The 227,421-nt window shown below is 63.9% G+C and carries 212 protein-coding genes, 1 tRNA gene and 8 pseudogenes (2 of these 221 cut by a window edge); 124 read left to right on the top strand and 97 right to left on the bottom strand.

All coding sequences use genetic code 11. The features are described 5' to 3' along the window. From NTH_RS05940 to NTH_RS05975, 8 genes are all read right to left on the bottom strand, one after another. Positions 1-840, bottom strand: partial view of a CgeB family protein gene (locus tag NTH_RS05940; protein ID WP_338529164.1) — the 5' portion only. It extends 258 nt beyond the left edge of the window; only the first 840 of its 1,098 coding nucleotides appear in the window; its start codon is at positions 838-840; its stop codon lies beyond the left edge, outside the window. Then, entirely contained in the window at positions 837-1,931 is a 1,095-nt protein-coding gene (locus NTH_RS05945; RefSeq protein WP_338529165.1) for a CgeB family protein, read from the bottom strand. Before NTH_RS05945 ends, NTH_RS05940 begins: the two co-directional genes overlap by 4 nt. Then, positions 1,928-3,058: a CgeB family protein gene (locus NTH_RS05950; protein WP_338529166.1), complete on the bottom strand. Its 1,131-nt coding sequence runs from the start codon at positions 3,056-3,058 to the stop codon at positions 1,928-1,930. The genes NTH_RS05945 and NTH_RS05950 overlap by 4 nt, the downstream gene beginning before the upstream one ends. Then, positions 3,059-4,207 (bottom strand): glycosyltransferase family 4 protein, encoded by a 1,149-nt coding sequence (locus tag NTH_RS05955; protein WP_338529167.1) that lies wholly within the window; start codon positions 4,205-4,207, stop codon positions 3,059-3,061. Next, positions 4,204-6,234 (bottom strand): NAD-dependent epimerase/dehydratase family protein, encoded by a 2,031-nt coding sequence (locus tag NTH_RS05960; RefSeq protein ID WP_338529168.1) that lies wholly within the window; start codon positions 6,232-6,234, stop codon positions 4,204-4,206. Before NTH_RS05960 ends, NTH_RS05955 begins: the two co-directional genes overlap by 4 nt. Beyond that, positions 6,231-7,334: an NAD-dependent epimerase/dehydratase family protein gene (locus tag NTH_RS05965; RefSeq protein ID WP_338529169.1), complete on the bottom strand. Its 1,104-nt coding sequence runs from the start codon at positions 7,332-7,334 to the stop codon at positions 6,231-6,233. The genes NTH_RS05960 and NTH_RS05965 overlap by 4 nt, the downstream gene beginning before the upstream one ends. A gap of 129 nt (positions 7,335-7,463) precedes the next feature. Continuing rightward, positions 7,464-7,922: a TIGR02588 family protein gene (locus NTH_RS05970; RefSeq protein WP_338529170.1), complete on the bottom strand. Its 459-nt coding sequence runs from the start codon at positions 7,920-7,922 to the stop codon at positions 7,464-7,466. 6 nt (positions 7,923-7,928) lie between these two features. Beyond that, positions 7,929-8,801, bottom strand: coding sequence for a TIGR02587 family membrane protein (locus NTH_RS05975; RefSeq protein ID WP_422392426.1), 873 nt, complete (start codon positions 8,799-8,801; stop codon positions 7,929-7,931). A 180-nt stretch (positions 8,802-8,981) separates the two neighbouring features. Between NTH_RS05975 and NTH_RS05980 the strand changes: the two genes are divergently transcribed. Then, complete coding sequence (locus NTH_RS05980; protein WP_338529172.1) at positions 8,982-9,890, top strand: PRC-barrel domain-containing protein; 909 nt, start codon at positions 8,982-8,984, stop codon at positions 9,888-9,890. 102 nt (positions 9,891-9,992) lie between these two features. Here NTH_RS05980 and NTH_RS05985 read toward each other — a convergent pair whose 3' ends face one another. Then, entirely contained in the window at positions 9,993-10,502 is a 510-nt protein-coding gene (locus NTH_RS05985) for a ferritin-like domain-containing protein (RefSeq protein ID WP_338529173.1), read from the bottom strand. Positions 10,503-10,712: 210 nt separating this feature from the next. Between NTH_RS05985 and NTH_RS05990 the strand changes: the two genes are divergently transcribed. Further along, positions 10,713-11,066, top strand: coding sequence for a hypothetical protein (locus tag NTH_RS05990; protein ID WP_338529174.1), 354 nt, complete (start codon positions 10,713-10,715; stop codon positions 11,064-11,066). Between the two features lie 50 nt (positions 11,067-11,116). Here NTH_RS05990 and NTH_RS05995 read toward each other — a convergent pair whose 3' ends face one another. Further along, entirely contained in the window at positions 11,117-12,037 is a 921-nt protein-coding gene (locus NTH_RS05995) for a lysylphosphatidylglycerol synthase domain-containing protein (protein WP_338529175.1), read from the bottom strand. Between the two features lie 62 nt (positions 12,038-12,099). Between NTH_RS05995 and NTH_RS06000 the strand changes: the two genes are divergently transcribed. After that, positions 12,100-12,930, top strand: coding sequence for an endonuclease/exonuclease/phosphatase family protein (locus NTH_RS06000; protein ID WP_422392427.1), 831 nt, complete (start codon positions 12,100-12,102; stop codon positions 12,928-12,930). A 21-nt stretch (positions 12,931-12,951) separates the two neighbouring features. On the opposite strand, the gene NTH_RS06005 is transcribed toward NTH_RS06000, so the two are convergent. Further along, positions 12,952-13,413, bottom strand: a complete 462-nt coding sequence (locus NTH_RS06005) for a YbhB/YbcL family Raf kinase inhibitor-like protein (RefSeq protein WP_338529176.1) — start codon at positions 13,411-13,413, stop codon at positions 12,952-12,954. Between the two features lie 105 nt (positions 13,414-13,518). Here NTH_RS06005 and NTH_RS06010 point away from each other — a divergent pair, with 105 nt between their 5' ends. Continuing rightward, positions 13,519-14,286 carry a hypothetical protein gene (locus NTH_RS06010; protein ID WP_338529177.1) on the top strand — a complete coding sequence of 256 codons (768 nt, stop codon included), beginning with the start codon at positions 13,519-13,521 and terminating at the stop codon, positions 14,284-14,286. A gap of 51 nt (positions 14,287-14,337) precedes the next feature. Here the strand turns inward: NTH_RS06010 and rhaM are convergent, their stop codons facing one another. The 10 genes from rhaM to NTH_RS23110 all read right to left on the bottom strand — a co-directional run bounded on the left by rhaM (position 14,338) and on the right by NTH_RS23110 (position 26,566). Next, positions 14,338-14,655, bottom strand: a complete 318-nt coding sequence (rhaM, locus tag NTH_RS06015) for an L-rhamnose mutarotase (RefSeq protein WP_338529178.1) — start codon at positions 14,653-14,655, stop codon at positions 14,338-14,340. Positions 14,656-14,729: 74 nt separating this feature from the next. Beyond that, on the bottom strand, positions 14,730-16,256 hold the full coding sequence (locus tag NTH_RS06020) for a tripartite tricarboxylate transporter permease (protein ID WP_338529179.1): 1,527 nt from the start codon (positions 16,254-16,256) through the stop codon (positions 14,730-14,732). Beyond that, positions 16,256-16,720, bottom strand: a complete 465-nt coding sequence (locus NTH_RS06025) for a tripartite tricarboxylate transporter TctB family protein (protein WP_338529180.1) — start codon at positions 16,718-16,720, stop codon at positions 16,256-16,258. The genes NTH_RS06020 and NTH_RS06025 overlap by 1 nt, the downstream gene beginning before the upstream one ends. A 56-nt stretch (positions 16,721-16,776) precedes the next feature. Next, positions 16,777-17,754, bottom strand: coding sequence for a Bug family tripartite tricarboxylate transporter substrate binding protein (locus tag NTH_RS06030; RefSeq protein WP_338529181.1), 978 nt, complete (start codon positions 17,752-17,754; stop codon positions 16,777-16,779). Positions 17,755-18,007: 253 nt separating this feature from the next. Continuing rightward, the gene (gene kdgD / locus NTH_RS06035; RefSeq protein ID WP_338529182.1) at positions 18,008-18,910 is read right to left on the bottom strand and encodes a 5-dehydro-4-deoxyglucarate dehydratase; all 903 of its coding nucleotides are present in this window, start codon (positions 18,908-18,910) and stop codon (positions 18,008-18,010) included. 57 nt (positions 18,911-18,967) lie between these two features. Next, entirely contained in the window at positions 18,968-19,720 is a 753-nt protein-coding gene (locus tag NTH_RS06040) for a FadR/GntR family transcriptional regulator (RefSeq protein WP_338529183.1), read from the bottom strand. A 107-nt stretch (positions 19,721-19,827) separates the two neighbouring features. After that, on the bottom strand, positions 19,828-23,151 hold the full coding sequence (locus NTH_RS06045; RefSeq protein WP_338529184.1) for an error-prone DNA polymerase: 3,324 nt from the start codon (positions 23,149-23,151) through the stop codon (positions 19,828-19,830). Then, positions 23,148-24,707, bottom strand: a complete 1,560-nt coding sequence (locus NTH_RS06050; protein WP_338529185.1) for a DNA polymerase Y family protein — start codon at positions 24,705-24,707, stop codon at positions 23,148-23,150. Before NTH_RS06050 ends, NTH_RS06045 begins: the two co-directional genes overlap by 4 nt. Beyond that, on the bottom strand, positions 24,598-25,428 hold the full coding sequence (locus NTH_RS06055; RefSeq protein WP_338529186.1) for an ImuA family protein: 831 nt from the start codon (positions 25,426-25,428) through the stop codon (positions 24,598-24,600). Before NTH_RS06055 ends, NTH_RS06050 begins: the two co-directional genes overlap by 110 nt. Positions 25,429-25,543: 115 nt before the next feature. Continuing rightward, positions 25,544-26,566 (bottom strand): DUF2793 domain-containing protein, encoded by a 1,023-nt coding sequence (locus tag NTH_RS23110; RefSeq protein ID WP_422392354.1) that lies wholly within the window; start codon positions 26,564-26,566, stop codon positions 25,544-25,546. Between the two features lie 259 nt (positions 26,567-26,825). Here NTH_RS23110 and NTH_RS06070 point away from each other — a divergent pair, with 259 nt between their 5' ends. Next, positions 26,826-27,107 (top strand): hypothetical protein, encoded by a 282-nt coding sequence (locus NTH_RS06070; RefSeq protein WP_338529187.1) that lies wholly within the window; start codon positions 26,826-26,828, stop codon positions 27,105-27,107. 34 nt (positions 27,108-27,141) lie between these two features. Here NTH_RS06070 and NTH_RS06075 read toward each other — a convergent pair whose 3' ends face one another. Beyond that, a complete protein-coding gene (locus NTH_RS06075) occupies positions 27,142-28,155 on the bottom strand; it encodes a YeiH family protein (RefSeq protein WP_338529188.1) in 1,014 nt (337 codons plus the stop codon). A gap of 192 nt (positions 28,156-28,347) precedes the next feature. On the opposite strand from NTH_RS06075, the gene NTH_RS06080 reads away from it, so the two are divergent. Further along, positions 28,348-29,634, top strand: coding sequence for an NAD(P)/FAD-dependent oxidoreductase (locus NTH_RS06080; RefSeq protein WP_338529189.1), 1,287 nt, complete (start codon positions 28,348-28,350; stop codon positions 29,632-29,634). Positions 29,635-29,643: 9 nt separating this feature from the next. Here the strand turns inward: NTH_RS06080 and NTH_RS06085 are convergent, their stop codons facing one another. Further along, on the bottom strand, positions 29,644-30,528 hold the full coding sequence (locus tag NTH_RS06085; protein WP_338529190.1) for a BadF/BadG/BcrA/BcrD ATPase family protein: 885 nt from the start codon (positions 30,526-30,528) through the stop codon (positions 29,644-29,646). Positions 30,529-30,894: 366 nt separating this feature from the next. Between NTH_RS06085 and NTH_RS06090 the strand changes: the two genes are divergently transcribed. The 7 genes from NTH_RS06090 (at position 30,895) to NTH_RS06120 (ending at position 37,687) form a co-directional block, all read left to right on the top strand. Beyond that, on the top strand, positions 30,895-32,154 hold the full coding sequence (locus NTH_RS06090) for an ABC transporter substrate-binding protein (protein WP_338529191.1): 1,260 nt from the start codon (positions 30,895-30,897) through the stop codon (positions 32,152-32,154). Between the two features lie 58 nt (positions 32,155-32,212). Then, positions 32,213-33,133, top strand: a complete 921-nt coding sequence (locus NTH_RS06095; RefSeq protein ID WP_338529192.1) for a carbohydrate ABC transporter permease — start codon at positions 32,213-32,215, stop codon at positions 33,131-33,133. Positions 33,134-33,151: 18 nt separating this feature from the next. Next, positions 33,152-33,991: a carbohydrate ABC transporter permease gene (locus NTH_RS06100; protein WP_338529193.1), complete on the top strand. Its 840-nt coding sequence runs from the start codon at positions 33,152-33,154 to the stop codon at positions 33,989-33,991. Continuing rightward, positions 33,988-35,046 carry a Gfo/Idh/MocA family protein gene (locus NTH_RS06105; protein ID WP_338529194.1) on the top strand — a complete coding sequence of 353 codons (1,059 nt, stop codon included), beginning with the start codon at positions 33,988-33,990 and terminating at the stop codon, positions 35,044-35,046. Before NTH_RS06100 ends, NTH_RS06105 begins: the two co-directional genes overlap by 4 nt. Positions 35,047-35,056: 10 nt before the next feature. Then, positions 35,057-36,070 (top strand): ABC transporter ATP-binding protein, encoded by a 1,014-nt coding sequence (locus tag NTH_RS06110; protein ID WP_338529195.1) that lies wholly within the window; start codon positions 35,057-35,059, stop codon positions 36,068-36,070. A 232-nt stretch (positions 36,071-36,302) separates the two neighbouring features. Next, complete coding sequence (locus NTH_RS06115; protein WP_338529196.1) at positions 36,303-36,995, top strand: helix-turn-helix transcriptional regulator; 693 nt, start codon at positions 36,303-36,305, stop codon at positions 36,993-36,995. Then, on the top strand, positions 36,992-37,687 hold the full coding sequence (locus NTH_RS06120) for a helix-turn-helix transcriptional regulator (RefSeq protein ID WP_338529197.1): 696 nt from the start codon (positions 36,992-36,994) through the stop codon (positions 37,685-37,687). The genes NTH_RS06115 and NTH_RS06120 overlap by 4 nt, the downstream gene beginning before the upstream one ends. A 165-nt stretch (positions 37,688-37,852) precedes the next feature. On the opposite strand, the gene NTH_RS06125 is transcribed toward NTH_RS06120, so the two are convergent. The 6 genes from NTH_RS06125 to motA are packed head-to-tail and all read right to left on the bottom strand — an operon-like array spanning position 37,853 to position 42,706. Continuing rightward, positions 37,853-38,293, bottom strand: coding sequence for a hypothetical protein (locus NTH_RS06125; protein ID WP_338529198.1), 441 nt, complete (start codon positions 38,291-38,293; stop codon positions 37,853-37,855). Between the two features lies 1 nt (position 38,294). Then, entirely contained in the window at positions 38,295-39,398 is a 1,104-nt protein-coding gene (gene flhB / locus NTH_RS06130) for a flagellar biosynthesis protein FlhB (protein WP_338529199.1), read from the bottom strand. Between the two features lie 35 nt (positions 39,399-39,433). After that, positions 39,434-40,438, bottom strand: coding sequence for a flagellar motor switch protein FliG (locus tag NTH_RS06135; protein ID WP_338529200.1), 1,005 nt, complete (start codon positions 40,436-40,438; stop codon positions 39,434-39,436). Between the two features lie 38 nt (positions 40,439-40,476). Then, complete coding sequence (fliN, locus tag NTH_RS06140) at positions 40,477-40,836, bottom strand: flagellar motor switch protein FliN (RefSeq protein WP_338529201.1); 360 nt, start codon at positions 40,834-40,836, stop codon at positions 40,477-40,479. 30 nt (positions 40,837-40,866) lie between these two features. Beyond that, on the bottom strand, positions 40,867-41,811 hold the full coding sequence (locus NTH_RS06145; RefSeq protein ID WP_338529202.1) for a FliM/FliN family flagellar motor switch protein: 945 nt from the start codon (positions 41,809-41,811) through the stop codon (positions 40,867-40,869). Between the two features lie 7 nt (positions 41,812-41,818). Next, positions 41,819-42,706: a flagellar motor stator protein MotA gene (gene motA, locus NTH_RS06150; RefSeq protein WP_338529203.1), complete on the bottom strand. Its 888-nt coding sequence runs from the start codon at positions 42,704-42,706 to the stop codon at positions 41,819-41,821. A gap of 153 nt (positions 42,707-42,859) precedes the next feature. Here motA and NTH_RS06155 point away from each other — a divergent pair, with 153 nt between their 5' ends. From NTH_RS06155 to NTH_RS06340, 38 genes are all read left to right on the top strand, one after another. Continuing rightward, positions 42,860-43,636 carry a DUF1217 domain-containing protein gene (locus NTH_RS06155; RefSeq protein ID WP_338529204.1) on the top strand — a complete coding sequence of 259 codons (777 nt, stop codon included), beginning with the start codon at positions 42,860-42,862 and terminating at the stop codon, positions 43,634-43,636. Beyond that, a complete protein-coding gene (flgF, locus tag NTH_RS06160; RefSeq protein WP_338529205.1) occupies positions 43,637-44,356 on the top strand; it encodes a flagellar basal-body rod protein FlgF in 720 nt (239 codons plus the stop codon). Between the two features lie 10 nt (positions 44,357-44,366). Continuing rightward, complete coding sequence (gene fliI, locus NTH_RS06165; RefSeq protein WP_338529206.1) at positions 44,367-45,734, top strand: flagellar protein export ATPase FliI; 1,368 nt, start codon at positions 44,367-44,369, stop codon at positions 45,732-45,734. Beyond that, on the top strand, positions 45,724-46,347 hold the full coding sequence (locus NTH_RS06170) for a hypothetical protein (RefSeq protein ID WP_338529207.1): 624 nt from the start codon (positions 45,724-45,726) through the stop codon (positions 46,345-46,347). The genes fliI and NTH_RS06170 overlap by 11 nt, the downstream gene beginning before the upstream one ends. A gap of 67 nt (positions 46,348-46,414) precedes the next feature. Further along, positions 46,415-46,792, top strand: a complete 378-nt coding sequence (gene flgB / locus NTH_RS06175; protein WP_338529208.1) for a flagellar basal body rod protein FlgB — start codon at positions 46,415-46,417, stop codon at positions 46,790-46,792. A gap of 4 nt (positions 46,793-46,796) precedes the next feature. Continuing rightward, positions 46,797-47,213: a flagellar basal body rod protein FlgC gene (gene flgC, locus NTH_RS06180; RefSeq protein WP_338529209.1), complete on the top strand. Its 417-nt coding sequence runs from the start codon at positions 46,797-46,799 to the stop codon at positions 47,211-47,213. Further along, positions 47,213-47,521, top strand: a complete 309-nt coding sequence (locus tag NTH_RS06185) for a flagellar hook-basal body complex protein FliE (protein WP_338529210.1) — start codon at positions 47,213-47,215, stop codon at positions 47,519-47,521. Before flgC ends, NTH_RS06185 begins: the two co-directional genes overlap by 1 nt. Positions 47,522-47,532: 11 nt before the next feature. Beyond that, positions 47,533-48,321: a flagellar basal-body rod protein FlgG gene (gene flgG / locus NTH_RS06190; protein ID WP_338529211.1), complete on the top strand. Its 789-nt coding sequence runs from the start codon at positions 47,533-47,535 to the stop codon at positions 48,319-48,321. Beyond that, positions 48,322-48,807, top strand: coding sequence for a flagellar basal body P-ring formation chaperone FlgA (flgA, locus tag NTH_RS06195; protein WP_338529212.1), 486 nt, complete (start codon positions 48,322-48,324; stop codon positions 48,805-48,807). Positions 48,808-48,938: 131 nt separating this feature from the next. Beyond that, a complete protein-coding gene (locus NTH_RS06200; RefSeq protein WP_338531818.1) occupies positions 48,939-49,985 on the top strand; it encodes a flagellar basal body P-ring protein FlgI in 1,047 nt (348 codons plus the stop codon). Between the two features lie 11 nt (positions 49,986-49,996). Next, complete coding sequence (locus NTH_RS06205; protein WP_338529213.1) at positions 49,997-50,533, top strand: MotE family protein; 537 nt, start codon at positions 49,997-49,999, stop codon at positions 50,531-50,533. Beyond that, positions 50,530-51,237, top strand: a complete 708-nt coding sequence (gene flgH / locus NTH_RS06210; protein ID WP_338529214.1) for a flagellar basal body L-ring protein FlgH — start codon at positions 50,530-50,532, stop codon at positions 51,235-51,237. The genes NTH_RS06205 and flgH overlap by 4 nt, the downstream gene beginning before the upstream one ends. 12 nt (positions 51,238-51,249) lie before the next feature. Further along, positions 51,250-51,759 carry a flagellar basal body-associated FliL family protein gene (locus NTH_RS06215; RefSeq protein WP_338529215.1) on the top strand — a complete coding sequence of 170 codons (510 nt, stop codon included), beginning with the start codon at positions 51,250-51,252 and terminating at the stop codon, positions 51,757-51,759. Next, positions 51,756-52,493 carry a flagellar type III secretion system pore protein FliP gene (gene fliP / locus NTH_RS06220; protein WP_338529216.1) on the top strand — a complete coding sequence of 246 codons (738 nt, stop codon included), beginning with the start codon at positions 51,756-51,758 and terminating at the stop codon, positions 52,491-52,493. Before NTH_RS06215 ends, fliP begins: the two co-directional genes overlap by 4 nt. 195 nt (positions 52,494-52,688) lie before the next feature. Next, positions 52,689-53,570 (top strand): flagellin, encoded by an 882-nt coding sequence (locus tag NTH_RS06225; RefSeq protein WP_338529217.1) that lies wholly within the window; start codon positions 52,689-52,691, stop codon positions 53,568-53,570. Positions 53,571-53,767: 197 nt separating this feature from the next. Continuing rightward, entirely contained in the window at positions 53,768-54,637 is an 870-nt protein-coding gene (locus NTH_RS06230) for a flagellin (RefSeq protein ID WP_338529218.1), read from the top strand. A gap of 115 nt (positions 54,638-54,752) precedes the next feature. Further along, a complete protein-coding gene (gene fliF / locus NTH_RS06235; protein ID WP_338529219.1) occupies positions 54,753-56,399 on the top strand; it encodes a flagellar basal-body MS-ring/collar protein FliF in 1,647 nt (548 codons plus the stop codon). After that, the gene (locus tag NTH_RS06240) at positions 56,396-57,043 is read left to right on the top strand and encodes a hypothetical protein (RefSeq protein WP_338529220.1); all 648 of its coding nucleotides are present in this window, start codon (positions 56,396-56,398) and stop codon (positions 57,041-57,043) included. The genes fliF and NTH_RS06240 overlap by 4 nt, the downstream gene beginning before the upstream one ends. Continuing rightward, complete coding sequence (locus tag NTH_RS06245) at positions 57,040-58,371, top strand: MotB family protein (RefSeq protein ID WP_422392355.1); 1,332 nt, start codon at positions 57,040-57,042, stop codon at positions 58,369-58,371. Before NTH_RS06240 ends, NTH_RS06245 begins: the two co-directional genes overlap by 4 nt. Then, positions 58,368-59,558, top strand: coding sequence for a chemotaxis protein (locus NTH_RS06250; protein WP_338529222.1), 1,191 nt, complete (start codon positions 58,368-58,370; stop codon positions 59,556-59,558). Before NTH_RS06245 ends, NTH_RS06250 begins: the two co-directional genes overlap by 4 nt. After that, positions 59,555-60,835: a flagellar hook-length control protein FliK gene (locus NTH_RS06255; protein ID WP_338529223.1), complete on the top strand. Its 1,281-nt coding sequence runs from the start codon at positions 59,555-59,557 to the stop codon at positions 60,833-60,835. Before NTH_RS06250 ends, NTH_RS06255 begins: the two co-directional genes overlap by 4 nt. Continuing rightward, complete coding sequence (locus NTH_RS06260) at positions 60,804-61,355, top strand: transglycosylase SLT domain-containing protein (protein ID WP_338529224.1); 552 nt, start codon at positions 60,804-60,806, stop codon at positions 61,353-61,355. Before NTH_RS06255 ends, NTH_RS06260 begins: the two co-directional genes overlap by 32 nt. A gap of 135 nt (positions 61,356-61,490) precedes the next feature. Continuing rightward, positions 61,491-62,162 carry a response regulator transcription factor gene (locus NTH_RS06265; protein ID WP_338529225.1) on the top strand — a complete coding sequence of 224 codons (672 nt, stop codon included), beginning with the start codon at positions 61,491-61,493 and terminating at the stop codon, positions 62,160-62,162. A gap of 112 nt (positions 62,163-62,274) precedes the next feature. Further along, positions 62,275-63,534: a flagellar hook protein FlgE gene (locus tag NTH_RS06270; protein WP_338529226.1), complete on the top strand. Its 1,260-nt coding sequence runs from the start codon at positions 62,275-62,277 to the stop codon at positions 63,532-63,534. 46 nt (positions 63,535-63,580) lie between these two features. After that, positions 63,581-65,041, top strand: a complete 1,461-nt coding sequence (gene flgK / locus NTH_RS06275) for a flagellar hook-associated protein FlgK (protein ID WP_338529227.1) — start codon at positions 63,581-63,583, stop codon at positions 65,039-65,041. A gap of 2 nt (positions 65,042-65,043) precedes the next feature. Continuing rightward, positions 65,044-66,093: a flagellar hook-associated family protein gene (locus NTH_RS06280; RefSeq protein ID WP_338529228.1), complete on the top strand. Its 1,050-nt coding sequence runs from the start codon at positions 65,044-65,046 to the stop codon at positions 66,091-66,093. Between the two features lie 26 nt (positions 66,094-66,119). After that, on the top strand, positions 66,120-66,467 hold the full coding sequence (gene flaF, locus NTH_RS06285; protein WP_265519452.1) for a flagellar biosynthesis regulator FlaF: 348 nt from the start codon (positions 66,120-66,122) through the stop codon (positions 66,465-66,467). Further along, positions 66,464-66,901, top strand: coding sequence for a flagellar biosynthesis repressor FlbT (gene flbT, locus NTH_RS06290; RefSeq protein WP_338529229.1), 438 nt, complete (start codon positions 66,464-66,466; stop codon positions 66,899-66,901). The genes flaF and flbT overlap by 4 nt, the downstream gene beginning before the upstream one ends. Before the next feature lies 1 nt (position 66,902). Further along, on the top strand, positions 66,903-67,298 hold the full coding sequence (gene flgD, locus NTH_RS06295; RefSeq protein WP_422392356.1) for a flagellar hook assembly protein FlgD: 396 nt from the start codon (positions 66,903-66,905) through the stop codon (positions 67,296-67,298). 3 nt (positions 67,299-67,301) lie between these two features. Next, the gene (gene fliQ / locus NTH_RS06300) at positions 67,302-67,568 is read left to right on the top strand and encodes a flagellar biosynthesis protein FliQ (RefSeq protein WP_338529230.1); all 267 of its coding nucleotides are present in this window, start codon (positions 67,302-67,304) and stop codon (positions 67,566-67,568) included. 123 nt (positions 67,569-67,691) lie between these two features. Beyond that, positions 67,692-69,779, top strand: a complete 2,088-nt coding sequence (flhA, locus tag NTH_RS06305; protein WP_338529231.1) for a flagellar biosynthesis protein FlhA — start codon at positions 67,692-67,694, stop codon at positions 69,777-69,779. Between the two features lie 5 nt (positions 69,780-69,784). Further along, positions 69,785-70,531: a flagellar biosynthetic protein FliR gene (fliR, locus tag NTH_RS06310; RefSeq protein WP_338529232.1), complete on the top strand. Its 747-nt coding sequence runs from the start codon at positions 69,785-69,787 to the stop codon at positions 70,529-70,531. Positions 70,532-70,533: 2 nt separating this feature from the next. Beyond that, on the top strand, positions 70,534-70,917 hold the full coding sequence (locus NTH_RS06315; protein WP_338529233.1) for a hypothetical protein: 384 nt from the start codon (positions 70,534-70,536) through the stop codon (positions 70,915-70,917). A gap of 71 nt (positions 70,918-70,988) precedes the next feature. After that, positions 70,989-71,516, top strand: coding sequence for a rod-binding protein (locus NTH_RS06320; RefSeq protein WP_338529234.1), 528 nt, complete (start codon positions 70,989-70,991; stop codon positions 71,514-71,516). A gap of 49 nt (positions 71,517-71,565) precedes the next feature. After that, entirely contained in the window at positions 71,566-71,973 is a 408-nt protein-coding gene (locus NTH_RS06325) for a hypothetical protein (RefSeq protein WP_338529235.1), read from the top strand. Positions 71,974-71,978: 5 nt separating this feature from the next. Further along, positions 71,979-72,464, top strand: coding sequence for a hypothetical protein (locus tag NTH_RS06330; RefSeq protein WP_338529236.1), 486 nt, complete (start codon positions 71,979-71,981; stop codon positions 72,462-72,464). 351 nt (positions 72,465-72,815) lie between these two features. After that, positions 72,816-73,292 (top strand): MarR family winged helix-turn-helix transcriptional regulator, encoded by a 477-nt coding sequence (locus NTH_RS06335; protein ID WP_338529237.1) that lies wholly within the window; start codon positions 72,816-72,818, stop codon positions 73,290-73,292. Positions 73,293-73,392: 100 nt separating this feature from the next. After that, positions 73,393-73,674, top strand: a complete 282-nt coding sequence (locus tag NTH_RS06340) for an SCP2 sterol-binding domain-containing protein (protein ID WP_338529238.1) — start codon at positions 73,393-73,395, stop codon at positions 73,672-73,674. 45 nt (positions 73,675-73,719) lie between these two features. Here the strand turns inward: NTH_RS06340 and NTH_RS06345 are convergent, their stop codons facing one another. Further along, complete coding sequence (locus NTH_RS06345) at positions 73,720-74,286, bottom strand: GNAT family N-acetyltransferase (RefSeq protein WP_338529239.1); 567 nt, start codon at positions 74,284-74,286, stop codon at positions 73,720-73,722. A 66-nt stretch (positions 74,287-74,352) separates the two neighbouring features. Continuing rightward, positions 74,353-75,486, bottom strand: coding sequence for an ornithine/lysine decarboxylase (gene odc2 / locus NTH_RS06350; RefSeq protein ID WP_338529240.1), 1,134 nt, complete (start codon positions 75,484-75,486; stop codon positions 74,353-74,355). Positions 75,487-76,049: 563 nt separating this feature from the next. On the opposite strand from odc2, the gene NTH_RS06355 reads away from it, so the two are divergent. From NTH_RS06355 to NTH_RS06370, 4 genes are all read left to right on the top strand, one after another. Then, positions 76,050-77,246 carry an amidase gene (locus tag NTH_RS06355; protein ID WP_338529241.1) on the top strand — a complete coding sequence of 399 codons (1,197 nt, stop codon included), beginning with the start codon at positions 76,050-76,052 and terminating at the stop codon, positions 77,244-77,246. Continuing rightward, positions 77,246-78,145: a LysR family transcriptional regulator gene (locus NTH_RS06360; RefSeq protein WP_338529242.1), complete on the top strand. Its 900-nt coding sequence runs from the start codon at positions 77,246-77,248 to the stop codon at positions 78,143-78,145. The genes NTH_RS06355 and NTH_RS06360 overlap by 1 nt, the downstream gene beginning before the upstream one ends. 77 nt (positions 78,146-78,222) lie before the next feature. Beyond that, complete coding sequence (locus NTH_RS06365) at positions 78,223-78,888, top strand: DUF1007 family protein (RefSeq protein ID WP_422392357.1); 666 nt, start codon at positions 78,223-78,225, stop codon at positions 78,886-78,888. Further along, entirely contained in the window at positions 78,881-79,927 is a 1,047-nt protein-coding gene (locus NTH_RS06370; RefSeq protein WP_422392358.1) for a nickel/cobalt transporter, read from the top strand. Before NTH_RS06365 ends, NTH_RS06370 begins: the two co-directional genes overlap by 8 nt. Positions 79,928-79,961: 34 nt before the next feature. Here NTH_RS06370 and NTH_RS06375 read toward each other — a convergent pair whose 3' ends face one another. Together NTH_RS06375 and NTH_RS06380 are read right to left on the bottom strand one after the other, a co-directional pair. After that, positions 79,962-80,174, bottom strand: coding sequence for a hypothetical protein (locus NTH_RS06375; RefSeq protein WP_338529243.1), 213 nt, complete (start codon positions 80,172-80,174; stop codon positions 79,962-79,964). Next, positions 80,171-80,857, bottom strand: a complete 687-nt coding sequence (locus NTH_RS06380; protein WP_338531822.1) for a GNAT family protein — start codon at positions 80,855-80,857, stop codon at positions 80,171-80,173. Before NTH_RS06380 ends, NTH_RS06375 begins: the two co-directional genes overlap by 4 nt. Before the next feature lie 85 nt (positions 80,858-80,942). Here NTH_RS06380 and NTH_RS06385 point away from each other — a divergent pair, with 85 nt between their 5' ends. Further along, on the top strand, positions 80,943-82,145 hold the full coding sequence (locus NTH_RS06385; protein WP_338529244.1) for a pyridoxal phosphate-dependent aminotransferase: 1,203 nt from the start codon (positions 80,943-80,945) through the stop codon (positions 82,143-82,145). Here NTH_RS06385 and NTH_RS06390 read toward each other — a convergent pair. From NTH_RS06390 to NTH_RS06440, 11 genes are all read right to left on the bottom strand, one after another. Further along, positions 82,120-83,901: an SLC13 family permease gene (locus NTH_RS06390; protein ID WP_338529245.1), complete on the bottom strand. Its 1,782-nt coding sequence runs from the start codon at positions 83,899-83,901 to the stop codon at positions 82,120-82,122. The genes NTH_RS06385 and NTH_RS06390 overlap by 26 nt on opposite strands. 243 nt (positions 83,902-84,144) lie before the next feature. Next, a complete protein-coding gene (locus NTH_RS06395) occupies positions 84,145-85,764 on the bottom strand; it encodes a TRAP transporter large permease (protein ID WP_338529246.1) in 1,620 nt (539 codons plus the stop codon). Positions 85,765-85,769: 5 nt separating this feature from the next. Continuing rightward, positions 85,770-86,465 carry a TRAP transporter small permease gene (locus NTH_RS06400; protein WP_338529247.1) on the bottom strand — a complete coding sequence of 232 codons (696 nt, stop codon included), beginning with the start codon at positions 86,463-86,465 and terminating at the stop codon, positions 85,770-85,772. Between the two features lie 196 nt (positions 86,466-86,661). Continuing rightward, on the bottom strand, positions 86,662-87,660 hold the full coding sequence (locus NTH_RS06405) for a DctP family TRAP transporter solute-binding subunit (protein ID WP_338529248.1): 999 nt from the start codon (positions 87,658-87,660) through the stop codon (positions 86,662-86,664). A gap of 181 nt (positions 87,661-87,841) precedes the next feature. Beyond that, positions 87,842-89,188: a sigma-54-dependent transcriptional regulator gene (locus NTH_RS06410; RefSeq protein WP_338529249.1), complete on the bottom strand. Its 1,347-nt coding sequence runs from the start codon at positions 89,186-89,188 to the stop codon at positions 87,842-87,844. Continuing rightward, the gene (locus NTH_RS06415; RefSeq protein ID WP_338529250.1) at positions 89,185-90,945 is read right to left on the bottom strand and encodes a sensor histidine kinase; all 1,761 of its coding nucleotides are present in this window, start codon (positions 90,943-90,945) and stop codon (positions 89,185-89,187) included. Before NTH_RS06415 ends, NTH_RS06410 begins: the two co-directional genes overlap by 4 nt. Positions 90,946-91,024: 79 nt before the next feature. Beyond that, the gene (gene modC, locus NTH_RS06420; RefSeq protein WP_338529251.1) at positions 91,025-92,110 is read right to left on the bottom strand and encodes a molybdenum ABC transporter ATP-binding protein; all 1,086 of its coding nucleotides are present in this window, start codon (positions 92,108-92,110) and stop codon (positions 91,025-91,027) included. Next, on the bottom strand, positions 92,107-92,790 hold the full coding sequence (gene modB / locus NTH_RS06425; protein ID WP_338529252.1) for a molybdate ABC transporter permease subunit: 684 nt from the start codon (positions 92,788-92,790) through the stop codon (positions 92,107-92,109). Before modB ends, modC begins: the two co-directional genes overlap by 4 nt. Then, entirely contained in the window at positions 92,783-93,550 is a 768-nt protein-coding gene (gene modA, locus NTH_RS06430; RefSeq protein WP_338529253.1) for a molybdate ABC transporter substrate-binding protein, read from the bottom strand. The genes modB and modA overlap by 8 nt, the downstream gene beginning before the upstream one ends. 205 nt (positions 93,551-93,755) lie before the next feature. After that, positions 93,756-94,454 (bottom strand): tellurite resistance TerB family protein, encoded by a 699-nt coding sequence (locus NTH_RS06435; RefSeq protein WP_338529254.1) that lies wholly within the window; start codon positions 94,452-94,454, stop codon positions 93,756-93,758. Positions 94,455-94,566: 112 nt separating this feature from the next. After that, entirely contained in the window at positions 94,567-95,499 is a 933-nt protein-coding gene (locus tag NTH_RS06440; RefSeq protein WP_338529255.1) for a rhodanese-related sulfurtransferase, read from the bottom strand. Positions 95,500-95,643: 144 nt separating this feature from the next. Between NTH_RS06440 and NTH_RS06445 the strand changes: the two genes are divergently transcribed. Both NTH_RS06445 and NTH_RS06450 read left to right on the top strand, forming a co-directional pair. Then, positions 95,644-96,555 carry an N-acetylmuramidase domain-containing protein gene (locus tag NTH_RS06445; RefSeq protein WP_338529256.1) on the top strand — a complete coding sequence of 304 codons (912 nt, stop codon included), beginning with the start codon at positions 95,644-95,646 and terminating at the stop codon, positions 96,553-96,555. Between the two features lie 88 nt (positions 96,556-96,643). Further along, the gene (locus tag NTH_RS06450) at positions 96,644-97,279 is read left to right on the top strand and encodes a 2-dehydro-3-deoxy-phosphogluconate aldolase (RefSeq protein WP_338529257.1); all 636 of its coding nucleotides are present in this window, start codon (positions 96,644-96,646) and stop codon (positions 97,277-97,279) included. A gap of 88 nt (positions 97,280-97,367) precedes the next feature. Here NTH_RS06450 and NTH_RS06455 read toward each other — a convergent pair whose 3' ends face one another. Beyond that, complete coding sequence (locus NTH_RS06455; protein WP_338529258.1) at positions 97,368-99,152, bottom strand: DUF882 domain-containing protein; 1,785 nt, start codon at positions 99,150-99,152, stop codon at positions 97,368-97,370. A 299-nt stretch (positions 99,153-99,451) separates the two neighbouring features. Next, complete coding sequence (locus NTH_RS06460) at positions 99,452-100,963, bottom strand: sigma-54-dependent transcriptional regulator (RefSeq protein WP_338529259.1); 1,512 nt, start codon at positions 100,961-100,963, stop codon at positions 99,452-99,454. A 158-nt stretch (positions 100,964-101,121) separates the two neighbouring features. Here NTH_RS06460 and NTH_RS06465 point away from each other — a divergent pair, with 158 nt between their 5' ends. From NTH_RS06465 to NTH_RS06505, 9 genes are all read left to right on the top strand, one after another. Further along, positions 101,122-103,023 (top strand): M3 family oligoendopeptidase, encoded by a 1,902-nt coding sequence (locus tag NTH_RS06465; RefSeq protein ID WP_338529260.1) that lies wholly within the window; start codon positions 101,122-101,124, stop codon positions 103,021-103,023. Between the two features lie 63 nt (positions 103,024-103,086). Continuing rightward, positions 103,087-104,244, top strand: a complete 1,158-nt coding sequence (locus NTH_RS06470; protein ID WP_338529261.1) for an aminodeoxychorismate synthase component I — start codon at positions 103,087-103,089, stop codon at positions 104,242-104,244. A gap of 123 nt (positions 104,245-104,367) precedes the next feature. Next, positions 104,368-105,813, top strand: a complete 1,446-nt coding sequence (locus tag NTH_RS06475; protein WP_338529262.1) for a homospermidine synthase — start codon at positions 104,368-104,370, stop codon at positions 105,811-105,813. 78 nt (positions 105,814-105,891) lie between these two features. Beyond that, complete coding sequence (locus tag NTH_RS06480) at positions 105,892-106,272, top strand: hypothetical protein (protein ID WP_338529263.1); 381 nt, start codon at positions 105,892-105,894, stop codon at positions 106,270-106,272. 95 nt (positions 106,273-106,367) lie between these two features. After that, positions 106,368-107,621: a phenylacetate--CoA ligase family protein gene (locus NTH_RS06485; protein ID WP_338529264.1), complete on the top strand. Its 1,254-nt coding sequence runs from the start codon at positions 106,368-106,370 to the stop codon at positions 107,619-107,621. Between the two features lie 177 nt (positions 107,622-107,798). Next, on the top strand, positions 107,799-109,865 hold the full coding sequence (locus NTH_RS06490) for a 5'-nucleotidase C-terminal domain-containing protein (RefSeq protein WP_338529265.1): 2,067 nt from the start codon (positions 107,799-107,801) through the stop codon (positions 109,863-109,865). A gap of 125 nt (positions 109,866-109,990) precedes the next feature. Continuing rightward, entirely contained in the window at positions 109,991-111,055 is a 1,065-nt protein-coding gene (hemH, locus tag NTH_RS06495; RefSeq protein ID WP_422392359.1) for a ferrochelatase, read from the top strand. Positions 111,056-111,265: 210 nt separating this feature from the next. Beyond that, on the top strand, positions 111,266-112,216 hold the full coding sequence (locus NTH_RS06500; RefSeq protein WP_338529266.1) for an SPFH domain-containing protein: 951 nt from the start codon (positions 111,266-111,268) through the stop codon (positions 112,214-112,216). A gap of 26 nt (positions 112,217-112,242) precedes the next feature. Beyond that, entirely contained in the window at positions 112,243-112,704 is a 462-nt protein-coding gene (locus NTH_RS06505) for an NfeD family protein (protein ID WP_338529267.1), read from the top strand. An 8-nt stretch (positions 112,705-112,712) separates the two neighbouring features. On the opposite strand, the gene NTH_RS06510 is transcribed toward NTH_RS06505, so the two are convergent. Then, entirely contained in the window at positions 112,713-113,708 is a 996-nt protein-coding gene (locus tag NTH_RS06510) for a KpsF/GutQ family sugar-phosphate isomerase (protein WP_338529268.1), read from the bottom strand. Positions 113,709-113,865: 157 nt separating this feature from the next. Here NTH_RS06510 and NTH_RS06515 point away from each other — a divergent pair, with 157 nt between their 5' ends. After that, positions 113,866-115,512: an outer membrane beta-barrel protein gene (locus NTH_RS06515; protein WP_338529269.1), complete on the top strand. Its 1,647-nt coding sequence runs from the start codon at positions 113,866-113,868 to the stop codon at positions 115,510-115,512. Between the two features lie 12 nt (positions 115,513-115,524). On the opposite strand, the gene galU is transcribed toward NTH_RS06515, so the two are convergent. Further along, positions 115,525-116,406: a UTP--glucose-1-phosphate uridylyltransferase GalU gene (gene galU / locus NTH_RS06520; RefSeq protein ID WP_338529270.1), complete on the bottom strand. Its 882-nt coding sequence runs from the start codon at positions 116,404-116,406 to the stop codon at positions 115,525-115,527. Between the two features lie 189 nt (positions 116,407-116,595). Between galU and NTH_RS06525 the strand changes: the two genes are divergently transcribed. From NTH_RS06525 to NTH_RS06540, 4 genes and pseudogenes are all read left to right on the top strand, one after another. After that, positions 116,596-117,819, top strand: a complete 1,224-nt coding sequence (locus NTH_RS06525; RefSeq protein ID WP_338529271.1) for a lytic murein transglycosylase — start codon at positions 116,596-116,598, stop codon at positions 117,817-117,819. Positions 117,820-117,901: 82 nt separating this feature from the next. Then, positions 117,902-119,137 (top strand): DUF459 domain-containing protein, encoded by a 1,236-nt coding sequence (locus tag NTH_RS06530; RefSeq protein WP_338529272.1) that lies wholly within the window; start codon positions 117,902-117,904, stop codon positions 119,135-119,137. Positions 119,138-119,312: 175 nt separating this feature from the next. Beyond that, positions 119,313-120,337: pseudogene (locus NTH_RS06535) on the top strand (IS110 family transposase). Positions 120,338-120,623: 286 nt separating this feature from the next. After that, positions 120,624-121,320 (top strand): annotated as a pseudogene (locus tag NTH_RS06540) (IS630 family transposase); the annotation flags it as partial. A gap of 263 nt (positions 121,321-121,583) precedes the next feature. Here NTH_RS06540 and NTH_RS06545 read toward each other — a convergent pair. Continuing rightward, complete coding sequence (locus NTH_RS06545; protein WP_338528339.1) at positions 121,584-122,609, bottom strand: IS110 family transposase; 1,026 nt, start codon at positions 122,607-122,609, stop codon at positions 121,584-121,586. Positions 122,610-122,684: 75 nt separating this feature from the next. On the opposite strand from NTH_RS06545, the pseudogene NTH_RS06550 reads away from it, so the two are divergent. Beyond that, positions 122,685-122,945 (top strand): annotated as a pseudogene (locus NTH_RS06550) (transposase); the annotation flags it as partial. A gap of 22 nt (positions 122,946-122,967) precedes the next feature. Here NTH_RS06550 and NTH_RS06555 read toward each other — a convergent pair. Then, a complete protein-coding gene (locus NTH_RS06555) occupies positions 122,968-124,425 on the bottom strand; it encodes a glutamate synthase subunit beta (RefSeq protein WP_338531824.1) in 1,458 nt (485 codons plus the stop codon). Between the two features lie 267 nt (positions 124,426-124,692). Then, complete coding sequence (gltB, locus tag NTH_RS06560; protein ID WP_338529273.1) at positions 124,693-129,441, bottom strand: glutamate synthase large subunit; 4,749 nt, start codon at positions 129,439-129,441, stop codon at positions 124,693-124,695. Between the two features lie 521 nt (positions 129,442-129,962). Between gltB and NTH_RS06565 the strand changes: the two genes are divergently transcribed. From NTH_RS06565 to NTH_RS06585, 5 genes are all read left to right on the top strand, one after another. Continuing rightward, positions 129,963-131,045 carry a threonine aldolase family protein gene (locus tag NTH_RS06565; RefSeq protein ID WP_338529274.1) on the top strand — a complete coding sequence of 361 codons (1,083 nt, stop codon included), beginning with the start codon at positions 129,963-129,965 and terminating at the stop codon, positions 131,043-131,045. Positions 131,046-131,152: 107 nt separating this feature from the next. Further along, positions 131,153-131,476 (top strand): DUF2282 domain-containing protein, encoded by a 324-nt coding sequence (locus tag NTH_RS06570; protein WP_338529275.1) that lies wholly within the window; start codon positions 131,153-131,155, stop codon positions 131,474-131,476. A gap of 152 nt (positions 131,477-131,628) precedes the next feature. After that, positions 131,629-132,552 carry a DUF692 domain-containing protein gene (locus NTH_RS06575; protein WP_338529276.1) on the top strand — a complete coding sequence of 308 codons (924 nt, stop codon included), beginning with the start codon at positions 131,629-131,631 and terminating at the stop codon, positions 132,550-132,552. Beyond that, positions 132,533-133,360: a DNA-binding domain-containing protein gene (locus NTH_RS06580; RefSeq protein ID WP_338529277.1), complete on the top strand. Its 828-nt coding sequence runs from the start codon at positions 132,533-132,535 to the stop codon at positions 133,358-133,360. Before NTH_RS06575 ends, NTH_RS06580 begins: the two co-directional genes overlap by 20 nt. A gap of 5 nt (positions 133,361-133,365) precedes the next feature. Beyond that, complete coding sequence (locus tag NTH_RS06585; RefSeq protein WP_422392360.1) at positions 133,366-133,965, top strand: DoxX family protein; 600 nt, start codon at positions 133,366-133,368, stop codon at positions 133,963-133,965. A gap of 160 nt (positions 133,966-134,125) precedes the next feature. On the opposite strand, the gene NTH_RS06590 is transcribed toward NTH_RS06585, so the two are convergent. Continuing rightward, positions 134,126-134,596, bottom strand: coding sequence for an Hsp20 family protein (locus NTH_RS06590; protein ID WP_338529278.1), 471 nt, complete (start codon positions 134,594-134,596; stop codon positions 134,126-134,128). Positions 134,597-134,996: 400 nt separating this feature from the next. Here NTH_RS06590 and NTH_RS06595 point away from each other — a divergent pair, with 400 nt between their 5' ends. Further along, positions 134,997-135,488 (top strand): alpha/beta hydrolase, encoded by a 492-nt coding sequence (locus NTH_RS06595; protein ID WP_338529279.1) that lies wholly within the window; start codon positions 134,997-134,999, stop codon positions 135,486-135,488. Between the two features lie 32 nt (positions 135,489-135,520). Continuing rightward, a complete protein-coding gene (locus tag NTH_RS06600; protein ID WP_338529280.1) occupies positions 135,521-135,964 on the top strand; it encodes a serine aminopeptidase domain-containing protein in 444 nt (147 codons plus the stop codon). Between the two features lie 43 nt (positions 135,965-136,007). On the opposite strand, the gene hisN is transcribed toward NTH_RS06600, so the two are convergent. Together hisN and NTH_RS06610 are read right to left on the bottom strand one after the other, a co-directional pair. Further along, on the bottom strand, positions 136,008-136,784 hold the full coding sequence (hisN, locus tag NTH_RS06605; protein ID WP_338529281.1) for a histidinol-phosphatase: 777 nt from the start codon (positions 136,782-136,784) through the stop codon (positions 136,008-136,010). Between the two features lie 199 nt (positions 136,785-136,983). Next, on the bottom strand, positions 136,984-137,871 hold the full coding sequence (locus NTH_RS06610) for an N-formylglutamate amidohydrolase (RefSeq protein ID WP_338529282.1): 888 nt from the start codon (positions 137,869-137,871) through the stop codon (positions 136,984-136,986). A gap of 207 nt (positions 137,872-138,078) precedes the next feature. Between NTH_RS06610 and cpdR the strand changes: the two genes are divergently transcribed. After that, entirely contained in the window at positions 138,079-138,441 is a 363-nt protein-coding gene (gene cpdR, locus NTH_RS06615) for a cell cycle two-component system response regulator CpdR (RefSeq protein WP_338529283.1), read from the top strand. A 21-nt stretch (positions 138,442-138,462) separates the two neighbouring features. Here the strand turns inward: cpdR and NTH_RS06620 are convergent, their stop codons facing one another. Beyond that, a complete protein-coding gene (locus tag NTH_RS06620) occupies positions 138,463-139,590 on the bottom strand; it encodes a helix-turn-helix transcriptional regulator (protein ID WP_338529284.1) in 1,128 nt (375 codons plus the stop codon). Between the two features lie 202 nt (positions 139,591-139,792). Between NTH_RS06620 and NTH_RS06625 the strand changes: the two genes are divergently transcribed. The 5 genes from NTH_RS06625 (at position 139,793) to NTH_RS06645 (ending at position 141,568) form a co-directional block, all read left to right on the top strand. Then, positions 139,793-139,867, top strand: a tRNA-Val gene (locus NTH_RS06625). Positions 139,868-140,010: 143 nt separating this feature from the next. Further along, entirely contained in the window at positions 140,011-140,352 is a 342-nt protein-coding gene (locus tag NTH_RS06630; RefSeq protein ID WP_338529285.1) for a cupin domain-containing protein, read from the top strand. A 19-nt stretch (positions 140,353-140,371) separates the two neighbouring features. Next, a complete protein-coding gene (queF, locus tag NTH_RS06635; RefSeq protein ID WP_338529286.1) occupies positions 140,372-140,842 on the top strand; it encodes a preQ(1) synthase in 471 nt (156 codons plus the stop codon). Positions 140,843-140,923: 81 nt separating this feature from the next. Beyond that, positions 140,924-141,241: a hypothetical protein gene (locus NTH_RS06640; protein WP_338529287.1), complete on the top strand. Its 318-nt coding sequence runs from the start codon at positions 140,924-140,926 to the stop codon at positions 141,239-141,241. Between the two features lie 45 nt (positions 141,242-141,286). Continuing rightward, positions 141,287-141,568 carry a hypothetical protein gene (locus tag NTH_RS06645; RefSeq protein WP_338529288.1) on the top strand — a complete coding sequence of 94 codons (282 nt, stop codon included), beginning with the start codon at positions 141,287-141,289 and terminating at the stop codon, positions 141,566-141,568. 18 nt (positions 141,569-141,586) lie between these two features. On the opposite strand, the gene NTH_RS06650 is transcribed toward NTH_RS06645, so the two are convergent. Next, the gene (locus NTH_RS06650) at positions 141,587-142,240 is read right to left on the bottom strand and encodes a protein-L-isoaspartate(D-aspartate) O-methyltransferase (protein WP_338529289.1); all 654 of its coding nucleotides are present in this window, start codon (positions 142,238-142,240) and stop codon (positions 141,587-141,589) included. 258 nt (positions 142,241-142,498) lie between these two features. On the opposite strand from NTH_RS06650, the gene NTH_RS06655 reads away from it, so the two are divergent. Beyond that, the gene (locus NTH_RS06655; protein WP_338529290.1) at positions 142,499-143,662 is read left to right on the top strand and encodes an efflux RND transporter periplasmic adaptor subunit; all 1,164 of its coding nucleotides are present in this window, start codon (positions 142,499-142,501) and stop codon (positions 143,660-143,662) included. Positions 143,663-143,678: 16 nt separating this feature from the next. Continuing rightward, on the top strand, positions 143,679-146,801 hold the full coding sequence (locus NTH_RS06660) for an efflux RND transporter permease subunit (protein WP_338529291.1): 3,123 nt from the start codon (positions 143,679-143,681) through the stop codon (positions 146,799-146,801). 9 nt (positions 146,802-146,810) lie between these two features. Here NTH_RS06660 and NTH_RS06665 read toward each other — a convergent pair whose 3' ends face one another. Further along, the gene (locus tag NTH_RS06665) at positions 146,811-148,052 is read right to left on the bottom strand and encodes an acyl-CoA dehydrogenase family protein (protein WP_338529292.1); all 1,242 of its coding nucleotides are present in this window, start codon (positions 148,050-148,052) and stop codon (positions 146,811-146,813) included. Between the two features lie 139 nt (positions 148,053-148,191). Between NTH_RS06665 and NTH_RS06670 the strand changes: the two genes are divergently transcribed. The 4 genes from NTH_RS06670 (at position 148,192) to NTH_RS06685 (ending at position 151,729) form a co-directional block, all read left to right on the top strand. Beyond that, positions 148,192-149,007, top strand: a complete 816-nt coding sequence (locus NTH_RS06670) for an SDR family oxidoreductase (RefSeq protein ID WP_338529293.1) — start codon at positions 148,192-148,194, stop codon at positions 149,005-149,007. A 340-nt stretch (positions 149,008-149,347) separates the two neighbouring features. Further along, on the top strand, positions 149,348-149,830 hold the full coding sequence (locus NTH_RS06675) for a MaoC family dehydratase (protein ID WP_338529294.1): 483 nt from the start codon (positions 149,348-149,350) through the stop codon (positions 149,828-149,830). After that, positions 149,827-150,855, top strand: coding sequence for a phosphotransferase family protein (locus NTH_RS06680; protein ID WP_338529295.1), 1,029 nt, complete (start codon positions 149,827-149,829; stop codon positions 150,853-150,855). The genes NTH_RS06675 and NTH_RS06680 overlap by 4 nt, the downstream gene beginning before the upstream one ends. A 97-nt stretch (positions 150,856-150,952) precedes the next feature. Continuing rightward, a complete protein-coding gene (locus NTH_RS06685; protein ID WP_338529296.1) occupies positions 150,953-151,729 on the top strand; it encodes an SDR family NAD(P)-dependent oxidoreductase in 777 nt (258 codons plus the stop codon). 127 nt (positions 151,730-151,856) lie between these two features. On the opposite strand, the gene NTH_RS06690 is transcribed toward NTH_RS06685, so the two are convergent. After that, positions 151,857-152,876, bottom strand: coding sequence for a DUF2156 domain-containing protein (locus NTH_RS06690; protein WP_338529297.1), 1,020 nt, complete (start codon positions 152,874-152,876; stop codon positions 151,857-151,859). 164 nt (positions 152,877-153,040) lie between these two features. Between NTH_RS06690 and NTH_RS06695 the strand changes: the two genes are divergently transcribed. Both NTH_RS06695 and NTH_RS06700 read left to right on the top strand, forming a co-directional pair. Next, positions 153,041-153,721 carry a helix-turn-helix transcriptional regulator gene (locus NTH_RS06695; RefSeq protein WP_338529298.1) on the top strand — a complete coding sequence of 227 codons (681 nt, stop codon included), beginning with the start codon at positions 153,041-153,043 and terminating at the stop codon, positions 153,719-153,721. A 14-nt stretch (positions 153,722-153,735) separates the two neighbouring features. Further along, positions 153,736-155,142: an MFS transporter gene (locus NTH_RS06700; protein WP_338529299.1), complete on the top strand. Its 1,407-nt coding sequence runs from the start codon at positions 153,736-153,738 to the stop codon at positions 155,140-155,142. Between the two features lie 2 nt (positions 155,143-155,144). Here NTH_RS06700 and NTH_RS06705 read toward each other — a convergent pair whose 3' ends face one another. After that, positions 155,145-155,597 (bottom strand): hypothetical protein, encoded by a 453-nt coding sequence (locus NTH_RS06705; RefSeq protein ID WP_338529300.1) that lies wholly within the window; start codon positions 155,595-155,597, stop codon positions 155,145-155,147. A 388-nt stretch (positions 155,598-155,985) separates the two neighbouring features. Between NTH_RS06705 and rpsU the strand changes: the two genes are divergently transcribed. The 3 genes from rpsU to NTH_RS06720 all read left to right on the top strand — a co-directional run bounded on the left by rpsU (position 155,986) and on the right by NTH_RS06720 (position 157,750). Beyond that, complete coding sequence (rpsU, locus tag NTH_RS06710; RefSeq protein ID WP_265518582.1) at positions 155,986-156,213, top strand: 30S ribosomal protein S21; 228 nt, start codon at positions 155,986-155,988, stop codon at positions 156,211-156,213. A gap of 140 nt (positions 156,214-156,353) precedes the next feature. After that, positions 156,354-157,193, top strand: a complete 840-nt coding sequence (locus NTH_RS06715) for a tetratricopeptide repeat protein (protein WP_338529301.1) — start codon at positions 156,354-156,356, stop codon at positions 157,191-157,193. Positions 157,194-157,261: 68 nt separating this feature from the next. Next, positions 157,262-157,750, top strand: a complete 489-nt coding sequence (locus NTH_RS06720; protein ID WP_338529302.1) for a DUF992 domain-containing protein — start codon at positions 157,262-157,264, stop codon at positions 157,748-157,750. A 132-nt stretch (positions 157,751-157,882) separates the two neighbouring features. Here NTH_RS06720 and NTH_RS06725 read toward each other — a convergent pair whose 3' ends face one another. From NTH_RS06725 to NTH_RS06795, 15 genes are all read right to left on the bottom strand, one after another. Continuing rightward, a complete protein-coding gene (locus NTH_RS06725) occupies positions 157,883-159,280 on the bottom strand; it encodes an NAD(P)(+) transhydrogenase (Re/Si-specific) subunit beta (protein WP_338529303.1) in 1,398 nt (465 codons plus the stop codon). Position 159,281: 1 nt separating this feature from the next. Continuing rightward, positions 159,282-159,707 carry an NAD(P) transhydrogenase subunit alpha gene (locus NTH_RS06730; protein ID WP_338529304.1) on the bottom strand — a complete coding sequence of 142 codons (426 nt, stop codon included), beginning with the start codon at positions 159,705-159,707 and terminating at the stop codon, positions 159,282-159,284. Next, on the bottom strand, positions 159,707-161,086 hold the full coding sequence (locus NTH_RS06735) for a Re/Si-specific NAD(P)(+) transhydrogenase subunit alpha (RefSeq protein WP_338529305.1): 1,380 nt from the start codon (positions 161,084-161,086) through the stop codon (positions 159,707-159,709). Before NTH_RS06735 ends, NTH_RS06730 begins: the two co-directional genes overlap by 1 nt. A gap of 69 nt (positions 161,087-161,155) precedes the next feature. Next, positions 161,156-161,383, bottom strand: coding sequence for an aa3-type cytochrome c oxidase subunit IV (locus NTH_RS06740; RefSeq protein WP_338529306.1), 228 nt, complete (start codon positions 161,381-161,383; stop codon positions 161,156-161,158). Positions 161,384-161,534: 151 nt separating this feature from the next. Beyond that, a complete protein-coding gene (locus tag NTH_RS06745) occupies positions 161,535-162,380 on the bottom strand; it encodes an ABC transporter ATP-binding protein (protein WP_338529307.1) in 846 nt (281 codons plus the stop codon). Between the two features lie 91 nt (positions 162,381-162,471). Continuing rightward, on the bottom strand, positions 162,472-163,791 hold the full coding sequence (locus NTH_RS06750; protein ID WP_338529308.1) for an ABC transporter substrate-binding protein: 1,320 nt from the start codon (positions 163,789-163,791) through the stop codon (positions 162,472-162,474). Between the two features lie 64 nt (positions 163,792-163,855). Further along, positions 163,856-164,932, bottom strand: coding sequence for a branched-chain amino acid ABC transporter permease (locus NTH_RS06755; RefSeq protein WP_338529309.1), 1,077 nt, complete (start codon positions 164,930-164,932; stop codon positions 163,856-163,858). Positions 164,933-164,980: 48 nt separating this feature from the next. Then, a complete protein-coding gene (locus NTH_RS06760; RefSeq protein ID WP_338529310.1) occupies positions 164,981-165,940 on the bottom strand; it encodes a branched-chain amino acid ABC transporter permease in 960 nt (319 codons plus the stop codon). 54 nt (positions 165,941-165,994) lie between these two features. Beyond that, positions 165,995-166,141, bottom strand: a complete 147-nt coding sequence (locus NTH_RS06765; protein ID WP_338529311.1) for a DUF3096 domain-containing protein — start codon at positions 166,139-166,141, stop codon at positions 165,995-165,997. 11 nt (positions 166,142-166,152) lie between these two features. Continuing rightward, entirely contained in the window at positions 166,153-166,977 is an 825-nt protein-coding gene (locus tag NTH_RS06770) for an ABC transporter ATP-binding protein (protein ID WP_338529312.1), read from the bottom strand. Next, entirely contained in the window at positions 166,974-168,950 is a 1,977-nt protein-coding gene (locus tag NTH_RS06775) for an AMP-binding protein (RefSeq protein WP_338529313.1), read from the bottom strand. The genes NTH_RS06770 and NTH_RS06775 overlap by 4 nt, the downstream gene beginning before the upstream one ends. A gap of 178 nt (positions 168,951-169,128) precedes the next feature. After that, entirely contained in the window at positions 169,129-169,803 is a 675-nt protein-coding gene (locus tag NTH_RS06780) for a Crp/Fnr family transcriptional regulator (protein WP_338529314.1), read from the bottom strand. 244 nt (positions 169,804-170,047) lie between these two features. Next, the gene (locus NTH_RS06785; protein WP_338529315.1) at positions 170,048-170,833 is read right to left on the bottom strand and encodes an N-acyl amino acid synthase FeeM domain-containing protein; all 786 of its coding nucleotides are present in this window, start codon (positions 170,831-170,833) and stop codon (positions 170,048-170,050) included. A 154-nt stretch (positions 170,834-170,987) separates the two neighbouring features. Beyond that, a complete protein-coding gene (locus tag NTH_RS06790; RefSeq protein WP_338529316.1) occupies positions 170,988-173,294 on the bottom strand; it encodes a putative bifunctional diguanylate cyclase/phosphodiesterase in 2,307 nt (768 codons plus the stop codon). A 104-nt stretch (positions 173,295-173,398) separates the two neighbouring features. Next, positions 173,399-176,875 (bottom strand): indolepyruvate ferredoxin oxidoreductase family protein, encoded by a 3,477-nt coding sequence (locus tag NTH_RS06795; RefSeq protein ID WP_338529317.1) that lies wholly within the window; start codon positions 176,873-176,875, stop codon positions 173,399-173,401. A gap of 425 nt (positions 176,876-177,300) precedes the next feature. On the opposite strand from NTH_RS06795, the gene NTH_RS06800 reads away from it, so the two are divergent. Next, the gene (locus tag NTH_RS06800) at positions 177,301-177,873 is read left to right on the top strand and encodes a TRAP transporter small permease subunit (RefSeq protein WP_338529318.1); all 573 of its coding nucleotides are present in this window, start codon (positions 177,301-177,303) and stop codon (positions 177,871-177,873) included. Beyond that, the gene (locus NTH_RS06805; protein WP_338529319.1) at positions 177,873-179,264 is read left to right on the top strand and encodes a TRAP transporter large permease; all 1,392 of its coding nucleotides are present in this window, start codon (positions 177,873-177,875) and stop codon (positions 179,262-179,264) included. Before NTH_RS06800 ends, NTH_RS06805 begins: the two co-directional genes overlap by 1 nt. Positions 179,265-179,362: 98 nt before the next feature. Here the strand turns inward: NTH_RS06805 and NTH_RS06810 are convergent, their stop codons facing one another. Next, positions 179,363-180,457 carry a TRAP transporter substrate-binding protein gene (locus tag NTH_RS06810; RefSeq protein WP_338529320.1) on the bottom strand — a complete coding sequence of 365 codons (1,095 nt, stop codon included), beginning with the start codon at positions 180,455-180,457 and terminating at the stop codon, positions 179,363-179,365. A 259-nt stretch (positions 180,458-180,716) separates the two neighbouring features. Between NTH_RS06810 and NTH_RS06815 the strand changes: the two genes are divergently transcribed. Beyond that, positions 180,717-181,487, top strand: a complete 771-nt coding sequence (locus tag NTH_RS06815; protein WP_338529321.1) for a gamma-glutamyl-gamma-aminobutyrate hydrolase family protein — start codon at positions 180,717-180,719, stop codon at positions 181,485-181,487. Position 181,488: 1 nt separating this feature from the next. Here NTH_RS06815 and NTH_RS06820 read toward each other — a convergent pair whose 3' ends face one another. Both NTH_RS06820 and NTH_RS06825 read right to left on the bottom strand, forming a co-directional pair. Next, positions 181,489-181,884: a hypothetical protein gene (locus NTH_RS06820; protein WP_338529322.1), complete on the bottom strand. Its 396-nt coding sequence runs from the start codon at positions 181,882-181,884 to the stop codon at positions 181,489-181,491. 172 nt (positions 181,885-182,056) lie between these two features. Continuing rightward, positions 182,057-183,034, bottom strand: coding sequence for a 2-hydroxyacid dehydrogenase (locus tag NTH_RS06825; protein WP_422392361.1), 978 nt, complete (start codon positions 183,032-183,034; stop codon positions 182,057-182,059). Between the two features lie 221 nt (positions 183,035-183,255). On the opposite strand from NTH_RS06825, the gene xylB reads away from it, so the two are divergent. The 3 genes and pseudogenes from xylB to NTH_RS06840 all read left to right on the top strand — a co-directional run. Continuing rightward, a complete protein-coding gene (gene xylB, locus NTH_RS06830; RefSeq protein WP_338529324.1) occupies positions 183,256-184,710 on the top strand; it encodes a xylulokinase in 1,455 nt (484 codons plus the stop codon). After that, positions 184,707-186,017, top strand: a complete 1,311-nt coding sequence (gene xylA / locus NTH_RS06835; protein ID WP_338529325.1) for a xylose isomerase — start codon at positions 184,707-184,709, stop codon at positions 186,015-186,017. The genes xylB and xylA overlap by 4 nt, the downstream gene beginning before the upstream one ends. A 147-nt stretch (positions 186,018-186,164) precedes the next feature. Continuing rightward, positions 186,165-186,861: pseudogene (locus NTH_RS06840) on the top strand (IS630 family transposase); the annotation flags it as partial. 263 nt (positions 186,862-187,124) lie between these two features. On the opposite strand, the gene NTH_RS06845 reads toward NTH_RS06840, so the two are convergent. Then, entirely contained in the window at positions 187,125-188,150 is a 1,026-nt protein-coding gene (locus NTH_RS06845; RefSeq protein WP_338528339.1) for an IS110 family transposase, read from the bottom strand. 75 nt (positions 188,151-188,225) lie between these two features. Between NTH_RS06845 and NTH_RS06850 the strand changes: the two are divergent. Together NTH_RS06850 and NTH_RS06855 are read left to right on the top strand one after the other, a co-directional pair. Then, positions 188,226-188,486 (top strand): annotated as a pseudogene (locus NTH_RS06850) (transposase); the annotation flags it as partial. A 149-nt stretch (positions 188,487-188,635) separates the two neighbouring features. Beyond that, entirely contained in the window at positions 188,636-188,860 is a 225-nt protein-coding gene (locus tag NTH_RS06855; protein WP_265518609.1) for a hypothetical protein, read from the top strand. A 28-nt stretch (positions 188,861-188,888) separates the two neighbouring features. Here NTH_RS06855 and NTH_RS06860 read toward each other — a convergent pair whose 3' ends face one another. Next, complete coding sequence (locus NTH_RS06860) at positions 188,889-189,686, bottom strand: IclR family transcriptional regulator domain-containing protein (RefSeq protein WP_265518610.1); 798 nt, start codon at positions 189,684-189,686, stop codon at positions 188,889-188,891. Between the two features lie 92 nt (positions 189,687-189,778). On the opposite strand from NTH_RS06860, the gene NTH_RS06865 reads away from it, so the two are divergent. The 4 genes and pseudogenes from NTH_RS06865 to NTH_RS06880 all read left to right on the top strand — a co-directional run. Continuing rightward, positions 189,779-190,636: a CoA transferase subunit A gene (locus NTH_RS06865; RefSeq protein ID WP_338529326.1), complete on the top strand. Its 858-nt coding sequence runs from the start codon at positions 189,779-189,781 to the stop codon at positions 190,634-190,636. Further along, positions 190,633-191,445, top strand: coding sequence for a CoA-transferase subunit beta (locus NTH_RS06870; RefSeq protein WP_338529327.1), 813 nt, complete (start codon positions 190,633-190,635; stop codon positions 191,443-191,445). Before NTH_RS06865 ends, NTH_RS06870 begins: the two co-directional genes overlap by 4 nt. Then, positions 191,438-192,643: a 3-oxoadipyl-CoA thiolase gene (gene pcaF, locus NTH_RS06875; protein ID WP_338529328.1), complete on the top strand. Its 1,206-nt coding sequence runs from the start codon at positions 191,438-191,440 to the stop codon at positions 192,641-192,643. Before NTH_RS06870 ends, pcaF begins: the two co-directional genes overlap by 8 nt. 90 nt (positions 192,644-192,733) lie before the next feature. Then, positions 192,734-193,430 (top strand): annotated as a pseudogene (locus NTH_RS06880) (IS630 family transposase); the annotation flags it as partial. Positions 193,431-193,693: 263 nt separating this feature from the next. Here NTH_RS06880 and NTH_RS06885 read toward each other — a convergent pair. Then, positions 193,694-194,719: an IS110 family transposase gene (locus tag NTH_RS06885; RefSeq protein WP_338528339.1), complete on the bottom strand. Its 1,026-nt coding sequence runs from the start codon at positions 194,717-194,719 to the stop codon at positions 193,694-193,696. Positions 194,720-194,794: 75 nt separating this feature from the next. On the opposite strand from NTH_RS06885, the pseudogene NTH_RS06890 reads away from it, so the two are divergent. Both NTH_RS06890 and NTH_RS06895 read left to right on the top strand, forming a co-directional pair. Further along, positions 194,795-195,055, top strand: a pseudogene (locus NTH_RS06890) (transposase); the annotation flags it as partial. A 129-nt stretch (positions 195,056-195,184) separates the two neighbouring features. After that, positions 195,185-195,385, top strand: a pseudogene (locus NTH_RS06895) (type II toxin-antitoxin system RelB/DinJ family antitoxin); the annotation flags it as partial. Between the two features lie 29 nt (positions 195,386-195,414). On the opposite strand, the gene NTH_RS06900 reads toward NTH_RS06895, so the two are convergent. From NTH_RS06900 to puuE, 4 genes are read right to left on the bottom strand one after another with little or no spacing between them, the layout of a single operon-like run. Further along, complete coding sequence (locus tag NTH_RS06900; protein WP_338529330.1) at positions 195,415-196,008, bottom strand: nucleoside deaminase; 594 nt, start codon at positions 196,006-196,008, stop codon at positions 195,415-195,417. Continuing rightward, positions 196,005-196,505 (bottom strand): ureidoglycolate lyase, encoded by a 501-nt coding sequence (locus tag NTH_RS06905; RefSeq protein WP_338529331.1) that lies wholly within the window; start codon positions 196,503-196,505, stop codon positions 196,005-196,007. Before NTH_RS06905 ends, NTH_RS06900 begins: the two co-directional genes overlap by 4 nt. A 13-nt stretch (positions 196,506-196,518) precedes the next feature. Further along, on the bottom strand, positions 196,519-197,355 hold the full coding sequence (locus tag NTH_RS06910) for a bifunctional allantoicase/(S)-ureidoglycine aminohydrolase (RefSeq protein WP_338529332.1): 837 nt from the start codon (positions 197,353-197,355) through the stop codon (positions 196,519-196,521). Positions 197,356-197,365: 10 nt separating this feature from the next. After that, positions 197,366-198,799: an allantoinase PuuE gene (gene puuE / locus NTH_RS06915; protein WP_338529333.1), complete on the bottom strand. Its 1,434-nt coding sequence runs from the start codon at positions 198,797-198,799 to the stop codon at positions 197,366-197,368. Positions 198,800-199,007: 208 nt separating this feature from the next. Between puuE and uraH the strand changes: the two genes are divergently transcribed. From uraH to xdhC, 4 genes are read left to right on the top strand one after another with little or no spacing between them, the layout of a single operon-like run. Next, on the top strand, positions 199,008-199,373 hold the full coding sequence (gene uraH / locus NTH_RS06920) for a hydroxyisourate hydrolase (RefSeq protein WP_338531826.1): 366 nt from the start codon (positions 199,008-199,010) through the stop codon (positions 199,371-199,373). Continuing rightward, on the top strand, positions 199,374-200,846 hold the full coding sequence (gene xdhA, locus NTH_RS06925; protein WP_338529334.1) for a xanthine dehydrogenase small subunit: 1,473 nt from the start codon (positions 199,374-199,376) through the stop codon (positions 200,844-200,846). Further along, complete coding sequence (gene xdhB, locus NTH_RS06930) at positions 200,846-203,182, top strand: xanthine dehydrogenase molybdopterin binding subunit (protein ID WP_338529335.1); 2,337 nt, start codon at positions 200,846-200,848, stop codon at positions 203,180-203,182. The genes xdhA and xdhB overlap by 1 nt, the downstream gene beginning before the upstream one ends. A gap of 37 nt (positions 203,183-203,219) precedes the next feature. Beyond that, a complete protein-coding gene (gene xdhC, locus NTH_RS06935; RefSeq protein ID WP_338529336.1) occupies positions 203,220-204,020 on the top strand; it encodes a xanthine dehydrogenase accessory protein XdhC in 801 nt (266 codons plus the stop codon). A gap of 5 nt (positions 204,021-204,025) precedes the next feature. Here xdhC and NTH_RS06940 read toward each other — a convergent pair whose 3' ends face one another. Next, on the bottom strand, positions 204,026-204,946 hold the full coding sequence (locus tag NTH_RS06940; RefSeq protein ID WP_338529337.1) for a LysR family transcriptional regulator: 921 nt from the start codon (positions 204,944-204,946) through the stop codon (positions 204,026-204,028). A 390-nt stretch (positions 204,947-205,336) separates the two neighbouring features. On the opposite strand from NTH_RS06940, the gene NTH_RS06945 reads away from it, so the two are divergent. The 3 genes from NTH_RS06945 to NTH_RS06955 are packed head-to-tail and all read left to right on the top strand — an operon-like array spanning position 205,337 to position 209,146. After that, complete coding sequence (locus NTH_RS06945; protein WP_338529338.1) at positions 205,337-206,551, top strand: urate hydroxylase PuuD; 1,215 nt, start codon at positions 205,337-205,339, stop codon at positions 206,549-206,551. Positions 206,552-206,559: 8 nt separating this feature from the next. After that, positions 206,560-207,891: a guanine deaminase gene (guaD, locus tag NTH_RS06950; RefSeq protein ID WP_338529339.1), complete on the top strand. Its 1,332-nt coding sequence runs from the start codon at positions 206,560-206,562 to the stop codon at positions 207,889-207,891. Continuing rightward, positions 207,875-209,146, top strand: coding sequence for a glycerate kinase type-2 family protein (locus NTH_RS06955; protein WP_338529340.1), 1,272 nt, complete (start codon positions 207,875-207,877; stop codon positions 209,144-209,146). The genes guaD and NTH_RS06955 overlap by 17 nt, the downstream gene beginning before the upstream one ends. Positions 209,147-209,148: 2 nt before the next feature. Here the strand turns inward: NTH_RS06955 and NTH_RS06960 are convergent, their stop codons facing one another. The 3 genes from NTH_RS06960 to NTH_RS06970 form a co-directional block, all read right to left on the bottom strand. Continuing rightward, entirely contained in the window at positions 209,149-209,769 is a 621-nt protein-coding gene (locus NTH_RS06960) for a UdgX family uracil-DNA binding protein (protein ID WP_338529341.1), read from the bottom strand. 199 nt (positions 209,770-209,968) lie between these two features. Further along, a complete protein-coding gene (locus NTH_RS06965) occupies positions 209,969-210,943 on the bottom strand; it encodes a WD40 repeat domain-containing protein (RefSeq protein WP_338529342.1) in 975 nt (324 codons plus the stop codon). Between the two features lie 2 nt (positions 210,944-210,945). After that, positions 210,946-212,001 carry a CobW family GTP-binding protein gene (locus NTH_RS06970; RefSeq protein WP_338529343.1) on the bottom strand — a complete coding sequence of 352 codons (1,056 nt, stop codon included), beginning with the start codon at positions 211,999-212,001 and terminating at the stop codon, positions 210,946-210,948. Between the two features lie 175 nt (positions 212,002-212,176). Here NTH_RS06970 and NTH_RS06975 point away from each other — a divergent pair, with 175 nt between their 5' ends. Further along, positions 212,177-212,872 (top strand): intradiol ring-cleavage dioxygenase, encoded by a 696-nt coding sequence (locus tag NTH_RS06975; RefSeq protein ID WP_338529344.1) that lies wholly within the window; start codon positions 212,177-212,179, stop codon positions 212,870-212,872. A 4-nt stretch (positions 212,873-212,876) separates the two neighbouring features. Here the strand turns inward: NTH_RS06975 and NTH_RS06980 are convergent, their stop codons facing one another. Then, positions 212,877-213,620 carry a creatininase family protein gene (locus NTH_RS06980; protein ID WP_338529345.1) on the bottom strand — a complete coding sequence of 248 codons (744 nt, stop codon included), beginning with the start codon at positions 213,618-213,620 and terminating at the stop codon, positions 212,877-212,879. Between the two features lie 240 nt (positions 213,621-213,860). On the opposite strand from NTH_RS06980, the gene NTH_RS06985 reads away from it, so the two are divergent. The 3 genes from NTH_RS06985 to NTH_RS06995 all read left to right on the top strand — a co-directional run bounded on the left by NTH_RS06985 (position 213,861) and on the right by NTH_RS06995 (position 216,502). Then, positions 213,861-214,328 (top strand): MarR family winged helix-turn-helix transcriptional regulator, encoded by a 468-nt coding sequence (locus NTH_RS06985; protein WP_338531827.1) that lies wholly within the window; start codon positions 213,861-213,863, stop codon positions 214,326-214,328. Positions 214,329-214,444: 116 nt separating this feature from the next. Beyond that, on the top strand, positions 214,445-215,413 hold the full coding sequence (locus tag NTH_RS06990) for a DMT family transporter (protein WP_338529346.1): 969 nt from the start codon (positions 214,445-214,447) through the stop codon (positions 215,411-215,413). Between the two features lie 69 nt (positions 215,414-215,482). Next, positions 215,483-216,502, top strand: a complete 1,020-nt coding sequence (locus tag NTH_RS06995; protein WP_338531828.1) for a LacI family DNA-binding transcriptional regulator — start codon at positions 215,483-215,485, stop codon at positions 216,500-216,502. A 4-nt stretch (positions 216,503-216,506) separates the two neighbouring features. Here the strand turns inward: NTH_RS06995 and NTH_RS07000 are convergent, their stop codons facing one another. Further along, on the bottom strand, positions 216,507-217,412 hold the full coding sequence (locus NTH_RS07000) for a LysR family transcriptional regulator (protein ID WP_338529347.1): 906 nt from the start codon (positions 217,410-217,412) through the stop codon (positions 216,507-216,509). Between NTH_RS07000 and NTH_RS07005 the strand changes: the two genes are divergently transcribed. Continuing rightward, a complete protein-coding gene (locus tag NTH_RS07005) occupies positions 217,401-217,670 on the top strand; it encodes a hypothetical protein (protein WP_338529348.1) in 270 nt (89 codons plus the stop codon). The genes NTH_RS07000 and NTH_RS07005 overlap by 12 nt on opposite strands. 371 nt (positions 217,671-218,041) lie before the next feature. Here the strand turns inward: NTH_RS07005 and NTH_RS07010 are convergent, their stop codons facing one another. Further along, the gene (locus NTH_RS07010; RefSeq protein ID WP_338529349.1) at positions 218,042-218,470 is read right to left on the bottom strand and encodes a MerR family transcriptional regulator; all 429 of its coding nucleotides are present in this window, start codon (positions 218,468-218,470) and stop codon (positions 218,042-218,044) included. Positions 218,471-218,537: 67 nt separating this feature from the next. Between NTH_RS07010 and NTH_RS07015 the strand changes: the two genes are divergently transcribed. Then, the gene (locus NTH_RS07015) at positions 218,538-220,760 is read left to right on the top strand and encodes a heavy metal translocating P-type ATPase (protein WP_338529350.1); all 2,223 of its coding nucleotides are present in this window, start codon (positions 218,538-218,540) and stop codon (positions 220,758-220,760) included. 7 nt (positions 220,761-220,767) lie between these two features. Here the strand turns inward: NTH_RS07015 and NTH_RS07020 are convergent, their stop codons facing one another. The 6 genes from NTH_RS07020 to NTH_RS07045 form a co-directional block, all read right to left on the bottom strand. Further along, positions 220,768-221,694, bottom strand: a complete 927-nt coding sequence (locus NTH_RS07020) for a metal ABC transporter permease (RefSeq protein ID WP_338529351.1) — start codon at positions 221,692-221,694, stop codon at positions 220,768-220,770. Between the two features lie 12 nt (positions 221,695-221,706). Beyond that, positions 221,707-222,921 carry a metal ABC transporter permease gene (locus NTH_RS07025; RefSeq protein WP_338529352.1) on the bottom strand — a complete coding sequence of 405 codons (1,215 nt, stop codon included), beginning with the start codon at positions 222,919-222,921 and terminating at the stop codon, positions 221,707-221,709. A gap of 7 nt (positions 222,922-222,928) precedes the next feature. Continuing rightward, entirely contained in the window at positions 222,929-223,744 is an 816-nt protein-coding gene (locus NTH_RS07030; protein WP_338529353.1) for a metal ABC transporter ATP-binding protein, read from the bottom strand. 8 nt (positions 223,745-223,752) lie between these two features. Next, positions 223,753-224,739, bottom strand: a complete 987-nt coding sequence (locus tag NTH_RS07035) for a metal ABC transporter solute-binding protein, Zn/Mn family (protein ID WP_338529354.1) — start codon at positions 224,737-224,739, stop codon at positions 223,753-223,755. Positions 224,740-225,443: 704 nt separating this feature from the next. Then, positions 225,444-226,862: a mannose-1-phosphate guanylyltransferase/mannose-6-phosphate isomerase gene (locus tag NTH_RS07040; protein WP_338529355.1), complete on the bottom strand. Its 1,419-nt coding sequence runs from the start codon at positions 226,860-226,862 to the stop codon at positions 225,444-225,446. Between the two features lie 90 nt (positions 226,863-226,952). After that, positions 226,953-227,421, bottom strand: partial view of a DUF599 domain-containing protein gene (locus NTH_RS07045; RefSeq protein WP_338529356.1) — the 3' portion only. 224 nt of this gene lie beyond the right edge of the window; 469 of the gene's 693 nt are visible here — the last part of the coding sequence; the start codon falls outside the window, past its right edge; its stop codon occupies positions 226,953-226,955.

The following is a 227,421-nucleotide window of genomic DNA, read 5'->3' on the forward strand; positions in this document are numbered from 1 at the left end:
GCAAGCGGCTGCTTCGAAGAGACGAACGCTGGGCGACCACCCGGCCGCCACCATGTCGGCCCGTGTCACATTGAGGGTGAAGCGCTGCCGGTTGTAGAAGGAGATGTGGTCGCGCGGCGGCAGATGCGCGATGTGCTCCACATTCTCCGGCCAGCCGACCCCTTCGGGATAGCCCGAGCCGGCAACGACGAACCGCTGGCCGGGAAGCCGTCGGGCCGGCTCGAACAGGAGCCGCTCCAGCACCGGCTGGCGATCCTCGCTGTAGGTCCCGAGATATCCAAGGTCCCACCTCACGTCCTCATGGGTCACGAAATAGCGCGTCTCATCGACGGAACAGTGGAGGGGATGCGCCACGCGTGCGCCGAAACGCTCCATGAGGCCGGTCAGGACCTCGCCCCCGGAGAAGGAGAAATAGCTGTCGAAGAGCGGCACCTGCCGGCGGGCGATGTACTCCTCGTCGCCCCGGTCCAGGCGCGCCATCGTGACCGGCGTGTCGATGTCGTAAAAGCAGAAGCGCTGCGGCCGCATCGCCGCCACCCGGTCGATGACCGCGACGCCATCAGGAACGTACGAGCCGACGATGACGGCGTCGGCGCCGCGGATGGCGGGCCGGTAGAGTTCGAGATCGGCCACGTCGTCGTAGAACTCCAGCGAGCAGAAATCCGGCGCATCCAAATCGCGATTCTCGGCGTACCAGGGAACGTCGCGTTCGAGAAACAAGGTCCGGTGCCCCTGTTCGCGCAGGCCGCGCAGAAGGGCGCGGAAGGTGGTGGCATGACCGTTGCCCCAGGACGACGAGAGGGACAGGCCGATGACGACAAGGCTCATTGGCGTATTCATTCGGCGGCCTCCATGCGGCGGCGCTTCAGATGCCCACGCACCAATTCGTCGAACTGAACGGCGCGGCGGGAATAGGTATGTTCCCGCAGGACCCTGGCGCGCGCGCGCTCCCCGATGACACGCGCCTTTGCCGGATCGAGGTGGCGCAGATGCTCGACAACGTCCTTGCCGTCCCGCGCCACCAGCACCTCCACATCTTCGCGCAGGAAGAGATCGAGTCCCGCCCACTGGTCGGTTATCAGGCAAGCGCCGGCGCCGGCGGCCTCGAAGACCCGGGTGGCTGGCGAGAACCCGTTCGCGGCCATGCTGTCGCGGCTGACATTGAGGACGGCGGTGGCCGAAGCATTGAACGCGTTGTGATCGCGCGTGCCGACATGGCCGGCGCGGCTGACATTTTCAGGCATGGGCTTGTCGTCCCAGCCGGAGCCGCCGAGAAGGAACCTTTTGTCCGGCATTTCGGCCGCGGGTCGGAAGAAGAAGTCGTCGACGCGCGTCTCCCGATCCGGCAAGCGGTTGGCCAGAAGGGAAAGGTCGGCCGCAAAGCGCGGATCGGCAGCCACCGGATGATGGGTCGAAGGGTCGAGCGCATTGTAGATCGGAACGCAGTCCTTCACGCCGAAACCGCGGTAGCTGTAGACGACCGGATCGCCGCCGCCATAGGTCAGCACCAGCGCCGTTTCCGCCAGATGCCGATGCAGCGGAAGATCACGATCGGCCGCCAGCCCGGCAAGAGTGGCGGGCGCGTCGACGTCCCAGAAAATCGTCAGCGCCGCGGGATGGGCCGCCTGCAGGAGGAGGCCGAACAGCGCGTCGTCCTCATAGCCGACGCCGCTCGCCTTGACGACGATATCGGCATCCGCCGCCTTGCTTGTCACGGCGCGCAGATCTTCCATGTTCGGCTGGTACACGACGACGTCGCACCATTCGGGCGGATCGATGTCGCGGTTTTGCTGTCGACCATAGATATCCGGCTCGTAGAAAGTCGTCCGGTAACCCACCTCCGAAAGAGCCCGGATCATGCCGCGATAGTAGGTGGCCGCACCATTCCAGCACGACGACAGGAGGCTCGATCCATAGAAAGCGATCCTCATTCGGCTGCCTCCACGGCGGGAAGCGACGATCTCGCCCGCGCCGTCCCAAGTCTACGCAGGGTCGCGAGCAATTCGTCGACGCGGTGGGCGCAGGTGTGTCGGGCCTTGACGGTTTGGAGGCCGGATCGGGCAAGTTCCGCCGCCAATTGCGGGTCCTTGACGACATCCCGGACATGGGCGGACATCTGGCGGCTGTCAGCCGCCACCAGAAAATCCCGGCCCGGGCGGAACAGAGCCTCGCTGTCGGTCCAAGGCGCGCAGACCAGGGGCATGCCGCAAGCCAGCGCCTCGAACACGCGGATCGTCGGGATGCCCGGCAGTGCCGATGCATACGGCCGCCTTGGCACGTGGACCGCCAGCCGGTGACGGGCGAAAGCACGGGGCGCGTCCGCATTGGCGATCCACCCGCCATAGAAGAGCCCGGCTGCGGAAATCTTTTCGAGCGCCTCCGGCGGATAGCGCACGCCATGCACCGTGCCGTCGAGCCGGTGCTCGCGGACAGGATCTAGAAGATAGGCCTGCAATTCCTCGGCCCGCTCGTCGTCTCCCCAATTGCCGATCCATACCACGTCCCGCTCCCGGTCGTATTCGGGCATCGGCCGGAACAGCCTCGTGTCGGCTGCCTCGTGCCATGTGACGACCTGGCTTCCCCATCCGGCCTTGAGATAGCGCTCCCTCACCGCATCCCCGAAGGCGAGGATGCAATCGTAATCCTCCAGGTTCAGCGCGCCGATCTCAGGCGCCGCGGACACGGCGCGGTGATGGGTATCGTGGAACAGCAGCGTGAAGCCGCCTCCCCGGCGCCTGATGTCGCCGATGCGCGCGACCAGCCGCGGGTCCGTCCATTCATGCACCACGACCACATCGGCATCGGCGAGAACTTCCTCATGCGGAAAATCCGTTCCGTAGGACACGGAGACCAATTCGGGGAAATCGGCCTGGAAGCGGGCCAGCGGCGTCAGTCCCTGATCCTTGATGAGATTGTCGCGGCTCCACCCGTCGGCCGGCTCCAGGGCGACCGCCTCATGACCGCGCGCCAGAAGCTCGCGCATCACGCCACGGAGGAAATGGGCATTGCCATGGTTCCAGTCCGAGATCAGCGAGTGGGTGTAGAAGACGAAACGCATCTAGGCCTCCGCGCTCGAATGTTTGGAGAAGACCGGACTGAGGCTTCGGTAGATTTCCACCATCTTTTCCGCCTGCAGATGGGGCGAATAGCGGCGCGAGCTTGCCAGAGCCCGTTCGCCCAGCTCCGAGCGAAGTCCGGGATCCGATATCAGCCGTGTGAGCGCCTCGTGCAGGGACGACCCGTCCCTGGGATCGAAGAACACCGCCGCATCCTGCCACAACTCGCGATAGACCGGGATGTCGGCGAGAGCGAGCGCGGCGCCGGCGCGCGCGCCCTCGAGCGCCGCAAGCCCGAACGGCTCGTAGAGCGACGGCGAGACGACGATGCCCGCGCACTGCATGAAATCGATGACGCGGCTGTGCGGCAACTCGCCAAGCGTCTCCCCCTCATATCCGGCGGCCTCGCCCGAGGGTCCGGTCGCCGAACCTGCAAGGACCAGCGGCCAGTCCAGGCGGGCGGCTACCTCGTTGAAGATCCGCCCGTTCTTGCCTTCGTCCCACCAGCGTCCGGCGGCGAAGGCGAAGGGCTCCTTGTCCCGCCGGTGCAGCACGGAACTGATCCCGTTGTGCACCACCTCCAGGCCCGGCAGAGGACCGTAGCATTTGGTCAGGAGATGCGCGTGCGCTCCGCTTGGCGCGACGATCGCATCCGCCCTGGAAAAGCCTTCGCGGACGCTCTTTTCCTGCCACGCCCATTCTTCGGGAAGCCCGGTACCGCGGACGGTTCTCCACCAGCTCGCGACGCAGGAATGTGACACAGCCACCGTCGGGACCCGGACGTCGAGCCGCGCCGCCTGCGAGGGCACGTTGAGGTGGACGAGATCGATGTCCTGGTCTTCCACCAGCCCGCCAATGGCGGCCGGGATGCCTTCGAGCGCGGCCGCATCATGCGCCATCCAGTCGAGCGGCTGGTCGAGCCACAGAAGCGTACCGAGCCCTTCGGCCTCGACCACCTGTTCCCTCGAAGGCGGGGGGCCCAGCCCGGCGAAATATATGGCAATGTCGTGGTGCACCAGAGCGCGCGCGAGTTCCATCGCATAACGCCAGATACCGCCGACCGCATCCACGGTCATGAGCAGGCGGGGGCGCCGGACGACGTACGGAGCGGTCGACGTGCCCCGGGCGTCCAGGTTCTGGAGTATCGTCATGCAAACAACCTCGTGCTGTCTGGGGCATCGGTGTCCGTGGGTAGACGGTTGGCCTTCAGCCACTGTGCAAGATCCCGCAGCCCGCTCTTCCAGCCGGTGCTGCCGCGCCAGCCGAGAGTCTTCTCCATGAGCCTGGTGTCGGCCACGAAATAAGGCTGATCGCCGGTGCGCCACTCGGCCTGCCGAATATCGGCCCTGATGCCGGTGATCCGCGACATTTCGCGGAGGACCATCTTCAGACTGACGGCGTTGGCCGGCCCCCCGCCGAGGTTGAAGGCCTTGCCGGCCGCCGTGTCGATGCCGTCGAGCACACGGCAATAAGCCTCGACGGCGTCTGCCACGTGGAGAACGTCGCGCACCTGCTTGCCGTCGCCGAAGATGGTGATGGGCTGGCCGTTCAGGATGTTGAGAAGGAAATGGGCGACCCAGCCCTGGTCCTCGGTTCCGAACTGCCGCGGGCCGTATATGCAGCTCATCCGGAGCACCGCCGTGGGGATGCCGAAGGATTTGCCGTAGTCCAGCACATACTGGTCGGCGACGCCTTTCGAGCAGCCATAGGGCGTGCAGAAGTCGAGGGCGGCGCTCTCGCCAATGCCGAACTCGCGTACCTCCTTGGTCGCCGGCGCGTACCGGTCTTCCGACTCGACCAGCTTCACATGGGCAAGATCGCCATAGACCTTGTTGGTGCTGGCAAAAATAACGGGCGCATGCGTGCCGGAGCTGCGCACCGCCTCCAGCACGTTGAGCGTGCCGCGGGCATTGACCTCGAAATCGTCGATGGGATCGGCCAGGCTCGTCGTCACCGCCGTCTGCGCGGCAAGGTGGAAAACCGCCTTCGCGTTGTCGAAGGCCGGGCGGATCGCCTGCAGGTCGCGCACATCGGCGAGGAAGGGATGAACACGCGGCCCGTGCCGCTCCTTGAGCCAGGTGAGATTCTGGTCCACCCCGGCGCGGCCGAGATTGTCGAGGATGACCACATCCTCACCGTCCGACAGCAGCCGGTCGGCCAGATTGGAGCCGATGAAGCCGCTGCCGCCGGTGATGACCACGGGGCGGGCGTTGCCGATGACGGAGGGGGTGGCGAGCGCGGCCAGCTCGCGCACCCGCGCGACGCCTCCGTCGGTCAGGAAGCGCGCAAGCAGCTTGGGGCTGCCGCTGTGGTCCACCGCGCCCAGATGATAGTGCCTTACATCGAACCAGAGGCCTTCCTGCACGGCGACGTCGTGCGGCACGTCGCGCCAGCTGTACCAGTAGGTCCGGTCGGCCGGCACGTCGAGCGCGGCGACGAAGCGCCGTGCCTGCTCGACCTCGTCGTTGCGCCAGGTGGAATATCCGGTCTCCGTGATCCAAAGCTCGGCCTTGGGATTGTAGCGGTCGACGATGCGGCGCATTTCGCCCAGATGCAGGTCCCAGCCGCCCCAGTTCGCCTTTTCGCTGTCCCAGGTGCCGGGAAAACCATGGAAGCCGACCGCGGAGAAGAGCTCCAGGAGACCGCGCTGGCCCATCAGGTCGAGCCAGTAGGGATCGAATGGCGACGGCCCGCCCATTACCGCATGCCAGCCCCGGTGACGGACCCAATAGGCCGCATCGCCCATCATCTCGCAGAAGAGATGGAAATCGACGTCTTCGCGCCAGTCCCAGTCAAGCAGGTTGTTCGGCTCGTTCCAAAGCTCGACATGGGTAAAGTGCTGGCCGTAGCGGGACAGTATGTGGTCCACGAAATCGGCATAGTCGCGCAGCCGCCTGGGCGCGCCGTTGGTCCGGCCCGTCCGCGACAGGGAAGGCGGCGTGTAGTGGATGCAGGGAAGCACATCCAGGCGCCGGGCAAGCTTCGGCAAAAGCCAGTTGAACCATTCGGGACCGCCGGGAGCAAGATATTCGGCCCACGAGATATGCGTGCGCAGCCATGAAGCACCGGAAGCTTCGATTTCCGGGAGAACTGTCTCGGTACGCTCATACTCGCCGGGCCTGAACCACTCGACGAAACCGTACTGCTGATCCTGATTTTTGCGCCGGCCAGCACTCATGCAACCAGCCCCCGCCTTTCCAGTTGAAGCCGCATTTCCGCCCCGCGGTCGATAGCCTCGTTGCGGCGAACCCAGTCGACGAACTCGTCGAGCGTGTTCTCCAGCCGGAAACGCGGCTCATAGCCGATGAGTTCGCGCGCTTTGGAGATATCGGCGAAGCAGTGTCGGATATCGCCGGACCGGGCCGAATTTAGGATCTGCGGCTCTATCTCGGGCGTGCCCATCGCCTCGGCCAGCAGTTCGGCGACCTGGCGGATCGTATAGGATGAGCCGCTGCCGACATTGAGGACCTGCCCATCGCAATCCGGCTGCTCCAGCGCCAGCCGGAACGCGCGCGCCACATCACGGACATGAACGAAGTCGCGCCGCTGGTCGCCATCCTCGAAGATCGTCGGAGCCTGCCCGTTGGCAAGCCGCGAGGCGAAATTGGCGAGCACGCCAGTATAGGGATTGGACAGGGCCTGTCCGGGCCCGAAAACGTTGAAAAGACGAAGCGCCGCGGCCTGCCGCCGGTAGGCCTGGGCGAAGATCAGCACCGCGCGTTCCTGCGCATATTTGGTCAGCGCGTAGATCGATGCCAGGTCGACCGGCTTCTCTTCGTCGGTGGGCACGGGGACGAGGGGCAGCCCCTCCGATGTCCGGGGGTTCCAGTCGCCGGCCTCGCGCCCCCTGCCGGACCGGGGAGCGGCAGGCGTACCGTCTTCAGTCACGTAGCGGCCCTCGCCGTAGACGCTCATCGAGGAGGCGACCACGATGCGCTCCACCGGCAGGTCGATCATCGTTTCGAGCAGCACCGCAGTGCCAAGGTCGTTGGCTCCCACATATCGGGCGATCTCGTACATCGATTGTCCGACGCCGACTTCGGCCGCCAGATGCACGACCTGATCAACGCCCTCCAGCGCTGCACGCAGGGCATCGGCATCGCGTATGTCGGCGAACAGGAACTCGGCACGGCTGTCGAAGTCCTCCTTGCCCGCGCCATGCACTTGCTCGACAAGGCCGTCGAGCACACGGACGGAATAGCCGTGATCGAGCAGTTCGGTCGTCAGATGGCGGCCGATAAAGCCGCAACCTCCGGTAATCAGGACGTTCTTGGTCACGATCCCTCCTGAGAAGTTGGCGTTCTCGCATAACTATGAGAGGATAAGATTGTTCCAGCCAAAGATGATGATGCCGCTGATGAAGGAGCGCCGCCGCTGCCCGAGGCATCACGCCTGAGGGCTGGTGTGCTACGGATCGGCATAGCCCTTTGCCCGCAGTTCCAGCCGGTGCTCACGAGGATCCCGGCCGAACAGCAGGGCACCCTCCCGCCGCGAGTGCGCAGGGACATAATCGATGGTCGCCCGGCTGGTCTCGATCCGCGCGCCTTCCTGCTCCATCACGCCTTCGACCTCGACGGCCGCAGCTGTCTCGTCGCCGCTGTTGACGACGCGAAAGGTGACGCGAAACGAACCGCCCGTCGCTTCGATTTCGGCCGGCACGACCTGGAGTACCGCCCCGCTGCTGGTGGAGGTCAGGCCGCTGAAAAGGACGAAGCCGACGACGGCCAGTATGAAAACGGCCGAGACGCCGCCGATGATCCACTCCAGAAGGTGCGGCCGACGCGCCTTCCGGCTTTCCTGTTGCTTGCGGTTGTTGCCTTGCTGCCGCGAGGAGGTGTTTTTGCTTTTCTGCTGCTTTTGCACCATGGGGCCTCAGAGGATCAGTCTTGCCGCGGCCGCGCCGATCGCGGCGGGAAAGCCCAGAACGATTGCAGCCATCGCGACCTGCATCAATGCCGCGCCGTCCGTTCGTCCGAACGTCCAGAGCACGTAGAGGCTGATCAGAAGGGCAATCGCGTAACCTGTCACGGTGAAGCGCAGAAAGGCGCTCCATAAGGGCGTGTCCGCGGGGAGCGAGGGCTCGGTGCCCCTGAATTCCAGCGCATACACGAACATGTGCATCAGCACGATCGACAGGACCATGAGCATCAACGCGTGCCATTGCGTCATGTGATAGGAAATCAGCACCATCTCCTCGGTCGGCGCCACGTTCAGGCTGAGAAACAGCGCCCCCACGGCCATGATGAACAGCTCGCTGGCATAGTTTACCTGCTCCGTCTCCTGGGCAGGTTCCATTTCGCTCCCGCCGAGCTGACTTCGGCCGAGCACCGCTCCAATGCTTGCCGGCACCGCCTGAAGCGCCACTTTCCCGACGATCTCATCCACCGGCATCCGATAGGTGATGATCCCAAAGGTGGCGAGCACCACGAGACTGACGAGAATGCCGATACCATAGGCGATGGCCATATCGCGCAGATCGTCATACCAGCTCGACGTGGGCTCGAAGCCGGAGTGGTGGGACAGCAGCACCAGCAGCGGCATGTTCATCACGAGAAGCAGCGCGAGGCGGAAACGGTCCATGTAGAAGCCTAGCCACCACATCTCCATCGTCATCAGCATCGGCAGGCCGAATACCAGGGCGCCGCCGAAGCCACGCCCCAGCCCCAGGAGGATCTTGCGCCGCCCCGCCAGGTCTGCCTGCCTTTCCTGCGATGCCGCATCGCGGCTTGCCGTCTCCTGCGTCATGGCGCGGGAACGCACGGTGAATATCTATGGTTCCTGTTCCGCGATCCGCAGCGTCCTCGCCGGCCACTCGACTGGCTCCCGGATGCCGGCCTGCCCGGCAAATCTGGAACATCGCGCCCCCCAATTGGTTTTGTTTCACAGGGCCTCAAACCGCATGAGGCGATGGACCAGGAGGATTACATGACGAAATGCTTCAGGACGGGCTCAATCGCGCTCACCTCGGTGTTCGCGCTCGCGGTGGCCGGCCATGCCCAGGAGACCACCACGGAAACGCAGACGGCACAGCAGACGGCCGAGTCCTCCCAGTGCATGCAGGAGGTCAGGTCCCTTGCTGAAAGGATAAACGAAGAGGGCTCGTGGCTGGCCGGATATCCTGGCCCCGCAGGCACCGGCGGATTTGGCACCAGGTACCCCTATGGGACGATGGGCGGCACCGCTACTACGACGACCGGCACGGGAGCGGCGACACCACCTCCGGGGACGGCAGCGGGGCCCTGGGCGGGCGCGAACTGGAGGCAGAACCCGAATTTCGAGATGGCGACGCTTTTCAGAGCGGCGAACGTCCTTGCCTCCCACGGCAACGAAGAAGCCTGCCTGGCCGTGGCGGCGGCGGCCGAGCAGCGCTACGACGAGCTGTCCAGTCAGTTCAGGGAACTTGGCGTCCAGCCCGAAGAAGTCACCAACTGGCGCGAGGCCGAACTGGCTTCCGCAGTGCCGGTGACGGAAGTCGGCTATCCGCGCAGGATCGATGACGTGATCGGGACCGACGTGCGCAATGCACGGGACGAGGACCTTGGCGAGGTCGAAGACGTGGTGCTGAATCCGCAATCCGGCGAAATCGACTATGTCGTCGTGTCGACCGGCGGCTTCTTCGGCATCGGCGGCCAGGACGTTGCGGTTCCGTGGGAGCATCTGCGGGTGACGCAGAGAATGGCTACCTTCGTTCTGCCGGTCGATGAGTCGGTGATGGAGCAGGCGCCCCGGATATCCGACGACCAAGCGTCTGCAACGCAGGGCGCGGGCAGCGCCGACCGCCAGAACATCGACACCTTCTGGCAGGACCAGTTGAGCCAGCAGCCCGCCGACTAGAGGCCTCTCGACAGGTCTCGGCGGCGGTACGGGGAACCTGCGCAAGCGAAAAACCCAGCCGTTCGAAGCGCTGGAGCCGATCCGGCTCACAAAGCGGAAAAGCTACCGCTTCGCCTCGTCGAGCGAGGCAGCGGCGCGCGTGAGATAGGCCTGGACCAGTTTCGGCTCATGCTCGGCCAACCAATCGGCCATCGCTTCCTCCTCGCGGCAGATTTCCTCGCACATGAGAGCGGTGGTCGGATCGCCGGCCATTTCCGCGGCCGACTTCAGGATCCGGTAGGAACAGATCTCCATTTGCTCAAACACATAGCTGCCGAGCAGCCCCTTGACCACCTCGTCGCCGGCAACAACGCCGCCCAGACTTTGCAGGAGGGCGGCCGTTTGACCGACAACGTCCTTCACGGCGGAAGGAGATGTGCCGCGCGCCTCAAGACATTTCTCCAGCCTTGCGCGCTGCGATTTCGTCTCGTCGATATGCTGCTCCATACGGGCCCTGAGCTCGGGGTAGTGCTCGAGCCTGTCCACCTGCCTGTTCAGCATCAAAATCGCCTGCTGTTCCATGGCATGCGCATCACGCAGCCACTGGTTCAGCACCTCGTTCATCTTGGTCATCCTGCTCTCCCTTCGCGATCGCCTGTGCTTTCCGCCGCTGTGTTTGAGGACAGGCGCTCTCCTCGGCGAGCAGCGCCGCCGCTGCCGGCCGTTTCCATCCCAACCGGGGTCGACCGATCAATGTTCCGGTCTGGCAGGCACGACCCGCCCCCGGGAACAATCAGATAAACGCCCGGTTGGGTGGCTGCCAGAACAGGGCCGTGAAAGGTAATGACGCCGCGAAAACCGACAGATAATCCCGCCCAGCTCAGGGGCGATATCGAAAAAGGCCGGGCCGGAGGAAAGCGTCCCGGTTTCGATCCGGCAGCCGCACCGCTGGAAACGGATGCGGAAGCCGGAGGACGACCGCTAGGCCATGAGCAGGTTCGCACGTCGCGGCGGACCCAGGATGAAGAAGGGGCACCCGGCGACGCGGCCTCCTACAACGAAGCCATGCGCGAGCCGACAGACCCGGAATTCCCCAAGCATGAAGCCAGTTCCGGCACCCTAATGATCTATGTCGGGCTTATCGCCGTGGCGCTGCTGATCCCGGCGGTCGCCGTGCTGATCCTGTATTTCGCCTGATCCGCACCGCGATCCGTCACCAGTCGAGTCTACGGCGTGCGGCTTCTCGTTTACCGATGCAGCTTCACTCCCTGGTAGGCTCCGGTCACGAGAAACAGCACAATGCCGGCCAATAGCGGGACAAAGAAATAGACGACGCGGAACGCGATCAGGGCGGCCAGCGACGTTGCCCCCGGCAGCAGGTACAGGACCGTCGCCTCAAGAACGCCCAAGCCCCCCGGGACGTGGCTCAGCAGTCCCGCGCTCTGGCCCAGCGCAAAGACCGCAAGGACCTTGGTGTAAGGCGTCTCGGCCAGTCCGTTGACAAGCTGATGCAGGCAGGCGGCCACAAGAGCGAAATTGACCGTGCCAAGGGCGATCTGCCAGAGAGCCAGCACGGGCCGCGGGAAGAACAGGTGCCAGCGCCATATCCGAATTTTCCCGCGCACGAAAACGGAAGCGACGACATAGGCCCAAGGCCAGGCCACGCAGACGCAGGCGAGCAGCACGGCGGTGGAACGCGGCAACCCGATAAGACTCTCGGTATCGGACGGATAGAACAGAATTCCGAGGCCGATGATCTCCGAAAGCCCGATAGCGACCGTAACCCCGGAAAAAACGATCATCCTTGCGACATCGGCAACCGAAAGGCCCCAGCGGGAGTAGTAGTGGTAGCGGATCGCACCGCTGCTGAGACCGGAGACGCCGACATTGTGGCCGATTGAGAGCGCGACGAAAGAAGCAAGCGCCGTCTTGCGGTAGGGCAGAGGCTTGTCGACATACCGCACGCCGAGATAATCGAAACCGGCAAGGCACAAATAGGAGGCCACGGCGAAGCCCATCGCAGCGGCAAGGCTTGCCGTGGGCAAGGACGCGAGCGCCTCGACGACCCTATCAATCCCGTACCGGTCGATCGCCCGGTAGAGAAAATAAAGCGCGATACACGCAATGATCAGAACGAACAGGCTGAGGAGGGATTTGCGATAGGACATCGTATGATCCGCGAGGGGGAATAGTGGCGGAACGTTCGAAGGCTTTCGGTGGTTCCTGGAACATGCCGGCCGATACTCCCCGCAAATCCGACCCCATGACCGCTATCCGGGTGCTGACATACAATGTGCACAGTTGCCGCGGAGCCGACCGGCGCGTGGATCCGGCACGCATCGCCGCGGTCATTGCCGAAGCCGACGCCGACATCATTGCCTTGCAGGAGGTGGACGTCGGGCGACAGCGGTCCGGAGGGGACGATCAGGCGCGGATGATAGCACACGCGCTCGAGGTCCAATCCTATTTCCACCCTGCCCTGCATCTGGGCGAGGAGAAATACGGCGATGCGATTTTGACGAGGCTGCCGCTGGAGGTGCTGAAAGCAGGCCCTCTCCCGTCGGTCGGTGAGCCCCGCGGGGCGCTGCTGGCGAAGGTGAGGATGGGCGGCAAGGACCTGCTCGTCGCAAACACGCATCTGGGTCTCAGACGCCGCGAGCGGATGCGGCAGATCCAAACGCTGCTCGGTCCCGAATGGCTGGAGCAGCCCGAGATCAAAGGGCTGCCGACCATCTTCCTCGGCGATTTCAATGCCGGGCCGCGCTCTGCCCTATATCGCCACGTCACCCGATCCTTCCAGGACGCGGAACCTGCGGGGCAAGACAGACGTCCGGGGACTTTCCCCGCGCGCTGGCCGCTGTTCAGGATCGATCACGTCTTCGTCCGCAACGGACTGGTTCCAGGCGGTACCGAGGTGCTTACCGGCAGCTTGCCGAGAATGGCTTCCGACCATCTGCCCATCCTGGCGACCCTGAAACTGCCCGACGATCGCGAAACAGAGGGGGCCGGCGCCGCCCTTGAGGCAGTTCGGCCTTCGCCCGTTCGCGAACAGGATACCTGACCGGCCCTGCCGACGACAGTGTCAGCGCTCGTAAATACCCACCAGGTCGGCTTCCTCGATTGCGTGCTTTTGCGCCTCGCGCCAGATCTCCTGCGCACCTGCTTCCGCGGGCAGATCGAGGCTCGGGACGTCCAGGGCCGCCAGACGAAAATGGTAGTGATGAGGTCCGTGCCCTTCCGGCGGCTGGGGGCCGTCGTAGCGCCTATTGCCGAAATCGTTCTTCGCATAGCGCAAACGATTGCCCGGAGCCGTGTCCGCGCTCTGGGGCAGTTCTTCCTGGTCGGGCGGAATGTTGTAGACGGCAAGATGGCGGAACGTGCCGCTTGGCGCATCCGGGTCCTCGACCACGAGAGCGAAGCTGCCGGTGCCTTCGGGAGCGCCCGTCCACTTCAAAGGCGGCATGAGATTATCGCCGTCGCGCACATGTTTTTCAGGAATTACGTCACCCTCGGCGAAAGCCGGACTGATCAGGGTTAGCGTCACCGGACTTCTCCTTTCGCATGTCAGGAAAGCTTCGCCGGCGGAACTTTTGCCGCGCGTCATTGTTCCGATTCCGACCTTGCAATGCGTGGCAGGAGGAGGATCGAAATGGCCGATTCCGACAGTGACACGAAGACCGAAATCCTCGAGCAAGGCGACATCTTTTTCTTCTACCGCCCGCGCGTCGAGGAGGAAAATCCGCAAGGTCTGGAAGACGTCCAGCGCTTCGGCATGGTGCTGCGGCCACATGGCGGAGATAAAGTCCGGCTGATGGTCGTGGGGCGAAAGAGGTTGCCGGACCCGGACGAGCACGAGCGCCATTGGGGCTTCGTCGAGACCGTCGCCAAGTCGGCGAAGGATATCGAGAAGGATCTGCGCGAGGGCACCTACGAAACGAAAACACGCGGCCAAAGATCCACTCCGGCGGCACGGCCCGCAGGCGAAGGCGTCTACGTGATATCGCTGGAGGACGGGCAGATGCACCTGTCCTACGAGCTTGAACTGCCGAAGCATGTCCGGGAGGTGCAGAAATCCCTGAGGATCGCGCAGAAAGCGAGCTACGCCCTGTCGGTGAAGAACCCGGAGAAGGGCTCCCCGCCCAATGCAGGGCTCCGCGAGGAGGACGAGGCCGACTACCCGAAGAAGCTGCAGGAGGAATTCCGCGGCCGCCGGTTCGACCGGGAGGACGTGGAACTGCTCGATTACGAGGGTGCGCAGTTTCTGCTGGTGGGCGCACGCACCAACCCCGAACAGGCCTACGGCATCGACCTTGACGCCGAGTCCGCCGACTATGAGCACGCCGATACGGTAAGAAAACTGCACATGGTGAAGTCGCGGCATCCCTTGCGGCCGCTGTTCGAAGGCCGCTGGGACTGACGCCCGGCCACCGGCACACGTTCCCTCTGGAATCCGGGGAGCGCCGCGCTGCTATTCCAGATGAAACATCTTCTTCAACGGCACCTGCACCGGCTCGTTGTCGGGCCGGGTCTCCATGATGTCGGCCATATAGTCCCACCAGCGGCGCACGATCGCATTGGTCGCCAGCGCATCCATCGCGTGATCCTCGGCGCGCGACAAGATTGCGAAGAGGTGGCAGGTCTCCTCGTCGAGCCAGATCGAATAGTCCGACACGCCGGCTTCCCTGAGAAGCGCGGCCAGTTCCGGCCAGATCTCGTCATGGCGGCGCTTGTACTCGGCCGCCTGGCCGGGATTGAGGTTCATCCGAAAGGCGTATTTCTCCGGCATCGGCTTGCTCCCCGTCAAATCGTGGCGACGTCGCCCTGCAAGATTGCTCTGCATGTTCTTGCGCCCGCCGGCCGTCAGACTTTTTTTTCTACCGCAGCGTCCTTCGGCCGCCTGACCGCCATGAAGTACACGAACACAGCCATCAGCGCGAGGAAGAACAGGCTGTCGGGGCTGGTCAGGAAGACGGACGGGTCGCCATCGCTGAGCGCCAGAGAACGGCGCAGATATTGTTCCAGGTCCGGCCCCAGAATGAATCCCAGGAGGAGGGAGACCGTCGGGTAGTTCTGCTGGCGCAGGAAGAAGGCGAGGATGCCGAACAGCAAGGCGAGCCCCATCTGGAAGATGGAGAAGGTCGCCACGAAGCTGCCGACCAGCGCGACCACCGCGATGCAGGCATAAAGCAGCCCCTTGGGGATGGAGACGATCCGGACGAACCACGGGCCCAGCAGAAACAGCGTCAACGGAATGAGCACGAGCGCGCTGATGAAGAGCGATGCGAGCATGGGCGCGATGAGATCCGCCTGGGTCTCGAGCAGGCGCGGCCCCGGCTGCAGGCCGTTGATGACCAGGACGCCGAGCACGATGGCCGTGGTCGGATCGCCGGGAATTCCGAACATAAGCATGGGGACGAACGCGCCGCCGCACATGGAATTGTTGGCAGCTTCCGCCGCAGCGATGCCTTCGCGGCTGCCATGGCCGTATTCGTCGGGGCGTTTGGAACGACGCTTGGCATCCGCATAGGCGACGAATGCCGCCATCGAACCGCCGACGCCGGGAAGTATGCCGATTCCGTATCCCAAAAGAGAGCTTTTCAGGTAGGTGAACAGGCCGATCTGGCGGATCTGCCCGAGGGGCGGCAGAAATTCCCGCCGCCGGATGGTCACCGACGCGGCTTTGGAGAGGGAAAGGTGGATGTCGTCCCGGTTGTGGTAGGCTTGATAAAGGACTTCGCTGATGGCGAAGGTGCCGATGATGATGGGCATCATGTCGATGCCTTCCACCAGCATCTCGGTGCCGAAATTGAAACGCGGGATGGGCTGCATCACGTCGATGCCGATGGTTGCGATCATGACGCCGAGCATGGTCGCGACGACACCCTTGGCGACCGCGCCGCGCTGGACGATGACGATCACCACCAGGGCGAAAAGAACCAGCGCGAACTTGCCGGGCGTCTGGATCAGCAGCGATGCCTTGGCGGCAAGGGGCATCAGCGCCATGAGCAGCAGCGCGCCGAGGCTGCCGCCGATCATCGAGCCGAGGGCGGCGTGGCCGAGCGCATTGGCGCCCTCTCCCTTCCTCATCAGGGCATAGCCCTCGATCGCGGTCATCATGGAGGACGGCGCGCCGGGAATGTTGATCGTCGTCGCGGTGATGCTGCCCGCATACATGCCGGACATGAAGATGGCCGCGCACATGACCAGCGAGGGCACCACATCCATGCTGTAGGTGATCGGCAGAAGCAGCGCGATCGCCAGCACCGAGGTCAGGCCGGGAACCGCGCCGAAAAAGGTGCCTATGACGAAACCGAGCACCATGTAGGCCAGGACGTCGGGGCGCGCGAGCGTCGCAAATCCCTGAAGCAGATCGAGAAGGAAATCCATCAGATGACATCCAGAAGGGTTGGCAGCCGGACCCCGAACACCAGCGCGAACAGGCCGTAGAACACGATGGCTACGGCGATCGCATAAAGCAGCCGCAAAACGGGCCGGCCCTGCTGGTAGCGGAAGATGTGGAACAGGAACAACACGTAGAGGAGCGTTGCCAGGCTGTAGCCGAGCGGCTTGAAGACGGCGATATAGACCGCCGTTGCCACGACGGCGGCCACCGGCTGCAGGAAGGATCCGGCCTCGCTGGTTTCATCGGAGGCAAGATCGCGCCAGATGATGTGAGCGAGCGCGACATACATGAGGAGCGACGCCAGCAGCGGCAGGAAGCGAGGCCCGACGAGGCCCTCGCTGAACTGCGGCGTGATCTGGAACGTCGCCGCGACGTAGATCGTCGTCAAAAGGAAAAGGAAAACCGGCAGCAGGAGCCGGCTCCTCCAACGTTGCTGTTGCACGGCCATCGCTATCCTCCCGTGAAGCGCCGGCGGGCGTTGTCCCGCCAGCGCTCTCATCGCGGCTACCTCTTGATGACACCTTCCTCGACCAGCATGTCCATCTGATTAAACAGGGCTTTGCTGGTCTCTTCGGCCCACTGGGTGACCTCGTCCGTGCCGAGCCAATCGGGCGTCACGCCGACGCTTGCGACCCAGGTCTGGAACTCGTCGCTTTCCAGCGCCTCCTTGTAGGCGTGCTCCAAGGCCTCGACCGCCTCGTCAGGGGTGCCGGCCGGCGCGGCAAACACGATGAAGCTGCCCATGCGCAGATCGAGCCCGGCTTCCTTGGCGGTCGGCACGGTGTTGAAGGTGGGGTTGGTGGTCTCGGAGAACTCGAGGATGCCGCGCACATCTCCACTTTCCAGCAGCGGCGCGAAATCGCCGAGACTGGTGGCCACCACATCGACCTCGTCGTTGAGGATGGCTTCCTTCTGCGGCGCCGCACCGCCCGGATAGGCGATGATCTTGAACTCCGCACCCGTCTCGTCCTGAAGCTGCAGGATCGCCAGATGCAGGCGGGAGCCGATATTCTGGATGCCGATCTTCACGGTACCAGGGGCCTCCTTCGCAGCGGCGATGAGGTCGTCGATGGTCTCATAAGGCGTATCGGAGCCGACGATGATGGCATCGGGTTCGCTCGTGACGCGGGCGATGAGCTTGAGCTTGTCCATCTTGTAGCTGGGCAGCAGGCCCTGCCAGGGCACGGTCACCACGCTGTCATAGGTCAGCGCGCCGATCGTATAGCCATCGGGCCGCGCGTTCATGACCTGGGAAACGCCGGTGGCGCTGATGCCGCCCTCGATGTTTTCCACATACATGGAAGCGCCGATGTTCTTCTCGGCGATCAAGGTCAGCTTACGCACGATGCCGTCGGTGCCGCCGCCGGCCCCCCACGGCACGATGACGCGGATATCCTTCTCCGGATAGTCGGCCATCGCCGCCGAGGGCATGAGCGCGCCCATGGCGCCGGCTGCCAGCAGTGTCAGAAATTTCTTGTACATTCTCTCTCTCCCTGGATTGCAGTTCGCAGTTGTTTTCGGGCGCGCCGCAGCCCCGCGGTCTGGCGCCTGCAGGTCGGAAATCCTGTGCGCTGAGCCAACCGACTCCGGCCTGCGCCGGATTCCTGGTCGACCGCCCTCGGGACCGCCCTCCTCCTCTCCGCCGAAGGAAACCACCTCCGGCGGCGCATGACGGCGCCATGGCAGGCGCCGGAAAGCTCTCGCCGGGCGCCCGCCAATGAGCGCCGCGTGCTCATCACGCCGCCCGCTCGACAAGGGCGCGCAGCATTCCGGTTTCCTCGTCCGTCAGGTTCGTCAGCGGCGGGCGGACCGGGCCGGGGCCGTATCCGGCAATCCCCACGCCGGCCTTGATGGCGGAGACGGCGTAACCCGGCTGCCGGTCGCGAAGCGCGGCGAAGGGGAAGAAGAAATCCGTCAGGATCTGCCGCATCGTCGCCGCATCGCCATCCCGCAGCGCGTTGAAGAAACGGACGGCGAGCGCCGGCACGAAATTGAACACGGCAGAGGAATAGGTGGTGACGCCGGCGCCGTTATAGGCTTCGGCGAAAAGTTCATGCGTCGGCATGCCGCCGATGAAGCACAGCCGGTCGCCGAGCGTGGCGGTGACGTGGCGCACGAGATCGGTCCTGCCGGTGCCGTCCTTGAAGCCGATGAGGTTGGGGCAGGCATCGGCCAGGCGCTGCAACGTCTCGACCTCGAACACGCAGTTGTCGCGGTTATAGACGATGACGCCGAGATCGGTGGCCCCGCAAACCGCCGCCACATGGTCGAACAGGCCTTCCTGCGGCGCATTGATCAGATATTGCGGCAGGAGGAGCAGACCGTCGGCGCCGGCCTTTTCCGCCCCGCGCGCTATCTCCTTCGCCATTTCGGTACCATAGCCGCATCCGCAGATGATGGGCACGTCGCCGGCCGCCTCCTTGGCGGCGGCAACGACCGCAACGACCTCCTGCGGCGATAGCGAAAAGAACTCGCCCGTGCCGCCGGCGGCAAAAAGGGCCGAGGCCTCGAAACCCGACAGCCATGCCACATGCCGGCGGTAACTTTCCAGGTTCAGCGAGTGATCCTCGTTGAAATGAGTGACGGGAAAGGAAAGCAGGCCGGAGGAGATGCGCGACTGGATTTCGGTGGGCGTCATAAAAGCTGATCCTGAACTATTGTGGAGCCAAGTCATATGATGACTTGGCTCCACTCGTCAAGATGACTTCTCCCCCTCCGGCGCATTGATGGGCCGGCTGAGCACGCGATAGCGCTGGAGAGAGCCGCCCAGATGCACGCGCATGGCATCCCGCGCAGCCTCGGGATCACGGGCATAGATGGCCTCGGCGACGGCCAGATGCTCGCCATGAAGCTGCGCGTCGCGATTGGCCCGCAGATCGTTCGCCGGGCCGAAATCCTTCAGCTTGGAGCGCGGGATCGTGCGGCGCCCGAGATGGGCCAGGAACTCCTCGAAACGCGCATTATTGGTCGCCCGCGCGATCGCCATATGAAACTCGAAATCAGCCTGCTCGGTCGGCGCGCCTGCCGACATCAGCCTTCCGAATGCCTCGAGCTGCGCCTGGATCTCCGCTTCCTGGGCGGGAGAGCAGCGCTCCGCCGCAAGGCCGGCCGCCTCGATCTCGACGGAAGCACGAAGTTCAAGCTCTTCAATGATATCGGATATCTTCTTGTTGATCCGGGTCAGCAACTGCAGGCCCGGAACCGTGCTGGGCGGGTCGACCACGAAGACGCCGACACCATGGCGGGATTCCACCAGCCCGTCGGCGCGCAACGCGGCAATCGCCTCGCGTATGACGGTCCGGCTGACGCCGAAGCGGTCGACAAGCTCGGGCTCCGTCGGCAATTTGTCGCCGACCCGGTAGATGGCGCCGGAGATTTCCTCGCGAAGCGCTTCCGCGACCCCGGCTGAAAGGCTTTTCCTTGCCCGTTTCGATACGGCAGCTTCCATTTGCCTTCGATGCTCCTTGCCTGGACCCGAACGGTGTGCCGGCGCCTGCCGGCCATCAGCGCGATTCTTAGACTATGGCGAGAAGAGCGCAAGTGATATGATGACTATCAATGAAAGTCCCGCGATTTCGGCATGACGCGCACATTGCGCGGGTGGCCGTGGCGGTTTGCCGGCTGGGGGGTCGGCGCCTCGCCGGCGTCTACGGCCGACAGCCGGTCGAGCTCGCCCGTCCTGTCATGGACGGCGGTTGCCATCAGGTGCACCACGTTTTGCTTGCTTTTTTGCACCCGTCCTTCCACCAGCGCCAGCCGCGCAGACATGATCGGCCGGCGATAACGCTCGAAACGGCGCGCCCAGATGAGCGCGTTGGCAATGCCCGTCTCGTCCTCCAGCGTCATGAAGATGGCCTTGCCGTTGCCCGGCCGCTGGCGCACCAGGACGATGCCCGCGACACGCGCCCAGGCGCCATCGGGAAGAGCCGACAGGCCCGCGCAACTGACGATGCCCTCGCGCTCGAAAAACGACCGCAGGAACTGCATCGGATGGGCCTTCAGCGAAAGCCGGATCGTCTGGTAATCGGCGACCACATGCTCCGACAGCGCCATGTCGGGCAGTCTCACATCTTCTTCGCTTGCCAATTCCCGCTCGTCGGCGGCGGCGAAAAGCGGCAGCGGCGCGTCGTCGGGCAGGCGCCTGACCTGCCAAAGCGCCTCCCGCCGGTCGAGCCCGACAGACCGCATCGCATCGGCATCCGCCAGAAGCCGCAGCGCCCGGTGCGGCAGGCGGGTGCGGCGCCACAGATCCTCGACGCTTTCATAGCCGCCGCCCCGCAAGGCGGTCAGCTTGCCGGCCCAGTCGTCGTGGAACCCGTCGATCTGCCGGAAGCCGAGGCGCAATGCGCAAGGCCCGCCGCCGCGCGGCTCCAGCGTGTTGTCGAGGGCGCTTTCATTGATGTCGACCGCCCGCACCTCGACATCATGCTCCCGCGCGTCGCGGACGATCTGGGCGGGCGCATAAAATCCCATGGGCTGGGAATTCAGGAGCGCGCAGGCAAAGACCTCCGGATGATGGCACTTGATCCAGGACGAGACATAGACGAGCTTGGCGAAGGATGCGGCGTGACTTTCGGGAAAGCCATATTCGCCGAAACCCTTGATCTGATTGAAGCAGCGTTCGGCGAACTCGCGCTTGTAGCCGCGCTGGACCATCCGCTCCACCATCATTTTCTCGAATTTTCCGATGGTGCCGTTGTTGCGGAAGGTGGCCATCGCCTTGCGAAGCTGATTGGCTTCCGCGTCGGAAAACTCCGCTGCCACCATGGCGATCTTCATTGCCTGTTCCTGGAACAGGGGAACGCCCAGCGTCCGTATCAGGACATTGCGCAACTCGTCCGGGTCGTGCGGTGGCGCGGGCGAAGGATAATCCGGCTCATCCCCATCCCGCCGGCGCAGATAGGGATGAACCATATCGCCCTGGATGGGGCCGGGCCGCACGATCGCCACCTGGATGACCAGATCATAAAAAGTTTTCGGTTTCAGGCGCGGCAGCATGTTGATCTGGGCCCGGCTTTCCACCTGAAAGACGCCGATGGAATCGCCGCGCTGCAGCATCCGATAGACTTCCCGGTCTTCCTGCTCGACCGTGGCGAGATCGAGCGACCGGCCGTAATGGGCCTGGATCAGGTCGAACGCCTTGCGGATGCAGGTCAGCATGCCGAGCGCCAGGACATCCACCTTCATCATGCCGAGCCGGTCGATATCGTCCTTGTCCCACTCGATGAAGGTGCGCTCTTCCATGGCGGCATTGCCGATCGGCACCATCTCGTCGAGCCTGCCGCGCGCCAGCACGAAGCCGCCGACATGCTGGGAAAGATGGCGGGGAAAGCCAAGAAGCCTTGCGGCGAAATCCGCCGCCCGGCGGATGGCCGGGTTGGCGGGGTCGAGCCCTGCCTCGCTGATACGGTTGTCCGGCAGCGTATCGCTCCCCCAGCTTCCCCATACGGTGCCGGCGATCCGCGCCGTCACGTCCTCGCTCAGCCCCAGCGCCTTGCCGACCTCGCGGATGGCGCTCTTGGGCCGGTAATGAATGACGGTGGCGGCGATGCCGGCGCGGTGCCGGCCGTAACGGCGATAGATATACTGGATCACCTCCTCGCGCCGCTCATGCTCGAAATCGACGTCGATATCGGGCGGCTCCTTGCGCTCGTCGGAAATGAAGCGGGCAAAGAGAAGCTCGTGCTCGGCCGGATCGACGGCGGTGATGCCGAGCGCATAGCACACCGCCGAATTGGCCGCAGAGCCGCGCCCCTGGCATAGAATCCCGTTGTTCTCGGCAAACTGGACGATGTCGTAGATCGTGAGGAAATAGCGCGCATATTCAAGCTTGCCGATGAGGGCGAGTTCTTCCTTCAGGAGCCGCCTCACTTTGTCGGGAATGCCTTGCGGATAGCGCATCTCCGCCCGCCGCCAGGTCAGTTCCTCAAGCCAGTCCTCCGGTGTCCGGCCGGGGGGTATCGGCTCGTCCGGATACTCGTATTTGAGTTCGCCCAGCGAAAAATCGACGCGCTGCAACAGATATTGCGTCTCCGCGATCGCTTCGGGACAATCGCGGAAAAGCCGGACCATTTCCTCGGGGGTCTTGAGATGGCGTTCGGCATTGGCAAGAAGGAGCCGGCCGGCGCTTTCGATGGTTGTTCCCTCCCGAATGCAGGTCAGGATGTCCTGGAGATCGCGCTGCTCGGCAGCGTGGTAGAGCGCGTCGTTGACGGCCAGAAGCGGCACGCCGGCCGATCCCGCAACGGCCTTCAGCCGCGCCAGCCGCCGCCGGTCGCCACCTTGGTGAAGCATCGGCGCTGCAAGCCAAACCGCGCCCGGCGCCGCGTCTCCCAGATTTTTCAGGAGCCCGCCCATGCCCTCAATGTCCAGCCCCGGCATGACGGCAAGCAGCAGCGAGCGGCAATGGGAAAGAAGATCGTCGAGGCGCAGGATGCAGTCCGCCTTCTCCGCCCGAAGATTGCCGAGCGTCAAAAGACGGCAGAGCGTTGCCCACCCTTCCCTGTTCTCCGGATAGGCGAGGATATCCGGCGTGCCGTCGCAAAAGACGAGGCGGGCGCCGACGGCAAGCTTGAACCGGCGGGCCCTCTCCCGCACCGCCTCCAGCGTGAACGGAAAGGCCTCGCTGTCCGGATGCTCGATCCAGACATATTCACCGGGACCCGAGCCTTCGCGCATCTTTTCCGCGGGCAGTTCCCCGCCCTTCAGATCCTCGAGCGCGCCATAGGCCCGGACCACGCCGGCCACCGTGTTCCGGTCCGCAATGCCGATGCCGGTATGGCCCAGAAGCAGCGCCGCCAGCACCATCTCCTGCGGATGGGAAGCCCCGCGCAGGAAGGAGAAATTCGTCGCCGCCGCCAGTTCGCCATAGCCCTTCATGCGAACAACCCATGGATATACCAGCGGATTTCTCCGACCTCCCGCCCGTAAAGGCCGCAGCGAAACAGCCAGAAGCGATGGCCCTGCGTATCCTCGACACGGTAGTAGTCGCGAGTCTGGCCCGGCTCCTTCCGCCACCATTCCGGCGCGATGCGCTCGGGCCCTTCCGCGCGGGCGATCTCGTGCAGCACCCGGCGCCAGCGAAACCTGAGCGGCGGACCGTCGGGCACCATGGCCACCGTCTCGACCGGCTGGGCGGGGCAGAGCATCAGGAGCGGGCGCAGCGGCGGCTCGCCGGGTAAAGCCTCGGGCCATCCGCTTTTCCACGGCATAGCGGAAATCGCCGGCACATGGCGCGCAGCGCGTTCGGGAACATGGCTTTCTTCCGGCAGGAAACACTCGACCGCAGCGGGTCCGTAGCGCGCCGTCAGCCTGTCGATGAGATCGGCGACCGCCTCCTCTTCGGCGTGCTCGCGTTCGAAATGGACCTGCGCCGGCGCGGCCTCCTCCATCCCGAATGCCGACAGCCTTATCATGTCGAAGCCGAAACCGGGATCGAGCGGATCGGCCAGCGCTTCGAGGCGCGTCGTGAAGAGACGCTTGAGCGCCGTCCGGTCGCGCAGGGGACGCCCGGAAAGCGCCTGGATGCGCCGGGTCGCCCCATCGGCGCGGAAGAAGACCGCCTCGAACCGGCGCCCGCCCTTTCCATATTTCTCAAGGGTCTCGCACAGATCGCGCGAAAGTGCGTCGAAAGCGGCGGCAATGTCTTCGGCAAGCCCGATGGGATCGGCAAAGCGCTGCTCGGCGCTGAACTCGGGTATCGGGCGGCGGGGCGAAAGGGGCCGGTCAACCTCTCCCAGAATGCCGGAAAGCCGCTCGATCATGTCGACGCCGAAGCGGGCGGCCAGCGGCTTGCGGGGACGTTCAGCCAGATCGGCGATCCTGGCAAGGCCGGCGCGCCGCAGGGCGACCATCCTGTCCTGATCGAGTTGCAGAGCGCCGACGGGAAGAGACGCGCAAGCCCGTTTTTCCTCTCCCCTGGCGACAAGGCCCTGCCCGCCGAAGCGCGCCAGGGTGCGGGCGCAATCCGTGGTGCTGGCGATCACCGTCCGGACCGAAAGGCCGAAGCCTTTCAGGCGGCTGCGCAGATCGGCCATCAGCGCGGCCTCGCCTCCGAAAAGATGGGCCGATCCGGAAATCTCCAGCGTCAGGCCATCCGGCAAATCCTCGGCGACCACGGGCGTATAGCGATCGCACCAGTCGGCGACATGGGCAAGAAGGGCCTGAACCGCCTCCGGCTGGTGTTCGTGGGCGTCGATATCCGGCACCCGCGCGCGCGCATCCGCCAGCGCAAGGCCCGCCTTCAATCCAAGCGATGCCGCGCGGCGGTCCACGGCGGCCACCCGCATCGCGTTGTTGTGGCGCGTCGTCACCACCGTCGGCCGTTCACCCGGCGCGGCGCCATTCTTCCTTGCCAGACGATGTAGCCGGTCGGTCGGGAGATAGGGAAACCACAGGGCGAGATAGCGCCGGTTCCCTGAAAAGCTGTGCGTCACGGTCCCACTCCAGTCGCCAGCGCTGGCCGGCCGATCCGGCGCGGTGGCGTAAAAGCGCGATGTCGAAGGCCGCCAGGCCCGGGGCGTTGGCTTCAAGGGCGCGCGAGGGGGCGGAACGGATTTGCCACCGGGTCGTCGCCGCGCTCCCTTCCGCCTGCGGGCAAATCCGCAGGAGAAACACCGGCACGCCGCTTTTTTCCGCTGCCAGCGACAATCGGCGCGTGGCAGTCAGGTCGAGTATCTTCGGGCTGCCCGGTATTTCGACGACCACCGCGCCAAGCGCCTTGCAGCCGATCGCCTCCATGCCGGCACGCAGGATCTCGGTCGCATCCTTGAGCCGGATATGGATGAGCCGGCCCGGCGGCATGCCCATTTCGCGCAGGCCATGCGGATAAAGCTTGCCGGATTCCATCTCGCCATAGACCTGCCTGATCCACACGACCCCGTGCCGGCGCGCCGCAGCCGGTGCCCTGGCGCCGGCGCCATGGGCTCGCCGGGTGGCGCTTATGCACAGGCCCGCGCAAAACCCCGCCGCCGCAGCCGCATCGGGCTGGCCGGCAGCGATAATCTCGTGCAACGCGCCGCGTTGAAGCCCGCCGCCCAACGCCCTGTCCGGCCCGTTCGCGCCAAGCGCAAACCGGCTCTCCGCGCTTGCGGGCACGGCGGGTTGGACGGCATCGATAACCTTCCGCAGCGCATGGATATGGCGTCTCGCATCCATGGCTATGTTCCTATTTTGTTCCATTAAGACTCAGGAGAAACCGAGAGTCAACGGCTCCTTTCCCCTCCATAAGCCGGACAGCAGGGAGCGGGTCGAAGCCCGCCCCCTGCCGCAATCATGCCCCCGGCTGTGAAGCGGCAACGCCTTCAAGGGCATCGAGCCTTTGCAGCACATGATCGAGCACGGCCTGGTGGATCACCGCGAAACGGTCATAGGCCACGCTTTGCGGTTTCAGCTCCGCGCCCGGCCTAAGCCGCCGCTCCGCCCTCGCCCCACCGTCCTGGTCCGTGGTTTCGATCGTCTCGTAATCGTCCGGCCCATAGCCCCAATGCACCATGCGCGGGTCGATCTCCGCCACCTCCTCCGCGATGAAGCCGTACCAGCTCCAGCCCGGATTGTCGGAAGCGGCCAGCGAGCGGTAACGCACGGGCTTGACCCCCATCAGCGCCATTGCCCGCGATATCTCCAGCGCCTGGACGTCCGTCTTGTAGCGGGCGCTCGACGTCACCCGCAAAAGGTTGTGCCCATCGGCGCTGTCGAGATAGGCGTTGGCCGCGTTCGCGGTCGTTCCTATGCCGGGGAAACGAACCGAACTGTCGGTGTGAACGGCCAGCGCCGTGCCCCAAGCCGCGCCGTCCGGGCTCACCTTCACCGAAAAATCGTCGCTGCCGGCAGTTCCCATCTCGGCCCGGCCGGACCAGCCGGTCTGGAACAGGAGGCTGGCGGTATCGCCGGCCGCGTTCTTGTTGATCTTGAGCTGATGCCCGGCGCCGGCATTGTTGAGCAGCGTCGCCGGCGAGGAGACGGCAAGCCGGTTGGTTGCATCGGCATCGGCCGAAATTCCCAGCGTCTCCACCCGCTCGAAAATATCGATCCACGCCGAACCGTCGAAAACGCGCAGTCGCGCCGCGTCCTGCACCCAAACGCGCCAGCCCGCCGAGGGCGCGAAGAAAGCCCACGCCCCATCCTGATAGGCGGCCAGATCACCTTCCCGTCCGGCCCACGCGCCCGAAGCCGGGCCGGCCACGATATAGGATTCGCCTTCGGCCGGCTCGGCCGGCGGCGCCGCCAACGTATCGCTGGCGGCGTTCGCCTGCACCAGCGCATCGAGCATCCGCACCGCCTCATTGTGGGTCACGTGCTTCTGAGCCTGCGATGGAAGTATGTAGGGGAGTAAAAGAGAGGGAGAGTTTTGCATGGTCAGCTATCCTGCTTGAGTTGCGCAGGAGGAAGAATACCGCCGCCCGGAAGACCGTGGATAAATCAGGGCAAAGACGCGCTACCAAAGCCGCCGCCCGTGCGCTACCGGCAGCGAAAACACGTGCAATGGCGAAAATCTTCTGTATATAGCCGCAGGCTTGCTATGCAGCTTTGGTCGAGCCGAAGGAACGGGTTGTATGAGACTGCTGTTGGCCTGTCTGGCACTTTTCCTGAGCACCGCTGCATCGTCGGCGGAAAAGTTCGAGATATCGATCTTCAAGAAGAATTATCGGCTGTCGGCATTCTATGCTTTCGACGCCGCTCCGGAGACCTGTGGCGAAGCCGCGATCATTTTCCGCGCCTGCGGGCGCACATTCTATGCATGCGGGCGGGAGGCCGCGCAGGCCATGGAGCGCGCGGCCATGGGCTCCTATTCCGTTCGCGCCGTTTCGCGGCCCGGCAGCCCGCAGCTATGCTGATCTCTCGATGTCCATCGCGTGAGGCGCAAGGCATTCAACCGAGATAGGCAAGGCCTGCCAGCACCCAGGCCGCCAGCAGCACCGTTTCCAGCACGATCATCAGGGCCGGCAGAACACCGACCTCGCCGAGCGATTGCAGCGAGGTCTTGACGCCAAGCGCGGCGATGGCGGTGACCAGGCACCAGCGCGATGCGTCGACTAGGACGGCGTTCACGGCTTCGGGCAGCGGCATGAAGCTGTTGAGGAGCACCAGCGCGACGAAGCCGATCACGAAGCCCGGCAGCGGCAGGCGCGGCAATCTGCCGGCGCCAGCCGCAACGCCCCCGCTTTGCCGCCAGACGAAGCCCAGCACCAGCACCACGGGGACAAGCAGCACGACGCGGAACAGCTTGACTACCGTCGAGACATTGCCTGTCTCCTCGGAGACCGAGTAGCCCGCCCCGACCACCTGCGCCACATCGTGGATCGTGCCGCCGAGAAACAGCCCGGCCTCGTTGTCGGACAGGCCCAGGGCCTGCGCCAGGATCGGATAGGCAATCATCGATATGGTGGAAAGAGTGGTAACGGTGATGACGACGAATATCGTGTTGCGCTCATGATCCTTGTCGCGCGGCATGATCGCCGCCACGGCCAGCGCGGCGGAAGCGCCGCAGATGCCGACGGAGGCGCCGCTCAAGACGCCGAGCCGGCGGCCGGCGCGCGTGAAGCGGCCGAGCGCATAGCCGAACAGGATGGTGACGAGAACGCCGAGCGCCACCCACACGACGGCGAACGCGCCAAGTCCGGAAATCTGATCGAGCGTGATGCGCAGCCCCAAAAGCGCGACGCCGACACGCAGCACCGTGCTCGACGCAAATCCGATCCCTGGCGCCGTCTTCACGTCATCGGCTAGAAAATGCACCGCCATGCCGATGAGCAGGGCGAACAGCATTTGCGGCGCGCCATAGTGATCCGCCAGGAACTGCGCGGCGGCGGCAATGACCAGGCAGACCAGCAGTCCCGGAAAGGCTGATTTCACGCCGGCGATGGAATGGGTCGGCTGGGCCAAGGTTGGAAATCCTTTACGTCACGCTGATCATCGACAGGAATGCACGTCCCGACAGCCCCGGCAATTGGCACAGCCACCGCTAAATGGAAAACCACTTGCCGCCGATCTTCATCCCGCGCGCCTCTTGACGCTGCGGCCGGCCCTCTGATGAAGATGCCGGAGCCGCCGCAATCTTTTTCAGCCGGAGCATGTATGACGAAGCTCGACCAAGCCGCTGACAGTCTTTGGGCGGCAACTGCCCCCGCACCAGCGCCAACCGCCTCCCTGACAGGTGACCTGCAAGCCGACGTCGTCGTCGTCGGCGGCGGCTTCACCGGACTTTCGGCGGCACTGCACCTGGCGGAAGCAGGCGCAAGGGTGGCGGTGCTCGAAGCGCACGAGATCGGCCATGGCGGGTCGGGACGGAATGTTGGCCTGGTCAATGCGGGCATGTGGGTCCTTCCCGACGACCTGCCGGCGACGCTCGGCGAACCCTATGGGGAACGCCTGCTGGAACTCCTGGGCGACGCGCCGAAACTGGTTTTCGCCCTGGCGAAGAAGCACGCCATGGACTGCGAGGCGGTCAGCACCGGCACGCTTCATTGCGCCGCTGGCCGGGCGGGCCTGCGCCAGCTCGAAATCCGCGCCGGGCAATGGTGCCGCCGCGGTGCGCCGGTGCGCTTGCTCTCGGCGCGTGAAACCGCCGACAAGACGGGCACGGAGGTCTTTTCGGGTGCCCTGCTCGACGAACGCGCCGGCACGATCCAGCCGCTTGGCTATGCACGCGGACTGGCGGCGGCTGCATTGACGGCAGGTGCCGGGATATTCACCCGTTCACCGGTCGAGCGCGTGGAAGAGGACGGCAACCGTTGGCGGGCCGTCACGGCGGGGGGCAGCATCGCGGCGGACTGGGTCATCGCCGCCACCAACGCCTATACCACCCGTCTTTGGCCGCAACTGCGCGAGGAACTCGTGCACCTGCCCTATTTCAATTTCGCCACCGAGCCGCTTCCCCCGGAGGCGCTGCCGGCCATCCTGCCCGAAAGGCAGGGCGCCTGGGACACCAACAAGGTGCTCACGTCCTTCCGTCTGGATCGCAGCGGCCGCCTGGTGCTTGGCAGCGTCGGCGCGCTTTCGGGCACGGGCAGGTCCGTTCATCAGGCCTGGGCGCGGCGCGCCATGACGCGCATGTTCCCCATGCTGAAAGATGTCGGCTTTCAGCAGGGATGGCACGGTATGATCGGCATGACCGACGATCACCTCCCGAAGTTCCATCGCCTCGACCGCCGCATCGTCGGCTTCAGCGGCTATAATGGCCGGGGCATCGCGCCGGGCACGGCGTTCGGCAAGATCCTGGCCGAACATATCGGCGGCAGGATCGGCGAAAGCGACCTTCCGCTCCCGGTCACCTTGCCCGTGCCGCAGCGCCTGCGGGCGATACGAGAGGCGGGCATAGAGTGGGGCGCGCAGGCGATCCACCTGATGCGGATGCTCGGGTAAGGGCGCAGCTCAAGACCGGGCCGCGCTCCATGCGCCGGTAAACCGCTCCACCGCAATTGCCATCGCGCCGTCCAGCGCGCTGCCTTGCGCGGGATGCAGCATGGCCTTGAGACTTTCGGCCAGAAATGGGGTATAGGGCGCGGCAAGGCCGCCCAGCATGCATATGCGGCGGCAATCGCGCGGCATCACCGCCCTCAGCGACGCCTCGATGGCGGCCACACCTTCACCGACGATTTCAAGCGCTATCGGATCGCCGGCCTCCGCCGCCTGGAATATCTGTGGGGCGAAGGCCGCGAATTCGGAAGGTTTGACGGAATGGGCGAAGGAGACGATCTCCTGCGCCTCGCCATCGAAACGCTTCAGGACCGCATCGGTCAGCGCGGAGCCGGAGCCCACGCCGTCATGGGCAAGGAGCGTGCGCTCCAGAAGGGCGCGGCCGAGCCGTGCCCCGCTCGCCTGATCGCCGATGAGAAAGCCCCATCCGCCGACAAGGCGCACCGCATTGCCGTCGCGTGCGCCGAAGACCGAGCCGGTGCCGACGATCGCCGCAGCACCGTCATGCGGGCCGAGCGCGCCGCGAACCGCGATCTCCGCATCCCAGAGCACCATGCTCTCGGCGAATGGCAGACGGCGGCGAAGCCGTTCGCCATAATCGCCGACATTGACCCCGGCCAGCCCGATCACCGCTTTCGCGTCCGACAGCGCATCGGGCGCGAGGCCCGCCGCCCCGGCGGCCAGTTCGGCTGCTTCGATCACGTTGAAGGCGGCCCTGTCGGGATCCGTCATCGCATTGGCAGGCCCGCTTTGGCCGCTGCCAATCACGGCGCCCGAGGGATCGGCGATGCGCGCGCGGCATCCCGTCCCTCCCCCGTCTACCGCCACCAGGTATCGCAAATCTCCCTCCATGCAACTCGTACAGATACCAATAGCAGGCCACTACGAGATGCCGTCCTGCTGGCTTCAAAACAAAGCACTGTTTATCATGAATAAAAATTTCAGTCTGGATTCTCCAGAAAAAATGGTATTGACTTGGTTCTGTCCAATGACCTGAATAGGCGTCAGCCATTCGCGCCGGGAGCGGGGGAAAATCGTCAGCGGGAAAAGAACATAGCCGACAGTCCGGGCGAAGGGCCAGAGGGCACGTTCCGCCAATTGTATTTTGACGGCCAGGGTATACGCTGAACGACATGTCCGCCCCCTGTCACGGGACGGTTTCAGACGGGAACGGGCGTCCCAGACGCCCAATAGGGAGAATGAAGAATGAAACGGGCGCATCTATCGATTCTACTCATGGCCTCCACCGTGCTCGGCATGTCCGGCGCGGCCCAGGCCCAGGACGTGACGCTGACCATCGAGAGCTGGCGCAACGACGATTTGGCGATCTGGCAGGAGAAACTGATCCCCGCCTTCGAAGCCCAGCATCCGGGCATCAATGTCGAGTTCTCGCCTTCGGCACCGACCGAATACAACGCCGCGCTCAACGCCAAGCTCGAGGCGGGCTCGGCCGGCGACCTCATCACCTGCCGGCCGTTCGACGCGTCGCTGGAACTCTACAAGAAGGGCCAGCTTGCCGACCTCAGCGATCTTGAAGGCATGCGGAACTTCTCCGACGTCGCCAAGTCGGCCTGGCAGACCGACGACGGCTCCGCCACCTTCTGCGTGCCGATGGCCTCGGTCATCCACGGCTTCATCTACAACAAGGACGCCTTCGAGGAACTCGGCATCGAGCCGCCGGCCACCGAGGAAGAGTTCTTCGCCGTGCTCGACAAGATCAAGGAAGACGGCACCTATATCCCGATGGCCATGGGCACCAAGGATCTATGGGAAGCGGCGACCATGGGCTACCAGAATATCGGCCCCAACTACTGGAAAGGCGAGGAAGGCCGTCTGGCGCTCATCAAGGGCGAGCAGAAGCTGACCGACGAGCCATGGGTCGCGCCTTTTGAAACGCTGGCGCGCTGGCGTGACTATCTGGGCGACGGCTTCGAAGCCCAGTCCTATCCCGACAGCCAGAACCTGTTCACGCTCGGCCGCGCGGCGATCTATCCCGCCGGTTCGTGGGAAATCTCCGTCTTCAACGAGCAGGCCGATTTCGAGATGGGCGCTTTCCCGCCGCCGGTTCAGGCCGAAGGCGACACCTGCTACATCTCCGACCACACCGACATCGCCATGGGCATGAACGCCGATACGGAGCATCCCGAGGAAGCCAGGACCTTCCTCAACTGGGTCGCCTCGGACGAATTCGCCACGATCTACGCAAATGCCTTGCCGGGCTTCTTCAGCCTCTCCTCCACGCCGGTCGAGATGGAAGACCCGCTGGCCAGGGAATTCGTTTCCTGGCGCGAGAAGTGCGAGCCGACCATCCGCTCGACATACCAGATCCTGTCGCGCGGAACGCCCAACCTCGAAAACGAGACCTGGGTCGCGGCCGCCAATGTGATCAACGGCACCGAAACGCCCGAGGAAGCGGCCAAGCGCCTGCAGGAAGGCCTGGCAAGCTGGTACGAGCCGCAGCAATAGCGGACGATCGATCGGGGGTCGCCGGGCGCGGCCCCCGATTTGAACAATCGGGGGAACCATGGCAGCCGCTAAGAAGCCGGTCCGCTGGCATATTGCCGTTTTTCTGGCTCCGGCCGTCCTGATCTACACATCGGTGATGATCCTGCCGCTCTTCGGCACGCTGCAGCTTTCGCTGTTCGGCCGCGGCGAAAGCGGGCTGATCTTCGTCGGTTTCGACAATTTCCGCACGCTCCTGTTCGACCCGCGCTGGTCGGCCAGTTTCTGGAACGCATTGTGGAACAATACCTGGTTCTTCATCATCCACATGGCGGTGCAGAACCCGATCGGCATCCTCCTGGCCGCCCTTCTTTCCAACCCCCGTCTGCGGCTGCGCGGCTTCTACCGCACGGCGATCTTCGTGCCGACGATCCTTTCCTTCGTAATTGTCGGCTTCGCCTGGAAGCTGATCCTCTCCCCGTTGTGGGGCGTGGCGCCCAGCCTGCTCGACATGGTCGGCCTCAGGAGCCTGTTCGAGCCGTGGCTCGGCAAGGAGGAATATGCGCTGACGACGCTCGGCCTGATCTCGGTCTGGCAGTTCATCGGCATTCCGATGATGCTGATCTATGCCGCGCTTCTTTCCATTCCCGAGGAGTTGCTTGAGGCGGCCGAATGCGACGGCATTACCGGCATGAGCCAGTTCTGGAAGATCAAGCTGCCGCTCATCCTGCCCTCCATCGGCATCATCTCGGTGCTGACCTTCGTCGGCAATTTCAACGCCTTCGACCTGATCTACGCCACCCAGGGCGCCATGGCCGGGCCCAACTTCTCGACCGACATCCTGGGCACGTTCCTCTACCGGACCTTCTTCGGGTTCCAGCTGCAGATCGGCGACCCGAACATGGGCGCGACGATCGCCTCGATGATGTTCCTCATCATCCTGGTCGGCGTCTGCATCTACCTCTTCATGATCCAGACGCGGCTGCGCCGCTACCAGTTTTGAGCCGGTTTTGAAATCGTCATGAGCAAGGCACGCACATCCCTCCCCCGCTCGGCCGCAGCCCATGGCGTGCTGCTGCTCTACACGGCCATCGCGCTCTTCCCGGTGATCGTGATCATCATCAACGCCTTCAAGTCGCGGCAGGCGATCTTCCGCTCTCCCCTGTCGCTGCCCGACGCCGACAGCTTCACGCTCATCGGCTTCGAGACCGTGCTGAAGCAGGGCGACTTCCTGCTCTATTTCCAGAACAGCTTCATTGTCACCGTGGCTTCGCTCGCCTGTGTCCTTCTTTTCGGCGCGATGGCCGCTTTCGCGCTTGCCGAATACCGTTTCCGCGGCAATCCGCTGATGGGGCTCTATCTCGCGCTCGGCATCATGATCCCGATCCGGCTCGGCACCGTCGCCATATTGCAGCTGATGGTGGCGGGCGGCCTCGTGAACACGCTGACCGCGCTCGTGCTGGTGTACACGGCCCAGGGCCTGCCGCTTGCCATCTTCATCCTGTCGGAGTTCATGAAACAGGTCTCCGACGACCTCAAGAACGCCGGCCGCATAGACGGGCTGTCCGAATACACGATCTTCTTCCGGCTCGTGCTGCCGCTGGTGCGGCCGGCCATGGCGACCGTCGCCGTGTTCACCATGATCCCCATCTGGAATGATCTGTGGTTCCCGCTGATCCTGGCTCCGTCGGAGGAAACCAAGACGATCACGCTCGGCGCACAGGTCTTCATCGGCCAGTTCGTGACCAACTGGAATGCGGTGCTGGCGGCCCTGTCGCTGGCTATTCTGCCGGTGCTCGTTCTCTATCTCATCTTCTCCCGCCAACTCATCCGCGGAATCACAGCAGGAGCCGTCAAATGAGCGACAAGCCGCTGCGCGTCGTGGTGGCCGGCCTCGGCAATATGGGCCGCAGCCACGCGCTGGCCTATCACCGCAATCCCGGTTTCCAGATAGCCGCCCTCGTCAACCGCTCGCCGGTCGAGCTGGGTGGTGAACTGGCCAGCTACGCAATCGGCCATTCCTTCGAGGAAGCGCTGGCCGCGGAAAAGCCGGATGTGGTTTCGGTCAACACATACTCCGACAGCCATGCCGGCTATGCGGTCGCCGCGATGGAAGCGGGCGCCCACGTCTTCGTGGAAAAGCCGCTGGCAACGACCGTGAAGGATGCCCAACGCGTGGTGGCGGCGGCAAAAGCCAATGGCCGCAAGCTCGTCATCGGCTATATCCTGCGCCATCACCCGTCATGGCAGAAGCTCATCGCCGAGGCGCGGGCTCTCGGAGGTCCCTATGTCTTCCGCATGAACCTCAACCAGCAATCGAGCGGTCCGACCTGGAACACCCACCGGCAACTGATGCAGACCACCTCGCCCATCGTCGACTGCGGTGTGCATTATGTCGATGTCATGTGCCAGATCACCGATGCGAAGCCGGTGGAGGTGCGCGGCATGGGGCTTCGGCTTTCCGACGAGATTGCGCCCGACATGTATAATTACGGCCATCTGCAGGTGCTGTTCGAAGACGGCTCCGTCGGCTGGTACGAGGCTGGATGGGGTCCGATGATCTCCGAAACCGCCTTTTTCGTTAAGGACATCATGTCGCCCAAAGGCAGCGTCTCCATCGTCATGGACGAAGGGGCCAAATCCGATGACATCGACACGCACACCAAGACGGCCACGATCCGCCTGCACAAGGCCGCGCGCAAGCCCGACGGCAGCTTTGCCGAACCGGACGAGCTCATGCGCATGGAGGGCGAGCCGGGGCACCAGGAACTGTGCGAACGGGAACAGGCCTTCGTGCTGAAGGCGATCCGGGAAGACGTCGACCTGTCCCGGCACATGGAAGACGCGGTCCAATCGCTGAAGGTCTGCCTGGCGGCGGACGAAAGCGTGCGCACCGGTCGCGCAATCAGGCTTTGAGGATCGTCAATTGGGTTCGCTGAAACTGGAAAATATCCGCAAGTCCTTCGGCCAGGTGGAAGTCCTCAAGGGCATCGACCTGGAAGTGGAGGACGGCGAGTTCGTGATCTTCGTCGGGCCGTCGGGTTGCGGGAAATCAACGCTGCTGCGCGTGATCGCGGGCCTTGAGGATGCGTCCGCCGGTTCCGTCTCGATCGACGGCGATGAGGTCGATACCGTCCCGCCGGCAAAGCGCGGCATAGCCATGGTTTTCCAGAGCTATGCGCTCTATCCGCATCTCACCGTGCGCGACAATATGGGCCTCGGCCTCAAGCAGGCGGGACGACCGAAGGATGCGATCGCCGAGCGCATCGCCACGGCATCCAGGATGCTGGGCCTCGACGACTATCTCGACCGCCGGCCGGCCGAACTGTCGGGCGGGCAGCGCCAGCGCGTCGCCATCGGCCGTGCCGTCGTGCGCAATCCGAGGCTGTTCCTCTTCGACGAACCCTTGTCCAATCTCGATGCCGCGCTGCGCGTGAACACCCGCATCGAGATCGCCAAGCTGCACCGCAAGCTGAACGCCACCATGATCTACGTCACGCACGATCAGGTGGAGGCTATGACGCTGGGCGACCGCATCGTCATCCTGAACGAAGGGCGGGTCGAGCAGATCGGCTCGCCGATGGAGCTCTACAACAACCCGCAGAACATGTTCGTCGCCGGCTTCATAGGCTCGCCCAGAATGAACTTCATCGAGGCTGCGCTGCTCGGCCAGACCGGAGCCAGGACCGTCGGCGTGCGCCCCGAACACATCACCGTGGACCGCAGCCGGGGCGACCTCAAAGGAACGGTTCTGCATGTCGAGCATCTGGGCGCCGACACGATCGTCTACATGGACTGCGAGAAGGCGGGGTTCCTGACCGTCCGGCTCTTCGGCGAGCACAAATTCGTGCCCGACGAAACCCTGTTTGCCAGCCCGGACAGCGCGCGCCTCTACCGATTCGACGACACCGGCGCCGCCATCACGCCGCCCGCAGGTTGAAGAGCAGTCCCGAACAGCGTTGACGCGAATCAAATCGCCGACCTATTCTTTGCACCGATTGGGCGGGCGGAACCGTCGAGCGGATTGCGATTCCCGAACTCGTGGCGGAACGGCGCGTTCGGCATGCAGCCCGAAAGTCCTGTGCGTGTACGTGCGTCATCGCATTCGGCGGGTGCCCGCGAGAGGCACACCGGAACATGCGGACCGACCTGTCGGGATGGCGGAGAAACGGATGGCAACAGAGACAGCGGAGCGAGCCCAGGCAGGAGCCGGCGAACGCTCTGCCGCACGCGCTTCGCTTTCGTTTTTCATCGGCGAGCAGCGCCGGTTGGCGGGTGCCGACGGCCATCTTCTGATCGACGCCTCCGGCCGGCGTGATGAGGCAAGGGTGCTGACCTGCAACTGGGTCTATGACGCCGTTGCCGACGCCGGGACCGGGAACATTGCAAGCATCGTGCGCACGAGCGCGGCGACCATGCCGGGCGCTCCTGCGAGGCCCCATCATCCGCTGGGGCTTGCCGCGCTTGCCGAGCAGCCGCGCCTGGCAAGGCTCGCCCATCACGGCCACCAGGAATTCTACATCCTGACGCTGCCTTCGGCGCAGCACCGGCTCCACCTGATGCTGTCTTCCGGCAAGCCTGGACGCATCGTCGCCGATCGTCTTCCGCATATCCAGATGACGTGCATCTATGCCCTCTCTCGTTTTCTGCCCGAAACCGGCCGGTCCCGGCAAAGCACTCTTTCGGAACGCGAGCTCGAATGCCTGTCCTGGGTGTCGCAGGGCAAAACAGCCGGCGAAATCGCCCTGATCCTCGACTGCACGGCCAACACAATAAACAGCCACGTGGCGCATGCCATTCACAAGCTCAACGCCAAGAACCGCGCCATGGCGATTGCCACCGCGATCCGGTTGAAGCTGATATGAATCTGCAGGACGCCGCCGAAGCCGATCCGCAGGCAGTCGCACGGACGGCGGCAGCGCTGGAAACGGTCCGTTCAGAGCTGGGCGCAAGCGCTCTGTTCCTGTTCCGCACGAGGACAGGCGGCGCACAGCGCAGCCGCAGACCGGAGCTTGCCCTGCCCGGCCATGCGTCGCCTCTGGACACGCTGCCGCAAAGCCTCTTGGGCGCCCTCTTCGGCGCAAATGCGGGCGCGATCTGCCTGTTCTGGTGGGCCGACGATGCAGACAGCGCTCTGCCCGCCGCCCTTGCCGGGATCGAGGGCGCGCGGCGCCTGCCCTGCGAGGCCTGCGGCGAGGGAATAGGTTTCGGCCTTTCGGACGAGGCAGACCGCAGCGGACTGGTCATCGTCGCCGGCAGCAAGCTCCGCGCCGCGGCCACGTCCCTGGTGGAGCTTCATCTTCGCTGCCTGAGCGCTTTTGCCGCGCTGCCTGAGGCTCTGCGCCGCGGCGACGGGCGCTCGACCTCCCTGTCCCGCAGGGAAATCCAGTGCCTGAAGCTGACGGCGAACGGCCTGACCAGCGAGGATATGGCCAGGAAACTTGGCCTTTCCGTACACACCGCCAACCAATACCTCGCCAACGCCACCCAGAAGCTGGATGCGGTCAACAGGGTCCAGGCCGTCGCCAAGGCCTTGCGCGGCGGACTGATCGTTTAGAGCGCCGTGCATCCACGCGGACGCACGAAAGACGCTCTGAGATTTTGAATCTGTGCATCGTGCTTTCCGAAAACGGTTCCGGTTTCCGGGCCGATGCTGTAGAGTGACTTCAGGACAAGCTGAGCCTGGTTCCCGCCCGGGATTGCGTCAGGCCAAAAGCCCGGATCACTCGTTCACGCAGGAAGGCAGGGACTTGCGGATGCGCGAGTTTTCCAGCGTTTCCTGCAGAAAAACCGAGTTGAGGTCGGGATCGTCCGACGGGTTGTCGAAGGCCACGTAGCTGACCTCGACGCCCGCCTGAAAGGCGGTGAGCGACAGCGTGAAATAGATTGTCGCCCCCTGCGGTCGCAACTCCAGGTCGAGCGCAATGCGCGGACTGTCCGTCCACGTCACATGCGCCTCGCAGCCATGCCCGAGCCGCAGCGTGCCCGGCATGAAGAAGAGTTCTGCCGCCGATTCCACGATATCGGCGATGCTCGCCATGCTCTCCAGCCGGATGAAGGCGATATAATCGGCCAGTTCGACCAGCCGCAGCTCATTGGCCACGTCCTGAACGGCATTCGCGACGATGATTTCGCGGGTGGCGGAAAAAGGCTGCCGGTTCATCTCATGTCGCCTCAAGCATGGAGTTGGTGTTCGGTCGCGGCTTCTGCCCAGCCTGATAGACACGCCGCACCAACTCCGCGACCGCCTTGTAGAACTGTGACGGTATGATGCTATCGACCGAAACTTGTTTGTACATGGAACGGGCCAGCGCCGGCTCCTCGAAAACGGGTATGCCGTTGGCTTGTGCGATCTCCCGGATGCGCAGGGCGATAAGGTCCTGCCCCTTGGCCACCACCACCGGCGCTGCATCCTTGTCGCGGTTATAGCGCATGGCGATGGCGAAATGCGTGGGATTGGCGATAACAAGCGTCGCCTGGGGCACCGCCGACATCATGCGGTGGCGCGCCCGGTCGCGGGCGACGGAACGCATCCGCGCCTTCACAAGCGGATCTCCGTCTGTCTGCTTCTGCTCGTCTTTCACTTCCTGGCGGGTCATGCGCAGGTCCTGCCGCCAATTGAAGCGCGACCAAAGGATGTCGGCGACGGCGATCACCACCATGACCAGCGTGATCGCGGTCACTATCTGAATGAAGATGTCGCGGATGGTATCGGTGAACGCAAAGGGGTGGGTGACCATGCCGGCGAGCATCCGCGTCTGGGCCTCCTGCAAGGTGAAGATGACGAAGGCGCCGGCGATCAGCATCTTCCCTAGCGACTTGGCGAACTCTACCATGCCCTTCGCCCCGAACAGGCGCGTCCAGCCCTCCTTGAGCGATATGCGCGACATCTTCGGCTGCACCCGGTCGAGTACGAAGCGCGGCACGTTCTGCAGCACGGATGCGGATATTCCGGCGGCGATCAGAAGCACCATCAGCGTTCCCACGACCTTGGAAATCTCCAGGAACACGATGCGATAAAGCGCGATCGCATCGCTCTGCGTCTCCAGCGACCATCCGTCGGCGCGCTCCAGGAAAATGGCGAGAAAGCCGGCGAGCCGCACGGCGCTGTCCTGCGCGAAGAAAATCGCGAACACCAGGATCGCGAGAAACGAAGCCAGCGCCGGCGCCTCCTTGGAAAAGGGCAACTGGCCCTTGTCCACCGAATCGCGGATCTTCTTCTCGGTCGCCTCTTCGGTTTTGCTTTCCTTGTCCGGCTTCTCGGTCATTCAGATCCCCACAGGTCGGCCGGCGGAACCAGCGCTCAGGCCGCTTCCTGGGAAGGCTGAAGCTCGATTTTACCGGCCTGGGCGAGTTGGACCGCGGTGGATGCGATGCGGCGGCGGGCGCGGGCGACATCGTCCGCCGAGACATTGTCGTCACCGCCTGCAAGCTCGGACTCGATCATGCGCCGTGACCGCGCGCCGAGCGCGGACAGGACCGCCTCGGCAAGTTCCTTCGGCGCGCCGCGCAGGGCCAGCGTCACCTGGTCGGTCGGCAGACCGTCGAACAGCGCCACCCGCGCCCTTTGCGAAAGGTTGACGAGTTCCTCGAAGGTGAACAGCCGGGAGCGGATCGCGTCGACGTCGTCCGAGCCGGTGGCGCGCAACTCCTCCATCACCTCGTCCACCTGCGCCTTGTCGAGCTCGTTGAGCACGCTGGCCACGCGGGCGTGCCCGGCAGAAGCATCCTTGCCGTTGGCTTCCGCCCGCAGGATTTCCGCGACCCGCCTTTCGATCACCTGCTTGGCGGCAATCGGCAATTGTCCCATCGTCGCCATGCGGCGCACCACGGCCCCACGCTGTGCCTTGTCGAGCAGCACCAAGACGCGCGAGGCGGCCTGCGGCGCAAGGCTGGTCATGATGACCGCCACCGTCTGGTCGTGCTCGGCCCGCAGGATATGCGAAAGCCGCTCCGCGTCGATCTTCTCGAGCTCGGTCCACACTTCCTCCAGGCTGGGCGGCGGCGGCTCGCTGCGGCCAAGCAGGATGTTGACCTCTTCGGGCGAAAGCGATTCGGCAAGGATGGTGTCCATGCTGTCGGCCGAATCCAGCAAGCCGGCACCCACCGTGAACTCGTTTTCGAACTCGCGCACGACCTTTTCAAGCTCCGCCTGCGGAATGGTCCGCAGCAGCCGCGCGGCCTCAATCAGCGCTCTGAGTTCTTCCTGCTTGAAGAACTTAAGGAGCCTTCCCGCCGAAGGCTTTCCCATGGCGACCAGGATAGCCGCCGCTTTCTGCGCCTGGGTCAGCTTCAATGGCTGGTTCATGAGCGTTGTTCTCCCGACAAGCCGCTACGCAACGGGACTCAGCCCGCGATCTCGGTCAGCTTCACGCCGAACCTGCCGGGATCGTTTTCCAGAAGCGTAATTTCGCCGCGCGCGATGCGTCGCCCGTTGACGACGACATCGACGGGCTCGCCGATGCGCCGGTCCAGCGATACGGTCGACCCCTTCTGCAACGCCATCAGTTCGGAGACCGGCATCTCGGCGCTGCCGAGCACGATCTGCACGTCGACGGGTATGCCCATGATCATGTCGGCGTTGGGCGAGCCACCATGAGCACCGGCGCCCTGCGCGCCGTCATGGAGGACGCCCCGTAGCTCCTCGATCGCCTTGTTGAGCTGCTCGTCATTGCCCTGTTCGCTCGCCGGATCGGTCTTGGTCATTCTCTTTCACTCCTGTCGGGAGAGCAGGCCTCAGCCGGCCATCAGCCCGTCTATGACTTCCTGTCTCGCATCGAAGGGTTGCCGTACCCGCACGGTGTAGTGCTTGCCCAGCTTGCCGAACTCGCAGACGAACACCGCGCGGCCGCGCACCGAGAGCTTCGTTTCCGTTTGCGCCGTATCGCTGAGCTCCAGGATTTGGCCGACCTGAAGGCCCGCCAGCGTGCGCAGCGACATGCGCGCCAGTGGAATGGTCGCTTCGATTTCGACATTCGAGCGCTTCACTTCCTCACTGAAGCGATGGTGCCACTCGACCGCCCTTGCCTGCTCCATTGCCGGATCGGGCTTTGCAACGGCGCGCGTTTCCAGGATCACCCTCTGCGGCAACCAGGCCGTCAGCTCTCCCATCTCGTCGCCGACGCCCAGGGTGAAGGTGACGCGAACCCCCGGTCCGTCGCGTACGACGAAACGCTTGAAATCGGTCGGGCCGGAAAGCGGCTGCGGAATGGGCAGTCGCAGGCCGAGCGCACGTGCTCCCGCACCGTTGATGGCCTGCGCGAATGCCTCGAACACCATGGTGGCGACATCGAGCTCGATCCGCGAGGGGGCGCGCGCCAGCGGCGGCGGAGGAATGTCGGGATCGCCGCCGAAGAACGCACCGACCAGCAACGATAGCGCCCGCGCGTCGAGACGCATGGTCAGGGCGTCGCGCGATCGGTCTCCCGGCACGACGACGATCGCATCGAAGGCATCGCGGTCCGGCTTCACCTCGGCAAGGCGCACAATGTCGATGTCGCCGACATCGAGCATGACGGGGGAGGCAAACTTCTCGCGGAACATGTCCGCCAGGGCGGGAAGAGCGCGCATGGAGGTCGCCCTGGCTGCCTCCGCGACATGCCGCGGATCGCCGGTCGCCCCCACCAGGCGCTCCACGATCAGCTTGCGCATCAGCTCAGGATTGTCAGCGCCCGGCGTCATCTTCGCTTCAAGCCGCCTTCTTTTCGATGCCGCCGGCAGCGGCACCGGGGGTCATGGTGCTCTGCTCCACCGCATCGATCGACGGCCGGTCATAGGCGGAGATCGTCTTGCGGCCGAATTCGAGCGCGACCTGCGGCAGCGACCCATTCATATAGGCCAGTAGCGTCTGCTTCACGATGACGTAGAGCCGGTTGTTCTTCTCGCGAACGATCTTGATCTTGGTGGCGATCGGTCCGACGACCGCATAGGACATGAAGATGCCGACGAAGGTTCCCACAAGCGCCGCCCCCACCAGCGCGCCCAGGATTTCCGGCGACTGATCGAGCGCGCCCATGGCCTTGATGACGCCGAGGACGGCGGCCACGATGCCAAGCGCGGGCAGGCCGTCGGCCATGCCCTGCAGCGCGTGGTACGGCTTGAGCTTGTCGCGGCGGATGGTCTGGATTTCCTCGTCCATCAGCGCCTCGATCTCGAAGGGACGCGCATTGCCGATGATGATGATGCGGCAGTAATCGCAGATGAAATGGGTCAGGTCCCTGTTGGCGAGCACCGTTGGAAAGGCCTGGAAAATCGCCGATTCATCCGGATTGTCGATATGCGCCTCGACCTCGCTGCGGGACTTGGCCCGCAATTCGCGCATGAGCGCATGCAGCACGCCCAGCGTTTCCAGATATTCCGTCTGCTTGGGCACTTTCTGCCTGAAGGCTTCGAGGCTGGCCGTGCCGGTGTCCTTGACCACGCCCATCGGGTTGGCGACCAGAAAGGTGCCGATCGCCGCGCCGCAGATGATGACGAACTCCCACGGCTGTATCAGCACGTCAACGTGACCGCCCATGGCCATGAAGCCGCCTATGACGCAGCCAAATGTGACGATCAGACCAATCAGAATGCTCACGAAGTGCCCTCGGTTGAGTTCAGCCGTCCCATGCCTAGCCGCCGTGGCTTGCGTGAGGCTTGAACGCCGGAGACGGGGCTGAAACGGAAGGGAAAGCCTCGCGCAAGGCACGGCCGCTAGCTTCCGAACGGTCCATCTTGCGGGAGCCGTGGCGTGATCAACACATTTACCAGCTACCAGCTGATCTCCAGAGACATCACGAGCTCGCTCAATCGCGTCGAGAGCCAGCCGCTTGTGAACCGCGAGACCGACTATTATCGCGAGAACATCGGCAATGTGAAAACGATCGAGGACTTCGTCGGCGACGAACGCCTCTTCCGCTATGCGATGAAGGCGCATGGGCTGGAGGATATGGCCTACGCCAAGGCCTTCATGGTCAAGGCGCTGGAAGGCGGGATCGATGACGAGAAAAGCTTCGCCAACAGCCTGTCCGACAAGCGCTACCGCGACTTCGTGAAGACCTTCAATTTCGCCCGCGACGGCGAGGCGACGACCACCTTCTACAGCCCCACGACCGGCACGATCGACAAATATCTCCGCCAGACGCTGGAAGAAGACGCCGGCAAGCAGAACGAAGGCGTGCGGCTGGCCCTTTATTTCCAGCGCAAGGCCGGCGGCATCAAGAATTTCTACGAGGTGCTCGCCGATCCGGCCCTGGCCCAGGTGGTGCGCACCGCGTTGGGTTTTCCGCAAGCCCTTGCCCAAGCCGATATCGACAAGCAGGTGGACATGTTCAAGGACCGCATCGACATCGCGGACTTCAAGGATCCGGAGAAGGTCGAGGAATTCCTGAAGCGCTTCACCACCATGTGGGAGATCGAAAATCCCAGCTACACGCCGAACAGCTCGATTGCCGCGCTTTTTGCGCAACCGGCGGAGTTCGGCATCTCCACCGATATGCTGCTGACCATCGCCCAGATGAGGAAATAGATGCAGACCGGACTTTATGTCTCGCTTTCCGCGCAGATGGCGCTGGAGCGCCGGATGACGACGCTCGCCGACAATGTGGCCAATAGCGGGACGGCCGGCTTCCGCGCCGGCGGCGTCACTTTCGACGATGTGTTGACGGGCCTGACGAACGAGGCGGTGAGCTTCGTCTCGACAGGTGAGGATTCCTACGACACCGCGGCCGGCGCGCTGCAGGAGACGGGCAATCCCTTCGACTTCGCCGTCCAGGGAGATGCCTGGTTCGCCATAGAGACGCCCGCGGGCCCGGTCGTCACCCGCGACGGGCGCTTTACGCTGCGCGACACGGGCGAACTCGTGACGCTCGAAGGCCACCCTGTGCTCGACGCCGGCGGTGCGCCGCTGCTGCTCGATCCGTTTGCGGGGCCGCCCGAGGCCGGCGCCGATGGCACCTTGCGGCAGAACGGGCAGCTTGCCGGCGCCATCGGGCTGTTCTCCTTCCATCCGGGGCCGAACTCGGTCCGCTACGGCAATTCCGGCTTCATTCCCGGCAACCAGCCGCAGCCGGTCGTGGACCAGCCTGACGTGGGCATCGCCCAGGGCTTCGTCGAGCAGTCCAACGTCAACCCGGTTCACGAGATGATGCGCCTGATCCAGGTCCAGCGGGCGTTCGAGCAGGTGACGACGCTGATGCGCGACAGCGACACCGCGCTCAAGGACGCCATCAAGACCATGGGTTCGTGAGGTGGCAGCCATGTCCGGGGAGCTCCGGGGCACCCAGGCGCTGGAGGCCCTTGAAGGTCTCTACCTGCGCTTCAGCGACCCGCGGCTGGCCATCAAGCATGGCGGGCGCATTTCCGAGGTGACGCCGGTGCACTACCGCGTGCGCGGGCTTTCCGCCGCTGCCTGCCTCGGCGACATCGTCTCCTATCAGCACCAGGGCCGGAGCCACCGCGGCGAAGTCGTCCGCATCAATGGCGAGGACATTCTGGTCGCGCCCTTCGGGCAGAACGAGCAGGCCAATCTTGGCCAGCCGGCCTTCTCCAGCGGACCGCTGACGATCGTCCCGCACGAAAGCTGGCGCGGGCGCGTCATCAACGCCCTGGCCGAACCGATCGACGGCGGGCCGGCGCTGGTGCGCCCGGCCGACAACGCGCTCCCGACATCGCGGACGCCGGCCGCGCTGAAGCGCCAGCGCGTCGTGAAGCCCTTCAGCACGGGGGTGCGCGCCATCGACATCTTCACGCCCCTGTGCCACGGCCAGCGCATCGGCATCTTCGCCGGTTCGGGCGTCGGCAAATCGACGCTGCTCGCCATGCTTGCCCGTGCCGATGCTTTCGACACGGTCGTGGTCGCCATGGTCGGCGAGCGCGGCCGCGAGGTGCGCGAGTTCCTGGAAGACACGCTGGGAGACAGAGGCCTTGAAAAGGCCATCGCAATCGTCGCCACCAGCGATGAAAGCGCCATGATGCGCCGGCGCGCGGCCGATACGGCCATGCGTGTGGCCGAAGCGTTTCGCGATCTGGGGCAGCGTGTGCTGCTCATCGTCGATTCCATCACCCGATATGCCCATGCCGCGCGCGAAGTGGCCATCAGCGCGGGCGAGCCGCCGGTCGCACGCGGCTATCCGGCTTCCGTCTTCACCGACCTGCCGCGCCTTCTGGAGCGCGCGGGGCCCGGCGAAGCGGGCGCCGGCACGATCACTGCCGTCATCTCCGTGCTCGTCGACGGCGACGACCACAACGACCCGGTGGCCGACAACGTGCGCGGCATCCTCGACGGCCACGTCGTTCTCGACCGCGCGATCGCCGAGCAGGGGCGGTATCCGCCCATCAACCCGCTCGCCTCGATCTCGCGGCTCGCCCAGCATGCCTGGGGCGAGGACAAGCGCCGCCTGGTTCAGCACTTGAAGGCGATGATCGCCCGTTTCGAGGAAACGAGGGACATTCGTCTTCTGGGCGGGTTCCAGGCCGGCGTCGATGCCGAGCTGGACGCGGCCGTCCGCCAGGTCCCCGTCATCTACGATGTGCTGCGCCAGTCGCCCCAGGATCCGCCGGTGCTTGATCCTTTCGCCGAACTGGCCACGAGGCTGAAAGCCAGGGAGACGCCGCGTGAAGGATAAGCTCGCCGACCTCGTGCTGCCTGACATGACGCCCGTCGAGGCGCTGGACATGGACGACGAGCCGAAGGCGCCGAACAGCCGCGTCCGCCGCAACTGGCGGCTGCAAGGCCGCTGGCGCACGAATATGAGCCATCGGACGAGCGGCGACTGGCTGCTTGCCATGTGCGGGATCGGCCTTGCCGTCGTCTGCGCGGTGTTTCCCTGGTATATCTTTTTCAACCAGGAGCAGTTCGGCATCAGGCCGTTGAAATTTGCCGGCCGCGAGGCAAGTGCGGGAAGCGCCGCCACGCTTCAGCCCCAGCTCACAGGCGCCAGGATTCCGCTCGGCATGGCGCCTGAGCAGCTTGACTTCATTCCCACCGGCACGATCGGCGCGACCTCCTTCGAGGAAGGCGGTCCCGTTACCCAGCCGTTCCCCGGCGACGTCGTGGCGTTTCAGCTCATCCACGCCGCTGCCGGGCGCGCCATGATCGAGGACCAGGACGGCTTCTGGATCGTCGAGCGGGGTTCGCCCCTCCCCGACGGCAGCCGCGTCGCCTCCATCGAAAAGCGCAATGAAGGCTGGGTGCTGACGACCACCCGAAACGCCGAGATCGCCCTCGGCCAACCTTGAGGGACGACGCAAGGCCCACGCAAGACTGGCCGCCTAGATTCCGTGGCGAACAATCGTGGGAGTCGCCATGCAACCGGTTAACCTGTTCGATCTGGCCACGCAGCAGGCTCGGTGGCTTTCGGTCCGCCAGGCCGCCGTGGCCGGCAATGTCGCCAACGTCAACACGCCCGGCTACCGCGCGGTCGATGTCGAGCCTTTCGAAAGCGTGCTGAACAACACGCGCGTGGCCATGCAGGCCACCGATGCCTCTCACAACCAGCACGGTGCGACGCCGGCGTCCTTCGGTCTCAACGAAGCCGACGATCCCAAGCTTCTTCCCTCGAAGAACAGCGTCGTGATGGAGGACGAACTGGTGAAAGCCGGCGAAATACGCCGCGCATTCGAACTCAACACCGCCATCGTCAAATCCTTCCACCGCATGATGATGATGACCACGAGGAGCTGACCTGATGGATGCTCTCTCCACCGCGCTGAAAGTGGCCGGCAGCGGCCTGACCGCCCAGTCGGAGCGGATGCGGATCGTTTCCGAAAACCTCGCCAACGCCCAGTCGACAAGCGACATACCGGGCGGCGATCCCTATCGCCGCAAGACGATCAGCTTCTCGGCCGAGCTCGACAAGGCCAGCGGCGGCAGCATGGTGGAGGTCTCCGCCATCTCCCGCGATCCCGGCGATTTCACGATCGACTATGATCCCGGCCACGAAGCCGCCGACGAGGCCGGCTACGTCAAGCGGCCCAATGTGAACATGCTGGTCGAAATGTCCGACATGCGCGAGGCGAACCGCGGCTACGAGGCCAATCTCCAGGTTATCAAGCAGGCGCGTGAACTCATTTCCATGACCATAGACCTCCTGCGGAGCAGCTGATGATTTCCGGTATAGGTGAACTTACGAGGCTTTCGGGACCGCAATCGATCCTGCCTGGGCAGGAGACACAGGGCGCGGCGGCTCCGTCCGGCGACGCCTTTGCGGCGATGCTGAGCGAACTGGCGACGAGCACCGTCAGCCGTCTCGAATCGGCCGAACAGCTTTCGGTCAAGGCGCTGCAGGGCGAGGCCGACACGCGTCAGGTCGTCGACGCAGTGATGAGCGCCGAGCAATCCCTGCAGGCGGCCATCGCCATCCGCGACAAGATCGTGACCGCCTATCTCGAAGTCAGCCGCATGGCGATCTGAGGAAGAAGAATATGAAGGCCCTATCCATCGCAGCCACCGGCATGAGCGCGCAGCAGCTCAATCTCGAGGTGATTGCCAACAACATCGCCAATATCAACACCACCGGGTTCAAGCGTGCGCGGGCCGAGTTTTCCGACCTGCTCTATCAGGTCGAGCGGCTGCAGGGCGTGCCGGAACGGGCAAACGCCAATATCGTGCCGGAGGGGGCCAATATCGGTCTCGGCGTCAAGACCTCGGCCGTGCGCAACGTCCACATCCAGGGCTCTCTCACCAACACCGGCAACAAGTTCGACATGGCGCTGGTCGGCAGGGGCTGGTTCGAAATCGAAGGCGCGGACGGGGAAATGCTCTACAGCCGCGCCGGCGCCTTCAACACCAATGCCACCGGCCAGCTCGTCACCGCCGACGGCTTCCCGGTCAATCCCGCCATCGTCGTCCCCGAGGGCACTGTGGAAGTCATCGTCAACAAGACCGGACAGGTCTTCGCCCGCATCGACGGACAGGAAGATCTGCAGGATCTGGGCCAGCTCACGCTTGCCAATTTCGCCAATGAAGCCGGCCTTGCACCCATAGGCAACAATCTGTTCCGCGAAACCGCCGCGTCCGGTCCCGCCAATGTCGGCGTGCCGGGCGATCCCGGCTTCGCAACCGTCGAGCAGGGCTACCTGGAAGATTCAAACGTCGATCCGGTGAAGGAGATCACCGAGCTGATTTCGGCGCAGCGCGCCTATGAAATGAACTCCAAGGTCATCAAGGCGGCGGACGAGATGGCCGCCACCGTCACCCAGGCGATGCGATAGATGCAACACGGTTTTCTCCCGCGGCGGGCCTTGCTGGCAGGACTGGCGACAGTCCTGCCGCTTTTCGCCTGCATGCTGGCCGGCCCGGCCGGCGCGCAGGAGATCGCCGTCATCCCCACCCGCGTCATCTATCCGGGGCAGGTGGTCACCATGGATGCGCTCGACGAGGTGGCCCTGCGCCGGCCGCCGCGCGGCGGGGCCGAGATTGCGCGCAGCATGACCGACCTCGACGGCAAGGTTGCACGGCGCACATTGCTGCCAGGCCGGCTGGTGCCTCTGTCCTCGGTGCGCGAGGCCTACCTCGTAGAAACCGGCACCGCCGTTACGGCTGTCTACCGCCAGGGAGCGCTGACCATATCGCTGATGGCCGTACCGCTTCAGTCTGGCGCGGCGGGCGATATGATTAAGCTGCGCAACGCCGATAGCGGCGCCGTGTTCAGCGGTATCGTGATGGCCGACGGCACGGTGCAGGTCGGCGCGTCATGATCGGCCGCCTCGTCCTCTTAGCGGCAATGGCCATCGCGACGTCCTCCGGCGCGGCCGATTACGACTATGTTCAGGCTTCCGCGCCGTCATACCCGTCCTCCCCCTCGGCGCTCGGCAGCGGTTCCGGCACCATGGCCGCCTCCCGCATCAAGGATATCGCACAACTGCAGGCCGCACGGGACAACCAGCTCGTCGGCTATGGCCTCGTCATCGGCCTCAAGGGCACCGGCGACAGCCTGCGCAACGCCCCTTTCACCGAGCAATCCATCCGCGCCATGCTCGAGAACCTCGGTATCGCCACGGAAGGCGGGCGCGCCCGCGCCAAGAATGTCGCAGCGGTCATCGTGACGGCCAATCTGCCGCCTTTCGTCCAATCTGGTGCGCGCATCGACGTGACTGTTTCCTCGCTCGGGGACGCCACATCGCTGGCCGGCGGCACGCTCGTCATGACTCCCCTGCGGGCGGCCGACGGCGACATCTATGCGGTGGCGCAGGGGTCGGTTATCGTTTCAGGGTTCAGCGCGCAGGGGCAGGCGGAATCCTTGACGCAGGGCGTGCCCACCGCCGGCCGCGTGCCCAATGGCGGTATCATCGAACGGCAGGTCGCGGCGGAGTTCGGCGATACTTCCGTGCTGACGCTGCAACTGCGCAACCCGGATTTCTCCACCGCCGTGCGCATCACCGACGCCATCAACGCCTATACCGCGCAGCGCTTCGGCATGAGCACCGCCGCCGAGCAGGACGCGCGAACCATCAGGATACGCCGGCCGGAAAAGATCTCGGCCGCGCGCTTCTATGCCGAAATCGAAAACCTCATCGTCGAATCCGATGGCCCCGCCCGCGTCGTCGTCGACGAACGCACCGGCACCGTCGTCATCGGCCAGAATGTCCGCATCTCGCGCGTCGCCATCTCCCACGGCGCGCTCACCGTCCGCATCACGGAGATGCCGCAGGTCGTGCAGCCCGAACCCTTCTCGCGCGGCGAGACAGCGGTCGAGCCCTATACCGTTATCGAGGCTGATCAGCCGGATGCGCGGGTCGCCATTCTCGACGGACCGGACCTGCAGACGCTGGTCGCGGGCCTCAACCGCCTCGGCGTAAAGCCCGACGGCATCATCGCCATTCTCCAGGGCATCAAATCGGCCGGCGCCCTGCAGGCCGAGCTTGTGTTGCAGTAGGGATCGTGACCATGAAGCTCTCCGTGCCGCGATGGCCGAAAACCCTCCGCTGGGATCGTTGTGCTCTGACCTTGTGCGTGGCCGTGCTGGCGCTGTCCACGGCGCCGGGCCAGCGCGCCCTGCAGGCGGCCGAGACCATGGCCAACGCCACGCAGGACGAGATCGAGCGGTTCTGCGCCAACATCGCCGACGCCGCCCGCGACCGGCGTTATTCGCTGCAGCGCCTGGAGCTTGAAAAGCTGCGCGGCGAGATAGACGAACGCATCGTGGCGCTGGAGGAAAAGCGCTCAGAATACGAGGGCTGGCTCGCCCGCCGGGACGCTTTCCTGGCCAAGGCGGAAAGCGGCGTCGTAAGCATCTATGCAAGCATGCGGCCCGACGCCGCCGCCGAGCGCCTGGCCGAGGTGCGGGCGGAACTGGCCGCCGCCATTCTCATGAAGCTGGAGCCCCGCGTGGCCGGCGTCATCCTCAACGAAATGAACAGCAAATCGGCCGCTGCCCTGACCACCATCATTGCCAGCGCGGCACGCCCCGAGGATCCCTCATGATATGTTTCGCCCGCCTGCCGCTGCTCGTGGCGGCCCTGGCAGTGGCCGGCTGCGCCGCCGACAGCGAGTTCAACAGGCCGCCGACCCTTTCGCCGGTCGGCGCTGGGGCCGAGCCGACCTCGCTTCCCGCCTATCACTACCCGAACCGCCCCGCCTCCACGGTCAGCCGCTACTCGCTGTGGAGCGACCGCCAGAGCCGCTTCTTCACCGACCCGCGTGCGCTGGAAGTGGGCGACATCCTGACGGTGGAGATTTCGATCAACGACAAGGCGAGTTTCAAGAACGAATCGGAGCGATCGCGCCAGGCCAGCCGTAATCTCGGCCTTGCCGGGACATTCGCCCTCGGCGGCGCGGGATCGTCGGGTTCGGCCGACGCCGAAATCGGCTCCGGCACCTCGACCACCGGCGCCGGCGCGACCGAGCGTTCGGAAGCGATCAAGCTCACGGTCGCGGCGATCGTCACCGAAAGGCTGCCCAACGGCAATCTGCGCATTTCGGGCACGCAGGAAGTGCGCGTGAATGCGGAGCTGCGCGTGCTCACCATCGCCGGCATCGCCCGGCCGAGCGATATCGGGCCGAACAACACGATCTCCTATGAGCGCATAGCAGAAGCCCGCATCTCCTATGGCGGGCGCGGGCGCCTGACGGAAGTCCAGCAACCGCCCTACGGTCAGGAATTCCTCGACAAAGTACTGCCATTCTAGGGGCCAGCGACCGTGACACTCGTCATCCAGGAAGAAGAACAAAAGAAGGGGGCGCCGGTCATCGTGCAGGCTGCCGTCCTGCTCGTCGTAACGGCAATGGCGATCGGCATGGGCTGGTATACCGGCGGCTACCTGGAAGAGCGCCAGATCGTCAAGGCCGAGCCCACCGGCATCAACGACGGGAGCAAGGCTGCGGCTGCGGCTGCGCCGGCGGCTGCCGAGGGCGAAGCCCCTCTTCCGCCTGTAGTCCATAGCCTTGACCCGATCACCACCAATCTGGCCGATCCGACCGAGATCTGGGTTCGCATGGAACTTGCTCTGGTCTTTTCGGGCCAGGTGGATCCGGCTCTGGCCGAAGCCATCCACCAGGACCTTTTCGCCTTCATGCGCACGGTCAAGCTGCGCCAGATCGAGAGCGCGAGCGGCTTTCAGCACCTGAAGGAGGACCTGCTCGAGCGCGCCCGCATTCGCAGCGACGGCCAAGTGGAGAATGTTCTGTTCAGGACGTTCCTGTTCGAATGATCCGCACGCTGCCCTTCGCACTGGCGCTGCTTTTGCTCGCGGTGCCCGCCCAGGCCCAGACGCTCGATCTGGGCGCCCTCGCCGGCGATGTGGACGGGACGACCGTAGCCTATATCATCCAGATATTCGGCCTCCTCACGGTCCTGTCGATCGCCCCCGGCATCCTGATCATGGTGACCAGCTTCACGCGCTTCGTCATCGCCTTCTCCATCCTTAGAGCGGGCATGGGACTGCCGTCGACGCCGGCCAATCTCATCCTCATCAGCCTGGCGCTCTTCATGACCTTCTACGTCATGGCGCCGACACTCGACCGGGCCTGGAACGAGGGCGTGCGGCCGCTGATGGACAACGAGATCAGCGAGACGGTGGCGATGGAACGGATCGCGCAGCCCTTCCGCACCTTCATGGCGAACAATGTGCGCGAGAAGGATTTCGCGCTGTTTGCCGACCTGGCTGCCGAACGCGGCGAAATCGACATTGCCGCGGACAGCGTGGATTTGCGCGTCCTGATACCGGCCTTCATGATCTCGGAAATCCGCCGCGGCTTCGAGATTGGATTTCTGATCGTGCTGCCGTTCCTGGTGATCGACCTGATCGTCGCCACCATAACCATGTCGATGGGCATGATGATGTTGCCGCCCACCGTGGTCTCGCTGCCGTTCAAGATATTGTTCTTCGTGTTGATCGACGGGTGGAATCTGCTCGTAGGCAGCCTCGTGCGGTCATTCCTTTAGAGCGCCTCGTGCGCGGGACTTGCCTGCCGAAATAGTTCGGCCGATTATCCTTTTGGTAGGATTTCCTCCCCATAAATGCATCCGAAAGCAGGACGGAGTGACCGTGTATGTAGGTCACCGGCATGATGCCTCTCCATCCTACCGGATCGCCCGGTATGTCCCGCGTAGTTTTCCGTATTCAGGGGCGTATTTCCCATGGCAAGCATCAATACCAATGCGTCGGCAATGACCGCGCTGCAGACCCTCAACTCCATCTCCAAGAACATGGCGACCACCCAGTCGCGCATCTCGACCGGCCTTCGTGTCGCCGAAGCGTCCGACAACTCGGCCTATTGGTCGATCGCCACTTCGATGAAATCCGACAACAAGGCTCTTTCGGCAGTGCAGGACGCGCTCGGCCTTGGCGCCGGCAAGATCGACACGGCCTATACCGGCATGAACAGCGCTCTTGAGGCGGTCGACGAGATCAAGCAGAAGCTGATCACGGCGCGCGGCGCAAGCGTTGAGGACAAGGCAAAGATCCAGGCGGAAATCGATGCCTACCAGGATCAGCTGACCGCCATCTCCAACTCCGCGTCCTATGCCGGCGACAACTGGCTGTCGCGCAATTCCGACACCGATCCGACCTCGGTCAGTGTCGTGTCGTCCTTTGCCGACGGAGCCGTCGGCACCATCAACATCGACCTGAGCACCGTTACTCTCGTGGACGCTGGCGTGGGCAACGGCCTCCTGGAAACAGTAGGCGCGGCCTCCGGCTCTACGGTCCTCGGGATGACCGTTGTCGGAACGACCGATGCCGACATTGACAACCTCATCACCGACATCGACACCGCGCTTGGAACAATGGCCACTGCGGCCTCGAACCTTGGCGCCGGCAAGATGCGCATCGATCTGCAGAAGGACTTCGTCTCCAAGCTCTCCGACGCCATCGACCGCGGCGTGGGCCAACTCGTGGACGCCGACATGAACGAAGAATCGGCCCGTCTGTCGGCCCTTCAGGTTCAGCAGCAGCTGGGCGTTCAGGCGCTTTCGATCGCCAACCAGAACACCCAGGGCATTCTCTCGCTCTTCCGCTAATCCGCGGTTTTCCGGGCCTAGCCCGGAGCGAAATGACAATCGAGCGGGCCGCTTCCTCCGGGAGGCGGCCCGCTTTTGCTTGTCGACCTGTCGCCGGTTAAACAGTTGTTAACCATAGCTTTGTAGTCATGGTTAACCAAAGGTTTCGCCGCCGGATACCAACCGGCCCGAGGCATGCTGTCGAAGGGGTGAGCAACGTGGCCAGCATCATGACGAACGCCTCTGCAATGGTTGCATTGCAGAGCCTTAAAGCCACCAACAAGGCGATGGACACCGTGCAGGGTCGCATCTCCACGGGCTATCGGGTGGCGGAAGCCAGCGACAACGCCGCCTACTGGTCGATTGCCACCACCATGCGCTCCGACAACAAGGCGCTTTCGGCGGTGCAGGATTCGCTGGGACTTGGCGCAGGCAAGATAGACACGGCCTACACCTCGATGAGCGACATCATCGGCCGGGTCGACGAGATCAAGTCGAAGCTCGTTTCCGCACGCGGCGCCAGCGCGGAGAACCAGACGAAGATCCAGGCCGAAATCTCGGTTCTGCAGGACCACATCAGAAACGCCGCCATGGGCGCCAGCTATGCCGGCACCAACATCCTGGCGACCGACGCCACCGCCGATGTGGAGATCGTCTCTTCCTACAACCGCGCGTCCGACGGCACTGTTTCGGTCGGAACCATCACCGTATCGATCGCGACGATAAAACTGTTCAACGCCGATGGCAGCGTACCAGAGGCCATGGTCGCCGACATCATGGCCATAGACGTCAACGGTGCAACCGATGCTCAGGTCGACACTTTCCTGACTCAGCTCGAAACCGGAATGGGCCTGATGGCCAATGCGGCGGCCGATCTCGGCGCGGCCAAGACCCGGCTGGACCTTCAGAAGGATTTTGTCGCCAACCTCAGGAATTCCATCGAGCGCGGCGTCGGCGCCCTGGTCGATGCCGACATGAGCGAGGAATCGACCAAGCTCCAGGCACTGCAGGTCCAGCAGCAGCTCGGCATTCAGGCGCTTTCCATCGCCAACCAGAACGCCCAGAGCATTCTGGCTCTCTTCAAATAGCCCTGCCGCGGAGCAACCTGGAAACCACGGGCCGCGCCACGCGCGGCCCATTTCATTTTCGCACAAGCTTCAAGACCTAATGTCGCTGCGGATCCTGCCGGGAGCGTAGTGAACTTTGCCTGAACAGCTTCAAACCGTTTTCGATAATTTCCGGGCGCTCGGGCCACGAAGACTGGGCATGATGGCCGGCGTGCTGGCTCTGGTCATGGCAGTGGTCGTGACAGGCGGGCTTTATCTCAACCGTCCCGCCTACGAGACGCTTTATGTCGGCCTCGAGCGCTCCGACGTAAACCAGATCGGCCTCGTCTTGGGGGAAGCCGGCATCGGCTTCGACGTGGTGTCGGACGGAACCGCTGTGCTCGTTCCCGCCGGCAAGACCGCGCAGGCACGCATGCTACTGGCCGAAAAGGGCCTGCCGACCAGCACCAATGCCGGCTATGAGCTGTTCGACAATGTCGGCTCGCTCGGCCTGACGACCTTTATGCAGGAGGTCACGCGGGTCCGCGCCCTGGAAGGCGAGATCGCCCGCACGATCCAGTCCATCGCCGGCATCAAGGCGGCGCGCGTTCACATCGTCATGCAGGAACGGGGCAATTTCAGACGGGAAGAGCAGGAGCCGTCCGCCTCGGTTGTGATCCGGTCATCGGGCATCGAGGCCAGCGCCAAGGCAGCCTCGATCCGGTACCTGGTTTCCGCCGCTGTTCCGGGCCTCAACGCGGAGAAGGTCACGGTTCTGGATTCCTCCGGAACGCTGCTTGCGGCGGGCGACGACCCCGCCAACAACACCGCGCAGCGCTCCATCGGCGTGGAGCGCACGGTGGAGGCGCAGGTCGAGGACAATATCCGCCGGGCGCTCGCTCCTTATCTCGGTCCCGACAATTTCCGCGCCAGCGTGAAGGCCGACGTCAATACGGATGCCAGGCAGGTCGAGGAGGTGATCTACGATCCCGACTCGCGCGTCGAGCGCTCAATCCAGGTCGTCCGCTCTTCCGACAGCGCCAGCCAGGAGACGGCCGCGACCCCCACCACGGTGCTCCAGAACCTGCCGCAGGAGGACAATCCGGCCACAGAACGGCCCACTTCCACCGAGGAGAGCGAGCGCCGCGAGGAGACCACGAACTACGAGATGAACACCAAGCGCATCGCCACGACGAGCAATGGCTATGAGATCTCGAAGCTGTCGATTGCCGTCGTGGTCAACCGGGCACGCCTCCAGGCCGTGCTGGGCCAGGGCGCCACGCCGGACCAGCTGAACGAACGTATCGCCGAGATCCAGTCGGTCGTGGCCTCCGCCACCGGCTTTTCCGAAACCCGCGGCGATGTCCTCAACGTCACGGCGGTGGAGTTCATCGACGGGTTGGACGGCGTCGAGATCGTCAAGCCGGGTCCGCTGGCGCAGCTTGGACAGCACACCGGAACGCTGATCAATGCAGCCGCTTTCGTGCTTGTCGCCTTTCTCGTCACCTGGTTCGGCCTCAAGCCGATGACGGCTGCCTTGCTCGCCCCGGCCGGCGCCGGCGAGGCGGCCATGGAAGAAGCGCGGCGCTCCCTGCCCGGCCCTGCCAACGAGCCGCGTTTGGCAGGGGGAGAGGCTGACCGGATGGCCGAACTCGACGCGGAAGACGAGGAAGCTGACCACCCGCTCCGGCTCAATCCCGCGCCTCAAGACAGGCTGGCGCGGATGGTCGACCTGAGCGAGGAGCGCACGGCGGAGATTCTGCGCAAGTGGGCGCGCGCCGAAACCGAGGCCGCACGGACATGAGCGCCATCGCACTGGCCGACGCTCTGACGGATTTCGGTTCGGGGCAGGTTCTACCACAGCGCCGCAAGGCCGATTTCACTGCCGCAGGAACAGCGGTGCAGCAGCCGGCCGCCAGCGTTCCCGAACCCAAACCGACCGAATCGCGCAAAGAGCTGGAAGCCGGGATCGCCGAGGCCGAAGCCAAAGCGGAAGAGCGTGTCAGGCTGGAATATGAGGCGTTGCTGGCCGGCGAACGCGATAAACACGAGGCCGAGACACAGTTGCTGAAGGCGCAGCTCGGAGAGGAGGCAGCCGTGCTGATCGGCGCCCGTTTCGAGGCGCTGGAGCAGCAGGTGGTGTCGCTGACGAGTTCCGTTGCCGCGCGCATCCTCGGCGTTGCGCTCACCGAAGATCTGCAGCGCCGCTCCATTGACGAGCTGGCGCGGATCGTGAGCCAGGCGCTGGCCGACAGCGAGGCCGTGAATGTGCGCGTGCGCGGGACGCCGCTCATGTGCGAGGCGCTGCGCGGCAAGATCGGCGACAATGCCAACCGGGTGACCTTTGCCGACGGCCCCGACATGGATCTCACCGTCCAGCTCGACGAAACCCTGCTCGAAACACGCTTGGCCGAGTGGTCGAACGCACTCGCCGAGGTGTTCGAATGAGCATGGACGAGACACAGGACCGACGCCCGGAAATCATCATCGTCCGCCGCAACAACGACGACGAGGACGAGGGCCATCACGGCGGCGTCTGGAAGATCGCTTTCGCCGACTTCATGACGGCCATGATGTGCTTCTTTCTGGTGATGTGGCTGATAAACGCAGCAAACGAGCAGACACGCGCCGCGCTTGCCAGCTATTTCAACCCGGTGAAGCTGATCGACCGCAACACCAACCGCAAGGGTCTCGAGGAGATCGGCCAGGGCCCGCAGACGTCGACCTCGGAAAGCAACGCCGAAAAATCCACCGATGCGCCGGCCGGCGAGAACGACAAGACGTCGGGTCCCTCGACATTCAAGAACTCGACCGATCTGTCGGACACGAGAAAATATTCCGACGAGAACTTCTTCTCCAATCCCTATGCGGTGCTGGCCGAAATCGCATCGGAAACCGGCACGATGCAGAACATATCGGCCAAGGGGGAAGGCGGCGCGCAATTGGCCGGTCCCTCCTCGGGCGCATCGGGCGGTGAAGCCTATCGCGATCCGTTCGCTCCCGATTTCTGGTCGCAGCAGGTCGTCACGCCCCGCATCGGCGTCGAAGGCGATCCCGATGAGGCACGGGATCAGCCCTCCGGCGCCGACGAGCGTGCGGCCGAAACCGGCCCCCATCAGCTCGCTTCGCAAGGCGAGGCGGAACCGGCATCCGGCGGACCGGCGCAAACGAGGGCGGAAGAAATTGAAGCCGGTGAGCGCGCCGCGCTGGCTCCGGTCCCTGAGCTAGAGCCTCTGCGCGAAATCCCTGCCCCCGTCGAACCGGCCGCCGACGCTGAACCCGACCCCGCATCCGCGGAGACGCAACAGGCCGAGCGCACCCGCGACACGGCCGAGCGCGTGCGTGCCGAGCTTTCACGGGCGCTGGCCGGCGAAGGGCTGGAGGCCTCGGTGACCGTTTCGGCTGGCCGCGAAGGCGTCATGATCTCCGTAACGGACGACATGCGGCACGGCATGTTCTCCATCGGCTCGGCGGTGCCCGGGCGCGAACTGGTGCAGGCTATGGAGAAGATCGGCGCCATCCTGGCCGATAAGCCCGGTGCCATCCGCGTGCACGGGCATACCGATGCAAGGCCGTTCGCCGGCGGCTCCTACGACAATTGGCGGCTGTCGACCGCGCGCGCCCACGCCGCCCAATACATGCTCGTGCACGGCGGGCTGGAGGAAAGCCGGATCAGCGAGGTCGCCGGGTTCGCCGACCGCCGGCTCAAGATTGCCGAAGACCCGTTCGCCGCCGCCAACCGGCGCATAGACATTCTGCTCGAGGTGCCGCAGTGAAGTGCCGCCTGGGCATTTTCATCGCGCTGGGCCTGGCGCTGGCGTCCGGCGCCCAGGCAAACGCCCTGCAGCCCTATCAGATGGTCCGCTCGCTTCAGGTCGTCCAAGACAAGATTGCCGACGGCGACCACGCCGCGCTGCCGATGCAGCGCAAGCTTCTCGGCATCATCGACGAGAAGTTCCGCGCCGCCGAAGCCGCTGACTTCCACGACCCGCGAAACTTCTACGCGCTCCTCATCTACGGAACCAGCGGCGGCAATCCGGCGACACTTGCCAGCGTCGTTTCACGGCTTGAGCTGGAAGGCGACCGCGACCGGCTGGGCAGGGGCGTCGTCAGCTACGCGCTCGGCAATCTGGCCTCGGCGCGCGAAGCGCTCGACGGCTTCGATCCGCGCCAGATCGATGACGGCCTAGCGGCTCCGCTGGCGCTCGTCGCCGGTGCGCTGCATGTCCGCGAGGACCCTCACCGCGCCCTCCACCTGTTCGACGAAGCCCGGCTTCTCAGCCCCGGCACGCTGGTCGAGGAGGCGGCGCTCCGCCGCTCCGTGGAACTGGCTGCCCGCCTTCACGACATGGAGCGATTCGCCAGCATTTCCATGCAGTATGTCCGGCGTTTCCTCGGCTCGCCCTATGCCAGCCAGTTCGCCGAGGCGTTTGTGGCCGGCGTGATCGAGATGCACGAAATGGCGGATCTGGCCCTGGTCAAGCGCGTCATCGACGCCATGGACGGAGAGCGGGCGCAGGTGATCTACCTTCGGATTGCGCGCAAGAGCGCGATCGAGGGGTATGACCGGCTCCTGGCCTTCGCCTCCGACAATGCCGAAGCCTATACCGAGGGCGGCAAAGCCGGACCGGATCCCCGCGCCGTGCTCTATGCCAATGTCGCCTCCGTGACTTCCGAGAATGTCGGCGCCGTTCTGGAGACGTTGAAGGGGATCGACGAGCGACAGCTTTCGGCCAACGACCGCCAGCTTCTGCACGCAGCACGCGCCATCGCCGAGCGGGTCGTTTCGCCCCCGCGCGCCGATACGACCGCGCGAGAGGTTGAAGAAGCCCCCGAGACGGCGTCCGAGGCGGTCGAGGCAGAGACAGCGGAGGAAGCGCCCGCCGACGACGCGGCCTTTTTCGCCGCGGCTCGGGACAAGCTCAAATCCGTGGACGCCCTGCTCGGCGAGGATGAACGATGACAGAACCGGTCCGACCGAACGCGCTTGCCGCCATCGGCCTTTCCCGCGACAATCCTCGCAATGCCGAAGGCGGCACAGCGCTGGCCGGCCTGTTCCGCAAGGAGCTCGGCGGCGACGTTCCGCCCAGGCAGGGCGAGCCTGCCGCCCTGCCCGGTGATGCGGCGCAGCCAAGGGCCCATCTGAAGCTTTCCGACCTGTTCGAAAAGCTCAAGCTGCCGGAAGACGCCGGGCCGGGACAAGCGACGAAAGGCGAGCTGCCGCCCTCGTCCGCCGAGCCCGGCGAGCTCGGCGATACGGAGGACCAGGAGCCCGGCATCCATATGGCGGACGCTGCTGCGGCGGCGGTGACGGCCGCGAACGCCCCGGCAGTGGGTCCTGCCGCCGGCCAGTCCCATCCGCCGGACGCCGATATGGAAACCGGCGATGCCGGTGAGATGAGGCAGCCGGCTGACCGGACGTCTCAGGCAGCGGGCAAGGCCGGCGAGCAGGCAGCGAAAGCGATCGGCGGGCCTTTCGAATTCCGGGATGCACCGCTCCCGCCGCTAGGCCGCTCGGGCGATGCTGAGAACATCCAGCGACCCGGCGCAGCCGCAAACGGCGAGAAGGTTGCGGCGGTGGCGGCCAAGCCCGGGGCGGCCGGCGACATGGCGGAAGACCGCTCCGACCAGCGCCAGCAGGGAGGCAACGGCGACAACGCGAAGACCTTTCGCGTGGTAAGCGTGCAATCGGCGCCGGCGCCGGCTGCCATGACGGTTTCCGCAGGTCCGACCGGGGCCGCCCTTGTCGGAAGCCTCAACACCGATCCCGGCTTTGCGGCAGCCGCCGCGGAGGCGGCACGGATCGCGGCCTCCGGCGGCGAGCGGCCGACTGGTCCCCTTCACACGCTGAAAATCCAGCTCCACCCGGCAGAGCTTGGCGCCGTGACGGCCAAGCTCAGCCTGTCGGGAGAACAACTCATGGTAGAAATACAGGTCGACAACGCCGATGCCCGCCAGCGGCTCAACGCCGACGGCGATTCGATGCTGCGGGCCTTGCGGGCAATGGGCTATGAAGTCGACCGCATCCAGATTTCGCAGAACGCCGGCAACACTTCTCCGGCTGCAGGGAACCAGCCCGGCGGGCGCGAGACCTCGCTGCAGCAAAGCACCGGCGGGGACCGCCAATCGGGCAGCGGAGCGAATGGCGAAGGAGGCTCCAACCGCGGCCAGGAAGCGGCGCGCGGCCGTGACGGCGAGATGAGGAACGATGATCCTTCGGGCGGCGGCCTTTACATCTAGCCTCATCTTCTCGGCCGCGATTGCGCAAGCCAATCCCTGCGAAGCGGAGATCCTGCGGGCTTCGTCGAAATACGACGTTCCCGCAGGCATCCTGTATGCCGTCGGCCTTACGGAGACCGGCGTCCGCGGCAGTCTGCAGCCTTACGCGCTGAACATCGAGGGCAGGGCCGTATTCGCGAAAACCAGTCGAGAGGCGCAGGCCCTGTTCGCTGAAGCCAGAAAGCGCGGAAAGACGCTCATCGACCTCGGCTGCATGCAGGTGAACCACCACTATCATGGCCGCGAATTCCGGTCCGTCGCCGACATGCTGAACCCGCGCAAGAACGTCGACTATGCGGCGCGCTTTCTGGTAAGGCTGAAGCAGAGGCACGCCACCTGGTCGATGGCCGTCGCCCGCTATCACGCCGGCCCCGACAACGACCCGGCACAGAAGCGCTACATCTGCCGCGTCATCGCCAATATGGTCGCCACGGGTTTCGGAAAATGGACCGATCCGGCACGGGAGTTCTGCAATCATTAGTTGAATTTGCGCTGCCTGCCAGAGACAGTGTCGGAGCGCTGCGACTCCCGAAAATTAATTACCAAAAATAATAGTTGTCTCCGATTCGTTCGACCTTGTACCTCTTGTACAGGAAGTGATTCGGAGGGCGGGCCGATGATTGTTGTGGTGGACGAGCGTGAGCTCGTAACCGAGGGGTATAACTCACTTTTCGGACGAGAAGGGATCGCGACGGCAAGTTTCGGCCCCGGCGAGTTCGGCGAATGGGTCGAGACTGTCGCGGAAGACGATTTGAAAGCCGTCAGCGCGTTTCTGCTCGGCCAGTGTGAAACGGGTGACTTGCCGGCACGGCGCATTCGTGGTCGGTCGAACGCCCCGGTCATCGCCCTTGCCGAACAGAACTCCCTGGAAGACACGCTCCGCCTGTTTGAATCCGGTGTCGACGATGTCGTTCGAAAGCCGGTGCATGTGCGCGAGATCCTGGCCCGAATCACGGCGATCGGCCGGCGCGCGCAGGCCATGGAGCCCAACTATACCGAAGTCGGCGCCATGCGCATTTTTGCCGATGGCCGCGATCCCGAGATCGACGGCCAGCCGCTGCCGCTGCCGCGGCGCGAGAGGCGCATCCTGGAATATCTGGCAAGCAACGCCTCGCGGCGGGTGACCAAGAGCCAGATATTCAACGCCATCTACGGCATCTTCGACGAGGAGGTCGAAGAGAACGTGGTGGAAAGCCACATCTCCAAGCTGCGCAAGAAGCTGCGCACGAAGCTCGGCTTCGATCCCATCGATTCCAAGCGCTACCTCGGCTACCGGCTGGTCGTGTGATCGCGGGCGCAGCCGCGGCCGTTCCCGCGGGCGAACGTTTCGACGCCAGCTTCACGCAAGTCACAGGCGCTATCGTCTCTCCGATCGGCGTGGAATACGAGGAGAAGTCCCGATGAGCCTTTACGGCATGATGCGAACCGGCGTTTCCGGCATGAATGCCCAGGCAAACCGCCTGTCGACGGTCGCCGACAACATCGCCAATTCCAGCACCAACGGCTACAAGCGCGCCAAGACGGAGTTCTCCACCCTCGTCGTGCCGAGCACCGAAGGCTCCTACAATTCCGGCGGCGTCACCACGACCGTGCGCACCGCCGTCTCCACCCAGGGCGTGCTGCAGTATACGACGTCCGTCACCGACCTCGCGATCAAGGGCGACGGCTTCTTCGTCGTGCAGGATCCCGGCGGCCAGCCTGTTCTGACGCGCGCCGGCTCCTTCGTCCTCAACAGCGAAGGCCAGATGGTCAATGCAGCCGGACTGAAGCTGATGGGCTACAGCTATGCCAACGGCGAGCCGACAGCCACGGCCAACGGCTTCAACGGCCTCGAACCGGTGACCATTGCGCAGGCCGAGCTTGTCGCAACGCCGTCCCGCAATGGACTGCTGAAAGCGAACCTGCCGGCCGACGCCGCAGTCGTCGCACCGGCTGATCTGCCGTCTGCCAATGCCGCGACCGCCGAATATTCGGCCAAGACATCCATGGTCGCCTACAGCAACCGCGGCGAACAGGTGCTGCTGGATGTGTACTTCACCAAGACCGGCACCGACGCCTGGGAAGTGGCCGTTTATGACCGCGCCGACGCCGCGCCCAACACCTCGTTCCCCTATGCATCCGGCCCGCTGACGACGGAAGCCCTGACCTTCGACCCGGCGACCGGTAAGCTCGATGGCCTCAGCGCCACCGGCATCACCGTAGCGGTACCCGACGGCGACAATCTGGACATCGACCTTTCCTCCCTGACCCAGCTTGCCGCAGGTTTCGATGTGCTTGACGCCGAAGTCGACGGCGCGGCGCCGAGCGCGATCGAAAGCGTCGAGATCGGCACGGATGGCGTCATCTATGCCCAGTATGCGGACGGCTCTTTCCGTCCGATGTACAAGATACCGGTGGCCTCGGTGCCGAGCCCGGACCAGCTTCAGGTGATTTCGGGCAACCTCTTTGCCGCCAGTCCCGAGTCGGGCGCCGTGCGCATGGGCTTTGCCGGCCAGGCCGGGCTGGGCCAGGTGGTGTCCGGCGCGCTGGAGAACTCGAATGTCGACATCGCCGAGGAGTTGACCAACATGATCGAGTCGCAGCGCAGCTACACCGCGAATTCCAAAGTGTTCCAGACCGGATCGGATTTGATGGAGCTCCTGGTCAACCTCAAGAGGTAGCCGGGCGCGCGAAGAACTGGCGTGAGGAACGTCAGAAAGAGATGAAATGTCGCTCACCACTGCTCTGGGTATCGCACAATCGGCGTTGTTCAATACGTCGCGGCAGACGAGCACTGCTTCCCGCAACATCTCGGAAGCTTCCAATCCCGACTATGCGCGCCGCAGCTCCATCCTTTCGAGCACAGGGGCTGGCGCGCGCGTAGCCGAGGTCCGCAGGGCGACCAACGAAGTCCTCTTTCGGCAGAATCTCTCGGCGATCTCGAGCTGGCAGGCACAGTCCGGCCTTTCCCGCGGCCTCGACACGCTGCAGCTCCAGATCAACGGAGTCGACAACGCCACCTCGCCGGCAGCCTCGCTGAGCCAGCTCATGCAGGCGCTGGAGACCTACGCGGCGACACCCTCCAACAAGACGCTGGCGGAAAACGCCGTCAACGCCGCACGCGCCACCGTCCGCACGCTGAACAACGGCACGACCGCCATTCAGTCCTTCCGCGCCGGCGCGGACCGCGAGATCACGCAGTCGGTCGAGGAACTGAACCGCCTCCTGGCCGACTTCGAAAGCGTGAACCGGGAGATCGTCACCGGCACGCGCATGGGACGCGACGTCAACGACGCGCTGGACCAGCGTGAAGCGCTCCTGAAGAAGATTTCCGAATACGTTCCCGTATCCACCATCACGCGCAGCGACAACGACATGGTGGTGATGACGCGCGACGGGACGACCCTGTTCGAGACCATTCCCCGCCCCATCACATTCGCATCGACCGGGACCTATACTGCCGGCACGAGCGGCAATCAGGTCTATGTCGACGGCGTGCCGCTTGCCGCCGGAACCGGGGGAAACACCACCGCGACCGGAAAACTGGCGGCCCAGCTCCAGCTCCGCGACACCGTGGCGGTGCACATGCAGCGCCAGCTCGACGAGGTCGCGCGCGGGCTCATCGCGGCCTTCGCGGAGACGGATCCCGGTGGCGTGATGGCCGATGCGGCCGGCCTCTTCACCTGGCCCGGCGGCCCGGCCCTACCGGCATCGGGAACGCTGGTGGACGGGCTTGCCGGCACCATCGCCGTGAACGCCGCCATGGATTCCACGCAAGGCGGAAATCCCGAACTGCTCCGTGACGGCGGCGCGAACGGCGCAGCCTATGTGCACAACAGCACCGGCGGCGCTTCTTTCTCGGACCTGCTTCTGGCTTACACGGCCAAGCTCGACGAACCCATGGCCTTCGATCCGACGGCCTCGCTCGGCGCCTCCATGAGCCTTGCCGCATTCTCCTCCGGCTCCATCAGCTGGCTTGAAAGCCTCAGGCAGGAGGCCTCCAGCGGGGCCGAGGCCAAGGAAGCACTCGTTACCCGTACCGGCACCGCTCTTTCCAACGAAACAGGGGTCAATATAGACGAGGAAATGGCGCTACTCCTCGATCTCGAACATTCCTATCAGGCATCCGCGCGGCTCATGAGCATCGTCGACGAGATGCTGGCCACGTTGATGTCGATCGGGCGGTAAACATGAAGACCTCCTTCATTTCCTCCCATGCCATGTCGCAGTCCATGCGCAGCCAGATGATGCGCATGCAGGTGGAACTCGCCCAGAAGCAACAGGAGGCAACGACAGGCCGCGTTGCCGATTCCGGCATCGCGCTCGGTGCACGAGCCGGCTACAGCTTCTCAATGGCGCGCGACATCGAACGCTACCAGGGCCTGCTCGACTCCAACAGCGTGGCATCGAACCGGCTGAGCGCCACGCAGAACTCGCTTCAGCAGCTCAGCGACATCGGTTCCGAGCTCCTTTCCACGCTGACGGCAGCCATTTCCGGCGTCGATGACACCGCCATCGTGCGCACCAGCGCCAAGCGCGTTCTGGAATCCGTGACCAGCATCCTGAACAGCAACCTGAACGGCGAATACCTGTTCGCCGGCATCAACACCGACGTGAAGCCGATCAACGACTTCACCGCGCCGGGCTCGCCGAACAAGGCGCAGTTCGACGCCGACTTCTTCGGCTATTTCGGCTTTAGCCAGACCGACCCGGCGGCAGCCGGCATTACCGCCGCCCAGATGAACGACTTCCTGAGCACGGTGCTGGAACCAAGCTTCATGGGCGCCGGCTGGCAGGCCAGTTGGTCGAACGCTTCGGACGAGACGATCACCAGCCGGATCACGCAGAACGAGACGGCCGAGACCTCCACGACGGCCAACAGCACCGGCATGCGCAAGCTGGCGCTGGTGGCGGCGGCGCTGTCAGACCTCCTCGAAGGGCCGCTCAATGGCGAGGCTCGCGCAGCGCTCTACGAGCGTTCGACGGCGCTGATCGCCGAGGCGGTTCCCGACATCGCCAAGACCCAGTCGGAAGTAGGCGTGGCCGAGAACCGCATCAAGGATGCAAACGAGCGCGTCTCCGCGCAGATCGACCTGTTCAAGACATTCATCACCGACCTTGAGGGCGTCGACGCCTATGAGGCGGCGACCAAGGTCAACGAGCTGCTCACCCAGATCGAAACATCCTACGCGCTCACTGCGCGCATCCAGCAGTTGAGCCTGCTCAACTACCTGTCGTAACCGTCAGCAAGCGAGATCGCAGAACCATGTACCAATTTTCCTACAGCGAGGTTCAGACAGATTCCGTCGCCGACGCGAAGGACCGGGAACGCCAGCTCCTGACACGATCGATCGACCTGCTGACCGCTGCCCGCGAGGCGGGAGTCGAATCCCGCGAATCCATCGAGGCCGTCCTGTTCATGAACCGGGTCTGGACCTCGCTGATCGAGGATCTGGGCAACCCGGACAACGAGTTGCCGAAGGAATTGCGGGCCAACCTCATCTCCATCGGCCTCTGGCTGCTGCGCGAGGGCGAGGAAGTGCGGCAAGGTCGCTCCAACAATTTCGACGGCCTGATCGAGGTCTCCCAGATCATACGTGACGGCATGAGATGAAGAACACGCTCAAGATCTCGCTGAAGGCGAACGAGAAGATCTATGTGAACGGCGCGGTCATCAAGGTCGACCGCAAATGCTCGCTGGAATTCCTCAACGACGTTCAGTTCCTGCTGCAGAATCATGTGCTGCAGCCAGAGGAAGCGAGCACACCGCTGCGCCAGCTCTATTTCGTCGCCCAGATCATGCTGATGAGCCCGGAGGGCATCGAGGCGACGCGTCCGGTGTTCCGGCAGACCATCAACAACCTGCTCAAGGCCTTCAAGGACCAGACCGTTCTTGCTGAACTCAAGGTCATCGACACGCTCGTCTGTGAAGGCCAGGTCTACGACGCGCTGAAGGCGATCCGCACGCTCTACCCTCTCGAGGCCGACATTCTCGGCCGCAAGGACGACGACACAGAATTTGCCTTCGCCAGGGCCGTAGGAGAATAAGATGAACGTATCAAACGTGATGCTTGACGCCGGAGCGGCAACCAACCCGGCCCAATCTTCCGGGCAGGCGGTCGACTACCAGTCCTTTCTCAAGCTTCTGGTGGCGGAGATGAAGAACCAGGATCCGACGAGCCCGATGGAATCCACCGACTATGTGGCGCAGCTGGCTACGTTCTCGCAGGTAGAGCAGTCGGTCCAGATCAACTCGAAGCTCGACCAGATTCTGCAGGCGTCCTCGCTGTCGCAGGCCAGCGGCCTGATCGGACGACAGATCACTTCCGCGGACGAAAGCCAGACAGGCATCGTGAAGGAAGTGCGCCTTTTCAGCGACGGCGTGGTCGCCGTCCTTGAAAACGGCGAGAAGGTCGTCGTCGGCCCCGGCGTGTCGATCCGCTAATCCATGAACGAAGCCGACGCCCTCGATATCGTCCAGTATGCCATCTGGACCGTGCTCGTGGCGTCGGGGCCGGCGGTGGTCGTGGCGATGGTCGTCGGCGTGGGCATAGCGCTCGTCCAGGCTCTGACCCAGGTGCAGGAGATCACGCTTACCTTCGTGCCCAAGATCGTCGCCATCCTGCTGGCAGTTGCCTTTTCTGGACCCTTTGTCGGCTCGCAGTTGTCCTCCTTCACCACGGTCATTTTCCAGCGCATCGAGAGCGGGTTCTAGAGCGCCGTGCGTCCGTCGGGACGCACCGTGCTTTCCGATTCTCGGGCCGATGCTGTACGGCAAGCCTCCCTCCGCCTTCGCGCAAGCTTGAGGCCATAATGTGCCGCCATTCAGGAGGCAGCCATGGCGCTCAGCGAAGTCATCGCCGGTACCCAACCCCGCAAGCACAGCCGCGACATCGGCTTTGCCGTCGGCATCATCATCATTCTGGCGGTCCTGTTCCTGCCGGTCCCGGCATTCCTGATCGACATCGGTCTGGCGTTCTCCATCGCTTTTTCCGTCCTGATCCTGATGGTGGCGCTGTGGATTCCGCGTCCGCTCGACTTTTCGTCGTTCCCGACGATCCTGCTGATCGCGACCATGATGCGGCTTTCGCTCAATATCGCGACCACCCGCATGATCCTGTCGGAAGGCCATGAAGGCACCAACGCGGCGGGGTTCGTGATCGGCGGGTTCTCGCAGCTTGTGATGAGCGGCGACTTCGTCATCGGCCTGATCGTCTTTCTGATCCTGATCGTGGTGAATTTCGTCGTCATCACCAAGGGCTCGACCCGCATCGCGGAAGTGGGCGCCCGCTTCACCCTCGACGCCATCCCCGGCAAGCAGATGTCCATCGACGCGGACCTGTCGGCCGGTACGATCGACGACAAGGAGGCCCAGCGCCGCCGGCACGAGCTGGAGGAGGAAAGCTCGTTCTTCGGCGCCATGGACGGCGCCTCGAAATTCGTGCGCGGCGATGCCGTCGCCGGCCTCATCATCACCGCCATCAACATCGTCGGCGGCATCGCCATCGGCTATTCCCGCCATGGCATGGAGATCGGAGAAGCCGCCGACGTCTTCACCAAGCTCTCGGTAGGCGACGGCCTGGTCTCGCAGATCCCGGCGCTGATCGTCTCGCTGGCAGCCGGCCTCCTGGTGTCGAAGGGCGGAACCCGCGGCGCGGCCAACCAGGCGGTCTTCGGCCAGCTCGGCGCCCATCCGCGCGCGCTTGTCGTTGCGGCCCTGCTGTTGGCGGTGATCGGGCTGATGCCGGGACTTCCGGCGATACCTTTCCTTGCGCTCGCCGGGTTGCTGGCCGGCCTCGGCTACATCCTGCCGCGCCGCGAGCGGCAGCGGGAGGAGGAAGCCAAGGCCGCCGTGCGTGAAAAGGAACAATCCGTCGTCGACGAGGAGCAGAATTCGGTCAAGGCCTCGCTCAAGACAGCCGAGATCGAACTGCTCATCGGCAAGCAGTTGTCGACGAAGCTCCTGGCCTCACACCAGGAACTAGCCTACCGCATGAACAAGATGCGCAAGAAGTTCGCCACGCAGTATGGCTTCGTGGTCCCCGAAGTGCGGCTGGCCGACGACTACGCCATCTCGCCCAAAAGCTACCAGATCAAGATCCACGGCACCGTGGTCACCGAACATCAGCTCCGCGTGGGCGAACTGATGGTGCTGCTCGGCGGCAAGCCCGCGCCCGAAATGCCCGGCGAGGAGGTCAAGGAGCCCGCTTTCGGCATGCGCGCCTATTCCGTGCCGGAAATGTTCGCCGAGGATCTGAAACGCGAGCAACTGCCCTTCGCCGACAACATGTCGGTGCTGCTAACGCATCTGAGCGAAGTCATCCGCAACAATCTGCCCCAGCTTCTGTCCTACAAGGACATGAAGGCGCTGATCGAACGGCTCGACCCCGAATATCGCAAGCTCGCCGACGAGATCTGCACCTCGCACATCACCTACCCGGGCCTGCAGGCGGTGTTGAAGCTGCTGCTTGCCGAGCGCATCTCCATCCGCAACCTGCATCTCATCATCGAAGCCATCGCCGAAATCGCGCCCCATATCCGCCGCACCGAGCAGATCGTCGAGCATGTGCGCATCCGCATGGCCCAGCAGATCTGCGGCGACCTGAGCGAAGGCGGCGTGCTCAAGGTGCTGCGCCTCGGCAATCGCTGGGACCTTGCGTTCCACCAGAGCCTAAAGCGTGATGCCAAGGGCGAGGTGCGGGAATTCGACATAGATCCGCGCCAACTCGAGGAATTCGGCCAGGAAGCGGGCAAGGCCATTCGCAACCATCTCGACACCGGCGCGCGTTTCGTTCTCGTTACCGCGCCCGAGGCCCGCCCCTATGTGCGCATGATCGTCGAAAGGCTGTTCCCGACGCTGCCCGTTCTCAGCCATGTCGAGATCGCCAAGGGGGTGGAGCTGAACGTGCTCGGCGCGATCTCGTGACCTGAATGATAGAGACCGCCGTCCTCGCCGCCTTTCTCGCCTTCTGCCGGATCGGCGCCTGCTTCATGTTTCTGCCGGGCCTGGGAAGTGCGCGCGTGCCGCCGCAGATAAGGCTCTTCGTGGCCGTCGCCGCCTCGTTGGCGCTCCTGATGCATCTTTGGGAGGTCATCGCGCCGCACGTGACGCGCCAGCCGGGTCCGCTGCTGCTTCTCGTTGGCTCGGAGCTGCTGATCGGCTCGCTGATCGGCCTGGTCGCCCGCTATTACGTGCTCTCCCTGCAATTCATCGGTTCGGCAATTGCCATGATGATCGGCTTCGGCATGGCCGGCGGCGGCCCCGCCATTGAGGAGCAGGAGCCCCAGCCGGCGATTGCCGTGCTGATATCCTTCTCGGCGCTCATGCTGCTCTTCGTCCTGAACTTCCACCACGCAATCATCGGCGCCCTGGTCGGCTCCTACCGCCTCGCCCCCGTCAATGCGCTGTTCGATCCGCAATCCGCGCTGGTCGATCTCACCGATACGCTTTCGGAAGCGTTCATGGTCATGATCAGGCTCGGCAGCCCCTTCGTCGCCTATGGCATTCTGGTCAATCTGGCCATCGGCTTCATCAACAAGCTCACGCCCCAGATACCGATCTACTTCATCTCCCTGCCGTTTGTGATCGCCGGCGGTCTGCTGCTTCTCTACATCGCCATCGGCACGTTCCTCAGCCTGTTCGCCGACGGCTTCTTTCCCGTCACGGTGGGGCGGTAGGCATGGCGCGCGATAGAAGAAGACGTCTGGCCCGCCTCGTCACCCTGCAGGAAAGGCTCAAGGAACTCCACGAGGCCCGCCGCGCCGGCCATCTGCGCGAGGCGGCGGCGGCCGAAGAAGAGATGCGGGAGCTTGCGCGCCGCTTCGACGAGCCGGAATCCCTTTCAAGCCTTTTTCCGGAACTTTACCACGCCCGCATCGCCCGCGCCTCGGCGCGCGTGGACGCCAACCGGCTGGAGGCGGAAGCGGAAGCCCGAAACGTGGCGGCCAGCGACGCCCGCGCCACCGTCGCCAGCCGCGCCCACGGCGAAGCCGCGCGAAAGGACGAGCGCGAGACGGAAGAAAAAGGCATGCTGGAAATGCTCCAGCATCGCATCAGGTTCTGAAAAACCGCGGCGCAAGCCTGCCGCAAGCTTGTCCTGAGATAGTCGGTGCAACGAGATCAGAAAGGGTTCCCGTGGCCGTTTCACTCCCCGGCGACATCGTGCTGGACGTTGCTCGCGCGGCCGACCCGCAAAAGGTCGCTGCGGCGCGGGCCAAGCTGCAGGCGCCCTCCGGCGGCGCTACGCCGGCCGCCGCGTTCCAGGTCGCGGTGGATGCCCGCCCCGCCCCGCGGACGACGGCGCACGCGGGCGTGCCCGAGCACTTCGTGCAGTTCGAATCCATGGTGCTGCAGAACTTCCTGACGACCATGCTGCCGGAGGACAATGCGACCGTGTTCGGCAAGGGCCTGTCAGGCGAGATGTGGCGCACGATGCTGGCTCAACAGATCGGCGAAGCGATGGCCCGCCAAGGCGGTATAGGCATCGCCGAGCGCGTGCTGGGCGACCATCTTCTCGAGGACGGCAAGAAGGCCCCGATAGCTGGCGTCACGGCGGGCCCGGCGGCCAAAGAGGCCGCCGAAAATTCCGCCCTTTCCACGGCGATGATCGAGCAACTGGAACGAACGATGGCGAAGTCCCTCGCCGACGACGACGAGACATAAACCCGCGGCGGCATCAGCCCCGCGAACGGTAAAGCAAGTGACGTCTGCCATGTATGACATGACCACTATCACGACCGCCGCTCCCGCAACCGACGATCAGCGCGCGCCCCTGCAGGCGGCGAGCCTGCTGGCGCTCATCGAACGTATTGCCGAAAACGTGGACGCTGAGACCGAGGCGCTGCGGGACGATCCGAAGTTCGACCTGAAGAGTTCCAACGTGCGAAAAAGCCGTCACCTCTACGAGCTTGGCCGGGCTTTCAAGAACGTGAACCGCGACGAGCTCGGCCCCCAGCACCATGAAGCCATGGCCATTCTGCGCACCAGGCTGCAACGCAACGAGGCTGCCATAAAGGCCCATCTGAGCGCGGTGAGCGAAATAGCTTCGATTATCCAGGACGTGATCGAGCGGGCCCAGGCGGACGGCACTTATTCCGCCAACGCCTTCGGTTCGGGCTGACATCGATGCTGAAATTCGTCCTCGTCGCCATATGGATCAGCGGAGCCACACTGGGCTCCGTCTTCTATTCTTTCCAGCTTGCCCAGGCACGCAAGAACGCGGAGCCCCTGCCCGCCTTTTTCGGCGGGCTCGACTATGTGCGCAGCGGCGTGATTTCCGTGCCGGTGGTCAAGGATGGGGGAGTCGGCGGCTATTTCCTGACGCGTCTGGTGTACACAGTCGAGCCAGAAAAGATGAAGGCCTTGACGCTGCCGGCCGACGTTCTGATGGTCGATCAGCTCCACGCCTATCTCTACGCCAATCCGCAGGTCGATTTTTCGGACAAGGAGACACTGGATCTCGACGCATTCAGAAACGGCGTGCGCGACAGCATAAATGCCCGCGTGGGCGAAAAGCTCGTGCACGACGTCATGATCGAGCAGATCGACTACCTGTCCAAATCCGACATCCGCGACAACGCCATCCGCCGCCGCATCGGCCCCGGCGAATGAGCCGGCAGCCGCCGTACATGTAAGCCTATGCGGCAAACCTGTTCATAAACATCGCATTTACGCCATATTCTGACGGCAACAGCCTCCATATATCGATTCCGAATTCGATTGTTTCAGACCGCAGCGCGCAACTTGGCGCTTGCGGGGTCTTTTCAGTTTAAAGGCGCGTTTGGCGCCTATTTTAGCGATAGGGTATTTTCAGTTGACCAATCATACGCGAGAGGCCGTTCATCCGCCCCGCCCGCAAGAGCCTGAAACCAATTCCCGATCATCGGCCAGGAAGATGGCAGGACGGAGCAGGACGCGGACCATGCACCGTGTTGCAGCGCGGGAGCGCATGGGGATATGTGTGTGGACCGCACCTTGCTGCCTTGCATGACGTCCATTCTCGATCACAAGCTGCGCAGGGCCCAGCTTCTGGTGTTTCAGGATTTCGCCGGAACTTTCTCCAAGCTCAGGCTGCGTCCGGCCGAATTCTCGGTGCTTGCCATGATCGCCAAGCATCCGGGGCAGAAGCAGACCACGATTGCCGAGGGCCTCGGCATCAAGCGCGCGAATTTCGTGGCGCTGATGGACAGCCTGGAGAGGCGCGGCCTGGCCGAGCGCCGCAAGGGCGAGCATGATCGCCGTTCGCACTCGCTTCATCTTACCGAAGAGGGCACCCGGTTCGTCGAAGGCATGGCTCAGCTCTGGTCAGAGCACGAGGATCGCCTCGTGGCCAGGCTGGGCGGCGTGGAAAACCGGGAGCGTTTGATCGCGCTTCTCGACAAGCTCCTGTGCGGCGCGGCGCCGCTCGCCGACGATCCGGACCAGCCCCAAGCACATTGACGTAAACGTAATCCAACTGCTATTCCGTCGCATTCCGCCCGGGATGTTCCGGCGCGGATGCTGGATGTCAGTGATCCCCTGAACATTATAGGAGTTGTCGATGGGAATGGACGAGATTGCCGCGAAAATACAGGAGCGTGTTTCGGGCACCGATTTCAACAACTCTGTGAAGTTCGATTGCGGGGGCGACGGTGCCATCGTGATCGACGGCGACAAGGCGGCGGTCTCGGATGCAGCGGCCGACTGCATCATCAGCCTGTCGAAAGAAGATCTGGAATCGCTTGTGGCCGGCGACCTTGACCCGACCTCAGCCTTCATGCAGGGCAAGCTCAAGGTCGATGGCGACATGTCAGTCGCCATGCAGTTGAGCCAGGTTCTCTGATACTCCCGCAATGCAAAGCGGCTTCCCGGTGGGCAGACGCTTTGCCTATGCGGCGAGGCGCTTCCGCCGGAGCTTGCGTCCGGCGGCCCTCAGCGTCCCGGCCTCGCCCTCCAGCGCGCCGTTCACAAGTTCGAGCGCCAGAAAGCGCTCGCGCTCATAGGGTCCGGGCATGGAGAGCCGGCCGGTGATCTCGGCCGAAAAGCCAAAGCGGGAATAGTAGGGGGCATCGCCCACCAGCAGGATGGCTCTGTGGCCCAGACGGCGAGCCTCTTCGACGGCCCGCTCCATCAGCATATGGCCGATACCCGCGCCCTTCATCGAAGGCTCCACCGCAAGCGGGCCAAGAAGGAGCGCCCTGCTGCCTTCGGCACCGATGCGCACATCCCACAGCCGCACGGTGCCCACCAGAGCGCCGCTGCCGTCGTGAGCGGCGAAGGCCAGGCCGGGCGAAGGCAGCCGCCCCCGGCGCAGCTTCTCGGACGACTTCTTCCTACGCTTCGGCCCCATGGCGCGATCGAGCAGCGCCTCGCGCGCGACAGCGTCACGGGCTGCTTCCTGCGCGATGTTGACTTCGGCCGCGCACCGGCCGGGATTGACGGCTGCATGAACCATCGGCCCGTTCCCCGAGATGAAGCGTTGAGATCGCTGGCGGCATGAATGCCGCCGGCAGGTTCCCTGTCAGATCACGTAGGCCTTCAAGGGCTCAAAGCCGTTGAAGGCGACCGAAGCATAAGTGGTCGTATAGGCACCCGTGCCTTCGATCAGGACCTCGTCGCCGATTGTCAGCGCCAGCGGCAGCGGATACGGCGTCTTCTCATAGAGCACATCGGCCGAATCGCAGGTCGGCCCGGCAAGGACGCAAGGAGCCGTCTCACCGCCGTCGCGCGGCGTGACGAACGGGTAGCGGATAGCCTCGTCCATCGTCTCGGCCAGCCCGCCGAACTTGCCGATGTCGAGATAGACCCAGCGTACATTGTCGTTTTCCGCCTTGCGGGAGATCAGCACGACCTCCGACTTGATGACGCCGGCGTTCCCGACCATGCCCCGGCCCGGCTCGATGATCGTCTCGGGGATACGGTTGCCGAAATGCTTGCGCAGCGCCGAGAAGATGGCCTGGCCATAAGCCTGTGCCGCCGGCACGTCGCGCAGGTAGCGCGTCGGGAAGCCGCCGCCCATATTGACCATCTTCAGCGTGATGCCCTCCTCGGCCAGCGTGCCGAACACCCACTGCGCGTCGGCCAGGGCGCGATCCCAGGCATCGAGATCCGTCTGCTGCGAACCGACATGGAAGGATACGCCGTGGGCGTCGAGACCGAGGGACTTGGCGTGGCGCAGCACGTCGACGGCCATCGCCGGCGCACAGCCGAACTTGCGGGACAGCGGCCATTCCGCGCCCGCGCCATCCGTCAGGACGCGGCAGAAAACGCGTGCGCCGGGCGCCCGGCGGGCAATCTTGTCGACCTCTTCCACGCAATCGACGGCGAACAGGCGGATGCCGAGTTCGTGGGCCCGGGCCACGTCCCGCTCCTTCTTGATCGTATTGCCATAGGAGATGCGGGCGGGGGCGGCCCCCGCGTCGAGCGCCATTTCGATCTCGGCGACGGAGGCCGTGTCGAAGGACGAGCCAAGCGAAGCCAGGAGGCGCAGGATTTCCGGCGCGGGATTGGCCTTCACGGCGTAGAATATCCGTGAATCCGGCAGGGCCTTTTCGAAGGCAAGATAGTTGTCGCGCACGACGTCGAGGTCGACGACGAGGCACGGCCCGTCCGGGCGTCGGGTGGCGAGGAAATCAAGGATGCGCTGCGTTGCCATTGGGGTCTCTCCATCGGCGGCTGGGCCATGTCTGTGGCCACCAGACGCCCCGTTCGAAGCTCAAGCTCTGCGCAACCTTCCGGCCACGCGGTGGACAAAGGAGCGCGGATGAGCGCCAGCCATGGACCGGAGGGTGGAAGTCACCAGGCCAGGTTGCGTATCACGCGCGACGTTGAGCGCACGCCTGTTACGGCGAATGCTCGCTTTGTCTGCCTCAGCTTTGGATAGGGAAACCCGCTCCGCACTGCCGGCAATGAAGGTGTGCCTCTTCAGTAACCCCGGTTTTTGGACAACCGGCAGACACCAGAAAGGCCCGCACCGTCGTTGCTTCAAGATGTCCTCGATCTTTCGGTTGGCCGTAAGATCGACTGGAGCGGTTAGGTCCAGGTACCGTACCGGTTTCCTCGCCATTTCGAGGCCCGGCGGACACCCACAGGCACGTGCGACTTTGGGCAAGCGCGATATAGGCGCGTCGGCTGTCACAATCAACGAAAAATCACGGACTTCTTGAAAAAAATCTCGCAAGCGCCGATGGTCCCCTCGAACGAGCGCATGGAGAAATGATGACGTCGACCCGGGACCCGCTGAACGCCTTCCTTGACTATCCGGATGTCCCGGTGCCCAACGCCCAGAACGGTCCGCTGCGCGGCCTTGGCCTCGGCGTGAAGGACATATACGACGTTGCCGGTCTTCCGACCGGCGGCGGCAATCCACGCCGGGAAAAGATCGTCGGCGTTGCCGCCAGCACCGCCCCCGCAATCGACGCCCTGCTCGACGCCGGCGCCCGGTTCATCGGCAAGACCCAGACCGACGAGCTCACCTATTCGATGATCGGCATGAACGCCCACTTTCCCGCACCCGTCAATCCGCGTGCGCCCGACCGCGTCACCGGCGGCTCGTCGTCGGGATCTGCCGCAGCCGTGGCCGGCGGGCTAGCCGACATCGCCGCCGGCTCCGACACAAACGGCTCCATAAGAGCCCCGGCCTCCTTTTGCGGGCTGATCGGCCTTCGTACCACCCACGGCCGCATCCCGCTCGAAGGCGCGATGCCGCTATCGCCTTCCTTCGACACCTTCGGCTGGTTCGCGCGCGACGCCAGGACCTATGCCGCTGTCGGCGAGGTGCTTTTGGGTGAAGACACGCACGAGGTCGAGTTGTTCCGGCCCGTCCGCATCCGCGAGATCGAAGCACTACTGTTCGGAGAGGAAGAGCGCAGCGCCTATGTCCAGCTCCTTGGCCATGTGCTCGACCATTTCGAGCGCGACGCCGTCTATCTCGGCCTGCCGGGCGACACGGCCGAGCTCTTCGAACGTTTCAAGGAGGTCCAGGCTTTCGAAGCATGGCAGGTGCATGGGGAGTTCCTGTCCAGCAACGACGCCGGTCTCGGTCCGGGCGTGAAGGAGCGGTTCGCCTACGCACGGTCGGTGACCGAGGGCAGGGCCGAGGCAGCGCGCCAGCGTCAGCGGGATTTCAAGGCCGACATGGCCGCGCTCATGGATGGCGACATGATCGTCGTCATGCCTTCCCAGCCCTCGGCGGCGCCCCTGAAGATCGCGACGCAGGACGAGCTGGAGAAATATCGCGCAAAGGCGCTTACGATGACGTCCATTGCCGGCCTGCTCGGCTACCCGCAGATCACGCTGCCGCTGGGCGAGGTCCACGGCGCGCCCTTCGGGATATCCCTGATGGGACCGGCCGGCAGCGACCGGCAGCTTGTCCTGCTCGCCCAGGCGATCCTTTCGGCGACAGGCTCGCGCTGATGGACACGCTGACGCGCATGCGCGCTTTCGTCGACGTCGTTGAGGCCGAGGGTTTCTCGGCCGCCGCGCGCAAGGTGGGCCGGTCGAAGGCGCTGCTTTCCAAATATGTGCGCGAACTGGAGGACGAGCTGGGTGCGCTCCTTCTCAACCGCACCACGCGCAAATTCTCCCTGACCGAAACCGGCCATACCTATTACAGGCGGGTGACGGAGATCCTCCGCGAGATCGACAGCCTTTCCGAAACGGTGCGCGATTCGGCCGGCGACATCAAAGGGCGGATCAAGCTGTCGGCGCCGCGCACCTTCGCCGACGCGCCGATCGGCCAGTCGCTCATCGACTTCGCCGCCGCTCATCCGGAGATCACGCTCGACATTCACCTCGACGACCGTTTCGTCGATCTGGTCGAGGAGGGTTTCGATCTGGCGATCCGCATCACCAAGCTCGAGGATTCCTCGCTGATCGCCCGCCGGCTGGCGCCCTTTTCCGTGCCGCTTTGCGTGTCGCCGGCGCTGATCGACAAGAACGGCGTGCCGCAGGATCCGCGCGCCCTGCAGCATCTGCCGTGCATCATCGACACCAACAGCCGCTATCGTCACAACTGGATATTCCGGGACAAGGATGGGGCGCAGTTCACGGTGCCGGTGAACGGCCGCATGGAGGTCAACAGCCCGCTTGCGGTGCGTTCGGCGGCGGTGGCTGGCCTGGGATTTGCGTTCCTGCCCGACTTCATCGCCGCTCCGGAGCTCGAGTCCGGGCGCCTGCAGCGGGTGCTCGACGATTGGCTCACCGACGGCGCCGGCATCTTTGCCATATATCCCCACCGCCGGTATCTGCCGGGAAAGGTCCGCGCGCTGGTCGACTATCTTGCCCGGTGGCTGAAGGAGAACTGTCCTGGCTGATAAATGTTCTGCGGTCCAAATTCTGCCTGCTTCGTGTTAGAGCAAGGGCCTTGCGCAAATCGATGGGGCAATCGCTGATGAATCGTGGAAATGCCGGCATTTTGGCGATGCTTGCCGCCGCATTGCTTGCCGCATCGGGCGGCACCTCGCTCGCGCATCCGCATGTGTTTGCCGAAGCCAGGCTGGATGTGGCCGTCAACGACGACGGCGAGGTTCAGGCCCTGCGGCATCTGTGGCGTTTTGACGATCTCTTTTCGAGTACCGTTCTGGTGGAGTTCGACGCCAACCAGGATCTGAAGCTCGATGCGGACGAGCTGGCCCAGGTCGCCGACACCGTGTTCCAGTCACTGGCGGAGTTCGACTATTTCCAAATCGTCACTGCCGATGGGCGGGACGTCGCGATGTCCGTTCCCGAGCGGATGGTCGCCGACTTCACCGACAACCAACTCATCATTCTGTTCGAGTCCCGGCCGAAGGAGCCGCTGCCCCTGCAAGGCAAGCTCAATTTCGGCGTCTACGACCCCACCTTCTACACCGCGATCGATTTCGTCGAGGATGAGTACATGGCGGTCGAGAACATGCCCGGCTACTGCGAACGGCAGGTCGTGCGGCCGGACGCCGATGAAGCCATAGCCCAGAACCAGCAAACCCTGACGGAAGCCTTCTTCAACGACCCGACCGGCAATGATCTCAGCAAAATCTTCGCGACGAAGCTGCAAATCTCCTGCACGGCCAATGGCTGACCGCCCTGCAACATGGCGGCGCGCGGCGACCGGCCTCGCCATGGCCGGACTGGCTTCGGTGATCCTGTCCTCGCCTGCCCTGGCGCAAAGCTCCCTGGGCATCGGCGCTGCCGAACCGTCCTTCGCGCCGACCGGCCCTCTCGCCGGCTTGCTGCAATGGATCAACGTCCAGCAACAGAGCTTCTACCGCGCCTTGACCGGGGCATTGAAGGGGATGCGCGAGGACGGATCGGGCCTGTGGATGCTCATCGGCCTTTCCTTTGCCTACGGCGTCTTCCACGCTGCCGGCCCCGGCCACGGAAAGGCGGTCATCTCGTCCTACATGGTTGCCAATGAGGTAGCTTTGCGCCGGGGCATCGTCCTGTCCTTCGCCGCGGCCGCGCTCCAGGCCTTGTCCGCGATCGTGCTGATGTCGACGGTGTTCCTGGCGCTGCGCGGCACCGCGATCTCGATGACCGATGCGGCGTCCTTTCTCGAAACGGCCAGCTTCGCCCTCGTCGCCGCATTCGGCGCCTGGCTGCTCTGGCGCAAGGTCACGCCGCTGATCCGGCCCCGCGCCGCCGCGCACAGCCTTTCGGCGGCAAGCGTGGACCATCAGGTCCACGACCATCATCACCATCATGATCATGACCACCACCATCGCCCTGACCACGCTGAGGCAGAAGCCTGCCCATCATGCGGGCACAGCCATGCGCCAGATCCAAAGGTGCTGTCGCACGGCCGCCTCGACTGGAAGACGGCCTGGTCGGCGGTTGCCGCCGTGGGAATCCGCCCCTGCTCAGGGGCGCTGATCGTGCTGACCTTTTCCTTCCTCAACGCGCTCTGGCTGGGTGGCATCATCTCGGTACTGGCGATGGCGCTCGGCACGGCGATCACCGTTTCCACGCTCGCCATCCTGGCGGTGACCGCCAAGAACTGGGCGGTCGCGCTCGCCGGCGAAGGAAGAATGGGCAATCGCATCCATGCGACCATCGAGATTGCCGGCGCGCTGGTCGTATTCCTGCTCGGCCTCGCGCTTCTCGCGGCCAGCCTGGCCTAGATCAGCCCACCGTTTCACGGAAACGCGAACTGTCCTAATCCTCTTCCCGCCCGCGGCGGCGCTGCCAGCGCGCGCGGGCCCAGAAGATCAGGAAGAACAGCGCCACGAAGGCCGCCGCGACCATGCCCGCAGCCAAGGTGGAGAACTCGCCCACGGCAAGCATTATCCGAGGCAGCAAGAACGCGACGATCCCGAATCCGACCAGGATAACGGCCGCGGCTATGGCCGCTTCGCGATTGTCTTTCATGCGCTCGTCAAATCCTTCCGGAACTGCGCCAGCGGTTTCAACTGTCGGCCCTTGGCATCGAAGTTTTCCGGCGACAGCCACGCCGCATAGGCCTGTCCGATCGCCGGCCATTCGTGGTCGAGCATGCCATACCAGGCCGTGTCCCGGTTCTTGCCCTTCACCACCATATGCTGGCGGAAGAGACCTTCATAGTGGAACCCGAAACGTTCGGCCGCCCGCTTCGATGGTTCGTTCAGATCGTTGCATTTCCACTCGAAGCGGCGATAGCCTAGCGTCTCGAAGAGGAGTTGCGCGGACAAATACACCGCTTCCGTGGCAAGGCGCGTGCGGGCAACGCCGGGACCCCAATAGATGCTGCCGATCTCCGCTACGCCGTGGGCCGGATCGATGCGCATCAGCGCCTGCCGTCCGCCGACCTTGCCGCTCGTCCGATCGATGACCGCGAAAAACAGGGGATCAGTGCTGGCTGCCGCATTCTCCAGCCATGACTGAAAGCCTTCGCGGCTGGTCGGCGGTTCTTCGAACAGCCAGCGGAATCGCTCGTCGGCATCCGCCACGTGGCAGGCTTCGTACAAGCCGTCCCCGTGGGCCTGCGGATCGAGCGGCTCGAGCCGTACATAACGGCCTTCCAGAGCACTGCGCTGCGGTGCCTGGCGCGCCGTCCATGTCGACAGATCCTGCATCATCCACCCGTTCCTCATTTGACGTTTTCAGCGCCAAGCGTCACAAAAGCGCCGGCAAGGCAACAGAACCAGATGGAAATCGAAGATGCTCCACACAAATCCCGCTTTTGACCGCATCGGGGAGGAGAACGCATTCGCTGTTCTGGCGAGAGCGACCGCGCTTGCCCATCAAGGGCGGGACATCATCAATCTGGGCATCGGGCAGCCCGACTTTCACACACCCGAGCACATCGTGGAAGCCGCCATAAAGGCGCTGCGGGACGGACATCACGGCTACACGCCGGCAACCGGCATCCTGCCCGCCCGGGAAGCGGTGAGCCGTCGCACACTGCTTACGACCGGAGTGGAGGTCTCGCCCGACAACATCATGATCCTGCCTGGCGGAAAGCCCACCATGTATGCCGCCATCGTCATGTTCGGCGAGCCGGGCGCGGAAATCCTCTACCCCGACCCCGGCTTTCCGATCTATCGCTCGATGATCGAGTTCACCGGGGCAAAGCCGGTGCCCGTTCCCATCCGCGAGGAGAATGGTTTCGCCTTCTCCGCCGATGAGACGCTGTCTCTCGTCACGCCGAAGACGCGCCTGCTGATCCTCAACTCCCCTGCCAACCCCACAGGCGGCATCACTCCGCGCGAGGAGATCGAGAAGCTGGTTGCGGGGCTGGCAAGGTACCCCGATGTCGCCATCATGTCCGACGAGATCTACGAGGTCATGACCTATGATGGCGAGGAGGCGACCTCGCTTCTGAAGTTCCCCGAAATCCGCGACCGGCTGATCGTTCTCAACGGATGGTCCAAGACCTGGGCCATGACCGGCTGGCGGCTCGGCTGGTCCATCTGGCCGGATCAGCTTTACGACAAGGTTCGCAAGCTGGCCGTGAATTGCTGGTCCTGCGTCAATGCGCCCGCACAGTTTGCCGGCATTGCCGCCATCGACGGGCCGCAGGACGAGGTCGACAAGATGATGCGCGCCTTCGATGCCCGACGGAAGCTGGTCGTGGAAGGCCTGAATGGGCTGGAGGGCATCTCCTGCCGCACCCCCAAAGGCGCCTTCTATGCCTTCCCGAACATCAGTCGAACGGGCTGGAAGGCCAAGAAGCTCGCTTCCGCGCTGTTGGAGGAAGCAGGCGTCGCCCTCATCGGCGGTCCTGATTTCGGCATCCTCGGCGAAGGTTATATCCGTCTTTCCTACGCCAACTCGGAGGAGAACATCCTTCGCGCCATCAGCCGCATGGCGGAGTTCTTGTCCGAGGCCGGAGAGGCTAGAGGAGCGGAAAGAACCAGCTGATAGCGAGCACGCTGGCCCCGCCCACCACGATATTCATGGGCACGCCCACCTTGAGGAAGTCGGCGAAGCGGTAGTCGCCGGCGCCATAGACGAGGGTGTTGGTCTGGTAGCCGATAGGCGTTGCGAAGCTCGCGCTCGCACCGAACATTACCGCCACGACGAAGGGGCGCGGATCGACGCCGAGCTGCCCCGCCAACCCGATGACGAGCGGCGTGAGCAGCACGGCGATCGCATTGTTCGTCACGAGTTCCGTGAGCACCGAGGTAAGCATGTAGACGGCGAACAACGCCACCAGCGGCGACATGTCTGTAAGCCACGGCGCCGTCAGCGCGACCAGCAGCTCAATGCTGCCGGCATTCTGCAGGCCGATGCCAACCACCAGCATCGCGAAGATCAGCACGAGGATTGAGCCCTCGACAGAATCCCAGGCCTCGTCGGCGTCAATGCACCGCAACACCAGGATGCCCGCCACGGCCATCAGGGCGAGCGTGCCGATATCCCAGACGTTCCACGCCGCAAGCAGGACCACCGCGACAAGGGCCAGCACGGCGATCGGTGCCTTGCGCCGGCGAAAAGCACGGCCGCTCGGCCGCGATACGGAGACGAGGTCTGCCTCCTCCGCCAGCGCATCGAAGCTGGCCGAAGGGCCCTCGAGCAGCAGCTTGTCGGCCGGCCGCAGCCGCACATTGTCGAGATCGGGTCCCGGGATGTGCCGGTGACGGTGGGCCCCCAGCACGCGCACACCGAAACGGCGGCCCAACGTGAGATCGGCGATGCGCTGGCCGACGCTCGATTTGTGCGGGGCGACGATCACCTCGACCACCACGGTCTCGCCCCTTCCCTCTGGCCCGCGGCGCAGTCCCACGCGCAATTCCGGCTCGTCGTTGAGGGTCAAGAGCTCGGACGTCGTCGACATGACCAGGAGCGTATCGCCTTTCTCCAGAACCTGCGCCTCGAACCCGGTGCGCCGCAATTCGCCGCCGGTGCGCACGCCGATGATCCTGAGGCCGGGGCGGTGGAACTCGGTGATCTCGCGAAGCGGCAGGCGTGTGAATTTGCCCTCCTTGCGGATGGTAACCTCGGACAGGAACTCCGTCTCGCCCTCGCGGGTCTCCTCCCCCGCAGCGCCCCGGTCGGGCAGCAGGTGGCGGCCGATCAGCAGCATCGTCGCCAGCCCCGTGGCTGCAGCGATGGCTCCCACCGGCGTAATTTCGAAGATCGAGAAGGGCTCGAGCCCATTCTGCCGTGCCACGCCGTCGACCAGCAGATTGGTGGACGTGCCGATCAGCGTCAGCGTTCCGCCGAGGACGGAGGCATAGGACAGCGGGATGAGAAAACGCGTAGGCGCGACTTCCAGCACCCGCGCCAGCCTGATCACGATGGGGATGAGAATGAGCACCACCGGCGTGTTGTTCATGAAGGCGGAGGCGACGATCGTGGCGGCAATGAAAATGGCGCCGGCGATGAGCGGCCGGCTTTCCGCCCGGCCGATGATGGCCTCCGCAACCGCCTCCAGTACGCCTGTCCGAACGAGCGCGCCGGACAGGATGAACATGGCCGCAATGGTGATGGGGGCGGGATTGGAAAAGACGTCCATCGCCTCTGCCGGCGCCACCAGGCCGAGCAGCATGAAGAGCGCCGCTCCCCCGACGGCCGTCACCTCTGGCGGGTATATCTCCAAGATGAAGAAGACCAGCATCAGCCCCAGGACCAGCAAACCGATCTGGGCCTCATATCCGCTGACGAGACTTTCCATAAGGGGAACCCCGGCACTGAAGCTGCGCCATGAACGTTGCGCCAGCCAGCCTAAATGGCGGCCGGCATCAAAGGTTCCGCAATCTGTGAAAACGGGTGGGGCGGCACTGGGGCCGCCCCTTCGAACCGTGCTTGGGAGGAGGAAAGCCGATCCGACCTCTACAGAATCCTCCCAAATGCTTAAAGATTGGTTAACGAACTCTTAACATTTCGAACCATCTTGGCGCGCTTTCTTTCTCCGACACTACCTGGACATGATCTCCGGCCCCATCAGGCTGTAGGGCAGCCAGGTGGAAAGGACCGGCATGTAGGTCACCAGGATCAGGAAGGCGAAGAGCACGGCCACGAAAGGCAGCGCCGCCTTGACCACCTGCAACAGGCTCATGCCGGTTATTCCCGACGTGACAAACAGGTTGAGCCCGATCGGCGGCGTTATCATGCCGATCTCCATGTTCACCACCATGATGATGCCAAGGTGCACCGGATCGACGCCGAGTTCCATGGCGATGGGGAACACCACCGGCGCAACGATCAGCAGCAGGCCCGAAGGCTCCATGAACTGGCCACCGAGCAGGAGCAGCAGGTTGATGGCGATCAGGAACGTGAACCAGTTGAAGCCCGCGCCCACCATCAGATCCGTGATCGTCTGCGGTATCCGCTCCGATGTCAGCACATGGGCAAACAGCAGCGCATTGACGATGATGAACATCAGCATCACCGTCGTGCGCGCCGCATCCACCATCACCTTGCGGGTATCATCGTTGAAGAAGGCGCGGAAGAAGTTGCGCCCCATCAGCGAAAGGTTCCGGCGCCAGATCGGCAGGCTCGCAATCAGATATCCCGGGATGTTCCATGGATTTGACTCGCGATCCCGCCACAGCGCGTAGGCCACCATGATCGCGAGCGACAGCGCCACGCCCAGCAAAGTGCGGCCGCGCAGTGTCACCCCCGGCCAGTCGGCGGCGGCGAAGAATGTCAGGATCATCCAGACGAAGAAGAAGGCGACGGCGTAGACGGTGGCGGAAAAGCCGACCCGGGCACGCTTGGGATCGTCCGCGCGCAGCCATTTCTCGCCCTTCATCGGCCCCATGTCGCGGTAGACGAAGAGGGCCACGCCGAAAGCGTAGACGGCCGCCACCGATGCCGCTTCCGTTGGCGTGAACACACCGCCATAGATGCCGCCGAGGATGATGATGATGAGAAACAGGCCCCAGCCGGCTTCCTTGCCGCCTTCCAGAATCTCGCCGAAACCCTTCCATTCCTCGGCCGGCAGGTTCTTGACGCGTGCCATCACATAAATGGCGATCATCAGCATCAGGCCGGCCACGATGCCCGGGATCACACCGGCCAGAAACATGCGCCCGACCGATACGTCGGTCGCTGCCGCATAGACCACCATGACGATGGATGGCGGGATGAGAATGCCGAGCGTGCCGGCATTGGCGATGATGCCAGCGGAAAATTCCTTGGTGTAGCCCACCTGCCGCATGCCGGCGATGGCGATCGTGCCGATGGCCACCACGGTTGCCGGCGACGAGCCGGAGAGTGCCGCGAACATCATGCAGGCAAGGACAGAGGCCATGGCGAGGCCGCCCTTGAAATGGCCGACGGAAGCAATGGCGAAGCGGATGATACGTCGCGCCACCCCGCCCGTAGACATGAATGCGGAAGCCAGGACGAAAAACGGAATGGCCAGCAGCGTGTAGTTCTGGGAGGCCGTGAACAGTTGCAGCGCCACCGACGAAACGGAATCGTTGGAGAAGAACGTGATGATGATGAGCGACGACAGGCCTAGCGAGACGGCCACCGGCACGCCGAGGAACAGCAGCGACAGGACCAGGACGAAGAGGATAAGCGATACCATCCGGGCTACTCCTTCAGCGCGTCGCGGTTTTCGCTCACGAGGTCTTCAGCCTCGTGGCCAGCGATGATGAGTTCCCGCTCACCCCGATAGATGGCGATGATGCCTTGAAGCGACCTGAAGGCCAGAAGCGCCAGCCCCACGGGCAGCATGAGATAGGCCACCCAGCGCTGCACCCTGTCCTGCAGCCCGAAAGTCTCCTGCATCCACATGGGGTAGCGCAGATCGTCGAGACCGGTGCCTCTGTCGAACATGAAGGTCCAGTAGCCGATCGCGCCGGTCTGGCGCCAATTGGTGGAAACGTCGGCACCCAGCAAGGCAAGCCAGCCCGCATAAAGCAGGATGAAGGCATAGAGGAAGGTGCACAATGCGCCGAAGATGGCGACGATGCGGAAGGCGGGCTTCGGCATCAGCCGCACAAAGGCGTCGACACCGAGATGGATGCCGTTCTTCACGCCGTAGCTCATGCCGAACAGGATCAGCCAGGCAAAGGCGATGCGCGTGAACTCGAGCGCGCCTTGCCAGCCGCTGTTGAAACCGTAACGCGCGACCACCTGGGTGAAGGACACGAAGGTGATGGCGGCGAGAAGAAGTGAAAGAACGTTTTCTTCCAGGCGGCCGACGGCAGCCGGATAGCGTCTTTCGGCGAAGAAAAGTACGGCCACCAACGCGATCAGCGCCAGCGACGGCCAAAGCAGTTCCATGTCGATTGCCTCCCACGAGCGAAATAGCCGCGCCGTTCCCCGGATCGATCTGGCGCGTCATCTTCCGTGCCCGTGCGTCCGCCTGGACGCACGGCAATGCTGTTATTCGCTACCTGACACACCGGCGTTCCAGATATCAGTCCCGGTTTCCGCGATGCGTTCAACGCACCCGCCGAAGCGGGTGCGTTCCTGACCGTCAGGAGCCGGTGTTGGCTGCCGCCTGGATGAGATCGGCGCCGATGTCGCTTTCGAACTGCTCCCACACGGGCTTCATCGTGGACAGCCATTCCTCACGCTGCTCCGGCGTCAGCTCGCGGATTTCACCGCCGGCATCGAGGATGTTCTGGCGGCAGGCTGCTTCCTTGTTGGCAACGTCGGCATTGGCCTCGACCGTCACCTCGCCGACAATCGTCAGGAACTGGTCGCGCACCTCCGGCTCGAGGCCCTCAAGCCACTCGGTGGAGGTTACGAGCAGATAGGACAGGAGCTGATGGTTGGTTTCGGTTATGCCGTCCTGAACCTCGAAGAATTTTTGGGTGTAGATGTTGCACCAGGAGTTCTCCTGCCCGTCGACGACACCCGTCTGCAGCGCACTGTAGACCTCGTTGAAGGCCAGCTTCTGCGCGGAAGCGCCCATGGCCTCGATCATCGCCACGGCCACGTCCGACGTCTGCACGCGGAACTTCAGACCGGCCGCATCGCTGGGCACCTCGAGGGGCTTGTTTGCCGAGAACTGCTTGAGACCGGACATCCAGTAACCGAGCCCCGTATAGCCCTCGTCCTCCATGACCGTGAGCAGTTCCTTGCCGTTGTCCGACTGGATGAAGGTGTTGACCGCATCCAGCGAAGGGAAAAGGAAAGGCAGGTCGAAAAGCCGGTACTTGAGGGTGTATGCCTCGAACTTCGCCAATGACGGCGCCGCCAGTTGGACATCGCCCAGAAGCAGCGCTTCCATCACCTTGTCATCGTCGTATAGCGTGGAGTTTGGAAAGACCTCCATACAGGCGGTTCCGTTCATCTCCTCATTGATGCGGTTGGCAAGGAGGACGGCGGCTTCTCCCTTGGGGTGCCCCTTTTCGGCCACCACGTGGCTGAACTTGATGACCATCTCGCCATCATCGCAATTAGCGGAGGCTGCCGAAGTGCCGATTGCCAGCATTCCGGCGGCCGTGAGCATGAGTCCGAGTTTTTTCATGGTGTTTACTCCTCCACATTGTCTTCTGCGGACGTCGCCCGCAGCAGCGGCGAAAGGAAGCGAGCTGCCGCCCTGTTGCAACAGCTTCGGGTCGGCCGGCAGTGCTTTTTTCCCCCACCTTCGGGAAAACGGGTGGAAATGGTAACATTCACCTTCCCGTGCTGTACCCCAATAGTAACAGCTATCCAGCGGAGCGGAAGCTGGACCGGTCCATCCCGTGCTTCTGCATCTTTTCGTAGAGCGTCTTGCGGCTTATGCGCAGCGCCTCGTAGGTCGGCTTCAGCCGCCCGCCATTGGCTTCCAGCTCGGCCGCGATCACCTGGCGCTCGAACGCCATGACGCGCTCGGGAAGCCCGCCGACATCGGCCGCTATCGTCGCCTCGTCCTGCCCGTCGAGCCCCAGCACGAAGCGCTCCGCCGCATTGCGCAACTCGCGGACATTTCCTGGCCATTCCCTCATCGCGAGCTTCATCAGCAGCGCCGACCCCGGCTTGCGGACCTCGACGCGATAGCGCGCGGCCGCATCCTGGGACAGCAACGCGAAGAGCGCGGCGATATCGTCGCGGCGGCGGGAAAGAGGCGGCATGTGCAACGTCATCACGTTGAGCCGGTACAGGAGGTCGCCGCGGAAGGCTCCGTTGGCGGCCGCGCTTTCCAGATCGACCTTGGAGGCGGCGATGAAACGGGCGTTGAGGGGGATGGCGTCGTGCGAGCCGAGCCGCGTCACGGTGCGGTCCTGGACGACGCGGAGGAGCTTGGCCTGCACGTCGAGCGGCATCGCGTCGATCTCGTCGAGGAACACAGTGCCGTTGCGCGCGTGCTCGAACTTACCGAAACGCGCCCGCGTTGCGCCCGAAAACGCCCCGACCTCATAGCCGAATAGCTCCTGGTCGATCATGCCCGTCGGCAGCGCGGCGCAATTGATGGTGACGAAGGGCCTGTCGCCGTCCCCGCTGAGGTCGTGGATGGCGCGTGCGGCAATTTCCTTGCCGGTGCCGGTATCGCCGATGATCAGCACATCCGACGGTGTCTGCGCGACGGCACGAATCCGGTTCCGCAGTTCGATCATGATTGGCGTTCGGCCGGCAAGACGAGCTTCCAGATTGTCCCAGCGGCTGGCCACCTTGTCGCGCAGCTTGCGGTTTTCCAGCGTGAGCTGGCGCTTCTCCACCGCGCGCACGATGGAATCGACGAAGCGCTCGGTGGCGAAGGGCTTTTCGATGAAATCATAAGCCCCGGTGCGCATCGCATCGACGGCCAGATCAATGTCGCCATGGCCCGTCACCAGGATGACGGGAAGGTCCGGATCGATCTCCAGCGCCTTGCGCATCAACTCCATGCCGTCGGAGCCCGGCATGCGGATATCCGTCACCAGAACGCCGGCGAAATTGCGCGAAAGGACGGGTAGCGCTTCCGTCGCCGAGGCCGCGGTGCGCACCGGCACATTGGCAAGTTCCAGAAGCTGCGTCGCAGCCCTCCTGATGTCGGCATCGTCGTCGACGAAAAGAACTTCGAAACCATCGGTCATTGAGCTGCCTCGCTGGCCTCAAGCGCGCTTTCGAGCTCAACCGTGAACACGGCTCCCTCGTCATGATTTGCGGCCGTCAACCGGCCGCCGAAATCCTTGACGATGTTGTAGGAGATCGAAAGTCCCATCCCCATGCCCTTGCCCACCTCCTTGGTCGTGAAAAAGGGGTCGAACATACTGGCCGCCGCCTCCGGCGCAATGCCGGAGCCGTGGTCGTGCACGGCCACCAGCGTCCGGTGGCCCCGGCGGCGCACCGACACCTCGATGAGGGGATCGGCAATACCCTCCATCGCATCGAGCGCGTTGGAGAACAGGTTCACGAAGACCTGCTGCAGGCGCACCGGCCCGCCGCGCACACGGACATCGCCCTCCGGCATGTCGAGCTCGACCCGTGCGCCCGTCTCGCGCAGCCGCGCGCCCAGCACGGCCATCGCATCCTCGATGACCTTTGCAATCGAGGCATTGCCAAATGTCGGGTTGGGTTTGCGGGCGAAGTTTCTAAGGTGGCGGGATATGTCGGCCATCCGGTCGGTCAGCTCCGATATCCGGCGGATATTGTCGCGCGCCTCCTTGCCCCGGCCCAGCTCCAGATATTTGAGTGCGTTGTCGGCATAGGACTTGGTCGCCGCCAAAGGCTGGTTGAACTCGTGCGACAGCGAAACCGACATCTGCCCGAGCGCCGCCAGCTTGCCCGTCTGCACGAGTTCCGACTGCGTGCGACGCAGCTGCTCCTCCGCCTGCCGGCGCTCATGCACCTCCCGTTTCAGCGTCTCGTTGGACTGGCTGAGCGCGCGCGTGCGATCGCGCACGACCCGTTCGAGCCGCAACGATACGGCCCGGTCGCGCCGCCCCCTCAGCGTCACGACGTATTGGCGATTGATCAGCGCCTGGACGCCGAGCCCGGCAAGCAGCACCAGTCCACCGGTGATCGCGCCCCAGAGCAGTCGTGCGATGTCCGCTGGAGCCGTGCCGGACAGGACGTGCAGCTCCCAATCCAGCAAGGGCAGGAACCGGCTCGCGTCGAGATGCGCCCGCCATCCCTCGCCTGTCTCGTAAAGGAGCGCGCCGCTGCCCGCCCGTATGATCTCCGGCTCGGGGCGCAGCCGCCATCTGGCACGGTTGGAAAGGAAGATGCGTCCGTTCTCGGCGACCACATAGATCGGATCGGCCGAAAGCGACCATGTCGCCTCCAAGCGGTCCAGGCTGACGAAGACGGCGACGATGGCAACGACGGCGGTATCCGGCCCCCTGATGCCGCTGGTGAAGACATAGGCGCGCTGGCCATGATCAAAGGTGAAGGCCTCACGGCCGAGCTGGCCGAACTTCGCCGCCCGCACGAGCGGCGACGACGGGTCGAGCCGGCTGTCGTCGAACAGGCTGAGGCCGGAGGCGACAGGCTCTCCGTCGGTTGTGAAGAACACCACGTCCAGCGCGCTCGACAGCCCGGCCGCCTGCACGGCGATCCGCCATGCCGCCTGCCTGTCGATCTGCTGGCCCGGTTCGGAAAACAGCGCCCGGACGTCCCCGCGCCGGCTCAGCGTTCCCGCCAGAAGCCGGTGCTTGTCGAGCACGCCCGAGAGCGCTTCGGCCTGCACGGCAAGCGTCTCGCGGGCCGAGGCGCGCAAATTGGCCTCCACCACACCGCCGGCATAGGAGGCTGCGAAATAGGCAGCGGCGCAGGCCGCTCCCAAGGTCGCGGTCAGGTTCAGGAAGCCGTATCGGCGATACCTGCGCGCCAGGGCTCCTCCGCTTGGCATCTCAGTTCCCATCTTGTTTTGAGCCCGTTATAACACGCGCCGTGCCGGCAGGAAGGGCGGGTCCGGTCGGATATGGCGGCTACCGCCCCGGGCGTACGCGCTCCACCGAGACCGCCTTCACCAGCGCCACGATCTCCTGCCCCGGAGACAGTGCCAGCATCCGCGCAGAGCGGCTGGTGATGCGCGCGAAGATCGTCTGGCCCTCGAAATCCATCGCCACATCGGCGATCGCCCCCCGGCTCTCCACTCCGATAATCCGGCATGGAAGCTGGTTGCGTATGGACAGCCCTTTATGGCGGCTGGTGGCAAGCACCACCTCACCGGCGTCAATGCGCAGCCGCACGCGGTCCCCGGGGAGCATATGCGCGCCCGAGAGCTCGATGGTCGAGGAGCCGACGGTCAACTCGACCGTTTCGTCATCCTCGCGGACGGCAGCTACGCTGCCATCGATCAGCGACACGGGCGCGTCGCTGGAGCGGGCATAAGATGCCCCGGCGCCACCGAGGACATCGGCCGGCGTGCCGGTCTGGATGATCAGGCCGTCCTCGATCACCACGACGTGGTCGGCAAGCCGCATCACCTCCTCGGGCTCATGGCTGACATAGATGACGGGCATCAGCGCCTCGCCGGCAACCGCTTCGAGATAGGGAAGGATCTCGCCGCGCCGCTGGCGATCGAGCGAAGACAATGGCTCGTCCATCAGCAGGATTTCCGGCTCGGCCAGAAGCGCCCGGCCGATCGCCACCCGTTGCCGCTCGCCGCCCGACAGAGTTCCGGGAAAGCGGTCGAGCAGCGTTTCGAGACCGAGAAGCGCGACGATTTCTTCAAACCGCCGCGTTGCCCGCCGCCGGCCAGCCCATCGCGCATAGGTGAGATTGCGCTGCACCGACAGATGCGGGAACAGCCGCCCATCCTGGAAGACGAACCCGGCATTGCGCGACTGGGGCGAAAGGTCGATTCCGCGTGCGGCGTCAAAGAGCACCCGGCCGCCCGCAACGATGCGCCCCGCCTCTGGGCGCAGGGTGCCGGCGATCATCTTGAGGATGGTCGTCTTGCCCGCTCCGGAGCGCCCGAACAAGGCGGTCACGCCCGGCCCGGCTCCAAATGCCGCGCGAATGGCGAACCGGCCGGCGCTGCCGGTCACGTCGACTTCGAGCTTGCTCATGGGCCGGCCCGGCCCCTCAGCCGCCGCGCCACCCACTCCGAAGCCAGCACGGCCGCCAGCGCAATCAGCACGGAGGCCAGGATCAGCCGCAGCGCTGCCGCGTCCCCGGCGGGCGTCTGCAGCAATGAATAGATCGCCAGCGAGAGGGTCTGCGTCTCGCCGGGAATATTGGACACGAAGGTGATGGTCGCGCCGAACTCGCCCAGCGCCTTGGCGAACCCAAGGGTCGCGCCCGCCATTACGCCCGGCAGCGTCAGAGGCAGCGTGACCGTGGCGAATATCATCAAACGCGAGGCCCCCAGCGTGGCGCCCGCCTCTTCCAAGCCACGGTCGACGGCTTCCAGCGACAGCCGGATCGGGCGCACGAGAAGCGGAAATGCCATGAGGCCGGCCGCCAGCGCCGCACCCGTCCACCGGAATGCAAAACTGAAGCCGAAGCCGGCTTCAAGCAGGCGCCCGACCGGACCGCGCGAGCCGAACAGGACGAGCAGCCCGTAGCCGGTCACCACCGGCGGCAGCACCAGTGGAAGGGTAACCAATGCTTGAAGCAGGCTTTTTCCCGGAAATTCCCGGCGCGCCAGCAGCCAGGCGGCAAGAAAGGCCAGCGGCAAGGCGAACAGGATGGCCGTCAGCGCCACCTTGGCCGACAGGAGGATGATCGAGGTTTCCACCTCACTCATGGACCTGGCCTTTCGCGGCCGGCGCGAACCCGTAGCGGGCGAAGATAGCCTGGCCTTCGGCTCCCGAGAGAAAATCGAGAAAACCCTCGGCGGCGGCCGCAGCCTTGCCCGTCGCGGCTGCCGGGTAGACGATCGGCGGGTGGCAGTCCGCGGCGAACGTATGGACACGCGCCAGATCGTCACTCACGGCCTTCTGGTCCGATCCGTAGACGATTGCCGCCGTCACCTCGCCCCGGCGCGCGAACTCCAGCGCGACCCGGACATTCTCGGCGAACACGGCATCATTCCTCAGCGTCTCCCAAAGCCCAAGGCATTCGAGGGCGGCTTTTGCATATATGCCGGCCGGCACATGGCCGGGATCGCCCATGACGAAGCGGCCCCGCCCCAAAAGCACGCGCGGATCGGCCATCTTCGGCATCGGACCCGCCGTCACGATCACCAGCTCGTTGCCGGCGATGTCGCGCCGGCTGGGCGCGCGCAGGAAGCCTGCTTCTTCAAGCCGGTCCATCCAATCCTGATTGGCCGAGATGAAGACGTCCGCCGGCGCGCCCGCTTCTATCTGGCGGGCCAGCACCGAGCTCGCCGCGAAGGAGACGACGATTTCGGCATCGCCCGTCCGCTCGTACGCTTCGGCAGCGGCGTCTATCGCCTCCTTCATGCTGGCGGCGGCGAAAACGGTGATCCTGTCGGCCGCGAAGCCGGCGGGCGCTGCGGCCAGCATGGAAAACATTGCCATGACGACGGCAAGCGGCTTCCTCATCACATCCTCCATGGGCCGTCCGGCGCGACCGGGCCTTGCGGACCCGAAGCCGGATGTCGGCGGGTACGAAACCGGGTGTGATGGTAGCCGGCAGCTACATCCGCGCACCGGATGCAGCGCCGGCCTTGGCGCAAGGGCGGCCGATCACCGCCGCCCGCCGGCACGATAGAGCAATTCCGGCAGAAGTGGAAACCCCTGGCCGGGCTCAACGAACCGTTTCGGTGACCGTCGCCTCGATGTGATCGACCAGCGCGTCCGGCAGTTTCAGCCTGCCGGCAAGCATGTCGAGATAGCCGCGCTCAGCCCGGCTTTTCGGCTCGATGGCAAGACGCGAAGCCGTGTAGAGTTCGATCTTCTGGGCATCGGTCTCGGCTGCGTTCACCAGGGCGTCGAGGTCGACAGGCTTTTCAAGTTCCGCGACCAGGAAGGCCTCGGCTTCCTCGCCTATCCCCGAAAGGTGCAGGCGGTCGGCGATCTTCTTGCGTTCCGCCTCGTCGATATGGCCGTCGGCCCGCGCCGCCGCAACCATGGCGCGCACCAGGGCGAACGCGAATTCCTGCTCTCCCTGGGGCGCCTGGGCCGGATGGAAGGTCGTATCGACGGGCGGCGGCAGCAGATCGCCGTCTTCCGCGGCGCCCTCCTCCGGCTTCTTGCCGCTCTGGTAATTCTGATAAGCCTTGTAGGCGAGGCCAGCGACGGCAGCCATGCCGCCCAGCTTCACGGCATTCCTGGTGAGTTTGCGCCCTGTCCCGGTGCCGAGCAACACAGCCACGATCGCGCCGGTGGCCAATGGATTGTCCTTGGCCAGCTGCGACATCTGCCCGGCCTTGTCCCGCACCGTATTTTCCGTTCCGGGGACATTGCTGCCCAGGAAATCGTCAAGCAGCTTTCTCGCATCGATCATGGCGTTCTCCTCGTGAAATTCAGTCCCCGCGCCCGCTACGCGATCTCAGGTAGGCGGTGACGGCGGAAAAAACAATGTAGCATTGTGCGGATGGAACGGGGAGCGCCGACGGTCAGCCCTGGCCAATGGGAAAGGCACGGCCGCGCTGGCGCGCCAACTCCACCTGCCGCTGTCTTTCGGCGTAGCGCGCCCGTTCGGCCTCGCTCTTGGTCTCATGGCAACGGGGGCAGGAAACACCTTCCCTGAAATGCACTGACTGCCGCTCCTCGGGTGTCAGCGGATGCCGACAGGCGCGGCACAACGTGGCGCTTCCCTCCACGAGCCCGTGGCCGACGGACACGCGTTCATCGAAGACGAAGCACTCACCTTCCCAGAGGCTTTCCTGGGGCGGTACCTCCTCCAGATATTTCAGGATGCCGCCCTTCAGATGAAACACGTCCTCCAGCCCCCGCATGCGTAGATAGGCCGTCGCCTTCTCGCAGCGAATGCCGCCGGTGCAGAACATCGCCACCTTTCGGCCCTTGAGGCTTTCGAGGTTTTCATCCACCCAGCGGGGAAATTCGGTAAAACTCTCCGTCGACGGGTCGACAGCATCGCGAAAGGAGCCGATGGCCGTCTCATAGGCGTTGCGCGTGTCGATGACGACTGTATCGGGCTGCGAGACGAGCGCGTTCCACGCCCTGGGATCGACATAGGTTCCGGCCTCAGCCGCCGGATCCACGCCTTCCACGCCCATGGTCACGATCTCCTTCTTCAGCCGCACCTTCATGCGGTGAAAAGGCATGTGCGACGCCCGGCTGTACTTGAAATCGGGCGTGCCCAGCCCCGGAACGGCCGTTAGATGGGCGGTGAGTTGCCCGATTGCATCGGCACTGCCAGCCACCGTCCCGTTGATGCCTTCGCGCGCCAGGAGCAGCGTCCCGCGAATGCCGAGCCTGCGGCAAAGGGCAACCAGCGGCTCCCGCAGCGCCTCGAAATCGTCGAGACGCGCAAAGCGGTAAAGCGCCAGCACCGTGATCGGCTCGTCTGCTCCGGTTTCCTGCATGGGCGCGTCCTACGCCGCGATGGGGGCAAAGGCAAGACGGGCAGCCGCGGCGCCCATCGTGTCAGCGGTAATTTTATGCAGATTTATCCACGGTGGCCGGACCTGGAGGACAATGCCCTGGAAACGCAATGGAGACCGCGCCCAATGATATCCGCAGACACCGCCAGCAAAATCGCCAAGGCCGCCGCCCAAGCAGGCTTTGAACCAGCCGCCCTGTTGGCCCTGGTCGAGGTCGAGAGCGCCGGACGCCCGCACGCGCTCGTCGAAGGCCGCAAGGAACCGCTGATACGGTTCGAAGCCCACTATTTCGACCGCCGCCTGGAAGGTGAGGCCAGGCAGCGGGCACGGGACGAAGGTTTGGCATCGCCGCGGGCCGGAGCGGTGCGCAACCCGCCCAGCCAGGCGGCCCGCTGGACGCTTCTGGAACGGGCCTGCCGGATCGACCGCGCCGCCGCCTATGAATCGGTTTCGTGGGGCGTCGGCCAGGTGATGGGCGCCCACTGGTCGCGGCTCGGCTACGAGAATGTGGAAGCACTGGTGGCCGAAGCACGCAGCGGCGTAGAGGGGCAATTGCGCCTCACCCTGCGCTATATAGCCATGGCCGGGCTGGCCAAGGCCCTGAAGGAGAAGGACTGGCAGGCCTTTGCACGCGGGTACAACGGCCCCGGCTATGCCCGCAACGGCTACCATCTTAAGCTGTCGCTGGCCTATCGTCGTCATGCGCGCGGCCCTTTCGAGACATCGGAAGTGCGACCGAGGCAGAAGCCGGCAGGAACCAACGTGTGGCGCACCGGGGATGCCGGCGCTCAGATCAGGCATATCCAGACCCTGCTCTGCGCGCTGGGCTATCCAGTCGCCGTCGATGGCGCATTTGGGCCCCGCACCCGCGCCGCCATCCTGCGCTTCCAGCGGTCGGAAGGCCTGCGGCAGGATGGTGTTGCCGGCCCTGAGACGCTCCTTGCCATGGAACAGGGGCTGCCGCTTGCGGGCGCGGGTCAGCGCTTCCGGAGGGCGTTCGCGGCCTTCTGGCGTCGCGCCAGGCGCCTCATCCTGTAACGCGCGCCAGAGTACCAGCCAAGGCGGGCATTTGTACTTTGCCGCTGAATCGGTTTAAGGAAACGCGAAACGATCGCAGGAGCCAGTCATGAAAAAGAACATGGAACGACTTGTGGAAATTCTGTCGGGTCAGCCGGTCATTCCCGTTCTCAAGATCGACCGGCTCGCCGATGCCGCGCCCCTGGCCCATGCGCTGGCCAAGGGCGGACTGCCCGCGGTGGAGATCACCCTGCGCACGCCCGACGCGCTGGACGCCATCCGGCTCGTCGCGGACGAGGTGCCGGAGGCGATCGTCGGCGCCGGCACCATCTTGTCGGCGAAGGATTACTCCAACGCCGTCAAGGCCGGAGCCCAATTCATCGTCTCGCCCGGTACCACACAGGAGCTTCTGGACGCGGCAAGCCAGTCCGACGTCCCCTTCCTCCCGGGCGCCATCACCCCCAGCGAGATCATGGCCGCCCGCGAGGAAGGCTATCGGGTACTGAAGTTCTTTCCGGCGGAACAGGCCGGCGGCGCATCGTTCCTGAAATCACTCTCATCGCCCATCGCCGACATCCGCTTCTGCCCGACCGGCGGCATCTCGACGAAGAACGCGAAAGACTATCTCTCGCTGCCCAACGTCCTGTGCGTCGGCGGCTCCTGGGTCGCGCCCGACGACGCGCTGCAGGCCGGCGACTGGGATCGGGTCGAGAAGCTCGCGCGAGAGGCTTCGCAATTGCGCTAAATGATGGAGAGCCCTTTGGGCCTCTCACCCGTTTCACAGTCGGGTAAAATGTCGAAAAACAAAGCGCCGGAAACATCCGGCGCTTTTTTTACCGCGCCGCAAACTTTGCTACCGACAGGAAGGTCACAGCCTTTCCCGTAAAGCGGCGGGCGTCGGTCACCATCCCGTCCTGCTGGAACCCGTCCGTGTAGACCGCGCTGGGCGCCTCGGCGATTTTGGGTGTGAAGGACGGAGTCTTGGTCCGATGGGTCTTGTTGAGCACGGATTCACGGCTGAGCACCAGTTGGCCACGGACGGACTTCACCGGGACCACCACCGGCTTGGGTTCCGGACGCGCATCGCGGGGCCCGGGCTTCGCAGCCTTGGGAGTTGTCCTTGCGCTCTCCGCGATCGCCCTGCTGGCGGTGCCTTTCGACGCATCCTCCAGCATGGCCAGCCGAGGCGACGACGAGATCGGGCCGGCATTCTTCTCGACTGCGCCCTGCGTGGAGGCGGATGACGCCATCGGGACGGTCTTGGCCGCTTCAACAACAGCGGCCTTTGCCTCCGGCACTGCATCCGCAAGCGCTGCGACGACATACTCGGTCGGAACAGCCGCCGGGCTGGCATCCTGCTCTGCTGCCGCAGTCAGGGCCGAACCCGCATCGTCGCGCGGCGCCCCGTCGTTGGAGGCGAGAAGCTCTGCGATCGCATCGGCAGGGCCGGATCCTTCGGGCCGCCGCGTCGGCGTTACGAACGCAGTGGCCGTCGGCAGATCGTCGTCCTCGTCTGCCTCGACTTGGGCCATCTGCACAGCCGGCGCCGCATGGTCCGGCCGCGGCGAGGGCACGGGAACCGGTTTCGCGAATTGGAATGGAATCTCGTCCGGCGCAGGCGCTTCGGCGAGAGCCGTTTCCTCCTGGGCCCCGGCCTGCGGCTGCGAACCCGGATTCTCAGCTCGGGCCTGCTGCGCTGGCGTCGGAGCGGCGGAAGCGACCGCAAGCTCGGTCCCCACCCCGACGTCGGGACGCGGTGCCGTGCGTGGCAGCGGCAGGGCGCGGGCGGGCAAGGCGGCCAGGATGGTGGCTGGCGTCTTGGCTTTCGGCTCAGGGGCCTGGGGTTCCGGCGCGGCTCGGGCGGTTTGCGCCTGCGGACGTGGTGCAGCCGCCGCGACCTGGGTGGTGGATTCGGCTATATCCTCTTCCTCGTCAGCTCCACCGCCGAACAGCGCGGCAAGCAGGCCGCGGCCGCGGGGGCGCGTGTTTTCATTGGCAATCTGGATGGTTCCGCCGCTGCGCTTGCGCGCCTCATAGGAGGCAAGCGCCTGCTGATAGCCCGGCAGCGGCTTGCCGTCCGTCGGCACGTGTAGCGTTTTGCCGCCCGGGAAGACGGCCATGAGTTCCTTGCGGCTCATGCGCGGCCAGTGGCGCACATTACCGACATCCAGGTGAATGAAGGGGGAGCCCGAGCGCGGATAGTACCCAACGCCGCCCGCTTCCAGCTTCAACCCGGCATTACGCAGGCTCGCGAGCTTGACACCCGGAATGTAGAAATCAACGGCCTTGCCGAGCATGTGCTGGCTTTGCTTGGCGACGCCGCTGGAGCGGCTGCGCAGCATCGCATTGGTCTGCGGCGACCGATAGGCGGAGACCACGTGAATATAATCGCGCGCGCCGGTGGCCCGGTAGACTTCCCAGAGCGCATCGAGCAAGCGCGGGTCCATCTTTGTCGGCTCATTGCGCCGCCAGTCGCGCAGGAAGCGGTTGATCTCGTTGAGACCGCTCTGGATATAGCGCCCGTTGCGCTTATAGGTGATCTCCGCCCGCTCCTTCGTGTGAATGAAATAGAGCTTGAGCGTCCGCGTCTCCGCGCTTGCGGGAGCGGCGGCAAACATGAATGCTATGGCTATCAGTAGTCCGGCTGCCACACTTCTGGAGCCGAACAAGGCCTTGCGCCATCCATGATGTCGAATCTGGTTGTTTTTCAACTCGTGGCCTTATCGGCTGGAACTGTCCCCGAAGCGATGATCAAAGGGCTCTCCTGCCCCTGAACACCCGAAGTCTCCATCGTAATGGTTAATCGAGCCTTATTGAAGTAGCAATGCTCTTAGACAATGGCGATAAAGTGACGGGCTCGACGCGTATTAAGGCTAGGTAAATAAACGCTTAAAGGCGCGATGGAGAAGCGGGCGGCTCAGGCCTGCCGCGAGCGCTCGTCACCGGGCTCGATGCCCATTTCCTTGAGTTTGCGGTAAAGCGTGGAACGGCCAATGCCGAGTCGGCGCGCCACTTCGCTCATCTGGCCGCTATAGTGGTCGATGGCGAACCGTATGATCTGATGCTCCAGTGCTTGCAGCTTCTGCACCTGCCCCCGGTCGTCGAGGACACGCAGGAGGCCAGCATGCAGCGGCTGCCGCTCGACCGGAACATCCTGCGCCTGATTGGCCAGCGGGAATACCCCATCGGCCGCGACAGGCGGCCCGCCGACGTCCTTTTCGAGCACATCCTCGTCTATCCCGCGCACCTGTGCGCGGATCTGCGGAAAGTCTGCCGCCGTCAGCGCCTCGGTCTCGCATAGCACCATCGCCCGAAACACGGCATTTTCGAGCTGGCGGATATTGCCCGGCCAGTCATAGGCCGACAGCATGTCCAGTGCATCCGCAGATATGCCCCTGATCTTGCGGCCATTCGCCGAATCGGCGAAGCGCCCGATGAAATGCTGCACCAGGATCGGCACGTCCTCCTTGCGGTCGCGAAGCGGCGGCACCATGATCGGGAAAACGTTGAGGCGGTAGTAAAGGTCTTCCCTGAACCGTCCTTCCCTGACCCGCTGGAGCAGATCGTGATTGGTCGCTGAAATCAGCCTTATATCGACCTTGACAGTCCCGCGTCCGCCCACCGGATCGACCTCGCCCTCCTGTATGGCGCGCAGCAGCTTGACCTGGACATCGAGCGGCAGATCGCCGATCTCGTCGAGGAACAGCGTCCCCGAGCTTGCCTCGACGAACTTGCCCGTATGCTTTTCCGTTGCGCCGGTAAAAGCACCCTTTTCATGGCCGAACAGGATGCTTTCCACGAGATTATCGGGTATCGCCCCGCAATTCACCGTCACGAACGGTTTGCCGCGGCGCACGCTCTCGCCGCGAATGGCCTGCGCGATCAGTTCCTTCCCGACCCCCGATTCGCCCTCGATGAGAATGGGAATATCGGTCGTCGCCGCCTTCTGGCAAAGCCGGAGAACGCGCGCCATGGCTTCGCTGTCGGTGACGATATCGCGCAGGGAGAAGCTGCTGCCGCGCCGCGCCGGCTGCTTTCGCACCGCGCCGCCCAGTTCCTCCACCTTCAGCGCGTCGCGCAAGGCCTTGCCGATCCTGTCCGGCGACGCCGGCTTCACCACGAAATCGAATGCGCCCGCCCGCATCGCCTGCACCGCGGTGTCGATGCCGCCCTTGGCCGTCTGGACGATGACGGGCACTTCGAAATTGAGCGCGCGCATGCGCTGAAGCACTTCGATCCCGCCCATGCCCGGCATGACGAGATCGAGGATGACCGCGCACAGACCGCCTGCCCCGCCCTCTTCGACCACATCCATAGCCGCGGCTCCGCTGTCCGCCGACCGGGCAGCCAAGCCGAGCCGGCCGACAATGGCCTCCAGAAGGCGGCGCTGGACCGGGTCGTCGTCGACTATCAATACCGCATCGGACATGTTTGCCACAGCTTCCAAAAATCGCGCGAATGTAGACTTGGGCGGACTGGAACAATATGGCACAGGCTTCTAAACAGGCATTCAAGAAATCAGGTGAATCAATCCTTCGCGCCTTATGGCGCATTTGAACAGCAGCCTAGGTCCGGACCCTAGAACCAATGGAGCAATTTATGGCCTATCGCCCAGGCTCAGGCGCAGAGCTTTCCCATGCCCCGGCGACCCAGGGCACGGACGGCACGAGGATCAGCGGTGCCCTGGGCGACCTGCCGGAATGGAACCTGGCCGATCTCTACCCTGCCATCGACTGCCCGGAACTGACGGCCGATCTGAAGCGGGCGGAAGAAGACGCGATCGCCTTCGAAAAGGCATGGAAGGGCCGGCTGGAGGCGGAAGCCGCCAAGGGCGCGTCAGGCCGCCTTGGGCAGGCGGTGCGCGAGTTCGAGGCGCTGGACGAGCTTTTCGGCCGCATCGGCTCCTATGCCGGCCTCACCTATGCCGACGACACCTCTGACCCCGAGCGCGCCAAATTCTATGGAGACGTGCAGGAAAAGCTGACCGATGCGAGCACCCATCTTCTGTTCTTCTCGCTGGAGCTCAACAAGATCGACGACGCGCTGATCGAAAAGGCGCTCGCGGAGGATTCCGGCTTCGGCCATTATCGCCCCTGGGTGCTCGACCTGCGCAAGGAAAAGCCGCACCAGCTCGACGACAAGAGCGAGCTGCTGTTCCACGAGAGTTTCGTAGTAGGGCGCGGCGCGTGGAACCGGCTTTTCGACGAGACCATGACCAGCCTGCGCTTTGACGTGGACGGCGAGGAGCTGTCGCTCGAGCCGACGCTGAGCATGCTCCAGGACGCGGATGGCGAAAAGCGTCGCAAAGCGGCCGAGGCCCTTGCGGAAACGCTGCGTGGCAATATGCGCATCTTCACCCTGATCACCAATACGCTGGCCAAGGAGAAGGAGATATCCGACCGCTGGCGCAGCTTCGCCGACGTCGCCGATTCGCGCCATCTGGCGAACCGCGTCGAACGGGAAGTGGTGGACGCCCTGGCGCAGTCCGTGCATGAGGCCTATCCGCGCCTGTCGCACCGCTACTACGCCATGAAGGCGAAGTGGCTCGGCATGGATAAGCTGAACCACTGGGACCGCAACGCACCGCTGCCGGATACGCCGCAAACGGTCATCGCATGGGAAGACGCCCGCCAGATGGTACTGTCGGCCTACCGCTCATTCGCGCCTGAAATGGCTGAGATCGCAAGCCGCTTCTTCGACCGCCGCTGGATCGACGCCCCCGTGCGGCCGGGCAAGTCGCCCGGCGCCTTCGCCCATCCCACCGTGCCCTCGGCCCACCCTTACGTCCTGTTGAACTACATGGGCAAGCCGCGCGACGTGATGACGCTCGCCCACGAGCTCGGTCACGGCGTCCATCAGGTGCTCGCCGGCGGACAGGGCCCGCTCATGGCCTCGACGCCGCTGACGCTCGCCGAGACGGCTTCCGTATTCGGCGAGATGCTCACCTTCCGCTCGCTTCTCGATCGCACTGCGGACCGGCGCGAGCGCAAGGCCATACTGGCCCAGAAGGTCGAGGATATGATCAATACGGTCGTACGCCAGATCGCCTTCTACGAGTTCGAGCGCAAACTGCACCTGGAACGGCGCAAGGGCGAATTGACATCCGACCGTCTAGGCGAATTGTGGCTCGAGGTCCAGAAGGAAAGCCTTGGGCCGGCGGTGAACCTGCGCGAAGGGTACGAGACCTTCTGGGCTTACATACCCCACTTCATCCACTCGCCGTTCTACGTCTATGCTTATGCTTTCGGCGATTGTCTGGTGAATTCGCTGTTCGCCGTCTATCAGCAGGCGGAGGAAGGCTTTCAGGAAAAATACTTCGAGATGCTGAAGGCCGGTGGAACCAAGCACCATTCCGAACTGCTCGCGCCCTTCGGTCTCGACGCCTCGGATCCGTCCTTTTGGACCAAGGGGCTGTCCGTTATCGAAGATCTGATCGACGAGTTGCAGGAACTGGACGAGGTACCGGCGCCCGGCGGCGCAGTGCCGTAGGACCGCCGGCCTGCGGCATCAATTTCCAGATTGCTACCGGCCAGCCTGGAGCCTGAGTTCACCTTGGCAGCAACCGACGCCCCCAGGAGAGCCCGCGCCGTCTTTCGCAACGATTTGACGGGAGAACGGCAGGATTTTGCCGATCCCGGCAAGCTCCTGCTGGCGCACAGGCCTAGCCAGGTTGCCGAAACGCTCGATGCAGCGGAGGCGTGCCGCCTGGCGGGCAAATGGCTGGCCGGCTACGTTTCCTACGAGGCCGGTTACGCACTCGATCCTTCGCTCGCCCTGCATATGCCGGAAGAAAGGCGCGTGCCCCTCGTCTGCCTCGGCGTGTTTGACGCACCTTCCGATGCACCCGCCGCACCGGCACCGGGCGAGGAGCCGCACCTATCCGGACCGGTCGCCCTATGGAGCCTTGACGACTATCGCGCGCGTTTCGAGGACCTGCACCGTCATCTGGCGCTGGGCGACTGCTACCAGGGCAATCTCACTTTCCCTGTCCGCGCGAGATGGCGAGGCGATCCGTTTGCGCTGTTCGAGCGGCTGACCGTCCGCCAGCCCGTGCGCTACGCCTCCTTCATAGATCTCGGCGGCCCTTCGGTTCTGTCGCGCTCGCCCGAGCTCTTCTTCGACGTATCGGGCGATGGCTTCATCGAAACCATGCCGATGAAGGGGACGATGCCGCGCGGCGCCAGTACCGAGCAGGACGAGCATCTGAAAGAGCTCCTGCGCTCGGACCCCAAGAACCTAGCGGAGAACCGGATGATCGTCGATCTCCTGCGCAACGATATCTCCCGCGTCAGCCAAACCGGCACGCTGGAAGTTCCCGATCTCTTCCGCGTCGAAACCTATCCCACGGTGCACCAGATGGTCAGCCGTGTGCGCGCAAGGCTGAGCGAGGGCGTCACGCTGCGGGAGATCTTCACGGCACTTTTTCCCTGCGGATCGGTGACCGGCGCGCCCAAGATCAGCGCCATGAAAATTCTGCGCCGGCTGGAAAGCGGCCCGCGTGACGTCTATTGCGGCGCGATCGGCTGGGCCGCGCCCGACGGGCGCATGCGCTTCAACGTGGCGATCCGCACGATCACACTCCATGGCAACGGAGAAGCCGTGTTCAACGTGGGTGGCGGCGTGGTCTTCGATTCCACCGCCGAGGGCGAGTATGAAGAAGCGCTGCTGAAGGCCCGTTTTGCAACGGGCGAGGTGCCGCGAACGCTTTAGCGGCTATTGAGCGACCTGTTCGCGCGTTAGGGCTGTTGGCCATTTTCGCTTTATTGTGACGCTGAACTGTGATTTTCCAACGCGACCGCATGCTTCCCCGGACCTTGAGGAGAACCATCCCAAATGGCGAAAAACGACTGGCCCGTCCACGGCGAGATTACCGGCCCTATCGTGATGATCGGCTTCGGCTCGATCGGGCGGGGAACACTTCCCCTTCTCGAGCGCCATTTCAAATACGACAAGTCGCGCATGGTGGTGATCGACCCCAGCGACGAGCATCGCAGCCTGCTCGACGAGCGCGGCATCCGGTTCGTCCAGTCCCCCGTGACCAGGGAGAACTACAAGGAGTTTCTCACGCCGCTTCTGACCGAGGGCGAAGGCCAGGGCTTTTGCGTCAACCTTTCCGTCGACACCTCCTCGCTCGACCTGATGAAGCTGTGCCGCAAGCTGAAGGTTCTTTACATCGACACCGTTGTCGAACCGTGGCTGGGCTTTTACTTCGACAAGACCGCCGACAATGCCTCGCGCACCAATTATGCCCTGCGTGAGACCGTGCGCCAGGAAAAGCGCAGGAATCCCGGCGGCACGACGGCCGTCTCAACCTGTGGCGCGAATCCGGGGATGGTCTCCTGGTTCGTAAAGCAGGGTCTGGTGAACCTAGCCGGCGATCTGGGCGTCGACGTCAAGGAACCCGGGGCGGAAGACCGCGAAGGCTGGGCGAAGCTGATGAAGAAGCTCGGCGTTAAGGGCATTCACATCGCGGAGCGCGATACGCAGCGCACCAAGGATCCCAAGCCCATGAACGTCTTCTGGAACACATGGTCAGTGGAAGGCTTCATCTCCGAGGGTCTGCAGCCCGCAGAACTCGGCTGGGGTACCCATGAGAACTGGAAGCCCAAGAACGCCCGCAAGCAAAAAAAGGGATGCAAGGCGGCGATCTTCCTGGAGCAGCCGGGGGCCAACACCCGCGTGCGCACCTGGTGCCCGACGCCCGGCCAGCAATACGGCTTCCTCGTCACCCATAATGAATCGATCTCGATCTCGGACTACTACACGGTCCGGGACAGGAAGGGCAAAGTCGTCTACCGCCCCACCTGCCACTATGCCTATCACCCCTGCAACGACGCCGTGCTTTCGCTGCACGAGATGTTCGGCGCCGGCGGCAAGGCACAGCCCGTGCAGCACGTCCTCGACGAGAACGAGCTCGTGGACGGTGCCGACGAGCTGGGCGTCCTGATCTACGGCCATGAGAAGAACGCCTACTGGTTCGGCTCGCAGCTTTCGCTGGAAGAGACGCGTCAACTGGCGCCCTACCAGAACGCCACCGGACTTCAGGTGTCATCGGCCGTCATCGCCGGCATGGTCTGGGCGCTCGAGAACCCCGAGGCCGGCATCGTCGAAGCCGACGAAATGGATTATCGCCGCTGCCTGGAGATCCAGCGACCCTATCTCGGCCCGGTAAAAGGCTATTACACCGACTGGACGCCGCTCGAAGGCCGCCCGGGGCTTTTCCCCGAGGACATCGACGAAAAGGATCCATGGCAATTCCGCAACATTCTCGTGCGCTGATGCGCAAAGGACATGTTTTGCTTGCATTATCTGGCGTTTATGGCGAATGAATCGGGCATTCGAGGAGAGGAGGCCGCTATGGTCAATTATCGCAGGGTCGGACCGCTGGCTGTGGTCGCGGCGACATTAATCGTCTCCGGCTGCGTGGGCGGCGTGACGCCGCGCGAGATCGCTTCGCGCCCCACGGGCGTCGAAGGCCAGTGGATGGATACCCAGGGCGTCGCGATTTCCACATTCTCTGGAGGGCGCTTCGATTCCGTCGCCACCGATACAGGCAGCAAGCTTTCGGAAGGCACGTACCGTATGCGTGACAGAAACAATGTCGAGATAACGATGACCTCGCTCATCCGCCAGACAAGGACGAACGTCAATTGCGCGCTGGTTTCGCCAAACCAGCTGAACTGCACCAATGCCTCCGGCCAGAATTTCGTTCTGACCCGGCGCGGCGGCGTGTCCTGATCACACGCCTTCGAAAAGAGCGCGCAAGGGGAATGACCCTTGCGCACCCGCACGCCCGCCTGCAATAAAGCCTCCGGACAATTGCGGGAGGAGCAATGGCCGCCTATTACGACGCGTCCGAAACACGCGATCCGTTCGAGCGCGAAGCGGAACTTTTCACGCGCCTGCCGGATTTTCTTCGCCGCGCGGCTGCCGAGGCGCCGGGGCTTGCGTCCTGGCTTTCGAACGTGGATTTTGCCGCCGTCAGGACGCGCGGCAATCTCGCGCGCCTTCCGGTTCTGCGCAAGTCGGAACTGCTGGAGCGCCAGCGCGCCGACCCGCCTTTCGGCGGCTTCGTTCCCGCCAGCCATCTGAAGGGCTCCCGCCTTTTCATGTCGCCCGGACCCTTGTGGGAAGCGCAGCCGCCCGGCGCCGATCCTTGGGGCGCGGCACGGGCATTCTTCGCCGCGGGCGTGCGCCCCGGCGACATCGTCCACAATGCGTTCGCCTATCACATGACCCCCGGCGGCTTTGTGCTGGATGAAGGCGCGCGCGCCTTCGGCTGCGCCGTGTTTCCCGCCGGCACGGGAAACACAGACATGCAGGTGGAAGCTGCCTCCCATCTGCGTCCCGCCGTCTATTGCGGCACACCGGATTATCTCAAGGTCATGCTGGACCGGGCGGAAGAGATGGGCCGCCCGCTGACCTCGTTCAAGCGCGGCCTTGTCTCCGGAGGAGCGCTCTTTCCTTCCTTGCGAGAGGAATATGCCGGCCGTGGCGTCAGCGTCTACCAGTGCTACGCCACCGCTGAATTCGGCGTCATCGCCTATGAAACCTGCGACGAGGACGGGGCCCCGCTGCCCGGCATGGTCCTCAATGAAGACCTCATCGTGGAGATCGTCCGCCCCGGTTCCGATGAGCCGGTGCCGGACGGCGAGGTGGGCGAGATCGTGGTGACGGGCTTCAATCCGGCCTATCCGCTCGTGAGGCTCGGCACCGGTGACCTTTCGGCCATCCTGCCAGGCCAAAGCCCGTGCGGCCGCACCAACCGCCGCATCAAGGGCTGGATGGGCCGCGCCGACCAGCGCACCAAGATCAAGGGCATGTTCGTCGATCCCAGGCAGGTGGCCGAGCTCCTGCGCCGCCACCGCGAGCTCGCCCGCGCGCGCCTAGTCGTCACCAGACGCAACGAGAGCGACAGCATGGCCCTGCATGTCGAGCCGGCAAACGGTGCCATGATCGACCGGGAAGCCGTGGCGGCCTCGTTGAGGGACATCACCAAGCTCGGCGGCGCGGTCGAAGTAGCCTCGCCCGGAACCCTGCCGAACGACGGCAAGGTGATCGCCGATGAACGGCAGTACGCCGGCTAAACCGAACGCCGGAAGGATCGTGCGGGACGCCCAGCCGGCGCAGGTTTCCCTTGCATCGGGCCAGACCGGGTGGGAACATGCTCCCCAACAGGCGTTACAAAAGCGACACGGACCGCCACTAGAACCGGACCGCTGTCGCCAGATGGCGCCGGCCAGGCCACCCTCGGGAGATGAAGAATGAACAAGCTCGCCCTACTTGCTTTGACCTCGTCGGCGCTTGCCCTTACGGCGACGCAGTCTTTTGCCGATTACACACTCAACATCCTGCATATCAACGACTGGCACAGCCGCATCGAATCCATCAACAAATACGATTCGACCTGTTCGGCCGAAGACGAGGCGGAGGGCAATTGCTTTGGAGGCGCGGCACGGCTCGTGACGGCGGTGCGCGACCGGCGGAAGGCGCTTGACGGCCAGAATGTCCTATTCCTCAACGCCGGCGACAACTTCCAGGGATCGCTCTTCTACACGACCTATAAGGGCGAGGTCGAAGCCGAGTTCCTGAACCTCATGGGGACCGACGCCATGGTCGTCGGCAACCACGAGTTCGACGACGGTGAAGATGGCCTGGCCGCTTTCCTGGACAAGGCGGAGTTCCCGGTTCTGGGTTCCAACGTCAAGGCCAGCGAGGCCTCCAGCCTCGGCGACCGCGTGAAGCAATATGTCATCCTGGAAGAGGGCGGCGAGAAGATCGGCATCGTCGGCGCGGTGGCGAACGACACGGCCGAGCTTTCATCGCCGGGCGAGAATGTGAGCATCATAGAGGACGTGGAAGGCATCACCGCCGCCGTCGAGGCCGCAAAAGCCGAAGGCGTCAACAAGATCATTGCCGTAACCCATGTCGGCTATCCGCGCGACCTTGCCGCCATAGCCAAGATACCGGGCGTGGACGTGGTCGTCGGCGGCCACACCAACACGCTCCTGTCGAACACGATCGAAGGCGCCGAGGGGCCCTATCCGACCATGGTGGACAATCCGGGAGGCTATCAGGTGCCTGTCGTGCAAGCCGGCTCCTACTCCAAATATCTCGGTGAGTTGAAGGTGGTGTTCAACGATGAGGGTGTCGTGACGCAAGCCACCGGCGACGTGCATCTTCTGGATGCCACCGTGCAGCCGGACGAAGCTGCCGCCGAACGGGTCGCCGAACTGGGCGGTCCCATCGAGGAGCTCAAGCAGAAGGTCGTTGCCCAGACCACCGCCCCTATCGATGGCAGCCGCGAGAACTGCCGCGCTGGCGAATGCGAGATGGGCAACGCCGTCACCGATGCAATGCTTGCGCGCACCAAGGACCAAGGCGTCGACTTCGCCATCACCAATGGCGGGGGCCTGCGCGCCTCCATCGACGAAGGCGAGGTGACGATGGGCGAGGTGCTCGGCGTCCTGCCCTTCCAGAACACGCTCGCCACCTTCCAGATCAAGGGCGAGGACGTCGTCGCCTCGCTCGAGAGCGGCGTCAGCCAGATCGAGGAAGGGGCCGGGCGGTTCCCGCAGGTATCCGGCCTGCGCTTCTCGTTCGATCCGTCCGTTGCACCGGGCGAAGGCCGGGTAAGCGATGTCGAGGTCAGCGAAAACGGCGAATGGCAGCCCATCGATCCCGACAAGACATATTCGGTGGCCACCAACAACTTCATGCGCAACGGTGGCGACGGCTACAAGCTATTCGCCGAAAACGCCGAGAATGCCTATGATTACGGGCCGGGCCTTGAAGAGGTCCTGGCGGACTACCTGGCCGACAACAGCCCCTATCAACCCACGATAGACGGACGCATCACCAAGGTCGGAGCTTCGACGGCCGCCGCCGGAGCTGCGGAAGAAGAAGCCACCGGGCCGGCCACCGGCGCCGAGGGCGAAGGCGCAGAAGCAGCGGCTGAAACCACGGTGGAGCCCGCGGAAGAAAACGCCACCGAGGCCGCGGACGAGACCGGCGAGCCAGCCGAGGAGATGACCGCAGAAGGCGCGGCCGAGGGCACGGAGCAGCCCGGAGAGGAAGACGGCGCGGAAGCGGGCAGCGGAACCACGGGGGATGCCAGCGAAGCGACGACCGATACGCCCGGGGCGAGCGAGGCAGCCGCAACCGGTGAAGCGGGGAGCCATACGATCGCGCGTGGCGATACCTATTGGGATCTGGCCCAGCGGTATTATGGCGATCCCCGAAAGTGGCGGACATTGGCGGAAGCCAATCCCAATCACCCGGCCCGTAGGCTGACGGTCGGGACGACGATCACCATCCCCGCCGCCGAATAGCAGAACCGAAAAGAACCTACCGGTCCCGCCCTGCCGGCGGGGCCACACACCCCTGCGGCCACAAGCGCCATTGTTTTTATCCGCTCCACCATTAGCTTCAGAGCGCGCACAGGAGCTGGATTGAAATGACATTGAAAACGATGCCGGAAACCGGGACCGCCGGGTCTGCGGCGCTGCTTCCCGAGGGACACCCGCCAGTCAGGATCGGAAAGGTCGGCGTCCTGCTTGTCAACCTCGGCACGCCGGACGGCACCAGCTACTGGCCCATGCGGCGCTACCTTCGCGAGTTCCTGTCGGACCGGCGAGTAATCGAGTGGCCGCGTGCGATCTGGTATCCCATCCTGCATGGCATCGTACTGAACACCCGGCCTAAAAAATCGGGCGCTGCCTATGATGCGATATGGAACAGGGAGCGCGATGAATCGCCCTTGCGGACATTCACCCGCTCGCAGGCGGAAAAACTGGGAGCAGCGCTCGAAGGGCTCGACAATGTGATTGTCGACTGGGCGATGCGTTACGGTACCCCTTCCATCGAGAAGGTCACCAAGAGCCTGATGGAACGCGGCTGCGAACGCATCGTCATGTTTCCGCTCTACCCGCAATATTCAGCGACCACCACGGCCACGGTGAATGACAAGTTCTTCGAGGCGCTGATGAAGATGCGCTTTCAGCCGGCGATACGGACCGTGCCGCCCTACCACGACGAGCCGGCCTATATAGAAGCGCTCGCGCGCTCCATCGAGCAGCACCTGGCGACGGTCGATTTCGAACCGGAGGTGGTGATTGCGTCCTATCACGGCATTCCGCAGAGCTATTTCCGGCGCGGCGACCCCTATCACTGCCACTGCCAAAAGACGACGCGGCTGCTGCGCGAGCGGCTCGGCTGGGACGAGGAGAAGCTGATCACCTGCTTCCAGTCCCGTTTCGGGCCGGAGGAATGGCTCCAGCCATATACGGACAAGACGGTGGAGAAGCTGGCGCGCGAGGGCGTCAAGTCGGTCGCCGTCCTCAATCCGGGCTTCGTCTCCGACTGCCTGGAAACGCTCGAGGAAATAGCCGGTGAAGCCGGCGAAATCTTCCACCACGCCGGCGGCGAGAACTTCACGCACATACCCTGCCTTAACGACAGCGCCGAAGGCATGGCTGTCATCGAAGCCCTGATACGCCGCGAACTGGCGGGATGGGCTTGATGCAGGGCAGCCGCCTTCGTGCCTCAGAGCGCCATGCGCCCATTCGGAGCGCAAAGGCGCCCAGGCACCTGAACCCATATGTCGGGCTTTCGGAAATCAATACCGGTTTTCGAACCGATGCTGTAAGCCTCAAACACCTCTTACGGTCTGGTCGCAATCCGTGAGATAGTGCGCCAGCTTCGGTCCATTCCCACCCGCAGGGTCCCGCCAATGCTTTTCTCAGGTCTCGATATTCTTATCCCGGTCCTCGTCGTCCTCGTCCTCCTGCTGCTGTTCGTCAGCGTCAAGACGGTGCCGCAGGGGCATAATTACACGGTCGAGCGCTTCGGCCGCTACACGCGCACGCTTTCACCCGGCCTCAACATCATCACCCCCTTCATCGACCGCGTCGGCGCAAAGATGAACATGATGGAGCAGGTGCTCGACGTGCCGACCCAGGAGGTGATCACGCGTGACAACGCCATCGTCGCCGTGGACGGCGTGGCCTTTTACCAGGTGCTAAGCGCGCCGCAGGCGGCATACCAGGTGTCCGGCCTGGAGAACGCCATCCTCAACCTGACGATGACCAATATCCGTTCGGTCATGGGTTCGATGGACCTCGACGAGCTTCTGTCGAACCGCGACATGATCAACGAAAAGCTCCTGCGCATTGTCGACGAGGCGGCCAATCCGTGGGGCATCAAGATGACCCGCGTCGAGATCAAGGACATCAATCCGCCCGCCAACCTCGTCGAATCGATGGCTCGGCAGATGATGGCCGAGCGCAACAAGCGCGCCCAGATCCTGGAAGCCGAAGGGCTCAAGCAGGCGCAGATACTCGAGGCCGAAGGCCGTCGCGAAGCGGCTTTCCGCGACGCCGAGGCGCGTGAGCGCGCTGCGGAAGCCGAAGCCCGCGCGACCGAGGTCGTCTCCGAAGCGATCGCCAAGGGCGACGTGCAGGCGGTCAACTACTTCGTCGCGCAGAAATACACCGAGGCGCTGGCCAAGATCGGTTCGTCGAACAACAACAAGATCGTGCTGATGCCTTTCGAGGCTTCCGCGCTGATCGGAACGCTCGGCGGCATCGGCCAGATCGCGCGGGACGTGTTCGGCGCGGACGGCAAGAGCCCGCGCCCCTCCACGCCCCGCCCGCCGACGACCGGCCCGGCGCGTGAACAATGATTGTCTCCCTTGTATAAGGCCCGGCCATGCTTCAATCCGTTCTGACCGAGCTCGGCCCATGGAACTGGATGGTGCTCGGCTTCATCCTTCTGGCGCTGGAGATACTCGTTCCCGGCATCTTCCTCCTGTGGATCGGCATTGCCGCCATCCTGACCGGCGCGCTCACTCTACAGCTCTGGGGGCTGATTTGGTGGCCCTGGCAGGTGCAGGTTCTCGTCTTCCTGGTTCTGTCGGTCGCCTCCGCGCTCATCGGCAAGAAGCTCATGGATGCGCGGCGGGCGGACGACACGGATCAGCCCTTGCTCAACAAGCGCGCGGAGCAGCTTGTCGGGCGCACCGCCTCACTGGACGAACCCATCGACAATGGCTATGGCCGCATCCGCATCGACGACACGACATGGCGCGTTTCCGGCCCCGACCTGCCGGCCGGGACCCGCGTGCGGGTGACGAGCGCGGAAAGCGGGGAGCTCAAGGTCGAGAAGGCCTGAGCACAGGCCTACGCCGCACCAATGCGAAGAAGGTCGTGCAGGTGGACAATGCCGACGGGCTTTTCCTCCACCACCACCATCAGTGTCGTGATGGCCGAGGAGTTCACCATCTGCAGCGCGGTGGCGGCCAGCGTGCCGGGCGCGATGGTCTTGGGCTTGCGGGTCATCACCTGGTCCACGCTCATCGACAATATGTCGCTGTCCATGTGGCGTCTGAGGTCCCCATCTGTGATGATGCCGGCCAGCCGTCCGTCGGCGGCTGTCACGCCGACGCAGCCGAAGCCCTTTCTCGATATTTCTAGAATGGCTTCCCGCATTCCGGTGCCGGTGGAAACCAGCGGCAGTTCCTCGCCCGAATGCATGATGTCGCCCACATGCATCAGATTGGCGCCAAGCTGCCCGCCCGGGTGAAATGTCCGGAAATGATCGGGTGTGAAGCCGCGCGCCTCCAGGAGCGCGATGGCCAGCGCATCGCCGATGACGAGCTGCAGCAAAGTCGAGGTCGTCGGCGCCAGCCCGTGGGGGCACGCTTCGGCCGCCTTGGGCAGGCGGAGCACGACGCTCGATTCCCGCGCAAGCGCCGACTTTTCGCCGGAGGTGATAGCGATCAGCGGTATCGAGAAGCGCCTTGCATAGGCAACGATGCCCTTCAGTTCGGCGCTTTCCCCCGACCATGAAAGCGCGATGATCACATCATCGCGGGCAATCATCCCGAGGTCTCCGTGGTTGGCCTCGGCGGGATGCACGAAATAGGCCGGCGTTCCCGTGGAGGCGAGCGTCGCGGCGATCTTGGAGCCGATATGGCCGCTCTTGCCGACCCCGGTGACGATGACGCGGCCGGAGATGCCGCTGATCGCGGCGACAGCGGCCGCGAACGGCTGGCTCAGCCCATCGGTCAGGGCCTGGCTCAGTTCCGCGAGCCCCTTCCGTTCGGTCTCGAGCGTCCGCATCGCCGAAGCGATAGCCTGTGCCGGATCGGTCTTTTTTCTGGGTGCGCCGTGCATGCGATGGCGCTTAGCGCTTTCACCAGCCGATGTCCAATCCTCTTTGCCGGCACAGGCTGCCCGCTTGGCCGGCCACCCAGCTCAACCTTGTATTAACCATCCCCATTTAGGGTTTGGTTACCAGGCCCGGTGGGGCCGCATGAAAGTTCGGGTGGCAATGTCGCGATTACCTCCGGCAGGGAACTACGCTGTTTGGCGGCTGGCTGCCTTTGCCGGCCCGCTGCTTTTTGCCCAGGCCGTTCATGCGCAGGAATACCAGCTTCGCGGCGCCGTGAACGAGCAGGAAGTCAGCTCCAGCCTCCTTGCCGGGGGAACGGAGGGCATACCGGCCCCTGCCTACGAACCGGTGAGCCAAGGAGCCGTTACCGACGAGGAAACGGACGCGCTGTTTCCTTCCGGAGAAGGCGTCGGCACGACGATCTCACAGGAGCCGTTCCCGCCGTTGAACCCGTCCGCCCGACCGGCATCGCGTCCGAGTGCCCGCGCCAACGAAGCCGAGGATCCCAGCTCTTCCATGGCGGCTGACGCGAGCCCGCCCGGCGCCGGAATTGATGATCTGAGCACCGGAGGCACGCGCCCGGCCGGTCCCGTCGAACCCGCGTATCTGGAAGAGCCGCGGCGGCTCAACCAGCCTGTCCTGCCCGTGGAAGGGCAGGCCAGGGATGAGCCGCAAGATTCCTATGCGCCGCTCGGCCTGCGGATCGGAACGTTCAATGTCGTGCCGCAGCTCGAACAGGGTCTGACCTGGACGTCGAACGCCAATAACAGTCCCGACGGCGGCGAAGCGGTGCTCTCCCAGACCACGCTGCGACTTCGCGCCGTGTCCGACTGGTCGCGCCACGGCGCAACGGCCAACGCCTTCGGCACCTACCGTAAATCGATCTCAGGCGAGGAAGTTTCCGAGCTGGAAGGCGGCGCGGACGCCGCGCTCCGGCTCGACTTCGCCAACGACCTCACCGGCACCGCCTCGCTCGGCTACCGGGCCGCCCGCGAATCCGCCTCCTCCCCGGTGGCGATCGCCAGCGTCGACCGGCAGCCGCTGCGTCACACGATCGATGGCACGCTCGGCATCGAAAAATCCCTCGGGCGCCTTCGGCTTGGCCTTGCCGGCGACGTCACGCGCATCCAGTACGGCGAAGCGGAGTTGAGCGACGGCACCCGCCTTTCGCAGGACGACCGCAACTCGACCCTGGCCCTGATGCGGCTTCGCGCCGGATATGAGTTATCCCCCAGCCTCGCGCCATTCGTGGAGATCGAGGGCGGGCGCCGCTTCTACGACGAGGACAATGACAGCGCCGGCTATGCCCGCTCCGCGACGCGCCTGGGCGCCCGCGCCGGCCTGGCGGTGAACATGTCGGAGAAGCTGTCGGGCGAAATCTCGGCCGGCTGGATCTCGGAGGATTTCGCAGATTCCCGTCTTGAAACGATCTCCGGCCTGGCGCTCGCCGCCGCCATTGAATGGTCGCCGGTGCGGGAGACGACCTTACGCCTGGACGGGTCGACCATCGTCGAGGGCACCACCGATGCAGGCCGGAGCGGCTCGCTGCTTTACTCCGGAACGTTGCGCGCCACACGGAGCCTGCGCGCCAACCTCACCGGCGAAGCGGCATTCGGCGCCGCCTACCGCGACTATGTCGGCGGCGGCCATGACCTGATCCTGAGCGGCGAGGCAAGCCTGACATGGTGGCTGAACCGCTATGCCGGCCTCGTCGGCCGGGCGCGCCACGAGCGCCAGACGAGCAGCCTGCCCGACCGGGACTACGACACCACGAGCGTCTTCATGGGCGTGACCCTGCGCCGCTGAGATCGCGTCCGCCTATCCTTCCTGCGCCAGGATGTCGCGGGCGAAACGTGTGATGAACGGCTTCAGGTCCTCGCGTTGCAGCGCAAAGGCGAGATTGGCTTCCACGAAGCCTTCCGGCGCACCGCAATCGAACGTGCGGCCTTCATAGATATGCGCGAAAAAAGGCTGCTCGGCGTGCAGCCGCAGCATCGCGTCGGTGATCTGGATCTCGCCGCCGGCCCCCGTCTCCTGGTTCTCCAGAAGCGCAAAGATTTCCGGCTGAAGAATATAGCGGCCGTTTATGTAGAACGGCGACGGCGCGTCCTCGGGTTTCGGCTTCTCCACCATGGCGGTGATCTCGAAGCTCGAATGGGCGTCCTTGCCGCGCCCGACGATGCCGTATTTGTGGGTCTCGGAGGGATCGCACTCCTCGACGGCGAGGATGTTGCCGCCGGTGTGCTCATAAAGATCGACCATCTGCTTCATGCAGCCCTCTTCCGACTGCATGATCATATCGGGCAGAAGCAGGGCGAAGGGCTCATCGCCCACCAGCTCGCGCGCGCACCAGACGGCATGGCCGAGCCCCAGCGGCACCTGCTGGCGGGTGAAGCTCGTCTGCCCCGGCTGCGGCTGCATTGCCTGCAGGCGCTCGAGGATTTCCGTCTTTCCGCGCCGCGAAAGCGTGTCGTAAAGTTCCACCTGCACATCGAAATGGTCTTCGATGGCGGATTTGTTGCGGCCGGTCACGAAGATCAGATGCTCTATGCCCGCCTCGCGCGCTTCATCCACCACATACTGGATGACCGGCTTGTCGACCACCGTCAGCATCTCCTTGGGCAACGCCTTGGTTGCCGGCAGGAACCGCGTACCCAGGCCGGCAACCGGAAACACAGCTTTACGGATCTTCTTCTTCATGCAAGAGGCCCCTTTTCAAGGTCGGTTGGTGGAACGATACGCATCGGTCAATGCGCGAGAAGCTGGTTGGGTTGCGCCGTGAAATAGCGCCAATTTGCTGGCATCACACATCACGCATGATTCATATGGTAAACTCTTTACTAACCGTAATCGGCGATCATTAGGCACGAGTTTCCGATGGAGGTTGGAATGTTTTCACGCCGAACCCTTTCAGGCTTCATAGCGCGCGGGTTTCTCGCAGGCGCACTTCTTGCGGCCGGGGCGGTTTCGCCCGCCTGGGCGGATGCCGGCTTCCAGCGGTGGGTGGCGCAGTTCCGTTCGGTCGCGATCCAGAACGGCATATCCGGCGAGATCTATGACCGCGCCTTCCGCGGCATCACCGCGCCTGATCCGGAAGTGCTGGAAAAAGCCCGCTATCAGCCGGAGTTCCGGGCCGAGCCCTGGGAGTATTTCGACAATCGCGTGCAGGAAGAGGCTATCCGCACGGGACGGCAGCTTGCGCGCCAGTGGAAGCCGTGGCTGGACCGCATCGAACGCCAGTTCGGCGTGGATCGCTCCGTATTGCTGGCCATCTGGTCGATCGAATCGAACTACGGGGCCGCGCTCCAGAACGACCGCATCATGCGCAGCCTGCCGCGCTCCCTGGCCACGCTCGCTTATGCCGACAAGCGCCGTGCCAAGTTCGCACGCACGCAGCTTATCGCTGCCCTGAAGATCCTGCAGCGCGGCGACGTCACCGAACGCCAGCTCACCGGTTCCTGGGCCGGCGCCATGGGGCACACGCAGTTCATCCCGACCAGCTACCAGGCCTATGCGGTGGACATGGACGGCGACGGCCGCCGCGACATCTGGAATTCGGTGCCTGACGCGCTGGCCACCGCGGCAAACCTCCTGCGCAAGAACGGCTGGCGCCCCGGCGAGACCTGGGGCTACGAAGTCGTCCTTCCCGGTGGACGCAAATTCCCCGCGGGCAACATGTCGCTCCAGCAGTGGGCGTCCATCGGCGTCGTGCGCGCCAACGGCAAACCCTTCCCGCGACCGTCCGACAGCGCGGAACTGAAAGTGCCGGACGGGCGCGCTGGCCCGGCGTTCCTGATGACCAAGAATTTCTCCGTCATCAAGCGCTACAACAATTCGGATAAGTATGCGATTGCCGTCGGGCTCCTTGCGGACCAGATTGCCGGCTATGGCGGTCTCGTGCGCGACTGGAGCCGGCCGTTCGAACGCCTGTCCTTCGGCGAAACCGAAGAGCTGCAGAAGCGGCTGGGCGCGCTTGGCTATTATGACGGGCCGATCGACGGCAAGATCGGCTCGGGCTCGCGCAACGCCATCAGGCAGTTCCAGGAGCGCATGGGGCTCAATCAGGACGGCCATCCCAGCAAAGAGGTTCTAAGGAAGCTGCGCGGGAACTAAAGGCTTGCCTTCCGATTGAATGCGGAAAACAACAACGGAGCGCAGTTCGGTATCCGGCAGGACGTGCGGCAAGGAGGACATCTTGCTCATCGGCACAAGGACGAGGACAATTCTGGCCAAGGCGGCACTGGTTGCCGCCGCTTGCGGCTTTGCCCTCGCCGTTGTTCCGCCCATTGCCGGCACCGCGGAGGCCCAGGAGCTGATCCGCAGGCGCGGTCTTCTCGATATGCTTTTCGGCGGGCCGCCGGAACGCCAGCCACCGCCCGCGCAAGCCGCACCCAGCCGGCAACGGCAAAGCGCACCGCCTCCTTCCACGCGCAGGCAGTCGAGCAGACCGTCGCAGGGGGCCGCTCGCCCCGCCCCGCCACCGGAGCCTGAGGTCGAGAAGCTGGAGAATGCGCGGGTTGTCCTGGTCGTCGGCGACTTTTTGGCAAGCGGTCTGGCCGAAGGCCTGCAGGCAGCCTACCAGGAATCGCCCGGTGTCGTCATCGTCGACCGCACCAATGGATCCTCCGGCTTCGTGCGCGACGACTACTATGACTGGAACGCCGAGATCACCGGCATAGTGGAGGAGGTCGATCCGGCTGTCGTCGTCGTCATGATCGGCTCCAACGACCGTCAGCAGCTCGTCATCGGCGGGCAGCGCGAGCGTCCGCAAACGGAGCCCTGGACCAAGGAATACGAAAGGCGGGTAAACGCTTTCGCCACCGCCCTCAAGAATGAAGACGTGCCCTTCATCTGGACCGGCATGCCGCCGTTCAAATCGCCGAGCATGTCGTCCGACATGCTGGCCTTCAACGACCACTACAAGAAGGCCGCTGAAAATGCCGGCGGGACTTTCGTCGACATATGGGAGGGTTTCGTCGACGAGAGCGGCGCTTTCGTCTTTACCGGGCCCGATATCAACGGACAGTCGGTACGTCTGCGCGGCAGCGATGGCATCAATTTCACCCGCCCGGCCAAGCGCAAGGCGGCCTTCTACGTGGAAAAACCGCTGAACAAGCTGCTCGGCGACGCCGTGGCGCCCGACATCGAGCAATTCGACATCCAGAACCTTCCGATGCCCGGCCTGCTGACAATAGAACCCGAGATGATCGACCGCACCGGTCCGATCTCTCTGGCGGGCCCCGAACTGGACGGGAACACGGAACTGCTGGGCGCCTCGCACCAACCCGTGAGCGAAACGGAAAAGCGATCACCGCCCCTGGAAGCTGGAAGCGTTCCAGGCAGGGCCGACAGTTTCTCCGCCGATCCGGCGCCTGCCGGAGCTGAAACGGAAGACGCCGCGGCCGGGAGCACGACGTCGATCCTTCCCTGATATCCAGATCAGTTCACCGTTTCCCAGAAACGCCGAACTGATCTAGAGCGGTTCAGGTTGTATCTGAATCGGAGGGGATTCCGATTTCGGACGTTTTGTGATTATGGGATGGCCCGCCCCTCTCTGGAGCGATCGGTTATGATCGCTCTGCTTCGAACGAGAGAGGAACGGACCGATGTCGATTTTCGTGCTTGGAATTGATCTTGGCAAGAACGTGTGCAGCCTCGTCGGGCTGGATGAGGTGGGTGCTGTTGTTCTGCGCCGCCGACTTCGCCGTGACGGCCTTGAGGATTTCGTCGGCAGGTTGCCGCCGTGCATTGTGGCGATGGAAGCGTGCTGCGGTGCGCATCACCTTGGCCGGGTGCTTGGCGCGATGGGCCACGCGATCCGGCTGATGTCGCCGGAATATGTGCGGCCCTATGTGAAAGCGAACAAGAATGACGATCGAGATGCCGAGGCGATCGCGGAAGCGGCGACGCGGCCGACGATGCGCTTTGTCCCGGTCAAGAGCGAGGCGCAGTCGGATATCCAGGCCCTGCATCGGGCACGCTCGCGATTGGTGTCGGAGCGCACGGCGCTGATCAACCATCTGCGCGCACTGTTGCTGGAGCGGGGGTCGTAGCATCGAAGGGAAGGAAGCAATTGGAAGCCCAGCTGGCGGTATTTGCGGACGAGGACGATCCCCGATTATCGCCGCGTATGCGCCTGCTGGTCGAAGACCTGCGTGCCGAATGGCGCAGCCTTGATGAGCGGATTGCCGCCTTCGACGCAGAGTTCGTGGCAATGGCGCGCGAGGACGAAGCAGCCCGTCGGCTTGCGACGATCCCAGGGGTTGGCGTCATCAACGCCACCGCACTTGTTGCTGCGGTCGGCGACGCCCGGAGCTTTGGGCGCGGCCGCGACCTTGCCGCCTGGCTGGGCCTGACACCGCGGCAGGCGACCACCGGTGGTAAGCCGAGGCTGCTCGGCATATCCAAACGCGGCAACCGATATTTGCGAGCGAACCTGATCCATGGCGCGCGTGCGGTGCTCCCGCGCATCATGACCCAGGACACCCCGCTCGGCCGATGGGTGCGCAACTTATCGGAGCGAACGCACAAGAATGTTGTCGTGGTGGCGCTGGCGGCCAAGCTGGCGCGCATCGCCTGGGCGGTGCTACGAAAGGAGCACGGCTTCGATCCGGCGATCGCGGCGGCATAGGGGAGTTAAGGTCTTCGGCCACAGAGCTGGAGCCGCAACTATCTGCGAGTGGTTGGAAGAAGATGGCCTGACAGTCGAACGGCAGTCTGGAAACCTGGACCATTGAACGGTCGGTCGAGACCGGTGTGATTATGAGGACCGGGCTGCGCGGATCTCCATCTTGGCCGGGGCATGACCCCGAGACCGGATACGTTGACGCAGACTGAACAGCGCAATCTTCAAACACCCTTGCAGACGGGGCGGGCCATACGTTCAAGATGCTGGCTGGAGTGGAGGCCAGCATCGGATGACGCGACCTCTTTCGAATGATTTGCGTGAACGTGTTGTCAGGGCGGTCGAGGCCGGCGAGAGCTGCCGGTCGGTGGCGGCTCGTTTCGGCGTTGCCGTCTCGTCGGCGGTGAAGTGGTCTCAGCGCTACCGTGCGAGCGGGTCTGTGGCGCCGGGCAAGATGGGCGGGCACCGCAAGCGCGTGTTGGAGCCGCACCGTGCCTTCATCGCCGAGCGGATCAGCCAGACGCCGCATCTGTCGCTGCACAAGCTGAAGGAAGAGCTGGCGGCGCGCGGCGTGAAGGTGTCGCACGATACGGTGTGGCGCTTCCTGCGCCGCGAGGGGCTTCGGTTTAAAAAAAACACTGTTCGCCCTTGAGCAGGCCCGTGCCGATATTGCCCGCCGGCGGCAACGCTGGCGTTCTTGGCAGTCCGGTCTCGATCCGACACGGCTGGTGTTCATCGACGAGACCTGGATCAAGACCAACATGGCGCCGCTGCGGGGCTGGGGGCCGAGAGGCAAGCGCCTGCGCGGCTTTGCCCCGCACGGCCACTGGCGCACGCTGACCTTCCTCGGCGCTTTGCGCCACGACCGGCTGACGGCGCCTTGCGTCTTCGACGGACCGATCAACGGCCCGTGCTTCCGCGCCTATGTCGAGCAGCAGCTCGTGCCGGTGCTCAAACCGGGCGACATCGTCGTCATGGACATGTGTGGACGCCCCCGTTGGTGCAAGAAGAATCTTTTCGAAGAGCGCGGAGCGTGGTCAGGTGCTGACATGTGTCCGGCCTCTGATGCGGCGTTCTACATGCCGCGGGCCCGTATGGGAGTTCGCGGAGCGGGTCCAATTCAATCTCGCGTGCTCAAGGCACGTATCCATGATCTGGTTTTCCCGATCCCGTCTCGTTGACCGTTGCGCCATACTCTCCGTTCGACCTTCTCACACCATGGCAGCCCGCTCGAGGAGCGGTATAGAGCGGACTATCCTGCTATGGCCGGCGTTCGATAGGTTCCGCCTCTGGCCATCAATGCCCACACGATGCGCGCCGTCTTGTTGGCCAAGGCGACGATGACCAGCATGGGTGGCTTGCGCTCAAGCATCCGCGAAAGCCACGGATCCCCGGTCGATCCCTTCCGCATGGCCCAGCGCACGGCGGCGCTGGCCCCAATGATCAGCAGCCGTCGCAGGGTTCGCTCGCCCATTCGAGACGTCTCGCCGAGCTTCTGCTTGCCGCCCGAAGAACGTTGCAGCGGCGTTAGTCCGAGCCATGCCGCGAAGTCCCGGCCTCTCTTGAAGGTCTGAGCGGACGGGGCCAACGCGGCAAGCGCCGTCGCGGTGACCGGTCCTATACCGGGAATGGTCATCAAGCGCCTGGCTTCCGCATCCTCTCTGGCGCGCCGAGCGACCTCTCGGTCGAGCTCGGCCACTCTCGTATCCAGCGCCCGCAACTGCTCAACGAGTAGAGACAGGATCGGGCGGGCGGCTTCGGGGATGGCGGAACCCTTATCCTCAATCGTCGCGATGAGCTTGGCCACGTGGAAGAGGCCTTGCGCAGCCACAAGTCCAAATTCCGCAAGATGGCCGCGTATTGCATTGATCGTCTGGGTCCGCTGGCGAACGACAAGATCGCGGACGCGGAACACCATTGCCGCAGCCTGCTGCTCTTCGCTCTTCACCGCCACGAACCGCATGGTCGGCCGTTGCGCAGCTTCACAGATTGCTTCGGCGTCAGCCGCATCGTTCTTCTGACGCTTCACAAATGGCTTGACGTATCCCGGAGCGATCAGCCGGACTTCGTGCCCGAGCTTCGCGATCTCCCGCGCCCAGTAATGGCTGCCGGCGCACGCTTCCATGGCAACCGTGCAGGCCGGCTGATCGACAAGAAAGCGAAGTACCTGATCGCGGCGAAGCTTCTTCCGGAACAGCACAGCTCCCGACCCATCTGCGCCGTGCGCCTGGAACACGTTCTTCGCCAGGTCCAATCCGATTGTGTTAACTTCCAACATGGACGCCTCCGTTCAAGTGATGATCAACGACACCACTTTGGCACAGCGATGCCGTGAGGGGGCGTCCACCCCATCAATCTCGGCTCGCACAAGTCGGCCGCCGTCCGGCAGATGATCAAAGCCGCCGGCGCAAGGCTCTGGTATCTGCCCCCATACTCGCCCGACCTCAATCCGATCGAGCAGGCCTTCGCCAAGATCAAGCACTGGATGCGCACGGCCCAAAAGCGAACCATCGAGGAGACATGGCGGCACATCGGCGGCCTCGTCTCCTCAATCCAGCCCAGCGAATGCAGCAACTACTTCCTCAATGCAGGATATGCTTCCGTCAAAACCTGAAAGGCTCTAGCTGCACTGCCGCTCAGCGCGGCAGAACCGTCTCGCCCATCAGGAACTCGTCGATCGCCCGGGCGGCCTGGCGGCCCTCGCGGATGGCCCAGACCACCAGCGACTGGCCCCGCCGCACGTCGCCGGCCGCGAAGAAGCGGTCGATATTGGTGCGGTAGTCCTGGTCGTTGGCCACCACGTTCGTCGAGTTGCGGCGGTCGGTGGTGGTCTCCAGCTTGGAGTCCAGCTCTTTCAGCACGCTCTCCTCGTTGGGCCCGGCGAAGCCGATGGCGATAAAAGCAAGGTCCGCCTTGATGATGAATTCCGTGCCCGCTATTGGCTTGCGCTTCTCATCCACCTCACAGCACTTCACGCCGGTCAGTTCCCCGTCCTCGTCGCCGATGAATTCGAGCGTGGCGACCTGGAACTCCCGTTCCGCGCCCTCCGCCTGCGAGGAGGAGGTGCGCATCTTGGTCGCCCAGTAAGGCCACACGGTCAGCTTGTCTTCCTTTTCCGGTGGCTTGGGGCGAATGTCGAGCTGGGTCACGCGCACCGCGCCCTGGCGGAACGCCGTGCCCACGCAGTCCGAAGCCGTATCGCCGCCGCCCACCACGACGACGTGCTTGCCGCCGGCCAGAATCGGCTCCTCGGGCCAGGCGGCGGACTGGATGTCCTCCCCCCCAACCCGCTTGTTCTGCTGCACGAGGTAGGGCATGGCGTCATAGACGCCATGAAGTTCCACGCCCGGGATACCGGCAGGACGCGGCTTTTCCGAGCCGCCGCAGTAAAGCACCGCGTCGTATTCGGCCAGGAGTTCCTCGACCGGCTTGTCGACGCCGACATTGACCCCGCAATGGAAGATCACACCTTCGCCCTGCATCTGCTCGATACGGCGGTCGATATAGTGCTTCTCGATCTTGAAATCGGGAATGCCGAACCGCATGAGGCCGCCGGGCCGGCTCTCCCGCTCATAGACGTGCACCTCGTGGCCGGCGCGGCCAAGCTGCTGGGCGGCCGCCATCCCGGCCGGCCCCGAGCCGATGACGGCCACGCGCTTTCCGGTTTTCCTGTCGGCCGGCTGCGGGCGCACATAGCCCAGTTCATAGGCCTTGTCGGCGATCGCCTGCTCGATGGTCTTGATGGCGACGGGGATATCCTCGAGGTTCAGCGTGCACGCCTCTTCGCATGGTGCGGGGCAGATGCGGCCCGTCCACTCGGGGAAGTTGTTGGTCGAGTGCAGATTGCGGATCGCCGTCTCCCAGTCTCCCTGATAGACGAGATCGTTCCAGTCCGGGATCTGGTTGTGCACCGGACAGCCCGTCGGCCCGTGGCAATACGGGATCCCGCAATCCATGCAGCGCGCAGCCTGTTTCTCGACTTCCTTGTCCGACATGGGCAGCGTGAATTCGCGGAAATGGCGAATGCGATCGGAGGCCGGCTGATACTTGTGCACCTGCCGGTCGATTTCGAGAAACCCTGTAACCTTGCCCATACTCATCCCTTGTTCCTGACGGCCCGATCAGGCCCGCAACCAGTTTTCAATCTTCAATCCCGGGAGCCGGGAGAATTCCTCGCCGCATCGTTCCGGGCACCCGTCACACCGGTGGCCACGACGGCCCCAAGTACCAGTAGGCAAACCCGATGACCGCACCCAATACGACGATTTCTGCTCCTGCCCTGCCAGCCATCAGATAGACTGCCATTGGAATCGCTACGGCGACCAGAAGCGACACCAGGGCGTGAACGAGCCTTAGCGCGCTCACTCCGCCGCCACACCCATCCGCATACGCTCCATCTCTTCGAGCGCGCGGCGATACTCGACCGGCATCACCTTGCGGAATTTCGGCCTGTAATCCGCCCAGTTGTCGAGAATGATCCGCGCCCGCTCGGAGCCCGTGTAGTGGAGATGGTTGGCGATCAGCTTGGCGAGGCGCTCTTCGTCGTGCCTGGTCATATCGCCGGAGACGTCGACGCGCCCCATATGCGCAAGGTCTCCGCCGTGATGGTGCAGCTTCTCGAGGATGTCGTCCTCTTCCGGCACCGGCTCCAGCTCGACCATCGCCATGTTGCAGCGTTCGGAGAAATCGCCCACCTCGTCCAGCACATAGGCCACGCCACCCGACATGCCGGCGGCGAAGTTGCGGCCCGTCTGGCCGAGCACGACCACCACCCCGCCGGTCATATATTCGCAGCCATGGTCGCCGACGCCTTCCACCACCGCTACCGCACCGGAATTGCGCACGGCGAACCGCTCCCCCGCCACGCCCCGGAAGTAGCACTCACCCTCGACAGCGCCGTAGAGCACCGTATTGCCGACGATGATGGATTCCTCCGGCACGATCTTCGACTGTTCCGAGGGTCTGATGACGATGCGGCCGCCCGAAAGGCCCTTGCCGACATAGTCGTTGCTGTCGCCGATCAGTTCAAACGAGATCCCGCGCGCCAGGAATGCGCCGAAGGACTGGCCGGCCGTGCCCGTCAGGCGCACGGAGATGGTGTCGTGCTTGAGACCCTTATGGCCATAGCGCTTCGCCACCTCGCCCGAAAGCATCGCTCCGGTGGAGCGGTCGATATTGCAGATATCGAAGTCGAGCCGGACCGGCTCCTTGCGCTCCAGCGCCGGCATTGCCGCCGCGATCAGCTTACGGTCGAGGATGTCCTCGATCGGATGCTTCTGGCGCTCCGTCCAGCGGATTGCATTGTCCGTCGCTTCGGGCTTGAAGAAGACGCGGCTGAAATCGAGCCCCCGCGCCTTCCAATGTTCCACCAGCGTCCGCTTTTCCAGAAGCTCGGAGTGACCGATGATCTCGTCGAGCTTGCGCACGCCCATCTCGGCCAGAAGCTGCCTCACTTCCTCGGCGACATAGAAGAAGAAGTTAATGACGTGTTCCGGCGTGCCCTTGAAGCGCTTGCGCAGTACCGGATCCTGCGTCGCCACGCCCACAGGGCATGTGTTGAGATGGCACTTGCGCATCATGATGCAGCCCGCCGCGATCAGCGGAGCGGTGGAGAAGCCGAACTCGTCCGCCCCCAGCAGCGCGCCGACGATCACGTCGCGCCCGGTCCTCAGACCCCCGTCGACCTGCAGCGCAACGCGCGAGCGCAGACCGTTGAGCACCAGCGTCTGGTGCGTTTCGGCAAGGCCCATCTCCCACGGGCTGCCCGCGTGCTTGATGGAGGTGAGCGGCGAGGCGCCGGTGCCGCCATCATAGCCGGCGATGGTGATGTGGTCGGCGCGCGCCTTGGCAACCCCTGCGGCCACCGTGCCGACGCCCACCTCGGAAACGAGCTTGACCGATACATCGGCTGCCGGGTTGACGTTCTTCAGGTCGAAGATCAGTTGAGCCAGATCCTCGATCGAATAGATGTCGTGGTGCGGCGGCGGCGAAATCAGCCCCACGCCCGGCGTCGAGTGGCGCACCTTGGCGATGGTGGCGTCCACCTTGTGGCCGGGCAGCTGTCCACCCTCTCCGGGCTTGGCGCCCTGTGCGACCTTGATCTGCATCATGTCGGAATTGACGAGATATTCGGTCGTCACGCCGAAGCGTCCGCTTGCCACCTGCTTGATCGCCGAGCGCTCGGGGTTCGTCCGGCCGTCGGGCAGCGGCAGGAAGCGGTCTGCCTCCTCTCCGCCCTCGCCGGTGTTGGACTTGCCGCCGATGGCGTTCATGGCGCGGGCCAGCGTCGTGTGCGCCTCGCGGCTGATGGAGCCGAAGGACATGGCGCCGGTGGAGAAGCGCTTGACGATCTCGGCCGCCGGCTCCACCTCATCCAGCGGCACCGGCTTGCGGCCTGCTTCGTCCGCCATCTTGATGCCGAACAGCCCGCGAATGGTCTTCGCGCGCGCGCTCTCGCCATTTATGAGGTCGGAAAACTCCTGATACGTCTCCCACGACTTCTTGCGAACGGCATGCTGCAAGGTGGCGACGGCGTCGGGCGACCACACATGGTCTTCGCCACGAATCCGGTAGTTGTACTCGCCGCCGACCTCCAGCGAATCCCGCAACACCGGGTCCGGGCTGAACGCCGCACTGTGCCGTGCGACGGTTTCCCGCGCGATCTCCTCCAGGCCGACGCCCTCGATGGTCGTTGCCGTGCCGGTGAAGTAGCGCTCGACAAAATCGCTCCGCAGCCCCACCGCATCGAAAATCTGCGCCCCGCAATAGGACTGATAGGTCGAGATGCCCATCTTGGACATCACCTTGAGGATGCCCTTGCCAATGGACTTGATATAGCGCTTCACCACCTCGTTCGGATCGACCTCGGGCGGGAACTCCCCGCGCGCATGCATGTCGAGCAGCGTGTCGAAGGCGAGATAGGGGTTGATGGCCTCGGCGCCATAGCCGGCAAGACAGGCGAAGTGATGCACCTCGCGCGGCTCGCCCGATTCCACGACCAGCCCCACCGCCGTGCGCAGGCCCTTGCGGATGAGGTGATGATGCACCGCGGCCGTCGCCAGCAGCATCGGAATGGCGATCCGGTCCGGCCCCATCTGCCGGTCGGACAGGATGATGATGTTGTAGCCGCCGGCCACCGCCGCTTCGGCACGGTCGCATAGCCGGTCGAGCGCACCGGCCATGCCGGCCGCCGCCTCGACCACCGAATAGGTGACGTCCAGCGTCTTGGTGTCGAAACGGTCCTCGGTGTGGCCGATGGAGCGGATCTTTTCCAGATCGCCATTGGTCAGGATCGGCTGGCGCACTTCCAAGCGCTTGCGGCGCGAGCTCCCCACCAGATCGAAGATGTTCGGCCGCGGCCCGATGAAGGAGACGAGACTCATCACGAGTTCCTCGCGGATCGGATCGATCGGCGGATTGGTGACCTGGGCGAAGTTCTGCTTGAAGTAGGTGTAAAGCAGCTTCGACTTGTCCGACATGGCCGAGATCGGCGTGTCGGTACCCATCGAGCCGATGCCTTCCTGGCCGGTCGTCGCCATCGGCGCCATCAGCATCTTGGTATCTTCCTGGGTATAGCCGAACGCCTGCTGGCGGTCGAGCTGCGACACATCCTTGCGCAGCGCCCGCGGCTCCACCGGGTTCAGCTCCTCAAGGATAAGCTGGGTATTCTTCAGCCATTCCTTGAACGGATGCTTGGTGGCGATCTCCGCCTTCAGCTCGTCGTCGGAGACGATGCGCCCCTGCTCCAGGTCGAGCAGCAGCATGCGGCCGGGCTGCAGCCGCCACTTGGAGACCACCTTCTCCTCGGGCACCACCAGCGCGCCGGCCTCCGAGGCCATGATGACGCGGTCGTCGTCCGTCACCAGATAGCGGGCGGGACGCAGGCCGTTGCGGTCCAGCGTCGCGCCAATCTGGCGGCCGTCGGTGAAGGCCACGGCAGCCGGACCGTCCCACGGTTCCATGAGGGCGGCATGATATTCATAAAAGGCCTGGCGCTCCGCGCTCATCAGCTTGTTGCCGGCCCATGCTTCCGGAATCAGCATCATCATGGCATGGACCATGGGATAGCCGCCCTGGTAGAGGAACTCGAGCGCGTTGTCGAAGCAGGCCGTGTCCGACTGACCCTCGTAGGAGATCGGCCACAGCTTCGAGATGTCGTTGCCGAACAGCTCCGAATCGACCGAAGCCTGGCGCGCGGCCATCCAGTTGACGTTGCCGCGCACCGTGTTGATCTCGCCATTGTGGGCGACCATCCGGTAAGGGTGCGACAACTTCCAGGAGGGGAAGGTGTTGGTGGAGAACCGCTGATGCACCAGCGCCAGCGCCGATTCGAAACGCTCGTCCCTCAGATCATGGTAATAGGCGCCAAGCTGGTAGGCGAGGAACATTCCCTTATAGACGATGGTTCGCGCCGACAGCGACACGATGTAGAAGCCATAGTCCCTCCCTTCCGATTCCTGATGTATGCGGCCGGATATGACCTTGCGCAGGATGTAGAGACGGCGCTCGAAGTCCTCCTCGTCGGCGATGCCCGCGCCCCGCCCGATAAAGACCTGCCGGTGGACCGGCTCCGAGGCGACTATTTCGGGAGCCTTGGACAAGCAGGAATTGTCAACCGGCACGTCGCGGAAGCCGAGCAGGACCTGGCCCTCCGAGCGCACCACATCGGCAATCACCTCCTCGACGTGATCCTGCAGAGCCTTGTCCTGCGGCATGAAGACATGGCCGACACCATAGGTGCCGGGTTCGGGAAGCTCCACGCCCTGCTTCGCCATTTCCTCGCGGAAGAGACGGTCGGGGATCTGCACGAGCATGCCCGCGCCGTCGCCGACCAGCGGGTCGGCGCCCACGGCGCCGCGATGGGTAAGGTTCTCAAGCATCGCCAGCCCGTCGCCGATGATCGAATGAGACTTCTTTCCTTTCATGTGCGCAACGAAACCGACGCCGCACGCGTCGTGCTCGTTGCGGGGGTCGTAGAGGCCCTGCGTGGCCGGCAGGCCCCATGCTGCATGAAAGGCACCGCTAGCCGTGGAACCGCGTTTGGCGACGATCGTCCCGTCCTGCCCGGCGGACATCCGTCCGATCGATACAGATGGCGTCATTTCCGTCATCGCTACTTCCTCCACGTCTGGCCCCGGGAGCCGGGGCGTCGATCACTTGCGGGCGGGCCTCGTCATTGACGGCGCATCCCGATTTTTCAGCTCGGCGCATCGTTCGAAAGGCCGGAAGCGCTAGGATTTGTGCACAGGCCCGACCTGATCAGACCCTAGCCGTCTCCCCGGCATACGCTTCTTCCAGTGGGCGCTCGGCGCCGATCCGCCGCCTCCCGCCGCATTCGCACAAGCCGGCTCGCCCGAGCCGCCATTATAACGAATACGGGCGTCAGTTACGCGAATAAATAAGACAGCACTACTGTCCTATTTACTGACATGCCAGAAAATCACAGATCGCACAAGACGAAAACGCAAAAAATGCACCTCGTCGGAGCAACAAAGTTGCGGGATATCCGCCGAAGCCGCAATTTCAGGCAGAGAAGCGGTCTTCCACAGCCGTCGCCCGGCGTTGCGACAACACTTGCGTCCACCGCGGTCGGCTGTCAGTTTGCTGTCGCATCCATAGGAGCCTGGCAGGTATGAATTTCGCCTCTGACAACTGGGCCGGGGCCCATCCGGCAATCAGCGAAGCCCTTCATCGTCATGCCAGCGGCTTTGCGCCCGCATATGGAACGAGCGAGCTCGACCGCAAGGTGGAGAAGCGGTTCTGCGAAATTTTCGAACGCGAGGTCGCGGTCTTTTTCGTCGCCACCGGCACCGCCGCAAATGCGCTTTCGCTTGCCGCCCTTAACCGGCCGGGCGGCGTAGCCTTCTGCCATAGTCAGGCGCACGCCCGCGAGGACGAGGGCGGCGCGCCCGAATACCTGACCGGCGGCGCTCGCCTTTGCGGCGTTTCCGGCGCCAGCGGCCGGATGGATCATCAAGCCCTTGAAGAAGCGATCGGTCGCTTCCCTCCCGAGTTCGTCCATGCCGGCCAGCCCATGGCGGTTTCCCTGACGCAGGCGACGGAAGTCGGCACCGTCTACGGCCTGTCCGATCTCGAGGCCATCAGCGGCATCTGCCGCCGCCATGGCCTTCCCTTGCATATGGACGGAGCCCGCTTTGCAAATGCGCTCGTGACGCTGGATACCACGCCTGCGGAGATGACCTGGAAGCGCGGCATCGACATTCTTTCCTTCGGCGGCACGAAGAATGGCTGCTGGTGTGCGGAGGCCATTGTCGTGATGGACCCGGAGAAGGCACGGGATCTTCCCTTCATTCGCAAGCGGGCGGCGCATCTCTTCTCCAAGAGCCGGTTTGTTGCCGCCCAGTTCGATGCCTATTTCGAGGACGATCTGTGGCTTCGCAATGCGTCACATGCCAACGCGATGGCACAGCGCCTCGCCGGCATCCTGGAGACGTCGCCCGCTGCGCGCCTTGCCTGGCGCCCGGCCGCAAACGAGGTCTTTGCCATTCTTTCTTCGAAGGCGGCAGCGCATCTTGAGGAAAATGGCGCCCGGTTCCATTCCTGGTCCGCTCCCGACGACGCTGCCGACAAGCCAAGCCCTGGGGAGGTGCTCTGCCGGTTCGTCGCATCCTATGCCACCACGGTTGAGGAAATCCGGCAATTCGAAACGCTCATCGGATCCATTCGCACCCCGTCCGGAAGAGTTCACGCATGAGTGAACAAATATTCGCATTCGATTGATTTCCAAGTGAACAGCGCCTCTGGAAAGATTATCGAGCCGGTCAACCTCCGGCTTCGATTTAACCTCGAGAGGAGAAATGCATGTCCACAAAGAACATAGTAGGCGCGGCCTATCTGGCCAGCGTCGTTACCGCCGCTCTTGCTTCAGGTGCCGCCGCGGCCCCGCTGAGCGAGGCGGAAGTCAAGGCCGCGATGGATGCAGGCAAGGAGAAATGCTACGGCGTCGCCCTGGCCGGTCAGAATGACTGCGCCGCCGGTCCCGGCACCACCTGCGCCGGCACATCCAAGGTCGACTACCAGGGCAACGCCTGGAAGTTCGTCGACGGCGGCACCTGCACCACCGTGGAGTTGCCCGGCGACCGTATGGGCTCGCCCGATCCGCTCGACCGGGACATCCCGTCGTAAGGCGACCTGCCTGAAATGTGCCGGGAATGGCGGGAGCTGCCGTAGAACGTCACGGCAAAAAATCGAGCGTTGCCATTCCCGGTGTACATCTCGGCGCGATGAAATGAGCTTGGCCCGCCTCGGCTCCCGCGTCCGAATGTCAGGAGAGGAAAATGGTACGCGAGCTTTCGGAACCTTCCGCATCCTACGACCGCTTTTCGGCTTTCAACCCTGCCGGACGCGCCGGCGCCAGCTTTAAGCCGCAGCATTTCGAAGCCATCGCCGCCGAGCCGGCCTCCATCGGCTTTCTTGAAGTGCATGCGGAAAATTACATGGGCGCGGGCGGTCCGCCGCACGCCGCGCTCACGAAAATCCGCCAGATGCTGCCCGTGTCGCTGCACGGCGTATGCATGTCCATCGGCGGCTTGAACCCGCTGGACAGGGAGCATCTGGCGCGGTTCGCCGGCCTCGTTGAACGCTACGAGCCTTGCCTTGTATCGGAACACCTGGCCTGGTCGAGCCATGACGACGTCTTTTATAACGATCTCCTTCCCCTGCCCTATACCGATGAGACGCTGGCGCGCGTTTGCGCTCATATCGACCAGTTGCAGGAGGCAATCGGCCGGCCGATCCTTCTGGAAAACCCGTCCACTTACGTGCTTTTCAAGGAATCCACCTGGGGCGAGACCGGTTTCCTGCGCGAAATCGTCCGCCGCACGGGCTGCGGCCTGCTGCTCGATGTCAACAATGTCTTTGTCTCCGCCACCAATCACGGCTACAGCGCCACCGAATATCTGGCCGACTTCCCGCTCGAGCATGTCGGCGAGATCCATCTTGCCGGCCATGACCAGCAGGAAGACGACGAAGGCGCGACGCTGCTCATCGACAGCCACGACCGGCCGGTGGCCGATCCGGTGTGGACCCTCTTTGAAACGGTGATCGCCGCCCAGGGCCCGATCACGACTCTCGTCGAATGGGATGCCGACGTCCCGGATTGGCCGGTGCTGAGGTCCGAGGCGGCCGCCGCCGAGGCGATCCTACGGCGGCACGGCCATGCCCGAACGACAGGAAAGCGCCATGCGGCCCAGCTCTCATAGCAAAAGCGCGCCAGCCGCGGCAGGGAACTACGGGGCAGCGTTCGGCGCCGCGATACTGGATCCCGACCAGCCCAGGCCCGAACGGGTGACAGGCCCGCGCGGCAAGGCCGCCGAGAAGCGCTTCAATGTCTACCGCAACAATGTCACTTACGGTCTGGTGACGGCGCTTTCGGAGATCTTCCCGGCGATCGCCCGCCTGCTGGGCGAACAGAACTTCCGCTTGCTCGCCCGCGAGTTTCTGCGGGCCCACCCGCCACGCTCGCGGCTGGTCATCGAATACGGGCATGAATTTGCCGACTTTCTCGCGGGATTCCAGCCGGTTCGTCACCTGAAATACCTGCCCGACCTTGCTCGCCTGGAGCGCGCATGGCTCGACGCCTACCATGCGGCCGATGCCGCACCTCTCGGACCGGGGGAAATTGAAGCGCTGCCGCCGGACGCTTTGGCGGGTGCGCGCTTTGTCCCGCACCCGGCCGTCCGCATCGTCCGCTCCAGCTATGCCGTCCACGCGATTTTCATGGCTCAGCGTAGCGCGGAAATGCCCGGACGCATTTATGCCGCCGAGCCGGAGAATGTGCTGATCACCCGCCCGGGCCTGCAGGTGAGGCTTTATAAGCTCGCGCCCGGACCGCTTCAGTTCATCGAAACGCTGATGTCCGGCAGCAGCCTGCACATAGCGGCCGAAACCACGCTCGCAACTGTCCCCTCCTTCGACCTGGCGCCGGCCATCGGCCTGCTCATCGAGAGCGGCGCGTTCAGCGGCTGCACGCCGGGAGAAAAGAGTGCGGGGGCACAACAGGAAGGATGATGGGCTTGAAACTGATTCGGAATGTCGCCCACCTGCACCACCGGGTTTTCGCCGCCCTTGAAACCGGCACCGAAGGTTGGCTGCTTGGCCTTGGTGCGCGCTTCGCCTTCCTTGCGGTGCTCTATTTCTACTTCCTCAGTTCCGCCCGGACAAAGGTCGGCGAGGGAATTGCCGGCTTCTTCAACGTTGCCGACGGCGCTTACTTTCAGATCGCCTTGCCTGCCGTCGAGGCCGCCGGCTTCGACGTCTCCAATGTCCCGTTCCTGCCATGGACGCCAGTCGTGTGGGCGGGCACCTATGCCGAATTCGTCCTGCCTCTGCTGATCGTCCTGGGGTTGTTCACACGGCTGGCGGCACTTGGGATGATCGCCTTCGTCGTCGTTCAATCCGTCGTCGACATCACGGTGCACGATGTCGGAGCGGAGACCACAGGTGCCTGGTTCGACCGCTTCTCCGACGGCCTCATCTGGGATCAGCGCACGCTCTGGGTCTTCTTGCTGGCCCATCTGGTGATCAAGGGCGCGGGCTACGTCTCGCTGGACGCCCTGCTCTATCGATGGACCATGAACCGCCAGCCTTTGAAGGAGGCCGAAGGCCGCGTGTAAAATCCCAGAAGAAACCGAAGAAACCGACCGCGGTTTCCGGAACAAGGTCATGCTCCAGCAAGGGGACAGGTCACGATGACGATTCAAGGAAGCGTCATCGTGATCTGGGCAAAATGGCGACACAGCGCGCCGCCATTCTCCGGATGCTTGGGCGCTCGCGTCAGGCCGCGGTCTGCCCCTCGATCTGCTTGGCCTTGTCCTTGGAGGCACGCGAGATCGGGATCTGGCGCGGCTTCATCTCCTCGGGAACATTGCGCACGAGGTCGATGTGCAGAAGGCCGTCCTTCAGCGCAGCGCCTTTGACCTCGACATGGTCGGCGAGCTGGAAACGGCGCTCGAAGCTGCGGCCCGCGATGCCGCGATAAAGCAGCTCCGTGCCTTCGTTCTCCTGCTCCTCGCTCTTTTCGCCCTTGATCGTCAGCAGATTGCGATGCGCCTCGACCGAGATGTCATTCTCGGAAAAGCCGGCAACAGCCATTGAGATGCGGTAGGCATCATCGCCTGTCCGCTCGATGTTGTAGGGCGGATAAGTCTGCCCGTTGTCTGGCTGGGCAAGCGAATCGAGCATGGTGAATAGACGGTCGAAGCCGACCGTCGAACGGTAAAGCGGGGAAAAATCGACATGACGCATGGGGTAGTCCTCCGTTTGAGCAACATTTGCGTTCTGGTCCCACCCGAAACCCGCTAACGGCGTTTCCAAGGGACCAGCAGCCCCTGTTGGCGGCTGCAATCTAGATTTGGGAATTTACCCTTAAGGCTTCAAGATATCTCCGAGGAAGCGGATGAACGGCACCTGAACGAGGGTTTAGGGCTGCGTTCAGGTCGCGTTGCTAGAATGCTCGTCAACTCGTTGTTCGGAGCGTCTGCATCGTCCCTTCCAGGCGCTCCGGCAAAGGCCGGGGGCGGCACCGCCGCCTCCGGCATGCCGTTGGCGTTTTTGCCTGCATGGCCCTGGCACCTCGACCGGAAAGCTTTTGCTTTTATCCGGTCTGGTCTTTATCACATCTGGATTGCAACAAGCATCGGCCGCGATGACTGAGCTCCTTCGCCAGGTACCGGAAAATCCTGTCCCTGCCGGCACCAAAGCCGGGTTGATGAAGGCCGCCGACGGGCTACACATCCGTTATGCCTTGTTTCCCAATGCCGCTCCGAGCGGCACAATCGTCCTCTTGCCGGGCCGCAACGAAAGCATCGAGAAGTATTTCGAGACCGTCGGCGATCTGGCCAAGCGCGGTTTTGCCTGTGCGATGCTCGATTGGCGCGGACAAGGCGGCTCCGGCCGGCTGCTGAGCGACCCCCGCAAGGGGCACATCGAGCGCTTCGACGATTATGTGTCCGACCTCAATCAGTTTTTCACCGACATCATACTGCCGGATTGCCGGCCCCCGTTTCATTTGATGGCCCATTCCATGGGAGCGCTGGTTGCGCTGCTGGCAGCGCGGGACTTGGTCAACCGGGTGCGCCGCATGGTCCTTCTGGCCCCCCGCTGGACTTTTCCGCGCCGCTGTCAATGCCGGCGCTGAGGCGGTTGGCCGGATTTTTCCATGTGTTGGGCATGGGAAGCCTCTACGCCCCCGGCGGCAGGCGGCGCGACGATCCCTTGCCCTTCAGCGGCAACAGGCTGACAAGCGACGACCGGCGCTTCGCGCGCAACCAGTCGATCGTCGCGCACCATCCGGAGCTTGCCATGGGCGCCCCCACCGCCGCCTGGGTATATGCCGCGTGCGTGGCCTCCGATCGCGTGCGCGATCCCCGATTCATGGCCTCAATCCGTATTCCGATCCTGTTTCTGGCTGCCGGCGCCGACCGTGTGGTTTCGACGCCGGCGATCGAGCGCTATGCGCGCGGGCTGCGCAGCGCCGCTGCGCTCACGGTCGACGGCGCCAGACATGAACTGCTGCAGGAAGCCGATTTCTACCGCGAACAGGTGCTCGCCGCCGCCACGACCTATATATTGGGGGACAGCGCCGCCGAGAACGGATCCCTGGCGCTGGCTTGAGGCAACTCCGGAAAATCGGTGTCGTTTGTCGTCCGGGACGGCGTCATGAAGCGTTCAGTAGTTCCATGGCCTGGGAATGCAGCTCGGGCGTCGCGGCGGCAACGATATCGCCGCCCTTTTCGGCCGCCGCCCCGTCCCACCGCGTGATCACGCCGCCAGCCTTCTCGATAATGGGTATCAGCCCTACGATATCGTAGGGCTGGAGATCGCACTCGACGACCAAATCGACGTGACCGGCCGCGACCATTGCATAAGCGTAGCAATCTGTCCCGTAGCGCGGCAGCTTCACCGCTTGCTCCACCCGGTCGTAAAGCGCCCGCCGCAGTCCGTTGAACAGCGCCGGCGTCGTGGTGCAGAGCGTCGCATCGCCAAGTGCCGTGGTCGGGCGTGTCGTGAGCCGCCGGTTGCCGCCCGGCCCCTCGTAGAATGCGCCTCCGCCATCCGCGAAATAAAGCTCGCCGATAAAGGGCTGCGACATCAGCCCCGCAACGGCCTTGCCCTCCACCGTCAAGCCGACAAGCGTGCCCCACAGCGGCAGGCCGGAGATGAATGCCCGTGTGCCGTCGATGGGATCGATGACCCACACATGGCTGTGCCCGGCATTTTCCGCCCCGAATTCTTCGCCGATGATGCCGTGTTCGGGAAATTCTTCCCGGATCAGCGTCCTTATAGCCTTTTCGGCCCCCTTGTCTGCCTCCGTGACGGGATCGAAACCGGCGGCCAGCTTGTTGTCGACCAAGCCGCCATTGCGAAAACGCGGCAGCGTCTCGGCCGCCGCCGCCGCGGCAATACGGCGCATGAAATCCGGAGTGGGACCCATTTACCTATCCATTTTACAACCGGCGCATTTCGCCGGCGCGAAAAATACAACCGCCGGACTTGACATTTGTGCAGCGCAACATAAACTTTGATTCGGATGGCGTTGCCATCCTGCCCACTTTGGGCGTTTCCTCCCTAGACTTACGACCGTGTCGTGTAAACGATGCGGTCTTTTTTTATCCAGGAAAGCGCCCAGCCGCTCACTCCGCCGCAAGCGGTGAGACGAAATACTGGTCCGGGATCATCATCAGGTCGCGCACGAATTCGCGAATGTCGACGGCAAGGCGGGCAAAGCCCTCCGTCCGCTCGAAGGTGCGTTCGTTGAGATAGAGCCCCCGGTTGATCTCGATCTGCAGGGCATGGAGTTGTTCGGTCGGTCGCCCGTAATGCTCCGTGATGAAGCCGCCGGCATAGGGCTTGTTATGGACGACCTTGTATCCCTTGGCCGAAAGCAGCCCTATGGCGTACTCGGTCAGGCCGGACGTTGCGGACGCACCGAAGCGGTCGCCTATGATGAAATCCGGCCGCATGCCCGCCTCGCCCACCCGGATATTGGCCGGCATGGAGTGGCAGTCGATCAGCACCGCATAGCCGAACCGCGCCCTTGTGCGACTGAGCATCTCGGCGAGGCACGCATGATAGGGCCTGTAGATCGCGTCGATGCGCATCAGCGCCTCGGAAAGCGGCAGCCGGCATCCATAGATGTCCTGCCCTTCCCCGACGAGCTTTGGAATCGTGCCGAGGCCGCCGGCCACCCGCGGCGAACGCATGTTGGCGAAGGAAGGCAGCGGCTCGTAGAACATGCGCGGGTCGAGCTCCCACGGCTCGCGGTTCACATCCAGATAGGCCCGTGGAAAATTGGCCACGAGCAGCGGCGCACCGAAGGCCGAAGCGGGGTTGAAGAGCTCGTCCACATAGCAATCTTCCGAACGTCGGATCGCTGCCGCGTCGAGGCAGCTCATGCGAAGGAACCGGTCGGGGTAGTGCCGGCCGCTATGCGGCGAGTTGAACAGGAAAGGAGAGCGCTGCTCGCCCGCCGAGCGAATTTCGAATGCGGGAACGTCGGAGAAATCGTCAACCGCGCTCATCTCACGCCCATTAGCCCCCGCACATCGTTCATCTTTATTTTCTCCCTTCGACAAGCCTGCCATCACGGCCAATCCCTGTCCAGTGTCCGCGACAGTCTGGCGGTGGGCAAGATATCTCATTCACTTGATATTTACCCTGTCCGAATCATATACGAAGACACTTCGCGGCCGCCGCAAAGGTTGGTCCGGTTTCGTTCGGTAGGCATGATGGCACGAATTCTCCTTGCAGAAGACGATGAAGATATGCGGCGTTTCCTCGTGAAGGCGCTTGAGCGCGCCGGCTATGAGGTCATCGATTTCGACAACGGCGCCGGCGCCTATGCCCGCCTGCGCGAGGAACCCTTCTCGCTGCTCCTGACCGACATCGTCATGCCGGAGATGGACGGCATCGAACTGGCTCGCCGCGCCACGGAGATCGACCCGGACCTCAAGGTCATGTTCATCACCGGCTTCGCCGCCGTGGCGCTCAATCCCGACTCCAACGCACCGCGTGACGCAAAGGTTCTGTCGAAACCTTTCCATCTTCGCGATCTCGTGAACGAAGTGGAAAAGCTGCTGCAGGCGGCTTGAGCGCCATCGCCGGGCGCACGGTCAAAGGGAAAGCCGCGCCAGGAGCAGGCAAAGCTCCGACTGCCGATGTGTTCCCGTCTTCTGGAAAATCGCCTTCATCCGCTGCCGGGCGGTGCCGTGCGATATTCCGTGTTCGAGCGCGGCTTCGAGAAGCGTCCGTCCGTGGAAGAGAGACACGCAGAAGCGCCTCTCCGCAGGCGTAAGGCCGAAATGGCGGGCGAAGCTTTCGATGTCCAGCGGACTGTGGTCGGCCAAACTCTTCATCACGATGAGTACTTGGGTGCGGCGGGGCAGAAGCGTGGGCAGCGAAGCCGTCGAGGGCAGGCGCGCGAAATGAAGGACCCAGGGGCCGTCGGCACCTTCCCACAGACAGCGGCTGGCAGCGGCGGCGGGTGAGCGGCTGAGATCGCGCACGATGCCGGCGACACGCTTGTTCAGACGGCGGTCGGTAAAAGACAAACGGCCGGAGCGACAACGAACCAGGCGCCCCCTCGAAACGTGGTCGATTGCCTGCTCGTTCGTTTCGGTCAACTGCAATGAGCCGTCCACGACAAAAGCCGGGCCGCCATGCCGTTCGACCAGCGCCGATGGTGCAGTCAGCTTCTCTGCTTCGGCATTGAGCGCGCCTGTGATACCGGCGGCCCGTTCGATCACGCCGACGAGGCGGCGGGAGATCTCTGCGGCGGGGACATCGTACTTTTCGGAATATCTTTGCGGATAGTGTATCGGGAAAAATATGACGTCTGTCGGACTCGCGTCCACTTTAAGTCCAACACCGGCGATGACGTCGCCTTGGGGCATGAGCCAGTCGTTGTAATATTCGGTATGCGTAAAGGTTCTGGCGGGCCTGTCCCGTTCTGCCACGAATACGCTTCCGCTTGGCATTCGCGTCCACATCTCGACCCATGGATTGATGTGGCCATAGCGCGCGCAATAGCTGTCTACAAATACCGATTCCATATTGATGATTTCATGAAAATTCACCCGCTCATGGATGAAATCTTGGTTCATCAAGGCTGTGAACCCGCCGGGAAACGCCGAGGAAAAGAGTTCGCAGGCATGGCTCCAAGGGGCAGCCCCGAAACATGCCTGCTCGATGGCTTCGGCGATTTCGGAGGCGACCACATCCAGCTGTCTCTCGTCGTACATCCCCATGTCTCCCCCCAAGACATCGGCAATCTAGACAAAAAAGACTACCATGGATGGAAAGGGCGCGGAATAAGAAACTCGGACGGCGTAGCCGCCTGCGCGTGCGCTCCGTCGCAGCATGCCGTATCGGAAATGGCAGCCACGCGCGGCAACCTTTCTATTGACGCCGCCCGCGATTTTGTGATGTATGCGCGCGTCGGATGGGCGTGTAGCTCAGCGGGAGAGCACTTCGTTGACATCGAAGGGGTCACAGGTTCAATCCCTGTCACGCCCACCATCCACATCAGGCGCTCAGGGTCAGCTTGCATAGTCACCGCCGGGCTCGCCCGACCGGACCGCACATTGCCGCTCGGTGATTGACATTCAGCACCCCGTGCCCGCCAGATGCGGGCAGTCGTGAAACGAGCTGGGGTGGGTCCCATGAAAAAGCATTCCACCGGCGATTCGTGGCGGCCCGACCCGGATCGCTGGCACGGCGAATGGCAGCGGCCTGACACGGGAAGCGGCGTATCGATCATCTTCAACGAAACCGACACGATCGGCTATGGCCCCGCGCTGCACAGCCACCCCTATGCCGAGACCTTCATCGTCAGGAAGGGCAGGGTGCGGTTCGTCGTGGGCAACGAGGTCATCATCGCCACGGAGGGCGACATACTCGTTGCACCGGCAGGCGCGCCTCACCGCTTCGAGAACATGGGGCCGGAGCGGCTGGAGATGATCGACATCCATGCCAGCCCGACCTTCGTCACCGAATGGCTCTAGACCCGCGGATTGCAGGAAAATGACGGAAAAAACCAACATCTACGGGCATCTGACCCAGCTCGGCTCCCCAAGCCCCCTGCCCGGATCGCCTGAAGAGGCCAGGCTGGAGCGGGTGCCGAACCCGCAAGCCGACAGCCCCTATTGCGTGCGTTTCACGGCGCCCGAATTCACGTCGCTCTGCCCGATGACGGGCCAGCCGGACTTTGCCCATCTGGTGATCGACTATGTGCCGGGCCAGTGGCTGGTGGAGAGCAAATCCCTGAAGCTCTATCTCGGCGCATTCCGCAACCACGGCGCGTTCCACGAGGATTGCACCGTCTCCATAGGCAGGCGGCTGGCGGACCTTCTGGAACCCGAATGGCTGCGGATCGGCGGATACTGGTATCCCCGCGGCGGCATACCCATCGATGTGTTCTGGCAAACCGGGCCTGCTCCCGCCTCGGTCTGGATACCCGAGCAGGGCGTGCCGACCTATCGCGGACGGGGATAACGCCATATCGTGGATGGCCGTGAACCGGGCCGGCATTATCTGTTATACTCGTCGACGGATGCCAATTCGGGAGGCTCAAGAATGAACACCGCGAACCTGCAGTTGGAAGGCGTTCTCATGGCCATGGCGGCGCTTTGCCGCCTGATGCGCGAACAGGGACTTGCAACCGGCGACCAGATAGACGGCGTGATGGAGGAGGCCGAGCGGGCGCTCAAGGACGACAAGCTGCGTCCCGCCGCGGTATCGGCCGCCAATGTGGAGGCGGCGCTGTTTCCCCTGCGCTTCCTGCGCGAGGCCAACCGACGGTCGGACGACCCCGAGCATGTCGCTTTCAGCGGTATCGCGACCGCCGTCGGCCAAGCGCGCCGGCAGCCTGCCGCGGCTGACAACGGCCAGTGACTCCTCTCGTGACTTCCACCTGACTGCCCGAGCGAGGAAAGCCGCATGTCGCAAATGACCATTGAGGAACTCGAAGGAGCCCTCCACGCCCAGAGGGAAACGCTTGCGCTTATCCTGGCATGGCTTGCCGACATGGCGGATGACGATGCGGAAGCGCTTTGGGCGGCCATGGAAGAGCGGGCGGAACTGGAGGATCACCAGGAAGACCCGGGCGCCGTTCCAGCCGATGGACTGGCCATCGAGGGGGCGATGATGACGGAGTTCCAGCTCATACTTCGCGCCGCGCGGGCCCGTTTGGCTGAACAAAGGGAAAAAGCCGGCAGATAGACTGTCCGAAGCCGCATCCTATTCGGCGCGCCAGCCCGCGCTGCCCACAAGCGCGACAAAGCGGACGGGCAACAGGTCTTCCTCGCTGGTATTGCCATGTTCGTCGAGCACGACCCGGATGAGCCTCTGCTCCGTCCGGGTGCCGACGGGCATGATGAGCCGCCCTCCGGGCGCAAGCTGCTCCTTCCAGGCCGCTGGAACATCGGGTCCGCCCGCCGCCGCGACGATCGCGTCGAAAGGCGCCTTTTCCGGAAGTCCCAGCGTTCCGTCGCCCTGCACGACGTGCACATTGCCGTAGCCCAGCCGCTGGAGCCTTGCCTGCGCCGCATCGGCCAGTGCCTCGTAGCGCTCGATCGTATGGACCTCTGCGGCGATTTCAGCCATCACCGCGGCCGCGTAGCCCGAGCCGGTCCCGATCTCCAGCACGCGCTCGCCCCGCACCAGGCCCGAAGCTTCGATCATATACGCCACCACATAGGGCTGCGAGATGGTCTGGCCTTCGCCGATGGGCAGCGGCGCGTCGTCATAGGCCGATGCCTTCATATCCTCGGGCACGAACTCATGGCGCGGCACCTTTCGCATCGCCTCCAGCACCGCCCCGTCTCTGATGCCGCCCCCGACGAGATCGCGCTCCACCATCCTGCGGCGGGCCTCGTCGAAATCCCAGATCATCGCCAATCTCCCAGACAGGTCGTCGAGCCACGGGCGCGGGAGCCGAGACACGATCAGCGCCGATCCAGCCACGACATTACAAGCACAGTTTCAAGACGCCACAGCAGGGCATCGGTTCCAACCATTACTGCGATTTAATGATATTCTTGGTGAAATCCGCCGCCGTTTCGGCGTAGGAACATGGGCGCAGGCGGCAACAATCGTTCTGGCCTGGGCACCACCTTCCTTGCCGCACACATTGTTGAGCCGGAGATTTGCATGACCTGGTGGAAACAGCTCCTATTGGGCCTGTTCATTTTAGTGGCCACCATGGCCATCTGGTACCGTTTCGTGCCAGGGGCGGCGCAGATCGTGGCCGAGTGGGGGCTGGGCCAGGGACCGGCCGAGGCTGCGGTTTCCCAAGATGGTGCGCCGGGCAGAGGCGGTGCGCGGCGCGGCGGACCGGGCGGTGCTGGCAGCGCAGTGGTCGTACGGCCCGTCACCGACGCCACGATCAACGATCGCCTTACTGCGATCGGCACCGGCAGGGCGCTCCATTCGGTAGCAGTGCGGCCTTATGCGTCCGGCCGGCTGGTGGAGATCCTGGCCAAACCCGGCGAACCGGTGGAGGCCGGCGCGGTAATCGCGCGGCTGGATGCCGAAGCCGAGGAAATCGCGCTGGATCGCGCCCAGCTTGCCCTCGACGACGCGCAGGCCCGGCTGGAGCGCATTGAGGCCCTCCGCTCCTCCAACACCGTGACCGCCGTCCAGCAGACCGAGGCGGAGCTTCAGGTGCGTAACGCGGCACTGGCGTTGCGCGATGCGCGGCTGGCGCTGGCAAGGCGACAGATAATCGCTCCCATCGGCGGCATGCTGGGCATCCTGCCGGTGTCTTTGGGAGACTATGTCACCTCCTCGTCGGACATCGCCAGGCTCGACGACCGGTCGCAGCTTCTGGTGGATTTCTGGGTGCCCGAAAAATATGCCCGCGCCATCACCGTTGGCGCGCCCCTTGTGGCCGAATCGGTCGCCAGGCCGGGCGAGCGTTATCAGGGCCAGGTTCGGGCCATCGACAACCAGGTCGACGAAGGCAGCCGCACCCTGCGCATCCAGGGCCTTATCGAGAATCCCGGTGACGTACTGCGTTCCGGCATGGCCTTCCAGGTGACGATGCGGTTCGACGGGGAAAGCTTCCCCGCCGTCGATCCGCTCTCGATCCAGTGGGGCAGCGACGGCGCCTATGTCTGGGTCGTTCGCGACGGCGTCGCCCGGAGAACGCCGGTGCGCATCGTCCAGCGCAACGCCGATCTCGTGCTCGTGGACGGCACCTTCGAAGACGGCGACCAGGTGGTCACCGAGGGCGTGCATTCGGTCCGCGAGGGCCAGAAGGTGATGGTCGCCGGAGACGAGGCCGGCAACGGCGGCGCCGGCCGTGGCTCGTGACGAAGGCGGAAATCCGATGAGCAAAGAGACGATCTCCGACACCGCAGCGGGAAGCACGGCGCTTTTCGTTCGCCGCCCCGTTCTGGCCTTCGTTTTCAACATGCTGATCACCGTGGCGGGCCTTGCCGCGCTCTACGGCGTCGAGGTCCGGGAACTGCCGGATGTGGACCGTCCCGTTATCTCCATCACCACGCGTTTCGACGGCGCGGCGGCCGAGACCATCGACCGCGAGATCACCACCTTCGTCGAAGGCGCCGTCGCCCGCATCGCGGGTGTGACCTCCATTTCCTCCTCATCCTCGTTCGGCAGAAGCCGCGTGACGGTTGAGTTCAGCGAAAGCGTCAACCTGGACACCGCCGCATCGGATGCACGGGACGCCGTCGGCCGCATTCAGAACCAGCTTCCTGAAGATGCCGACACCCCTACGGTCGTCAAAGCCGACGAGAATTCCGACGCCGTGATGCGTCTGGCCGTCGTCTCCGACAACCTGTCGATTGAGGACATGACCGTCTTTGTCGAAGACGAGATCGTCGACAAGCTCGCTGCCGTTCCCGGCGTTGCCGATGTTCAGGTTTACGGAGATCGCAACAAGATATTCCGCGTCGATGTCGACCAGACCCGCCTCGCCAGCAAGGGCTTCACCATTGGCGACATCGGCAGTGCGCTTGCCGGTGTTTCCTTCGACACGCCCGCCGGCTCGCTCTCCAGCAACACGCAGGAACTGATCGTCCGGGCCTCAGCCTCGGTGCGGACGGCGGAGGATTTCGAGAACATCCAGCTGACGAAGAACGTCCGGCTTGCCGACGTCGCCACCGTGACGCTGGGGCCGGATACCGGCGAAAGCCGGCTCCGCGCCAACGGTGCGCCGGGCATCGGCCTCGGCATTGTAAGGCAGGCGCAGTCAAACACGCTCGACATCTCCGAAGGCGTGCGCGCGGCGGTCGAGGCTCTGCGGCCGGACCTGCCGCAAGGCATGTCGATCTCGATCTCCAGCGACGACGCCACCTTCATCAAGGGCGCGATCAGCGAAGTCGAAATCGCGCTTGGCATCTCCGTGACAGTGGTTCTCCTGGTGATCTATGTCTTCCTGCGGGACATTCGGGCCACGATCATTCCCGGCGTCGCCATCCCGGTGGCGCTCATCGGCACCGTCGCCGCTATCTACCTGGCGGGTTTTTCCATAAACATCCTGACGCTGTTGGCGCTTGTGCTGGCGACGGGGCTTGTCGTCGACGACGCAATCGTCGTGCTGGAAAACATCGTGCGCCGGCGCAATATGGGAATGGGCCCTCGCGCGGCCGCCGTCCTTGGAACGAAGGAGGTGTTCTTCGCCGTCATAGCGACCACGGCCACGCTGGTCGCCGTATTCGTCCCGCTCTCCTTCCTGCCGGGACAGGCAGGCGGGCTCTTCCGCGAATTCGGTTTCGTGCTCGCGATTTCGGTCTTTCTGTCCTCCATCGTCGCCTTGTCGTTGTGTCCCATGCTTGCGTCGCGCATGCTGGCGGCGGGCAACGCCGACGGCACCCGTCAGGGCGGCCGGCTCGGCTGGCTCGGCGGCAAGCTGGCCCGCCTCTATGCGCGCACACTTCGTTTCAGCCTCAATGCGCCGGCCATCATCCTGCTCGTTTCGGCGCTCTTTGCCGGCATCGCGTTCAGCCTCTACGGGACGATCAAGAACGAGCTGACGCCCGCCGAAGACCGGTCGCTGGCCTTCATGCGAGTCTCGGCTCCACAAGGTGTCAGCCTCGATTATCTCGCCGATCAGATGCGCCGGGTGGAAGCCCTGCTCGCGCCGCTGCGCGAGGGGGGCGACATCCGCAGCACATTCTCCGTCATCGGAATGGGCGGCACCAACAGCGGTTTCCTGGTGCTCGGCCTTGCGCCATGGGAAGAACGCGAACGAAGCCAGCAGGACATCCTGAACGAGGTCAATGCGCTTGCACGCAAGGTGCCGGGCGTCCGCGCCTTCGCCTTCCAGCCAAACAGCCTGGGAATCCGCGGCTCGGGCAGCGGCCTCCAGTTCGCCGTGGCCGGGTCGAACTATGACAGGCTGACGGAAGCCGCCACCAACATCGTGGCCGCCATGGAGAAGGATCCGCGCTTTCAGCAGTCTCGCCTCTCCCGTGACACCACCCAGCCGCAGTTGCGCGTCGACATCGACCGCCAGCGCGCATCCGACCTCGGCATCGACATTGGCGGTCTCGGCACATCGATCCAGGCATTGCTCGACGGCCGCAAGGTCGGCACCGTCTTCATCGAAGACAAGAGCATCGACATAAAGCTGCTGTCGACGACCAACCCGGTCAACGACCCGACCGACCTGGAGAACATATTCGTGAAGACGGGTGACGGACGCTTCGTGCCGCTCGCCACGATAACCTCGCTCAGCGAACAGGCAGTGCCGCCTTCGCTCTCGCGCGAACAGCAGGCGCGCATCGTGGCAGTGACCTCCGCGCTCGCCGACGATTTCGCGCTGGGCGACGCCCTGGCCGCCGCCCGGGAAATCGCTGAGCCTTACCTGCCGGAGGGAAGCCGCATCATTCCTCTAGCCGAAGCCGCCTCGCTGGGCGAGACCGCCAACAGCATGTTCACCATCTTCGGCTTCGCCATCGTCATCATCCTGCTCGTTCTGGCCGCCCAGTTCGAGAGCTTCGTCAGCGCGCTCATCATCCTGGTGACGGTTCCGCTCGGGCTTGCCTGCGCGATCTTCGCGCTGATCTTTACGGGCACCAGCCTCAACGTCTACAGCCAGATCGGGCTCGTGCTCCTCGTCGGCATCATGGCCAAGAACGGGATCCTGATCGTCGAGTTCGCCAACCAGCTCCGCGACCGTGGCCTGGGCGTGCGCGAAGCCGTCGAGCAGGCCTCGCTGATCCGCCTGCGGCCGGTGGCGATGACCATGATCTGCACCGTGGTCGGCGGTCTGCCGCTGGTGCTGGCCAGCGGGGCGGGAGCCGAGGCCCGCATCGCGCTTGGCTGGGTCATCGTCGGCGGGCTCGGGCTTTCGGCCCTGTCGACCCTCTACCTGACGCCGGTGGCCTACCTGCTCCTGGGCCGCTTCATCACCCCGAAAGTCGAGGAAGAGGCACGTCTCGAGCGCGAACTCACCCACGCTGCGGACGCTTCACGCGCGCACTGAACGCGGATTTCACAGAGGCTGCTGCGTGTACTTCCTGAGTTCCGCGCGCGCCACCTGACGGCGGTGAACGGCGTCGGGGCCATCGGCCAGCCGCAGCGTGCGCAGATGCGTCCACGCCCGCGCCAGCGGCGTGTCCTGGCTGATGCCCTGCCCGCCATGCATCTGAATGGCCTCGTCGGTCACCTTCAGCGCCACCTGCGGCGCAACCACCTTGATCTGGCTGATCCAGGGCGCGGCCGCGCGCCTGTCTCCCTGATCCATCATCCATGCCGCCTTCAGGCACAGGAGCCGCGCCATCTCGATCTCCATGCGGCATTCTGCGATGATGTCGTAGTTGGCGCCGAGTTCGGCGAGCCTCTTGCCGAACGCTTCGCGCCGCAGCGCGCGCTGGCACATCAGCTCCAGCGCGCGCTCGGCCTGGCCGATCGCCCGCATGCAATGGTGGATGCGCCCGGGCCCCAGCCGCCCCTGCGCGATGGCGAAACCCTGCCCCTCCCCGACGAGGAGGTTCGAGGCCGGCACGCGCACATTCTCGAACCGCAAATGCATATGGCCGTGCGGCGCGTCATCGTCGCCATAGACCGTCATCGGACGCAACTTCGTAACGCCGTGCGTGTCGGACGGAACGAGGATCATCGAGTGCTGCTCGTGCTTCGGCCGGCTGCCGTCCGGCGTGCGCACCATCACGATGTAGATCGCGCAGCGCGGGTCTCCCGCACCCGAGGCCCACCATTTTTCGCCGTTGAGCACGTATGAATCGCCATCGCGCTCGCAACGCATGGCGACGTTGGTCGCATCCGACGACGCCACGTCCGGCTCCGTCATCAGATAGGCGGAGCGGATCCGGCCCTCCAGCAGCGGCGCCAGCCACCGCTCCTTGTGCTCGTCGGCGCCGTAGCGTTCCAGCACCTCCATATTGCCCGTGTCCGGCGCCGAACAGTTGAAGGTTTCCGCCCCCAGATGCGCCTTCCCCATTTCCTCCGCCAGATAGGCGTATTCGACCGTGGTCAGGCCGTAGCCCCGCTCCGAGTCCGTAAGCCAGAAGTTCCATAATCCGCGTTCGCGGGCCTTCACCTTGAGCCCCTCGAGGATTTCGGTCTGACGCGGCGTGTAGGACCAGCGGTCGCCGTCGCGCCCGATTTCGGCAAGGAACTCCTCGTCGGCCGGCATGATCTCATCGCGCACCATGCGCACGACCTGCTCGTGAACCGGCTTCAGGCGATCGCTCATGCCAAGATTCATGCCGTCCATACGTTCCTCCCTGTTGAGCAGATCGCTTTTCCACGCGGCGGCGCGTTTCCAGCCTTTACGGATGCGCGAATGGTGAACAGACTGGCCTTGTTGTCAATGTCGCCTGCAAGCGAAAGCGAGCACGAACGGAAGCGCCTTCATGAACTATTTCGAGCATCTCTTTTCCCTTTCTGGAAAAATAGCCCTCGTTACCGGAGGAGCTTCGGGGATCGGCCATATGGCCGCAACCGCTATGGTGCAGGCCGGCGCCCATGTCATGATCGCGTCGCGGCGTGGCGAGGAGTGCGAGCAGGCGGCGAGCGCTCTGAACGAACTCGACGCGCCCGGCAGTGCCGAAGGCTTTGCCGGCGATGTCGGATCGGAAAGCGGCGTGGCGGACCTTTCCGCCGAGGTCGCCCGGCGCACGGACCGGCTGAACATCCTGTTCAACAATGCTGGCCTTAGCTGGGGCGAGAATATCGAGAGCTTCCCCTACCACGCCTGGGCGCGGGTGATGAACGTCAACGTAGCCGGCCTCTTTCATCTCACCCGCGAATTGCTGCCATTGCTGGAAAAGGCGGCAAGCCCCGCCGATCCCGCGCGCATCGTCAATCTGGGGTCGGTGATGGGCACGCAGCCTATTGCCGATGGGGCTTATTCCTACTCTGCCTCCAAGGCCGCTGTTCACCACCTGACCCGGATACTGGCACACGAGCTCGCCGGGCGCAGCATCACCATCAACGCGTTCGCGCCCGGCCCCTTCAAGAGCCGCATGACGGAGTTTGCCACGGGATCTGAGGAAAAGGCCGCCAAGGTAGGCGCCCGGGTGCCCCTTGGCCGCATCGGCACGCCCGATGACATTGCCGGAGCGACACTGTATCTGTGCTCGCGGGCGGGCAGCTACGTCACCGGAGCGATCCTGCCGATCGATGGCGGCCAATCGGCCCAGCATGGAATGAAATTGTTCAGGGACTAGGGTCAGGACCTATTGATGTTGCTTGATTGGTATGAGTCAATTTGCCTGGAGAGGAGGCGCAAGCCTGCAGGAAACCATCCGGTTTTCAAAGGCTTGCAACGCTCTCTCCAGGCAAATTGGCCATATCCCGAAGGGACGGACGATGGACTTTGAACTGCCGCGTCGAGCCGCTTGGACGGGCATGAGCCCGCCCGGCGCATCTCTCCTTGCATTTCCGTGTCCATCGTCCGCCAATCAAGTAACATCAATAGGTCCTGACCCTAGAGCGCGATGGCGATTCGACGAAGCGCCGTCATGAACTAGATCATTGGGACGCAATACGGAGTCGAAACACCCACCCATGGAAACAATCTCCATAGATGCTGCAAAGGCGCTTATCGGCAAGGAAGTCGGCGTGTCTCACTGGCGGCAGGTGTCGCAAGAGATGATCGACCAGTTCGCGGCAGCGACCGACGACCATCAATGGATTCATACCGATCCCGAGCGCGCCGCACGCGAGACGCCGTATGGCGGCACGATCGCCCATGGGTTCCTGTCACTGTCGCTTCTGTCGACCATGGTGTTCGAGGCGGTGCCACGGCTGGAATGTACCGCGATGGGGGTCAATTTCGGCTTTGACCGCATAAGGTTTCTCAACCCCGTCAAGTCGGGCGCCCGTGTGCGCGCCCGTTTCGAACTGGGCGACCTCAAGGTGCGCCCTTCCGGGATCGTCGAAGTCCATTACGATGTCACAGTGGAGATCGAAAACAGCCTGAAACCCGCGCTGACCGCGCGCTGGCTGACGCTCGCCATGCCTGATCGCAGCGGGGAAAGCGCGGCATGATAGTTCGGCAGGAAGTGGCAGCCGAAGATATCGCGCCCTACCTCAAGGCGCATATCGAAGGTTTCCACGGCCTCCGGTCGATCGAAAAGTTCAGCTCCGGCCAGTCGAACCCGACCTATCTGCTCAAGGCTGCCAGCGGAGACTATGTGCTCCGCGCTAAGCCGCCCGGAAATCTTCTGAAGTCCGCGCATCAGGTGGACCGCGAGTATCGCGTGATGGCGGCGCTGCAGGGCACCGCGGTGCCCGTTCCGCGCGTCCTCCACCTTAGTTCGGACGGCACGCCCATCGGCCGGATGTTTTTCGTCATGGAACGCGTGCCGGGCCGCATCTTCTGGGATCCAGCCTTGCCGGAAGCCAGCGGCAACGACGAAAGGGCTGCGATCTACGATGCCATGAACGAGCTTTTGGCGGATCTCCACAATGTCGATCCGGCTGCGGCTGGCCTTGGAGACTATGGGCGGCCGGGCAACTATTTCGCCCGTCAGCTCAGGCGTTGGCGCGACCAGTACCGCGCAACCGAAACCGCCACTGTGCACGATGTCGATACGTTGATCCGATGGCTGGACGAGAACCTGCCGGAAGAAGACGGCCAGATGTCTCTGGTGCATGGCGACTTCCGGCTCGACAACATGATTTTCGCTGCTGATGAACCGAAAGTGGCCGCGCTCATCGATTGGGAACTGTCCACCCTCGGCCACCCGACGGCGGACCTTGCCTACCAGTGCATGCAGTGGCGGCTGCCGCATTCCTCGAGCTTCAAGGGCCTCGGCGGCATCGACAGGAAGCGGCTCGGCCTGCCCACCGAGGAGGCATATGTCGAACAATACGCCCGACGTCGCGGGCTCACCCGGATCGACGACTGGACCTTTTGCCTCGCCTTCTCCTTTTTCCGGCTGGCGGCCATCTGCCAGGGCGTCTACAAGCGGGCGCTTGACGGCAACGCCTCCAACCCCGACAAGGCGGAAAGCTATGGCCGCATGGTCGGGCTTTTAGCCGGACTGGCGGTAGAAGTGGCCGAAGCGTGAAACAGGAACAAGCCTGATGCGTTCCTGCTCATATTCAGCTTGATGGGGCGTTCCGATTCGTTCGCCCTTGGGGATAAAAGAAAAGAGGGGCGCTGCGATGGCGCGTTTTGACGGTCTGACGGTTCTCCTGACGGGAGCAACCGGCGGCTTCGGGGGCGAAATGGCCCGGCGCCTGGCGTCAGAGGGTGCAAATCTCGTATTGTCGGACCTTGATGCGCAGCGGCTGGAACAAATGGCCGCCGCCCTCGATGCGCAAACCGCAACGCTGGCCGGGGACATCACGAACGAGAGCCTTTCGGAGCAACTTGTTGCCCTGGCCTTGGCGCGTTTCGGCCGGATCGACATTGCCATCAACAATGCCGGCATAGCCCAGCCATTCGTCAGGTTTCACCTGATCCCCTCCGAGGACGCGCGCCGCGTCATCGAGGTCGATCTTTTGGGCGTCTTCTATGCGATGAAGCACCAATTGCCGGCGATGGAACGCCAGCACAGGAAAACCGGGCGCAAGGGCACGATCGTCAACGTGGCCTCGGTCGCCGGCCTTGTCGGGGCCCCGCGGCTGGCGGCCTATTCGGCAGCCAAACACGGGGTGCTGGGCCTGACGCGCACGGCGGCGGCGGAATACGCCGCGAAGGGGATACGCGTGAATGCGGTCTGTCCCTCCTTCTCGCGCACCGACATGGTGACGGACATGCTCAAACTCTCGCCAGCCAGTCCGGGCAAGGCGGAAGCCGACCTGACGCACGGCGTCCCCATGAAACGGCTGGCCGAGATCGATGAAGTGATCGAGATCATCCTCTTCGCCGCAGACCCCGCCAACAGCTTCATGACCGGTCAGGCCCTGGCTGCCGATGGCGGCATCACCGCATTATAGGTCAGTTCACCGTTTCACGAAAACGCCTAACTGATCTAACTGTCTGATTTTACGCAATTCCGGACCGAAAAAATCGATACCCAATCTTCGGACCGATGCTGTAGGCGGCGGGGCGACCACCTGAGCCTTACATCACGCCGCAGGCACGGATGAGCTTCAGAAGGCGCGGGAGCGAGGGCCGCGTGTTCATCGCGCAATAGGTCTGGCGGCTGGCGCCTCCGTAGCTCTCCTTGTGCCTGGCAAGTGTTTGCGAGGGATAGATGACGCGTTGCGCAAGCGCGTTGGTGTGGAGCAGGCGGAAGGCCCGCTTGGTGAGCCAGTCCTTGGGGAAGTCCTTTTCGTCGATTCGGTGAAAAGGCATCAGGCCGAGATAAAGCCGAGGCACACCCTCCGCCTTCAGCGCTTCGATGGCGTGGCGCACGAGAAAATGGGCGGCCAGCGGATCGGCATCCGGCAGCCAGCGGCGTGTCGCCGAAAGATAACCGACCGGTTCGCCCTCCCGGAACAGCGGATCGAAGAATGCGAAGGCGACCGGCTTGCCCTTCCTGTCGAGGAGAAAGAACTTGCGAACTTCCGGCTCATCCACCAGTTGCACCGGCCGTACGAGGAAGGAAAGCTCCCGCCTGCGGGTCGTGCGGGTACGGCGCCAGCCGATCGATATGGCTTGGAGGTCGTGCGGGTCGAACGCGGATGCCGGCATTTCAGCCGCACGATGCCCGGTACCCGACAAGCGGTTCAGGGCCGTCCGGAAACTGCGTTTTCGGGGGCCGGTGAAGTCGTAGGTGTCGAGATCGAGCCAACTCTCCAGCCCAAGCTCGTTGACGGAGAAGCCCCGCGCCGCAAGCAGCGACGCCATGTCGCGTGATGTCTGCCAGAACGTCACGTCCTGCATCGCAGCGACAAAGGCATCGACAAGGTCGGGCCATTGTTCGCAGGGCGCCAGCGGATCGCCCAGCACATAGGCCGTTTGACCGACCATCCTGTAGGCAAGAAAGCCTGCATGATCACCAAAATGGCGCATGCCAGGCTGGAAAGCCGCCGAATAGGCCAGCGCGAAGGAGCCATGCCGCCGCAGCGCATCGAGCCTGGCTTGCGGTGACGGGTTGAAGTCGGCCCGCCAGCTCGGCAGGGCGGCCATGTAGTTCATGTGCTGCACATCCGTCCACAGGCCCCCGTCGCCAACGCATGCATCTGTTTGGCCGGTTTGACAATATGGTCGCCGCCATTTCCACCACTTCCGGTTGCATATGCCGTGGATGCCGTTGACATTAAAGAAACCGGATGATTTCTTTAATGCCGATGGAGGTAGCGATGCAGACGGATCCACGAATTGAGCAGACCCATGAACAGGCGCAGGGCGGGGAGCGCATCCTGTTCGTTCTGAAGACCAAGGGAGCGATGACGGCGCAGCATCTGGCCAGCAGGCTGGGTGTTTCGGTGGTGGCGGTCCGCAAGCAGCTGGCACGGCTGGAAAGCGAGGGGATGACCACCTACCGCGAGATGACCGAAGGCCGGGGCCGGCCCGAAAGGCTCTGGCGGCTGACCCCCGAAGGGCATGAGCGCTTCCCCGACAGCCATTCCGAGCTGACACTGGAGCTGATCTCCGCCGTGCGCTCCGTATTCGGCGAGGCCGGGCTGGACCGGCTGATAGCGGCCCGCGAGGAAACGGCACGCAAGCTCTATGGCGACGCGATTCCGCACGGGGAAAGCCTCGAATCCAGGGTGGAGACGCTGGCCAGGCTGCGGCAGCGGGAAGGCTATATGGCTGAGGTGACGGACCTTGGCGACGGCGCCCTGCTGCTGGCCGAGAACCATTGCCCGATATGTGCGGCGGCCACGGCATGCCAGGGCTTCTGCCGGTCGGAGCTCGCTGTGTTCCGCGCTGTCCTGGGCGACAGCGTGTCGGTCACGCGCACCGATCACGTTCTGGCCGGCGCCAGGCGATGTGCCTATCGCATTGAACCGGCAAGCGGCAAGGGCACAGCCAACTGACAGGACACATGGAAATGTCGCAGTCACAGCACGGCGCAACGCCGGCCGTCGATGCCCGTTGGGCCGGCATCCTGAAAACCGGTTATCTCGGGCAATTCGCGCTTCTTTGCCTTGGCATCTGGCTCCATGCGGCCGATTCCCTGGTGGTGGCAACGGCAATGCCGGCAGCCGTGGCCGAGATCGGCGGCGACCGGTTCGTGAGCTGGGCGCTGTCGCTCTATCTCCTGGGCTCCATCCTTAGCGGAGCGGGGGCAGCCCTGTGCGCCACCGCCTTCGGGCTTCGCCGTGCCTTCGTGATCGCGGCATTGGTCTACGCGGCGGGATGTGCGACGAGCGCCATGGCCCCGGAGATCATGGTCATGCTGGCGGGGCGTCTCGCCCAGGGCCTCGGCGGAGGACTGCTCGTCGCGCTCACCTATGTCGCCGTCCAGCGGCTGTTCCCGCGTGAGATGTGGCCCCGCCTGATAGCCCTCATGTCGGCCATCTGGGGCGCGGCCGCCTTCACCGGCCCGCTGATCGGCGGCTTCTTTGCAGATCTCGGCCTGTGGCGCTGGGCCTTCTGGTCCTTTGGCGTGCAGGCGCTGGTTCTGGCGGTCCTGGTGCCTGCGCTCATGACACCGAGCACAACGCGCACCGTGCCTTCGCCCCGCTTTCCCCTGATGAGACTGGCCCTTCTGTCGGCCTCGGTGCTTCTCGTGGCCGCGGCGGGTGTCACGCTTTCCCCCGCCACATCGCTGCCGATGCTGGCCGGCGGCGCAGCCTTCTTCGTGCTGTTCCTGAAAAACGACGCCAGTCGCGGCACCGAGCGGATGTTTCCCGTTTCCGCCTTCTCCATGAATTCGCTGCTCGGCGCGGGCTTTGTCGCCAATCTGGCGCTGGGTGCGGCCGCCATGTCGCTGACCGTCTACGGACCGTTCATCCTCAACCGCCTTCACGGGGTGACGGCACTGGGCGTCGGGCTGATTATCGCAGCCGAGTCCGTCGCGTGGAGCCTGGCCGCGGTCGCCTTTGCCGGCACCGGCGAAGCGGGGGAGAAATTCCTGATCCGCATCGGAGCACTGATGATCCTGTTCGCCATTGCAGTGCTCGGACCGCTGATGGCCGGCGGGCCGATCTGGGCGGTCGCGCTGGCGGCGGTCGTCCAGGGCGCCGGTTTTGGGATGCTGTGGGGTTTTCTCATCCGCCGGGTCGTTGCGGCGGCGGCGGAAGAAGACCGCGACAGCGCCTCCGCAGCCATGCCCACGACGCAGCAGATCGCCTTCGCCCTGGGCGCCGCGCTTTCCGGTATCGTCGCCAACCAGGCCGGCTTCACCGAAGGCGGCAGCGCATCGATGGCCAATGTTGCGCTATGGGTCTTCGCCGCTTTCGTTCCGGTTGCGGCCCTGGGCGCCGCTGCGGCCTGGCGGGTGGCGAAAGACTAGGCCTATTTCTTGCGATCTCTGCCTCTGCCTGGAGACCCGGCGTGGGACGACGAGGTCACCGAAATCGGATCGCTGGCCGGGAAAGTGTCGTCAAGCCCTTCATCGAGTTCCTCGTCGTGCTCGTGATCCTTCTCAGGCTTCTTGGCGAACTCGTCGGGTGCGCCGGTGCGCGTGGCCCGCGTCACCGAAACCGGGTCGCTGGCCGGAAAGGTCTCTTTCAGGCCTTCTTCCAGTTCTTCGTCGTGCTCATGGTCCCCGCCCGGCTTTTCCTTCGCAAATTCGCCGGGAGCGCCGGTGCGGGTCGTTTGCGTCACCGAAACGGGGTCGCTGGCCGGAAATGTCTCTTCCAGCCCTTCTTCCAGTTCCTCGTCGTGCTCGTGGTCCTTTGCAGGCTCCTTCTTTCCCGCGTCCTTGCCCATCTTCTTGGTCGTGTCCGACTTGCGGTCCGCTTGCATATCAACGCCTCCATCTGCCTTGTGGAAACGCCCCAGCACAGGCCGGGTTCCACGGGAACGAACGGTGCCTGCCGGCTGCTGGCGAGCTCCGGGCGGACGGCCCGCCGGTGCCGATTTGCAGCGCCCGATAAAGTCGCCAAGGCAGCGCCCGCTTCCAACGCCGCGAGCTTCCATTGCCTGTATGATGATGCTTGTCGACCGGAAGCCGGTTCGTCTCAGCGGCACCGTCCCTGCAGAACCGCTCCAGCTTGCGTTCCAAGCCAGAAAATTCTCGACAAGTGCGCCGCCGTCTGCTATTTGCCGCCCCATTTCGCGGTGGTGCGCTGTCGCGAGACTATGGCCTGTGGAATTCAGGCACTTCGTATCAACGCTATGACAGGAAGACCCGGTGCAGGTACTCGTCCGCGACAACAATGTTGACCAGGCGCTTCGCGCGCTCAAGAAAAAGATGCAACGCGAAGGCATTTTCCGCGAGATGAAGATGCGTGGGCATTATGAAAAGCCTTCGGAGAAGCGTGCGCGCGAGAAGGCCGAAGCCGTTCGCCGCGCCCGTAAGCTGGCTCGCAAGCGCGCCCAGCGCGAAGGCATTGTCGGCGGGCGTCCAGCGGCGCGCTGAGTGCCGCTATTTCGTCCTTTTCCGGCTCTACATGGAAGGTGGCGCGATGAGCTTGTCGCAGCCGCCTTTTTTGTTGCATCACGTGTCGGGGTGAAATTCCGGGCGTGGCAGCCAACCATATGAAACGGATGGTAGGGTTCATGACTGGAGCGAGAACGGGATTGCAAATCAGTTTCCACAAGCTGGCGGGAACGCTGGCACTGGTAGCCCTTCTTGCCGGCTGCCAGGCGAGCGAGACGTTGAGCGATCTCAGCCGGATAGATACCGCACAGGGCTCGGCCGAGAATATCGGTTCCCTGACCGCCGTCATCCAGCGTACCCCCAACGATCCCGAGGCCTATAACGTCCGGGGCGCAGCCTATGGCCGGGCCGGCCGCTACCGGGAGGCGCTGGAGGATTTCGACAAGGCCATCGCCCTAGATCCAGGCTCCCACCGGGCTTACGCCAACCGCGCGCTCATCTATCGGTATATGGGTGAACAGCAAAAGGCGCTGGCCGATTACAACAGGGCAATCGAGCTCAATCCGGCTTATGATACCGCCTATATCGGACGCGGCGAACTCTATCGCATGGCCGGCCGGTCGAGCGACGCCTTCCGTGATTTCGAGCGCGCCATCCAGCTCGACACGGCCGACCCGCGGGCCTATCACCGCCGCGGCCTGCTCTACCAGGCCAGCGGTCAGCACCAATATGCCATCGAGGACTTCGCCACCGCCATATCGCTCGCGCCGGATCAGCCCTACGGCTACAATGGCCGCGGCCTTTCCTATCTGGCGCTTGGCGACGATGAAAACGCCTTCGCCGATTTCAACACGGCCCTCCGGCTCGACGGTGAGATAGCCGAAAGCTGGGCCAATCAGGCGCTTGTCTACGAACAGCAGGGCCAGATGGCGAAAGCGGCAAAGTCATATTCCCGCGCGCTGCAGCTCGACCCCGAGTACGCGCCGGCGCGCGACGGACTGGCGCGCACCCGCGCCTGAGCCGATCCCTTCGGAACAATGGTCGCCTGTTTCCGTTTATCCGCAACAACGGAACAGGAGTTGATCATATGAGGCAGAGGCTCATCGCGGCGCTCGGCGCGGCGTTTTTGCTGTCGGCCGGCGCACTGCCCACCGCCGCCCAGGACAGGATCGAGTTGGGAATGCTTGACTGCATCATCGGTGGCGGGATGAATATCGCCATCATCACTTCCGAAGAACTCTCCTGCACCTTCGATCCCGCCGATGATTCCAGCCCACCGGAAACCTATGTCGGCGTGGTCAACAAGTTCGGCCTCGACATCGGCGCCACCAGCGAAAAGGTCATGCGCTGGCTCGTCGTGGCTCCGACTGCCGATGCCTATGCACCGGGCGCGCTTGCCGGCGACTATGTGGGCGCAAGTGCCGAGGTGACCGCCGGTGTGGGTGCCGGCGCCAACGTGCTCGTCAGCCAGTCCGGTGAAAACCTCATGCTGCAGCCCATCAGCCTGCAGGCTCAGACCGGCCTCAATCTGGCCGTCGGCGTAAGCGGGCTCCAACTGCGCTCGACCGCTCAATAGGGCGCGGTACGGCTGTGCGACTACAACTTTCAACCGAAAGAAAAGCCCGGCTAGATTTTACGCAATTCCGGACGGAGAACCCGTTCTCACTTTTTCCGGAATTGCTCCAATGGCCGGGCTCTTCTGAAGCACTCAGTCTTCCATCGCCTTGACGATGTCCTCGGTCATCTTCTTGGCGTCGCCGAGCAGCATCATCGTGCCGTCCTTGTAGAACAGCGTGTTGTCGATGCCGGCATAGCCGGAGCCGAGCGAGCGCTTGACGAAGAGGCACGTCCGCGCCTTGTCCACGTCCAGGATCGGCATGCCGTAGATTGGCGAGGTCTTGTCGTCGCGCGCCGCCGGGTTGGTGACGTCATTGGCGCCGATGACATAAGCGATGTCGGCCTGGCTAAACTCGGAATTGATGTCCTCCAGCTCGAACACCTCGTCATACGGCACCTGCGCTTCGGCGAGCAGCACGTTCATGTGGCCCGGCATGCGGCCGGCCACCGGGTGGATGGCGTATTTCACCTCGACGCCGTGCGCCTTCAGCTTGTCGGAAAGCTCCCGCAGCGCGTGCTGCGCCTGGGCCACCGCCATGCCGTAGCCAGGCACGATGATGACCTTCTGCGCGTTCTGCATCAGATAGGCCGCATCGTCGGCCGAGCCCTGCTTGACCGTGCGGTCGAGGCCGTCATCGACCGCTACCGCGGTCTCGCCGCCAAAACCGCCGAGAATGACCGAGATGAAGGAGCGGTTCATGCCCTTGCACATGATGTAGGACAGGATCGCGCCCGACGAGCCGACGAGAGCGCCGGTGATGATGAGCGCGAGATTGCCCAGCGTAAAGCCGATGCCGGCGGCGGCCCAGCCCGAATAGGAGTTAAGCATCGACACCACGACCGGCATGTCCGCCCCACCGATCGGGATGATGATGAGGACGCCGAGCACGAGCGACAGAAGCACGATCAGCCAGAAGACGGTCGTGCTCTGGCCCGCAACCAGCATCACCACCAGCACGACCAGCGCAATCGCCAGCCCCGCATTGACGACGTGGCGCAGCGGCAGCAGGATCGGCTTGCCGGACATGCGCCCGTCCAGCTTCAGGAAGGCGATGATGGACCCGGTGAAGGTGATCGCGCCGATGGCCACGCCCAGCGACATCTCGACCAGCGCCTGCGCATGGATCGCGCCGACCTCACCGATGCCGAAGCTTTCGGGCGAGTAGAGCGCTGCGGCGGCCACCATCACCGCCGCAAGGCCCACCAGCGAGTGGAAGGCGGCGACGAGCTGCGGCATGGCGGTCATGGCGATGCGCTTGGCGACCACCGCGCCGAACGTGCCGCCCACCGCGATGCCGCCCACGATCAGCAGAAGGCCGCCGAAGGAAGGCGTGGCATAAAGAAGTGTGGTGGCGAGAGCGATGCCCATGCCCACCATGCCGTAGAAATTGCCCTGACGGCTGGTCGTGGGGTGTGAGAGCCCCCTCAGCGCCATGATGAAAAGAACGCCGGAAACGAGATAGAGGAAGGATGCAAGATTGGCTGTCACGTCACTTGTCCTTCTTCTTGTACATGGCCAGCATGCGCTGGGTCACCAGGAAGCCGCCGAAGATGTTCACGGAGGCGAGCACCAGCGCGACGAAGCCGAAGCCGGTGGCAAGGCCGGAGGCCGAAATGCCCACAGCCAGCAACGCGCCCACAACGATCACCGAGGAAATCGCATTGGTGACCGACATCAACGGCGTGTGCAGCGCCGGCGTCACCGACCAGACCACGTAATAGCCGACGAAGATCGCCAGCACGAAGATTGCCAGCCGGAAGACGAAGGGATCGATCGCCCCGCCGCTTGCCCCGTGCGCCAGCGTGCCGGCGGCGTCCGCCACTTCGGCCGACTGCATGCCTTCAACGGCGGCACGCACGCTGGCCACCGCCCGCTCGAGCTGATCGAGCGCCTTTTCAATTGCCGTGGGTTCCATTAGACGTCTCCCCCCGATTTGGGCGCGGCCGGCTTCCGGGCTGGCGCCTTGCGCGTGCTGGCCGCGCGCTTGGATCCCGTTTTGGCTTCGCCTGATTTAGCTTCGCCTGATTTGGCTGCGGCTGGCTTGGCCGGCGCGGTTTTCGCAGCCGCTCTGCGGGCCGGTGCCTTCTTCGGAGCGACCTCGAGGCCCGGCTCCGTGCCCTTTGCCGCCTTGGCCACCTGCGGGTCGGCCTTGGTCGCCGCCGCCGCGGCATCGGCGAAGTTCGGATGCACCACCTTGCCGCCATGGGTCAGCATGGTGGCCTTGACCAGCTCATCCTCCGGGTCGAGCGCAAATTCCTTCGTCTCCTTGTCGACCATGGTCTCAAGAAAGGCGAAGAGGTTCTTGGCGTAGAGCAGCGAGGCGGAAGCCGCCACCCGGCCCGGCACGTTGAGGTGGCCGATGATTTTCACATCATTGGCCGTCGTCACGACCTTGCCTGCGACCGCGCCCTCGACATTGCCGCCACGCTCGACCGCCAGATCGACGATCACCGAGCCGGCGCGCATCGACTTCACCATGTCCGCGGTCACCAGCCGCGGCGCAGGCCGCCCAGGGATGAGCGCCGTGGTGATGACGATGTCCTGCTTGGCGATATGTTCGGCGACAAGCTCGCTCTGCGCCTTCTTTTCCTCGTCGGTAAGCTCGCGCGCATAGCCGCCTTCGCCGGACGCATCCTTGAGCGCGTCCGTCATGATGAACTTCGCGCCGAGCGACTGGACCTGCTCGCCCGCCGCCGCGCGCACATCCGTCGCGGTAACGACAGCGCCCAGGCGGCGCGCCGTGGCGATGGCCTGCAATCCGGCCACGCCCGCTCCCATGACGAAGACCTTCGCCGCCGGCACGGTGCCTGCCGCCGTCATCATCATCGGCAGCGCGCGATCATATTCGGCGGCTGCGTCGATCACGGCCCGGTAACCCGCCAAATTGGCCTGGGAGGAAAGGACGTCCATGGACTGGGCGCGCGTGATCCGCGGCATGAACTCCATGGCGAGGCCCGTAACGCCGGCTTTCGCCATTGCTGCGATCTCACCCTCGTTGCCGTAGGGATCCATGGACGCGATGACGATCGCGTCCTTCTTGTATGTCTTGAGTTCGGAGGCCTTCGGGCGGCGCAGCTTCAAGATGATATCGGCCTTGGCCGCATCGCCGGCCGAGCCGATCTTCGCCCCGGCCTTCTCGAAATCGCTGTCGATGATGCGCGAAGGAAGCCCCGCCCCCTTTTCCACGATCACCTCGAAGCCCAGCCCGGTCAGCCGCTTCACCGTGTCCGGAGATGCAGCGACCCGTGGCTCATTGGCGTCGAGCTCCTTGGGCACGAATAGTCTTTGTCCCACCGTCAGTTCCTTTCGGTTGGACCGTCCCCTCCCCACATTGGCCCCGCTGGCGCGGGGCCGGCAGCATGCCTAGCGCAGCAGCCATGCCCCAAGAGCGCTGATGAGGACAAAGAGAACGGTACTGGAGAAAAAGCCTGCAGAAGTGAAAAAGCCGAAGGCCATCGCAATGAGGATGGCGATGATGATCAGGCTCGAATATTTGGTGATCGCCAAGAACAGATTATAGGTGCGCTCGTGTTCCTCGTAGTCCATTTCCGCACCCGTCTCGACCGGACCGGCCGGCTTATCGTCTGCCATCGCTAACCCCATGGGATAAGATTTGCGATGGGGAATAGCGAAAACGAGCGTCAAGGGCAATGGCAGGATTGCCGCATTTGGTACGCGTTTGGCTGTTTCACCGCTCGGGCCGCAAGATAATCGCCGCGCTTACACGCGGCCAAACCTGCTCCTATGACAGCCAGCGCTTGCGCCGCTTGTAGTGCTTGACGTTGCGGAACGAGCGCCGGCCTTCGCCGCCGACGCCGAGGTAGAATTCCTTTACGTCCTCGTTCTCGCGCAGCGCCTTGGCCTCGCCGTCGAGCACGATGCGTCCGGCTTCGAGGATGTAGCCATATTTCGCGTAGCGCAGCGCTACATTGGTGTTCTGCTCCGCAAGCAGGAACGACACGCCCTGCTCCTCGTTGAGCTTTCGCACGATCTCGAAGATTTCCTCGACGAGCTGTGGGGCAAGTCCCATGGAGGGCTCGTCGAGCAGGATCATCTTGGGCCGCGACATCAGCGCCCGCCCGATGGCGGTCATCTGCTGCTCACCGCCGGACGTATAGCCGGCCTGGCTGTTGCGGCGCTCCTTGAGACGCGGAAAGTAGGTGTAGACGAGATCGAGATCGCGGCGGATGGCGGCCTGGCCGTCCCGCCGCGTGAAAGCGCCGGTCAAGAGATTGTCCTCCACCGAAAGATGCCCGAAGCAGTGCCGACCCTCCATTACCTGGATGCAGCCCTGCCGCACCAGATTGTTGGGCGACAGGTTCTGGACCTGGTTGCCGTCGAAGACGATGTTGCCCTTGGTCACCTCGCCCCGCTCGGCCTGAAGCAGGTTCGAGATGGCCTTGAGCGTCGTCGTCTTGCCGGCGCCGTTCGCGCCCAAAAGCGCCGTGATGCCGCCACGCGGCACGGACAGCGAGACACCCTTGAGCACGAGGATCACATGGTCGTAGATGACCTCGATGTTGTTGACCTCGAGGATGGCAGGAGAGAGCTCTTGCTTTTGCGCCGCTGCGCTTTCGGGAGTGGTCATCGCTTACTCATCCAGCTTGGAACCGTGCGCCTTCGGCAACGCCGTCATCCCGGCTTCCCCTGTGGTCGGCCGGGATGACGTTGCTTCTATTTTACATCTCGCACTCTTCATTCACCGGCCAGGGCGCATTGGCCTCGGCATACTCCCTGGCCTTCTCTTCCTCCAGCGGCTCGATCGCGCTGCGGTCCGGTTGGATGATGTCGGACACTTTGACGAACTTGGAGCCGTCCCATTCGAGCATCCAGCCGCCGCCGTGGCCGGTATGGTCGGCGCACGAGGTCGAGAATGGCACCAGCATGCCTTCCGCTCCGAGTTCCTTGAGCCGCGCCTCGTCGAGCTTGATGTTCTCAAGCCCCCAGCGCACCTGCACGGCATCCGGCGTCTGCGTGTCGAACTCTTCCTGCGCGGCGCGGATGCCCTCGACCAGGATGACCGAGATCATGACCCCGCGCTGATAGAACACGGAATCGAACTCGCCTTCCGCCTGATTGATATGCGATTTACCGGCATCGACCACATGCCTCTTGATGTCCTGCATCAGAGCCGATTCGGAATTGGGAACGCTCCATGAGATGGAGCGATAGCCCTTGCCCTGGTCGCCTATCAGCTTGAGGTCCCCATCGTGGCCGGACCACCAGATCCCCACGAACTGATCCATGGGATATTTGGTTTTTGCCGCCTCGGTCAGGGCGCCGGCATTCATCGCTCCCCAGCCCCACATGACCACGAAGTCGGGCCGCTCGCGGCGGATTTGCAGCCACTGCGCCGACTGGTTCTGCATCTCGGTCAGGCCCACGGGAATGGGAAGCAGCGTGAAGCCGTGTTCGGCAGCCAGCTTCTCGAGCAACGGGATAGGCTCCTTGCCGAAGGGATGGTCGAGATGCAGAAGCGCGATCTTCTTGCCCGACAGGCTGGAAAGATCATTGTCCGAGATGTGGTTCAGGATCATGGACGCGCCATCCCAATAAGAGGAAGGCGGGTTGAAGGCCCATTGGAAAACCTTGCCGTCGGCCATGGCCGAGAAGCCGTATCCCGGCGCCAGGATCGGGATTTCGTCCACATTCGATTTCGGTAGCACCTGCAGCGTGATGCCTGTCGACCAGGGTTGGGTGACCACGGCATTAGCCTTGGTCTTCTCGTAGCACTCCACGCCCTTTTCAGTGTTGTAGCCGGTCTCGCATTCGTCATAGACCAGCTTGGCGCCGTTAAGGCCGCCGTCGCGTTCGTTGAGAAGCGTGATGTAGTCGCGCTGCCCGTTCATGAGGGGCGTTCCCGTCGCCGCGAAAGGCCCGGTGCGATAGGAAAGGTTGGGGATGTAGATCGATCCGTCCTGCGCGAGCGCCGGCGCGGCAAGTGCTATGCCCACCGCCATGGCCGATGCCGTCGCGGCTGCTTTCATCCATGTCTTCATGCTCATTCCTCCACTTGTCCGTTTTTCCTTATGGATGGGGCGAACCGGCCCCGTTCTCGCAGCCCTAATGCGGGAAAGGCCACAATATCAGTTTCTCCCGTATGACCGCCCAAAAGCGCGCCAGCCCGTGCGGCTCGACGATCAGGAAGGTGATGATGAGCGCCCCCACGATCATCACGTTGAGATGCTCCACCATGGCTGAATCGACCGGTATGCCGAACGTTGCCGGCACCGTGCTTATGATCACCGGCAGGGCGACGATCAGGATCGCGCCCAGGTAGTTGCCAAGGATCGAGCCCAGCCCGCCAATGATGGCGATGAAAAGGACCCGGAAAGAAAGCGGGATATCGAACAGATTGGCCTCCGCCGCGCCGCGCCACAGGAACACGAACAGCGCGCCCGAAACGCCGACGATATAGGACGACACAAAAAACGCCGTCAGCTTCGCCCGCATCAGATTGATGCCGACCAGCTCGGCCGCGATGTCCATGTCGCGCACCGCCTTCCACATGCGGCCGATGCGGCCGCGCGTGATATTGATGGCGAACAAGGTGATGACCGAGACGACGCCGAGCACGAAGTAATACTGGGTCATCGCGGTGGCGCGCGGACCGGCAACGGTGATGCCGAACATATCGATATTGGGCACCTGGATCGCGCCCGAAGCATTGTAGTTGTAGAGCCACGCCCATTTCTGGAACAGCCAGACCAGGAAGAACTGTGCGGCCAGCGTGGCGATGGCGAGATAGAACCCCTTGATCCTGAGCGACGGCAGGCCGAACAGCACGCCGACCGCCGCCGAGAAAAAGCCCGACATGGCGATGGCGATCACGATGTTCATTTCGGGGAATATGGTCAGCAGCTTGTAGCAGGCATACGCGCCCACCCCCATGAAGGCCCCGGTGCCGAGCGAAAGCTGTCCGGCATAGCCGGTGAGAATGTTCAGACCCAGCGCCGCCAGCGAATAGATGAGCACGGGGATAAGCAGCGCCCGGAAGGTGAACTCGCTCGCCGTCAGCGGAAACACGACGAAGGCAAGCAGCAGGATGAAGCCCAGCAGAAGAGCGTCCTGCCGCACCGGAAACAACGCGTGGTCCGCCTTGTAGGAAGTCTTGAACTGGCCGGCTGTGCGATAGAGCATGGCTACACCCTCCGGCCAAAATCGATGATGCCCGCTTTTCCGGCCATTCTACACCCGCTCGATGATGCGTTCGCCGAACAGGCCCTGGGGCCTGAACAGGAGGACCAGCAGCGCCAGCATATAGGCGAACCACGCTTCCGTGTTGCCACCGAGCAGGGGCTGGCCCCAATAGATCTCGAACAGCTTTTCCAGAATGCCGATGGCAAGCCCGCCGATGATGGCGCCCATGACGCTTTCCAGTCCGCCCAGCATGAGCACCGGCAGCGCCTTGTAGGCGATGACCTCCAGCGCGAAGGAAACCCCGGCGCGGGCGCCCCACACGATGCCCGTGGCAAGCGCGATGACGCCGGCGATGAACCAGACGATGACCCAGATCGTCGAGAGCGAAATACCGACCGAAAGCGCCGCCTGATGGTCGTCGCCGAGCGCCCGGATCGCCCTGCCGATCTTGGACTTGTTGAGGAAGACGAGCAGGCTTGCGACGAGAAGCCCGGCTCCGATCACCGCCGTCAGGTCCTTTTCCTCGATGGAGACGAACCCGCCGAACGGCTCGAACAGGATGCTGCCTGTCGGAATGCCGAGTTGCTCGGTTATCATCACCTTGTTCTCGCCGCCGAAGATGATCTCCCCCAGCCCGATCAGGAACAGGGTGATGCCTATCGTCGCCATGAACAGGATGATGTCCGGCTGGTTGACCAGCGGCCGGAGCACCACCCGCTCGATGGAGATGGCCAGAAGCAGCATGACGCCCAGCGTCAGCGGCAGGGCCAGAAGCGCCGGCACGCCCATCTCGTAAAGTCCGACCAGTGTCAGAGCCGCAAACACGACCATGATGCCTTGCGCGAAATTGAAGATGCGCGAGGATTTGTAGATGAGCACGAAACCAAGCGCGATCAGCGCGTAGAGTACGCCGCCCACAAGCCCTTCCCACAGGACCTGCAGCAGGAAATCAGGCGCGGCCGCCATGTCGGCGAACGGCTTCACGAAGATGGCGTTCAAGAGTTCCATCAATTGCTCCTCCCCAAGGCTTCCGAGGAAGCGTGAGCCGCCGACATGTTCATGCTATCCCATGATCCCTGGAAACAGCCCGATCAGGCCGATCAGGATGAGGTAGAAGGCGACGATGTAGTTCAGCAGCCGGGGCACGATGAGTATCAGTATGCCGGCGATCAGCGAGACGAGCGGCGTAAGCGACATGTCCATCATCATGGCATTTCCTTTCAATGCGGGACGCCCAGATAGGCGTCGATCACATCCTGGTTGTTCTTCACTTCGTCGGGCGTGCCATCGGCGATCTTCTTGCCGTAGTCGAGCACGACCACCCGGTCCGACAAGTCCATCACCACGCCCATGTCATGCTCGATGAGCGCGATGGTTGTACCACGCTGCTGGTTCACATCGATGATGAAACGGCTCATGTCCTCTTTCTCTTCCAGATTCATGCCGGCCATGGGTTCGTCGAGCAGAAGCAGGCTGGGCTCCATGGCAAGCGCGCGGCCGAGCTCGACCCGCTTTTGCAGGCCATAGGGAAGCTTGCCCACGGGAGTGCGCCTGATGTGCTGGATTTCAAGGAAATCGATAATCTCCTCCACCTTCTGACGATGCTCGATCTCCTCGTTGAGCGCAGGCCCGTGCCAGAGCATCTGCCAGACGATGTTGCGCTTCATCATGACGGAGCGCCCCGCCATGATGTTGTCCAGCGTCGACATGCCCTTGAAGAGCGCGACATTTTGGAAGGTGCGGGCAATGCCTTGGCCGACCGCCTCATGGGGCTTCATGGCGCGCCGCTCCCGGCCGCGGAAGGTGATCGCGCCCTGCTGAGGGGTGTAGAAGCCGTTGATGACGTTGAGCATCGAGGTCTTGCCGGCGCCGTTGGGGCCGATGATGGCGCGGATCTCGCCCTTCTTCACGTCGAACGAGACATTCGTAATCGCCTTCACGCCGCCGAAAGCCAGCGAGACGTTCTTGACATCAAGAAGCATGGCGCCCGCGGCGACGCCGTCGTCGGGCGCCGTCATCCGGCTGTGATCGGGAAGCTGGTTCATTCCGCCGCCTCCGCCATGCCGGGCCCGTCCGCCGCGACGGTGTCGGCGTCAATGATGCGAATGTTGGCGCTGATGATGCCCTTGCGCCCGTCCTCATAGGTAACCTGTGTCTCGGCGAAAATCTCCGGGCTGCCGTCATAAAGAGCTTCGATCAATGCGCCGTAGCGCTCGGCGATGAAGGAGCGCCGCACTTTCTGGGTCCGCGTGAGCTCGCCGTCATCGGCATCGAGCTCCTTGTGCAGAATGAGAAAGCGGCGGATCTGCGAGGCCGCCATCATCGGCTCCGCGGCCAGCCGGCGGTTGGTCTCGGCGACATGCCTGGAGATGATTTCGCAGACGCGCGGATGACCCGCCAGCTCCTGGTAGGACGCATAGGCGATGTTGTTCCGCTCTGCCCAGCTGCCGACCGCCTGCAGGTCGATATTGATAAAGGCGGCGCAGAAGTCCCGGCCGTGCCCGAAGGCGACGGCCTCCTTGATATCGGGGAAGAATTTCAGCGCATTCTCGATGTATTTTGGAGCGAACAGCGCCCCATTGGAGAGCTTGCCCACATCCTTGGCACGGTCGATGATCCTGAGCTGGCCGTCGCTGTCGAAGAAGCCGGCATCGCCGGTATGCACCCAGCCGTCGGGCGTCTTGGTTTCCCGCGTCGCCTCCTCGTTCTTGTAGTAGCCCATGAACACGCCCGGCGACCGGTACATGACCTCGCCATTTTCGGCGATCTTGATCTCAACCCCCGGCGACGGCAGCCCCACCGTGTCGGGCCGTATGTTCCCGTCCGGCTGGGCGGTGATGTAGACGGTCGCCTCCGTCTGTCCGTAGAGCTGCTTCAGATTGAGTCCGATGGACCGGTAGAAGCTGAACAGTTCGGGCCCGATCGCCTCGCCGGCGGTATAGCCGACGCGCAGCCGCGACATGCCGATGCGGTCCTTCAACGGCCCGTAGATCAGCAACTCGCCAATGCCGTATTTCACCCGATCCCAGACACCCACCGCCTCGCCATTCAGGATCTTCTCGCCGACCTTACGCGCATGGGTGAGAAAATGGTCGAACATCGCCTTCTTGGCCCGGCCTGCATCCTCCATCCGCACCATGATGGTCGTCAGCAACGTCTCGAACACGCGCGGCGGCGCGAAGAAATATGTCGGCGCAATTTCGCGCCGGTCCTCGTTCACCGTCTCCGCGCTCTCCGGGCAGGCGACGCAAAAGCCGGCCGTATAGGACTGCGCCACCGAAAAGACGTGATCGCCCACCCAGGCAAGCGGGAGATACGCGATGATCGTCTCATGTTCGTCCAGCCGATCGAACGTGTTGGCGTTGAGTGCCGAGCGCACGAGATTGTCGTGCGACAGCATCACGCCCTTGGGCCGCCCCGTGGTCCCCGACGTGTAGAGCATGACACCCAGGTCGCTGCCCTTGCCCCTTGCGATCTCCCCCAGCCAGGCATTGGCCGTATCGGGGTGATCGGCAAGCCGTTTCAGGCCGACCTCCCGCAGCGCCGAAAAATCATGCAGATGCGTGTGGTCGTAGTCCCGCAGGCCGCGCGGCTCGTCGTAGATGACCTCGGAAAGGCTCGTCGTTTGGTCAGCGATGGAGAGCAGCTTGTCGACCTGCTCCTGGTCTTCGACGACCGCGAACTTCACCTCGGCGTGTTCAAGCACATAGGCCATCTCCTCGGCCACCGAATCGGCATAGACCGGCACGGGCACGCCCCCCAGCGACTGCACCGCCGCGAAGGTCCAGTAGAGCCGCGGCCTGTTGGAGCCGATGACGGCAACCCGATCGCCGCGTTCGAAGCCAATGGATTGCAGGCCGAGCGCGAAGGCCCGCACCTCTTCCATCTGCTGACGCCATGTCCAGCTTTGCCAGATGCCGAAATCCTTGTGGCGCATGGCGGGCCGGCCACTGAACCGATCGGCGTTCAACAGCAGATATTTGACAAGCGTGTCGGGTGACGCGAAAGCTTGCGCCAATCCGTCCTCCTCCCATTGCGGCGGTTCACCGCCGCCCTTGCCGGGCGCTCCTCCGCACCCGGATTGTCTTTATACGGTGAAGTTTCCACGAAACCGGGCGGCAATCAACACGCCCCTTGACAGACGGGGGACGCTTTTGCCTTTATTGTCGGGCAGAAGTGGGTCTCCAGCGCCGATCTCAGATATCGTACCGGCTCAGCGCTTCCGGCCGCAATACCGTGATGCGCCCATGCGCCGAGCGGAGCAGCCCCTCCTCCTCCAGTTCCTTCAAGGCCCGATTGACCACCTGCCGCGAAACGCCGGCCAGCAATCCCAGTTCCTCCTGGCTGATCTCGATCTCGTTCTCGATGCGAGGATAAAGCACGGGATTGAAGAACCACGACAGGTTGCGCGCCACCCGCGCCTTGGGATGCAGGATGCGGTCGTATTCGATGGTGGCGATGAACTGCCCCATCCGCTCGTTGAGCTGGCGCACGAGGAAACGGTTGAAGCCGGTGCTGTTTTCATAAAGCCACATGAAGGTCGACCGCTGCATCATCGCGAGCCTCGTATCGCGGATCGCCACCAGGTCGTATTTGCGCGGCTCGTCCTTTAGCACTGACCCCTCGCCGAACCAGCTCCCGCTGGCCGCGCCGGCAAAGGTCATGGCCTTGCCATGGGCGGAGATCGCGCTGATTTTCACCAGTCCCACGGCGACGCCGGTCCAATAGTCGAGCTTGTCACCGCGATGGCAGATATAGCTGCCTTTTGGATAGTGGCGTTCGATAAGGCCGCGCGCGGCGCGGTCAAGCTCGCCTTCCGTCAGTTCACCCGACCAGATGGCGGCGCGGGCAGCATCTTCTTTTTGGCTCATGGCACTGCGCAATACGAGCACTGCCGCCCAGCGGCCGGCAGCGCGTTGCCTGTCTTGAAGACCGTCTGAGAACCCGCTGCGGCAAGGAGCAGACGCCGCGGTTTTCGGAGAACCGGAGCAGACCGTACACCAGGTCGGTCAGCAACCGGAAGTGCGCAAAACCGCATCAGGCGCCACCGCAGCAAAATTCCGAACCGCCTCCTACCGCTTATGGCCCTCATGGGTGCCCATGGCAAGCATGCCGTCAGGCAGCGTGATGCAGGAACTTCGCCGTGGGCAAAACCGTAAGGGGCGCGGTCTCGCCTTCAGCCCGCCGGCCGAACAATAGGCGCTGCTCGGCTTGCGTGGAATGGAAAAACGGGAACCGCGACACGATCGGACCGAACTCCTTCGCGCACTCGCCTCCGTAGAGCATGAGCGGAATGCTGATCGGGGGATACTCCCGCGGTGGGCTCATCTGGCTGGCACCGAAAATGCGCCGGTAGAAGGCCGTATGCTCCTGCCGGATCAGGCAGGCGCAGTAGGTTGAGCGGAAATACTCGTAGCCGACGATCACCAGCCGCAGTGAGATATAGGGCAGCACCCGGTATTCCTTGGCGACATCCGGGTCGGCAGCAAACATGCTCGGATTAATGATGCTGTCGCCCCGCTCGATGATCGGCCGGACAATGTCGCCGAACCCCTTGGTGACTGGGCCTTGCGGATTGTTGCGGTCGATCTGGTGGAGACGCACCGTGCTCACCAGACAATTGTCGATGTAGATGCCGAACACATGACTGTTTGGCAGTTCATCGAGATCGTCTTTTGTGGAGCGCGCCGGCGATTCGGAAACGAAGCCGTGGGGCCGATACGCCCTATAGCGAAGCCGGTACATCGCCTCGAGATCTTCACCGCTCTCGCAGCGCCGGTATTCCGTGCGTTCCAAGAGCGCCAGGACGTTGCGCACGAAAGTGGATGAACGACCGGACTGGCCGGTTGGCCGGTGCTCGCCGGACTCCATGCTCAGGTTGGCGGAAACGCTGGAACTCATGTCCGACCCCTCGACGATTGCAATCATAGGGTAGTACACCACCCAATTGTGTAAAGTATTTAAGTCGAAGTTTCACATTTACCATGTATTAGGGTTAACAATGGATTAAGCAGGCGGCGACTTCAGCGTTCAGGCCGTTCAGATGCACAGATTTTCAGGCAGATACGGGTTTGAACGATGCTTGCGCTTCGTGGCTGAAAGACCAGCGTTTATCGGACATGGTCCTTATGCCGGAGGCCGTCAGTGCCGATCCGAAAAGAAACCCCTGGACAAGCTCCGGTTGAACCTTGCCCGAAAGGAGCTTGAGCTGAGCGAAGGTTTCCACACCCTCCACCGTCACCGCCAGGCCGAGATTCCGGGAGAGTTCCACCACGCTCGTCAAAAGCCGCAGCGAACGCTCGTCGCTGGTGATGCCGGCAACGAAACTGCCGTCGATCTTGACCTTGTCCAGCGGCAGCATGTGCAGATAGCTGAGGCTTGAGTAGCCTGTTCCGAAATCGTCGAGGGCGATCGTAACGCCGAGCTTCTTTAGTTCTTCGAGATAGGCGCTGGTGGCGGAAGTGTCGTCCAGAAGCGCGGTTTCGGTGACTTCCAGCTCAAGGCGCTCGGGTGCCAGGCCAGACGCCGCCAGCGCGTTCTTCACCTTCTGGACAACGCCGGCATTGTGGAAGTCCTTCGCCGACAGGTTGACCGAAACGCGCAACCCGTCCGGCCAGCTCGAACATTCGGCACAGGCAATGCGCAGCACCATTTCGCTGATTTCGGATACGATTCCCATTTCCTCGGCCAGCGGAATGAAGGCGGCCGGCGAAATCGGACCCAGTTCAGGATGATCCCACCGGCACAGCGCCTCGCTTCCTGCAATCTGCATCGTATGCATGTCGATGATCGGCTGGAACACCACACGCAGGCTCCGCGTCTGGATTGCGGTGCGCAGGTCCGCCTTCAGCGTCTGGCGGTTTCTGAACGCGACGTCCATCTCGCGCTCGAAAAGCCGCCATCCATTCTTTCCGAACTCCTTCGCCTGGTAGAGCGCCAGATCCGCCTTGATGATCATATCGTCGACATTCGCCTCATCCGCTCGCGAGAGCACCGCCCCGCTGCTTGCCTGGATGCGCAGCATGTGGCCGGCAACGTCGATCTCGCCGCTGAGCGCCTCGAAGACGACATCCATGCGCATGGCGAGATCATCCGCGCCATCGACATGATTGAAGAAGATGGTGAACTCGTCGCCACCAAAACGGCTGACTTTGACGTCGCCCTTGGCGAATCCGGCGATACGTTCGGCGACGCAGTAGATCATGCCGTCGCCGACGGGATGCCCCAACGTGTCGTTGATGCTCTTGAAATCATCGAGGTCGAACACCGCCAGGGCGCAATACCGGCCCTGGTCGCCGCCTTCCAGCAGTTCGGACACCACTTCATGAAAATAGGCCCGGTTGGGCAGGTTCGTGAGGCTGTCGTAGCGGGCCATGAAGCGGATCTTCGCCTCGGCCTCAACCCGCGCAGTCACTTCCTCGAAGGTCAGGACGCCAAGTTCGTCGCGGCCTTCCCGCGCCGAGAATTCCAGGTAGCGCCCATCCAGAAGGCGCAGCAAGACTTTTCTGTCGCGGCCCTCGCGCAGCGCTTTCGTCAGCTGCCGCTCGGCATACTCGAAGTCCTTGCGATCCAGCAGCCCGGCGGCCACGCCCCTCGTGAGCAGCGCCTTGAGCGACCGGCCCATCATTTGTGTGGGAGAACGGAATTGCAGCGTATCGACCGCCTGCGCATTGGCGACGACCACCCGCCCTTCCGGGCTGAACATCACCAGTCCGTGGGACATGGTGTTGAGGGCCCTGTTGAAGCGCTGCGCCAGGCGGGATGACCGCTTTTCCTCGCTGATCGCGTGAAACAGCACGGTGCGCACCAGATGCGCCATCTTCATGACCACGACCATGAAGGGCGCGATGAACAGGCCTAGTATGAAATGGTAGATGTCGCCCTTGAGCATCAGCCCGAGCGCCATCGGGAAAACAATGGTCAATGTCAGGATCGAGACCATCTTGGTCGAGCCGTAATTGCGGCCGGCAATGGTGATGGCGCCGCATAAGACAGCAGAGACAGCAGCGAGCTCGCTGAATGGGTCACTACCAAAGAAGATGGCACTGAAGCCGAACGTGCCGACGATCAAACCGTGGATCGAGCCCCAGAGGATATAGCGCTGTTCCCAGCGGAGCGCCGACGCGTAGTCGGAGATCAGTGCGTGGTCCACGCGTGTGATCAGCCAATAGCGCCCGAAACCGGCACCAAGCATGAGCGGAGCCATGACGAGGTGCGCGATGTCTCCCGTCTTGAGATAGAGCAGAACGGCGATGGACGCAAAGCAAAGCGCACCAATCGGCAGCACGCCCACGTCCTGGAACAGCGACCGGATGTACCCGACGTAAACGTCTTCAGAAATGTGTGCCTTGCCGTTTTTCACTACCCGCACCCATTACGCGGGCTCAGCTATCGCACAGGCGAATTAAGAAAGCTTTATAGCTGATATCGCTTATGATTCGATCATTTGTGCGTTGCAAAAATACACTATTCCGCAGCCTTCAGCAATGGGTCGGGCCCGTCATGCTCCAGCCGGTCGACCAGACGCGCCCTTTCCTGCTCCGCCTTTTCGGCATTGGCTTGCTTGACGTGCCCATATCCCCGGATGATCGCCGGAACGCTGGCGAGCGCCGCGGCGGCTTCGATCCTGTCGGCGCGCAGCGACTTCTCGATCAGGTCGAGGTCGGCTTCATACCGGCTCAGTATCTGCCGCTCCATGCGGCGCTCGGCGGTATAGCCGAAGACGTCCAGCGCCGTCCCGCGCAACCGCCGCGCGCGAGCAAGCAGCGAAAATGCGTTCATCATCCACGGGCCATAACTGGTCTTCCGCAGATGCCCGGCGCTGTCCCTGCGGGCAAAGGCAGGCGGCGCCATGTGGAACTCCAGCCTTTCGAAGCTTTCGAATTCCGCTTCAAGCTGCCGCTTGAAGGAGCCGTCCGTGTAAAGCCGGGCCACCTCATACTCGTCCTTGATCGCCATCAGCTTGAACAGGTTCCGGGCTGCGGCTTCCGTCACTGCCGTTGAACCGCGCGCCGCGGCCTCTTCCGCCCGGCGCAATCTCTCGATGCGTTGGCGATAGCGCTCGGCATAAGCCTTGTTCTGATAATCCGCCAGGAAAGACGCTCGGCGATCGACAATCTCATCCAGCGTCTTTGAAAGGCCCGACACATGGGAAGGCGCCGCGCGCGTCACCACGTCGCGCACATGGTCCGGATCGTGCGCCGCCCTGCGGCCCCAGTGGAACGCGCTGATGTTCATCGACACGGCCTGACCATTCAGTTCGATGGCCCTTTCGATCGCTTCCGCCGACACGGGCAGGCCGCCGAACTGGTAGGCCATGCCCAGCATGAACATGTTGGCGCCGATTGAATTGCCGAACAGCACGGTCGCCGCCCGCGTTGCGTCAAAGAAGTGCGACTTGCCTTCGCCGGCCGCCTGCGCCACCGCCTTCTTGAGCCGTTCGACCGGCAATGAAAAATCTGCCGACCGCGCGAAGTCGCCGGGCATCACCTCGGCGGTATTGGTCACAACGATCGTGTGATCCTGCCGCACCGTCGAAAGTACCTTCTTGGCGCCGGAAACGACGAGATCGCAGCCCAGCACCAGATCGGCCTTTCCGGCGGAGACATGGATCGAGTACACCTGCTCCGGCGTCCGGGCGATGCGCAGATGCGAGAATACGGCGCCGCCCTTTTGCGCAAGCCCGGCCATGTCGATGACGCCGGAACCTTTGCCTTCAAGATGGGCCGCCATGCCCAGTATAGCTCCGATCGTGACGACGCCGGTGCCGCCTATGCCGTCGATGACGCCGGCCCAGCCATGTTCGCCCAGAGGAAAGAGCGCCGGCTCCGGCACGCCGTCAAGGGGATCGTCGCCACCCGCTGCGCCTTCAAGCTTCTTGAGCTTCGCCCCGTGCACCGTCACGAAAGACGGGCAGAACCCGTTGACGCAGGAGAAGTCCTTGTTGCAGCTCGACTGGTCGATGCGCCGCTTGCGGCCGAACTCGGTCTCCACCGGCTGCACGGAGACGCAGTTGGACTTGACGCCGCAATCGCCGCAGCCCTCGCAAACCAGCTCGTTGATGATGACCCGCTTGTCGGGATCGGGAAACGTCCCGCGCTTGCGCCGGCGGCGCTTTTCAGCAGCGCATGTCTGGTCGTAGATCAGTACGGTAACGCCCTTCGTCTCGCGCAAGCCGCGCTGGACGTCATCCAGATCGTCCCTGTGATGGATCGTCGTTCCCGCGGGAAAGCGGATCGTTCGCTCGTATTTCTCCGGCTCGTCGGAGACGACCGCGATGCGCGAGACACCCTCCGCGCGCACCTGCTCGGCGATCATCCCTACGGTCAGGCCACCCTCATGAGGCTGCCCGCCCGTCATGGCGACCGCATCGTTATAGAGGATCTTGTAGGTGATGTTGATCCCGGAGGCGATCGCGAAGCGCAGCGCCAGGGAGGCGGAATGATTGTAGGTCCCGTCGCCCAGATTCTGGAAATAATGCTGTCTCTTGGAGAACGGCGCCTGGCCGATGAATTGCGCCCCTTCGCCGCCCATCGCGGTAAAGCCGACCGTGTCGCGGTCCATCCACAGCGCCATGAAGTGGCAGCCGATGCCTCCGCCGGCAATCGAACCTTCCGGTACGCGCGTGGAGCTGTTGTGCGGGCAGCCGGAGCAGAAATAGGGCGTGCGGGTGGCCACGTCCTTTGTATCGGCCAGCATTGCCTGGAACTGGCGCAGCCGGGCGACCCGCGCGGATATCTCCTCCGATGGGCCGATGACCTTCAGGATGCGCTCGCCGATGGTGATGGCGATGTCGTTGGGATCAAGGCCGCCCGTGGGCGAGAACAGGCGCTCACCGCGCTCGTCCGTCTTGCCGATGATGAGCGGATGATTGGCCGTCGCATAGAGGTTTTCGCGCAGTTGCACCTCGACCAGCGAGCGCTTCTCCTCGACCACGATAACCATGTCGAGCCCGCGCACGAACTCGGCCATGTGCTGGTAGTCGAAAGGCCAGGGGCAAGCCACCTTGAACAGCCGCAGGCCGATCTGGCTCGCCCGCTCCTCGTCGATGCCCAGATCGTCCAGCGCCTGCCGGACGTCGAGATAGCTCGTCCCGAGCGTCACGATGCCCAGCTTCGGGTTCCTGCCGCCGGAAAAGACGATCCGGTTGAGTCCGTTCGCCTGCACGAAGGCCGCCGCCGCCGCCCGCTTGTAGTCGTGCAGCCGCGCCTCCTGCCCGAGTTGGTTCACCTCGTGGCGGATGTGCAGGCCGCCGGGCGGCAGGTCGATCTCCGGCAGCACGATGTCGAGCCGGTCATGCGCGACGTCCACGGAGGCCGTGGATTCGATGTTGTCCTTCACGCATTTGATCGCCGCCCAGGTGCCGGCAAAGCGCGACAGCGCGTAGCCGTAGAGCCCGTAATCGATCAGTTCCTGCACACCGGCCGGATTGAGGATCGGCACCATGGCGTCGACGAAGGCGAACTCGCTGGCATGGGCGACGGTGGAGGATTCCGCCGTATGGTCATCGCCCATCAGGGCCAGCACGCCGCCGTGCTTTGAGGAGCCCGCCAGGTTCGCGTGACGAAACACGTCGCCCGTCCGATCCACGCCCGGACCCTTGGCATACCAAAGCGCAAAGACGCCGTCATACCGCCCCTCGCCCAGCAGTTCCGTCTGCTGCGACCCCCAGCAGGCCGTCGCCGCCAGTTCCTCGTTGAGCCCAGGCTGAAAGATGACATTCGAGGCGGCAAGCTCCTTGCGTGCCTTCCAGAGCTGCAGATCGAAGCCGCCGAGAGGCGAGCCGCGGTAGCCCGATACGAATCCCGCCGTGTTCAAGCCCGCCTGCCGGTCACGCTCGCGCTGCATCATGAGCATGCGAACGACCGCCTGCGAACCCGAGACGAAGATGCGCTCCTTCGCAAGATCGTACTTGTCCGTCAGCGATATGTCATGCAGCGTCATAGACCGCTTCCTCCTTGACGGAAATGGTAGGCCATGGCTCTAACCATTCCGATATTTTTCTACCGCCTTGACGGCCGGTCAAACGAAATCGCCCGTTTGGAAAAATCCGCAAGACTGCCCGCTTCCTCGGGGCTGCCACGACATTTTGTTTTGCGGCATGGGCGGAACGCGAATGATTCTGTTCCGGCCTAAAAACGCGATTTGTCTTAGGTGGCGCTCCCGCCCGAAAGAGCAAATCGTGCAAATGCCGCGATTTTTTGTCCCGCTCACTTTTTCCCTTCCCGTAAAGCTGCTAAACACCGCCCGCTCGCCGGGGGGCAGCATGCAAAACAAGAGAAAGCTCCCGACAGGCGGTGCCGAGGGGAAACCGATGAAGTCTTACATGCCGCGCAGACCGATCTGCCGCACAGGGAAGGTATAGGCCGTTGCGCGCGATTGCTTTGATCGTCCGCGTCATCAGCGGACTGAACGCCTTGGTTGGCAACATATTTTCCTGGCTGTCCCTGGCGATCGTGCTGGTCTGCTTTACCGTCGTCGTCCAGCGCTACGTATTCGCCACAAGCTATGTGTGGATGCAGGATCTCTATATCTGGCTGAATGGCGCCATGTTCACCGCCGTGGCCGGGTTTGCGCTGCTGCGAAACGATCATGTGCGCGTCGACATATTCTATCGTCCTGCGAGCATCCGGCGTAAGGCCGTGATCGACATCATAGGCGTCATATTCTTCCTGCTGCCCTTCTGCTGGGTCGTTTTCGCCTATGGCTGGCCGTTCGTCGCCCGCTCCTGGCGCATTCAGGAAGCTTCGGCCAATGTCGGCGGGATGCCGGGCCTGTTCATTCTGAAGACATTCATACTGGCTTTCGCGGGCCTTATCGCGCTCCAGGGAATCGCCATGGTGCTGAGGTCGATCCTCGTCCTCAACGGAAAAGAAGAATTGCTGCCGGAAAAGCTCCGCTACGAGCGACAGGATACGGCCCCGGCGGAGGTCAGCGTCTGATGGATCCGGTCTTTGTTGGCGAGCTCCTTTCGGGGCTCATGTTCTTTGGCATCATCGGCTTCCTGCTGCTCGGGTTCCCGGTGGCTTTCACCCTTGCCGGCGTCTCGCTGATGTTCGGCTTCGTGGGCATGTGGTTCGGGGTCTTCGATCCCTCGAACTTCGGCAGCCTGGCCAATCGCTATATCGGCTTCATGACCAACGAGGTTCTGGTCGCTGTCCCGCTGTTCATCTTCATGGGCGTCATTCTCGAACGCTCCAAGATCGCCGAGCAACTGCTGCTCACCATGGGCAAGCTGTTCGGCAATCTGCGTGGCGGGCTTGGCATGTCGGTCATCGTGGTGGGGGCGCTGCTGGCTGCCTCCACCGGCGTGGTCGGGGCAACCGTCGTGACGATGGGCCTGATCTCGCTGCCGGCGATGCTCCGCGCCAACTACGACCCGCGCCTGGCGAGCGGCGTGATATGCGCCTCCGGCACGCTGGGCCAGATCATCCCGCCCTCGACCGTGCTGATCTTCATGGGCGACATGTTGTCCGGCATCAATTCGCAGGTGCAGATGGCCAAGGGTAACTTTGCGCCCACGCCGGTCTCCGTCGGCGACCTCTTTGCCGGCGCGCTGCTTCCGGGCATCCTGCTGGTCGGGCTATACCTTGCCTGGTCCGTCGCCAAGGCCATCTTCGATCCCGAATCGTGCCCCGCCACGCCCGTGCCCCCAGATGAAAAGAAGGAGCTGCTGGGCGAGATCGCAGTAGCGCTGGTGCCGCCGCTGCTTTTGATCATGACCGTGCTCGGCTCCATCCTCGGTGGCATAGCGACCCCCACCGAGGCTGCCTCGGTGGGCGCCGTCGGCGCCATGGTACTGGCAGCCCTGCGCTGGCGGCTCTCGTTCCGCGTGCTGCGCGAGGCTGCCATCTCCACCGCCTCGATCACCTGCATGGTGTTCATCATCCTGTTCGGCGCCTCGGTGTTTTCCATCGTTTTCCGTCTGATGGGCGGTGACAGTCTGGTGCATGAGTTCCTTACCAACCTGCCCGGCGGTACGCTGATGGCCGTGGCGGTGGTGATGCTGATAATGTTCCTGCTGGGCTTCATCCTCGACACTTTCGAAATCATCTTCATCGTGATCCCGATTACCGCGCCGATCCTGCTTGCCCTGGATGTCGATCCGGTCTGGCTGGGCGTGCTCGTGGGCGTGAACCTGCAAACAAGCTTCCTGACGCCGCCCTTCGGCTTCGCACTGTTTTACCTTCGGGGTGTCGCACCCAGTTCGGTGTCGACGGCCATGATCTACAGGGGTGTCATCCCCTTCGTGGTTCTTCAGCTCATTGCCATCGCGATCATGTTCGCTTTCCCGCAGATCGCCACCTGGCTGCCGAGGGCGATCTACAATTGACCGCTATCGCGGCGATCCTGAAACCGAACGGCTGGATGCACAGCCCACAAAAAAGCCCGGGACAGACCCGGGCTTTTTCAGTTCGGTGAGACTTTCGTTCAGATCTTGAAGAACTTCTCGCGCGCCTGCATGTAGGCGCCGTCGGTGCTCTCGCTGCGGGTACGCAGCACGCTGAGCGCATCAAGGAAGCTTTCGGTGGTCTTCTTCGTCAGCGCATCGTCGGAATCACGCAGCTCCGTCAGGATTTCCACGGCAGCATCGGCGCCGGCCTGCAGGATGTCGTCCGGGAAGGTGCGCACGATCACGCCGTGCTCATCGACCAGGGTCTTCAGGGCACGGGGATCGTTGGCGTAGAAGTCGGAAGCGACCTGGTCATATTCGGCCTGCGAGCAATCCCTGATGATTGCCTGAAGGTCCGTAGGCAGCTCCTGGTATTTCGCCTTGTCGACGACGAGTTCGGTGGCAAGGCCGGGCTCGATAAAGCTCGGGAAATAGTAGTTCTTGCAAACTTGGTAGAAACCGAGTGCGAGGTCGTTGTAGGGGCCGACGAATTCCGCCGCGTCGAGCGTGCCCGACTGCAGCGCCTGAAAGATTTCGCCCGCCGCCATGTTGGTGACGGTCGCGCCAAGCTTCTCCCACACACGGCCGCCGAGCCCGGGAGTACGGAAGCGGATGCCCTGGACATCGGAGAGGCCGGTCAGCTCGTTGCGGAACCAACCGCCTGCCTGCGTGCCCGTGTCTCCCGACAGGAAGCCCTGGACGCCGAACTGGTCGTAAATCTCGTCCCAGAGTTCCTGGCCGCCCATGTAGCGTACCCATGCGGCCATCTCGCGGGAGGTCATGCCGTAGGGAACGCCCGTGAAGAACGACAGGGCGATGCTCTTGTTCTGCCAGTAATAGGCGGCGCCGTGGCTCATTTCGGCGGATCCGTCGATGACGGCATCCAGCGACTGCAGCGGCGGCACCAGTTCGCCCGCGGCATAGACCTGGATTGTCAGGCGGCCGCCGGAAGCGGCGGTGATGCGGTCAGCAAGGCGTTGCGCGCCCACGCCCAGCCCTGGAAAGTTCTTCGGCCACGTGGTGACCATGCGCCAGGTCTGGTTGCCCTGCGCAATGGCTGGCGTTGCAAGCGCGGCCGCACCGGCGCCCGCGCCAGCCAAGCCTGCCTTCTTGATAAATGAACGGCGATCCATGGAATACCTCCCGGAAATGAGGATCGATTTTTACAGACGGACACGGGGCGCTGTGGCATCACGCGCCATCCTCCCCCGGAGCCGGGCCGTATCAATACACGCGTCTTGCGCCAAGTCCAGTTGAGCGGACGCCTCCATCTTGCGGTTTGGTAAAATCTGCACGCGAATGCCGCAACCGCAGCGAAAGCAGTTGGAAAGCCGCCGCGCGGCAATTAGATGTGACCGAGATCACCGAAGCGCCAGAACGAGGCCGAACAGGATGCTCCAGCCGCTCGTCGCCGTCTCCACCGACGTCAAGGAATTCGAGAAATACACGTGGCATGCCGCCCCGGACCAGTATCTGGAGGCGGCCCTGTCGGTCGCGGGCGTCCTGCCCGTGCTGGTCCCTTCCTTTGGTGAGCGTCTAGATCTCGAGAGCCTCCTTTCATCCGTGGACGGAGTGATGCTCACCGGCTCGAAGTCCAATGTGAGCCCGCGCCATTACGGCATGGAAGCGGACGAAAGGAACGGTCCCTACGACGAGCGTCGCGATGCGACGACGCTGCCCCTGATCCGCAGGGCGATCGAACGTGGCGTCCCGCTGCTCGCGATCTGCCGCGGCATTCAGGAGATGAACGTGGCGCTTGGCGGCACGCTCGCCGGCGAAATCCAGGAGCGCGAGGGGGCGATGGACCACCGGGCGCCCGAAAGCGACCGTCAGGACGATCGCTTCGCCATCCGGCATCCGGTTCATATCAGGGAGGGGTCGTGTTTGGCGGATGTCTTCGGCCCCGTCGAGATCAACGTGAACTCGGTTCACCGCCAGGGCATAGACCGTCTGGGGCCGAACCTTGCCATCGAAGCGGTGGCCCCGGATGGCGCCATAGAAGCGGTCTCCGCCATAGGCGCCAAGGCCTTCGCGGTCGGCGTACAGTGGCATCCCGAATACTGGGCAGCCACCGACACCGCGTCCCGCAGGATATTCGAAGCCTTCGGCGAAGCCGTCCGGGCCCACGCAAGCGCGCGCAGACCCGCAGCGGCGGCCGAGTAGCCTATTCGGCCGTAAGCAACATCAGCGGCGAGGCGGGCTTGACCGATTCGAAGGCCACGCCGTCAGCAGCGAAAAACCGGGCGATCTCCCTTCCGTCCGCCGCGGCGAAAACCACGTCGCCTTCGTCGTCCCTCTTCCATATCCGCGCATCGGCCAGGCGCGGAAGCAGCCGGTAGCAGCCTTCCTCGGCCTTCAGTTCGGCCGCATTCAGACCGGTTTCCACGCCCTTTTCGACCAGGCAGCTTTCGTCCCGGCCAGAAACGATGAGCCGGTAGCGCGAAAGCCGCCCCTTTTCAGCCACGGCCTTCCCGGCCTCCGACACACGATCCTCGGGCCAGATCGCAAAGGACGCGCCGGCAAGAGCGCCAACCAGCAACAGGGAGGTCATCGTCTTCACAAGCGAACTCCGCACCTTCTACGGCATCGGCGCATAATCCGAATCGATTTTTCGGAAAGTCCGGCGTAGATCCTAAATGTCAGAGCGTCCTTGCCTAGCGTCCGAATGGACGCAGGGCGCTCTATAAGTGCGCCATTATTGCCGCCCAATGTTAACCGAACCTTGCGTCGCTTCAGCGCCGGGCCTGCACGTGCTCAGTCTCCCGAACCGGCGTGACCGGCTTGCCTTCCTCGAACCAGGCGATGAGGTTGTCGACGACGAGATCGGCCATTGCCTGACGGGTGACGACCGAGGCGGAGCCCACATGCGGCAGGAGGGTCGCATTCTCGCAGTCGAGCAAAGCCTGCGGCACATTCGGCTCGTCGGCGAAGACATCGAGACCGGCGGCCAGTATCCCGCCATTGGCCAGCGCCTCGGCCAGCGCGTCCTCGTCGACGGTGCTGCCGCGCCCGATATTGACGAAGACGCCGTTCGGCCCGAGCGCCTTCAGGACCTGCGCGTTCACCGCCTTCTCCGTCGCCCCGCCGCCCGGCGCGACCGAGATCAGCGTATCGACGGCCTCTGCCAGCGAGATGAGTGTCGGATAATAGGCATAATTCACATCGTCGACGGGTCGGCGGTTGTGATAGCTGACGGGTAGGCCGAAGGCTTCGATGCGCCGGGCGATGGCCCGCCCGATGCGCCCCATGCCGAAAATGCCGACGCTGCGCCCGCGCAGGCTGCCTTTGGTGAGCGGATATGGCCCTTCCGAACGCCATTTCCCGGCCCGCAGATAGTTCTCCGCGCGCGCCAGCTCGCGTACCGCATTGAGGAGCAGCCCGAGCGCGGTATCCGCCACCTCCTCGGTCAGGACATCCGGCGTATTGGTCACCATGACGTCCTTCTTGCCCGCATGCGCAGCGTCCACGGCGTCGTAGCCAACCCCGAAATTGGCGATGATCTCGAGCTTGGGAAGCGCGTCGATGAAACCGGCGTCGATCACCGTCGACGAGGCGATGCCCCTGACCTTTGCCTTCATCGCATCCGTCAGAAGCGCGGGATCGGCGCGCTCGATCCGCACCAGCCGGAAGCGGCTCTCGATGCGCTCCACAGCGTGCGGGTGAAGCTTTCCCGGTACAAGTATTGCAACGTCCTGCGTCTGGCTCATCATGGTCTCCTCTCGATCAGCCGGCACGATAAGAGGGGCGGCTGCAAAAGAAAAGGCACCCGGCAATGTATCCATTGTGCCATGCCACATCACTTTTCGCCTCGGTTGGGCCGCTGCCGGATTGCCTGGCACCCGCTTCATGTGCTTGTTTATTCGAGACTCGAAAAAAATCATGGTGCGAAGTTCAAGACCGGTCTGGTCTTTGACGGCGCGGGAGGAATGAAATGTATCTCGGGCTCGACCTCGGCACTTCCGGGGTCAAGGCGCTGCTGATCGGCGGCAATCAGGAAATCATAGCTTCGGCCAATGCCCCGCTGGAGGTGATGCGGCCCCATGCCGGCTGGTCCGAACAGGACCCGGCGGACTGGATCGCGGCGACGCAAGCCGCCATGGACCAGTTGAAACGCTCGCATCCGGAGGAACTGGCGGCGGTACGCGGCATCGGCCTTTCCGGCCAGATGCACGGCGCAACCCTGCTGGACGCGGCGGACAAGCCCCTGCGCCCCTCGATCCTTTGGAACGACACGCGCAGTCATGCCGAGGCCGCCGCCCTCGACGCCGATCCCATCTTCCGCGATTTGACCGGCAACATCGTCTTTCCAGGCTTCACCGCGCCGAAGCTCGTCTGGGTGAAGGCCAATGAACCGGAGCATTTCGCGGCCACGGCCAAGGTGCTGCTGCCCAAGGATTATCTGCGGCTCTGGCTGACCGGAGAGCACGTTTCCGAGATGTCCGATGCCGCCGGCACCGCCTGGCTCGACGTCGCCTCCCGCCGCTGGTCTCCCGAACTCCTGGCCGCGACCGATCTCGATGAGAGCCATATGCCGGATCTGGTGGAAGGCACCGAGGTTTCGGGGCGGCTGCGGCGGGAAATCGCCAGCCGCTGGGGCATGGCCGATAGCGTCGTCGTGGCCGGCGGCGCGGGCGACAACGCCGCCTCCGCCTGCGGCGCGGGCACGGTCGCGCCGGGCTCGGCATTCGTCTCGCTGGGCACCTCGGGCGTGTTGTTCGCGGCCAATGAAAGCTACCTGCCCAACCCGGCAAGCGCAGTGCATACATTCTGCCACGCCCTGCCCACCACATGGCATCAGATGGGCGTCATCCTGTCGGCCACGGACTCGCTCAACTGGCTTGCCGGCATCTGCGGCCGCAAGCCTGCCGAACTGACCGCGGAACTGGGCGACACGCTGCGCACGCCGGGCAGCGCCACCTTCCTTCCCTATCTGTCCGGCGAGAGAACGCCGCACAATGACGCCGCCATTCGCGGCGGCTTTGCCGGCTTGTCCCATCGGAGCGATCGGCCCGCATTGACCCAGGCGGTGATGGAAGGCGTCGCCTTTGCCTTCCGCGACAATCTCGAAGCGCTGAAATCCGCCGGCACCGAGCTTGCCCGCGCTACCGCCATCGGCGGCGGCTCGCGCTCGACCTATTGGCTGAAGGCGATCGCGACCGCGCTGAACTTGCCCATCGACATCCCCGCCGAGGGCGATTTCGGCGCCGCGTTCGGCGCCGCCCGCCTCGGCCTGATAGCGGCGGAGAAGGCTGATCCCCTGTCGGTCTGCACGCCGCCGGCCATTGCCGCCACCATCGAGCCCGATGCCGAACTCGGGCCGGCTTTCGAAGCAGCCTACCAACGCTACACCAGACTCTATCCCGCACTACGAGGAGCAACGACATGAGCACGGGTTTCTTCGACGACATCGCCAAAATCGCCTATGAGGGACCGGACAGCGACAACCCGCTGGCCTTCCGGCATTACAATCCCGACGAAAAAGTGCTGGGCCGGCGCATGGAAGATCACCTGCGCTTTGCCGTGTGCTACTGGCACAATTTCGTTTGGCCGGGCAACGACCCCTTCGGCGGCCAGACCTTCGAGCGCCCCTGGTTCGGTGAAACGATGGAACTGGCCAGGCTCAAGGCCGACGTTGCCTTTGAGATGTTCGACATTCTCGGCGCGCCCTTCTACACCTTCCACGATCACGACGTGCGCCCGGAAGGCGAGACCTACAAGGAGAGCGTCGCCCGGCTGGACGAAATTGCCGACTATTTTGCCGGCAAGATGGAAAATGGCGGCCCCAAGCTGCTTTGGGGCACCGCGAACCTGTTCTCGAACCGCCGCTATATGGCGGGCGCGGCCACCAATCCCAATCCTGAAGTCTTCGCCTACGCCGCGGCCACCGTCAAAGCCTGCATGGACGTGACGAAAAGGCTGGGTGGCCAGAACTACGTGCTGTGGGGCGGGCGCGAAGGCTACGAGACGCTTCTCAACACCGATATGGGACGCGAGCTGGACCAGCTCGGCCGGTTCCTGACGATGGTCGTCGATTACAAGCACAAGATCGGCTTCGAAGGCACCATTCTGGTCGAGCCCAAGCCACAGGAGCCGACCAAGCACCAGTACGATTTCGACGTCGCCACCGTCTACGGCTTCCTCAAGCGCTACGGGCTTGAGAACGAGGTCAAGGTGAACATCGAGCAGGGCCACGCAATCCTCGCCGGCCACTCCTTCGAGCACGAGCTGGCGCTGGCCGGCGCGCTCGGCATCCTCGGCTCCATCGACGTCAACCGCAACGATTATCAATCCGGATGGGATACCGATCAGTTTCCCAACAACACGCCTGAGGTGGCGCTGGCTTATTACCACGTCCTGCAGCAGGGCGGGTTTACCACGGGCGGCACCAATTTCGACGCGAAGCTGCGCCGCCAGTCGCTCGACCCCGAAGACCTCATCGCGGCCCATGTGGGCGGGATGGACGTATGCGCGCGCGGCCTCAAGGCCGCCGCCCGCATGGTCGAGGACAAGGCCCTAAGCGGACCGCTGGAGGAGCGCTATGCCGGCTGGCGGGATGCCGAGGCGCAGGCCATGCTCAAGGGCGAGCGCACGTTGGAGCAGATCGCCGACCGCGTTGCGAAGGAAGGCATCGAGCCGCAGCCGGTTTCCGGCCGTCAGGAGCGCCTGGAGAACATCGTCAACCGCTACGTCTAGAAACTTCCGGAAAAGCCGGAGCAACGTCAGAGACTTGCCGTCCGCTCCACATCTTAGAGCGGTTCAGGTTGTATCTGAATCGGAGGGGATTCCGATTTCGGACGTTTTGTGATTCAAGATGCTGGCTGGAGTGGAGGCCAGCATCGGATGACGCGACCTCTTTCGAATGATTTGCGTGAACGTGTTGTCAGGGCGGTCGAGGCCGGCGAGAGCTGCCGGTCGGTGGCGGCTCGTTTCGGCGTTGCCGTCTCGTCGGCGGTGAAGTGGTCTCAGCGCTACCGTGCGAGCGGGTCTGTGGCGCCGGGCAAGATGGGCGGGCACCGCAAGCGCGTGTTGGAGCCGCACCGTGCCTTCATCGCCGAGCGGATCAGCCAGACGCCGCATCTGTCGCTGCACAAGCTGAAGGAAGAGCTGGCGGCGCGCGGCGTGAAGGTGTCGCACGATACGGTGTGGCGCTTCCTGCGCCGCGAGGGGCTTCGGTTTAAAAAAAACACTGTTCGCCCTTGAGCAGGCCCGTGCCGATATTGCCCGCCGGCGGCAACGCTGGCGTTCTTGGCAGTCCGGTCTCGATCCGACACGGCTGGTGTTCATCGACGAGACCTGGATCAAGACCAACATGGCGCCGCTGCGGGGCTGGGGGCCGAGAGGCAAGCGCCTGCGCGGCTTTGCCCCGCACGGCCACTGGCGCACGCTGACCTTCCTCGGCGCTTTGCGCCACGACCGGCTGACGGCGCCTTGCGTCTTCGACGGACCGATCAACGGCCCGTGCTTCCGCGCCTATGTCGAGCAGCAGCTCGTGCCGGTGCTCAAACCGGGCGACATCGTCGTCATGGACATGTGTGGACGCCCCCGTTGGTGCAAGAAGAATCTTTTCGAAGAGCGCGGAGCGTGGTCAGGTGCTGACATGTGTCCGGCCTCTGATGCGGCGTTCTACATGCCGCGGGCCCGTATGGGAGTTCGCGGAGCGGGTCCAATTCAATCTCGCGTGCTCAAGGCACGTATCCATGATCTGGTTTTCCCGATCCCGTCTCGTTGACCGTTGCGCCATACTCTCCGTTCGACCTTCTCACACCATGGCAGCCCGCTCGAGGAGCGGTATAGAGCGGACTATCCTGCTATGGCCGGCGTTCGATAGGTTCCGCCTCTGGCCATCAATGCCCACACGATGCGCGCCGTCTTGTTGGCCAAGGCGACGATGACCAGCATGGGTGGCTTGCGCTCAAGCATCCGCGAAAGCCACGGATCCCCGGTCGATCCCTTCCGCATGGCCCAGCGCACGGCGGCGCTGGCCCCAATGATCAGCAGCCGTCGCAGGGTTCGCTCGCCCATTCGAGACGTCTCGCCGAGCTTCTGCTTGCCGCCCGAAGAACGTTGCAGCGGCGTTAGTCCGAGCCATGCCGCGAAGTCCCGGCCTCTCTTGAAGGTCTGAGCGGACGGGGCCAACGCGGCAAGCGCCGTCGCGGTGACCGGTCCTATACCGGGAATGGTCATCAAGCGCCTGGCTTCCGCATCCTCTCTGGCGCGCCGAGCGACCTCTCGGTCGAGCTCGGCCACTCTCGTATCCAGCGCCCGCAACTGCTCAACGAGTAGAGACAGGATCGGGCGGGCGGCTTCGGGGATGGCGGAACCCTTATCCTCAATCGTCGCGATGAGCTTGGCCACGTGGAAGAGGCCTTGCGCAGCCACAAGTCCAAATTCCGCAAGATGGCCGCGTATTGCATTGATCGTCTGGGTCCGCTGGCGAACGACAAGATCGCGGACGCGGAACACCATTGCCGCAGCCTGCTGCTCTTCGCTCTTCACCGCCACGAACCGCATGGTCGGCCGTTGCGCAGCTTCACAGATTGCTTCGGCGTCAGCCGCATCGTTCTTCTGACGCTTCACAAATGGCTTGACGTATCCCGGAGCGATCAGCCGGACTTCGTGCCCGAGCTTCGCGATCTCCCGCGCCCAGTAATGGCTGCCGGCGCACGCTTCCATGGCAACCGTGCAGGCCGGCTGATCGACAAGAAAGCGAAGTACCTGATCGCGGCGAAGCTTCTTCCGGAACAGCACAGCTCCCGACCCATCTGCGCCGTGCGCCTGGAACACGTTCTTCGCCAGGTCCAATCCGATTGTGTTAACTTCCAACATGGACGCCTCCGTTCAAGTGATGATCAACGACACCACTTTGGCACAGCGATGCCGTGAGGGGGCGTCCACCCCATCAATCTCGGCTCGCACAAGTCGGCCGCCGTCCGGCAGATGATCAAAGCCGCCGGCGCAAGGCTCTGGTATCTGCCCCCATACTCGCCCGACCTCAATCCGATCGAGCAGGCCTTCGCCAAGATCAAGCACTGGATGCGCACGGCCCAAAAGCGAACCATCGAGGAGACATGGCGGCACATCGGCGGCCTCGTCTCCTCAATCCAGCCCAGCGAATGCAGCAACTACTTCCTCAATGCAGGATATGCTTCCGTCAAAACCTGAAAGGCTCTAGCCGACTGAACAGCAAGCCCGCATCCCACCGGATGCGGGCTTATTTTTTCATAAGAGTGTCGCCAAATATTCATGCAACGGCCTTTCTCCCGTCAGGTTTGGGCGCCATCTATCGCGCAGTGAATCGAATGAGGCGTACCATGTCATCAGACAAGAACGTTGAAGCGCAGATCGAAGCGTTGTTGGCAAACGACGACTCGATTTCCGTCATCGAATCGCTGCTCGCCCTCCCGCGTGTCGCCGACAGCGATCCGCTGGCCGACGAATGGGAGCGAGCCATGCACGCACGGCTGCAAGCGCGTCTGTCGCGCAAGATGCGCGGCATGATCGGCAAGCGCTCCGCGTCTAACCAGAGCGCGGCGTAGCAACACGAAAGCACTGGCCATCGCCAGGCTACTGGAGCGCCAGGAAATCCTCGATCAGGGCGGCAGCCTGTTTCAACAGCGGAAGTATGGTGCCGTGCATCTCGTCACAGGAAAAACGCGCCGCCTGGGTGGAAACATTGACGGCCGCGCAAATCCGCCCCGCCCGGTCGCGCACCGGCACGGCGATCGAGCGCAGGCCGATCTCCAGTTCCTGGTCGACGATGGCGTAGCCTGCCCGCCCGGCCTCGGCCACAAGCCCGGCCAGCGCCTGCCGGTCCGTAACGGTGTTGGGCGTGTTGGTGCCGATCGACGCCTTTTCGAGAAAACCGGCGAGTTCGGCCGCATCCAGTCCTGACAGCAGCACCCGCCCCATGGAGGTGCAGTAGGCGGGCAACCGAGCTCCAACGGCAAGCTGCACCGACACGATGCGCCGCCCCGCCGCCCGCGCCACATAGACGACGTCCTCCCCATCCAGCACCGCCGCCGAACAGGACTCGCCCAGCGCCTCCGAAACCCCGCGCAGGATGGGCGTCGCATAGCTCCAGACCGAGGCTTCGCCGATATAGGAACGCGCGACCGACAGGAGCTTGGCCGAAAGAACGAACCGACGCTCCCGCTGCTCGGCATACCCTTCCGCGACCAGCGTCAGCAGAAGCCGGCGCGCTCCGGCGCGGGTAAGGCCTGCCAGTTCGGCAACTTCGGTCAGCCGCAATCCGCCCGGGGCGCGGGATAGGATTTCCACCACCGCCAGCCCCTTCGCCAGCGAGCCCACATGATCGCGTTGTACGGCCACATCTTCCTGCATGGTCAGCCGACTTCCTGCCATTGACGCCCTCCGTTGACTCGTTTCCTCGATCAGCGTAAATAGTATTGCATATAATACTTTTGTTCGCAATACGAACATACAAGGAGAGGTTGATGGCGCGCATGATGCCCCTGGACGAGGCGGTGCGGCAGAATCTTCGCCCGGGCGACACCGCCGCCTTCGAGGGCTTTACCCACCTCATCCCCACCGCCGCCGCCCACGAGGCGATCCGCCAGAAAATCGGCAACCTGACGCTCATCCGCATGACGCCGGATGTGGTCTACGACCAGATGATCGGCATGGGTCTGGTGAAGAAGCTCGTCTTCTCCTACGCCGGCAATCCCGGCGTCGGCCTCCTGCGGCGCATGCGGGATGCGGTGGAGAACGGCTGGCCGCAGGCGGTCGAGGTGGAGGAGCATTCCCATGCTGCGATGGCCAACGCCTATGAGGCGGGCGCGGCGGGCCTTCCCTGCGCAATCTTCCGCGGCTATCGCGGTGCCGAGCTCGCCCGCGTCAACCCGAACATAAAGTCCGTCACCTGCCCCTTCACGAGCGAGCAGCTTGCTGCCGTCCCCGCGATGAGGCCGGACGTCACCTTCATTCACGCCCAGAAGGCCGACCGCAAGGGCAATGTGCTGGTCGAGGGGATCATCGGCATCCAGAAGGAAGCGGCCCTGGCCGCCAGACGCACGGTCGTGACGGTCGAGGAGATCGTCGACGATTTCAGCAACGCCCATCCCAACCTGTGCATCCTGCCCCACTGGACCATCGATGCGATATCGCTCGTGCCCGGCGGCGCCCATCCCTCCTACGCCCATGGATATTACGCCCGCGACAACGCGGCCTATCTGGAATGGGACGAGGTTTCCGCCGACCGCGAGCGGTTCCATGTCTGGATGGAGGAAAATGTCCTGAACGCGCGGCCCCAGGACTTCGCCAACCGAGTGGAAAAGCTGAGGACGGCGCAATGACCCGACAGGATTTCACCCCGAACGAGATGATGACCATCGCCGCCTCGCGCGCGCTGACCAATGAGGACGTATGCTTTGTCGGCATCGGTGCACCTTCGGCGGCCTGCAATGTCGCCCGCCTCACCCATGCGCCCGACATCACGCTGATCTACGAGTCGGGCACCATCGGAACCGCGCCGGACGTGCTGCCGCTTTCCATCGGCGACGGCGAATTGTGCGAGACAGCGCTGACCACCGTTTCCGTGCCGGAGATGTTTCGCTACTGGCTGCAGGGCGGCCGGGTCTCCATAGGCTTCCTCGGCGCGGCGCAGCTCGATCGTTTCGGCAACATCAATACCACGGTCGTCGGTGACTATGATAAGCCCAAGGTGCGGCTGCCGGGCGGCGGCGGCGCGCCGGAGATCGCCACTTCGTCCGGCGAGGTCTACATCACCATGGCGCAGTCGAAGCGCGGCATGGTGGAGAAGATCGACTTCTATACCTCCTTCGGCCACGGCGATGGCGGCGACCACCGCCAGCGCCTCGGCATCGACACCAAGGGGCCGACGCTGCTGATCACCGATCTTGCCATATGGAAGCCGGACCCGGAGACGAAGGAATTTACCGTCCTCTCCCTCCACCCCGGCGTCACCCGCGAACAGGTGCAGGAAACCTGCGGCTGGACGGTCAAATTCGCCGACCGGCTGGAAGAGACGCCGCCGCCGACACCGCTCGAGCTTTCCACGCTCAGGGACTTGAAGGCTCGCACCGAAAGGGCGCACAAAGGCGCCGAAGCGCCTGGTGCGAGGAAAGGATCGAAAGATGGCTGAAGCCTTTATCTGTGACTATATCCGCACACCCATCGGCCGCTTCGGCGGCGCGCTTTCCTCCGTCCGCGCCGACGATCTGGCGGCACTGCCGATCAAGGCGCTGATCGAGCGCAATCCCGGCATCGACTGGGCCGCCATCGATGATGTGTTTTACGGCTGCGCCAATCAGGCGGGCGAGGACAACCGCAACGTCGCACGCATGGCGGTGCTGCTTGCCGGCCTGCCGGTCCAGGTGCCCGGCTCCACCGTGAACCGCCTCTGCGGATCGGGCATGGACGCGGTCACCATCGCGGCGCGCGCCATCAAGGCGGGCGAGGCCGACATCATGATCGCCGGTGGCGTGGAATCCATGAGCCGCGCGCCCTTCGTCATGCCCAAGGCCGAAACCGCCTTTTCCCGGAATGCCGAGATCTACGACACGACCATAGGCTGGCGCTTCGTGAATCCTGTCCTGAAAATGCAGTACGGTGTCGATTCCATGCCGGAGACGGGCGAGAACGTCGCCGAGCAGTTCAAGATCAGCCGCGCCGATCAGGACGCCTTCGCCGTGCGTAGCCAGGAAAAGGCCGTCGCCGCCCAGGAAAACGGCCGGTTGGCCAGGGAGATCGTTCCCGTCACCATACCCCAGCGCAAGAGCGATCCGGTCGTGGTCGGGAAGGACGAGCATCCCCGCCCAGGCTCGAGCGTCGAAAAGCTCGGCAAGCTGCCCACTCCCTTTCGCGAGAACGGCACGGTGACCGCCGGCAACGCCTCTGGCGTAAACGACGGCGCCGCCGCCCTCATCGTCGCATCCGAGGAAGCGGCGAGGAAGTACGGCCTCACACCCATCGCCCGTATTCTCGGCGGCGCTACGGCCGGCGTCGAGCCCCGCATCATGGGCATGGGCCCGGCCCCAGCCAGCGAAAAGCTCTGCGCCCGGCTCGGCCTCAAGCCTTCCGACTTCGATGTCATCGAACTCAACGAAGCCTTCGCTTCCCAGGGCATCGCCGTCCTGCGTGAGCTCGGCATTCCCGAGGACGCACCCCATGTCAACGCCAATGGCGGCGCCATCGCGCTGGGTCATCCGCTCGGCATGTCCGGCGCCCGCATCACCGGCACCGCTGCCCTCGAACTGCGCGAGAAAAATGCAAGGCTGGCGCTCGCCACCATGTGCATCGGCGTCGGCCAGGGCATCGCGGTGGCCCTGGAGCGGGTTTAGAGCGGTTCAGGTTGTATCTGAATCGGAGGGGATTCCGATTTCGGACGTTTTGTGATTCAAGATGCTGGCTGGAGTGGAGGCCAGCATCGGATGACGCGACCTCTTTCGAATGATTTGCGTGAACGTGTTGTCAGGGCGGTCGAGGCCGGCGAGAGCTGCCGGTCGGTGGCGGCTCGTTTCGGCGTTGCCGTCTCGTCGGCGGTGAAGTGGTCTCAGCGCTACCGTGCGAGCGGGTCTGTGGCGCCGGGCAAGATGGGCGGGCACCGCAAGCGCGTGTTGGAGCCGCACCGTGCCTTCATCGCCGAGCGGATCAGCCAGACGCCGCATCTGTCGCTGCACAAGCTGAAGGAAGAGCTGGCGGCGCGCGGCGTGAAGGTGTCGCACGATACGGTGTGGCGCTTCCTGCGCCGCGAGGGGCTTCGGTTTAAAAAAAACACTGTTCGCCCTTGAGCAGGCCCGTGCCGATATTGCCCGCCGGCGGCAACGCTGGCGTTCTTGGCAGTCCGGTCTCGATCCGACACGGCTGGTGTTCATCGACGAGACCTGGATCAAGACCAACATGGCGCCGCTGCGGGGCTGGGGGCCGAGAGGCAAGCGCCTGCGCGGCTTTGCCCCGCACGGCCACTGGCGCACGCTGACCTTCCTCGGCGCTTTGCGCCACGACCGGCTGACGGCGCCTTGCGTCTTCGACGGACCGATCAACGGCCCGTGCTTCCGCGCCTATGTCGAGCAGCAGCTCGTGCCGGTGCTCAAACCGGGCGACATCGTCGTCATGGACATGTGTGGACGCCCCCGTTGGTGCAAGAAGAATCTTTTCGAAGAGCGCGGAGCGTGGTCAGGTGCTGACATGTGTCCGGCCTCTGATGCGGCGTTCTACATGCCGCGGGCCCGTATGGGAGTTCGCGGAGCGGGTCCAATTCAATCTCGCGTGCTCAAGGCACGTATCCATGATCTGGTTTTCCCGATCCCGTCTCGTTGACCGTTGCGCCATACTCTCCGTTCGACCTTCTCACACCATGGCAGCCCGCTCGAGGAGCGGTATAGAGCGGACTATCCTGCTATGGCCGGCGTTCGATAGGTTCCGCCTCTGGCCATCAATGCCCACACGATGCGCGCCGTCTTGTTGGCCAAGGCGACGATGACCAGCATGGGTGGCTTGCGCTCAAGCATCCGCGAAAGCCACGGATCCCCGGTCGATCCCTTCCGCATGGCCCAGCGCACGGCGGCGCTGGCCCCAATGATCAGCAGCCGTCGCAGGGTTCGCTCGCCCATTCGAGACGTCTCGCCGAGCTTCTGCTTGCCGCCCGAAGAACGTTGCAGCGGCGTTAGTCCGAGCCATGCCGCGAAGTCCCGGCCTCTCTTGAAGGTCTGAGCGGACGGGGCCAACGCGGCAAGCGCCGTCGCGGTGACCGGTCCTATACCGGGAATGGTCATCAAGCGCCTGGCTTCCGCATCCTCTCTGGCGCGCCGAGCGACCTCTCGGTCGAGCTCGGCCACTCTCGTATCCAGCGCCCGCAACTGCTCAACGAGTAGAGACAGGATCGGGCGGGCGGCTTCGGGGATGGCGGAACCCTTATCCTCAATCGTCGCGATGAGCTTGGCCACGTGGAAGAGGCCTTGCGCAGCCACAAGTCCAAATTCCGCAAGATGGCCGCGTATTGCATTGATCGTCTGGGTCCGCTGGCGAACGACAAGATCGCGGACGCGGAACACCATTGCCGCAGCCTGCTGCTCTTCGCTCTTCACCGCCACGAACCGCATGGTCGGCCGTTGCGCAGCTTCACAGATTGCTTCGGCGTCAGCCGCATCGTTCTTCTGACGCTTCACAAATGGCTTGACGTATCCCGGAGCGATCAGCCGGACTTCGTGCCCGAGCTTCGCGATCTCCCGCGCCCAGTAATGGCTGCCGGCGCACGCTTCCATGGCAACCGTGCAGGCCGGCTGATCGACAAGAAAGCGAAGTACCTGATCGCGGCGAAGCTTCTTCCGGAACAGCACAGCTCCCGACCCATCTGCGCCGTGCGCCTGGAACACGTTCTTCGCCAGGTCCAATCCGATTGTGTTAACTTCCAACATGGACGCCTCCGTTCAAGTGATGATCAACGACACCACTTTGGCACAGCGATGCCGTGAGGGGGCGTCCACCCCATCAATCTCGGCTCGCACAAGTCGGCCGCCGTCCGGCAGATGATCAAAGCCGCCGGCGCAAGGCTCTGGTATCTGCCCCCATACTCGCCCGACCTCAATCCGATCGAGCAGGCCTTCGCCAAGATCAAGCACTGGATGCGCACGGCCCAAAAGCGAACCATCGAGGAGACATGGCGGCACATCGGCGGCCTCGTCTCCTCAATCCAGCCCAGCGAATGCAGCAACTACTTCCTCAATGCAGGATATGCTTCCGTCAAAACCTGAAAGGCTCTAGCCTTCGCGCCATTCGTCCTGTCGCCACTTGTGGCCGCTTATAGCTACCTGGGCTGCATGGGAGCGCGCAATGGCCACAGATATCGTTGTTAGCGCACGCATGGTGCCGAGACGAAGCAGGAAGCAGCCGCCGCCCTCGCGGAGATGGGCCTGTCCGTGGCCGATTACGTCCGCATGGCCCTCATCCTTGTCGCGCGCGACAAGGCAGTGTCGTTCCCGGTGAAAGTGGCGAATGCCGCAACGGTCAAGGCAATGAAGGAACCGGACAGCAACAGCAGGAAGAAGCGCGCCAAGGATATGCCCAAGCTGCGAACGTACTGACACCACTGATCGAATAGCGCCAACCGGCCTCAACCAAGCGGAATATCGTTTCCCGCCTTGCCTTCCTGATAGGCGCGCGACAGCGCCTCATATGTCGCGGAGAGCGTCGCGACTCGCCCCTCCACCGCTTGCCGCTGCGCCTCCGGCAGGGCACTCGCGAGTTCGCGTATGGCGCGGCCATCCCAGAATGCGTTGCTGGAATTGTAGCCGCCGGGCTCCAGCGTGAAGACCTCCTTCAATATCTTCAGGTCGTGCGGAATAGCGAAACTGTCGCGGGAATCCATGTGGCTGAAGAGGTAATAGAAATTGTCGAACCCGGCCCAGGTGATGGCCGAAAGGCACAGCGAGCAGGGTTCGTGCGTTGACAGGAAGAGGCAGTCCTTCGTATCCGGCCGCGCGTCCCTTGGCAGCTCATAGAACCGTTTCAGCGCGTGAACCTCGCCATGCCATAACGGGTTCTCGATCTCGTTGTTGGTCTCCGCGACCACCACCGAGAAATCGCTTTTCCTCAGTATCGCCGCCCCGAACAGCTTGTTGCCCGCCCTCACGCCTTCGACCGTCAGCGGCACGATCTCCCGCTCGATCACATCGAGCAGACGGTGGACGAAGGATGCATCCTTCATGGGTTCTCCCCAACATGGATCGTGAAAGGCTCGTCGAAGAAGAACTCTTCGAGATTGTTGCCTTCGCCGCCCCGGTCAATGACGAGGAAATCCTGCTCTTGGCCGATCGGCGTCAACACCGCATGCCAGACATTGCGCGCATAGTTCACGCCCTGCCCCGGCGCGGTGATGAAGGCCAGCGGCTCGCCGGGAACGCCGTCATTGTCCGGGCACACCGCGACGAGGAAGGGACGCCCCGACAGCGGCATGAAGGCCTGGCTGCCGAGCGGATGCCGCTCGACCATGCCGAGCGTCAGCGGCATCGCATAGGGCTGGCCCCTAAAGATATTGATCAGCACCCGCGCGCCCTCGCCGACCGCCTCCACGCGCGCCAGATCGTGAAAGCGCCGGCAATTGCCCTCATTGATGAGAAAGCTGTCGGCTCCCTCCGTCTCGATGACGTCGCCGAAAGGCGCGAAAGCCTCCCGTGTCAGCGATTGCGCTTCGATGCGCTTCATGGGTCGAGCTCCTTCAACGGAACGGCGTACCGAGCTTGGGATGGCGATTCACATCCTTGTAGAGCAGATAGCGGAACGGGCCCGGCCCGCCCGCGTAGCAGGCCTGCGGGCAGAAGGCGCGCAGCCACATGAAGTCGCCCGCCTCCACCTCGACCCAATCCTGGTTCAGCCGATAGACCGCCTTGCCCTCCAATACATAGAGCCCGTGCTCCATGACGTGGGTTTCGGCAAAGGGAATGACCGCGCCCGGCTCCAAGGTTACGATCGTCACATGCATGTCGTGGCGAAGATCGTCCGCGTCGACGAAACGCGTGGTGGCCCATCTGCCCTCGGTCTTCGGCATCGGCGTGGGCGCAATATCCTTCTCGTTGACGAAGAACGCCTCCGGCGCCCCGATGCCTTCTTCCATCGGCTCGTAGGCTTTGCGTATCCAGTGGAATCGCGCCGGCTCGCTGCCCGTGTTAAAAAGGCTCCAGCCGGCGGAAGGCGGCAGATAGGCATAGCCCCCTTCGCCCATCACATGCTCGCTTCCCTCGTGGGTGACGACCACTTCGCCGGACACCACGAACAGAACGCACTCCGCCGTTGAATCGGGCTCCGGGCGCGAACTGCCCCCGCCGGGCGCCACTTCCACGATGTACTGGGAGAACGTTTCGGCAAAGCCGCTTAACGGCCGGGCGATGATCCAGCAGCGCGTCTCTTCCCAGAACGGCAGCCGGCTCGTCACGATATCGCGCATCACCCCCCTTGGAATGACCGCATAGGCATCGGTGAAGACGGCCCTGCCCGTCAGAAGCTCATCCTGCCCCGGATGCCCGCCGGTCGGCGCATAATAGCGGCGCGCGCTCATATCGTTCTCCTCATGAAGGCAGCAGGTCCCTGAGCCGGTGCCAGGCGATACGCTCCACCTGGCCGCAGGCCGTGGCGAATTCGGTTTCGCGGTCGTTGGCAATGCGCTGCTGGAATGCCCGCAGAATGCTTTCCTTGCTGTTGTCCTTGACCGCGATGATGAAGGGAAACCCGAAAGTCTCCACATATTGCGCGTTGAGACGGCTGAATGTCTCGCGCTCCTCGTCCGTCAGCGCATCGAGACCGGCCGAGGCCTGCTCCCGCGCCGATTCCGCCGTAAGGCGCTTGGCCGCGGCAAGCTTGCCCGCCAGGTCCGGGTGGGCGGTGAGAACGCGGAGCCGCTCCTCGTGGCTCGCGGAACGAAACGCCCGGCACAGCGCATTGTGCAGCCCTTCGGGGCTGTCGTGGGCGGGGCCCAGTTCCAGCCTGTGCGCCCGCTCGGCAATCCATGGGGAATGTTCGAACACGCCGCCGAACCGCTCGACGAATTCGGCCAGCCCCATGCGGCTGGGGCGCACCCTCGGCGCCTCGTAGGGGTGCGTCGTCATCCAGTGGGCGGCAATGTCCGCTCGCCGTGCGAGCCACACCCCGTCATGCCCCTTCACATACTCGATGAAGCGCTGCAGGGCGGCGGCCCGGCCCGGTCGCCCCGCCAGACGGCAGTGAAGTCCGATGCTCATCATCGCCGGCCGGCCGGCGGCGCCTTCAGAATAGAGCGTGTCGAAAGTGTCCTTGAGATAGGCGTAGAACTGGTCGCCGGAATTGAACCCCTGCGCCGTGGCGAACCGCATGTCGTTGACATCCAGCGTATAGGGAATGACGAGCTGCGGACGCGTGGCATTGCCCTGTCCGTCATGGTCGAGCCAATAGGGAAGGTCGTCGTCATAGGCGTCGGAGATCCAGTCGAAGCCACCTTCCTCGATGGCGATCCTGACGGAATTCACGGAGGTGCGGCCGAGATAGAGCCCGCGCGGCCGCTCGCCGACCACTTCTGCATGCAGCCGGACAGCCTCGGCAAGATCGGCCCTCTCATCCTCCTCCGCATGATCGCGATAGTCGATCCAGCGCAAACCATGCGAGGCGATCTCCCACTCAGCTTTCTTCATTGCCGCCACCTGCTCGGGAGAGCGGGCGAGCGCGCTTGCCACGCCAAACACCGTCACCGGCACCTCCGCCGCCGTGAACATGCGGTGGAGCCGCCAAAAACCGGCGCGCGCGCCGTATTCGTAGATCGATTCCATGTTCCAATGGCGCTTGCCTGGCCAGGGCGCGGCACCCACGATCTCGGAAAGAAACGCCTCGGACGCCGCATCGCCATGCAGCACGCAGTTTTCGCCGCCTTCCTCATAGTTGACGACGAATTGTACGGCTATACGCGCGCCGCCGGGCCATTTCGGGTTCGGCGGATTGGCTCCATAGCCACGCATATTCCTGACGTATCGCATCACGCTTTGTCTTCCCTTCCCAATGGCTTTTCCCGCTGGCCCACCGCCGGTTCGCCGGGCCGCAGGATAGCCGATCGCCCGAGACCGTCATTCCCTTGAAAAATTTGAAAGACTTTTTGCGGCTCTCTCATCGCACCCCCCTTATGCTCGCCGATGATTTGCCGCACAATCGGTCAGGAACAAAACAATGAATGCAAAGGGATATCAGATGGGCAAGCCCGCCGAAGGCCGGCTGACGACGCATGTGCTCGACACCGCCTCGGGCCAACCCGCAGCAGGCATGGAAATCGCGCTCTACCGGTTCAACGGCGAGGGCCGGACGCACCTCAAGACCGTCACCACCAACGCCGACGGGCGCTGCGACGCGCCGCTTCTGGAGGGCGGCGCCTTCGCGCCGGGCGAATATGAGCTCATCTTCGAAGTCGGCAACTATCTGCGCAAGCAGGGCGTGACGCTGCCGGCGCCGGCCTTCCTCGACCGCGTGCCGATCCGCTTCGGCATCGCCGACGACGTTCACTACCATGTGCCGCTGCTCGTCTCGCCCTATGGTTATTCCACCTACCGGGGGAGCTGAATGCCCAAGACGCGTCATCAGATCCGGTTCCTCCTGAACGACCGCGACGTCTCGCTGGCCGATGTCACGCCGGATGAAACCCTGCTCGACTATCTGCGCCTGCGCCGCCGCCTGACCGGCACCAAGGAAGGCTGCGCCGAGGGCGATTGCGGCGCCTGCACGGTCCTGGTTGGCCGCATTGCCGGAGACGAGCTCCTCTACGAGGCCGTCAATGCCTGCATCCGCTTTCTCGGCTCGCTCGACGGCTGCCATGTGGTCACGGTCGAGCATCTGAAGCGGACGGACGGGACGCTGCATCCGGTGCAGCAGGCCCTGGTGGACCATCATGGCTCCCAATGCGGCTTCTGCACGCCGGGCTTCGTCATGTCGCTCTACGCCCTCTGGATGCGCTCCCCCCAGCCGGGCGACCAGGCGATAGACAAGGCCCTTCAGGGCAACCTCTGCCGCTGCACCGGCTACGAGCCCATCGTCAAGGCCGCACGGGCGATCGCCGGCTACGGCGCGCCACAGGCCGATCCGCTGCATGGCGAGCGGGCGCGGGTGCGCGCGCGGCTTTCGGCCTTGGCTGATGGAAGCCGCGTCGAGATCGGCGAAGGTGCAAACCGCCTCCTCGTGCCGTCCGATGTCGACGACCTGGCCGAAATCCTGCAGGCTGAACCCAACGCGACCATCGTCGCCGGCTCCACCGATGTCGGCCTGTGGGTCACCAAATTCATGCGCAATATCGCGCCTGCCGTGTTCATCGGCGGGCTGGGCGCGTTGCGAGCGATCGAGGAGGACGCGGCCAGCATCACCTTCGGTGCCGGCGTCAGCTATTCGGACGCTTTCTCCGTCCTTTCAGGCAGGATACCGCCGCTGGGCCGGCTGATCGACCGCATCGGCGGGGACCAGGTGCGCAACATGGGAACCATCGGCGGCAACATCGCCAATGGCTCGCCTATCGGCGACATGCCGCCGCCGCTGATCGCGCTGGGCGGCTCCCTCACCCTGCGCAAGGGCGATACGCGCCGCACTATCGCGCTCGAAGACTATTTCATCGACTATGGCAAGCAGGATCGGGCGCCGGGAGAGTTCGTAGAGAAGATCCATGTACCGCTGCCCGACCCGGACGCCCGCTTTGCGGTGTGGAAAGTGTCCAAGCGCCGCGACGAGGACATCACCGCCGTGCTGGGCGCCTTCAATGTCACCGTGCGCGACGGGTCCGTCGCGCAGGCCCGCATCGCCTATGGCGGCATGGCCGCCACGCCAAGGCGGGCAAAGGCCGTCGAAGCGGCACTCGTCGGGCGGCCGTGGTCGCAGGAAACGGTCGATGCCGCCCTTGCCGCCTATGAGGCGGATTTCACGCCTATCAGCGACATGCGCGCATCGGCCGAATATCGCATGATGGCGGCGAAGAATCTTCTGCGGCGCTTCCATCTGGCAACGTCCGGTGGCGCGATGCCTCTGGAAGTCGCCCGCTATGAGGTGGCGTAATGACCAGACACGAGCCGCTCGACCTCAAGAAGGCGGAAATCTCCGGCGGTGTAGCCACCGACCGCCGACACGATTCCGCCCATAAGCATGTTACCGGCGAAGCCGTCTATATCGACGACATGGCAGAACCGGCCGGCACGCTACATGCCTATCTAGGCTTGTCGGCGGTTGCCCACGGCGTCATCCGGTCGATGGATCTCGACGCAGTGGCCGCCGCGCCCGGCGTGGTCACCGTTCTAAATCACCAGGACGTGCCCGGCACGAACGACATCAGTCCGACCGGCCTCAATGACGAGCCGATTTTCACGCCGGACAGGGTGCAGTTCCTCGGCCAGCCGGTTTTCGCCGTCATCGCCGAAACGCGTGAGCAGGCACGCCGGGCCTGTACCCTGGCCAGGATCGAATATGAGGAACTGCCGGCGCTGATCGACATCGCACAAGCCGGTGAAGACGCCCGCCTCGTCACCAAGCCGCTCACCCTGCAGCGCGGCAGCGTGGGCTTGGCGCTCCGGGCAGCGCCCAGGCGCGTCTCCGGCCGGATCCGCGTCGGCGGGCAGGATCACTTCTACCTTGAAGGCCAGATCGCCTTCGCCATGCCGGGCGAGGATCAGGACGTGACCGTCCACTCCTCCACGCAGCACCCGAGCGAGGTTCAGCATATGGTCGCCCATGCGCTGGGCGCGCCTTCCCACGCCGTCACCGTCGAGGTGCGGCGCATGGGCGGCGGCTTCGGCGGCAAGGAGACGCAGGCCAATCTGTTTGCGGCGGTCGCCGCCATCGCCGCGAAGAAGACGGGAAGGCCGGTCAAGATCCGCCCCGACCGCGACGACGACATGACCGCCACCGGCAAGCGCCACGATTTCCTGATCGACTACGATGTCGGCTTCGATGAGGAAGGGCGGATACTGGGCGTCGATTTCACCTACTCGGCGCGCTGCGGCTTTTCCGCCGATCTTTCCGGTCCCGTCACGGACCGGGCGCTTTTCCATTGCGACAACACCTACTACTATCCTTCGGTCCGGGCAGTCTCTCGCCCGCTCTATACCAACACCGTCTCCAACACCGCCTTTCGCGGTTTCGGTGGCCCGCAGGGCATGCTGGGTGCCGAACGCATCATCGATGAGGTGGCTTTCGCGCTGGGCCGCGACCCGCTGGAAATCCGCAAGCGCAACCTCTACGGCGAGACCGACCGCAACGTGACGCCCTATCACCAGACGGTCGAGGATAGCGAAGCCGCGCACGTGATCGAGGAACTGGAGATCAGCGCCGGCTACGCGGACCGCCGGCGCGAGATCGCCGAGTTCAACGAGCGCAGCCCCATCGTCAAGCGGGGCATTGCGCTGACGCCGGTCAAGTTCGGCATCTCCTTCACCGCGACCCATTTCAACCAGGCCGGCGCGCTTGTGCACGTCTACACGGATGGCTCCATCCATCTCAATCATGGCGGCACCGAGATGGGACAGGGCCTCTACGTCAAGGTCGCCCAGATCGTCGCCGAGGAATTCCAGGTCGATATCGAGCAGGTGAAGATCACCGCAACGACCACCGGAAAGGTGCCCAACACCTCGGCCACCGCTGCCTCGTCCGGTTCCGATCTCAACGGCATGGCCGCGCAAAACGCCGCGCGCCAGATCAAGGACCGCCTGATCGATTTCGCGACAGGCCAATATGAGGTTCCAAAGGAGCAGATAGAGTTCCTGCCCGGCCGGGTGCGCGTCGGCAACCAGGAAATCCCTTTCGCCGAACTGGTGCGCCAGGCCTATATGGCCCGCGTCCAGCTTTCAGCCGCCGGGTTCTACAAGACGCCGAAGATCCATTGGGACCGCGACAAGGGCAAGGGCCGTCCCTTCTACTATTTCGCCTATGGCGCGGCCTGCTCGGAAGTCTCGGTCGACACGCTGACGGGCGAGTATGTCATCGAGCGCACCGACATCCTCCACGAGACAGGACGCTCGCTCAACCGGGCCATCGACATTGGCCAGATCGAGGGCGGCTTCATTCAGGGCATGGGCTGGCTGACCACGGAAGAACTCGTTTGGGACGACAAGGGCCGGCTGCGCACCCATGCGCCCTCGACCTACAAGATCCCGCTGGCCTCCGACCGGCCGAAAATATTCAATGTGGAGCTGGCCGATTGGGGTGAAAACCGCGAGAAGACCGTTCACCGCTCCAAGGCCGTCGGCGAGCCGCCTTTCATGCTGGCCATGTCGGTCCTGCACGCCCTGTCGGACGCCGTGGCAAGCGTCGCCGGTCACAAGATCTGCCCGAGGCTTGATGCGCCGGCCACGCCTGAACGCGTGCTGATGGCGGTGGAGCGCCTGAGAGCGGAGGGTTGACTATCCAACGCCGGCGCTGCCGGGAAACCGAAAGCCCATGACAACGACCGCCGACCGCCTCCAGACCTTCCTCGACGCCGCGCCTGCTGCGGCGCTGATCGAGGTGCGCGAGGCGAAGGGATCGACCCCGCGCGAAAAAGGGGCATGGATGCTGGTTTCCCCCGAAGCCATCTTCAACACGATAGGCGGCGGCCAGCTTGAATTCCTGGCGATAGACAAGGCCCGGCAGCTGATCGAACGGAACATCAGGACCGGAGCGCTCGACATTCCGCTCGGCCCCGAGATCGGCCAATGCTGCGGCGGCCATGTCGGCCTCGACATCCGCATCGTCACCGACAGCGAACGCGCCCGGATGCTGGAGCGCGCCCGCGCCGATGATGCAGCCCAACCCCATGTCTACCTGTTCGGCGGCGGGCATGTCGGCCATGCGCTGGCACGGGCGCTCGCCCTGCTGCCCGTCCGTGCGGTTGTGGTGGAAACGCGCCAGGAAGCGCTCGAGGACTTCCCGCCCGACGTCGAAACACGGCTGACCGCCATGCCCGAGGAGATGGTGCACGCCGCCCCGCCGGGTTCTGCCTTTGTCGTGCTCACCCACGATCACGCGCTCGATTTCCTCATCGTCTCCGAAGCGCTGGCGCGCGAGGATGCGGCCTATGTCGGCATGATCGGCTCGAAGACCAAGCGCGCGACCTTCAAGAGCTGGTACCTGAAAAACGGCGGCAGCGAGAGCCGCCTTACCCGGCTCGTGACCCCCATCGGCGGGAGCCATCTGCGCGACAAGCGCCCGGCGGTGATCGCGGCCATGGCGGCCGCCGAGCTGATGGCCGCACTGGCGTAGAGCCGTTACCGCCCCGTCAGCGCCTCGCCGATCAGGCGCTGGCAGCGCTCCGCCATGAAATCGACCAGCAGCCGCACCTTCGGGTCCTGATATTTCTTGTGCGGATAGACCGCGGCCAGCTTGATCGGAACCGGCGGCGTTTCCGGCAGGACGACTTTGAGCCGCCAATCGCGCAGGAAAGGCTCTATCTCGAAGCGCGGCTTGTTGATGATGCCGCGTCCCGAAAGCGCCCAGCCGGTGATGACATCGCCGTCATCCGTGTCGAACGGCCCCCGCACCTCGAATTTTCGCGGGCCTTCCGGCGTCTGCAGGGTCCAGAAATATTCGCGCAGGCCGGGAAACCGCAGCATCAGGCAATCGTGCCCGTCCTCCACCAATTGCTCGGGCCGTTCCGGCGTGCCGCGCCGCGCGAGATACTCGGGCGAAGCGGCCAACACCCGCTCGCAATCCATGATGCCCCGCATGCGCAGGCTGGAATCTTCGAGCAGCCCCAGCTTGAAGGCCACGTCGATGCCTTCCTTCATCATGTCGACCTCATGGTCGGACAGGCGCAGCCTGACCTCGATATCGGGATAGCGGTCGCGGAACTCCGGAATGCCGCTCGCGATCATCCGCCGCCCGAGCCCCAGCGGCGCCGTCATGCGGATGATGCCGCGCGGCTGCCCCGAAAGCGCGGCGACGGAAGCCTCCGCCTCCGACACCGCCTCCAGCACCTTCTTCGCACCCTCATAGAACACCCGCCCCTGCTCGGTCGGCATGAGTTGCCGCGTGGTGCGGTTGAACAGGCGCACGCCGAGATACTTTTCCAGCTCCTTCACCCGGTTGGAGGCGACGGCCGGGGAGATGCGCATGTCGCGCCCGGCGGCCGACAGATTGCCGAGTTCCACCACCCGCACGAAGACTGCTATGTTGTCGAGATAAGCCATGCTGGCATTTCAATCCTGTCGCGAAGGTATTTTCCAGAAAATTTTGAAAGTCATCGTGCCGGCGCCCCCTTTCCGTTTGCCGCTCATTCCGGGATACCAAGGACCATGGATAATGACCGATTTGATGAGACAGGGCGATCCGCTGGCTAGGCGCGCTGTACAGGGCGATGCAGCCCATCGTCCAAGCAGCGCAACGACGTCCAGCGGTTCGTCCTGTCTCACCCGAAGGGCCGGGTTATTGTGCGCCGTGGCGGCGTTGCCCCACGCTTGTGATGCAAAGGCATCACGGCGCGCGGCGCGCCTTGCCACGGCGCACAATCCCTCCGGTCAAATCGGCCGTTATCCATGGTCCTTGGTATACACCTCGCGTCAAAAGGAGCGGGAACGAACATGAACGACATCGCCGTCATCTGGGACTGGATCGGCTTCATAGTGCGCTGGCTGCATGTGGTGACCGCGATCGCCTGGATTGGCTCGTCCTTCTATTTCATCGCCCTCGATCTGGGCCTGCGGCGCGACGGACCTCTTCCGGAAGGCGCGGCCGGCGAGGAATGGCAGGTCCATGGCGGTGGCTTCTACCATATCCAGAAGTATCTGGTCGCGCCCGCCGCCCTGCCCGAGCATCTGACCTGGTTCAAGTGGGAATCCTATTGGACCTGGCTGTCGGGAGCCGCGCTTCTGGCAATCATCTACTATGCCGGCGCCGATCTATACCTGATCGACCGCAACGTGCTCGACATCTCCGTTCCCGTCGCCATCCTCATTTCGATGGCTTCCATCGGGCTCGGCTGGGTTCTTTACGACCTTCTGTGCAAGTCGCCGCTCGGCCGCAACGACACGACCCTGATGCTGGTGCTCTACGCCATCCTGGTGGCGATGAGCTGGGGCTATACTCAGCTTTTCACCGGCCGCGCCGCCTTCCTGCATCTGGGCGCCTTCACCGCGACCATCATGACCGCCAACGTCTTCCTCATCATCATTCCTAACCAGAAGATCGTGGTTGCCGATCTGAAGGCCGGCCGGAAACCGGATCCCAAACTCGGCGCGCAGGCAAAGCAGCGTTCGCTGCACAACAACTACCTCACCCTGCCCGTGGTTTTCCTGATGCTGTCGAACCACTACCCGCTGGCATTCGGAACCGAGTTCAACTGGGTCATCGCCTCGCTGATCTTCATCGTGGGCGTTCTGATCCGGCACTATTTCAACACGGCCCATGCGGGCAAGGGCCACCCGCATTGGACCTGGGGCGCGGCGGCGGTGCTGTTCGTCATCATCATGTGGCTGTCCACCGTTCCCGCCGTCCTGACGGGAGAGCGGCAGGTCAGCGCCGCCGAGGAACGCTTCATCGCCTCTGCCCACTTTCCCGCCGTCCGTGACACGGTGATGGGCCGCTGCGCCATGTGCCACGCCGCCGAGCCTGCCTATGACGGCGTGCCCGTCGCACCCAGCAACGTCAAGCTCGACACCGACGCCGAAATCGCCGCCCACGCCCGCGAGATCTACCTTCAGGCCGGCCGCAGCCACGCCATGCCGCCCGGCAATGTGTCCGGCATGAGCGAGCAGGAACGCCGATTGCTGGTAACGTGGTTCGAGGAAGCACGGTAAAGGAAATCATGCCCCAAACGCTCATCCGCGGCCGTGTGCTGACATTCCTCCGCGAACCGCAAGGTCCGGGCGATCACCAGGCCTATTCCTACGAGGAAGACGGCGCCGTCCTGATCGACGGCGGCAGGATCGTCGCCAGCGGAGCCTATGGCGAAGTCAGCCGCGCGGCCGCGCCCGGCTGCACGACCGCCGACCACCGCCCGCACCTCATCATGCCCGGCTTCATCGACACGCACGCCCATTTCCCGCAGATGCAGGTGATCGCGAGCTTCGGAGCCGAACTGCTCGACTGGCTCAACAAATACACCTTCCCCGAGGAAGCGCGTTTCGGCGATCCTGCCCATGCAGCCGGCATCGCCGAATTCTTCCTCGACGAACTCGCTCGCCATGGCACGACCACCGTCGCCGCCTATTGCTCGGTTCACCCGCAAAGCGCCGACGCCCTGTTCGAGGCCGCCGCCCGCCGCGACATGTGCATCATCGCCGGCAAGGTGATGATGGACCGCAACGCCCCCGACAATCTCGTCGACACGCCCCCGACCTCCTACGACGACACGCAAGCGCTGATCCGGCGCTGGCACGGCAAGGGCCGCGCCCGCTACGCCATCACGCCCCGCTTTGCCATCACCTCCAGCCCTGAGCAGATGGAGATGGCCGGCGCGCTCGCCCGCGAACATCCCGATCTGCACATCCAGACCCACCTGTCCGAAAACCGCGACGAGATCGCCCTTGCCTGCTCGCTCTATCCCGAAGCGCCGGATTATACGGGGATCTATGAGCGCTACGGCCTGACCGGCCCCAAAAGCCTCTTCGGCCACTGCATCCATTTGAGCGAGCGCGAGGCCGACGCGCTTTCCGAAAGCGGCTCGGTTGCCGTCTTCTGCCCGACGTCGAACCTCTTCCTGGGTTCCGGCCTGTTTGACTACCAGCGCTACCGCCGCCGGGCGAAGCCCCTACGCGTCGCAGTCGCCACCGATGTGGGTGGCGGCACCAACTATTCGATGCTGCGAACGATGGACGAGGGCTACAAGGCAATCGGCTTGCAGGGCGAGAAGCTGAACCCCCTGTCCTCCTTCTGGCAGATAACGCGGGGCAATGCCGAGGCGCTCGCCCTCGCCGATGAGATCGGCACGCTGGGCAACGGCACCAGCGCCGACATTGTGATCCTTGACGCCGGCGCCACCCCGGCCATGGCCTTGCGCATGGAGCGGGCAAAAACCCTTGCGGAAGAGCTTTTCGTGCTGCAAACCCTCGGCGACGACCGTGCCGTGGTGCAAACCTACGTCGCGGGCAAGGCCATGAAAGGGAGCACGGGCGGCGGTGATGGCATCAGGGATTGAACCGAAGAAATTCTTCGCCTCGCTCTTCGAGGCCGCCGTCGCCGCGGCAGACCCCGAGAAGACGATCCGCGATTTCCTTCCTGAAAAGCCTAAGGGCCGCACAATCGTCATCGGTGCCGGCAAGGGCGCCGCGCAAATGGCGCAGGCCTTCGAAAACGCGTGGGACGGTCCGTTCGAGGGAGCCGTGGTCACCCGCTACGGCTACGGAGCGCCCACCCGCCGCATCAAGGTCTACGAAGCGGCTCACCCGGTGCCGGACAAGGCAGGCCTCGAAGGCGGCAGGGTGCTCATGGAACTCGTCTCCGGCCTGAGCAAGGACGATCTCGTCATCGCCCTCGTCTGCGGCGGCGGCTCGGCGCTCCTGCCGGCCCCGGCGGGAAACCTGACGCTGGAAGACGAAATCGCCGTCAACGAAGCGCTGCTTGCCAGCGGCGCGCCGATCGCCGCCATGAACACCGTGCGCAAGCACGTCTCCGCCATCAAGGGCGGGCGGCTGGCCGCCGCCGCCCATCCCGCGCGCGTGGTCTCGCTCGTCGTCTCGGACATCCCCGGCGACGATCCCGCGCTCGTGTCCTCCGGCCCTACCGTGCCCAGCGCGGCCACCCGCGCCGAAGCGCTGCAGATCGTGGAAACCTTTCGGCTCGACCTGCCGGAATCGGTAATGCGCCACCTGAACTCCGATGCCGCCGACGCTCCCTTGCCGGATGATAGCCGTTTCGCTGGAAACGAGGTGCAAATCGTCGCCTCGGCTGCCCGCTCGCTGGAAGCGGCCGCCGCCGCCGCGCAGCGCCATGGCATCACGCCCGTCATCCTGTCCGACGCCATCGAAGGCGAGGCGCGCGAGGTGGCCGGCGTCCACGCCGCGATCGCCCGTGAAGTCGCCCTGCGCGACCGGCCCTTCAGGAAGCCGGTCGTCATCCTGTCGGGCGGCGAGACCACCGTCACCATCAAGGCGAAAGGCGGACGCGGCGGGCGCAACGGCGAGTTCCTGCTGGCCCTGGCAATCGGCATGGATGGCGTGACGGGCATTGATGGCTTCGCCGCCGATACGGACGGCATAGACGGCTCTGAAGACAATGCCGGCGCCTTCGCCGACCACACCACTGCCACCCGCCTGCGCGCGGCCGGTCTCGATCCAAAATCCCTGCTCGCCGCCCACGACAGCTGGGGCGGCTTCGATGCGCTGGGCGACCTGTTCGTTCCGGGGCCGACCGGGACCAACGTCAACGATCTGCGGGCAGTGCTGGTGAGATAGCACTACCCGCTCATCAGTGCCTTCACCTTTCGCAGATCCTCGGAAAACCGCTCGCGCTCGCGCTTCTTGTCGACCGCATTGGGGATGCGCAGCAGATAGGACGGGTGCACCGTTATCACCACCGGCACGCCCTCCACGCTCTCCACCACGTCGCCGCGCAGCCTCATGACAGGGACCTGCCTGCCCACCAGCGCCCTGGCCGCGGTTGCGCCAAGCGCGACTGCCACGTCCGGCTTAATCAAGGTCAGTTCCTGGTCGAGCCACCAGCGGCAGGCCTTTATCTCGCCGGCGTTCGGCTTCGAGTGGATGCGACGCTTGCCGCGCGGCGCGAACTTGAAGTGCTTGACGGCGTTGGTGACATAGGTCTTTTCCCGATCGATCCCCACTTCTTGAAGGATCGCGTCGAACAGGCGACCCGCCGGCCCCACGAAAGGCCGTCCTTCGATATCCTCCTTGTCGCCCGGCTGTTCACCGACGAAGAAGGCGCTCGCCATTGGTCCGCCCTCGCCGAACACCGTCTGCGTCGCATGCTTGTAGAGGTCGCAGCGCGTACAGCCATCCGCCTCCTCGCGCAGGGCCTGCAGGGAGTTGAACGGAAGTTTTCCGGCGGGACGGTCGCCCATTTATCCTCCAATAGCCGCTTCAGCGCAAAAGCTGCACGGCCACCGAAGGTTCCAGCGCGCGGCGAAATGAGCGGCGGACACGCGTGAAGATCAAAGATCTGGGAGCGCCGTTGAACCGGATCAGGCCGAGGGGTTTCAGGCACCGGAAGCGCTGGGACGCGCCTTTGAAGCCGGCACTGGCCCTTCTTGAAAAGGACTTTCAGAAGGAGATGTCGACTACGCCGCTTTCCCCCTCTTCGCTGCCGAAGGCAAGCCTGCGGCCCTCCCGGTCCCAGGCCATGGCAGTGATCGCGGCCTTGCCGGGCCGGCGTAGGAGCACTTCCTTCGCATCCGCGCAGCGCGCGGCCAGGATCATGCCGTCGCCGTAGCCGATCGCAACGATGTCCCCGGTGGGGTGAAACGCAACCTGGGTGACTACCGTATCGCCCCGGGTGCCAAGCTCCAGCGGCGCCTTTCCCATTGGGCCGTCCTTGGCCTGAAACGGCCAGACGATGGCCGCCGGCGCACCCGACGTCGCCAGCCATCTGCCCTTGGGCCCCCACGACCAGCTTTTCACCTTCGAAGGATAGCCGGCCATGCGCATGTGCTTGCCATCGGCCAGCTTCCAGCCGTGCAGCGCGTTCTCCTGCATTGTCGTGACCAGGAACTTGCCATCCGGCGAAAAGGATACGCCCGTGTGCGCGCCGGCCCATTCGAGCTCCACCGGCTTGCCCTCAGTCGCGGGAAAATGCAGCGTCGTGCCATTGTAGCGGGCGACCGCCAGCCGCATGCCCTTGGGGGCGAAGGCCAATCCCTCGACCGACCGCGCATGGGCGAACGAGCGCGTCTTGCCGTCGGAAAACCGCACCACCGCTTCACGCCCCGCTGCAAAGGCCACCGCGCCCTGCGGCCCGGCGGCCACGCTGGTTATCCATTTGCGGCCATGCTCGGCCATCACCTCCACGCCGCCGTCGACTGATACCGCCGTGACCCGCCCGTCTTCGCCGCCGCATATCAGGCGCCCGCCGCCGAGCTCGGGCGTCGCGGCCAGCAGGCCGTCATGCGCCTCGGTCCATTTGTGGCCGTGGTCGAGCCTGTGCACGAGGCCGTCGGCCAGCGCGAAGTGCGGAATGTCGTTCAGCCAGGCTGCTGCGATGCAATGGGCATCGAGATCGAGCGGCGCAACAGTTGGCATGCTCAGGCCCGGCAGGCTTCGAAAGTGCGCTGGAGGCGCTCCATGTCGAGGTCGCGGCCGATGAACACAAGCCGGCTTTCGCGCTTTTCGCCCTCTTTCCAGGCGCGCTGGTGATCGCCTTCGACGATCATGTGCACCCCCTGCACGACATAGCGTTCCGGATCGTCGGGAAAGGCGATGATGCCCTTGAGGCGCAGGATATTGGGGCCATCCATCTGCGTCGTCTTTTCCATCCACGGGAAAAACTTCTTCGGGTCCATCTCGCCGGCCCGCAGCGAGATCGACTTCACACCCGCATCGTGGATCGGCGAAGCTTCGGCGTGATGGTGGTGGTGGTGGTGACCGTGATGGTCATGATCGTGATCGTGATCGCAATCCGGTCCGCAGACATGGTCCGGATCGTCGTGATCGAGAAAATGCGGATCGTTGTCCAGTGCCCGCTTCAGGTCGAAGGCGCCGCGATCCAGCACCTCGTCGAGGGCCACGCCGGCCCGCTCGGCCCGGTGGATCCGTGCCGAAGGATTGATGGCGCGGACCGTCGCTTCCACACGCCTGAGCTCGTCCTCGTCGACCAGATCGGTCTTGTTCAGGACGATGACATCGGCGAAGGCGATCTGGTCCTCGGCCTCGTTGGAATCTTTAAGCCGCAACGGCAGGTGCTTGGCATCGACCAGCGCCACCACGGCGTCGAGCCTGGTCTTGGCCCGCACGTCGTCGTCCATGAAAAAGGTCTGCGCCACGGGCGCCGGGTCGGCAAGGCCCGTGGTCTCCACGATGATGGCGTCGAAGCGCCCCGGCCTGCGCATCAGCCCCTCGACCACGCGCACGAGGTCGCCGCGCACGGTGCAGCACACGCAGCCATTGTTCATCTCGTAGATTTCCTCGTCGGATTCCACGATCAGATCATTGTCGATGCCGATCTCGCCGAACTCATTGACGATGACCGCATATCGCTTGCCGTGGTCCTCGGTAAGGATGCGGTTCAGGAGCGTCGTCTTGCCGGAGCCGAGATAGCCGGTCAGCACCGTAACCGGAATTTGCGCGTTCTGTTCGGACATGAATTCCCTCTCGGGCAAAAGTGATGGGTCGGCGACCATATAGGATGCCAGGCAGGATTTTGCACGGGAGAATCCGCGCGCGGGGCTCGGCCCGATCATTACCAAAGCTTCATTCGTCTTTACCGCCTTCGCGCCCTATTCTCCAGCAAGACAACGCAGAAACAGAGAGCGGACGATGATCACGCGGCGCAGTGCCTTCGCCTTCCTCGCAGTCACCGCCGGCGGGGGAACGTTTCTTACGGCCGGGCTTTTGCGCAAGATGCGGCCGGCGGTCGCGGCGGAGCCGCTCATCACGGGCGCAGGTATCTGCTCCATCATGCCCGAAACCACCGAAGGTCCGTTTTACTTCGACCCCGCACAGGAGCGCTCGGACATCACGGAAGGACGCCCCGGCGTGCCGCTGCGGGTGCGCCTGCAGGTGGTCGACGCCGCCTGCACGCCTGCTCCCGGCGCGCGGGTGGACATCTGGCATTGCGACGCCGAGGGCCGTTATTCGGGCTATCCGCGACAGCCCGGCGGGGTCGACACCACGGGCGAAACCTTCCTGCGTGGCACGCAGTTCGCCGACGGAAACGGCATCGCCACCTTCACCACCATCTATCCCGGCTGGTATCCGGGCCGCACGCCGCATATCCATTTCAAGGCGTTTCCCGACAACAGCAGCGTATTGACCGGACAGATGTTCTTTCCCGACGCCGTCAGCCGCGACATCTATGAGAACATCCCGCCCTACAACGACCGCGCGCTGGACGGCATCACCTGGAACGCGCGCGACGGCATCGCCCGGCGCGCCGGCGATGCCGCCCTTGCGGAAATGGCGCGGGCGGGCCAGCGTCTCGATGCGGCGCTCGTCGTCGCCGTGGCAGGCTGATCTCTTATCCCTTCAGCGCAGCGAGATCGAAACGGTCGACATCGGCAAGAAGACCGAGAAAGCCGTCGACAGCGTGATCGAGGATCGCCTTGCCCGCCGCCGCGCTCGCCGCCGCCGCATTGCCCGTCACACCTTCTGGCGATAGATCCCGCGCCTTCCAGCCGAAAGCATGCGGGCCGTAGGCGCGCAGATGTTCGAAGTCGGACGCGAACCTTTCCTGCGCCGATTTGAAATCCCGCGCCTTGCCCATGTCCACCAGATCGGGCCGCAGCGCCAGCATGACGGAGGTCTCGATGAGCCCGCCATGGATGCCGAGCGCCCGTTCCTGTGGGGTCACGACCTCCGGCGGATAGCCGAAACGCGTCCAACTCGTGGCGACCGCCAGCATGCGGTGCCGCACGCGCAGTTCCGTCGCCACGATCGTCATCAGCGGCGCGTTGCCTCCATGGGCGTTGAGCATGACGAACTTGCGCACGCCCTCGGCATTCAACCTCTCGCCGATGCCGATCCAGCGCTCGACTGCTTCGCCATAGGCGAGCGTTTCCGTTCGCTCGTCATCGCCATGCTCGATGGAATAGCCGATCTTCTCGACGGGCAGGAAGGTGACCGGCAGCCTGTCCGGCAGGCGCTCGGCGGCAAGCCTCGCAACCCCATCGGCGATAATCCAGTCGGTCTGCGGCGGCAGATGGGGTCCGTGCTGCTCGGTCGCGCCCAACGGAAGGACCGCGATGCGTTGATGGTCCGCCAACCTCTTTCCTCCCTGTCCCCGCGCGTTGTCATAAGAATGATACGCCGATTTGGCATTAGCCTGGAAAGTATCCGATGCGCCGGCACGCTAGCGCATCGGCCCGGAAATCGGAATCGGTTTTCGGAAAGCCGGTGCGGTAGGGAATGTCCGGTTGCCATGATCGAGGGGCCGGCTATGCTTTCGCCGGGGCGCGCGCTTGGGCCATGTCGGGCTCGAAGCAAGCCAGAGAAGGATGGGTTGATGGCAAAATCGCCTAAAGGTTCGGTAATAAGCCGGCTGCAATCGGCCGCGCGCCTGTCACGCACCGCGCTCGCGGAAAAGCTTCTCGACCAGGGTCTTTACGCCGGGCAGGACAAGATCATGCTCGCGCTGTTCCATGAAAACGGCCAGACCCCCAGCGAGCTGGCCGCAAAGCTCGGCGTGCGGCCGCCGACCATCACCAAGACCATCAACCGCCTGGCCGCCCAGGGCTTCCTCGAAAAGCGCGCCTCCGAACAGGACGCTCGGCGTGCGCATGTCTTCCTCACCGAGAACGGCGAGCAGGCGATCCGCGCCATCGAGAAATCGGTGCGCAAGACCGAGAAGCAGGCCCTGAAAAGCCTCGACAAAAAAGAGCAGAAGGCGCTCGTGAAGCTGCTCGCCCGCATTGAGGCCAACCTTTCCAAGGGCGCCCCGCCGGTCGAGGAGGAGATCGAAGAAGAGGCCTGAGGACGTCCCGAACATTGATAAGGCATCCTTACGGTTGATCTTGATCTTGCCGAACGATGAGGCACAATGGCGCCCGCGTTCGCACTCTCTCATTGTTCTCATCCGACTGGTCGTTCATGACAGATTCCACATCGGCGGACGGCGGCAGCCGCCGCCAGCCACAGCCCGAAACCGCGACCCCGGCTTCGGCGATCGGGCTCATTTTTCTGTCAGGCATCGTCCTGTCCTGCCTCGATGCGAGCGGCAAATATCTGGTGACCTCCGGCCTTGCCGCTCCCTTCGTCGCCTGGGTGCGTTTCGCGGTTCACGTCGTCCTCGTCCTGATCCTGCTCCAGGCGTGGCGGAACCCGCGCATGTTCCACGTCAAAAGCCTGCCCTGGCAGATCATCCGCGGCTGCTTCCTGTTCGGCTCGACAGTACTCAACTTCCTGGCGTTGAAGACGCTTCAGCTGGCCGAAACAGTGTCCATCTTCTTCTTCGCGCCGATGGTCATCACCGCGCTTGCCGGTCCGCTGCTCGGCGAATGGGCCGGCTGGCGGCGCTGGATGGCGATCGTCGTCGGCTTTATCGGCGTGCTGGTGATCACCCGGCCCGGTCTCGGCGTTTTCGGCCTTGGCCATCTCTACGCCATCGGCGCCATGAGCTGCTATTCCCTCTATGTGATCCTCACGCGCCGCATGAGCGCGACCGAATCGGCCGAAAGCCTGATCTTTTACTCCGCGCTGACGCCGGTCGTCCTGATGTTTCCCGCCGTCCCGCTCTACGGCGTCGTCCCGCCGGAGCCGCTGCAGTGGGTCCTGCTGCTGGCGCTCGGCGTCTTCGGCGCGACGGGTCATTGGCTGATCATCAAGGCATACCGCCAGGCGACCACCTACGCGCTGGCGCCCTATCCCTATCTGCAAATGGTCTGGATGATCGCCTTCGGCTACTTCCTCTTTGGCCAATTGCCGGATCTTTGGACGCTGGGCGGCGCCGCCATCATCGTGGCGAGCGGCCTCTACATTGTGCACCGCGAGCATCGGCTGCGGCTGGCCGGCCGCTCCGTTCCGAACGCCGAGACGGAGCCGCTCGCGAAAAAGCTTTGACCTTGAACGGCCCGATGGCATAAGGCCGGTTAAACGGTTTAAAGCGGCGCATCGCGCGGGAGGGATACGCTGGCGCAGAAGATCAAACTGTCGACGATCGCCGATGCTCTCGGCGTTTCCACGGCAACCGTATCCTTGGCTTTGCGCGACAGCCCGCTCGTCGCCGACGCCACGCGGCTGCGCATCAAGGAGCATGCGCGCGAGATCGGTTATATCTACAATCGCCGCGCCGCCAGCCTGCGCACCTCGCGCTCCGGCATCGTCGGGGTCGTCGTTCACGACATCATGAATCCCTTCTTCGCCGAAATCCTGCGGTCCATCGAGACCGAGCTGGACCGCTCCCGCCAGACCTTCCTCCTGTCGAACCATTACGACCAGCTCGAAAAGCAGCGCACCTTCATCGACACGCTGCTGCAGCTCGGCGCCGATGGCGTCATCATGTCGCCGGCCATCGGTACACCGCCCCAGGACATCCTGCTCGCCGAGGAAAACGGCCTGCCGGCGGTACTCATCGCGCGTTCGGTGGAGGGCGCTGCGGTGCCCGTGTTCCGCGGCGACGATTCGTACGGGATCGGCCTGGCGACCAATCATCTGATTTCGCTCGGCCATACCCGGATCGCCATGATCGGCGGCACCGACCAGACGTCCACCGGCCGCGATCGCTACCAGGGCTATGTCGCCGCCATGGAGAAGGCGGGCCTGGAGGTAAAGCCGGAATGGCGCTTCCCAGGCCCCCGCACCAAGCAGGCCGGCTTCGAGATGACCGGCGCTTTCCTGGCGCTCAAGGACAAGCCGACCGCCGCCGTCTGCTGGAACGACCTCGTTGCGATCGGCCTGATGAACGGCATTGCGCGCGCCGGCCTCGTTCCAGGCGTCGACATCTCGGTTACGGGCTATGACGACCTTGAGGAAGCAGCCATCGCCACGCCGGCGCTGACAACCGTCTGGAACGGACAACGCGAAGTCGGCCGCCGCGCCGCCCGCGTGCTGCTCGACCGCCTCAACGGCATCGAAGTCCATCCCGAACAGGTGCTGATAAAGCCCGAACTGCACGTGCGCCAATCGACCACGCAGCCAGTGGAACGTTGAACTCCTACTGATGCGCCATGCTCGCCCGCGCCGCGCCCACCTGCGGCGGCACGCGCGCCAGTTCGTCCTTCAGCAGTTCGAAGATGTCCAGCGCCATGCGCAGATTGAACCTGCGTTCGTCGAAGAACATGCCGTAGCGCGCCTCGATCTGGCCCGGCAATATCTGCGTGCAGCCATTGAGATAGACCGCAGGATTGTCGAGCGCGTAGGCGGGCAGCGGCGACAGCGCCATGCCGCTCGACACCAGCCGGCTCGCCGTCAGAATGTCGTCCACCTCGCCGACGATGTCGTAGACGACCTCGTGCTGCCGCAGCCAATCGCGAGATACGGCGCCGAGCGGAGAATGCGGTGAGGCCAGCACGACGGGCAGGCCATGGCTCTCCGGTTTCATGAAATCCAGAAGGTGCTTCTCCCCCACCCATTTCATGGTGAATTCCGTCGACAGGTCGGGAGCGATCTCCGACGGGTAGAGTGCGCGGAAAACCGCGTCGAGCTCGCCTTGCTCATACATTTCCTCCAGCCGTCTGGAATCGGCGATCCGCCAGGACAGATTCTCCTTCATCTTGCCGAACATTCCGGCGCGCTCCATCAACAGCGGTGCGCAATAGGTGCAGACGCCGATCTTCAGCTTGGACATGTTCTTTTCGTAGCCCACCGTCTTCAGCCGGCGCTCCAGCGTCAGCATCTGCCTGATGAGGCGGGAAATCTCTTCCTTGACGACGATCTTGTTGCCGACCTTCTTTATCAGCGATGTGCCGATGGCCCGTTCCAGCCGGCCCAGATGCATGCTGATGGCCGGCTGGCTGATGCCCAGCTTCAGCGCCGCCCCGGTCAGGCTCTTGGTTTCGATCACCGCTTCCGCCGCACGCAATGTCGCGAAGGAAAGCCCCTCCTGTTTATGAACGTTCATATTCCGCACCTCTTCCCGATGAATATGAAGGGCGAGCCCTTCGTGCCTGTTTCAAAACGTATGCGGCATTCAGCCCGCCCTTCGAGAGCAAATCTCCGCCTTCACGAAGGACGCGGTCCCTCGCGGCACGAATGCCAATCCAATTTCCGTAACTCCGCCGGCCGACCGCTCGCGGTTCGCGCCGAAGACTGGAACGACCAGGCTGCCGGAAAGAACGCCGAAGAAGCGCCCATGCACGGCAAGCTGATTCAACTGTAACGAGACAGGGGAATACGCCCCCACGACGAACTTCTACATCGCCAAGCGCCCCCTTCTTGTCTTGACCGAGTAGAGCAAGATTAACGCATTAGTTGTGTTCACACAACCTATACGAGCACACTTGCGCACAGGCAGCATGGCGAAGGCTTGTCTGACATAAAATGGTTGTTAAACAAACAGTTAATGCCGCATTGGAAGAGGAGAAGAAGGCAGCAAGGCGATCGCCGCTATCTCGATCTCGGGCCATGGAACTGCCAGACTACAACCTTTAGGTGCATGTTCGAATCACATGCTGATTCGAGTCATGCCGCCCTCCTCTCGCCTTGGCGGCAACTGTAATGATACGCGTGGCGGCAATCGCGGCTGTCGAGCTAATGCACGTCGCTGCGGCAATTGTCGTGATCCGCCAGGATCTGGATGACGCGGCATTCGCATACTTGGCCATGACCGCATCCCTCCACCATCCGCTGCAACTCGCCCCTGAGCGCCGTCAGGCGTTCGATGCGCTGTTCGATCTCGCGCAGGTGACGCACGGCGATACTGTCGGCGTGATGACACGAGCTCTGCGGCTCCTCCGTCATCGCCAGAAGCTCGCGAATATCGGCCATGTCGAACCCCAGCTCCCGCGCATGGCGTATGAACTTCAGCCGGTTCAGGTCGTTGTCGTCGAACTGGCGCCGATTGCCCTCGCTGCGCGCCGGCGCGGGCAGCAGGCCGATGCGCTCGTAAAAGCGGATCGTCGGCACCTTCACGCCACTCCTGCGCGAAGCCTCGCCGATCGTGATCTCGTATGCGGGCATTTTTTCCTTGCTCCTATAGCCGCTATAGGAATTAGGCGTCTCTTCGGGCGATATCAAGGAACGAAGAATGACGGCAGAACCCACGACCGAACGACGCTACCGGGTAGAAGGCATGGATTGTGCTGGTTGCGCCCGCAAGATCGACACGGCCGTCCGCCGCGTCAAAGGCGTCGACGAGGTCAACGTTTCCGTTGCCGCCGGGAGCATGACCGTGCGGCACAACGGCGATCCGGCGGCGGATGATGCGATAGCCAAGCAGGTCCGAAAGCTCGGCTACAGGCTGTCGCCAGTCGCCGGCGGCACGCGCGAGGCCGCGACGCCAGACACCTGCTGCGCGGGGCGCACCGGCGCCGGAGACAATGACGACGCAAAGCGAGGCGGCCAGGTGCAGCCAACCGGCCTGGCTCCTGTCGTCGCGGGAGATGCGTGGTGGAAGCAGCCGCAAGCCCGGTTGGCCATCTTCTGCGGCCTTGCCCTCGGCGCCGCCTTCGGGCTCGCGCGGTTCTTCCCTGGCCTCGACGTCTATCTCTTCGGCGGGGCCATGCTCATCGGGCTCATGCCCGTCGCGCGCCGCGCCTTCGCCGCCGCCACGACCGGCACCCCATTCTCCATCGAAATGCTCATGACCATCGCCGCCGTGGGCGCCGTGATCATCGGGGCGACGGAGGAGGCGGCCGTGGTCGTCTTCCTGTTCCTGGTGGGCGAGTTGCTTGAAGGCGTGGCCGCCGGCCGCGCCCGCGCCAGCATCCGCGGTCTGAGCGACCTCGTGCCAAAGACGGCGCGGCGCGAGACGCCCGCAGGAGCGGTCGAAGAGGTCGACGGCTCGCTTCTTCAGGTAGGCGACGTCATCGTGGTCCGCCCGGGCGACCGGATCGCCGCCGACGGCGAGGTCCTGACGGGCTCGAGCGCCGTCAATGAGGCGCCTGTGACCGGCGAGAGCACGCCCGCGAGCAAGGACCCCGGAGACGCGGTCTTTGCCGGCACCGTCAATGGCGATGCGGTTTTGCGCGTCAAGGTGACCGCAGCCGCCGAAAACAATACGATCGCCCGGGTCATCAGGCTGGTCGAGGAAGCGCAGGAAAAGCGCGCGCCGACGGAACGGTTCATCGACCGCTTTTCCACCTACTACACGCCGCTGGTCGTTGTGCTGGCCGCGCTGGTGGCCACCATGCCGCCGCTGCTTGGCGGCGAACCGTGGAGCGAATGGATATATAAGGGCCTCGCCATCCTGCTTATCGGCTGCCCCTGCGCGCTCGTCATCTCCACGCCGGCGGCAATCGCGGCCGCCCTTTCGGCCGGCGCCCGGCGGGGCCTCCTGATGAAGGGCGGCGCTGTCCTCGAAGAAGCGGGGCGCCTCAAGGCCATCGCCTTCGACAAGACCGGCACGCTGACCGAAGGCCGGCCGGTCGTCACCGACATTATCGCCTTCGCCGGCACGGCGGAGGAAACGCTGCGGCTTGCAGCCGCCCTTGAGGCTGGCTCCAGCCATCCCCTGGCGCTCGCCGTGCTGGAGAGGGCCAATGCCGACGGCGTGAAGCCCGCCGCAGCCGAAGACAGCGCCGCCGTGGGCGGCAAGGGCGTCAAAGGCGTCGTCGAGGGTGAGGAAATCTTCTTTGGCTCGCCGCGCGCCGCCGCAAGCCTTGCCGAGCCCTCGGACGCGCAGCAAGCGCAGATCGCCGCCCTCAACGATCAGGGCAAGACGGTCTCCGTCGTCGTCGCCGGCAAGCGCCTGCTGGGCGCGATCGCCATGCGCGACGAACCACGTGAGGACGCGGCAATCGGGCTGGCGCGCCTCAAGGAAGCCGGCATACGGACGCTCATGCTGACCGGCGACAACCGCCGCACCGCCCAAGCTATCGGCGATGCCCTGGGCATCGAGGTTCGCGCCGAACTGATGCCGGAAGAAAAGGCACGCATCGTGGCCGAGCTCAAATCCGACGGGCTGAAAATCGGCAAGGTGGGCGACGGCATCAACGACGCCCCCGCGCTCGCCACCGCCACTATCGGCATCGCCATGGGCGGCGGCACCGACGTGGCGCTGGAGACCGCCGATGCGGCCACCCTTCACGGCCGTGTCGCCGATATCGCCGCCATGATCGACCTTTCGAAGCGGACCATGGCCAATATCTGGCAGAACATCGCAATGGCGATCGGGCTGAAGCTGGTGTTCTTCGTCACCACCATCCTCGGAATCACCGGCCTGTGGCCCGCCATCCTCGCCGACACGGGCGCGACGGTGCTGGTAACCGCAAACGCCATGCGCCTGCTGGCCTGGAAGCCTCGTTCCTGACTCCTTGTTAAGCCCCGCGCGGCGCGCCGATGCGCGCGCGGTGCGGGGCGAACAGGCAGGCGAGCGCCAGTATGATGCCCGACACCGTCGCGATCATGCCTGCCGCGCTCACCGCATTGTCGGCGCCCAGCCACAGGGGGCCGTAGCCTGCCAGGACATAGCCTAGCACGGCCGAAAGCGCCGCAAACGCAACGCTCCACCCGATCTGGGCTTCGAGGCGATTGGTCATCAGCCGGGCGGCCGCCGGCGGGCAGATGAACATGGCTATGACGATGATCGACCCCACCGCGTCGAACGCGGCAACTGCGGCAACCGCGGCCACGACGACGAGCCCGAGGCTCACAGCGGCCGTTGGAATGCCGACGGCGCTCGCAAACCCTTCGTCGAAGGTGGATAGCTTGAGGGGCCGCCAGAAGATCAGCGTCAGCAGCGCGATGAGCCCGGCAGCCGCCGCCATGCGAAAAAGCTCCGGCGGCAGGTCGGCAAGCGCCGTCGCGTCCGTCAGTGACGACCAGCCTTCCGCCGAGAGCCAGATAAGACTCTCCAGATTTCCGTATAGGGCGTGCTCGACGTCCAGATGCACCGCGCTCGTGTCGCTCTGCTCCAGAAGCAGGACTCCGCCGGCAAACAGCGAGGTGAACGTCACGCCCATCGCCGCCCCCGGCTCGATCTTGCCGATCCGCTTGATCGCTTCGATGATGATGACCGCGACGATCGCCGCACCGGCCGCCCCCAGCAGCATCGGCCAGGTGGAGACGACGCCGGTGATCAGGAACGCCACCACGATCCCCGGCAGCACCACGTGGCTGATCGCGTCGCCGATCAACGCCTGCCGCCGCAGGATCAGGAAGTTGCCCGGCAGCGCACAGGCAATCGCCGCGAGTATGCCGATCAGCAGCGGCGTCAGGCTGAGTTGAACGAATTCTGCGCCCATATTCACCTCTTTTCAGCCCATAACCGCCGTCGGCGGGCCGATAACGCGGTCGATTTCCGCGATTTCGTCCCGTGTCAGCACCGTTTCGATGGGTGTCAGCCCGTCATAACGGGCGGCGACCGCCTCGTCGGCATAGAGCTGGCGCGCGACCGCCCAGCGCTTTTCGTCACGCAGCGCCTTGGCCGCCTTCGCCCGGCCTTTTTCCGTGGGAACTTGATCTTGGCGGATCAGCCCCTCGCGACGAAGGACAGAAAGCGTCAACTGGTCGAAGATCGGCTCGCCATGCGCCAGAGCCAGCAGGCCCTGCCGGCGGTGCACGCGGAGTTGGAAGCGCCGGCGCCGGAACAGCGCCGCCAGCATGCCGCGCCGGGGCGCGAACAGGAGCGACAGCACGAACAGCCCGAAGCTCACCAGGACGATGATCGGTCCGGTCGGCAGATTGGGCGCGGAGGCTGAAATGGCCGCGCCCACATAGCCCGAAACGCCGCCGACCGCACCGCCGATCCAGATGACCCGATCGGTCCTCTCGGTCCAGAACCGCGCCGTCACCGGCGGGATGATCAGCATCGCGACAATCAGGATGAGACCCACCAGCTTCAGGCCAATGACGGTGACTGCCATCACCAACCCCATCATCGCCAGGTCCATCCTGCGCACATTGATACCGGCGGTAGCCGCGAATTCCGTATCGAAGGCAACCAGCGTCATCGGCCGCCGCAACAGGACGATCAGCGCCACCGCCACAGCCCCGCCGACCGCGATCACCACTGCATCCCGAAACAGCATGCCGGCGGTCGAACCGAGCAGGAACCCCTCCAGTCCAGCCTGATTTCCGCTCGACATGGACTGGATGATGGTGAGCAGCACGATACCGACCCCGAAGAAGACCGACAGCACCGCGCCTATCGCGGCATCCTCGGCCAATCGGGTACGCTGCGTTATCCACTCGACCGCAAGAAGACCGAGACCTGCGGTGGCCGCCGAACCGAGCAGAAGCCCGATCAGGTTCCGGCCATCGCCTCCGAAAGCGACCATGATCATGAAAGCCAGCCCGACTCCTGGCAGCGTCGCATGCGCCGCGGCGTCGCTGACGAGCGCCCTTTTGCGGAGGAACAGGAAGGTGCCGCCGCTGCCCGCCGCTATGCCGAGAAGTGCCGCCCCGAGCGCAACAAGCGCCGCGTTATAGCCCGACTGCAGGATGAGCGCGTCTAAGAAGATGCTCGACATCGGACGATCAGCCCACCGGCAGCTTCAGTTGGTCTATGTGCGCCGTGGCGAGCCTGCCGCCATAGGTCTTCTGCAGATTTTCGGCGGTGAACGCCGTCGCCACCGGCCCTTCCGCGATCTTGGATACGTTGATCAGAAGCACATGGTCGAAATAGTCGGCCACCGTCGCCAGATCGTGGTGAACGCACACCACCGTGCGCTGCTCCGCCTTGAGCGACTTCAAGACATCGATGATCGCCTTTTCCGTCGCGGCGTCCACGCCGGCAAAAGGCTCGTCCAGGAGGTAGAGATCGGCGTTCTGCGCCAGCGCCCGCGCCAGGAAGACGCGCTGCTGCTGCCCGCCCGAAAGCTGGCCGATCTGGCGATCGGCGAAATCGTCCATGCCCACCCGCTCCAGGCAGGCAAGGGCGCGCTCGCGGTGGCTTCGCCGCACAAGGCGCAAAAGGCTCAGTTCGCGATAAAGCCCCATCAGAACGACATCGATGACACGCGTGGGGAAATCCCAGTCGACGGAGGCCCGCTGCGGCACATAGGCAATGCGGTTCATCGCCTTTTCGACCGGCTGGCCGTACACCGTCACCTGTCCGGATAGCCGCGGCACGATGCCGAGCGCTGCCTTGAGCAGCGTCGACTTGCCGGCACCATTCGGCCCGATGATGGCCGTCATGGATTGCGCCGGCACCACGGCGTCGACCGAAAAGACGGCCGGCTTTTCGCCATAGGACACCGTGAGCTCGTGGACGGCGAGCGGACTGTCCGCCATATCCGCGGCCGATGCCACCGGTCCCTTGCCGGCGGCGATCTCGACGGGTTGGGCCGCCATGGCCATCGTCAGCTCCCCGCCGACAATCGGCCCAGCCGGCCGCGTTCGGGCGCATCGCCGCCGAGCGCCCGGGTGATGGTCGTTACATTGTGATCGATCATGCCGAGATAGGTCCCTTCGTAGCTGCCCTCAGACCCCATGGCGTCGGAAAACAGCTGACCGCCAATGACGACCTTGTGCCCCTTGGACGCGGCACCCTCGATCAGCGCCCGCATGTTACGGTCCGACACCGACGACTCCACAAAGACGGCGCCGATCTTGCGATCGACCAAGATGTCGACGAGCTCCGAGATACGGTTGAGCCCCGCCTCGCTCTGCGTGGAGATGCCCTGGATGCCCAACACCTCAAACCCGTAGGCTCTACCGAAATATTTGAAGGCATCATGCGCTGTGACCAGCACGCGCGATGCCTCCGGCACACTGGCCGTAACCTTCCTGGCATAGACGGCGAGATCCGCGATCTCCTTCAAATGCGCCTCCGCATTCTGCATAAAGACCTCCCTGGCCTCTGGCCGCTCCTCGATTAGAGCGTCTCGCACCGTAACCACGACCTTCGACCAAAGGTCCGGGTCCATCCACACATGCGGGTCGAATTTGTCCTGATAGTCATCGTGCGCCAGAAGAAGGTCCTTGGGCAGACTTTCCGCAACGGCGACCACTGCCCGCCCTTTGCTCAGCTTGTGCATGAAGTCTTCCATCTGGGCTTCCAGGAAAAGCCCGTGCCACAAGACGAGATCGGCCTTGGTCATCGCCAGGATGTCGGTGCGGGTCTGGCGATAGGCGTGCGGATCGACGCCCGGCCCCATCAGCGCCTTCACCTCGACCTCGTCGCCGCCGACCTGCCGCGCTGCATCGGCGATCATGCCCGTCGTTGCGACGATCGAAAGCGGCTGCTGTGCAAGCGCGGGCTGCGCACCGAGTGCCAGGACGCATAAGGCAGCGATGGAAAGAACCCGCGCCAAGAAGGTCCGCCGCAAACCGTCAATCATCTTCATGTCCCTCGTCTCCCGGAAACTCGTCACGCAACTGCAACCGATTTGCAACGCGCATACAGGCAAATAGTGCAAATGCAAATGATTTGCAAGTGACGCGGTTTACAGGGGATAACGCATCAGGCCGATGCAGGTTCACTCCCGCGATCACGGCTGCGCGCGAAAATGTGATTTCAGCAAGGCTCGACAGAAACGACAGGGCGCGCTATCAGACACGGGTTGAAGAAAATTATGTAATGATTTCAGTTTGTTATCACGTATATCTTTTACTTTGACGCCAAGACAACTGTGGTGAATGCCTGTTTCGGAGCATTGACGCGGTGGTCAAGGCGGCTGCCGACGGAACCATACTGGACAAATGGCGGATCAAAAAACAGCCGCTACCTGTCATCCTATACTGCGACCTGGGATCGCTTTTTAGAACCGATTGCTATTGCAATATCTCCTCCCAGGAGCGGGGCTGCGGAACGGCTCAGGCCGTTCCGCAGCCCCATTTTTCGAACGGATGTTTCCATCTTATCCCGTCTGCCTGGCCATCGGCGTCAGCAGGGCCGTGCCAGCCCGCAAACAACCGTTCCGGCGACGCTCCGGCAAGGCTGACGGTCGCGGATAAAATGGCCAGGCCGACCCGCCTGCGCGCTTTCCTCGATGTCCTCCTGGGAAAGCCTGAGATCGAAAAGCGAATCCGCTTCGGCCCGTGAGCGGACCTAACTGCGGCCGTAAACGTCCTCGACGCGGACGATGTCGTCCTCGCCCAGATAGTCGCCCGTCTGCACCTCTATGAGCACCAGCTTGAGAATACCGGGATTTTCCAGGCGGTGCATTGCGCCGCAGGGGATGTAGGTCGACTGATCCGTCGTCAGCATCATCTCCTGCTCGCCATTGACCACCCGCGCCGTGCCCGACACCACGACCCAGTGCTCGGCCCGATGGTGGTGCATCTGCAGCGACAGCCGGGCGCCCGGCTTCACCTCGATCCGCTTGATCTTGAAGCGCGGCCCCTCCTCCAGCACGGTATAGGAGCCCCAGGGCCGAAAGACCGTGCTGTGGATGCGGTATGTCTCGTCGCCCGCATCCTTCAGCCGGTTATAGAGAAGCCTCACATCCTGTGCATGCTCGCGGGAAGCGACCAGCAAGGCATCAGGTGTGTCGGCAACGACGAGATCGTCGACCCCGACAAGGCCGATCAGCCGGTTGCTGCCGCGTACGACGTTTCCGTGCGAACCGACGGCGCTGACGACGCCGTGAATCCGGTTGCCGCTATCGTCGCTTTCAAACTGCTCGCCCAGAGCCGACCACGAACCGATGTCGTTCCAGCCGATGTCGCAGGCGACTACCGAAACGTTGGGCGCCTTCTCAAGAACCGCATAATCGATGGAATCGGCGCGCGCATGGGCAAATGCCTGGCCGTCCAGCAGCACCTGATCGGAGTCTTCCCCCGCAGACCTGCGCGCCTTTTCAAGAGATTCGCGGCATGCCGAAAGGATGTCGGGACAATGCTCCTCCATCCCCTCCATCATCGTCTTCGCCTGGAAACAGAACATGCCCGAGTTCCACAGGAAGCGGCTCGACGCTATATATTCGCGCGCCGTCGCCTCGTCGGGCTTCTCCACGAAGCGCACGACATCGGTCCGGTCGGCCTCGATATATCCGTAGCCGGTTTCCGGTTGGGTCGGTTTGATGCCGAAAGTGACGATGCGCCCTTTTCCGGCGAGCACCGCCGCCTGCTCCACCGCTTTCACCAGCGCCGGCGTATCGGCGATCATGTGATCGGCAGGCAGCACGCAGAGGATCGCCTCGCCGCCCAGGGTCTCGGCCGCCTCCAGGCTCGCCACGGCGATCGCAGCGGCCGTGTTGCGCCCGACAGGCTCCAGCAGGAATCGCGAGCGGCCAAGGTCCAGCCCCAGCTGCCGATACTCGTCCTCGATGGCGAAAAACAGGTCGCGGTTGGTGACCGTGATCAGGTCCGACACGCCGGGCAGCGCGATGGCGCGCAGCAGCGCATGCTGGATCAGCGACAGGCCGTCGCCCAGCCGGATAAGCGGTTTGGGATGGTTTTCCCGTGAAAGCGGCCAAAGGCGCGAGCCCGCGCCTCCGCAGATGATGACCGGTACGATGCTCGTCATGTTGCCTGCCAATCAGGTGAACGAAAAACCGCGCCGCACGGATGACGCAGGAAATCGCGGCAAGCGTAGGGCCGGCTGTTTGAAATAGGATTAATAGCCGGCTGAGCCCTGCTTGTCCTCCTGCCCTTTTATCTTGAGGCCCGCCACCAGCATGCGTGCCGACGAAAAGAACTCGCGATAAAGGATCGAGCCGAATATCAGAACGGTCGTGACAATGGCAGCCAATGGCGAGATGAACCAGGCCACCATGCCGATGGCGAAATAATAGGCCCGGATGCCCTGGTTGAAATTGCGCGCGCCCAGCGTGTTCAGCGCCGTGATCACGTAGATCTCTTCCTTGTCGCTTTTCTCCGCATATTCTGCCGCGCCGAGCATGATGCAGAAATGGTTGAACTGGCGCAGCGACAGCGTGAACGCCATGAAGGCGAGCACGAACATCACAAGTACCAGGATGAGATGCGTTTCGACATCCGCCTTGGTGATCGCCTGTTCCGGCTGGATTACATTCACCGCCTCCACCACCGAATTGACCTGCCCCAGCACCGCGAACAGCGCCAGG

This window comes from Nitratireductor thuwali (genome assembly GCF_036621415.1).
GTDB lineage: Bacteria > Pseudomonadota > Alphaproteobacteria > Rhizobiales > Rhizobiaceae > Chelativorans > Chelativorans thuwali.

Excerpts from the sequence above, each read along its gene's own strand:
- NTH_RS05945 (WP_338529165.1), bottom strand. The coding sequence starts at position 1,931 with ATGAGGATCGCTTTCTATGGATCGAGCCTCCTGTCGTCGTGCTGGAAT.
- NTH_RS05950 (WP_338529166.1), bottom strand. The coding sequence starts at position 3,058 with ATGCGTTTCGTCTTCTACACCCACTCGCTGATCTCGGACTGGAACCAT.
- NTH_RS05955 (WP_338529167.1), bottom strand. The coding sequence starts at position 4,207 with ATGACGATACTCCAGAACCTGGACGCCCGGGGCACGTCGACCGCTCCG.
- NTH_RS05960 (WP_338529168.1), bottom strand. The coding sequence starts at position 6,234 with ATGAGTGCTGGCCGGCGCAAAAATCAGGATCAGCAGTACGGTTTCGTC.
- NTH_RS05970 (WP_338529170.1), bottom strand. The coding sequence starts at position 7,922 with ATGGTGCAAAAGCAGCAGAAAAGCAAAAACACCTCCTCGCGGCAGCAA.
- NTH_RS05975 (WP_422392426.1), bottom strand. The coding sequence starts at position 8,801 with ATGACGCAGGAGACGGCAAGCCGCGATGCGGCATCGCAGGAAAGGCAG.
- NTH_RS05980 (WP_338529172.1), top strand. The coding sequence starts at position 8,982 with ATGACGAAATGCTTCAGGACGGGCTCAATCGCGCTCACCTCGGTGTTC.
- NTH_RS05985 (WP_338529173.1), bottom strand. The coding sequence starts at position 10,502 with ATGACCAAGATGAACGAGGTGCTGAACCAGTGGCTGCGTGATGCGCAT.
- NTH_RS05990 (WP_338529174.1), top strand. The coding sequence starts at position 10,713 with ATGACGCCGCGAAAACCGACAGATAATCCCGCCCAGCTCAGGGGCGAT.
- NTH_RS05995 (WP_338529175.1), bottom strand. The coding sequence starts at position 12,037 with ATGTCCTATCGCAAATCCCTCCTCAGCCTGTTCGTTCTGATCATTGCG.
- NTH_RS06000 (WP_422392427.1), top strand. The coding sequence starts at position 12,100 with ATGCCGGCCGATACTCCCCGCAAATCCGACCCCATGACCGCTATCCGG.
- NTH_RS06010 (WP_338529177.1), top strand. The coding sequence starts at position 13,519 with ATGGCCGATTCCGACAGTGACACGAAGACCGAAATCCTCGAGCAAGGC.
- rhaM (WP_338529178.1), bottom strand. The coding sequence starts at position 14,655 with ATGCCGGAGAAATACGCCTTTCGGATGAACCTCAATCCCGGCCAGGCG.
- NTH_RS06020 (WP_338529179.1), bottom strand. The coding sequence starts at position 16,256 with ATGGATTTCCTTCTCGATCTGCTTCAGGGATTTGCGACGCTCGCGCGC.
- NTH_RS06025 (WP_338529180.1), bottom strand. The coding sequence starts at position 16,720 with ATGGCCGTGCAACAGCAACGTTGGAGGAGCCGGCTCCTGCTGCCGGTT.
- NTH_RS06030 (WP_338529181.1), bottom strand. The coding sequence starts at position 17,754 with ATGTACAAGAAATTTCTGACACTGCTGGCAGCCGGCGCCATGGGCGCG.
- kdgD (WP_338529182.1), bottom strand. The coding sequence starts at position 18,910 with ATGACGCCCACCGAAATCCAGTCGCGCATCTCCTCCGGCCTGCTTTCC.
- NTH_RS06040 (WP_338529183.1), bottom strand. The coding sequence starts at position 19,720 with ATGGAAGCTGCCGTATCGAAACGGGCAAGGAAAAGCCTTTCAGCCGGG.
- NTH_RS06045 (WP_338529184.1), bottom strand. The coding sequence starts at position 23,151 with ATGAAGGGCTATGGCGAACTGGCGGCGGCGACGAATTTCTCCTTCCTG.
- NTH_RS06055 (WP_338529186.1), bottom strand. The coding sequence starts at position 25,428 with ATGGATGCGAGACGCCATATCCATGCGCTGCGGAAGGTTATCGATGCC.
- NTH_RS06070 (WP_338529187.1), top strand. The coding sequence starts at position 26,826 with ATGAGACTGCTGTTGGCCTGTCTGGCACTTTTCCTGAGCACCGCTGCA.
- NTH_RS06080 (WP_338529189.1), top strand. The coding sequence starts at position 28,348 with ATGACGAAGCTCGACCAAGCCGCTGACAGTCTTTGGGCGGCAACTGCC.
- NTH_RS06090 (WP_338529191.1), top strand. The coding sequence starts at position 30,895 with ATGAAACGGGCGCATCTATCGATTCTACTCATGGCCTCCACCGTGCTC.
- NTH_RS06095 (WP_338529192.1), top strand. The coding sequence starts at position 32,213 with ATGGCAGCCGCTAAGAAGCCGGTCCGCTGGCATATTGCCGTTTTTCTG.
- NTH_RS06100 (WP_338529193.1), top strand. The coding sequence starts at position 33,152 with ATGAGCAAGGCACGCACATCCCTCCCCCGCTCGGCCGCAGCCCATGGC.
- NTH_RS06105 (WP_338529194.1), top strand. The coding sequence starts at position 33,988 with ATGAGCGACAAGCCGCTGCGCGTCGTGGTGGCCGGCCTCGGCAATATG.
- NTH_RS06115 (WP_338529196.1), top strand. The coding sequence starts at position 36,303 with ATGGCAACAGAGACAGCGGAGCGAGCCCAGGCAGGAGCCGGCGAACGC.
- NTH_RS06120 (WP_338529197.1), top strand. The coding sequence starts at position 36,992 with ATGAATCTGCAGGACGCCGCCGAAGCCGATCCGCAGGCAGTCGCACGG.
- NTH_RS06125 (WP_338529198.1), bottom strand. The coding sequence starts at position 38,293 with ATGAACCGGCAGCCTTTTTCCGCCACCCGCGAAATCATCGTCGCGAAT.
- flhB (WP_338529199.1), bottom strand. The coding sequence starts at position 39,398 with ATGACCGAGAAGCCGGACAAGGAAAGCAAAACCGAAGAGGCGACCGAG.
- NTH_RS06135 (WP_338529200.1), bottom strand. The coding sequence starts at position 40,438 with ATGAACCAGCCATTGAAGCTGACCCAGGCGCAGAAAGCGGCGGCTATC.
- fliN (WP_338529201.1), bottom strand. The coding sequence starts at position 40,836 with ATGACCAAGACCGATCCGGCGAGCGAACAGGGCAATGACGAGCAGCTC.
- NTH_RS06145 (WP_338529202.1), bottom strand. The coding sequence starts at position 41,811 with ATGACGCCGGGCGCTGACAATCCTGAGCTGATGCGCAAGCTGATCGTG.
- flgF (WP_338529205.1), top strand. The coding sequence starts at position 43,637 with ATGCAGACCGGACTTTATGTCTCGCTTTCCGCGCAGATGGCGCTGGAG.
- fliI (WP_338529206.1), top strand. The coding sequence starts at position 44,367 with ATGTCCGGGGAGCTCCGGGGCACCCAGGCGCTGGAGGCCCTTGAAGGT.
- flgB (WP_338529208.1), top strand. The coding sequence starts at position 46,415 with ATGCAACCGGTTAACCTGTTCGATCTGGCCACGCAGCAGGCTCGGTGG.
- flgC (WP_338529209.1), top strand. The coding sequence starts at position 46,797 with ATGGATGCTCTCTCCACCGCGCTGAAAGTGGCCGGCAGCGGCCTGACC.
- NTH_RS06185 (WP_338529210.1), top strand. The coding sequence starts at position 47,213 with ATGATTTCCGGTATAGGTGAACTTACGAGGCTTTCGGGACCGCAATCG.
- flgG (WP_338529211.1), top strand. The coding sequence starts at position 47,533 with ATGAAGGCCCTATCCATCGCAGCCACCGGCATGAGCGCGCAGCAGCTC.
- flgA (WP_338529212.1), top strand. The coding sequence starts at position 48,322 with ATGCAACACGGTTTTCTCCCGCGGCGGGCCTTGCTGGCAGGACTGGCG.
- NTH_RS06200 (WP_338531818.1), top strand. The coding sequence starts at position 48,939 with ATGGCCGCCTCCCGCATCAAGGATATCGCACAACTGCAGGCCGCACGG.
- NTH_RS06205 (WP_338529213.1), top strand. The coding sequence starts at position 49,997 with ATGAAGCTCTCCGTGCCGCGATGGCCGAAAACCCTCCGCTGGGATCGT.
- flgH (WP_338529214.1), top strand. The coding sequence starts at position 50,530 with ATGATATGTTTCGCCCGCCTGCCGCTGCTCGTGGCGGCCCTGGCAGTG.
- fliP (WP_338529216.1), top strand. The coding sequence starts at position 51,756 with ATGATCCGCACGCTGCCCTTCGCACTGGCGCTGCTTTTGCTCGCGGTG.
- NTH_RS06225 (WP_338529217.1), top strand. The coding sequence starts at position 52,689 with ATGGCAAGCATCAATACCAATGCGTCGGCAATGACCGCGCTGCAGACC.
- NTH_RS06240 (WP_338529220.1), top strand. The coding sequence starts at position 56,396 with ATGAGCGCCATCGCACTGGCCGACGCTCTGACGGATTTCGGTTCGGGG.
- NTH_RS06245 (WP_422392355.1), top strand. The coding sequence starts at position 57,040 with ATGAGCATGGACGAGACACAGGACCGACGCCCGGAAATCATCATCGTC.
- NTH_RS06255 (WP_338529223.1), top strand. The coding sequence starts at position 59,555 with ATGACAGAACCGGTCCGACCGAACGCGCTTGCCGCCATCGGCCTTTCC.
- NTH_RS06260 (WP_338529224.1), top strand. The coding sequence starts at position 60,804 with ATGATCCTTCGGGCGGCGGCCTTTACATCTAGCCTCATCTTCTCGGCC.
- NTH_RS06265 (WP_338529225.1), top strand. The coding sequence starts at position 61,491 with ATGATTGTTGTGGTGGACGAGCGTGAGCTCGTAACCGAGGGGTATAAC.
- NTH_RS06270 (WP_338529226.1), top strand. The coding sequence starts at position 62,275 with ATGAGCCTTTACGGCATGATGCGAACCGGCGTTTCCGGCATGAATGCC.
- flgK (WP_338529227.1), top strand. The coding sequence starts at position 63,581 with ATGTCGCTCACCACTGCTCTGGGTATCGCACAATCGGCGTTGTTCAAT.
- NTH_RS06280 (WP_338529228.1), top strand. The coding sequence starts at position 65,044 with ATGAAGACCTCCTTCATTTCCTCCCATGCCATGTCGCAGTCCATGCGC.
- flaF (WP_265519452.1), top strand. The coding sequence starts at position 66,120 with ATGTACCAATTTTCCTACAGCGAGGTTCAGACAGATTCCGTCGCCGAC.
- flbT (WP_338529229.1), top strand. The coding sequence starts at position 66,464 with ATGAAGAACACGCTCAAGATCTCGCTGAAGGCGAACGAGAAGATCTAT.
- flgD (WP_422392356.1), top strand. The coding sequence starts at position 66,903 with ATGAACGTATCAAACGTGATGCTTGACGCCGGAGCGGCAACCAACCCG.
- fliQ (WP_338529230.1), top strand. The coding sequence starts at position 67,302 with ATGAACGAAGCCGACGCCCTCGATATCGTCCAGTATGCCATCTGGACC.
- flhA (WP_338529231.1), top strand. The coding sequence starts at position 67,692 with ATGGCGCTCAGCGAAGTCATCGCCGGTACCCAACCCCGCAAGCACAGC.
- fliR (WP_338529232.1), top strand. The coding sequence starts at position 69,785 with ATGATAGAGACCGCCGTCCTCGCCGCCTTTCTCGCCTTCTGCCGGATC.
- NTH_RS06315 (WP_338529233.1), top strand. The coding sequence starts at position 70,534 with ATGGCGCGCGATAGAAGAAGACGTCTGGCCCGCCTCGTCACCCTGCAG.
- NTH_RS06325 (WP_338529235.1), top strand. The coding sequence starts at position 71,566 with ATGTATGACATGACCACTATCACGACCGCCGCTCCCGCAACCGACGAT.
- NTH_RS06330 (WP_338529236.1), top strand. The coding sequence starts at position 71,979 with ATGCTGAAATTCGTCCTCGTCGCCATATGGATCAGCGGAGCCACACTG.
- NTH_RS06340 (WP_338529238.1), top strand. The coding sequence starts at position 73,393 with ATGGGAATGGACGAGATTGCCGCGAAAATACAGGAGCGTGTTTCGGGC.
- NTH_RS06345 (WP_338529239.1), bottom strand. The coding sequence starts at position 74,286 with ATGGTTCATGCAGCCGTCAATCCCGGCCGGTGCGCGGCCGAAGTCAAC.
- odc2 (WP_338529240.1), bottom strand. The coding sequence starts at position 75,486 with ATGGCAACGCAGCGCATCCTTGATTTCCTCGCCACCCGACGCCCGGAC.
- NTH_RS06355 (WP_338529241.1), top strand. The coding sequence starts at position 76,050 with ATGACGTCGACCCGGGACCCGCTGAACGCCTTCCTTGACTATCCGGAT.
- NTH_RS06360 (WP_338529242.1), top strand. The coding sequence starts at position 77,246 with ATGGACACGCTGACGCGCATGCGCGCTTTCGTCGACGTCGTTGAGGCC.
- NTH_RS06365 (WP_422392357.1), top strand. The coding sequence starts at position 78,223 with ATGAATCGTGGAAATGCCGGCATTTTGGCGATGCTTGCCGCCGCATTG.
- NTH_RS06370 (WP_422392358.1), top strand. The coding sequence starts at position 78,881 with ATGGCTGACCGCCCTGCAACATGGCGGCGCGCGGCGACCGGCCTCGCC.
- NTH_RS06375 (WP_338529243.1), bottom strand. The coding sequence starts at position 80,174 with ATGAAAGACAATCGCGAAGCGGCCATAGCCGCGGCCGTTATCCTGGTC.
- NTH_RS06380 (WP_338531822.1), bottom strand. The coding sequence starts at position 80,857 with ATGCAGGATCTGTCGACATGGACGGCGCGCCAGGCACCGCAGCGCAGT.
- NTH_RS06385 (WP_338529244.1), top strand. The coding sequence starts at position 80,943 with ATGCTCCACACAAATCCCGCTTTTGACCGCATCGGGGAGGAGAACGCA.
- NTH_RS06390 (WP_338529245.1), bottom strand. The coding sequence starts at position 83,901 with ATGGAAAGTCTCGTCAGCGGATATGAGGCCCAGATCGGTTTGCTGGTC.
- NTH_RS06395 (WP_338529246.1), bottom strand. The coding sequence starts at position 85,764 with ATGGTATCGCTTATCCTCTTCGTCCTGGTCCTGTCGCTGCTGTTCCTC.
- NTH_RS06400 (WP_338529247.1), bottom strand. The coding sequence starts at position 86,465 with ATGGAACTGCTTTGGCCGTCGCTGGCGCTGATCGCGTTGGTGGCCGTA.
- NTH_RS06405 (WP_338529248.1), bottom strand. The coding sequence starts at position 87,660 with ATGAAAAAACTCGGACTCATGCTCACGGCCGCCGGAATGCTGGCAATC.
- NTH_RS06410 (WP_338529249.1), bottom strand. The coding sequence starts at position 89,188 with ATGACCGATGGTTTCGAAGTTCTTTTCGTCGACGACGATGCCGACATC.
- NTH_RS06415 (WP_338529250.1), bottom strand. The coding sequence starts at position 90,945 with ATGCCAAGCGGAGGAGCCCTGGCGCGCAGGTATCGCCGATACGGCTTC.
- modC (WP_338529251.1), bottom strand. The coding sequence starts at position 92,110 with ATGAGCAAGCTCGAAGTCGACGTGACCGGCAGCGCCGGCCGGTTCGCC.
- modB (WP_338529252.1), bottom strand. The coding sequence starts at position 92,790 with ATGAGTGAGGTGGAAACCTCGATCATCCTCCTGTCGGCCAAGGTGGCG.
- modA (WP_338529253.1), bottom strand. The coding sequence starts at position 93,550 with ATGAGGAAGCCGCTTGCCGTCGTCATGGCAATGTTTTCCATGCTGGCC.
- NTH_RS06435 (WP_338529254.1), bottom strand. The coding sequence starts at position 94,454 with ATGATCGATGCGAGAAAGCTGCTTGACGATTTCCTGGGCAGCAATGTC.
- NTH_RS06440 (WP_338529255.1), bottom strand. The coding sequence starts at position 95,499 with ATGCAGGAAACCGGAGCAGACGAGCCGATCACGGTGCTGGCGCTTTAC.
- NTH_RS06445 (WP_338529256.1), top strand. The coding sequence starts at position 95,644 with ATGATATCCGCAGACACCGCCAGCAAAATCGCCAAGGCCGCCGCCCAA.
- NTH_RS06450 (WP_338529257.1), top strand. The coding sequence starts at position 96,644 with ATGAAAAAGAACATGGAACGACTTGTGGAAATTCTGTCGGGTCAGCCG.
- NTH_RS06455 (WP_338529258.1), bottom strand. The coding sequence starts at position 99,152 with ATGTTTGCCGCCGCTCCCGCAAGCGCGGAGACGCGGACGCTCAAGCTC.
- NTH_RS06460 (WP_338529259.1), bottom strand. The coding sequence starts at position 100,963 with ATGTCCGATGCGGTATTGATAGTCGACGACGACCCGGTCCAGCGCCGC.
- NTH_RS06465 (WP_338529260.1), top strand. The coding sequence starts at position 101,122 with ATGGAGCAATTTATGGCCTATCGCCCAGGCTCAGGCGCAGAGCTTTCC.
- NTH_RS06475 (WP_338529262.1), top strand. The coding sequence starts at position 104,368 with ATGGCGAAAAACGACTGGCCCGTCCACGGCGAGATTACCGGCCCTATC.
- NTH_RS06480 (WP_338529263.1), top strand. The coding sequence starts at position 105,892 with ATGGTCAATTATCGCAGGGTCGGACCGCTGGCTGTGGTCGCGGCGACA.
- NTH_RS06485 (WP_338529264.1), top strand. The coding sequence starts at position 106,368 with ATGGCCGCCTATTACGACGCGTCCGAAACACGCGATCCGTTCGAGCGC.
- NTH_RS06490 (WP_338529265.1), top strand. The coding sequence starts at position 107,799 with ATGAACAAGCTCGCCCTACTTGCTTTGACCTCGTCGGCGCTTGCCCTT.
- hemH (WP_422392359.1), top strand. The coding sequence starts at position 109,991 with ATGACATTGAAAACGATGCCGGAAACCGGGACCGCCGGGTCTGCGGCG.
- NTH_RS06500 (WP_338529266.1), top strand. The coding sequence starts at position 111,266 with ATGCTTTTCTCAGGTCTCGATATTCTTATCCCGGTCCTCGTCGTCCTC.
- NTH_RS06505 (WP_338529267.1), top strand. The coding sequence starts at position 112,243 with ATGCTTCAATCCGTTCTGACCGAGCTCGGCCCATGGAACTGGATGGTG.
- NTH_RS06510 (WP_338529268.1), bottom strand. The coding sequence starts at position 113,708 with ATGCACGGCGCACCCAGAAAAAAGACCGATCCGGCACAGGCTATCGCT.
- NTH_RS06515 (WP_338529269.1), top strand. The coding sequence starts at position 113,866 with ATGTCGCGATTACCTCCGGCAGGGAACTACGCTGTTTGGCGGCTGGCT.
- galU (WP_338529270.1), bottom strand. The coding sequence starts at position 116,406 with ATGAAGAAGAAGATCCGTAAAGCTGTGTTTCCGGTTGCCGGCCTGGGT.
- NTH_RS06525 (WP_338529271.1), top strand. The coding sequence starts at position 116,596 with ATGTTTTCACGCCGAACCCTTTCAGGCTTCATAGCGCGCGGGTTTCTC.
- NTH_RS06545 (WP_338528339.1), bottom strand. The coding sequence starts at position 122,609 with ATGTTGGAAGTTAACACAATCGGATTGGACCTGGCGAAGAACGTGTTC.
- NTH_RS06555 (WP_338531824.1), bottom strand. The coding sequence starts at position 124,425 with ATGGGCAAGGTTACAGGGTTTCTCGAAATCGACCGGCAGGTGCACAAG.
- gltB (WP_338529273.1), bottom strand. The coding sequence starts at position 129,441 with ATGACGGAAATGACGCCATCTGTATCGATCGGACGGATGTCCGCCGGG.
- NTH_RS06565 (WP_338529274.1), top strand. The coding sequence starts at position 129,963 with ATGAATTTCGCCTCTGACAACTGGGCCGGGGCCCATCCGGCAATCAGC.
- NTH_RS06570 (WP_338529275.1), top strand. The coding sequence starts at position 131,153 with ATGTCCACAAAGAACATAGTAGGCGCGGCCTATCTGGCCAGCGTCGTT.
- NTH_RS06575 (WP_338529276.1), top strand. The coding sequence starts at position 131,629 with ATGGTACGCGAGCTTTCGGAACCTTCCGCATCCTACGACCGCTTTTCG.
- NTH_RS06580 (WP_338529277.1), top strand. The coding sequence starts at position 132,533 with ATGCGGCCCAGCTCTCATAGCAAAAGCGCGCCAGCCGCGGCAGGGAAC.
- NTH_RS06590 (WP_338529278.1), bottom strand. The coding sequence starts at position 134,596 with ATGCGTCATGTCGATTTTTCCCCGCTTTACCGTTCGACGGTCGGCTTC.
- NTH_RS06595 (WP_338529279.1), top strand. The coding sequence starts at position 134,997 with ATGACTGAGCTCCTTCGCCAGGTACCGGAAAATCCTGTCCCTGCCGGC.
- NTH_RS06600 (WP_338529280.1), top strand. The coding sequence starts at position 135,521 with ATGGGAAGCCTCTACGCCCCCGGCGGCAGGCGGCGCGACGATCCCTTG.
- hisN (WP_338529281.1), bottom strand. The coding sequence starts at position 136,784 with ATGGGTCCCACTCCGGATTTCATGCGCCGTATTGCCGCGGCGGCGGCG.
- NTH_RS06610 (WP_338529282.1), bottom strand. The coding sequence starts at position 137,871 with ATGAGCGCGGTTGACGATTTCTCCGACGTTCCCGCATTCGAAATTCGC.
- cpdR (WP_338529283.1), top strand. The coding sequence starts at position 138,079 with ATGGCACGAATTCTCCTTGCAGAAGACGATGAAGATATGCGGCGTTTC.
- NTH_RS06620 (WP_338529284.1), bottom strand. The coding sequence starts at position 139,590 with ATGTACGACGAGAGACAGCTGGATGTGGTCGCCTCCGAAATCGCCGAA.
- NTH_RS06630 (WP_338529285.1), top strand. The coding sequence starts at position 140,011 with ATGAAAAAGCATTCCACCGGCGATTCGTGGCGGCCCGACCCGGATCGC.
- queF (WP_338529286.1), top strand. The coding sequence starts at position 140,372 with ATGACGGAAAAAACCAACATCTACGGGCATCTGACCCAGCTCGGCTCC.
- NTH_RS06640 (WP_338529287.1), top strand. The coding sequence starts at position 140,924 with ATGAACACCGCGAACCTGCAGTTGGAAGGCGTTCTCATGGCCATGGCG.
- NTH_RS06645 (WP_338529288.1), top strand. The coding sequence starts at position 141,287 with ATGTCGCAAATGACCATTGAGGAACTCGAAGGAGCCCTCCACGCCCAG.
- NTH_RS06650 (WP_338529289.1), bottom strand. The coding sequence starts at position 142,240 with ATGATCTGGGATTTCGACGAGGCCCGCCGCAGGATGGTGGAGCGCGAT.
- NTH_RS06655 (WP_338529290.1), top strand. The coding sequence starts at position 142,499 with ATGACCTGGTGGAAACAGCTCCTATTGGGCCTGTTCATTTTAGTGGCC.
- NTH_RS06660 (WP_338529291.1), top strand. The coding sequence starts at position 143,679 with ATGAGCAAAGAGACGATCTCCGACACCGCAGCGGGAAGCACGGCGCTT.
- NTH_RS06665 (WP_338529292.1), bottom strand. The coding sequence starts at position 148,052 with ATGGACGGCATGAATCTTGGCATGAGCGATCGCCTGAAGCCGGTTCAC.
- NTH_RS06670 (WP_338529293.1), top strand. The coding sequence starts at position 148,192 with ATGAACTATTTCGAGCATCTCTTTTCCCTTTCTGGAAAAATAGCCCTC.
- NTH_RS06675 (WP_338529294.1), top strand. The coding sequence starts at position 149,348 with ATGGAAACAATCTCCATAGATGCTGCAAAGGCGCTTATCGGCAAGGAA.
- NTH_RS06680 (WP_338529295.1), top strand. The coding sequence starts at position 149,827 with ATGATAGTTCGGCAGGAAGTGGCAGCCGAAGATATCGCGCCCTACCTC.
- NTH_RS06685 (WP_338529296.1), top strand. The coding sequence starts at position 150,953 with ATGGCGCGTTTTGACGGTCTGACGGTTCTCCTGACGGGAGCAACCGGC.
- NTH_RS06690 (WP_338529297.1), bottom strand. The coding sequence starts at position 152,876 with ATGAACTACATGGCCGCCCTGCCGAGCTGGCGGGCCGACTTCAACCCG.
- NTH_RS06695 (WP_338529298.1), top strand. The coding sequence starts at position 153,041 with ATGCAGACGGATCCACGAATTGAGCAGACCCATGAACAGGCGCAGGGC.
- NTH_RS06700 (WP_338529299.1), top strand. The coding sequence starts at position 153,736 with ATGTCGCAGTCACAGCACGGCGCAACGCCGGCCGTCGATGCCCGTTGG.
- NTH_RS06705 (WP_338529300.1), bottom strand. The coding sequence starts at position 155,597 with ATGCAAGCGGACCGCAAGTCGGACACGACCAAGAAGATGGGCAAGGAC.
- NTH_RS06715 (WP_338529301.1), top strand. The coding sequence starts at position 156,354 with ATGACTGGAGCGAGAACGGGATTGCAAATCAGTTTCCACAAGCTGGCG.
- NTH_RS06720 (WP_338529302.1), top strand. The coding sequence starts at position 157,262 with ATGAGGCAGAGGCTCATCGCGGCGCTCGGCGCGGCGTTTTTGCTGTCG.
- NTH_RS06730 (WP_338529304.1), bottom strand. The coding sequence starts at position 159,707 with ATGGAACCCACGGCAATTGAAAAGGCGCTCGATCAGCTCGAGCGGGCG.
- NTH_RS06740 (WP_338529306.1), bottom strand. The coding sequence starts at position 161,383 with ATGGCAGACGATAAGCCGGCCGGTCCGGTCGAGACGGGTGCGGAAATG.
- NTH_RS06745 (WP_338529307.1), bottom strand. The coding sequence starts at position 162,380 with ATGACCACTCCCGAAAGCGCAGCGGCGCAAAAGCAAGAGCTCTCTCCT.
- NTH_RS06750 (WP_338529308.1), bottom strand. The coding sequence starts at position 163,791 with ATGAAGACATGGATGAAAGCAGCCGCGACGGCATCGGCCATGGCGGTG.
- NTH_RS06755 (WP_338529309.1), bottom strand. The coding sequence starts at position 164,932 with ATGCTCTATCGCACAGCCGGCCAGTTCAAGACTTCCTACAAGGCGGAC.
- NTH_RS06760 (WP_338529310.1), bottom strand. The coding sequence starts at position 165,940 with ATGGAACTCTTGAACGCCATCTTCGTGAAGCCGTTCGCCGACATGGCG.
- NTH_RS06765 (WP_338529311.1), bottom strand. The coding sequence starts at position 166,141 with ATGATGATGGACATGTCGCTTACGCCGCTCGTCTCGCTGATCGCCGGC.
- NTH_RS06770 (WP_338529312.1), bottom strand. The coding sequence starts at position 166,977 with ATGAACCAGCTTCCCGATCACAGCCGGATGACGGCGCCCGACGACGGC.
- NTH_RS06780 (WP_338529314.1), bottom strand. The coding sequence starts at position 169,803 with ATGAGCCAAAAAGAAGATGCTGCCCGCGCCGCCATCTGGTCGGGTGAA.
- NTH_RS06785 (WP_338529315.1), bottom strand. The coding sequence starts at position 170,833 with ATGAGTTCCAGCGTTTCCGCCAACCTGAGCATGGAGTCCGGCGAGCAC.
- NTH_RS06795 (WP_338529317.1), bottom strand. The coding sequence starts at position 176,875 with ATGACGCTGCATGACATATCGCTGACGGACAAGTACGATCTTGCGAAG.
- NTH_RS06805 (WP_338529319.1), top strand. The coding sequence starts at position 177,873 with ATGGATCCGGTCTTTGTTGGCGAGCTCCTTTCGGGGCTCATGTTCTTT.
- NTH_RS06810 (WP_338529320.1), bottom strand. The coding sequence starts at position 180,457 with ATGGATCGCCGTTCATTTATCAAGAAGGCAGGCTTGGCTGGCGCGGGC.
- NTH_RS06815 (WP_338529321.1), top strand. The coding sequence starts at position 180,717 with ATGCTCCAGCCGCTCGTCGCCGTCTCCACCGACGTCAAGGAATTCGAG.
- NTH_RS06825 (WP_422392361.1), bottom strand. The coding sequence starts at position 183,034 with ATGATGAGCCAGACGCAGGACGTTGCAATACTTGTACCGGGAAAGCTT.
- xylB (WP_338529324.1), top strand. The coding sequence starts at position 183,256 with ATGTATCTCGGGCTCGACCTCGGCACTTCCGGGGTCAAGGCGCTGCTG.
- xylA (WP_338529325.1), top strand. The coding sequence starts at position 184,707 with ATGAGCACGGGTTTCTTCGACGACATCGCCAAAATCGCCTATGAGGGA.
- NTH_RS06845 (WP_338528339.1), bottom strand. The coding sequence starts at position 188,150 with ATGTTGGAAGTTAACACAATCGGATTGGACCTGGCGAAGAACGTGTTC.
- NTH_RS06855 (WP_265518609.1), top strand. The coding sequence starts at position 188,636 with ATGTCATCAGACAAGAACGTTGAAGCGCAGATCGAAGCGTTGTTGGCA.
- NTH_RS06860 (WP_265518610.1), bottom strand. The coding sequence starts at position 189,686 with ATGGCAGGAAGTCGGCTGACCATGCAGGAAGATGTGGCCGTACAACGC.
- NTH_RS06865 (WP_338529326.1), top strand. The coding sequence starts at position 189,779 with ATGGCGCGCATGATGCCCCTGGACGAGGCGGTGCGGCAGAATCTTCGC.
- NTH_RS06870 (WP_338529327.1), top strand. The coding sequence starts at position 190,633 with ATGACCCGACAGGATTTCACCCCGAACGAGATGATGACCATCGCCGCC.
- pcaF (WP_338529328.1), top strand. The coding sequence starts at position 191,438 with ATGGCTGAAGCCTTTATCTGTGACTATATCCGCACACCCATCGGCCGC.
- NTH_RS06885 (WP_338528339.1), bottom strand. The coding sequence starts at position 194,719 with ATGTTGGAAGTTAACACAATCGGATTGGACCTGGCGAAGAACGTGTTC.
- NTH_RS06900 (WP_338529330.1), bottom strand. The coding sequence starts at position 196,008 with ATGAAGGATGCATCCTTCGTCCACCGTCTGCTCGATGTGATCGAGCGG.
- NTH_RS06905 (WP_338529331.1), bottom strand. The coding sequence starts at position 196,505 with ATGAAGCGCATCGAAGCGCAATCGCTGACACGGGAGGCTTTCGCGCCT.
- NTH_RS06910 (WP_338529332.1), bottom strand. The coding sequence starts at position 197,355 with ATGAGCGCGCGCCGCTATTATGCGCCGACCGGCGGGCATCCGGGGCAG.
- puuE (WP_338529333.1), bottom strand. The coding sequence starts at position 198,799 with ATGCGATACGTCAGGAATATGCGTGGCTATGGAGCCAATCCGCCGAAC.
- uraH (WP_338531826.1), top strand. The coding sequence starts at position 199,008 with ATGGGCAAGCCCGCCGAAGGCCGGCTGACGACGCATGTGCTCGACACC.
- xdhA (WP_338529334.1), top strand. The coding sequence starts at position 199,374 with ATGCCCAAGACGCGTCATCAGATCCGGTTCCTCCTGAACGACCGCGAC.
- xdhB (WP_338529335.1), top strand. The coding sequence starts at position 200,846 with ATGACCAGACACGAGCCGCTCGACCTCAAGAAGGCGGAAATCTCCGGC.
- xdhC (WP_338529336.1), top strand. The coding sequence starts at position 203,220 with ATGACAACGACCGCCGACCGCCTCCAGACCTTCCTCGACGCCGCGCCT.
- NTH_RS06940 (WP_338529337.1), bottom strand. The coding sequence starts at position 204,946 with ATGGCTTATCTCGACAACATAGCAGTCTTCGTGCGGGTGGTGGAACTC.
- NTH_RS06945 (WP_338529338.1), top strand. The coding sequence starts at position 205,337 with ATGAACGACATCGCCGTCATCTGGGACTGGATCGGCTTCATAGTGCGC.
- guaD (WP_338529339.1), top strand. The coding sequence starts at position 206,560 with ATGCCCCAAACGCTCATCCGCGGCCGTGTGCTGACATTCCTCCGCGAA.
- NTH_RS06955 (WP_338529340.1), top strand. The coding sequence starts at position 207,875 with ATGGCATCAGGGATTGAACCGAAGAAATTCTTCGCCTCGCTCTTCGAG.
- NTH_RS06960 (WP_338529341.1), bottom strand. The coding sequence starts at position 209,769 with ATGGGCGACCGTCCCGCCGGAAAACTTCCGTTCAACTCCCTGCAGGCC.
- NTH_RS06965 (WP_338529342.1), bottom strand. The coding sequence starts at position 210,943 with ATGCCAACTGTTGCGCCGCTCGATCTCGATGCCCATTGCATCGCAGCA.
- NTH_RS06970 (WP_338529343.1), bottom strand. The coding sequence starts at position 212,001 with ATGTCCGAACAGAACGCGCAAATTCCGGTTACGGTGCTGACCGGCTAT.
- NTH_RS06975 (WP_338529344.1), top strand. The coding sequence starts at position 212,177 with ATGATCACGCGGCGCAGTGCCTTCGCCTTCCTCGCAGTCACCGCCGGC.
- NTH_RS06985 (WP_338531827.1), top strand. The coding sequence starts at position 213,861 with ATGGCAAAATCGCCTAAAGGTTCGGTAATAAGCCGGCTGCAATCGGCC.
- NTH_RS06990 (WP_338529346.1), top strand. The coding sequence starts at position 214,445 with ATGACAGATTCCACATCGGCGGACGGCGGCAGCCGCCGCCAGCCACAG.
- NTH_RS07005 (WP_338529348.1), top strand. The coding sequence starts at position 217,401 with ATGAACGTTCATATTCCGCACCTCTTCCCGATGAATATGAAGGGCGAG.
- NTH_RS07000 (WP_338529347.1), bottom strand. The coding sequence starts at position 217,412 with ATGAACGTTCATAAACAGGAGGGGCTTTCCTTCGCGACATTGCGTGCG.
- NTH_RS07010 (WP_338529349.1), bottom strand. The coding sequence starts at position 218,470 with ATGCCCGCATACGAGATCACGATCGGCGAGGCTTCGCGCAGGAGTGGC.
- NTH_RS07015 (WP_338529350.1), top strand. The coding sequence starts at position 218,538 with ATGACGGCAGAACCCACGACCGAACGACGCTACCGGGTAGAAGGCATG.
- NTH_RS07020 (WP_338529351.1), bottom strand. The coding sequence starts at position 221,694 with ATGGGCGCAGAATTCGTTCAACTCAGCCTGACGCCGCTGCTGATCGGC.
- NTH_RS07025 (WP_338529352.1), bottom strand. The coding sequence starts at position 222,921 with ATGTCGAGCATCTTCTTAGACGCGCTCATCCTGCAGTCGGGCTATAAC.
- NTH_RS07030 (WP_338529353.1), bottom strand. The coding sequence starts at position 223,744 with ATGGCGGCCCAACCCGTCGAGATCGCCGCCGGCAAGGGACCGGTGGCA.
- NTH_RS07035 (WP_338529354.1), bottom strand. The coding sequence starts at position 224,739 with ATGAAGATGATTGACGGTTTGCGGCGGACCTTCTTGGCGCGGGTTCTT.
- NTH_RS07040 (WP_338529355.1), bottom strand. The coding sequence starts at position 226,862 with ATGACGAGCATCGTACCGGTCATCATCTGCGGAGGCGCGGGCTCGCGC.